This window comes from Hyphomicrobium sp. GJ21 (assembly GCF_001006785.1).
In the GTDB taxonomy this organism is placed as follows: Bacteria; Pseudomonadota; Alphaproteobacteria; order Rhizobiales; family Hyphomicrobiaceae; genus Hyphomicrobium_B.
Map to the genome: position 1 here is coordinate 110,088 of NZ_CDHO01000003.1, position 227,405 is coordinate 337,492.

General features: G+C 60.6%; 209 protein-coding genes, 3 tRNA genes, 1 pseudogene and 1 riboswitch (2 of these 214 cut by a window edge). Of the genes and pseudogenes, 86 read left to right on the forward strand and 127 right to left on the reverse strand.

What is annotated here, in order from left to right:
* The 3 genes from HYPGJ_RS08850 to HYPGJ_RS08860 all read right to left on the reverse strand — a co-directional run.
* Positions 1–259, reverse strand: partial view of a sialidase family protein gene (locus tag HYPGJ_RS08850; RefSeq protein ID WP_046846892.1) — the start only. Its footprint begins 968 nt before the window's first position; the window shows 259 of its 1,227 coding nt (coding positions 1–259); its start codon is at positions 257–259; its stop codon lies off the left edge, out of view.
* 3 nt (positions 260–262) lie between these two features.
* Positions 263–2,743 carry a TonB-dependent receptor gene (locus HYPGJ_RS08855; protein WP_046846893.1) on the reverse strand — a complete coding sequence of 827 codons (2,481 nt, stop codon included), beginning with the start codon at positions 2,741–2,743 and terminating at the stop codon, positions 263–265.
* Positions 2,744–2,832: 89 nt separating this feature from the next.
* Positions 2,833–3,201: a DUF2946 family protein gene (locus tag HYPGJ_RS08860; RefSeq protein ID WP_046846894.1), complete on the reverse strand. Its 369-nt coding sequence runs from the start codon at positions 3,199–3,201 to the stop codon at positions 2,833–2,835.
* 287 nt (positions 3,202–3,488) lie between these two features.
* Here HYPGJ_RS08860 and HYPGJ_RS08865 point away from each other — a divergent pair, with 287 nt between their 5' ends.
* The 3 genes from HYPGJ_RS08865 to HYPGJ_RS08875 all read left to right on the forward strand — a co-directional run bounded on the left by HYPGJ_RS08865 (position 3,489) and on the right by HYPGJ_RS08875 (position 5,932).
* On the forward strand, positions 3,489–4,025 hold the full coding sequence (locus HYPGJ_RS08865) for a hypothetical protein (RefSeq protein WP_046846895.1): 537 nt from the start codon (positions 3,489–3,491) through the stop codon (positions 4,023–4,025).
* 148 nt (positions 4,026–4,173) lie between these two features.
* Positions 4,174–4,704, forward strand: a complete 531-nt coding sequence (gene idi, locus HYPGJ_RS08870) for an isopentenyl-diphosphate Delta-isomerase (protein WP_046846896.1) — start codon at positions 4,174–4,176, stop codon at positions 4,702–4,704.
* A gap of 151 nt (positions 4,705–4,855) precedes the next feature.
* Entirely contained in the window at positions 4,856–5,932 is a 1,077-nt protein-coding gene (locus tag HYPGJ_RS08875) for an ROK family protein (protein WP_046846897.1), read from the forward strand.
* A gap of 50 nt (positions 5,933–5,982) precedes the next feature.
* Here the strand turns inward: HYPGJ_RS08875 and HYPGJ_RS08880 are convergent, their stop codons facing one another.
* The gene (locus HYPGJ_RS08880) at positions 5,983–6,246 is read right to left on the reverse strand and encodes a hypothetical protein (protein WP_046846898.1); all 264 of its coding nucleotides are present in this window, start codon (positions 6,244–6,246) and stop codon (positions 5,983–5,985) included.
* 222 nt (positions 6,247–6,468) lie between these two features.
* Here HYPGJ_RS08880 and HYPGJ_RS08885 point away from each other — a divergent pair, with 222 nt between their 5' ends.
* On the forward strand, positions 6,469–6,729 hold the full coding sequence (locus tag HYPGJ_RS08885) for a hypothetical protein (protein WP_244466059.1): 261 nt from the start codon (positions 6,469–6,471) through the stop codon (positions 6,727–6,729).
* Positions 6,730–7,065: 336 nt separating this feature from the next.
* Here the strand turns inward: HYPGJ_RS08885 and HYPGJ_RS08890 are convergent, their stop codons facing one another.
* Complete coding sequence (locus HYPGJ_RS08890) at positions 7,066–7,524, reverse strand: hypothetical protein (RefSeq protein WP_046846900.1); 459 nt, start codon at positions 7,522–7,524, stop codon at positions 7,066–7,068.
* A 118-nt stretch (positions 7,525–7,642) separates the two neighbouring features.
* Positions 7,643–7,846: a hypothetical protein gene (locus tag HYPGJ_RS08895; protein ID WP_046846901.1), complete on the reverse strand. Its 204-nt coding sequence runs from the start codon at positions 7,844–7,846 to the stop codon at positions 7,643–7,645.
* A 68-nt stretch (positions 7,847–7,914) separates the two neighbouring features.
* On the opposite strand from HYPGJ_RS08895, the gene HYPGJ_RS08900 reads away from it, so the two are divergent.
* Positions 7,915–8,223, forward strand: coding sequence for a polyhydroxyalkanoic acid system family protein (locus HYPGJ_RS08900; protein WP_046848252.1), 309 nt, complete (start codon positions 7,915–7,917; stop codon positions 8,221–8,223).
* Positions 8,224–8,260: 37 nt separating this feature from the next.
* Here the strand turns inward: HYPGJ_RS08900 and HYPGJ_RS08905 are convergent, their stop codons facing one another.
* The gene (locus HYPGJ_RS08905) at positions 8,261–8,572 is read right to left on the reverse strand and encodes a Rap1a/Tai family immunity protein (protein WP_244466060.1); all 312 of its coding nucleotides are present in this window, start codon (positions 8,570–8,572) and stop codon (positions 8,261–8,263) included.
* 298 nt (positions 8,573–8,870) lie between these two features.
* On the opposite strand from HYPGJ_RS08905, the gene HYPGJ_RS08910 reads away from it, so the two are divergent.
* From HYPGJ_RS08910 to HYPGJ_RS08925, 4 genes are all read left to right on the forward strand, one after another.
* The gene (locus tag HYPGJ_RS08910; RefSeq protein WP_046846903.1) at positions 8,871–9,779 is read left to right on the forward strand and encodes a DnaJ C-terminal domain-containing protein; all 909 of its coding nucleotides are present in this window, start codon (positions 8,871–8,873) and stop codon (positions 9,777–9,779) included.
* A 1-nt stretch (position 9,780) separates the two neighbouring features.
* Complete coding sequence (locus HYPGJ_RS08915) at positions 9,781–10,125, forward strand: chaperone modulator CbpM (protein WP_046846904.1); 345 nt, start codon at positions 9,781–9,783, stop codon at positions 10,123–10,125.
* Positions 10,126–10,321: 196 nt separating this feature from the next.
* Positions 10,322–10,558: a hypothetical protein gene (locus HYPGJ_RS08920; RefSeq protein ID WP_046846905.1), complete on the forward strand. Its 237-nt coding sequence runs from the start codon at positions 10,322–10,324 to the stop codon at positions 10,556–10,558.
* A 317-nt stretch (positions 10,559–10,875) separates the two neighbouring features.
* Positions 10,876–12,117: a PQQ-dependent sugar dehydrogenase gene (locus tag HYPGJ_RS08925; RefSeq protein WP_052750951.1), complete on the forward strand. Its 1,242-nt coding sequence runs from the start codon at positions 10,876–10,878 to the stop codon at positions 12,115–12,117.
* An 89-nt stretch (positions 12,118–12,206) separates the two neighbouring features.
* Here HYPGJ_RS08925 and HYPGJ_RS08930 read toward each other — a convergent pair whose 3' ends face one another.
* Complete coding sequence (locus HYPGJ_RS08930; RefSeq protein WP_046846906.1) at positions 12,207–12,860, reverse strand: TetR/AcrR family transcriptional regulator C-terminal domain-containing protein; 654 nt, start codon at positions 12,858–12,860, stop codon at positions 12,207–12,209.
* A 337-nt stretch (positions 12,861–13,197) separates the two neighbouring features.
* Here HYPGJ_RS08930 and HYPGJ_RS08935 point away from each other — a divergent pair, with 337 nt between their 5' ends.
* The 7 genes from HYPGJ_RS08935 (at position 13,198) to HYPGJ_RS08965 (ending at position 22,382) form a co-directional block, all read left to right on the forward strand.
* The gene (locus HYPGJ_RS08935) at positions 13,198–14,583 is read left to right on the forward strand and encodes an aspartate aminotransferase family protein (RefSeq protein WP_046846907.1); all 1,386 of its coding nucleotides are present in this window, start codon (positions 13,198–13,200) and stop codon (positions 14,581–14,583) included.
* Positions 14,580–15,332 (forward strand): gamma-glutamyl-gamma-aminobutyrate hydrolase family protein, encoded by a 753-nt coding sequence (locus tag HYPGJ_RS08940; protein ID WP_046846908.1) that lies wholly within the window; start codon positions 14,580–14,582, stop codon positions 15,330–15,332. The genes HYPGJ_RS08935 and HYPGJ_RS08940 overlap by 4 nt, the downstream gene beginning before the upstream one ends.
* A complete protein-coding gene (locus tag HYPGJ_RS08945; protein WP_046846909.1) occupies positions 15,329–16,678 on the forward strand; it encodes a glutamine synthetase family protein in 1,350 nt (449 codons plus the stop codon). Before HYPGJ_RS08940 ends, HYPGJ_RS08945 begins: the two co-directional genes overlap by 4 nt.
* An 11-nt stretch (positions 16,679–16,689) precedes the next feature.
* Positions 16,690–18,177, forward strand: a complete 1,488-nt coding sequence (locus HYPGJ_RS08950; protein WP_046846910.1) for an aldehyde dehydrogenase — start codon at positions 16,690–16,692, stop codon at positions 18,175–18,177.
* An 18-nt stretch (positions 18,178–18,195) separates the two neighbouring features.
* Complete coding sequence (locus HYPGJ_RS08955) at positions 18,196–19,650, forward strand: NAD-dependent succinate-semialdehyde dehydrogenase (protein ID WP_046846911.1); 1,455 nt, start codon at positions 18,196–18,198, stop codon at positions 19,648–19,650.
* Between the two features lie 36 nt (positions 19,651–19,686).
* On the forward strand, positions 19,687–20,982 hold the full coding sequence (gabT, locus tag HYPGJ_RS08960) for a 4-aminobutyrate--2-oxoglutarate transaminase (RefSeq protein WP_046846912.1): 1,296 nt from the start codon (positions 19,687–19,689) through the stop codon (positions 20,980–20,982).
* Positions 20,983–21,059: 77 nt separating this feature from the next.
* Positions 21,060–22,382, forward strand: a complete 1,323-nt coding sequence (locus tag HYPGJ_RS08965) for an aspartate aminotransferase family protein (protein ID WP_046846913.1) — start codon at positions 21,060–21,062, stop codon at positions 22,380–22,382.
* Between the two features lie 147 nt (positions 22,383–22,529).
* Here the strand turns inward: HYPGJ_RS08965 and ald are convergent, their stop codons facing one another.
* Positions 22,530–23,654, reverse strand: coding sequence for an alanine dehydrogenase (gene ald, locus HYPGJ_RS08970; RefSeq protein WP_046846914.1), 1,125 nt, complete (start codon positions 23,652–23,654; stop codon positions 22,530–22,532).
* Between the two features lie 141 nt (positions 23,655–23,795).
* Here ald and HYPGJ_RS08975 point away from each other — a divergent pair, with 141 nt between their 5' ends.
* Positions 23,796–24,275: an Lrp/AsnC family transcriptional regulator gene (locus HYPGJ_RS08975; protein ID WP_046846915.1), complete on the forward strand. Its 480-nt coding sequence runs from the start codon at positions 23,796–23,798 to the stop codon at positions 24,273–24,275.
* A gap of 7 nt (positions 24,276–24,282) precedes the next feature.
* On the opposite strand, the gene HYPGJ_RS08980 is transcribed toward HYPGJ_RS08975, so the two are convergent.
* The 11 genes from HYPGJ_RS08980 to HYPGJ_RS09030 form a co-directional block, all read right to left on the reverse strand.
* Positions 24,283–25,641 (reverse strand): L,D-transpeptidase family protein, encoded by a 1,359-nt coding sequence (locus HYPGJ_RS08980; protein ID WP_046848254.1) that lies wholly within the window; start codon positions 25,639–25,641, stop codon positions 24,283–24,285.
* Between the two features lie 236 nt (positions 25,642–25,877).
* The gene (gene thiL / locus HYPGJ_RS08985) at positions 25,878–26,903 is read right to left on the reverse strand and encodes a thiamine-phosphate kinase (RefSeq protein WP_046846916.1); all 1,026 of its coding nucleotides are present in this window, start codon (positions 26,901–26,903) and stop codon (positions 25,878–25,880) included.
* Positions 26,904–26,919: 16 nt separating this feature from the next.
* The gene (gene nusB / locus HYPGJ_RS08990) at positions 26,920–27,432 is read right to left on the reverse strand and encodes a transcription antitermination factor NusB (protein ID WP_046846917.1); all 513 of its coding nucleotides are present in this window, start codon (positions 27,430–27,432) and stop codon (positions 26,920–26,922) included.
* On the reverse strand, positions 27,429–27,932 hold the full coding sequence (ribH, locus tag HYPGJ_RS08995; protein WP_046846918.1) for a 6,7-dimethyl-8-ribityllumazine synthase: 504 nt from the start codon (positions 27,930–27,932) through the stop codon (positions 27,429–27,431). Before ribH ends, nusB begins: the two co-directional genes overlap by 4 nt.
* Before the next feature lie 7 nt (positions 27,933–27,939).
* Positions 27,940–29,088 (reverse strand): 3,4-dihydroxy-2-butanone-4-phosphate synthase, encoded by a 1,149-nt coding sequence (gene ribB, locus HYPGJ_RS09000; protein ID WP_046846919.1) that lies wholly within the window; start codon positions 29,086–29,088, stop codon positions 27,940–27,942.
* Positions 29,088–29,681 carry a riboflavin synthase gene (locus HYPGJ_RS09005; protein WP_046848255.1) on the reverse strand — a complete coding sequence of 198 codons (594 nt, stop codon included), beginning with the start codon at positions 29,679–29,681 and terminating at the stop codon, positions 29,088–29,090. Before HYPGJ_RS09005 ends, ribB begins: the two co-directional genes overlap by 1 nt.
* Before the next feature lie 23 nt (positions 29,682–29,704).
* A complete protein-coding gene (gene ribD, locus HYPGJ_RS09010; RefSeq protein ID WP_046846920.1) occupies positions 29,705–30,811 on the reverse strand; it encodes a bifunctional diaminohydroxyphosphoribosylaminopyrimidine deaminase/5-amino-6-(5-phosphoribosylamino)uracil reductase RibD in 1,107 nt (368 codons plus the stop codon).
* 4 nt (positions 30,812–30,815) lie between these two features.
* A complete protein-coding gene (gene nrdR, locus HYPGJ_RS09015) occupies positions 30,816–31,340 on the reverse strand; it encodes a transcriptional regulator NrdR (RefSeq protein WP_013214990.1) in 525 nt (174 codons plus the stop codon).
* 262 nt (positions 31,341–31,602) lie between these two features.
* A complete protein-coding gene (gene glyA, locus HYPGJ_RS09020) occupies positions 31,603–32,907 on the reverse strand; it encodes a serine hydroxymethyltransferase (RefSeq protein WP_046846921.1) in 1,305 nt (434 codons plus the stop codon).
* Between the two features lie 327 nt (positions 32,908–33,234).
* Positions 33,235–34,464, reverse strand: a complete 1,230-nt coding sequence (gene hemA, locus HYPGJ_RS09025; protein ID WP_046846922.1) for a 5-aminolevulinate synthase — start codon at positions 34,462–34,464, stop codon at positions 33,235–33,237.
* Between the two features lie 306 nt (positions 34,465–34,770).
* Positions 34,771–35,970, reverse strand: a complete 1,200-nt coding sequence (locus HYPGJ_RS09030; protein ID WP_046846923.1) for an extensin family protein — start codon at positions 35,968–35,970, stop codon at positions 34,771–34,773.
* Positions 35,971–36,183: 213 nt separating this feature from the next.
* Between HYPGJ_RS09030 and HYPGJ_RS09035 the strand changes: the two genes are divergently transcribed.
* The 4 genes from HYPGJ_RS09035 (at position 36,184) to hemB (ending at position 40,863) form a co-directional block, all read left to right on the forward strand.
* Complete coding sequence (locus tag HYPGJ_RS09035) at positions 36,184–37,302, forward strand: enoyl-CoA hydratase/isomerase family protein (protein WP_052750849.1); 1,119 nt, start codon at positions 36,184–36,186, stop codon at positions 37,300–37,302.
* A gap of 219 nt (positions 37,303–37,521) precedes the next feature.
* Entirely contained in the window at positions 37,522–38,031 is a 510-nt protein-coding gene (locus tag HYPGJ_RS09040) for a winged helix DNA-binding protein (RefSeq protein ID WP_013214984.1), read from the forward strand.
* Positions 38,032–38,336: 305 nt separating this feature from the next.
* Positions 38,337–39,671 carry a L,D-transpeptidase family protein gene (locus HYPGJ_RS09045; protein WP_244466061.1) on the forward strand — a complete coding sequence of 445 codons (1,335 nt, stop codon included), beginning with the start codon at positions 38,337–38,339 and terminating at the stop codon, positions 39,669–39,671.
* A gap of 145 nt (positions 39,672–39,816) precedes the next feature.
* Positions 39,817–40,863 carry a porphobilinogen synthase gene (hemB, locus tag HYPGJ_RS09050; protein ID WP_046846924.1) on the forward strand — a complete coding sequence of 349 codons (1,047 nt, stop codon included), beginning with the start codon at positions 39,817–39,819 and terminating at the stop codon, positions 40,861–40,863.
* A gap of 19 nt (positions 40,864–40,882) precedes the next feature.
* Here the strand turns inward: hemB and HYPGJ_RS09055 are convergent, their stop codons facing one another.
* Positions 40,883–41,398, reverse strand: a complete 516-nt coding sequence (locus HYPGJ_RS09055) for a DUF2155 domain-containing protein (RefSeq protein ID WP_046848258.1) — start codon at positions 41,396–41,398, stop codon at positions 40,883–40,885.
* 136 nt (positions 41,399–41,534) lie between these two features.
* Entirely contained in the window at positions 41,535–41,933 is a 399-nt protein-coding gene (locus tag HYPGJ_RS09060; RefSeq protein WP_046846925.1) for an NADH:ubiquinone oxidoreductase subunit NDUFA12, read from the reverse strand.
* 647 nt (positions 41,934–42,580) lie between these two features.
* Here HYPGJ_RS09060 and HYPGJ_RS09070 point away from each other — a divergent pair.
* Both HYPGJ_RS09070 and HYPGJ_RS09075 read left to right on the forward strand, forming a co-directional pair.
* Positions 42,581–46,342: a vitamin B12-dependent ribonucleotide reductase gene (locus tag HYPGJ_RS09070; protein WP_046846927.1), complete on the forward strand. Its 3,762-nt coding sequence runs from the start codon at positions 42,581–42,583 to the stop codon at positions 46,340–46,342.
* 244 nt (positions 46,343–46,586) lie between these two features.
* Positions 46,587–46,892: a GIY-YIG nuclease family protein gene (locus tag HYPGJ_RS09075; RefSeq protein ID WP_046846928.1), complete on the forward strand. Its 306-nt coding sequence runs from the start codon at positions 46,587–46,589 to the stop codon at positions 46,890–46,892.
* A gap of 268 nt (positions 46,893–47,160) precedes the next feature.
* On the opposite strand, the gene HYPGJ_RS09080 is transcribed toward HYPGJ_RS09075, so the two are convergent.
* Entirely contained in the window at positions 47,161–47,388 is a 228-nt protein-coding gene (locus HYPGJ_RS09080; RefSeq protein WP_143440506.1) for a hypothetical protein, read from the reverse strand.
* A gap of 645 nt (positions 47,389–48,033) precedes the next feature.
* Between HYPGJ_RS09080 and HYPGJ_RS09085 the strand changes: the two genes are divergently transcribed.
* From HYPGJ_RS09085 to HYPGJ_RS09095, 3 genes are all read left to right on the forward strand, one after another.
* Complete coding sequence (locus HYPGJ_RS09085; RefSeq protein ID WP_046846930.1) at positions 48,034–49,638, forward strand: inorganic phosphate transporter; 1,605 nt, start codon at positions 48,034–48,036, stop codon at positions 49,636–49,638.
* Positions 49,639–50,118: 480 nt separating this feature from the next.
* The gene (locus tag HYPGJ_RS09090) at positions 50,119–50,793 is read left to right on the forward strand and encodes a hypothetical protein (protein ID WP_143440507.1); all 675 of its coding nucleotides are present in this window, start codon (positions 50,119–50,121) and stop codon (positions 50,791–50,793) included.
* Positions 50,794–50,942: 149 nt separating this feature from the next.
* Positions 50,943–51,563, forward strand: a complete 621-nt coding sequence (locus HYPGJ_RS09095) for a hypothetical protein (protein ID WP_013214972.1) — start codon at positions 50,943–50,945, stop codon at positions 51,561–51,563.
* 40 nt (positions 51,564–51,603) lie between these two features.
* Here the strand turns inward: HYPGJ_RS09095 and HYPGJ_RS09100 are convergent, their stop codons facing one another.
* Complete coding sequence (locus tag HYPGJ_RS09100; protein WP_046846932.1) at positions 51,604–52,335, reverse strand: molybdopterin-binding protein; 732 nt, start codon at positions 52,333–52,335, stop codon at positions 51,604–51,606.
* 101 nt (positions 52,336–52,436) lie between these two features.
* On the opposite strand from HYPGJ_RS09100, the gene sfsA reads away from it, so the two are divergent.
* Both sfsA and msrB read left to right on the forward strand, forming a co-directional pair.
* Entirely contained in the window at positions 52,437–53,159 is a 723-nt protein-coding gene (gene sfsA / locus HYPGJ_RS09105; RefSeq protein ID WP_046846933.1) for a DNA/RNA nuclease SfsA, read from the forward strand.
* 106 nt (positions 53,160–53,265) lie between these two features.
* The gene (gene msrB, locus HYPGJ_RS09110; protein WP_046846934.1) at positions 53,266–53,778 is read left to right on the forward strand and encodes a peptide-methionine (R)-S-oxide reductase MsrB; all 513 of its coding nucleotides are present in this window, start codon (positions 53,266–53,268) and stop codon (positions 53,776–53,778) included.
* A 20-nt stretch (positions 53,779–53,798) separates the two neighbouring features.
* Here the strand turns inward: msrB and HYPGJ_RS09115 are convergent, their stop codons facing one another.
* Complete coding sequence (locus HYPGJ_RS09115; RefSeq protein WP_244466062.1) at positions 53,799–55,688, reverse strand: EAL domain-containing protein; 1,890 nt, start codon at positions 55,686–55,688, stop codon at positions 53,799–53,801.
* 556 nt (positions 55,689–56,244) lie between these two features.
* On the opposite strand from HYPGJ_RS09115, the gene HYPGJ_RS09120 reads away from it, so the two are divergent.
* The 3 genes from HYPGJ_RS09120 to HYPGJ_RS09130 are packed head-to-tail and all read left to right on the forward strand — an operon-like array spanning position 56,245 to position 63,888.
* Positions 56,245–57,603, forward strand: coding sequence for an efflux RND transporter periplasmic adaptor subunit (locus HYPGJ_RS09120; protein WP_244466063.1), 1,359 nt, complete (start codon positions 56,245–56,247; stop codon positions 57,601–57,603).
* Entirely contained in the window at positions 57,600–60,767 is a 3,168-nt protein-coding gene (locus HYPGJ_RS09125; RefSeq protein WP_046846937.1) for an efflux RND transporter permease subunit, read from the forward strand. The genes HYPGJ_RS09120 and HYPGJ_RS09125 overlap by 4 nt, the downstream gene beginning before the upstream one ends.
* Before the next feature lie 4 nt (positions 60,768–60,771).
* On the forward strand, positions 60,772–63,888 hold the full coding sequence (locus HYPGJ_RS09130) for an efflux RND transporter permease subunit (RefSeq protein ID WP_046846938.1): 3,117 nt from the start codon (positions 60,772–60,774) through the stop codon (positions 63,886–63,888).
* A gap of 39 nt (positions 63,889–63,927) precedes the next feature.
* Here the strand turns inward: HYPGJ_RS09130 and HYPGJ_RS09135 are convergent, their stop codons facing one another.
* Positions 63,928–64,179 (reverse strand): hypothetical protein, encoded by a 252-nt coding sequence (locus tag HYPGJ_RS09135; RefSeq protein WP_046846939.1) that lies wholly within the window; start codon positions 64,177–64,179, stop codon positions 63,928–63,930.
* 163 nt (positions 64,180–64,342) lie between these two features.
* Here HYPGJ_RS09135 and HYPGJ_RS09140 point away from each other — a divergent pair, with 163 nt between their 5' ends.
* Positions 64,343–64,843, forward strand: a complete 501-nt coding sequence (locus tag HYPGJ_RS09140; protein WP_083984079.1) for a DUF2165 domain-containing protein — start codon at positions 64,343–64,345, stop codon at positions 64,841–64,843.
* A 44-nt stretch (positions 64,844–64,887) separates the two neighbouring features.
* Here HYPGJ_RS09140 and HYPGJ_RS09145 read toward each other — a convergent pair whose 3' ends face one another.
* The 9 genes from HYPGJ_RS09145 to HYPGJ_RS09185 all read right to left on the reverse strand — a co-directional run bounded on the left by HYPGJ_RS09145 (position 64,888) and on the right by HYPGJ_RS09185 (position 76,306).
* Positions 64,888–65,142, reverse strand: a complete 255-nt coding sequence (locus tag HYPGJ_RS09145; RefSeq protein WP_046846940.1) for a hypothetical protein — start codon at positions 65,140–65,142, stop codon at positions 64,888–64,890.
* A 121-nt stretch (positions 65,143–65,263) separates the two neighbouring features.
* Positions 65,264–65,515: a hypothetical protein gene (locus HYPGJ_RS09150; RefSeq protein WP_013214961.1), complete on the reverse strand. Its 252-nt coding sequence runs from the start codon at positions 65,513–65,515 to the stop codon at positions 65,264–65,266.
* A gap of 132 nt (positions 65,516–65,647) precedes the next feature.
* On the reverse strand, positions 65,648–65,929 hold the full coding sequence (locus tag HYPGJ_RS09155) for a hypothetical protein (protein WP_046848260.1): 282 nt from the start codon (positions 65,927–65,929) through the stop codon (positions 65,648–65,650).
* A gap of 7 nt (positions 65,930–65,936) precedes the next feature.
* Positions 65,937–66,815: a peptidylprolyl isomerase gene (locus HYPGJ_RS09160; protein WP_046846941.1), complete on the reverse strand. Its 879-nt coding sequence runs from the start codon at positions 66,813–66,815 to the stop codon at positions 65,937–65,939.
* 3 nt (positions 66,816–66,818) lie between these two features.
* The gene (gene narI, locus HYPGJ_RS09165) at positions 66,819–67,568 is read right to left on the reverse strand and encodes a respiratory nitrate reductase subunit gamma (protein WP_046846942.1); all 750 of its coding nucleotides are present in this window, start codon (positions 67,566–67,568) and stop codon (positions 66,819–66,821) included.
* A gap of 16 nt (positions 67,569–67,584) precedes the next feature.
* Positions 67,585–68,283 carry a nitrate reductase molybdenum cofactor assembly chaperone gene (gene narJ / locus HYPGJ_RS09170; protein WP_046846943.1) on the reverse strand — a complete coding sequence of 233 codons (699 nt, stop codon included), beginning with the start codon at positions 68,281–68,283 and terminating at the stop codon, positions 67,585–67,587.
* A complete protein-coding gene (gene narH / locus HYPGJ_RS09175; RefSeq protein ID WP_046846944.1) occupies positions 68,283–69,809 on the reverse strand; it encodes a nitrate reductase subunit beta in 1,527 nt (508 codons plus the stop codon). Before narH ends, narJ begins: the two co-directional genes overlap by 1 nt.
* Entirely contained in the window at positions 69,806–73,549 is a 3,744-nt protein-coding gene (locus tag HYPGJ_RS09180) for a nitrate reductase subunit alpha (protein ID WP_046846945.1), read from the reverse strand. Before HYPGJ_RS09180 ends, narH begins: the two co-directional genes overlap by 4 nt.
* A gap of 15 nt (positions 73,550–73,564) precedes the next feature.
* Positions 73,565–76,306 carry an MFS transporter gene (locus HYPGJ_RS09185; RefSeq protein WP_046846946.1) on the reverse strand — a complete coding sequence of 914 codons (2,742 nt, stop codon included), beginning with the start codon at positions 76,304–76,306 and terminating at the stop codon, positions 73,565–73,567.
* Between the two features lie 548 nt (positions 76,307–76,854).
* Between HYPGJ_RS09185 and HYPGJ_RS09190 the strand changes: the two genes are divergently transcribed.
* Both HYPGJ_RS09190 and HYPGJ_RS09195 read left to right on the forward strand, forming a co-directional pair.
* Positions 76,855–78,174: a porin gene (locus HYPGJ_RS09190; protein WP_046846947.1), complete on the forward strand. Its 1,320-nt coding sequence runs from the start codon at positions 76,855–76,857 to the stop codon at positions 78,172–78,174.
* A gap of 370 nt (positions 78,175–78,544) precedes the next feature.
* Positions 78,545–80,932, forward strand: coding sequence for a TonB-dependent siderophore receptor (locus HYPGJ_RS09195; RefSeq protein ID WP_046846948.1), 2,388 nt, complete (start codon positions 78,545–78,547; stop codon positions 80,930–80,932).
* A 77-nt stretch (positions 80,933–81,009) separates the two neighbouring features.
* Here HYPGJ_RS09195 and HYPGJ_RS09200 read toward each other — a convergent pair whose 3' ends face one another.
* Positions 81,010–81,270: a hypothetical protein gene (locus tag HYPGJ_RS09200; RefSeq protein WP_046846949.1), complete on the reverse strand. Its 261-nt coding sequence runs from the start codon at positions 81,268–81,270 to the stop codon at positions 81,010–81,012.
* Between the two features lie 803 nt (positions 81,271–82,073).
* Here HYPGJ_RS09200 and HYPGJ_RS09205 point away from each other — a divergent pair.
* Genes HYPGJ_RS09205 through HYPGJ_RS09215 form a run of 3 tightly spaced genes read left to right on the forward strand, consistent with a single transcriptional unit; the run spans position 82,074 to position 85,206 of the window.
* Entirely contained in the window at positions 82,074–84,116 is a 2,043-nt protein-coding gene (locus HYPGJ_RS09205; protein ID WP_046848261.1) for an FUSC family protein, read from the forward strand.
* Positions 84,113–84,319: a DUF1656 domain-containing protein gene (locus tag HYPGJ_RS09210; RefSeq protein WP_046846950.1), complete on the forward strand. Its 207-nt coding sequence runs from the start codon at positions 84,113–84,115 to the stop codon at positions 84,317–84,319. The genes HYPGJ_RS09205 and HYPGJ_RS09210 overlap by 4 nt, the downstream gene beginning before the upstream one ends.
* A 47-nt stretch (positions 84,320–84,366) precedes the next feature.
* Positions 84,367–85,206: an HlyD family secretion protein gene (locus HYPGJ_RS09215; protein ID WP_244466064.1), complete on the forward strand. Its 840-nt coding sequence runs from the start codon at positions 84,367–84,369 to the stop codon at positions 85,204–85,206.
* Here the strand turns inward: HYPGJ_RS09215 and HYPGJ_RS09220 are convergent.
* Positions 85,200–85,688, reverse strand: a complete 489-nt coding sequence (locus tag HYPGJ_RS09220; protein ID WP_244466065.1) for an Arm DNA-binding domain-containing protein — start codon at positions 85,686–85,688, stop codon at positions 85,200–85,202. The two genes, HYPGJ_RS09215 and HYPGJ_RS09220, sit on opposite strands and share 7 nt — an antisense overlap.
* A 68-nt stretch (positions 85,689–85,756) precedes the next feature.
* A tRNA-Tyr gene (locus HYPGJ_RS09225) sits at positions 85,757–85,841 on the reverse strand.
* A gap of 386 nt (positions 85,842–86,227) precedes the next feature.
* Between HYPGJ_RS09225 and rlmB the strand changes: the two genes are divergently transcribed.
* Positions 86,228–86,923 carry a 23S rRNA (guanosine(2251)-2'-O)-methyltransferase RlmB gene (rlmB, locus tag HYPGJ_RS09230; RefSeq protein ID WP_280136169.1) on the forward strand — a complete coding sequence of 232 codons (696 nt, stop codon included), beginning with the start codon at positions 86,228–86,230 and terminating at the stop codon, positions 86,921–86,923.
* Between the two features lie 55 nt (positions 86,924–86,978).
* On the opposite strand, the gene HYPGJ_RS09235 is transcribed toward rlmB, so the two are convergent.
* Together HYPGJ_RS09235 and HYPGJ_RS09240 are read right to left on the reverse strand one after the other, a co-directional pair.
* Positions 86,979–87,293: a hypothetical protein gene (locus tag HYPGJ_RS09235; protein ID WP_046846954.1), complete on the reverse strand. Its 315-nt coding sequence runs from the start codon at positions 87,291–87,293 to the stop codon at positions 86,979–86,981.
* A 176-nt stretch (positions 87,294–87,469) separates the two neighbouring features.
* The gene (locus tag HYPGJ_RS09240) at positions 87,470–87,811 is read right to left on the reverse strand and encodes a hypothetical protein (protein ID WP_046846955.1); all 342 of its coding nucleotides are present in this window, start codon (positions 87,809–87,811) and stop codon (positions 87,470–87,472) included.
* Between the two features lie 337 nt (positions 87,812–88,148).
* On the opposite strand from HYPGJ_RS09240, the gene HYPGJ_RS09250 reads away from it, so the two are divergent.
* Positions 88,149–88,223 (forward strand) — tRNA-Thr (locus HYPGJ_RS09250).
* A gap of 81 nt (positions 88,224–88,304) precedes the next feature.
* Here HYPGJ_RS09250 and HYPGJ_RS09255 read toward each other — a convergent pair.
* Positions 88,305–88,778, reverse strand: coding sequence for an SRPBCC family protein (locus tag HYPGJ_RS09255; RefSeq protein WP_244466066.1), 474 nt, complete (start codon positions 88,776–88,778; stop codon positions 88,305–88,307).
* 227 nt (positions 88,779–89,005) lie between these two features.
* Here HYPGJ_RS09255 and HYPGJ_RS09260 point away from each other — a divergent pair, with 227 nt between their 5' ends.
* Positions 89,006–89,395 carry a YciI family protein gene (locus HYPGJ_RS09260; RefSeq protein ID WP_046846958.1) on the forward strand — a complete coding sequence of 130 codons (390 nt, stop codon included), beginning with the start codon at positions 89,006–89,008 and terminating at the stop codon, positions 89,393–89,395.
* A gap of 3 nt (positions 89,396–89,398) precedes the next feature.
* Positions 89,399–90,664: an RNA polymerase sigma factor gene (locus tag HYPGJ_RS09265; RefSeq protein WP_046846959.1), complete on the forward strand. Its 1,266-nt coding sequence runs from the start codon at positions 89,399–89,401 to the stop codon at positions 90,662–90,664.
* 636 nt (positions 90,665–91,300) lie between these two features.
* On the opposite strand, the gene HYPGJ_RS09270 is transcribed toward HYPGJ_RS09265, so the two are convergent.
* The 6 genes from HYPGJ_RS09270 to aceE form a co-directional block, all read right to left on the reverse strand.
* Positions 91,301–92,257, reverse strand: a complete 957-nt coding sequence (locus HYPGJ_RS09270) for a patatin-like phospholipase family protein (protein ID WP_046846960.1) — start codon at positions 92,255–92,257, stop codon at positions 91,301–91,303.
* Between the two features lie 215 nt (positions 92,258–92,472).
* Positions 92,473–92,673 (reverse strand): hypothetical protein, encoded by a 201-nt coding sequence (locus HYPGJ_RS09275; protein ID WP_046848262.1) that lies wholly within the window; start codon positions 92,671–92,673, stop codon positions 92,473–92,475.
* A gap of 398 nt (positions 92,674–93,071) precedes the next feature.
* Positions 93,072–93,362: a hypothetical protein gene (locus tag HYPGJ_RS09280; RefSeq protein WP_046846961.1), complete on the reverse strand. Its 291-nt coding sequence runs from the start codon at positions 93,360–93,362 to the stop codon at positions 93,072–93,074.
* A 443-nt stretch (positions 93,363–93,805) separates the two neighbouring features.
* Entirely contained in the window at positions 93,806–95,245 is a 1,440-nt protein-coding gene (gene lpdA, locus HYPGJ_RS09285) for a dihydrolipoyl dehydrogenase (RefSeq protein WP_046846962.1), read from the reverse strand.
* A gap of 14 nt (positions 95,246–95,259) precedes the next feature.
* Positions 95,260–96,552 (reverse strand): 2-oxo acid dehydrogenase subunit E2, encoded by a 1,293-nt coding sequence (locus HYPGJ_RS09290; protein WP_046846963.1) that lies wholly within the window; start codon positions 96,550–96,552, stop codon positions 95,260–95,262.
* A 16-nt stretch (positions 96,553–96,568) separates the two neighbouring features.
* Positions 96,569–99,244, reverse strand: a complete 2,676-nt coding sequence (aceE, locus tag HYPGJ_RS09295) for a pyruvate dehydrogenase (acetyl-transferring), homodimeric type (RefSeq protein ID WP_046846964.1) — start codon at positions 99,242–99,244, stop codon at positions 96,569–96,571.
* A gap of 341 nt (positions 99,245–99,585) precedes the next feature.
* On the opposite strand from aceE, the gene HYPGJ_RS09300 reads away from it, so the two are divergent.
* A complete protein-coding gene (locus tag HYPGJ_RS09300; protein WP_046848263.1) occupies positions 99,586–99,978 on the forward strand; it encodes a hypothetical protein in 393 nt (130 codons plus the stop codon).
* Between the two features lie 156 nt (positions 99,979–100,134).
* On the forward strand, positions 100,135–100,431 hold the full coding sequence (locus tag HYPGJ_RS09305; protein WP_046846965.1) for a hypothetical protein: 297 nt from the start codon (positions 100,135–100,137) through the stop codon (positions 100,429–100,431).
* A gap of 42 nt (positions 100,432–100,473) precedes the next feature.
* Here HYPGJ_RS09305 and HYPGJ_RS09310 read toward each other — a convergent pair whose 3' ends face one another.
* From HYPGJ_RS09310 to HYPGJ_RS09330, 5 genes are all read right to left on the reverse strand, one after another.
* A complete protein-coding gene (locus HYPGJ_RS09310; RefSeq protein WP_046846966.1) occupies positions 100,474–101,283 on the reverse strand; it encodes a hypothetical protein in 810 nt (269 codons plus the stop codon).
* A 185-nt stretch (positions 101,284–101,468) separates the two neighbouring features.
* The gene (locus tag HYPGJ_RS09315; RefSeq protein ID WP_046848264.1) at positions 101,469–102,080 is read right to left on the reverse strand and encodes a c-type cytochrome; all 612 of its coding nucleotides are present in this window, start codon (positions 102,078–102,080) and stop codon (positions 101,469–101,471) included.
* Between the two features lie 184 nt (positions 102,081–102,264).
* Positions 102,265–102,822, reverse strand: a complete 558-nt coding sequence (locus HYPGJ_RS09320) for a GNAT family N-acetyltransferase (protein WP_046848265.1) — start codon at positions 102,820–102,822, stop codon at positions 102,265–102,267.
* Positions 102,823–102,831: 9 nt separating this feature from the next.
* Positions 102,832–103,974: a DegT/DnrJ/EryC1/StrS family aminotransferase gene (locus HYPGJ_RS09325; RefSeq protein WP_046848266.1), complete on the reverse strand. Its 1,143-nt coding sequence runs from the start codon at positions 103,972–103,974 to the stop codon at positions 102,832–102,834.
* Positions 103,975–104,219: 245 nt separating this feature from the next.
* Complete coding sequence (locus tag HYPGJ_RS09330) at positions 104,220–104,762, reverse strand: hypothetical protein (protein ID WP_046848267.1); 543 nt, start codon at positions 104,760–104,762, stop codon at positions 104,220–104,222.
* 467 nt (positions 104,763–105,229) lie between these two features.
* Here HYPGJ_RS09330 and HYPGJ_RS09335 point away from each other — a divergent pair, with 467 nt between their 5' ends.
* Both HYPGJ_RS09335 and HYPGJ_RS09340 read left to right on the forward strand, forming a co-directional pair.
* Entirely contained in the window at positions 105,230–105,448 is a 219-nt protein-coding gene (locus HYPGJ_RS09335) for a hypothetical protein (protein ID WP_046846967.1), read from the forward strand.
* Positions 105,449–105,524: 76 nt separating this feature from the next.
* Positions 105,525–105,848 (forward strand): hypothetical protein, encoded by a 324-nt coding sequence (locus HYPGJ_RS09340; protein WP_046846968.1) that lies wholly within the window; start codon positions 105,525–105,527, stop codon positions 105,846–105,848.
* A gap of 25 nt (positions 105,849–105,873) precedes the next feature.
* Here HYPGJ_RS09340 and HYPGJ_RS09345 read toward each other — a convergent pair whose 3' ends face one another.
* Together HYPGJ_RS09345 and HYPGJ_RS09350 are read right to left on the reverse strand one after the other, a co-directional pair.
* The gene (locus HYPGJ_RS09345; RefSeq protein WP_046846969.1) at positions 105,874–106,734 is read right to left on the reverse strand and encodes a hypothetical protein; all 861 of its coding nucleotides are present in this window, start codon (positions 106,732–106,734) and stop codon (positions 105,874–105,876) included.
* 99 nt (positions 106,735–106,833) lie between these two features.
* Positions 106,834–108,171: a hypothetical protein gene (locus tag HYPGJ_RS09350; RefSeq protein ID WP_046846970.1), complete on the reverse strand. Its 1,338-nt coding sequence runs from the start codon at positions 108,169–108,171 to the stop codon at positions 106,834–106,836.
* A 393-nt stretch (positions 108,172–108,564) separates the two neighbouring features.
* Here HYPGJ_RS09350 and HYPGJ_RS09355 point away from each other — a divergent pair, with 393 nt between their 5' ends.
* A complete protein-coding gene (locus HYPGJ_RS09355) occupies positions 108,565–109,215 on the forward strand; it encodes a hypothetical protein (protein ID WP_244466067.1) in 651 nt (216 codons plus the stop codon).
* Positions 109,216–109,275: 60 nt separating this feature from the next.
* Here HYPGJ_RS09355 and HYPGJ_RS09360 read toward each other — a convergent pair whose 3' ends face one another.
* Positions 109,276–110,226: an RlpA-like double-psi beta-barrel domain-containing protein gene (locus HYPGJ_RS09360; RefSeq protein ID WP_046846972.1), complete on the reverse strand. Its 951-nt coding sequence runs from the start codon at positions 110,224–110,226 to the stop codon at positions 109,276–109,278.
* Between the two features lie 228 nt (positions 110,227–110,454).
* Between HYPGJ_RS09360 and HYPGJ_RS09365 the strand changes: the two genes are divergently transcribed.
* On the forward strand, positions 110,455–110,856 hold the full coding sequence (locus HYPGJ_RS09365) for a rhodanese-like domain-containing protein (protein ID WP_046848268.1): 402 nt from the start codon (positions 110,455–110,457) through the stop codon (positions 110,854–110,856).
* A 132-nt stretch (positions 110,857–110,988) separates the two neighbouring features.
* Here the strand turns inward: HYPGJ_RS09365 and HYPGJ_RS09370 are convergent, their stop codons facing one another.
* The 5 genes from HYPGJ_RS09370 to HYPGJ_RS09390 are packed head-to-tail and all read right to left on the reverse strand — an operon-like array spanning position 110,989 to position 114,718.
* Positions 110,989–111,831, reverse strand: a complete 843-nt coding sequence (locus HYPGJ_RS09370) for a heme ABC transporter ATP-binding protein (RefSeq protein WP_070104062.1) — start codon at positions 111,829–111,831, stop codon at positions 110,989–110,991.
* Positions 111,828–112,886, reverse strand: coding sequence for an iron ABC transporter permease (locus tag HYPGJ_RS09375; protein ID WP_046846973.1), 1,059 nt, complete (start codon positions 112,884–112,886; stop codon positions 111,828–111,830). The genes HYPGJ_RS09370 and HYPGJ_RS09375 overlap by 4 nt, the downstream gene beginning before the upstream one ends.
* Positions 112,886–113,812 carry an ABC transporter substrate-binding protein gene (locus tag HYPGJ_RS09380; RefSeq protein ID WP_046846974.1) on the reverse strand — a complete coding sequence of 309 codons (927 nt, stop codon included), beginning with the start codon at positions 113,810–113,812 and terminating at the stop codon, positions 112,886–112,888. The genes HYPGJ_RS09375 and HYPGJ_RS09380 overlap by 1 nt, the downstream gene beginning before the upstream one ends.
* A 6-nt stretch (positions 113,813–113,818) precedes the next feature.
* Positions 113,819–114,364 carry a heme utilization cystosolic carrier protein HutX gene (hutX, locus tag HYPGJ_RS09385; RefSeq protein WP_046846975.1) on the reverse strand — a complete coding sequence of 182 codons (546 nt, stop codon included), beginning with the start codon at positions 114,362–114,364 and terminating at the stop codon, positions 113,819–113,821.
* An 18-nt stretch (positions 114,365–114,382) separates the two neighbouring features.
* Entirely contained in the window at positions 114,383–114,718 is a 336-nt protein-coding gene (locus HYPGJ_RS09390; protein WP_046846976.1) for an antibiotic biosynthesis monooxygenase, read from the reverse strand.
* Positions 114,719–115,002: 284 nt separating this feature from the next.
* Between HYPGJ_RS09390 and HYPGJ_RS18755 the strand changes: the two genes are divergently transcribed.
* Positions 115,003–115,227 carry a hemin uptake protein HemP gene (locus HYPGJ_RS18755; RefSeq protein WP_244466068.1) on the forward strand — a complete coding sequence of 75 codons (225 nt, stop codon included), beginning with the start codon at positions 115,003–115,005 and terminating at the stop codon, positions 115,225–115,227.
* 80 nt (positions 115,228–115,307) lie between these two features.
* Here HYPGJ_RS18755 and HYPGJ_RS09395 read toward each other — a convergent pair whose 3' ends face one another.
* The 5 genes from HYPGJ_RS09395 to HYPGJ_RS09415 form a co-directional block, all read right to left on the reverse strand.
* A complete protein-coding gene (locus HYPGJ_RS09395) occupies positions 115,308–116,006 on the reverse strand; it encodes a Crp/Fnr family transcriptional regulator (RefSeq protein ID WP_244466069.1) in 699 nt (232 codons plus the stop codon).
* A 267-nt stretch (positions 116,007–116,273) separates the two neighbouring features.
* Positions 116,274–117,284: a cation diffusion facilitator family transporter gene (locus HYPGJ_RS09400; RefSeq protein WP_046846977.1), complete on the reverse strand. Its 1,011-nt coding sequence runs from the start codon at positions 117,282–117,284 to the stop codon at positions 116,274–116,276.
* A gap of 121 nt (positions 117,285–117,405) precedes the next feature.
* The gene (locus tag HYPGJ_RS09405) at positions 117,406–118,845 is read right to left on the reverse strand and encodes a hypothetical protein (RefSeq protein ID WP_046848271.1); all 1,440 of its coding nucleotides are present in this window, start codon (positions 118,843–118,845) and stop codon (positions 117,406–117,408) included.
* Between the two features lie 121 nt (positions 118,846–118,966).
* On the reverse strand, positions 118,967–119,899 hold the full coding sequence (locus HYPGJ_RS18970; RefSeq protein WP_244466070.1) for a DUF1134 domain-containing protein: 933 nt from the start codon (positions 119,897–119,899) through the stop codon (positions 118,967–118,969).
* Between the two features lie 140 nt (positions 119,900–120,039).
* Positions 120,040–120,939 carry a 3'(2'),5'-bisphosphate nucleotidase CysQ gene (locus HYPGJ_RS09415; protein ID WP_046846979.1) on the reverse strand — a complete coding sequence of 300 codons (900 nt, stop codon included), beginning with the start codon at positions 120,937–120,939 and terminating at the stop codon, positions 120,040–120,042.
* Between the two features lie 231 nt (positions 120,940–121,170).
* Here HYPGJ_RS09415 and HYPGJ_RS09425 point away from each other — a divergent pair, with 231 nt between their 5' ends.
* Together HYPGJ_RS09425 and HYPGJ_RS09430 are read left to right on the forward strand one after the other, a co-directional pair.
* The gene (locus HYPGJ_RS09425; protein ID WP_046846981.1) at positions 121,171–121,821 is read left to right on the forward strand and encodes a histidine phosphotransferase family protein; all 651 of its coding nucleotides are present in this window, start codon (positions 121,171–121,173) and stop codon (positions 121,819–121,821) included.
* A gap of 113 nt (positions 121,822–121,934) precedes the next feature.
* The gene (locus HYPGJ_RS09430; RefSeq protein WP_013214899.1) at positions 121,935–122,303 is read left to right on the forward strand and encodes a response regulator; all 369 of its coding nucleotides are present in this window, start codon (positions 121,935–121,937) and stop codon (positions 122,301–122,303) included.
* Between the two features lie 121 nt (positions 122,304–122,424).
* Here HYPGJ_RS09430 and HYPGJ_RS09435 read toward each other — a convergent pair whose 3' ends face one another.
* Positions 122,425–123,213: a hypothetical protein gene (locus HYPGJ_RS09435; RefSeq protein WP_046846982.1), complete on the reverse strand. Its 789-nt coding sequence runs from the start codon at positions 123,211–123,213 to the stop codon at positions 122,425–122,427.
* Positions 123,214–123,390: 177 nt separating this feature from the next.
* Positions 123,391–123,702 carry a hypothetical protein gene (locus tag HYPGJ_RS09440; protein ID WP_046846983.1) on the reverse strand — a complete coding sequence of 104 codons (312 nt, stop codon included), beginning with the start codon at positions 123,700–123,702 and terminating at the stop codon, positions 123,391–123,393.
* 282 nt (positions 123,703–123,984) lie between these two features.
* On the opposite strand from HYPGJ_RS09440, the gene HYPGJ_RS09445 reads away from it, so the two are divergent.
* On the forward strand, positions 123,985–124,272 hold the full coding sequence (locus HYPGJ_RS09445) for a hypothetical protein (protein ID WP_046846984.1): 288 nt from the start codon (positions 123,985–123,987) through the stop codon (positions 124,270–124,272).
* A gap of 84 nt (positions 124,273–124,356) precedes the next feature.
* Here HYPGJ_RS09445 and HYPGJ_RS09450 read toward each other — a convergent pair whose 3' ends face one another.
* From HYPGJ_RS09450 to panB, 9 genes are all read right to left on the reverse strand, one after another.
* Positions 124,357–124,617 carry a hypothetical protein gene (locus HYPGJ_RS09450; RefSeq protein WP_046848272.1) on the reverse strand — a complete coding sequence of 87 codons (261 nt, stop codon included), beginning with the start codon at positions 124,615–124,617 and terminating at the stop codon, positions 124,357–124,359.
* Positions 124,618–124,978: 361 nt separating this feature from the next.
* Positions 124,979–125,194 carry a cold-shock protein gene (locus tag HYPGJ_RS09455; protein WP_013214894.1) on the reverse strand — a complete coding sequence of 72 codons (216 nt, stop codon included), beginning with the start codon at positions 125,192–125,194 and terminating at the stop codon, positions 124,979–124,981.
* Between the two features lie 243 nt (positions 125,195–125,437).
* On the reverse strand, positions 125,438–126,283 hold the full coding sequence (gene rlmJ / locus HYPGJ_RS09460) for a 23S rRNA (adenine(2030)-N(6))-methyltransferase RlmJ (RefSeq protein WP_046846985.1): 846 nt from the start codon (positions 126,281–126,283) through the stop codon (positions 125,438–125,440).
* A gap of 49 nt (positions 126,284–126,332) precedes the next feature.
* Positions 126,333–126,779: a DNA polymerase III subunit chi gene (locus HYPGJ_RS09465; protein ID WP_046846986.1), complete on the reverse strand. Its 447-nt coding sequence runs from the start codon at positions 126,777–126,779 to the stop codon at positions 126,333–126,335.
* 182 nt (positions 126,780–126,961) lie between these two features.
* Positions 126,962–127,222: a hypothetical protein gene (locus HYPGJ_RS09470; protein WP_046846987.1), complete on the reverse strand. Its 261-nt coding sequence runs from the start codon at positions 127,220–127,222 to the stop codon at positions 126,962–126,964.
* A gap of 125 nt (positions 127,223–127,347) precedes the next feature.
* On the reverse strand, positions 127,348–128,754 hold the full coding sequence (gene der / locus HYPGJ_RS09475; RefSeq protein ID WP_083984083.1) for a ribosome biogenesis GTPase Der: 1,407 nt from the start codon (positions 128,752–128,754) through the stop codon (positions 127,348–127,350).
* An 86-nt stretch (positions 128,755–128,840) separates the two neighbouring features.
* A complete protein-coding gene (locus HYPGJ_RS09480) occupies positions 128,841–130,190 on the reverse strand; it encodes a PQQ-binding-like beta-propeller repeat protein (protein ID WP_046846989.1) in 1,350 nt (449 codons plus the stop codon).
* A 30-nt stretch (positions 130,191–130,220) separates the two neighbouring features.
* Positions 130,221–131,012, reverse strand: a complete 792-nt coding sequence (locus tag HYPGJ_RS09485; RefSeq protein ID WP_046846990.1) for a tetratricopeptide repeat protein — start codon at positions 131,010–131,012, stop codon at positions 130,221–130,223.
* Positions 131,013–131,174: 162 nt separating this feature from the next.
* Entirely contained in the window at positions 131,175–132,056 is an 882-nt protein-coding gene (gene panB / locus HYPGJ_RS09490) for a 3-methyl-2-oxobutanoate hydroxymethyltransferase (protein WP_046846991.1), read from the reverse strand.
* Between the two features lie 368 nt (positions 132,057–132,424).
* Between panB and HYPGJ_RS09495 the strand changes: the two genes are divergently transcribed.
* The 3 genes from HYPGJ_RS09495 (at position 132,425) to HYPGJ_RS09505 (ending at position 136,001) form a co-directional block, all read left to right on the forward strand.
* The gene (locus tag HYPGJ_RS09495) at positions 132,425–134,071 is read left to right on the forward strand and encodes a L,D-transpeptidase family protein (RefSeq protein ID WP_244466071.1); all 1,647 of its coding nucleotides are present in this window, start codon (positions 132,425–132,427) and stop codon (positions 134,069–134,071) included.
* A 122-nt stretch (positions 134,072–134,193) separates the two neighbouring features.
* Positions 134,194–135,378: a sialidase family protein gene (locus HYPGJ_RS09500; protein WP_046846993.1), complete on the forward strand. Its 1,185-nt coding sequence runs from the start codon at positions 134,194–134,196 to the stop codon at positions 135,376–135,378.
* A complete protein-coding gene (locus tag HYPGJ_RS09505; protein ID WP_244466072.1) occupies positions 135,378–136,001 on the forward strand; it encodes a hypothetical protein in 624 nt (207 codons plus the stop codon). Before HYPGJ_RS09500 ends, HYPGJ_RS09505 begins: the two co-directional genes overlap by 1 nt.
* Positions 136,002–136,010: 9 nt before the next feature.
* On the opposite strand, the gene HYPGJ_RS09510 is transcribed toward HYPGJ_RS09505, so the two are convergent.
* From HYPGJ_RS09510 to HYPGJ_RS09525, 4 genes are all read right to left on the reverse strand, one after another.
* Positions 136,011–136,604: an NnrU family protein gene (locus HYPGJ_RS09510; protein ID WP_046846995.1), complete on the reverse strand. Its 594-nt coding sequence runs from the start codon at positions 136,602–136,604 to the stop codon at positions 136,011–136,013.
* Positions 136,605–136,671: 67 nt separating this feature from the next.
* A complete protein-coding gene (locus HYPGJ_RS09515; RefSeq protein WP_046846996.1) occupies positions 136,672–137,610 on the reverse strand; it encodes a 50S ribosomal protein L11 methyltransferase in 939 nt (312 codons plus the stop codon).
* A 4-nt stretch (positions 137,611–137,614) separates the two neighbouring features.
* Positions 137,615–138,424, reverse strand: coding sequence for an RNA methyltransferase (locus HYPGJ_RS09520; protein ID WP_046846997.1), 810 nt, complete (start codon positions 138,422–138,424; stop codon positions 137,615–137,617).
* Entirely contained in the window at positions 138,421–139,317 is an 897-nt protein-coding gene (locus tag HYPGJ_RS09525) for a class I SAM-dependent methyltransferase (protein ID WP_046846998.1), read from the reverse strand. Before HYPGJ_RS09525 ends, HYPGJ_RS09520 begins: the two co-directional genes overlap by 4 nt.
* 207 nt (positions 139,318–139,524) lie before the next feature.
* Between HYPGJ_RS09525 and HYPGJ_RS09530 the strand changes: the two genes are divergently transcribed.
* Positions 139,525–139,833, forward strand: coding sequence for a hypothetical protein (locus tag HYPGJ_RS09530; RefSeq protein ID WP_046846999.1), 309 nt, complete (start codon positions 139,525–139,527; stop codon positions 139,831–139,833).
* Between the two features lie 150 nt (positions 139,834–139,983).
* Positions 139,984–140,373: a tautomerase family protein gene (locus HYPGJ_RS09535; RefSeq protein ID WP_046847000.1), complete on the forward strand. Its 390-nt coding sequence runs from the start codon at positions 139,984–139,986 to the stop codon at positions 140,371–140,373.
* A 106-nt stretch (positions 140,374–140,479) separates the two neighbouring features.
* Here the strand turns inward: HYPGJ_RS09535 and prfB are convergent.
* From prfB to HYPGJ_RS09550, 3 genes are all read right to left on the reverse strand, one after another.
* A protein-coding gene (prfB, locus tag HYPGJ_RS09540; protein ID WP_013214877.1) for a peptide chain release factor 2 occupies positions 140,480–141,614 on the reverse strand; the annotation gives its coding sequence in 2 pieces (ribosomal slippage) (positions 140,480–141,544 and positions 141,546–141,614; 1,134 coding nt in all).
* A 121-nt stretch (positions 141,615–141,735) separates the two neighbouring features.
* A complete protein-coding gene (locus HYPGJ_RS09545; protein WP_052750850.1) occupies positions 141,736–144,324 on the reverse strand; it encodes a penicillin-binding protein 1A in 2,589 nt (862 codons plus the stop codon).
* A 146-nt stretch (positions 144,325–144,470) separates the two neighbouring features.
* On the reverse strand, positions 144,471–145,673 hold the full coding sequence (locus HYPGJ_RS09550; RefSeq protein ID WP_244466073.1) for an N-acetylmuramoyl-L-alanine amidase: 1,203 nt from the start codon (positions 145,671–145,673) through the stop codon (positions 144,471–144,473).
* An 837-nt stretch (positions 145,674–146,510) separates the two neighbouring features.
* Here HYPGJ_RS09550 and HYPGJ_RS09555 point away from each other — a divergent pair.
* From HYPGJ_RS09555 to aat, 7 genes are all read left to right on the forward strand, one after another.
* On the forward strand, positions 146,511–149,585 hold the full coding sequence (locus HYPGJ_RS09555) for an Rne/Rng family ribonuclease (RefSeq protein ID WP_046847002.1): 3,075 nt from the start codon (positions 146,511–146,513) through the stop codon (positions 149,583–149,585).
* Between the two features lie 220 nt (positions 149,586–149,805).
* Positions 149,806–151,212, forward strand: coding sequence for a M48 family metalloprotease (locus HYPGJ_RS09560; RefSeq protein WP_046847003.1), 1,407 nt, complete (start codon positions 149,806–149,808; stop codon positions 151,210–151,212).
* Positions 151,213–151,244: 32 nt separating this feature from the next.
* Positions 151,245–152,111, forward strand: coding sequence for a DsbA family protein (locus HYPGJ_RS09565; RefSeq protein WP_046848274.1), 867 nt, complete (start codon positions 151,245–151,247; stop codon positions 152,109–152,111).
* 169 nt (positions 152,112–152,280) lie between these two features.
* The gene (aroQ, locus tag HYPGJ_RS09570; RefSeq protein WP_046847004.1) at positions 152,281–152,730 is read left to right on the forward strand and encodes a type II 3-dehydroquinate dehydratase; all 450 of its coding nucleotides are present in this window, start codon (positions 152,281–152,283) and stop codon (positions 152,728–152,730) included.
* Between the two features lie 65 nt (positions 152,731–152,795).
* Entirely contained in the window at positions 152,796–153,287 is a 492-nt protein-coding gene (accB, locus tag HYPGJ_RS09575; RefSeq protein ID WP_046847005.1) for an acetyl-CoA carboxylase biotin carboxyl carrier protein, read from the forward strand.
* A 43-nt stretch (positions 153,288–153,330) separates the two neighbouring features.
* The gene (accC, locus tag HYPGJ_RS09580; protein ID WP_046848275.1) at positions 153,331–154,671 is read left to right on the forward strand and encodes an acetyl-CoA carboxylase biotin carboxylase subunit; all 1,341 of its coding nucleotides are present in this window, start codon (positions 153,331–153,333) and stop codon (positions 154,669–154,671) included.
* A gap of 59 nt (positions 154,672–154,730) precedes the next feature.
* Positions 154,731–155,402 carry a leucyl/phenylalanyl-tRNA--protein transferase gene (aat, locus tag HYPGJ_RS09585; RefSeq protein ID WP_046847006.1) on the forward strand — a complete coding sequence of 224 codons (672 nt, stop codon included), beginning with the start codon at positions 154,731–154,733 and terminating at the stop codon, positions 155,400–155,402.
* An 8-nt stretch (positions 155,403–155,410) separates the two neighbouring features.
* On the opposite strand, the gene HYPGJ_RS09590 is transcribed toward aat, so the two are convergent.
* The 5 genes from HYPGJ_RS09590 to HYPGJ_RS09610 form a co-directional block, all read right to left on the reverse strand.
* Complete coding sequence (locus tag HYPGJ_RS09590) at positions 155,411–156,325, reverse strand: LysR family transcriptional regulator (RefSeq protein WP_046847007.1); 915 nt, start codon at positions 156,323–156,325, stop codon at positions 155,411–155,413.
* A 19-nt stretch (positions 156,326–156,344) separates the two neighbouring features.
* Positions 156,345–157,397: a YeiH family protein gene (locus HYPGJ_RS09595; RefSeq protein ID WP_244466074.1), complete on the reverse strand. Its 1,053-nt coding sequence runs from the start codon at positions 157,395–157,397 to the stop codon at positions 156,345–156,347.
* A gap of 189 nt (positions 157,398–157,586) precedes the next feature.
* Positions 157,587–158,006, reverse strand: coding sequence for a hypothetical protein (locus HYPGJ_RS09600; protein ID WP_046848277.1), 420 nt, complete (start codon positions 158,004–158,006; stop codon positions 157,587–157,589).
* A 154-nt stretch (positions 158,007–158,160) separates the two neighbouring features.
* Complete coding sequence (gene guaA, locus HYPGJ_RS09605) at positions 158,161–159,708, reverse strand: glutamine-hydrolyzing GMP synthase (RefSeq protein WP_046847008.1); 1,548 nt, start codon at positions 159,706–159,708, stop codon at positions 158,161–158,163.
* Between the two features lie 127 nt (positions 159,709–159,835).
* Entirely contained in the window at positions 159,836–160,285 is a 450-nt protein-coding gene (locus HYPGJ_RS09610; protein WP_046847009.1) for a TspO/MBR family protein, read from the reverse strand.
* A gap of 69 nt (positions 160,286–160,354) precedes the next feature.
* Here HYPGJ_RS09610 and HYPGJ_RS09615 point away from each other — a divergent pair, with 69 nt between their 5' ends.
* Positions 160,355–160,753 carry an SET domain-containing protein gene (locus HYPGJ_RS09615; protein ID WP_046847010.1) on the forward strand — a complete coding sequence of 133 codons (399 nt, stop codon included), beginning with the start codon at positions 160,355–160,357 and terminating at the stop codon, positions 160,751–160,753.
* Positions 160,754–160,764: 11 nt separating this feature from the next.
* Here the strand turns inward: HYPGJ_RS09615 and HYPGJ_RS09620 are convergent, their stop codons facing one another.
* From HYPGJ_RS09620 to guaB, 4 genes are all read right to left on the reverse strand, one after another.
* Positions 160,765–161,352: an SET domain-containing protein-lysine N-methyltransferase gene (locus tag HYPGJ_RS09620; RefSeq protein WP_046847011.1), complete on the reverse strand. Its 588-nt coding sequence runs from the start codon at positions 161,350–161,352 to the stop codon at positions 160,765–160,767.
* Positions 161,353–161,655: 303 nt separating this feature from the next.
* Entirely contained in the window at positions 161,656–162,951 is a 1,296-nt protein-coding gene (locus tag HYPGJ_RS09625) for an RsmB/NOP family class I SAM-dependent RNA methyltransferase (RefSeq protein WP_046847012.1), read from the reverse strand.
* An 11-nt stretch (positions 162,952–162,962) separates the two neighbouring features.
* Complete coding sequence (locus HYPGJ_RS09630) at positions 162,963–163,385, reverse strand: MAPEG family protein (RefSeq protein ID WP_046847013.1); 423 nt, start codon at positions 163,383–163,385, stop codon at positions 162,963–162,965.
* A 36-nt stretch (positions 163,386–163,421) separates the two neighbouring features.
* Positions 163,422–164,933 carry an IMP dehydrogenase gene (guaB, locus tag HYPGJ_RS09635; protein WP_046847014.1) on the reverse strand — a complete coding sequence of 504 codons (1,512 nt, stop codon included), beginning with the start codon at positions 164,931–164,933 and terminating at the stop codon, positions 163,422–163,424.
* A 240-nt stretch (positions 164,934–165,173) separates the two neighbouring features.
* Here guaB and HYPGJ_RS09640 point away from each other — a divergent pair, with 240 nt between their 5' ends.
* Positions 165,174–165,527 (forward strand): hypothetical protein, encoded by a 354-nt coding sequence (locus HYPGJ_RS09640; RefSeq protein WP_244466075.1) that lies wholly within the window; start codon positions 165,174–165,176, stop codon positions 165,525–165,527.
* Here HYPGJ_RS09640 and HYPGJ_RS09645 read toward each other — a convergent pair.
* Both HYPGJ_RS09645 and HYPGJ_RS09650 read right to left on the reverse strand, forming a co-directional pair.
* Positions 165,515–166,243 (reverse strand): RlmE family RNA methyltransferase, encoded by a 729-nt coding sequence (locus HYPGJ_RS09645; protein WP_046847016.1) that lies wholly within the window; start codon positions 166,241–166,243, stop codon positions 165,515–165,517. The two genes, HYPGJ_RS09640 and HYPGJ_RS09645, sit on opposite strands and share 13 nt — an antisense overlap.
* Positions 166,240–167,511, reverse strand: a complete 1,272-nt coding sequence (locus HYPGJ_RS09650; RefSeq protein ID WP_052750852.1) for a Ppx/GppA phosphatase family protein — start codon at positions 167,509–167,511, stop codon at positions 166,240–166,242. The genes HYPGJ_RS09645 and HYPGJ_RS09650 overlap by 4 nt, the downstream gene beginning before the upstream one ends.
* A gap of 274 nt (positions 167,512–167,785) precedes the next feature.
* Between HYPGJ_RS09650 and HYPGJ_RS09655 the strand changes: the two genes are divergently transcribed.
* Positions 167,786–167,859: transfer RNA gene (locus tag HYPGJ_RS09655), tRNA-Gln, on the forward strand.
* Positions 167,860–168,004: 145 nt separating this feature from the next.
* On the opposite strand, the gene HYPGJ_RS09660 is transcribed toward HYPGJ_RS09655, so the two are convergent.
* From HYPGJ_RS09660 to HYPGJ_RS09675, 4 genes are read right to left on the reverse strand one after another with little or no spacing between them, the layout of a single operon-like run.
* A complete protein-coding gene (locus tag HYPGJ_RS09660; RefSeq protein WP_046847017.1) occupies positions 168,005–168,817 on the reverse strand; it encodes an anti-sigma factor in 813 nt (270 codons plus the stop codon).
* Positions 168,814–169,356 carry a sigma-70 family RNA polymerase sigma factor gene (locus tag HYPGJ_RS09665; protein ID WP_046847018.1) on the reverse strand — a complete coding sequence of 181 codons (543 nt, stop codon included), beginning with the start codon at positions 169,354–169,356 and terminating at the stop codon, positions 168,814–168,816. The genes HYPGJ_RS09660 and HYPGJ_RS09665 overlap by 4 nt, the downstream gene beginning before the upstream one ends.
* A gap of 56 nt (positions 169,357–169,412) precedes the next feature.
* Entirely contained in the window at positions 169,413–169,781 is a 369-nt protein-coding gene (locus HYPGJ_RS09670) for a cytochrome c family protein (RefSeq protein ID WP_046847019.1), read from the reverse strand.
* A gap of 11 nt (positions 169,782–169,792) precedes the next feature.
* The gene (locus HYPGJ_RS09675) at positions 169,793–170,737 is read right to left on the reverse strand and encodes a metallophosphoesterase (RefSeq protein WP_046847020.1); all 945 of its coding nucleotides are present in this window, start codon (positions 170,735–170,737) and stop codon (positions 169,793–169,795) included.
* A gap of 593 nt (positions 170,738–171,330) precedes the next feature.
* Here HYPGJ_RS09675 and HYPGJ_RS09685 point away from each other — a divergent pair.
* Positions 171,331–172,032 (forward strand): haloacid dehalogenase type II, encoded by a 702-nt coding sequence (locus tag HYPGJ_RS09685; protein ID WP_046848279.1) that lies wholly within the window; start codon positions 171,331–171,333, stop codon positions 172,030–172,032.
* Positions 172,033–172,145: 113 nt separating this feature from the next.
* On the opposite strand, the gene HYPGJ_RS09690 is transcribed toward HYPGJ_RS09685, so the two are convergent.
* The 3 genes from HYPGJ_RS09690 to HYPGJ_RS09700 form a co-directional block, all read right to left on the reverse strand.
* Positions 172,146–173,129 (reverse strand): inorganic phosphate transporter, encoded by a 984-nt coding sequence (locus HYPGJ_RS09690; protein WP_046847022.1) that lies wholly within the window; start codon positions 173,127–173,129, stop codon positions 172,146–172,148.
* Positions 173,126–173,770: a DUF47 family protein gene (locus tag HYPGJ_RS09695; protein WP_046847023.1), complete on the reverse strand. Its 645-nt coding sequence runs from the start codon at positions 173,768–173,770 to the stop codon at positions 173,126–173,128. Before HYPGJ_RS09695 ends, HYPGJ_RS09690 begins: the two co-directional genes overlap by 4 nt.
* A 435-nt stretch (positions 173,771–174,205) precedes the next feature.
* Entirely contained in the window at positions 174,206–174,802 is a 597-nt protein-coding gene (locus tag HYPGJ_RS09700) for a TetR/AcrR family transcriptional regulator (protein WP_046847024.1), read from the reverse strand.
* Here HYPGJ_RS09700 and HYPGJ_RS19385 point away from each other — a divergent pair.
* From HYPGJ_RS19385 to HYPGJ_RS09710, 3 genes are read left to right on the forward strand one after another with little or no spacing between them, the layout of a single operon-like run.
* On the forward strand, positions 174,801–175,061 hold the full coding sequence (locus tag HYPGJ_RS19385; protein WP_210166503.1) for a hypothetical protein: 261 nt from the start codon (positions 174,801–174,803) through the stop codon (positions 175,059–175,061). The genes HYPGJ_RS09700 and HYPGJ_RS19385 overlap by 2 nt on opposite strands.
* Positions 175,062–175,087: 26 nt before the next feature.
* Positions 175,088–176,296: an efflux RND transporter periplasmic adaptor subunit gene (locus HYPGJ_RS09705; protein WP_244466076.1), complete on the forward strand. Its 1,209-nt coding sequence runs from the start codon at positions 175,088–175,090 to the stop codon at positions 176,294–176,296.
* Between the two features lie 8 nt (positions 176,297–176,304).
* Positions 176,305–179,490, forward strand: a complete 3,186-nt coding sequence (locus HYPGJ_RS09710) for an efflux RND transporter permease subunit (protein WP_046847025.1) — start codon at positions 176,305–176,307, stop codon at positions 179,488–179,490.
* 396 nt (positions 179,491–179,886) lie between these two features.
* Here the strand turns inward: HYPGJ_RS09710 and HYPGJ_RS09715 are convergent, their stop codons facing one another.
* Complete coding sequence (locus HYPGJ_RS09715; RefSeq protein ID WP_046848281.1) at positions 179,887–181,635, reverse strand: APC family permease; 1,749 nt, start codon at positions 181,633–181,635, stop codon at positions 179,887–179,889.
* 242 nt (positions 181,636–181,877) lie between these two features.
* Between HYPGJ_RS09715 and HYPGJ_RS09720 the strand changes: the two genes are divergently transcribed.
* A complete protein-coding gene (locus HYPGJ_RS09720) occupies positions 181,878–182,534 on the forward strand; it encodes an XRE family transcriptional regulator (protein ID WP_052750954.1) in 657 nt (218 codons plus the stop codon).
* Between the two features lie 66 nt (positions 182,535–182,600).
* Here HYPGJ_RS09720 and HYPGJ_RS09725 read toward each other — a convergent pair whose 3' ends face one another.
* Genes HYPGJ_RS09725 through glnT form a run of 4 tightly spaced genes read right to left on the reverse strand, consistent with a single transcriptional unit; the run spans position 182,601 to position 186,947 of the window.
* Positions 182,601–183,932: an FMN-binding glutamate synthase family protein gene (locus HYPGJ_RS09725; RefSeq protein ID WP_046847026.1), complete on the reverse strand. Its 1,332-nt coding sequence runs from the start codon at positions 183,930–183,932 to the stop codon at positions 182,601–182,603.
* Complete coding sequence (locus HYPGJ_RS09730) at positions 183,932–184,621, reverse strand: GXGXG domain-containing protein (RefSeq protein ID WP_046847027.1); 690 nt, start codon at positions 184,619–184,621, stop codon at positions 183,932–183,934. The genes HYPGJ_RS09725 and HYPGJ_RS09730 overlap by 1 nt, the downstream gene beginning before the upstream one ends.
* On the reverse strand, positions 184,621–185,520 hold the full coding sequence (locus tag HYPGJ_RS09735) for a glutamine amidotransferase (protein ID WP_046847028.1): 900 nt from the start codon (positions 185,518–185,520) through the stop codon (positions 184,621–184,623). Before HYPGJ_RS09735 ends, HYPGJ_RS09730 begins: the two co-directional genes overlap by 1 nt.
* A 29-nt stretch (positions 185,521–185,549) precedes the next feature.
* On the reverse strand, positions 185,550–186,947 hold the full coding sequence (glnT, locus tag HYPGJ_RS09740) for a type III glutamate--ammonia ligase (protein WP_046847029.1): 1,398 nt from the start codon (positions 186,945–186,947) through the stop codon (positions 185,550–185,552).
* Between the two features lie 127 nt (positions 186,948–187,074).
* On the opposite strand from glnT, the gene HYPGJ_RS09745 reads away from it, so the two are divergent.
* Entirely contained in the window at positions 187,075–188,436 is a 1,362-nt protein-coding gene (locus HYPGJ_RS09745; RefSeq protein ID WP_052750854.1) for an FAD-binding oxidoreductase, read from the forward strand.
* A 17-nt stretch (positions 188,437–188,453) separates the two neighbouring features.
* Positions 188,454–188,846 carry a RidA family protein gene (locus tag HYPGJ_RS09750; RefSeq protein WP_046847030.1) on the forward strand — a complete coding sequence of 131 codons (393 nt, stop codon included), beginning with the start codon at positions 188,454–188,456 and terminating at the stop codon, positions 188,844–188,846.
* A gap of 36 nt (positions 188,847–188,882) precedes the next feature.
* Here HYPGJ_RS09750 and HYPGJ_RS09755 read toward each other — a convergent pair whose 3' ends face one another.
* Complete coding sequence (locus HYPGJ_RS09755; RefSeq protein WP_083984086.1) at positions 188,883–189,560, reverse strand: TetR/AcrR family transcriptional regulator; 678 nt, start codon at positions 189,558–189,560, stop codon at positions 188,883–188,885.
* Positions 189,561–189,654: 94 nt separating this feature from the next.
* Here HYPGJ_RS09755 and HYPGJ_RS09760 point away from each other — a divergent pair, with 94 nt between their 5' ends.
* Positions 189,655–190,017, forward strand: coding sequence for a DUF4440 domain-containing protein (locus tag HYPGJ_RS09760; protein WP_052750855.1), 363 nt, complete (start codon positions 189,655–189,657; stop codon positions 190,015–190,017).
* Positions 190,018–190,057: 40 nt separating this feature from the next.
* On the opposite strand, the gene HYPGJ_RS09765 is transcribed toward HYPGJ_RS09760, so the two are convergent.
* On the reverse strand, positions 190,058–192,613 hold the full coding sequence (locus tag HYPGJ_RS09765) for an HWE histidine kinase domain-containing protein (RefSeq protein WP_083984087.1): 2,556 nt from the start codon (positions 192,611–192,613) through the stop codon (positions 190,058–190,060).
* 368 nt (positions 192,614–192,981) lie between these two features.
* Here HYPGJ_RS09765 and HYPGJ_RS09770 point away from each other — a divergent pair, with 368 nt between their 5' ends.
* Entirely contained in the window at positions 192,982–193,290 is a 309-nt protein-coding gene (locus tag HYPGJ_RS09770; RefSeq protein ID WP_046847034.1) for a hypothetical protein, read from the forward strand.
* Between the two features lie 311 nt (positions 193,291–193,601).
* Complete coding sequence (locus HYPGJ_RS09775; RefSeq protein WP_046848284.1) at positions 193,602–193,862, forward strand: hypothetical protein; 261 nt, start codon at positions 193,602–193,604, stop codon at positions 193,860–193,862.
* 70 nt (positions 193,863–193,932) lie between these two features.
* Here the strand turns inward: HYPGJ_RS09775 and HYPGJ_RS18765 are convergent, their stop codons facing one another.
* The 4 genes from HYPGJ_RS18765 to HYPGJ_RS09790 all read right to left on the reverse strand — a co-directional run bounded on the left by HYPGJ_RS18765 (position 193,933) and on the right by HYPGJ_RS09790 (position 196,457).
* Positions 193,933–194,097: a DUF3309 family protein gene (locus tag HYPGJ_RS18765; RefSeq protein ID WP_200185707.1), complete on the reverse strand. Its 165-nt coding sequence runs from the start codon at positions 194,095–194,097 to the stop codon at positions 193,933–193,935.
* A 10-nt stretch (positions 194,098–194,107) separates the two neighbouring features.
* On the reverse strand, positions 194,108–194,977 hold the full coding sequence (locus HYPGJ_RS09780) for a hypothetical protein (protein WP_046847035.1): 870 nt from the start codon (positions 194,975–194,977) through the stop codon (positions 194,108–194,110).
* A 108-nt stretch (positions 194,978–195,085) separates the two neighbouring features.
* Positions 195,086–195,595, reverse strand: a complete 510-nt coding sequence (locus HYPGJ_RS09785; protein ID WP_046847036.1) for a DUF4142 domain-containing protein — start codon at positions 195,593–195,595, stop codon at positions 195,086–195,088.
* 457 nt (positions 195,596–196,052) lie between these two features.
* Positions 196,053–196,457, reverse strand: coding sequence for a hypothetical protein (locus HYPGJ_RS09790; RefSeq protein ID WP_046847037.1), 405 nt, complete (start codon positions 196,455–196,457; stop codon positions 196,053–196,055).
* Positions 196,458–196,596: 139 nt separating this feature from the next.
* Here HYPGJ_RS09790 and HYPGJ_RS09795 point away from each other — a divergent pair, with 139 nt between their 5' ends.
* The 4 genes and pseudogenes from HYPGJ_RS09795 to HYPGJ_RS09810 all read left to right on the forward strand — a co-directional run bounded on the left by HYPGJ_RS09795 (position 196,597) and on the right by HYPGJ_RS09810 (position 203,144).
* The gene (locus HYPGJ_RS09795) at positions 196,597–197,331 is read left to right on the forward strand and encodes a Crp/Fnr family transcriptional regulator (RefSeq protein WP_046847038.1); all 735 of its coding nucleotides are present in this window, start codon (positions 196,597–196,599) and stop codon (positions 197,329–197,331) included.
* A 70-nt stretch (positions 197,332–197,401) separates the two neighbouring features.
* Positions 197,402–200,498: pseudogene (locus HYPGJ_RS18540) on the forward strand (chemotaxis protein CheB).
* Positions 200,499–200,575: 77 nt separating this feature from the next.
* Positions 200,576–201,289, forward strand: coding sequence for a chemotaxis protein CheB (locus HYPGJ_RS09805; RefSeq protein ID WP_052750858.1), 714 nt, complete (start codon positions 200,576–200,578; stop codon positions 201,287–201,289).
* 475 nt (positions 201,290–201,764) lie between these two features.
* Complete coding sequence (locus HYPGJ_RS09810) at positions 201,765–203,144, forward strand: hypothetical protein (RefSeq protein WP_046847039.1); 1,380 nt, start codon at positions 201,765–201,767, stop codon at positions 203,142–203,144.
* A gap of 111 nt (positions 203,145–203,255) precedes the next feature.
* Here HYPGJ_RS09810 and HYPGJ_RS09815 read toward each other — a convergent pair whose 3' ends face one another.
* From HYPGJ_RS09815 to HYPGJ_RS09860, 9 genes are all read right to left on the reverse strand, one after another.
* Positions 203,256–203,543: a hypothetical protein gene (locus tag HYPGJ_RS09815; RefSeq protein ID WP_143440508.1), complete on the reverse strand. Its 288-nt coding sequence runs from the start codon at positions 203,541–203,543 to the stop codon at positions 203,256–203,258.
* Between the two features lie 207 nt (positions 203,544–203,750).
* Positions 203,751–206,003 carry a family 2A encapsulin nanocompartment cargo protein cysteine desulfurase gene (locus HYPGJ_RS09825; protein WP_046847042.1) on the reverse strand — a complete coding sequence of 751 codons (2,253 nt, stop codon included), beginning with the start codon at positions 206,001–206,003 and terminating at the stop codon, positions 203,751–203,753.
* Positions 205,990–206,901, reverse strand: a complete 912-nt coding sequence (locus HYPGJ_RS09830) for a family 2A encapsulin nanocompartment shell protein (RefSeq protein ID WP_046847043.1) — start codon at positions 206,899–206,901, stop codon at positions 205,990–205,992. Before HYPGJ_RS09830 ends, HYPGJ_RS09825 begins: the two co-directional genes overlap by 14 nt.
* A 92-nt stretch (positions 206,902–206,993) precedes the next feature.
* Positions 206,994–207,977: a serine O-acetyltransferase EpsC gene (gene epsC / locus HYPGJ_RS09835; RefSeq protein ID WP_083984089.1), complete on the reverse strand. Its 984-nt coding sequence runs from the start codon at positions 207,975–207,977 to the stop codon at positions 206,994–206,996.
* 58 nt (positions 207,978–208,035) lie between these two features.
* A complete protein-coding gene (locus HYPGJ_RS09840; RefSeq protein WP_046848287.1) occupies positions 208,036–209,049 on the reverse strand; it encodes a sulfate ABC transporter substrate-binding protein in 1,014 nt (337 codons plus the stop codon).
* A 173-nt stretch (positions 209,050–209,222) separates the two neighbouring features.
* Positions 209,223–212,570 (reverse strand): error-prone DNA polymerase, encoded by a 3,348-nt coding sequence (locus tag HYPGJ_RS09845; protein ID WP_046847044.1) that lies wholly within the window; start codon positions 212,568–212,570, stop codon positions 209,223–209,225.
* A complete protein-coding gene (locus HYPGJ_RS09850) occupies positions 212,567–214,102 on the reverse strand; it encodes a DNA polymerase Y family protein (protein WP_244466077.1) in 1,536 nt (511 codons plus the stop codon). Before HYPGJ_RS09850 ends, HYPGJ_RS09845 begins: the two co-directional genes overlap by 4 nt.
* Positions 214,026–214,562, reverse strand: coding sequence for a hypothetical protein (locus HYPGJ_RS09855; RefSeq protein WP_244466078.1), 537 nt, complete (start codon positions 214,560–214,562; stop codon positions 214,026–214,028). The genes HYPGJ_RS09850 and HYPGJ_RS09855 overlap by 77 nt, the downstream gene beginning before the upstream one ends.
* A gap of 204 nt (positions 214,563–214,766) precedes the next feature.
* Positions 214,767–215,357: a DUF1523 family protein gene (locus tag HYPGJ_RS09860; protein ID WP_046847047.1), complete on the reverse strand. Its 591-nt coding sequence runs from the start codon at positions 215,355–215,357 to the stop codon at positions 214,767–214,769.
* Between the two features lie 193 nt (positions 215,358–215,550).
* Between HYPGJ_RS09860 and dinB the strand changes: the two genes are divergently transcribed.
* A complete protein-coding gene (dinB, locus tag HYPGJ_RS09865; RefSeq protein ID WP_046847048.1) occupies positions 215,551–216,633 on the forward strand; it encodes a DNA polymerase IV in 1,083 nt (360 codons plus the stop codon).
* 62 nt (positions 216,634–216,695) lie between these two features.
* Positions 216,696–217,379, forward strand: a complete 684-nt coding sequence (locus tag HYPGJ_RS09870; RefSeq protein ID WP_046847049.1) for an adenosylcobinamide amidohydrolase — start codon at positions 216,696–216,698, stop codon at positions 217,377–217,379.
* Between the two features lie 34 nt (positions 217,380–217,413).
* On the opposite strand, the gene HYPGJ_RS09875 is transcribed toward HYPGJ_RS09870, so the two are convergent.
* From HYPGJ_RS09875 to HYPGJ_RS09890, 4 genes are all read right to left on the reverse strand, one after another.
* Positions 217,414–217,971 carry a hypothetical protein gene (locus HYPGJ_RS09875; protein ID WP_046847050.1) on the reverse strand — a complete coding sequence of 186 codons (558 nt, stop codon included), beginning with the start codon at positions 217,969–217,971 and terminating at the stop codon, positions 217,414–217,416.
* A gap of 75 nt (positions 217,972–218,046) precedes the next feature.
* Positions 218,047–218,955 carry a TonB family protein gene (locus HYPGJ_RS18415; protein ID WP_052750859.1) on the reverse strand — a complete coding sequence of 303 codons (909 nt, stop codon included), beginning with the start codon at positions 218,953–218,955 and terminating at the stop codon, positions 218,047–218,049.
* 16 nt (positions 218,956–218,971) lie between these two features.
* Complete coding sequence (locus HYPGJ_RS09885) at positions 218,972–219,601, reverse strand: hypothetical protein (RefSeq protein ID WP_046847051.1); 630 nt, start codon at positions 219,599–219,601, stop codon at positions 218,972–218,974.
* A 79-nt stretch (positions 219,602–219,680) separates the two neighbouring features.
* Positions 219,681–221,582 (reverse strand): TonB-dependent receptor, encoded by a 1,902-nt coding sequence (locus HYPGJ_RS09890; RefSeq protein ID WP_046847052.1) that lies wholly within the window; start codon positions 221,580–221,582, stop codon positions 219,681–219,683.
* A 242-nt stretch (positions 221,583–221,824) separates the two neighbouring features.
* A riboswitch (cobalamin riboswitch) is annotated at positions 221,825–222,044 on the reverse strand.
* Positions 222,045–222,356: 312 nt separating this feature from the next.
* Here HYPGJ_RS09890 and HYPGJ_RS09895 point away from each other — a divergent pair.
* Positions 222,357–222,704, forward strand: coding sequence for a carboxymuconolactone decarboxylase family protein (locus HYPGJ_RS09895; protein ID WP_046847053.1), 348 nt, complete (start codon positions 222,357–222,359; stop codon positions 222,702–222,704).
* Positions 222,705–222,744: 40 nt separating this feature from the next.
* Here the strand turns inward: HYPGJ_RS09895 and HYPGJ_RS18770 are convergent, their stop codons facing one another.
* Positions 222,745–223,089, reverse strand: a complete 345-nt coding sequence (locus HYPGJ_RS18770; protein WP_083984091.1) for a LysR family transcriptional regulator — start codon at positions 223,087–223,089, stop codon at positions 222,745–222,747.
* Between the two features lie 238 nt (positions 223,090–223,327).
* Here HYPGJ_RS18770 and HYPGJ_RS09905 point away from each other — a divergent pair, with 238 nt between their 5' ends.
* The 3 genes from HYPGJ_RS09905 to HYPGJ_RS09915 all read left to right on the forward strand — a co-directional run bounded on the left by HYPGJ_RS09905 (position 223,328) and on the right by HYPGJ_RS09915 (position 226,468).
* Complete coding sequence (locus tag HYPGJ_RS09905) at positions 223,328–224,614, forward strand: selenium-binding protein SBP56-related protein (protein WP_046848289.1); 1,287 nt, start codon at positions 223,328–223,330, stop codon at positions 224,612–224,614.
* Positions 224,615–224,686: 72 nt separating this feature from the next.
* Positions 224,687–225,307, forward strand: a complete 621-nt coding sequence (locus HYPGJ_RS09910; protein ID WP_244466079.1) for an SCO family protein — start codon at positions 224,687–224,689, stop codon at positions 225,305–225,307.
* An 18-nt stretch (positions 225,308–225,325) separates the two neighbouring features.
* Positions 225,326–226,468 carry a cytochrome c peroxidase gene (locus HYPGJ_RS09915; RefSeq protein ID WP_046847056.1) on the forward strand — a complete coding sequence of 381 codons (1,143 nt, stop codon included), beginning with the start codon at positions 225,326–225,328 and terminating at the stop codon, positions 226,466–226,468.
* Between the two features lie 116 nt (positions 226,469–226,584).
* On the opposite strand, the gene HYPGJ_RS09920 is transcribed toward HYPGJ_RS09915, so the two are convergent.
* Positions 226,585–227,405: the 3' portion of an MBL fold metallo-hydrolase gene (locus HYPGJ_RS09920; RefSeq protein WP_046847057.1), read on the reverse strand. Its footprint extends 73 nt past the window's final position; 821 of the gene's 894 nt are visible here — the last part of the coding sequence; its start codon lies beyond the right edge, outside the window; its stop codon occupies positions 226,585–226,587.

Genomic DNA, 227,405 nt, shown 5'->3' on the forward strand with positions numbered 1-227,405 from the left:
TGACCGGCGTCGAAAACGTTTTCCCGAGATCCGGCGAGCTTGCGATCGAAATGCGCCCGCCCGCCGACCACGTCAGCCAGAGCTTGCCGTCTGGAGCAAACGCGCCGGTGGCGACGCTCGCGCAGGCAAGCTCCGAGGACGCGCACGCCGCAGCCGTCTCATGATGATGCGAAGCTCCATCGTGCGCTTGCGCAAGATTGGCGACGCCTGCGGAGGCAGCGAGCAAAAGCAACGCGGCCAATTTGAGATGTGTACGCATCACTCAGAACCTCACTTTCATGCCGCCGTAAAACGTGCGCGGCGCTCCGGCGTAGATGGAGCCCGTTCCAGTTTGAGCGAGCGTCTCCGCCGTCGACCCGTTCCTGTCTGCGATATTGTTGGCGGACGCGATATAGACTTCGTCAAGCACATTGCGGACTTCGAAATAAGCGAGGAACGATTTGACCGGTCCCCAATTCAGCGTCATCTCGTAATGCACGTTGACGTCGACCGTCTGGTATCCCGGGGCCCAAAGCAGGTTGGCGTTTTCCATGTAGAAACCGTCATGCCACTGGTATTCGACGTAGGCGCCGACGCCTTTGTAAATCCCGGACGGCGTGTCGTAGCTCACTCGCGCCGTCAGCTCATTGGATGAGACGCCCGGGATTTTGTTCCCGGCCCGGCTGACCGCATTGGGCGCGCCGGACACGACTTCATCGTAATCGGTATAGATTTGATTGTTGTAGAGATACGCCGCCGTCAGTCGCACGCTGTCAGTTAACGCGACATTGGCCATCACCTCGACGCCGCGATGCTCGGAGGCGGGCGCGTTGTAGCTGAAGTTCGATCCGCCCGGCGTCAGCGACGCCTGCGAAACGATCTCGTTGGTAAAGAACTCGTAGAAGCCGGTGACGCTCAGCGTCACGCCTTTGACGGGCGTCCAGTCCGCGCCGAGATCGTAGCCGATGTTCGATTGCGTTTTGAGATCCGTGTTGTTGCCCGGGTTTCCGTCCGGCTGGATGAACAGATTGGAAAACTGCGGCGTCCCGTAACCCGTGCCGATACGTGCGCGAAGCTGCCATTGATCGTTCGGCGTGTAGAGCAGTCCGACTTCCGGCGCGACGTTTGTCATCTCGCGTCCGACGCTGACGGTCTGGGTAATCGCGCCGCCCGCATTGTAACTTCGCTGTGTACCATCCAACGAGGTGCGTTCAACCGTTGCACCTGCGATGACGGCCACGTCATCCGTAAGCTTGACCTCATGACGCGCCCGCGCGCCAAAATTCTCCGTTGAGCCGACTTGATCCGACTGCAGGCGATCATTCAATACGCTATCGCGCGGCGCAAGAAGGATGGTCTGAGCGTCGACCGGCAAGTAATTCCAGAACGCGCCAAGGTAGGAACGCATCGGCAAACCGGCGAACGTCGCTGTGTTCGTGACACCAGCGGTGACGTTGTAGGAAAGATAGTCGCCGAGCGCGCGCGTCGTCCCGGTCGGCTGGCTGATGTTGCGATCGTCGATGACGACCTGCACCTGCCCCGTCGTCGAAGCGCTGAATTCGTGATCCCAGCGCACGCCTCCGATCGTCCGCCGGTCGTCGCGGTTTGCGCCAGCCTGCTCCGCCGTCTGACGCGTGCCCATGAAGCTGAGCGTCTCGCAGCCCGCCGCCGCCGTTGCGTAAGTCTTGCAGCCCTTCTGATACGGGTTGATGTTGAAGTTGTTCAGTGACATGCGGAACGGGAGTTCCGTGTAGACATTATTGTTGATGAACTTGAACGTAAACGTGTCCGTCGACGAGGGCTGATAGGTGATCAGCGCGTTGACGGTCTGGGTGTTGAAATCGCTGTAGCCGTAATATCCGTCGCCGCGAACGTCGCTCGAAAAGATCGACGCTTCCCAGTTCTCACCCTTCTTGCCGCCGACGACATAATTGTTCAGGTAATTGAAGCTTCCAACGTCCACGCCGTACTCGATGCCGTCGATGACACCGCCTGGCCACGTGCGGAAGTTGATCGCGCCGCCCGTCGCGTAATTCCCGAACAGAGCCGACGACGGCCCGCGCCATACATCGACGCCCGAATAGGCGTGCGGATCGATCAGGTCGCTACGCGATAGACCGTCCGGCTGCGTGACGGAGAACCCGTCGTCGAGAATGACGATGTTGCGAATGCCGAAGCCGTTGCGCGCATTCGATCCGCGGATCGAGATGCCCATGTCGCGGGGACCGTTGCCCTGCTTCAGAGAAACGCCCGGAACGTCATGCAGGATGTCGGTGACGGAAAAGACCGGCGTGTTTGCATACCGCGCCATGTCGATGCCGGTTGCCGTTTGCGCTCCGGCGCCCGAGGCGCCCGGAACGGAAGCGACCGAACTCGACGGGGCTCCCGGATTTCCGGCCACAGGCGAAAGCGAGAGGTTGGCCCCGGGCAGCGGCGACGGCGCGCCCGCAACGTCGGTCGGCGCGGGCGCTGGCTTCGGAACACCGGAAGGCTCGGCCGGTCGCTTCGCAACCACTTTCTTTTTAGCGGTTGCCGACGACTTCTGGGCAGTCGCTTGAGCCGCCGCCTTCTGCGCCTCCTGCTGCACGGTGACGTCCGGCAGACTGATGGAGTCTTGCGCTTGTGCGTCCTGAGCTTGCGCCGCGCCTCCGGTCGCCATCAACGACAGGACGGCAAGCAGAGCAAAAGTGCTGCTGTGAGAGGTGACGTGGAGCTTGCGCGCGGTACGCGGCCCCGCCTTGAGGCGATCCGCCTGAATGAGCATTTCCTGATGACCCGACTGAACTGAAGCTGCGACGATGCGAGGCCGGGACCTGTTGGTCTCTACGGCGATCGCGCTTGGACGCGAGATACTCAGATCAGAACGGCAGGTGGGCCGCGCGCCGATTGCGCGCCGGCGATGGGTGTAGCGCTGAAAAGTTCGCGCGTGATCCGGAAGGTCAGCTCCGCGTAGCTGACGGTTCGAGCGAGCAAATGCGGCGTGTCATGATCGACAGCGACGGCGCCAACCGGAGCATAGGGACAGATGTCCTTTCCGGACAACGGAGATTTCTGCTGCAACGGCGCGCCGGTATCGTCGACCGTCAGCGGACCGTGACCGGTACAGATCACGATGCCGATATCGCCCGCGTTCGCGCTCGTAGCCGCGAGCATGAAGCCGACGGGCAACAAGCTGCGCACGACGAACGCGAGGCCGATCAGAAAACTGACGTAACGGCGCATGTGATCTCTTCGCCGAAGCGGAATCGGACGGGGCCACATTAACTTCGCCCGCCAGGGGTCGCAACCGGGGGTGACTACGTAGTCCGGCACTCCGCTCCCTGGCAGCGACGCATGGCATGCGTATCCGGACTGCCGCAAATACCGGCATTCGCAGATTGGAACGCTTACAGCTTGAGCAGAAAAATCAGCGTTTGCGGCTCGCCGCTCACTTAATCGAGCGACATCAGCACTCTAACAGCCTGCCTCGATCTGGCACGCTCCTTGTTTAACGCCTATGACGGGTTCTGATGGAAAGCACGACAACCGTGGGCCACGACCATTCGTATGGCTACTCCGTCGCCTATGAGCGCGAGGAGCTGCAGTTCCCGGTCTACGTCGTGGCCGTGGTCGCGGCAGGACTAGCGACGGCGGGCGTTGTGCTCGACAATCTTCCGCTGATCGCGCTGTCGCTCATCGCTTTCGGCTACGCCTATCATAACTATCCCCTGCTCGAGACCGGCAGGCCACGCATCGGCGCAAGCCAATACGGCATCTTCGCCGACGGCCTCGGCATTATCTCCTGGCGATCGATCAAGCAGATGGAGATGGTGTGGACCGAAATCCGAGGCTCCGGCAGTCACGAACTTCTCATCACGCTGCAAGAACCGATCGGGCGCGCGCTGCTCACCGACTGGCGCAAACGCCCTCTTCATCGCTTTCTAATGCGCCTACCGTGGACGATGGCGGCGAAAGACGTCGTCCGCATTCCGCTCGGCGTCTTCGATCGGCCCGCCGACGACATTCACCGCACCTTCATGCGCATGATGAATTTCTACCGCCGCTGACCCCGGCACCGACGATACTTGCAGACGGAGAGCGACCATTCACGCGACCGCGCGGCGACAAAAGGCCCCGCAGCCAGGACATTAAACGGCCTCCGCTTCGGTTTGTTGTGTTAAGGTCGCCGCGGGTGGCACGGGGGATTGTTGATCTATGCTTCAGGAAGAGATCGTTCTCGTCGATCGCGACGATAACGAAATCGGCATCGCGGAAAAACTCGAAACGCATCGGCGGGGTGACCTGCACCGGGCGTTTTCGGTGCTGATCTGGGATAGCGCTGGACGCCTCCTGCTGCAGCGTCGCCAGATCGGCAAATATCATTCGGGCGGGCTCTGGACGAATTCCTGCTGCGGCCATCCTCGTCCCGGTGAACGTAGCGGTGACGCGGCGCTGCGGCGTCTCGGCGAAGAGATGGGCTTTGCGTGCGCGCTGACGCCGATCGGAACTTTTCTCTATCGCGCCGAACTCGAAGACGGGTTGGTCGAGCACGAACTCGTGCATCTATTTCGCGGCACCTACGATGGCCCGATCGCGCCCAATCCGGATGAGTGCGACGGCTTCAACTGGCTCGCCCCGGACGCGATCCACCGGGAGATCGCCGCCGCGCCGGAAACTTTTACCGTCTGGTTTCGGAAATACGTCGAGGCTGGCTGGCCTCTGTCGCCGCCCCTCGAAGTCGCCTAAGGCGCGACAATCGGAGTGTCCCGCGCGCCGCAGATTTTTCGAGCGACGCGTTGACCGCAGCAAAAAAATTATTGTCGTTCCCGGCGCAGCCAAAGCGCGGTCTCAGGCGTTTCTAATCGTTTGGAAAACGCAAAACTGAGCGGGAAACCCGATGGCCAAAGAAGAAGCTTCACCCCAAGCCGACTTGCCTGGGCACGGGGCTGACGTCCTCCCGAGCGTCACGGTCGACAGCTACAACATCGAGATCGAAGACCAGGACGGCTTCATCGGCGACAAGGCGAGCCGAAGCGCCTTCATGGAGTACGTCGACAAATGGCGGAAGCCGCTGCGGGAACTCGGCGAAGATCCGTTCGGCGACAAGCCTACGGAAGAGCTGAGCAAGAAGAAGCTTGCGGATATCCTCGCAACCGGTGAACCCGAGGCGGCCGGCCTCGTACTCAGCGCCATCGAAGAGTTCGCGCAACAGCTTGCATTCGTCATTCGCCGGTATCTGCGCACGAAGGACTGGCGCGACACCGAATGCGTGTCTATCGGCGGCGGATTTCGCGGCAGCCGGCTAGGCGAGCTGGCCGTCGCTCGCGCCGCGCTTCTGCTGCGCGCCGAGGACATCGACATCGACCTCGAACTCATTCGCCACGATCCGGACAAAGCCGGTCTGATCGGCGCGGCGCACCTGCTGCCGCCCTGGATGCTCAAAGGCCACGACGGAATTCTCGCCGTCGATATCGGAGGAACGAATTTTCGAACCGGCGTCGTCGAGTTGAACCTCGGCAAATCCACCGACCTCGCGAAAGCGAAGGTGGCGAAGTCCGAACTCTGGCGTCACGGCGATGAAGAAGTCGACCGCGAAGGCGCCACCGACCGTCTGACGGAAATGTTGCAGGACCTGCTCTCCTGGTCGCGCAAGAACAAGATAGAGCTCGCGCCCGTAATCGGCATCGGCTGCCCCGGCATCATCGAGGACGACGGCTCGATTGATCGCGGCGGCCAGAACCTGCCGGGAAACTGGGAAAGCAGCCGGTTCAATCTCCCGCAGATCATTCGCGAGAACATCAAACAGATCGGCGACAGCGAGACGATGATCGTGATCCACAACGACGCTGTCGTGCAGGGTTTGAGCGAGCTGCCCTACATGAGAGACCGGTCGCATTGGGGAATTCTGACGATCGGAACCGGCCTCGGAAACGCCCGCTTCACGAACCGCAAGCCTCCCAAAAAAGCAAAGTGAAGCCCAGCGCTCACTGAGCGTAGTCACCGCAATCGATGAAGTTGCGCCCGTCAGGCTTTGAAGCTGCGTTTCTCAGGCGTCAAAACGCGGTCGAACGCAGGCTGGTAGTCGAGACGGACGAGATCTGCGGGACCGAAGTTGCGTTCCCACTTGGCGGATGCCACCGAGACGAGCCGACGAAGCTCAGTCGCGGAATATCCCGGCTGTGCGGGATCGATCTCCCGCGACGTCTCGATGACAAGCACGGTGCGGCCCGTCAGCTGCCCGCCTTTGACTTCACCCTCAATGTACATCAGCCCGATGTCTTGCATCATTCGGCTGTTCCCCCGTCGCAGCGCCCGCCCCCACTCTCCGGCTTCGATTGCGGCAAGTGAAGATGTCGCACGAGTTATGCACTGTTTGATTTTCATGAGGCGAAATTCAGAGCGAACGGCTACGAATTTTTTTCGCCAAGCATCCGCACCGGATTTGCCGACGGCCGCGACATCAGGATCAAGATGAGCAAAAACTTCTATTGCAGTGTTATGCCGAGTCTTATGCATCAGCGGTTCGCTCGCCTGATGCTCGTCGCTCTGGCGGCAGCGGCCTTAACGCTCGCATCCCCGGCATTTGCCGATCAGGGCTGCGAGGACATGCGCCAGCTCTGCAAGGACGCGACAGCCAACGCCGACAAGTGCGCCAAGGCGGGAAAAAGCGAAGCCCCGCCCAATTGCAAACCGCTGATCGATGTGCGGGAGGCGACCTGTACGCAGGCCGAGATCATCTGCAAACCGGCGACCGGCGAGCAGCAGCGCTAAACGCCTCGCGCGTTGAGATGGAGTCCAAACGAAAAGAGAGCGGCACATTCGGCCGCTCTCTTTTGAGCTTATCGCCCTGACAGAACCGCTATTGGGGACGGCGTGTGTTCTGCCCCAGCCGATATTGACTTCGGGGGAGAAGTCATCCCGTAAATCCGGGAGCAACAACTACGCGGCACGACTGCTGCCGTCGGCATACGTAAACAATCTGATTTGGGGATAAATGGGCAAGTCCACTTGTGGTGCGGCGGACTGATTTCAGCGCGGTTGTGACGCGCCCGCATCAAGTTGCAGGACAAACCCATTTAAAACGCCGATTCCTGCAGAAATCTCGAACTACATCTCAGCGCGCAGATGCCGCTGAATAAGCTGCGCGGTCGACTCGTGGAATTCGATCGCGGGCACGGAAACGCGGGGAGCCCGCCTGATCCACCCTGCGACCCGCGGCTTGACCGCTCTCGCCGCAAGCTTCGGTGCGGTCGCGGAGAAAGCTTTGTCGGGCAGTTCAGCGCCCTCAGCCGTGTCCATCGCACTGGCCAAAGCCACGGCAGAGGCGTCGGTCGCGGGATAAGCGTGGAGTTCGATAACGTGGCTGACCGGCTGGAAGTCGGAGACCCGGGCCTGCACCTCGAGACCCTTTTCGACCCGTGAAACCGGCTGGTCGGGCCGGTCTGCCAGCACCAGCAACCCAGCCGTCTGCCGAGCCATAGCGGCGCCGACTTTGGCGATGGCCGCCGTCAAGCCGGTCATCAGCGTCGCATAGAGTACCAGCACTGCAATCGAACGGGAGTTCACGGTAATTGCCTACGCCACCGCCACCGAACAACAAACGAGCGAACCCCCGGCCCGTTCCCCGCCTCCTAGATGAAATGCGCCGGAATGGCTCGGGAAAGATCCCGGCAGAGTAAACGCGTCAGCAATCACGTTTCCGTTCTCGCGCCAATGCCTCCTCGTACATTTCCCAGCCGTCCAGTGTCTTTTCGACGTCCGCCAGGAAATCGACACCAACAAGCGGATGCCCAGGGCCGGATGCTTTGAGATCGTCGATCCGGCGTCTTAAGGCCTTGGCGCGCCGGAGGCATAGGTTTCGCAGGTCTTCCGAGGTCATCTGCGCCATGACTCGCGAACCGCGACACGATCATGCGAGTTCCGCTAATGTGACCGCCCGCGCGCCAGGAGCCGATGATGACGAAACCCGTTTTGGTTACCATTCCACATAGCCTCGGCAAGGAGGAAGCAATCCGCCGACTGAAGTCGGGCCTCGGATCGGCGTCTGCGAACCTGCCGGTCCTCAAGATCGACGAGGAGACCTGGACCGACAACCGGCTCGCTTTTCGTTTCACCGCCCTTGGCCAGACCGCGGAAGGGACGGCCGACGTCGAAGACGACAGCGTGCGCATCGAAGTCGTGCTTCCGTGGTTCCTGCAGAAGGTCGCCGAGGTCGTTCAGTCGACAATCAAGTCGCGCGCTCAGATCCTGCTCGAAAAGAAATAGGCGAGGACCGGCTCAGCTCCTTAGTCGGCGCAAGCAGTCATTTGACCAGATCTTCAAGACACGGATACGCGGTGATCAGGGCGTTGGTCGCAACTCTTACGAACGGCGACGACAGACTGTCCGGCTCGGCCTTGAGCTTGCGAACGATGACCACACGCAAATCTTCGAGCTTGATGATTTCCGGCGCGCACCACTGCACATGATATCCGTTTTCACGCTCGAGATTGTTGATGTCGAGCAGAGCCTGCAGATACCCGATGCAGGCCATGTCGGACTTCTGACAATGAGGCAGCCAGAATTTTGCCGTGTGGACGTCCGGCTCGGCGCTGAGAGGCGTTGTCTGAAGCATCAACACGCACAACGCGACAATAGAGAGAATCTTGGCCAGCGAACTATCCTCGGGTACATGCGGCCCAAGCCGCTATCATTCGGATCGAGAGTTTGAAACGTCAAGTCCACGGATCGAACAAACGCGATCGTTCTGCGTTTCTCTCTAATTTTATGTACGGTGATTTGAGCCAGCGAAGCCCTGTGTCGCTGCGCCATTCTCAGTGCCCTCTTTCGAAACGGTTTTCAAGGTGCCCGCGTCAGTCTATTTGTGAGGCGAAGGTTGCACGCCCTCGCGGCTCAGAATTGGAGCAAGGCTGTTGAGCGACGATCCATACAAAGTTCTTGGCGTCGCACGTGACGCTTCGCAGAATGACATCCAGAAAGCCTATCGCAAGCTTGCGAAAAAACTGCATCCCGATCTCAACCCCGGCAACAAGACCGCCGAGGACGAGTTCAAAAAAGTTTCAGCGGCTTACGATCTCGTCGGCGACGCCGATAAGCGCGCGCGGTTCGACAAGGGCGAGATCGATGCCTCGGGCGCTGAAACGCCGAAGCGGGAATATTATCGCAACTACGCTGGCGGCGACGCCGACTCCTACGCGAACGCGGGCGGATATTCCGACTTCGCGAGCGACGACGATCTCTTTTCTTCGATGTTCCGTCGCGCCTCGGCGTCGAGAAGCAACGTCCGCATGCGCGGCCAGGATGAGCACTACAAGCTCGCGTTGGATTTCCTCGATGCCGTCAACGGCGCAAGCCGCCAGGTGACGCTGCCCAACGGTTCCGTGCTGGATGTATCCATCCCCGCCGGAACGCGCGACGGGCAAACACTGCGCCTGCGCGGCAAGGGTTCGCCCGGCTTCAACGGCGGCGAGCCGGGCGACGCGCTCGTCGAGGTCGAGATCCGGCCGCATCCCGTATTCACGCGCAAGGGCGACGATATTCACGTCGAACTGCAGTTGCCGCTCGCCGATGCTGTACTTGGCGGCAAGATCAGGGTGCCGACGATCGACGGCACTGTGACGATGACCGTGCCGAAATGGTCGAACAGCGGCCGCACGCTTCGTCTCAAAGGCAAGGGCATCAAGCGGGCCGACACGCCATCCGGCGACGAGTACGTCACCCTGAAGATCATGCTGCCGGACAAGCCCGATCCCGAACTCGAAAAACTCGTTTCGGAATGGCAGCAAGGCACGGGCGCCGCCCGGCACGACACGGAGGCATGAGATGCAGTATCGCGAGTTTCTGGTTCGCGCCCGCCTCGAAGACAACGTCGTTAAGGAATGGATGACGGCCGGCTGGCTCATCCCCGCCGGTGACGAAGGCCACGCGGAGTTCACCGACGTTGATATAGCCCGCGCCCACCTCATAACCGACCTCAAGGGCGGCATCGGCGTCAACGACGAAGGCGTATCCGTGGTCTTGCACCTGCTCGACCAGCTGCACGGTCTTCGGCGGACGCTCGGCGATATCCTGGCTGCCGTCCAAGCCGGACCGGACGACCTACGCGAACAGTTGCTGTCACACCTTGGTAATTTACCGGCACGATCCGACCGGAACCCGGACAAATAAGCCTACGTTTGTAGCTGGCGACCGCAGCCATTGGCCTTCCGAGGCGATATTGCGGTGTTTAACGATGCTTTTCACCTGTCGTTAAGCACAGGATAAGACAGCGTTTTCCCGTTAACGTCATGGATGGCGATGCTCGCGTAGGGTTGTCCTCGGCCAGGTGATGGCCACGAAATTCGGACAGAGAAAGTTTTGCGTAATGTCGCTCGAGTTGATGGCGCGGCCCAGAGCCGAACCCACCGTCGAACACACGGTAGAACCCAATCTTTGGGTTGATACCCCGGAAGACATCGCCGAGATGATGGCCGAGGCCGCGCGCGTCGATGCCATGTTCCAGAGCGGCGCGATTTCGACACTCTTCCCCTACGCGTTTTCCGACTTTGTCTCGGTGACCGAAACCGAGATCGAACCGGATTGTGAACAGGCGAGCGCCTGAGCCGCTCGCACTTCATGCCTGGCGCGAAGCAGCACGATGACCGCGCGCGCCAAGATGCACATCACAACCTCTGGCGCGACGCGCCCATTCGGAACCGCTCTTTCCCCAAATCGATAATCGAAATCACTGCCGCCTCGCAGCCGGCAGTGTGACATTTGTCATACGCTCCCGTGCAATCGCGAACGGCGCACGTATGCCGGCCGCTCTAAGCCGTTCGGTTGTCTGAATATTCATTTCGCGGGCTTGCTGACGCCACGTTTTAGAATAGTGTCACCAAACTGAAACAATTCTATTCGGTGACCTGGGCGGAGGCAAATTTGAACCAGATCGCATCGGGCGCGAATGTCCGTTCTGCCCTCAAAAGTGGCCTCGCCAGCATACTCATTTCAGGACTTTCCCTTTTTATTCCAAGTGATGCAGGCGCCGAAGTTTCGGTCGGCGAGCCGCAGTCGTCCTCGACGATCGCGCCACCCGAATACGTTGACGAACGCGACCTCCCCTTCGAACTGCGCCCGCTCGTTGCGAAACGGCTCGAAATGCCGTGGGCAATCGCGTTTCTGCCCGATGGGCGCGCGCTGGTGACGGAACGCCCCGGACGGCTCCGCCTCATCGAAGGCGATCACATGCTGGATGAACCGATCGCAGGCGTACCGGACGTGGCGTTCGGCGGCCACTCCGGCCTGCTCGACGTCCTCGTCGACCGCGATTTTCCGACCACCCGGCGCATCTTTCTCTCGCTGATGCATAACGGACCGGACGGTTCGACCATCCGCATCGTCAGCGCACGCCTTGAAGACAAGGCACTCGAAAACAAGAAGGTCATTTTCGAAAGCCGCCCGGCCATCAAGGCCACCGACCAGATCGGCGGCCGTCTCGCGTTCGGGCCGGACGGGATGCTCTATCTGACCATCGGCGATCGCTTTCAGATGCAGCGCGCCCAAAATCTGCTCGACGACGGCGGCAAGATCATCCGCATCAACACCGACGGCAGCATTCCCCAGGATAACCCCTTCGTCGGCCGTGACGACGCGCTTCCCGAAATCTACAGCTATGGCCACCGCAATCCGCAGGGCATCATCGGCAACGCCGGCGACGGCCAGCTCTGGTCGATCGAGCAAGGCCCGAAGGGCGGCGATGAACTCAACATCATCACCTCGGGAAGCAACTACGGCTGGCCGATTGTGACTTACGGCGTCAACTACGACGACAGCATCATTTCAAACCTCACGACGGCTCCCGGCATGGTCGATCCGGTGCACCATTGGGTGCCATCCGTCGCGACCGCGAGCCTCGTCGCCTACACCGGCAATGTCATGCCGGACGACTGGCAGGGCAACTTTCTCGTCGGCACGCTAGTCGGACAATGCCTGATCCGTCTCGAAGTGACGAACGGCGTCGTGACCCGTGAGCGCCGCTATTTCCACGACAAGATCGGCCGCATTCGCGACGTCGCGGTTTCTCCGGACGGCTTCATCTATCTTCTGACGGACGGCACCGAAGCCTCGCTGTATCGGCTCGAACCGATCGAAGACCTCGTGGCCAAAGCCAAACCGTTCTAGCCGCATCGGATGAACATCTGAACGCGCGGACTGCACACATTGCAGTCCGTGCTCTCATCTCCTTTGCGAACGCTCTGGATTACGCCACGTCAGCTCGGCGCGCGATCCGGGAAACTCGCAACGCCCGCAATGAACGCATCCATCGAAGCGCTGAAGGCCAGATCCGGATCGAGCCCCTTGAGCGCTGGAATGAGTGCCCGCGTCGCCTTGTAGGCATCGGCGTCCAGCGCATCGAGTTCCGCTTCGTCGGCGTCGTTGATCGGGCGTAGCAGACCTTCAGCTTCGGCCAGCGCGAAACCGAGAACGAACGCGTAGAACGCAAGCCCGAGACCCGCCGCACGATCGTCAGGAAGACCCGCACGCCGCATCGCGCAGTAGACGATCTCGCTCGCGACGTGATCCGCGGGGCCTGTCGCATGGTAGCGAAAATGTAAATGGAAGACGCGCGGGTAGCGATGTGCCAGCGAGCGAAACGTATTGGCGACGGCCTTGAGATCGTTCTGCCAGCTTTCCGTCGCTCGCGGTATCTCGACGCCGCGCACGGCATGATCGGCGATCGCCCGTAAGAGTTCGTCTTTCGACCGGAAGTGATGCAGCACCGTCATCGGGTCGACCCCGACGGCCCCGGCGAGCTTGCGAATGGAAAAGCCGGATTCCCCCTCCTCGGCGAACAGGTCGAACGCCGCGTCGAGGATCGCCTGCTTATCGAGCCGGCGTCGTACCTTAGGTCTCAGGTCAGTCATGCCGATACGGGCCCTTGACACTTCTACGGTGTAGAGTATTCCTTCTTATTACTGAGCATGTAAAGACTGCATTTGCTGTCTGCTCGGCGGCCGACTTGCCCGCCGAAGGTCGACTATTCTTGGAACTCTCGTTGATGGTATCGGCGCTTATCCGGTTGCCGTTGGAGATTTCGCACCGCGCTTGGCCGGGTGCGAGGCAGGCATGGGTTGCGCCCAAGCCTCACGCGAAACGCGACCTGCTGAGGCTTTGCGCCCGCATCGGATACACACCACACTGATTAAACGATCCAGCCCCTCCGCTTCGCCCCCGCTCTCTCAAATCGCTGGAGAAAAACCCGTGTCAAACCGGCTTCAGACCGCGCAGATCCAAGAGCTCGATTCTCAGCATCATCTGCATCCGTTCACGACGCATCAAACGCTGCGCGCCGGGCCCGGCCCGCGCGTCATCGTGAAAGGCGAAGGCGCCTATGTCATCGACAGCGAGGGCAACCGCATTCTCGACGGCATGGCCGGCCTTTGGACGACGAGTATCGGCTACGGCAATAAAGAGCTCGCGCAAGCCGCCTACGACCAGATCCTCGAGCTGCCGTTCTACAATACGTTCTTCAAGACCACCCATCCGCCCGTCGTCGAGCTGTCGCGCAAGCTCGCTGAACTCGCGCCCGCGCATCTCAATCAGGTCTTCTTCGGATCGTCCGGATCGGAATCGAACGACACCGCGATCCGCCTCATCCGCCACTACTGGGTGCTGAAGGGCCAGCCGAAACGGCGCATCATCATCAGCCGCAAGAATGCCTATCACGGCTCGACGATCGCGGCGGGCTCGATGGGCGGCATGAGCCACGTGCATCAGCACAGCTATCCGGTTTACGAAGGCTTCCGCCATGTCATGGACCCGTACTGGTACGGCGACTCCTTCGCTGGCGAGAGCCCGGAAGACTTCGGCCTCCGCGCCGCGCGTGCCATCGAAGAGGAAATCCTGCGCTGCGGTCCCGAGAACGTCGCGGCCTTCGCAGGCGAACCCGTGCAGGGCGCCGGCGGCGTCAAGATCGCGCCCGACAGCTATTGGCCGGAAGTGCAGCGCATCGTCGACAAGTACGGCATCCTGCTGCTGGCGGACGAAGTCATCACCGGCTTCGGCCGGCTCGGCACGTGGTTCGGCTCGGAATACTACGGCATCCGCCCCGACCTGATCACGTTCGCGAAGGCCGCGACGTCCGGATACGTGCCGCTCTCCGGCGTGCTCGTCGGAGACAACATCGTCGACGCGCTGATGGCCGAGAACGACGACTTCAACCACGGCTATACGTTTTCCGGACACCCCGTCGCCTGCGCGGTGGCGCTCAAGAACCTCGAAATCATGGAGCGCGACCGCCTCGTCCCGCGCGTCAAGGAAACGACCGGCCCGGCCCTCGCGCGCATGCTCGAGCGCTTCAAGGATCATCCCCTTGTCGGCGAAGTTCGCTCCGTCGGCATGATGGGCGCCATCGAACTCGTTGCCGACAAGAAAACGCGACGCCGCTTTACCGATCCCGGCCGCGTCGGCCTCATCTGCCGCGACCACTTCTTCCGCGACGGCTTCATCATGCGCGCGGTCTTCGACACGATGGTCTGCGCGCCACCGCTGATCTGGACGGACGCAGAGTTCGAAAAAGCCGGTGCCGTCATCGAGAGCGCGCTCAACAAAACCCTTCAGGATGTCAAAGGAGAATTGACGGCATGACCCGTCCGATCGTTGTCATACCGGGCTGCAGCAAGTCGATCGGCGGCTTGACGTTCGACGCCGTCGGACGGAAGTACTCCGCCGCCGTCGCGGAAGTCGCCGAATGCCAGCCGCTGCTCGTTCCTCTCGGACAAAGCATGGCGGACATCGGCGCGGTGCTCGATATCGCTGACGGCATTCTGCTGCCAGGAAGCCTGTCGAACGTCGAGCCGAAACACTATGGCGACGAAGATCCGCTCGATCCCGCAACCGTCGATCGCGACCGCGATGCCGTCACGTTGCCGCTGATCCGTTCCGCCATCGAACGTAAGTTGCCGCTGTTCGCGATCTGCCGCGGCTTTCAGGAATTCAACGTCGCGCTCGGCGGTACGCTGCATCAGGCCGTGCACGTCGTCGACGGCCACCATGATCACCGCGAGCCGACCGACGAAGACTTCGACATCAAATTCGGGCCGAAGCACAAGGTGCGCCTCGCAGGCGAACTGCAAAGCTGGCTCGGCCAGGACCTGCTGACAGTGAACTCGCTGCATTGGCAGGGCATCAATCGGCTCGCCAAGCCGCTGGTCGCCGAAGCCTTCGCCGAGGACGGTCTCGTCGAAGCCATTCGCGCGCCTGCAGGCAATGCGTTTTCTCTCGGTGTTCAATGGCACCCGGAATGGCGTCCGCTCAACAATCCGGCATCGATCACGCTGTTTCGCCGCTTCGGCGACGCCGCCCGGAACCGCACCGCGAAGGGCCAGGCCGCATGAGCGATACCTACATCACGATCGACGAAACGGAAGCATTCCTCGCCGCCAACCCGAGCGTCACTTGGATCGATCTGATCCTGTTCGACCTCAACGGCATTCCGCGCGGCAAGCGCTTCCGGCGCGACGATATCGTCGCCGTCGCAAAGAACGGCCTGATGATTCCCTCGACGGTGTTCGTGATGGACCCGCGCGGCAATTGCATCGAGGAAACCGGGCGGCTTTGGGAAACCGGCGATCCCGACGAACCATTCCGCATCATCGCGGGCTCGTTGCGCGCTGTTCCGGTCGGCGACGGACGCCACGCGCAGGCCGTCATCGCAGTGACTGAGCCTGATGACCTTTGTCCGCGCGGCGTTCTCGCAAAACAGGTCGCGGCATTCGCGGACCAGGGTTTAACGCCGGTCGTCGCGGCCGAACTCGAATTCTACGTCACGAAGCCACAAACGAACGGCGCGTTCAAGCTCGAGACGCCCGACGGAATTTCGGATGATCCCGAGCGTCCGATGACGTTCCAGTTCGACGAGATCGACACGCTCGGCCCGCTCGTCGACACGATCTACAAAATCGCCGACGTCCAAGGCCTGCCGATCGACGCGGTGATGCAGGAGTCGGGTCCCGGGCAGTTCGAAATCAATCTGAAGCACAAAGCGGACGCTGTCTCCGCCGCGACCGATGCATTGCTTCTGAAACGCGCCATCAAGGCCGCAGCAAAAGCGCATGGTCTCGAAGCGACATTCATGGCCAAGCCGCATCACGACTGGCCGGGCTCGGGCATGCACCTGCACGCGAGCCTGATCGACAGAAATGGCAATAATGTTTTCGCGGGCAATCCGATCTCGCCCCTGTTCCGCAATGCCATCGGCGGCTTGCAATCGACGATGTGCGATTTCATGGCCATCTGGGCGCAGTCGGCGAATGCTTATCGCCGCTACGTGCCGAAAAATTACGTGTCGCTCGCCGCGCATTGGGGACTGAACAATCGCAACGTCGCCCTGCGCATTCCGCGCGCCTCGGGAGCCGGAACGCGTGTCGAGCATCGCGTTGCAGGTGCCGACGCCAATCCCTATCTCGTGTTGGCGGCAATCCTCGCCGGCATGCGGCATGGCATTGCCAACAAGATCGAGCCGGGCCCAATGGCGGACGGCGAAGCCAATGACACCGCCGCGCCCGAGCTGCCGACGATCTGGTTCAACGCGCTCGAACGTTTTCGCGCATCCGACGTTGTCCGCAATGCGTTCGGCGCGGAGTTCCAGAAAGTCTTTTACTTGTTGAAGCAGACCGAACGCTCGGAATTCGAACGCGTGGTGACCTCGCTCGACCATGCTTGGTACGCTCAGATAGCATAAGGGTTCGCGTCATGACCTCGCTCGCACATTTCGAAGCGGTTGCCGGTTCGCTCAAGCTTCCGGGCGAAGCGGTCATCGACGGCAAGCTCCGGGCGAGCGCGTCGGGCAAAACCTTCCCCAACGTCACGCCCCGCAACGGCCGCGTGCTGAACCACATCGCTCAGTGCGATGTTGCCGACGTCGACGTCGCGGTCAAAAGCGCCCGGCGCGCCTTCGAAGAGGGACAGTGGCGGAAGTCGCATTATCGCGACAAGAAGCGCGTGCTGTTCAAGCTCGCGGATCTGATGCGTCGCGATGCCGAGCAATTGGCCGTGCTCGAAAGCCTCGACGTCGGCAAGCCGATCACCGATGCGCTCAAGGTCGATATACCGGGCTCGATCCGCACGATCGCGTATTACGCCGAAGCACTCGACAAGATTTACGGCGAAGTCGGCCCGGAAGCTCCCGACCGTTTCTCGTTCGCCGTGCATGAGCCGCTCGGCGTCGTCGCCGCCATCGTACCGTGGAACTTCCCGTTGCTGATGGCGATGTGGAAGATCGCGCCCGCACTCGCGATGGGTAATTCGGTCATCCTGAAACCGGCGGAACAATCACCGCTGACTGCACTGAAAATCGGCGAGCTTGCGCTCGAAGCCGGATTGCCCCCGGGCGTCCTCAACGTCGTACCGGGCTTCGGCGCGGAAGCCGGCAAAGCTCTCGCGCTCCACAACGATGTCGACATGATCGCGTTCACCGGCTCCGGCGCCGTCGGTAAGCTGTTGATGCAGTATTCCGGTCAGAGCAATCTGAAACGCGTCAGCCTCGAGCTTGGCGGCAAGTCTCCGCACATCATCTTCGCTGACTGCCCCGATCTCGACAAAGCGGCGACGCAAGCCGCGTGGGGCATCTTCTATAACTCGGGACAGGTCTGCACCGCCGGATCGCGCCTGCTCGTGCAGCAGGACGTTGCCGATCAATTCGTCGACCGGCTGCTCGGCGTCGCGCGCAAGATCGTCGCCGGTGATCCGCTCGAACCCGCGACGACGACCGGTTCGATGGCAAGCGAAGAGCAGATGAAAACGGCGCTGCGCTACATCGAAACGGCGAAGCGCGAAGGCGACGCGTTGGCCCTCGGCGGCAACCGCACGCGCACCGACAGCGGCGGCTTTTACGTCGAGCCGACCGTCTTCGATCAGGTGAAGCCCGAGAACACGCTGGCGCGCGAAGAAGTCTTCGGCCCTGTCCTCGCAATCACGCGCTTCAAGGATCCCGATGACGCGATCCGCATCGCCAACGACACCAACTATGGCCTCGCCGCCGGATTGTGGACGAAAGACATTTCGCTTGCCCATCGCGCCGCGCGCGAAATCCGCGCCGGGCTCGTCTGGATCAACGGCTGGGACAGCTGCGATCTGACAATGCCGTTCGGCGGCTTCAAGCAATCGGGATTCGGTCGCGACCGCTCGCTGCACGCGCTTCACAAATACGCCGATCTCAAGTCGGTATCGATCACGCTCTGAGTTTCCGGAGTAACTCGCATGAACGCTAAGACGACAACAGCATTTCCAACCGCGGCGCTCATCGACGGCGAATGGGTGACGTCCAAGAAAACGTTTCCCGTTCTCGATCCAGCGACCGGCGACAAGCTCGCCGATGTTCCGGATTTGACGGCCGAAGATGCCCAGCGCGCCATCGATGCCGCTTACAAGGCATTTCCGGCCTGGTCCGCGAAACCTGCGAAAGAACGCGGCGCAATCCTCGAGCGCTGGTGCGAGCTGATCCTCGCTGAAACCGAAGCGCTCGCCCAGCTGATGACCGCCGAGCAGGGAAAACCCCTGACGGAAGCGCGCGGCGAAGTTGCCTACGGCGCCTCGTTCATCGATTGGTTTGCCGAAGAAGGAAAACGCGCCTACGGCCACACGATTCCGACCACCGCAGCGTCTCGCCGCTACGTCACGATCAAGCAGCCGATCGGCGTTTGCGCCGCGATCACACCGTGGAATTTCCCGATCGCCATGATCACGCGCAAAGTTGCATCCGCGCTCGCAGCCGGATGCACGATCATCGTCAAGCCGTCGGAAGAAACGCCGCTCTGCGCACTGGCCGTTGCCAAGCTCGCGCTCGACGCGGGCGTTCCGCCGGGCGTGCTTAACGTCATCACGACGCAGGATGCGGCAGGCGTCGGCAAGGCGCTGACGGCCGATGCACGCGTCCGTAAGCTCACCTTCACCGGCTCGACCGAAGTCGGCAAAATTCTCTATCGCCAGTCCGCCGACACGATCAAGAAACTGACGCTCGAACTCGGCGGCAACGCGCCTCTGCTCGTCTTCGACGATGCCGATCTCGATCGCGCGGTCGCGGGCGCAATGGCATCCAAGTTCCGCAACGCCGGACAGACCTGCGTCTGCGCCAATCGCATTCTCGTGCAGTCCGGCATCTACGATCGTTTCGTTACGGCGCTCAAAGCCGAGATCGCGAAACTCCACGTCGCGCCGGGTCGCGATCCGAAATCGACGGTCGGCCCGCTGATCAACGCTGACGCCATCGCCAAGGTGAAATCTTTGCTCGCCGACGCGACCAAACGCGGCGCGAAAATCGAGCTTGGTGGAGAACCCGACACGCACGGCCCGCTCTTCTTCTCCCCGACCGTCATCACCGGCGTCGAGCCGACGATGGCGATCGCCAACGAGGAAATCTTCGGGCCCGTCGCGTCGATCATCCGTTTCGAAACGGAAGCCGACGCAATCCGCATCGCCAACGACACCCCGTTCGGCCTCGCGGCGTACCTGTTCAGCCAGGACATCGGACGGGCGTGGCGCGTCGCCGAGGCGCTCGAAACCGGAATGGTCGGCGTCAACGAAGGCCTCTTTTCAAACGAGGTCGCGCCCTTCGGCGGCGTCAAGCAATCGGGCCTCGGCCGCGAGGGCGCGCAGGAAGGACTCGAGGAATATCTCGAAACGAAATTCCTCTGCCTGGGTGGCATCACCGGCTGACGCTCGAACTTCCGCACACACTTCGAGGGGACGACAATGGCTACTTCCGCCGAACTCCAGGCCCGACGCGTTGCCGCCGTTCCGCGCGGCGTCGGCAACGTCACGCAGATTTTCGCCAAGACTGCGAAGAACGCCGAGATCTGGAGCGAGGACGGCAAGCGCTACATCGACTTCGGCGCGGGCATCGCTGTAGTCAACACCGGGCACCAGCATCCGCGCCTGATCTCAGCCATCGAAGAACAGCTCAAAGCCTTCAGCCACGTCTGCTTTCAGGTGACGCCCTACGAGAATTACGTGAGCTTGGCCGAGCGATTGAACGCGATCGCGCCGGTTCCCGGTCCCGCGAAAACGATGCTCGCCTCGACCGGCGCCGAAGCCGTCGAAAACGCCGTCAAGGTTGCGCGCGCATTCACGGGCCGGACCGGCATCATCTCGTTTGCCGGTGGCTTCCACGGCCGCACGCTCATGGGCATGGCGCTGACCGGCAAAGTCGTGCCCTACAAGAAGGGCTACGGCCCCTTTCCGCCTGACGTTTACAACGTCGAGTTCCCGAACCTCTATCACGGCGGCAGCACCGAACAGAGCCTCCACAGTCTGAAGTCGCTCTTCAAGCACACGGCCGATCCGTCGAGCATCGCCGCGATCATCATCGAGCCGGTGCAGGGCGAAGGCGGCTTCAACATCGTGCCGAAAGATTTCATGGTCGCGCTGAGAAAGCTTTGCGACGACCACGGCATCCTCCTGATCGCGGATGAAATCCAGACCGGCTTCGCGCGCACCGGCAAGCTCTTCGCGATGGAGCACTATGGCATCAAAGCCGACGTCGTCACCATGGCAAAGGGGTTGGCGGGCGGTCTTCCGCTCTCGGCCATCGTCGGCCGTGCCGACGTGATGGACGCCTCGAATCCCGGCGGATTGGGCGGCACCTACGCCGGCAATCCGATTGCGTGCGCCGCCGCTCACGCCGTGCTCGACGTGATCGAAGACGAAAAGCTTTGCGAACGCGCCAACGCCATCGGCAAGATCATCATCGATCGCTGCACGTCGCTTCAGAACAATTCGAACCTCAATTGCATCGGCGACGTGCGCGGCCTCGGCGCCATGTGCGCGGTGGAACTCGTCAAGGACAAGGCCAGCGGCGAACCGGCGCCCGAGCTGACGAGTGCTCTCCTAAAAGCCGCCAACGAGCGCGGACTGATCCTGCTGTCATGCGGCACGTACGGAAATGTCATACGCTTTCTTGTGCCGTTGACGGCAAGCGATGAACTTGTCCGCGAAGGCATGGACGTATTCGAAGCGGCCCTGACCGACGCGATCGCAAAAGTTGCCTGATTGAACGACTTCTGCACCGGGCGGCCGGCTCTCCGAAGGAGCGTCGCCAAGCGCAAACATAAGGGACACGCTCTTTCATGAATATACAGACGAAGCCCAACGACCTCGCTGCGTTCTGGATGCCGTTCTCGGCCAACCGGCAATTCAAAAAGGCGCCGCGCCTGTTCGTCGAGGCAAAGGGCGTGCACTACGTCACCGATGACGGCCGCCGCGTCCTCGACGGCACGTCGGGGCTTTGGTGCGTCAACGCCGGTCACTGCCGTCCGAAAATCGTCGAGGCGATCAGGAAGCAAGCCGAAACGCTGGATTTCGCCGGCACGTTCCAGATGGGGCACACGCGCGCCTTCGAGCTTGCCGACCGTCTGACCGCGATCGCGCCCAAAGGCTTCGAGCACGTGTTCTTCACGAACTCTGGCTCGGAGTCCGTCGAAACGGCGCTCAAGATGGCGATCGCCTACCACCGCGCCAAGGGCAATGCCGCGAAGGTTCGTCTGATCGGACGCGAGCGCGGCTATCACGGCGTCAACTTCGGTGGCACCTCCGTCGGCGGCATCGGCGGCAACCGCAAGATGTTCGGAACGCTCGTCGGCGGCGTCGATCATCTCCGCCACACGCACGATCTCTCACGCAATGCTTACGCACGCGGCGAGCCGGAGCACGGCGCGGAACTCGCCGACGAACTCGAACGGCTCGTTGCTCTGCACGATGCCTCGACCATCGCCGCCGTCATCGTCGAGCCGGTCGCTTGCTCGACCGGCGTGCTGATCCCGCCCAAGGGCTATCTGAAACGCCTCGAGGCGATCTGCCGGAAGCACGACATTCTGCTGATCGCCGACGAGGTCATCACCGCGTTCGGCCGACTCGGCACGCCGTTCGCTGCCGAATATTTCGATATCTCGCCGGACCTGATCACCACCGCGAAGGCGATCACAAACGGCACGATTCCGATGGGCGCGGTGTTCGTCAAATCGCACATCCACGATGCCTTCATGAACGGCCCCGAGTGGATGATCGATTTCTTCCACGGCTATACGTATTCAGGCCATCCGATGGCCTGTGCCGCATCGATCGGCACGCTCGACACATTCGCCGACGAAGGCCTGCTGACACGCGCCGCCGAACTTGCCCCGTACTGGGAAGAACGCATGCATGCGTTGAAAGGCCTGCCGCACGTCATCGACATCCGCAACATCGGCCTCATCGGCGCGGTCGAATTCGAACCCGACCCTGCTCAGCCCGGCAAGCGCGCGTTCGATCGCTTCGTGCAAGCCTTCGAGCAAGGACTTCTCGTCCGGCAGACAGGCGACATCATCGCCTTGTCGCCGCCGCTGATCATCACGAAGGACGAGATCGACCAGCTCTTCGACATCTTCGCGAAAGTCCTGAAGACGGCGAACTGACCCGGCGTCAGCCACGCACACGACAGCGCTGCACGGCAGACGCAAACACCCTGGTCGCGGCCAAAAAGAAGCCGGCCGCTCCGGGGGGAGGAGCGGCCGGCGGGGTGGCCGCCGGTGAGGGATCCGGCGGCACGGGGGTCTCAATCTTTATTCCGCAGCGACGCGAAAGGATCGCGAGCCGTCGAGACTATCGAAACCGAGTGAGGCGGCGACAGCGGGATGCGTGATCCGCCCTGCCTTGACGTTGAGACCGGCGGCGAGATGCGGATCGCGATCGAACGCCGCAAGACCTTTGTCGGCGAGCTTGATCACGAACGGCAGCGTCGCGTTGTTCAGTGCCTGCGCTGACGTCACCGGGACAGCGCCCGGCATGTTTGCCACGCAGTAATGAATGATGCCATCGACCTCAAACGTCGGATGCGCATGCGTCGTCGGATGCGAGGTCTCGAAGCAGCCGCCCTGATCGATCGAGACGTCGACCAGAACCGCGCCTGTCTTCATATCCTTGAGCATCTCGCGCTTGACGAGTTTCGGCGCGCTGGCGCCCGCAACGAGCACCGCGCCGACGACGACGTCGGCACTCAGAATTTCGCTTTCGATCGTTTCCATCGTCGCGTCGAGCGTCACGACCCGGCCTTCGAACAACTCGTCGAGCTGGCGCAAACGTGGCAGCGATTTGTCGATAACCGAAACGCTGGCGCCGAGGCCCGCCGCCATACGCGCCGCGTGCGTACCAACGACCCCGCCGCCGAGTACGACGACCTTCGCCGGTTTGACACCGGGAACGCCGCCAAGCAGAACGCCGCGTCCACCGGCCGGGCGGCGCAACGCAATCGCGGCAGCCTCGATCGACAGGCGGCCTGCAACCTCGCTCATCGGGGCGAGCAGCGGCAACCCGCCCTTGGCGTCGGTCACGGTTTCATATGCGATGGCTGACACGCCCGATTGCATCAGGCCGATCGCCTGCTGCGGGTCGGGTGCAAGATGGAGATACGTAAAGAGGATCTGGTCCGGCCGAAGCCGCTTCCACTCGGCGGGCTGCGGTTCCTTGACCTTCACGATCATGTCGGCGTCGCGAAAGACCTCTTCGGCCGTCGCCGCGATGCGCGCGCCGGCTTTGGCATACGTCGCGTCGTCGGCGAAAATTCCGGCGCCTGCCCCCGCCTGCACGATGACCTCGTGCCCGTGAGCCACCAGCTCGCGGACCGAGCCCGGCACGAGTCCGACGCGAAATTCGTCGCTTTTGATCTCAGTCGGAATGCCGATCCGCATGGCCTGCTCCCGTCGGTGCGGACGAGTTTTATTCTACGGCGTAGAATGCCACGGGTTGGGCGCCATTACCCAGCAATTTCGCTTGCTGGCGTTAATTTCAGCGCAGATATTATGCGTTCAACTTGGAACTGACGCAGAAAAATGTCGCCTCACAGCCTCGACGCCTTGGATCGCGCTATTCTGACGGCCCTCCTCGCGGATGGGCGTCAGTCCCAGGTCGAGCTTGCCGAGCACGTGCCGCTGTCCTCGACCGCCATTGCACGTCGCATCCGTACCCTCGAAGAGCGAGGCGTCATCAGCGGCTATCAGGCTCAGATCAGTCGCGCGGCACTTGGGTTGACGATGATGGCGATCGTTCAGGTCAGCCTGAAAAGCCAGAACGAGGAACTGCTGGCAGCCTTCGAGAAAGCCGCTGCCGCCGCGCCATCGATCATCTCATGCCACATGATGTCAGGCGAGGACGACTACATCATCGTGGTCCTCGCCCGCGACCTCGCAGACTTCGAGCGCATCCATAAAGAACAGCTCTCGCGGCTGCCCGGGGTAGCGCGGCTGAGGTCGAGCTTCGTCCTGCGCGAGGTCGTCAGCCGGCCCCTGCCGCTCTCAAGCCTCGAACGCTAATCAAGCCTCACGGCGCCAGCGCCGCGGCCGCCGTTGCCGGAGGCGCATCGTCGTTGTCGCGCTGATATGCGGTCTGCAACGCCGCTCCGTCACGCCCGTAAATATCCGGACGGAATTCGACGCGCCCGTTCGACGGTTCCGCCCACGCCGTGAAATAGGCGAAGTAGACCGGGATCGGATGCAGCAGCTTCAGTTCCATCGGCTGACCGGCCGCAAGGGTGTCGCGCACGCGACCGGGCTGTTCCCAGCCGGGCTCGTTATGCGCGATCCAGTCGCCGAGATCGAAAACGTTCTGCACGCGAACGCATCCGGCGCTGAACGGCCGGCTCTGCTGACCGAACAGGTTCTTCATCGGCGTGTCGTGCATGTAGACGCCGAACTCGTTCGACATATCGATGCGCAAAAGGCCGAGCGCGTTCTTCTCGCCAGGGTCCTGCTTGAACTTGTAGCTCGCCACCTGCGGCGCGCTCCAATCGACCGTCGCCGGATTGAGTTCAGGACCGTTGACGCCGTTGTAAACGCGAATGCCTTCTTCCGCGAGATAGCCCGGTTCCTGCTTCAGGCGCGGCACGAGATCGAGCGTCGCGACGCTATCCGGCACGCGCCAGTAGGGGAAAAAGTTCAGCGCCTTGATCATCGCGCGCACGTCCGGCGTCTGCCGCTGCGGACGGCCGACAATGACGCGATGGCGCAACTGCACCTCGTACTTATCGACGGCTTCGAGCTGGAACGCGGGCACGTTGACGAGGACGTAGCGATCCTCGATGCCGTGCATCAAAGCTTGCACGCGCTGCAGGTTGAGCTTCAGCTGCGCCAGACGCTCGGCCGCCGTCGTGTTGAGCACCGGATAGACCGACTGCTCGATGCGTCCCGTGATGCGGATGCCGTGCCGGCGCTGAAAGCGCTTCACGCCCTCTTCCAGCTCGGAATCGAACGTCTCTGAGTCGTAATAGGAGCCCTTCGCCGGCATATCTCCCGAGATGCGAAGACGCTTCCGCAGGATGGGCACACGCGGATCGTCGTCGCCCGACCGCATCATGCGGCCGGTTGGAACGACCGGCCAGCCGCCACTGTCGACGATGCTCTGATAGCGCTCGATCGCAGCCGACATCGCATTGATCATCGCGTCGCTTCGCCAGGGCGTCGAATCCGGCCTGAGATCCTGAAGCGGCTCTTTCTTGCGTTCCGGGGACGGCTCCGCGCTGCCGCCGGACAGCGATCCCTGGATTTGATCCCAGAGCGTCATTTGCGCCTGGCTCGGCACCACGAACTGCGGGCAGATTTGAACGAAGGCAAAGATCGCACTTGTAACGGCGCCTCTCAGGAATGTTTCCCGAAACCGCGCTGTCGAAAGGAAAACCTTCATTCCTCTTGCCCCGCCTTCCTGTAATTCGCCGCTGATAGAACAACGATTTGCGGGCAGCAATCCTTTGCCCGGCTTGGCGGCCGTTGATGCCGCGTGCCATTTCGGCCACTTTGTGACAATGGCATGAGCCATATGGCCAAAGCGTGACGCTTTACCAAGCCCTGCACATTGCCGCTCTACAAAGAAATGCAGAGCTGTGTTGCAATCTCGCCGTCGGCACAAACCCGGAAATCGAGCTAACGCGAGAAATGGTCATAACCTGGGCGGCGGAGTGCGATCGGCGCGCCGGACGGATCGAGCACAACGGTTGTGATCTTCGATTCCAGGACGCCGATGTCGTGAACACGGATGCCCGATTCTGCGGCACTCGCGACGAACTTCTCGCTGTTTTCCGGAGCGACCGCGATGAGAAGTTCGTAATCGTCGCCACCGGCAAGGATGCCGTCGCGCACGTTCGGATTCTCGTCGAGCGCCGCACGCGCGGGCGGCGACAGCGGAATATCATCGAATTTCAGCGCCATCCCGAGCGAAGCGCCCGCTAGCCGGCCCAAATCCTTCATCAGTCCGTCCGAAATATCGAGCGCCGCCCGCGCATGTGAGCGAACGGCTCCCGCAAGCGCCAGACGCGGCTTCGGCCGCAAATAGCGATCGAGCAGAAGCGCGCGATCGTCATCCTTCAGCGTGCTGAACAGCGAGGGATCACGCCGCAGCGCCAGACCCAGCGCGGCGTCGCCGATCGTGCCCGAGACGAAGACGTGGTCGCCCGCCTTGGCCCCGTGCCGCGGAACGAAAGCGCCCGTCGCGACCGAGCCGATGATCGTTATGCCGATCGAAAGCGGGCCGGGCGTCATGTCCGTGTCGCCACCGATCAGCTTGCAGCCGAATTGGGACTGCGCCGCACGCAGACCATCCGCGAACGCCGCGATCCAGTCCCGTTCCGGCGCTTCCGGCAGCGCCAACGTGAGAAGGTACGCGACCGGCGCCGCGCCCTTGGCCGCCATGTCGGAAGCGTTGCAGGCCAGCGCCTTCCACGCGATGTCGGCAGGCCGGTCGTCGGGAAAAAAATGTACGCCCGCGATGATCGGGTCGCTGCTGAACACAAGATCAGCCCCCGAAGGAGGCCGCAGAAACGCCGCGTCGTCCGTCAGCCCGAAAGCTCCCGCCATGCCTTCGGCAAGCGGTGCGAGGTAAGTCTGGATCAACTCGGTTTCGTTGCCGACCCGGGAGTCGCTGTTGTCTCGTTCGAAGGACTTGCCCGACATATTCGGAGCCTCGAAGCTAGGCTCCGCCCTGCGAAGGCGTAACCGGCTTCTTTTCGAATTCGCTGGTACGGAGCCGCCGCGCGAGCTTGTCGAGAACGCCGTTGACGACGCGCGGCTCTTCCTCGTCGAAGAACACGCGAGCGACGTTGACATACTCGCTGATCGCGACACGTGCCGGAACGTCGTACCGATCGACAAGTTCAGCAACGCCGCCGCGCAGGATCGCCCGCAGAATCGAGTCGACGCGCACCAGCCGCCAGCCGACAGCCAGCTGCTCGTCGATCATCGGATCGATCTCGCGCTGACGGCGAACCACCGCACGCAGGATGTCGGCAAAAAACACTCGGTCGGCGCCCGCAAGCATTTCATCGCGGTTGTCGCCCGACAGACGCTCATTCAGGAACTCGGCGATGACGTCGTTGAGGTCGGTCCCCGCCATATCCATCTGATAGAGCGCTTGCACGGCCGCGATGCGCGCCGCGGTGCGCGCGGTAATCTCGCTGGGCTTCGGCTTATCCTCCGCCATCATGCGGACGCTCCCCAGAAGGCGCGCTTCGTCTCGATCAAACGGGCGCATGCGCGCACGGCGTCGCCGCCCTTGCCGTTGACGCCGCCTTCGGCGCGCGCAATCGCCTGCTCGCGCGTGTCGACAGTGAGGATTGCGTTGCCGACTGGCACTTCGTTGCGCACCGCGATTTCCATCAGCCAGTGATTGGCGTTGTTGCAAACGATATCGTAGTGACCGGTCTCGCCCCGGATGACACAGCCGAGTGCAACTGCACCGTCGAACGTCTTGCGACCGGCTTCGCGCGCGGCAGCTGCAGCCGCCAGAACCTGCGGTATCTCCAGCGCGCCGGGAACGGCGATACGCTCATACGTCATGCCGCGGCGCTCGCATTCGGCGAGCGCTCCCTCCGCGAGAAGACCGGAAATATCATCATAATACGGCGCCTCGATAATGAGGATATGCGCGCGAAGGTGTGGCGCACTCTTGTCATCGGTAGGTGCGCTCGGAGATTTCTGGACCATGTCAGTGCTACTCGATTTTGCGTGTGCCGGTGACGTGCAGGCCGAAGGCCTCAAGGCCGACGTAAACGTGCTGCGGCGAAGATGACAGCAGCACCATGTCCTTGACGCCAAGGTCGGACAGGATTTGCGAGCCGATGCCGATTTCGACCTGCCGTCGCTCCTTGTTCAGCTCGCGCCCGGAGCCCGGATCCTGACGTGCCGAAACCCAATCCGTCATGGACCTCGGCCGCAGATCTCGAATGAGAACGATGACGCCACGCCCCTCGGCTTCGACAGCGCGCATCGCCTGGTCGATGACCGAACCCGCTTCGCTGCCGTCAACGCCGAGCACGTCGCTCATCATGTTGACGGCGTGCACGCGAACCAGCACCGGTCCGCCCTTGGAGATATTGCCCTTGACCAGCGCCAGATGTTCAGCCGGTTCCGACGTCGTCTCATAGACGTAAAGATCAAAGGCACCGGCGACGGCCGTTTCGATCTCGGTCTTGGCGACCCGCTTGACGATACGATCGTTGCGGAGGCGATAAGCGATCAGATCCTCGATCGCCCCGATTTTCAAACCGTGCACTTTGGCGAAGTTCGCGAGATCGTCCATGCGCGCCATCGTGCCGTTGTCGTTCATGATCTCGCAGATGACGGCTGCCGGATAAAGCCCCGCGAGCTTCGCAAGATCGATCGACGCTTCCGTATGACCTGCGCGAACAAGCACGCCGCCTTCGCGCGCGATCAGCGGAAAGACGTGGCCGGGCGAAACGATATCGCCCGCGCCCTTCGTGGTATCGATTGCCGTCGCGATTGTGCGCGCGCGATCGAACGCCGAGATGCCTGTGGAAATACCTTCGCGCGCTTCGATCGATTGCGTGAACGCGGTGCGATTGCGCGAGCCGTTCGAACGCACCATGAAATCGAGATGCAGTTCCTGCGCGCGCGCTTGCGTCAGCGTCAGGCAGACAAGTCCGCGGCCATGCTTCGCCATGAAGTTGACCGCATCCGGCGTCGCCATCTGCGCCGGGATGACGAGGTCGCCCTCGTTCTCGCGGTCTTCCGCGTCTACCAGGATGACCATGCGGCCGTTCTGCATGTCCTCGACGATCTCTTCAATCGGCGACAGCACGCTGCCGGTCTGGGTCGGCTGCAGATATGTCGATGCGGACATTAGATACGAAACTCCATGAGACGTGCGACGTAACGGGCGAAGACATCGACTTCGAGGTTCACCAGATCGCCGGGGGTTTTGCCGCCCCATGTCGTGACCGTCAAGCTGTGCGGAATGAGATTAACGCCGAAGCGGTTTTCCGAAACCTCATTCACGGTTAGCGACGTGCCGTCGAGGGCGACCGATCCTTTAGGTGCAATATAGCGCGATAAGTGCTCCGGCGCTTCGAAAAGAAAGCGTTTACTGGCGCCATCCTGCGTAATGCTGACGATTTTGGCGACGCCGTCCACGTGGCCGGAAACGATATGGCCGCCGAGCTCGTCGCCAGCCTTCAGCGAGCGCTCCAAATTTACCCGGCTTCCCGTGGCCCACTCCGAAAGCGTCGATTTCGCCAGCGTCTCGTTCGAAACGTCGACCGAAAATTCCGACCCCGAGGCCAGCGGCTTGATCGATGTCGCGGTCAGGCAGACGCCGTTGCAGCAGATCGAGATACCGGCGTCCTCCGGCCGGAGCGCATACGCCGTGCGCAGCGTAAACGTGCCTCCCGACTTGCCGATGACTTCACCGACATCCGTGATCAATCCGGTAAACATCGCCTCAGCGTCCTTCGTTTGCCTCACGCCCGGTGAAGCCGCCACATGGTATCGCCGCCCATCGTCCGCCGGTCGACGAGCGAAAGCGCCACAGGCCCGAGCTGTCGCTCGATAGCGTCCATCGCGACATCATCGCCGGGCATTCCAGCCATGTATAGGATGACTTCGTCGACCAGCGACGCGTCCGCGAACGAGCGCCAGATTCGGGGCCCGCCCTCGACAAGAAGGCGCGTCACGCCGCGGCCGACCAGCGCTTCCATGATGGCGGGCAGCCACAGGCTTTGCCCGACGATCGGGATATCGTGAATTTCGACGCCGTGCGAGGTTAACTGCTCGCGCTTTTGCGGATCGCTGTCCGGAGCCGTCATCATCCAGGTCGGAACGCTGCTGGCGCTTCGAACGAGTTTCGCACCCGCAGGAATGTCGAGCGAGCGTGACAGAATGATACGCGCCGGCGAGCGATCGATCAGCCCCGGCAGGCGGCACGTCAATTCCGGATCGTCGTCGCGCACGGTGGCGCTGCCGACGAGAATGGCGTCGTAATGCGCCCGAAGCAGCATGCCGTGCGCACGCGCCATTTCGGCGGTGACCCAGATCGGCGAAACACCGTTGCCGCGCGCGATCTCCCCCGCCCCGTCGAGCGCGAGCTTGACTGTCGTGAACGGCCGGCGCTCGGTGATCCGCACGATATGCCCGCGCGTAATGCGGCGGGCTTCGGCCGCGCCGACGCCCCTGACGACCTCGAGCCCGGCGTCGCGCAACTTATCGAGACCGCGTCCCGAAACCCGCGGATCGGGGTCCTCGATCGCGACGACGGCGCGTTTCAGCCCGGCCGCGACGATGGCTTCGGCACAAGGTCCCGTCCGGCCGTGATGCGAGCACGGCTCGAGCGTCACGTAAATCGTCGCGCCGCGCACGCGCTCGCCAGCCGCCGCAATCGCTTGGGTCTCGGCGTGTGGGCGGCCGCCGGGAGCCGTCACGGCGCGCGCGAGAATCTCGCCCGTCGTCTCGTCGGCGATGACCGCGCCGACCGACGGATTGGGCATCGTCGCGCCAAGGCCACGCTCGGCCATGCGCAGCGCAATGGCCATCATCTCCTCGTCGAACGCGCTGCTTTTCGGCTCGGCCATCGGCTCAGTGCTTCTTCTGGATTGCCGCGTCGTCGCGAACGATGCCGAAGCGCTCGCTGCTGTCGAGCGGATCGCGCGTGTCCGCCGCGAGTTCGCGAAGCACCGCATGGAAATCGGCCGTATCGCGGAAATCGCGATAGACTGACGCGAACCGGACGTAGGCAACGGGATCGAGTTCGCGCAGCGCCGCCATGACGAGTTCCCCGATCTCGGCGGAGGTGATCTCCGTTTCGCCCGAGCTTTCAAGCTGCCGGACAAGCCCCGACACGAGGCGATCGATCCGCTCCGGTTCGATCGGACGTTTTCGCAGCGCGACGGAAATCGATTTCGAAAGTTTGTCGCGATCGAACAGCACTTTGCGCCCTGAGCGTTTGACGACCGTCAACTCGCGGAGCTGAACACGCTCGAAGGTCGTGAATCGGGCGCCGCAATCGGAGCAGACGCGACGCCTTCTGATGGCGGCGTTCTCGTCCGACGGGCGGCTATCCTTGACCTGGCTATCCTCGCTTCCGCAAAACGGACAGCGCATTGCTTGCTCCTCAAACTTCAGTGCCCGCACAAATCGCGGGCAACTCTCTATCACGGCGGCAAGCGGCTTTCAGCTCTGCCCGCCTCGCCCATGTACCGGTTGGAAAGTGTTTCTCTGTGGACGTTTTCGCGACAAAGAGGAAGTCCTGCCATCGACGCGTTCCACCGATACACGCTGTCCCGCGACAGCGTCCATGCGCATCGCATAAAAAAAGGTGCCCGCAAAGAGCACCTTTTCCTTATTCAGCAATAGATCTGGTCTGTCAGGCGTAGATCGGGAAGCGCTCGCAGAGCGCCGTCGCCTTGGCCTTGACGGCTTCCTCGACGGCGCCGTTGTTCTCTTCGCCGTTCTTTGCGAGACCTTCGAGCACTTCCGAGATCAGACGGCCGATCTCCTGGAACTCGGCGACGCCGAAGCCGCGCGTCGTGCCGGCCGGCGAACCGAGGCGAATGCCCGACGTCACCATCGGCTTCTCGGGGTCGAACGGAATGCCGTTCTTGTTGCAGGTGATATGCGCGCGGCCCAGCGCCTTCTCGGCCTTGTTGCCCGTGATCTTCTTCGGACGCAGGTCGACGAGGATGAGGTGCGTGTCGGTGCCGCCCGAGACGAGCGCGAAGCCGTTCTGCACCAGCACCTCGCCAAGAGCGCGGGCGTTGTCCATCACGTTCTTCATGTAGACCTTGTAGTCGGGACGCAGCGCCTCGCCGAATGCAACGGCCTTGGCCGCGATGACGTGCATCAGCGGACCGCCCTGAATGCCAGGGAAGATCGCCGAGTTGACCTTCTTCGCGATCTCTTCGTCGTTCGTCAGGATCATGCCGCCGCGCGGACCGCGAAGCGTCTTGTGCGTCGTCGTCGTCACGACGTGCGCATGCGGGAACGGGCTCGGGATGAGACCAGCCGCCACGAGACCGGCGAAGTGCGCCATGTCGACGAGGAACGTCGCGCCGACTTCGTCAGCGATGGCGCGGAAGGCCGCGAAGTCGATCTTGCGCGGATAGGCCGAGCCGCCGGCGATGATGATGCGCGGCTTGTGCTCATGCGCCAGCTTCTTCACTTCCTCCATGTCGATGAGGTGCGTGTCCGGCTTCACCGTGTAGTGCACGGCCTTGAACCACTTGCCCGACTGGTTGACGGGCGCGCCGTGGGTCAAGTGACCACCGGCTGCGAGCGACAGACCGAGGATCGTGTCGCCGGGCTTTGCGAGCGCGTTGAATACGCCCTGGTTCGCCTGGCTGCCGGAGTTCGGCTGCACGTTGGCGAAGCCGCAGTTGAACAGCTTCTTGGCGCGATCGATTGCGATCTCTTCGGCGATGTCGACGAACTGGCAGCCGCCGTAATAGCGCTTGCCCGGGTAGCCTTCGGCATACTTGTTCGTCAGCACCGAGCCAGCGGCGTCGAGGACAGCCTGCGAGACGATATTCTCGGAGGCGATGAGCTCGATCTCATGCTGCTGGCGACCAAACTCTTTCTGGATCGCGCTGAAGATTTCGGGATCGGTTTCCGAAACATGCGCCTTGAAAAAACGCGACGTCTGCGAAGTTCCAGCGGCCGGTGCGGTCGACATCAGGGTTTCCTCTGAAAAAGGATGATTTTTTGAATTCTGGCATTTCGGGCAGTTGTCGTGGTCGCCCGCCTGCGTAGTGCCATAGTACGAGGCGGACCGCCCGCACTCAACTCCCCCATTGGGTAAGTTGGCTGCCCAAAGGGTGGCTTGCCCCGCGTAATAAAAGCGCGGCAAAGCCCGTCGTTAGCGCAAAAAAGGCTTGGCCGCCGGCAATCCTCGACTTGCGAAGTCCGGCAAAGGCACGGGCGGTTCAATGCGAAGGATGCGAACTTGCACCGTCGGCCGTCGCCGGGGAGGCAACGGCCCGAACCATTCGAAGTTCGAAGACTATTCCGCCGCTTCGAGGCTCGCCATCAGCGCCAGCGGGCACTGCGACCACAGTTCCGTCAACGCGTTGACGAGATGCTCCATGTCGGCATTGGTGTGCTGCGGCGACGGCGTGAGGCGCAAGCGCTCCGTGCCCCGCGGAACCGTCGGATAATTGATCGGTTGCACGTAGATGCCATACCGGTCGAGCAAGACGTCCGTCAGTGCCTTGCAGCGAACCGGATCCGTGACCAGCACGGGGACGATATGGCTCGGCCCCGAGATGAGCGGCAGATCGGCCGCGATCAGCATGCGCTTCAGCGTGCGGGCGCGTTCCTGATGGCGTTCGCGCTCGATCGAGCTCGACTTCAGGTGGCGGATCGAAGCAACAGCGCCGGCAACGACAGCAGGCGCCAGCGACGTCGTGAAGATGAAGCCCGGAGCATACGAGCGGATGGCATCACAGATGGTGCGCGAGGCCGCAATATAGCCACCCATCACGCCGAAGCCTTTGGCGAGCGTACCATTGATGATGTCAACGCGATGCATAACGCCATCGCGTTCGGCGACGCCGCCGCCGCGCGGGCCGTAGAGGCCGACGGCGTGAACCTCATCGAGATAGGTCAGCGCATTGTATTTGACCGCGAGGTCACAGATCGCGCCGATCGGAGCGATGTGCCCGTCCATCGAGTAGACGCTCTCGAAGGCGATGATCTTCGGCGTCTCTTTCGGCACCTTCTTGAGCTGCGCTTCGAGGTCGGCGAGATCGTTGTGCTTGAAAATGTGCTTGGCGCCACGTCCGTTGCGGATGCCCGCAATCATCGAGGCGTGGTTCTTCTCATCGGAAAAGATTACGCAGCCCGGCAGAAGCTGCGACAGCGTCGAAAGCGCCGCCTCGTTGGCGACGAAAGCCGACGTGAAGACCAGAGCCGTTTCCTTGCCGTGCAGATCAGCGAGTTCGTGCTCGAGCTGAACGTGGTAATGAGTTGTGCCGGCAATGTTGCGCGTACCGCCTGAACCTGCGCCCACGAGGTCGATGGCTTCGTGCATGGCTGCGAGCACGGACGGGTGCTGGCCCATGCCCAGGTAGTCGTTCGAGCACCAGACGGTAATGGGCTTTGTCGCCTCGCCCTTCAGAACTTCGGCCTTCGGAAATGCGCCGCGACTGCGCTTCACATCTGCAAATACCCGGTACCGGCCCTCGCGTTTGACAGCCTCAACGGCGTCAGCGAGCTTCTGCTCGTATGTCATCAGAAGAATTCCGCTCCCAAAAGCACACCGTTCATTATTTTAGAACCTTTATGACTTGGACCGGCCCCGAGTACCAGTGCTTCTTCGTCGCGCAAGTTTAAAAAGTTTCATGTTTGATTTGGCAGCGTAGTTCTTTTGCCTTGCAAAATATAGGTTTTCTGGCCGTTTTGGGAGATGTCGTCGCTCCCTTTGATATAGATCAAACGCGTCCGGGGCGGGCTCATCGCGGGACCTGCGGGCGGTGCCTCAACGCCCCGCACGACTCGTCCGAAAACGCCGTGACAGGTCGCGCCGCGCCGCTCGCGCCTAGTCGCAGATTTTCGCGAATTTTCGCTGGGCCATGTCGACGTGGAAATGATTGACGTGGTCGCGATTGGCCTCCGGGCCGAGGGTCGTGCCGAACCGGCGGCAAGCCGCGACATGCGCCTCACGCAGGAACGCCTGGTCGTCGGACAGTGTCCCCCGTCCCGTCGTTTGGCTGAGAGCGGCAACGTCCTTGCGGCGCGATTTTCCGGCACCGGCCTTGGCCGAGCCGGGAGCCGGGCCACCGAGCCTTGCAGGCGGCTCGTCAGCTCGCACCGCCGTCTTGGTGGCGCTTTTCGATGCCCCCGGCAGCGTGACCGTCACCTTCGGGACGCCATCGACGATGGTCGAGCGCGCCAGCCCCGCGGCCGGAGCCCCGAGGCCCGAAGCCGTCGCGGCTGCCGGTGCTGAGGCAGCGCCCGCCCCCTGCTCGCTCGCGAGATTCGTCTGCTCAGCCTTTTGGGCGGCTGCAAGTTCGGCCGCCTGCTTTTCGGCAGCAGCCTTCTTTTCCGCGATTTCGGCAAGTTCCCGCTGCGTCGTCCCCCAGTCATCAAGCACGGAGACGGATTTCGCCGACGCCGTAACGAAAGCCCCGATGTCGAGGGCATTTGCCAGCCCGTGCTCGCTGAGCTTGGTCGTCTTGCGTCCGAAGGCGTTGCGGCAGGAATAGCCGCTCATTGTCTCGATCTTGATGATCGGCGCGCCGAAATGTTTTTTCGCCAGCGGCTGCAAGTCGTTTTCCAGCCAGTTGACGAGCGTTTCGGCGAGGTCGCAGCGCACGACGGGCGGCGGCGAAAACGTCACCTCCGGATTTTGCCCGATGCTGATCAGCTCGATCGGCGCTGGCGCTCCGCACGCGCCTTCCCGGATTGGTTCACGCGCGGCATAGACGGCGTGAATCCGCTGCAGGACCTCGGCGCAGTGCGTTTTCGCATCGGCGATCTCCGCGTCGCTCCACGTGTTCGGTGGCGTCGCACTCGCATTCGCGCCGGCGGCTTTCTCGCTCGAAGCGGGTTTTTGCGCCTGGCCGTTTACGTCGTTGGCCTGACCCTGTTTGTCATCGGTCGCCGGCTGAGCATTTTCGGCCGCCGCCGCAGGTTGCGAATGATGCTTTTTGCTCTTCGCCGCCGCAGCATCAATGATAAGGAGCGAAATGACCGCCGCGGCTGTGAGCGCGATTGCCGTCCGGCCGAAATTGGTCACTGGCTCATTCCTTCTCGGAGCAAACGCGACGAAGGGCAAACAAGGGCTTGACGAATCCTAGGCGAGACGACAAGCGCACTGCAAAATGAATTGGCGCGTTATTAGACGCAACATCCGCGCCGATCATGCGCGCAGAATATGGCGAAACGCGCGAGAACGGACCATACCTAGCAGCAGATTTTTTCCGCGAAGCGCCAACACATCGGATTTTCAGTGACCGCACAGCAGGCATCGACGCCAACGACACAATCGAGCACGCCGGACGCGAAAATCATCGCCGAGCGGACGCAGGCGCTCCGGACATTCGTCCTCAACCGTCCGCAGGCGCTCAACGCGTTCGATGACGAAATGTGCGGGGTCTTGAGCACAGCGCTGCCGGTTATCGCACGCGATCCGGACACCTACATCGTCGCGCTCGTCTCAAGCAGTCCGAAGGCCTTCTGCGCCGGTGGCGACGTGCTGGCACTGACCGCCGAAGCCAAGCGCGACATCGAAAGCGCCAAGGCCATCATGCGCCGCGAGTATGCACTCGACTGGCTGCTCGAATGCTTTTCGAAGCCGTGCGTATCCTTCATCGACGGCGTGTGCATGGGGTCCGGCGTGGGCCTGACCGCTTACAACACCCATCGCGTTGCGGGCGAAGCTTACAAATGGGCGATGCCCGAAGTGAAGATCGGGCTGTTTCCCGACGTCGGCGTCGCGAAAGTTCTGGCGCGTCTGCCCTGGCCGATCGGCCTCTATCTTGGACTGACCGGACGTCCAATCCGTCGCGACGACGCGCATTGGCTCGGCCTCGTGACGCACTGCATCGCGGCATCGGAATTTCCCGGAATTCGTGCCAAGCTCGCCGACGCAATTCCCGTCGATCCGCTTCTCGATGATTTGCACGAGCCGCAATCCGAAGGCGCTGTCCAGAAAGATTTGAGTCTGATCCGGGACCACTTTTCGCAATCGTCGCTGGCTAAGATTATCAAATCTCTGAGCGAGGCGGAATCGTCAGGCTGCGAATGGTCCCGCAACACACTTGCCGGATTGCGCAAGAGTTCGCCGATATCGCTCGCGATAACGGACCGCCATATCCGCAATGCGCTGACACTCGATATTCGCCAGACACTGATCGAGGATTATCGCCTTGCCGTCCGCTGCTTCGAAGGCACGGATTTCGCCGAAGGCGTCAGGGCTTTGTTGCGCGACAAGGACGGCGCTCCGTCATGGTCACCCGCGCAATTCGAAGATATTACGACAGCTATGGTCGAGAAATATTTCGCGCCGCTCCCAGATGGCGAACTTGAACTGCCGCTGCGCTCGGAAATGCAGGCAGCGCGCGTTTAATTCCGCGCAACGCGAATTCCGAATAAATTTATCGGACGCGTTATCCGAATATTGACCATGAAAGCAATGTCCCGTCGCGATTAGTTAAAAGACTCTTCCGAAACGGGTGGGGAACTGTTCTTTTACTATATCTATTTAGGCGAAATTCAGGGCTTCGCGTTATCTATTTGTCAAAACCCGGGGCAAACCGGGAGGCGTCAAACAGTGTGAGGCAGCGTTATGAGTCTAGCGTATGAAGTGGCCCGTCCGCGCGCTCCGGTGCAGGAAGAAGGCTTTCGGGGCGAATACTTACAGGCCCTTCGTCTGATCGAGAGACTTCACCGTCTCCTTCTCGACGTCATCAAGGATGAATTCGATCGCCAGGGCGGCGCAGAACTCAACAGCGTTCAGGCACTGCTGCTCTACAACATCGGCGAGAGCGAACTCACCGCCGGCGAGTTGAAGACGCGCGGCTACTACCTTGGCTCGAACGTCTCCTACAATCTGAAGAAGCTCGTCGACATGGGCTACATCCATTACAAGCGTTCGGATACCGACCGCCGTTCCGTGCGCGTCAGCCTGACCGAAAAAGGTCTCGAAGCTCGCGACATCGTCAGCAAGCTTTATCTGCGCCAGCTCGGTTCCGTCCAAACGGTCGGCGAAGTGTCGGGCGACGACGTGAAGGGTTTGAACAAGGCGCTCGTTCGCCTCGAACGCTTCTGGTCGGACCAGATTCGCTATCGCCTCTGATCGGGCTCCCACAGCTTCCGACGAACGTTGCCGGTTGCTGCACTTGCAAGCCGCCCTGGAAACCCCCGGGCGGCTTTTTTGCGCGCCGAAAGCGTCGATTGTTGCCGCCAGGGCGCGCCGGCCGACGAAACGCCTGATCGGCCTTCAAAAATATTCGTGCCGCCCAGGAAGCAACTTAAACTGCGCCGCGCCGCCGGGAACTGAAGACGGTTTATGGCTCCCGAACCCGATGCGCGGCCGCGGTTTCGTTGTATAAGCGCGGAAAGTCACGGGCAAATCGCAGATACGAACGGGCGGGGAAAATCGTGCACCGGTCGAGAGCAGCACTCAACGTCGCACAGCGCGCGGGACGAGCAGGTCTCGCTATCCTGCTGGCGCTCACTTTCGTCATCGCATCCGGCTCGGGTGGCTTCGGACTAGGCCAGGCCTTCGCACAAACGTCGTGGTTTCAGTTCGGCCCCGTCGGCAACGGCCCTGGAACGACGAACACCTACGATCCGGATTTCGTTCGCGAGTGGGAAGCCAATCCGCCAAAGGGCTACGCGACGCTTTCGAAAGCCAACATCGCCGCGACGAAGACCGCGATCCAGCGCTACACGAACATCGTCGCGCAAGGCGGGTGGCCGCAGCTGCCGGAGCCGCCGAACAAGACGCCACGCGACAGCCTTCTACAGTATGGCACCACGGACGCGGCCGTCGGCCTGCTGCGCCAGAGACTCGCGGCGTCCGGCGATCTGACCGGCGGCAACATATCTTCGACTTACTTCGATTCCGACGTCGACAAGGCGTTGAAGCGCTTTCAAGCCTCGAACGGACTGACCCCAACCGGCATCGCCGACAAGCGCACGATCGTTGCCCTCAATGTTCCGGCCGACGCCCGCTTGAAACAGCTGAAAGCCAACGTCAGCCGCCTCGAGGAATTCACGGCCAAGGCCGGCAAGAAATACGTTGTCGTCAACATACCGGCCGCACAGGTCGAAGCCGTGCAGAACGGCCAGATCGTTGCGCGCTACGCCGCCGTCGTCGGTAAGGCAGACCGCCCGACGCCGCTGCTGCACACGCCGATCACCGACTTGAGCTTCAATCCCGTCTGGCGTTTGCCGCCGACCGTCATTTCCGAGGATCTCATCCCGCGCGGCCGCGAGATGCAGTCCAAGGGACAGAACGTCCTCCTGAAGTTCCACATCGACGCCTACTCCAACGGCAAGAAGGTCGATCCGGCGAAGATCAATTGGAGCACGGTCAAGCCCGGGACCTACACGTACAGTCAGCAGCCGGGGAAAGAAAATCCGCTCGGCTTTCTGAAGATCAACTTCGATAGCGCGCATTCGGTCTACATGCACGACACGCCGTCGGATCGCATCTTCGGACGCAACTATCGCTCCGCAAGCTCGGGCTGCATCCGCGTTCACAACATCGAAAATCTCGCCGCCTGGCTTCTCGCCGAGCAAAGAGGTTGGGATAGCGAGCGCATTGCCTCGATGAAGGCCAACGGCGAACGGCTGGATTTGCGTCTGAAAAAGCCGGTGCAGCTGCTGTTCGTTTACATCAGCGCTTGGGCGACGCCCGACGGCATCGTGCAATTCCGCCGCGACCTCTATCAGAAGGACGGCATCGGCGAGATCGCGGCCAATTACTGAGCCGCGCCGCCGCGCTTAGTCGCCCGAATGCAGGCGCCGCCCGCATTGCAGGTGCGCTAACGACGACGGCCCTCTTGCCTTGCATTGCGCGGGCTGGCGTGCCCAAACTCGCCGAACCCAATCCGAACTTACTGCGCAGGCCTCGATGTCGACTCGCTCACGCCCCCCTTCCCCCGCCGCGACCGGCCAATCCGCAACGGACACGAGCGGACGCTTCCCCGCGACCCGGATGCGCCGCAACCGCAAAGCGCCCTGGACGCGCGAACTCGTCGCCGAGCATCGCCTTTCGCCGAGCGACCTCATCTGGCCGATGTTCGTCATCGAGGGAAAAGACAAGCGCGTGCCCGTGACGTCGATGCCGGGTGTCGAACGCCTGAGCGTCGATCTGATCGTCGAAGCCGCGAAGGAAGCGGTCGCGCTCGAAATTCCGGCGATCGCGCTTTTTCCGTTCACCGATCCGGCGAAGCGCTCGGATGACGCGAACGAAGCCTTCAACGCCGACAATCTTGTCTGCCGCGCAACCCGCGCCATCAAAAAGGCCGGTCTCGATCTCGGCGTCATTCTCGACGTTGCGCTCGATCCCTACACCAGCCACGGCCACGACGGGCTGCTCATCGGCGACGAGATCGCGAACGACGAAACGAACGCCGCGCTGATCAAACAGTCGCTCGTTCAAGCCGAGGCCGGCGCCGACGTGCTCGCGCCTTCGGACATGATGGACGGACGCATCGGCGCCATTCGTGCCGCGCTCGAAGCATCAGGCCACAAGAACACGCAGATCATGTCCTACGCTGCGAAATACGCGAGCGCATTTTACGGTCCCTTCCGCGACGCGGTCGGCTCGGCTGGTTTCCTCAAGGGCGACAAGCGCACGTACCAGATGGACCCCGGCAACACCGATGAAGCGCTGCGCGAGGTCGCGCTCGACCTCGAAGAAGGCGCGGACATGGTGATGGTGAAGCCCGGATTACCGTATCTAGACATCGTGCGCCGCGTCTCGGAAACGTTCAAGGTGCCGACGTTCGCCTATCAGGTGTCGGGCGAGTACGCGATGCTCGCGGGCGCCTTCGAACGCGGCTGGCTCGACGAAAACAAGACCGTGCTCGAAAGCCTGCTGGCATTCAAACGCGCAGGCGCTGCTGGTGTGCTGACGTACTTCGCGCCCAAGGCGGCGCGGCTGCTCAAGCCCTGATCACAATAGGCAGGCGTGACTAGCGTCTGACGCGACGGCGGAATTCCGGTGGCAGATCGCTGTCGCCCGCGGGTGCCGGAGCTTCGGCTGTCGCCGCATCGTTGCCCTCGGAAGGCGCCTCAGCGGGCGCAGGTTTTTTCTCGGCGACCGAGCGGCGCGGTTTTTCGCAGTCCGTCAGCCACACATCATAGGTCGGATGCTCCAGGCCATAGATGCCCGGGCTCTCGGCGAACATCCAACCAGTGAAGATGCGCTTTTCGGTGCCGTCGAGTTGCGTTTCATCGACTTCGACGAACGTCGTCGTTTTCGGCTCTTCCGTCGGCGGGCGCGAGTAGCAGCTGCGCGGCGTCACGCGCAACGCACCGAATTCGACGGTCTTGTTAAGCTCGACTTCGAACTTCGAAATGCGTGCAGTGACCTTGTCGAGTGCTGAAAACACCGCGACGCCGTTCTCGATACGATCGGCGCGCGCAGGCGATGCCGGCCCGAGCAGACAGACAACCGCGCCGAAAGCCGCCAGGCGCGCTGCGAACATGACAGCACGCACAGCGCTTTCCGGCGCATTCGGGAATGGCATAAGCAGAGAACGGTTCAACACAGGTCCAATCGACGGAACGTTCGTTAGCGTCAGCTTGCTGACGCCAAAACCCGGCGTTTTTCTGATCGGCCGCCTATTGCGGCCGCCAAGCCTTGTAATCCGTGGTCGATTTCGCCCGCTCGCCCGTGCCGAGGATCGATCCCTTAGGCCGGTAAGCCTGCGCAGTCCCGGTCATGTTCATCTGGTGACGCTTCTGCCAATGCTTCGGCTGATAGCGCTCCTCGGTCGGCAGCGTATCGACAGTATAATGCAGCCAGCCATGCCAATCGGGCGGGACCTGGCTCGGCTCGGAAAGATTCGCATAGGTGACCCAGCGCGCCGGAACGCCCAGCGGGCCGACGCCGCTTTTCTGTAGATAATAGCGATTGCCGAACTCATCCTCTCCGACGAGCCGTCCTTTGCGCCATGTAAAAAGGCGCGTGCCCCAGGTGTTGCCACCCCACCACGAGAAAATCTCACTGAATAAACCCATGATCTGCGGGTTCCTTTCATTGCATTCGGCCGCTTCGACTTAGCTGCACCGCACGCATGATGTCTAGACGTCTGGGGGCAGATGTAGCCGTGCAACAGCCGCGTTACGGAATCGCACTAAGCTCAGCTGGCTTGACCCCGATCAAGAGGCTCTTTCCAGCCTCTTCCACACCGCGGCAAGGCGTCTAGCGGTGCTCAAAACCAGCAACTTCGGGCTTTGCGGCGGTCAATCCAGAAAGTTGTCCACACCACTACATATAGTGTCGGTTGTCGCTGCTACCGCAATATCTATTTATTTTCCCTTGTCCGAGCCTGCTCGAATCTCATAACTTGCCGGTGTTGCGACAGTCTTGCGACCCTCCACCCGAGATCAGTTGAAGACCATCGCATTCGTCCAGTTCAGTAGCGTCCAGCGTAGCGCACGAGCACCTCGTCGCCCTCACACATTTCAGGTTCGGCAAAACGCCGGCTGATCGCGGTTTTTTCACCGTCATCGCTGGCGCGGGGACTTGCGACCTGAGTGGGCACGAATTGTCTCGATGCAACCGTTCTGTCGAACGCCGGAAGCAGGGTCCGGCGCGCGGCGATGACAGCAGATACGGCACGCGGATCCTTCCGTCCTGCCGCGCAATCCGGGGGCACTATTTTATGAAGATCACGCGACGCTTCACCGAAGCCGGTTCCTCTCCTTATGCCTCGATCAAGTTCCGGCGTGCGACGTCCGAGATCAAGAACCCCGACGGCTCCATCGTTTTCAGCCTCAAAGGCTTTGATGTTCCCGATCATTTCAGCCAGGTCGCGGCCGACATTCTGGCCCAGAAGTATTTCCGCAAGGCCGGCGTCGCCCGCCGCCTGAAGCGCTGCGAAGAAACACAGGTTCCCTCGTGGCTGTGGCGCTCCACCCCCGACGAAACCGCCCTGCAGGACCTGCCCCAGGCTGAGCGCTTCGGCGGCGAGACCGACGCGCGTCAGGTCTTCGATCGCCTCGCAGGCACCTGGACCTACTGGGGTTGGAAGGGCGGCTACTTCTCATCCGAAGAAGACGCGCAGGCGTTCTTCGATGAAATCCGCTACATGCTCGCGATGCAGATGGCGGCGCCGAACTCGCCGCAGTGGTTCAACACCGGCCTGCACTGGGCCTACGGCATCGACGGTCCTGGCCAGGGCCACATGTACGTCGATTACCAGACCGGCGAGCTCGTGCACTCGACCTCGGCTTACGAGCATCCGCAGCCGCACGCCTGCTTCATCCAGTCGGTTGCCGACGATCTCGTCGGCGACGGCGGCATCATGGATCTGTGGGTGCGCGAGGCGCGTCTCTTTAAATACGGTTCAGGCACGGGCTCGAACTTCTCCTCGCTCCGCGGCGCCAACGAAAAGCTGTCGGGCGGCGGCCGTTCGTCGGGCCTGATGAGCTTCCTGAAAATCGGCGACCGGGCTGCGGGCGCCATCAAGTCCGGCGGCACGACGCGCCGCGCGGCGAAGATGGTCGTCGTCGACGTCGATCATCCGGATATCGAGGAATACATCACCTGGAAGGTGCGCGAGGAACAGAAGGTCGCCGCGCTCGTCACCGGTTCGAAGATTTGCCAGAAGCGCCTCAAGGCCGTGATGAAGGCGTGCGTCAACTGCGAAGCGCAGGACGAAGCTTGCTTCGATCCGCTGAAGAATCCGAAGCTCAAGCAGGCCATTCGCGAAGCCAAGCGCGACGGCGTTCCGCAGAACTACGTTCTGCGCGTCATCCAGTTCGCGCGCCAGGGTTACAAAGACATCCAGTTCGACACCTACGACACCGACTGGGATAGCGAAGCCTACCTGACGGTCGCCGGCCAGAACTCGAACAACTCCGTGCGCGTCACGGACGAGTTCCTGAACGCCGTCTCCGCCGACAAGGACTGGAACCTAATCTCGCGCCTCGGCAACAAGGTCACGAAGACGATCAAGGCGCGCGATCTCTGGGAGCAGATCGGCTTCGCGGCCTGGGCGTCGGCCGATCCCGGCATCCAGTTCCACACGACGATCAACGACTGGCACACGTGCCCGCAGTCGGGACAGATCCGTGCCTCGAACCCGTGCTCGGAATACATGTTCCTCGACGATACGGCGTGCAACCTCGCGTCGCTCAACCTCCTGCGCTTCCGCCGCGAGGATAAATCGTTCGACATCGAATCCTACGAGCACGGCTGCCGCTTGTGGACCATCGTGCTCGAAATCTCGGTGCTGATGGCGCAATTCCCGTCGCGCCGCATCGCCGAACTCAGCTACCGCTATCGCACGCTCGGCCTCGGCTTCGCCAACATCGGCGGCCTGCTGATGTCGGCGGGCATCCCTTACGACTCGGATGAAGGCCGCGCCATCTGCGGTGCGATCTCCGCCATCATGACGGGCGTTTCGTATGCGGCGAGCGCCGAAATGGCGGCCAAGCTCGGCGCCTTCCCGGGCTACGAGCCGAACTCGGCGGACATGCTGCGCGTCATGCGCAATCATCGCCGCGCCGCCCACGGCGAAGCCCAAGGCTACGAGCAACTGGCGACGGCTCCCGTGCCGCTCGATCACGCCTCTCTCAAGGATCGCCGTCTCGGCGAAGCTGCGAAGCTCGCCTGGGACCGCGCGCTCGAACTCGGCCAGAACCACGGTTATCGCAACGCGCAAGCAACCGTCGTCGCACCGACCGGCACGATCGGTCTCGTGATGGACTGCGATACGACCGGCATCGAACCCGACTTCGCGCTCGTCAAATTCAAGAAGCTCGCGGGCGGCGGCTACTTCAAGATCATCAACCAGTCGGTGCCGGAAGCGCTACGCACCCTCGGCTATCGCGAAAGCGAGATCGCCGAAGTCGAAGCCTACGCTGTCGGACACGGATCGCTGGCGCAGGCGCCCGCGATCAACACCGCGACGCTCAAGGCCAAAGGCTTCACCGACGACGCGCTCGCCAAAATCGAGAAGGGTCTTGCGACCGCCTTCGACATCAAGTTCGTGTTCAACCGCTGGACGCTCGGCGATCAGTTCTTGACCGAAACGCTCGGCGTCCCGGCCGACAAGCTCAACGACCCCTCGTTCGATATCTTCGCGCACCTCGGGTTCTCGAAGAAGGATGTCGAAGCGGCGAACGAGCACGTCTGCGGAGCGATGACGCTCGAAGGCGCACCGCATCTCCGCGCCGCGCACCTGCCGGTGTTCGACTGCGCCAACCCGTGCGGTCGCAAGGGCAAGCGTTATCTTTCGGTCGAGAGCCACATCCGCATGATGGCGGCGTCGCAGCCGTTCATTTCCGGTGCGATCTCGAAGACGATCAACATGCCGAACGACGCGACGGTCGACGATTGCAAACAGTCCTACATGCTGTCGTGGAAGCTGGCGCTCAAGGCCAATGCGCTCTATCGCGACGGCTCGAAGCTCTCGCAGCCGCTGAACAGCCAGGTCCTCGGCGATGACGACGATGAGGCCGCCGACGCCGCCGAAACGCTGATGAGCCAGCCGCTCGCGGCGCGTGCCTCGATCATCTCGGAAAAGATCATCGAGAAAATCGTCGAACGCGTGGTCTACGTCGAAAAGGAAAAGAAGAAAGAACGCGAGAAACTCCCGAGCCGCCGCAAGAGCTACACGCAAAAGGCGACGGTCGGCGGTCACAAAGTCTACCTGCACACCGGCGAGTACGACGACGGCCGCCTCGGCGAAATCTTCATCGACATGCACAAGGAAGGCGCCGCCTTCCGCTCGTTGATGAACAACTTCGCGATCGGCATTTCGCTCGGCCTGCAATACGGCGTGCCACTGGAAGAATACGTCGAAGCCTTCACGTTCACGCGTTTCGAGCCCGCCGGTCTCGTGCAGGGCAACGAAGCGATCAAGAACGCGACGTCGATCCTCGACTACATCTTCCGCGAGCTTGCCGTGTCGTACCTCGGCCGTCACGACCTCGCGCACGTCGATCCGCGCGAAATCGTCGAAGGCACGGGCCTTGGCTCGAGCGACGATCAGACGGATGAGCAGTTGGCGCTCGATCTCTCCGAGAACGTGTCGAAGGTCGTTTCGAAGGGCCTCGTGCGTGGTGCCTCGGTCGTCCGTTTTGCGGCACGCTCAGGCGGCAAGACATCGATCACCGAGACCTCGACCAGCGTCACAACGTCGAGCTTCGACGTCGATGCACGCTCGATCGACTCGACGCTGACGCACGGCGCCAACGCGCTGGCACTCGGCGAGCAGCCGATCGAAATGCGCTCACCCGCTGCCGTCGTCACGCCTGCACCGATGAGCAAGTCGGAACTTTTCAAGCAGCGCGCCACCGAAGCCAAGCTCCGCGGCTACGAAGGCGTCGCCTGCACCGAATGCTACAACTTCACCATGGTGAGAAACGGCACCTGCCTGAAGTGCGACACCTGCGGATCAACGAGCGGGTGTTCTTGATAGGATATTCCGAATATCGGATTGGAAGCCGACCATGGGCTTATAGGTCGTCATCCTCGAACGCGTGAGCGCATGCGAAGCGCGTTCGGGGATCCAGCATGAAACTCGGCGCAGCCGTCCGTAAGTCCTGCAAGGCGCTTCTCTCGAAGCGCCTTGTTTGTTTTTGCGCCTTCGGCAGGTCTTGTGCTGGATCCCCGCGCATCGTTCGCGATGCTCACTCCCGCGAGGATGACGGGAGAGGCGAATGCGCGTCGTAAAGCCAGCCGTCTACATTCTTGCGAGCAAATGGAACGGCACGCTGTACATCGGCGTGACCGGCGATCTCGCGGCGCGCGTCTCCATTCATCGACAAGATCTGGAAGACGGCTTTACGAAACGATACGGCGTGCACATGCGCGTGCACTACGAGCATTTCGACACGATGCTCGACGCCATCGCACGCGAGAAGCAGTTGAAGAAATTCCGTCGTGCCGCCAAGCTCGAACTGATTGAAGGCAGCAATCCGCAATGGCGCGACTTGACTTCGGAGGTGCAAAACTGGCGAAGCTAACGCCCGCCGTCACAACCAACGAGAAATCGATGTCTGCATTCGCATAGATATGGCCCGAGATGCGACTTGCTTTGCCGCTCACTCGAACTCACTCCCGTCATGGCCGCACAGGCGGCCATCCACGCGATGGGCTGGCGTAAATCAACTCCCGACTGACCTGAGTACCAAAAACAATTCCGCCGAGAGCGTTCCGACCCGATACGGAAACACCCTCGGCGGATAGCAGGATCGCGAGTCCGGGCCGTGCCCCCGCCCGTCTCAAGTCCGGCTAGTGTTTCTTGTGCGGGCCCTTCTTCAGATGCGCGTGCTTGTGCCCGTGATGCTTGTGCTTGCGCGCATGCGCGTGCTTCTCTTTCTTGCGATCGACGAAGAACGTCGTCTTGGCAACGGTGCTCTCGACACCTGGCTTGACGAGCGACGGCGCGGCTTGTGCCGACGTCTGCGCCAAAGTCGCTCCGATGAAGGTTGCGGCAAGCAAGGTAAGTGTACGTCTCATTTCTAATCCCTCCGCTGGCATAGCCATTTTGCGCTGCGATAAAAGAGGCTAGTGCGCGGCCTTCAAAAAGAGAAAGAAGAAGAATTCAAATGCTCCGGAAATTAATTTCTTTGCAGTTCGTCTGAAATCCGAACGCCCGCGCGCGGGGCTCTCCGGTTCTGTGAGAGACACGTAGATCGTCGTCGCGGCCTGGCTCACGCGCATTTAGACCCGCCCCCCACCTCCAACCACTCCGCACACTTTACCAATTTAGTTTATTATATTATACGTTATCAACAGTGTGATGCGCACTTACGCTTGAGGGGAACCCGACGATGCTGGAACGAAATCAAATCCGATGGACGCTCGTAGCGCTATGGATCGTCACTGGCGCTGGAATTCCGGCGGCAACATCAGCCGCATCAAACGCGGCCGGCTCAGGCCAGGCTTATGCTTTGAACGACGGTGCACTTTCCGATCGCAGCTGCAAACGAGGGGCAAAACAGGAAATCTGCGACTGGGTGAAGCGCGAGCATAAAACCTCGGTTGCCCATTAGCATGCCTGCATTGCAAGCCTTGAAAGGCTTGCAATGCCCTACTGTCACATCACTGTAATAGAGACTGCCTAGTTCCCCCGCATCAGCACCTGAAATAGGGGAACCAACGATGTCCGACGTGGCGTTAGCCGACGTGGCAGGCAGCCGGCCGAAGCTCGACCATCCCGCGAACCCTGCAACGGCCTTCGTATTTTTAGGCTTGCTTGCCGGCGGTCTCTTCTACACGGCCTACAGCCTTTACCAGGACGTTGAAGCGGCAGGCACGCCGATTTCCGCCTGGCTGCCGTTCCTTCTCTTGGGCGTAGCGCTGCTCATCGCGCTCGGCTTCGAATTCGTGAACGGCTTCCACGACACGGCCAACGCCGTCGCAACCGTCATCTATACGCACTCGATGCCCGCCAATGTCGCGGTGCTCTGGTCCGGCTTCTTCAACTTCCTCGGCGTGCTGCTGTCGAGCGGCGCCGTCGCTTACGGCATCATCTCATTGCTGCCGGTCGAACTCATTCTTCAGGTCGGCTCTAGCGCCGGCTTCGCGATGGTCTTCGCGCTGCTGATCGCGGCCATCATCTGGAACCTTGGAACGTGGTGGCTGGGGCTCCCCTCGTCATCGTCGCACACGCTGATCGGCTCGATCATCGGCGTCGGCGTTGCGAACTCGCTGCTTCACGGCGGCAACGGCACCTCGGGCGTCGATTGGGGCAAGGCGACCGATATCGGCTATTCGCTGCTGCTTTCGCCGATGGTCGGCTTCGTCGCCGCCGCGCTGCTGCTTCTGTCGCTGAAAGTCCTCGTCCGCAATCCGTCTCTCTATAAGGAGCCCGTCGGCAACCAGCCGCCGCCGTGGTGGATCCGCGGTCTGCTCGTGCTGACCTGCACGGGCGTTTCGTTCGCGCACGGCTCGAACGACGGTCAGAAGGGCATGGGTCTCATCATGCTGATCCTGATCGGTACCGTGCCGACCGCCTACGCGTTGAACCGGTCTCCGGCACAGTCGCAAGTCGCGCACTTCCAGGCGACGGCCACCGCCGCTGCCGCCGTCATCGAGAAGCAGGCCGCCGGCTACAATGTTCTCGGCGACCCGCGTCCGGCAGTGACGAACTACATCTCGGCGCGCACGATCAACGAGGGTACATATCCCAGCCTCGCCGTTCTCGTCCGCCAGATCTCCGAGCAGGTGAACAGCTACGGCGCACTCGACAAGGTGCCCCCGACCGCCGTTCAGAACGTCCGTAACGACATGTACCTTGCCTCCGAAGCGCTGCGCTTCCTGCTGAAGGACAAGGCGAACAACTTGTCGAAGGATGACGTCGCGAGCATCACGGCGTTCAAGGGCTCGCTCGACAATGCGACGCGCTTCATTCCGCTCTGGGTCAAGATCGCCGTCGCGATCGCGCTCGGCCTCGGCACGATGATCGGCTGGAAACGCATCGTCGTGACGGTCGGCGAGAAGATCGGCAAGACGCACCTCACCTACGCACAGGGCGCATCGGCCGAAGTCGTGGCAATGGCGACCATCGGCGCCGCCGACATGTACGGCCTGCCGGTCTCGACCACGCACGTTCTTTCGTCCGGCGTCGCCGGTACGATGGCGGCGAACGGGTCGGGCCTGCAATGGTCGACGGTCCGCAACCTGCTGATGGCCTGGGTGCTGACGCTGCCGGCATCGATCCTGCTGGCGGGCGGCCTCTACTTCATCTTCTCCAAGCTGTTCTGATCATCGCCGAATGAGCGAGGTCACTGGGAAAGGCGCGAATTTCGCGCCTTTTCTTTTTTTGCGGCTAGCTTCCGTGATGAACTTCCGGGCGGCGTGCCGCAAATATTGTCCTTTGGGCGGCATTGCGCGTTTCTGTGTTGACGGACATTTGCGATTGACAGAGCTTACGCCCGTCGCACTCGGGGGGCTGTCGTGAAACCGGAAGTTCTTGTGTGGGCTCTGCTCTTCGTCTTCGCCTTCGGTCTTGTATTGCGTGCTTTCAGTCAGGCGGCCCGGCGAGCCAAACGCTCCGGCGACGAACCTGCACCGTTTCTGAACACACGCCCTGCGGCCCAAGCAGGACACGCCGCGCCGGCGATTGAGCCCGTCGAACCGATGCGCTTCGCGCCCGCGCCCGCAGCGCCGAAGCCAGTTGCGCCCGCTTCGACGCAACACGAACAATTCGCAGCTTCCGCACAAACTTCCGAAGCTCCGGCACGAGTGGCGCCGAGCTTTATCGCCGCGACCACACCTGCCCTTATCGCACACGAGCCGACGGTCATCGCCGCGCCCGACATCAAGGCAACGATGGACCCCGCAACGGTCGTAATACCCCGAGCCGCAGTCCCGAACGTCAAGGCGACGCTTCCCCCGTCTCCGGTCGCGACGCCCGGAGTTGATTTTGCCGTGCCCAACGTCAAAGCAACCCTACCGCCGGGCGCGACTTCTCCTGCACTGACGATAATTCCCGACGTCAAGGCAACCCTGGCGCCGAGTTCCGCCGCGACGTCCAAAGCATCGATCGTGGCAACCGACGATGAGGAATTGCCTCCCCCGGCTGCGAGTGCAGACACCATATCGGAGCAACCGCCGGAGACACCTGTACCGATCCTGCTGAATGGCACAGTTCTGCGCGCGCGCCGTCTCGGCCATGGCATGCCACCACTCGACGAGCGCCTGAAGGAGACGCGATCTCGCAAACTGCGCCCGCGCTCCAAGATGCGGCGCAAGCCTGTCCGGTCGCGTCAACTGTCTCGCAAAACGCCACAGCTCCGGATCATCGCCGCGCCGAAAGTCAGCAATACCTTTGTGTCGGCGAGGGCACAGACGAAGATCGTCGATGTGCCGCCAAAGGAACCGCGCGTGCGCTTCGCCCACCCGGAAAACACCCACTAAATCGCGTCAAATCTCGCGACGCGCAACTGTGTCCACACCTTATCCTCATCGCTCCACATACGGCCACAATCGGCAGCGATGGCGCTGGTTCGTGACGCGCGAATCAGTCCACTTTCCGCCCAACGAATTCAGGGATCGGAGAGTTGGCCATGTCGAGATACGCAGCACGGGCACCATTGTCCGTCTACCTCCTCGCCGATCACCTCGACGGCGCGCTGGCGGCCGGTGAAGATCTCGTCGCTCGCGGTCACGACTGGCGCGCACTCGCCGACGCGCCCGGCGAACCGGCCGAATTTCCCATGCACCAGCGCCGCATCGCGGAGGATGTCCGCAGCCTCGAGCTGATGCTGGTCGCACGCGTGCTGAAGGCGCGCACTCATGCGCTGTCTTTGGCCGAGGTCGACGATCGCTTTCGCGCCGTCGGCAATCTCTTCGCTTCCGGGACCGCGATCCTACAGGATGCCGTGTCGGAATGCGGCGACGCACGCGGCGAAGATTTCGAGACGGGCGACGATATCGTCTCCTACATCCGCAGCCGCGGCCTGATCGCGCCCGATGCCGCCAACGTGCGCGGCGCGGCCGATCTCACTATCGACGACAGCTTCCTTGTCGCGAAACGCATCGCGCTCGGGCCGCTTCTCGACATGACGGCGGCGTTCCTCGATGCGCTCGACAGCCAGTACGAACTTTTCGTCGAGGTCGAGCAGCAGGACTACGCAACGCGTCTCCGGGTCGAGCCGGACGACCGCGATCGTATGACGCTCAACTGACGAGCGGAGCGCTCGCTGTCAGCTTCAACGCAAGCGCCGGTCAGACGCCCAGCGCGGCTTTCAAAGTTTCGGCCGCTTCGCTGAGGTGATCCGCATTCGCCGAGCGCAATACCAGATCCGAAACCGGCTTTCCGTCCCGCATGCGCGGATAGCTTCCCATCGCCACGTCCTGATAGCGGCGCTGATGCGCGGAAAATACGTCCGCGATTTCACTTTCCGGACGGTCGACGGGGATCGTGATGGAGAGCACCTTGTCCCCGGTTTCGAGTTCAGGAGTGACGGCTTCCAGCATCGCTTGCATGATTTCCGGAACGCCGGCCATCACGATGACATTGCCAATGCGAAACCCGGGCGCGCCGGACAGCGGATTGACGATCAAGGAAGCCCCGGCCGGAATGCGCGCCATCCGCAGCCGCGCAGGCGTCAAGGCCAAGCCCCGCCGCGCATAGTTCTCGGCCAGAAGCTTTTCAGCACGCGGGTCGACGTCGATCGTGACGCCGCAGGCTTTTGCGATGCTATCGGCCGTGATGTCGTCGTGCGTCGGTCCGATACCGCCCGTCGTGAACAGATAATCGTAACGCGACCTGAGAGCGTTGACGGCCGCGCAGATCTCGGCCTCGTCGTCGGGAACGACGCGCACTTCCTTCAGGCGGATGCCGATAGACGTCAGATGCTCGGCGATCGCGCCGCCGTTGCGGTCCTTGGTCCGGCCGGACAGGATTTCGTCGCCAATGATCAAGACCGCCGCAGTGACTATGCGTTCTCCGCCCAACGCGTGTCTCCCGTCCGAGATATTCCTGCTCCCGTCTTAGCACTGCGCGAGCCTGTTCGAAATACTTGCCCTCGCACGCCATTCGGCGGATATGCGGGGGCATGAAATTTACGTCGCCCCTCACCCCCGGCAAGCTCATCCAGCGCTACAAGCGTTTCCTTGCGGACGTCCTGACCGCCGGCGGCGTGACAGTCACCGCCACCTGCCCCAACACCGGTTCGATGCTCGGACTGACGACGCCGGGATCGACGGTCTGGCTATCCGAAAGCGACAGCCCGACGCGCAAATATCGCCACACCTGGGAAATGATCGAGGATGATCTGGGCGACGGCCCGCATCTCGTCGGCATCAATACCGGCAAGCCGAACGCGCTCGTCGCAGAGGCCATTGGATTGAATGCCATCCCGGAGCTTCAAGGTTACGCTTCGCTCCGCCGCGAAGTGAAATACGGCGAGAACAGCCGTATCGATATTCTGCTGGCGGAAGGCCGCGACCCGCGTCCCTGCTACGTCGAGATCAAGAACGTGCACTTGATGCGCCAGGCGGGCCGAGCCGAGTTCCCCGATTGCAAAACCGAACGCGGCGCCAAGCACCTCCGTGAACTCTCTACAATGGTCGCCGAGGGCAACCGCGCCGTCATGGTGTTTCTCGTTCAGCGTGGCGACGCGAAAACTTTCAGCCTCGCGCGCGATCTCGATCCGGCGTACGCGGCGGCGTTTCAAACCGCGGCCGCGGCGGGCGTCGAGATGCTGTGCTACGGATGCAGTCTGAGCCCTACCGAAATCGCCGTAGACCGGCGCATCGAGATCGCTGATCTTTCGTGAAAGAAATGCGGCCGGGCTGAAACGGATTGCGCTCCGGCGCCGTACTTCTGTTTGTCCAAGCCAAGAGCGCTGCACCGCAATAAGCGCGCATCAGGGAAATTCCGCCATGTACTCTCGCCGCGATTTTTCCAAATTAGGATTGACCCTCGCCGGAGCCTTTGCCGGTTTCAAAGCCGCTTCGTCCTATGTCCGGCCGAGCCAGGCCGACTCGGCGTCGAAGACGTTCGAAGTCACGAAGACGGAAGACGAATGGAAGAAAGTCCTTACTCCAGAGCAGTTCCGCGTGCTTCGCAAACAAGGCACCGAGCGGCCGGGATCATCTCCGCTGGATGCGAATGAGGCGCCAGGCACGTATATCTGCGCCGGTTGCGCCCTCGCGCTTTATTCCTCGGAGACGAAATTCCACAGCGGCACGGGCTGGCCGAGCTTCTGGCAGCCGCTAGAGAACGCGGTCGCGACCTCCGAAGACAGCTCGTATCTGATGACGCGCACGGAGGTTCATTGCCGGCGCTGCGGCGGCCACCTCGGGCACGTCTTCGAGGATGGTCCGAAGCCCACCGGCCTGCGCTACTGCATGAACGGCGTCGCGTTGAAATTCATCCCTAAGAGGGCGGCCTGATCCCTCGCCCGCGCGACCCGTCAGGCGCTTTGCGCCAGCTGCGGCACTTGATCCGGAGCCTCGCTCATCAGCAGCACAGCGGCCTCAGGAGCCGATAGCGGAGCGCCGAGCAGCATGCCTTGCCCGTAAGTCACGTCGAGCGCCAGTACGCGACGGCGCTGATCGTCGGTTTCGATGCCCTCGGCGACAACGCTGCAGTTCAGCCTTTGCGCGAGTTCGGCGATCGAGCGCACGATCAGCTCGCTTTGCGCCGACTGACCGAGCTGGCTCACGAACAGTCTGTCGATCTTGATCCGGTTGAACGGGAATTTCACCAGGTAGCCGAGCGAGGAATATCCGGTTCCGAAATCGTCGAGCGCGATCGAAACGCCGATATCCTTCAGCCTGCGCAGAGAGGCAATGACCTCGGCGTCGGCGCTCATCAGGCTCGCCTCCGTCACTTCCATTTCGAGTTCGAGGCGCGACGGAGGAAGTCCCGCGGACTTGAGCGCTCTCTCGACCGACACCGCGATGTTTTCAACCCCGATCCGCATCGATGACATGTTGATGCCGACCGGAACGTCCGACGGCCAATGCGCCGCTTGCCGGCAGGCCTCCTTGATGACCCAGTTGCCGATATCTTCCGCGATCCCGATATCGATCGCCGTCGCGAGAAACTGCGCGGGCGTCAGCAAGCCACGCAGCGGATGCCGCCAGCGAACCTGACATTCGAAGCTCGTAATCGCGTTCGTTTCGAGATTGCGCACCGGCTGATAGAAAAGCTCGAACCCGTCGTTGACGAGAGCAGCCCTGAGCCCAAGCTCGAGCACGCGATGCTCGTCGGCCGAACGCTGCATGTCGGCTTCGAAGATGCAGTACATGCCGCGACCGGCCTCCTTCGCGGCGAACATCGCGAGATCGGCCTGCTTCAACAGCATTTCACCCCCGACGCCGCTTTCGCACGCGAGTGCCACACCGACGCACGCGCCAATCTGAACCTTCTGTCCTTCGAGGTCATAGGGTTCCGACAGCGACACGACCAATCGTTCGGCCAGCGAGCTTGCAAATGCTCTCTCGCGGATATCCTGCGCGACGATTGCGAATTCATCACCGCCAAGGCGCGCGACGAGATCTCCCTCCCGCACCAGACCTGTGATGCGTGCGGACACCGATTTCAGAAGCGCATCACCGACGGCGTGTCCGAGCGCGTCGTTCACCGATTTAAAGCGATCGAGGTCGATGTAAAAAATGCTAAACGACTTCGCACCGGCGCGATTGTTCAAAGCATTGAGCCGCGCCATGAAAGCGCGGCGATTGGCGATTCCGGTCAGACCGTCGGTCATCGCGACGCGCTCGGTTTCTTCGCGCGCCTCGCTGAGGGCTGCGATCGTATCCTTCAGGCTGGCGACGGCCTCGAGGCGTTCCAGAAACAAGCGGCCCGTCGTGACGATCAGGCCGTACAGAAACACGAGAAAGCTGACCGCGAGCGCGCCGAGGCCCAGGTACTGATGCCCCTGCACGAACAGGATGCATTTTAAAGCCGGCGGTAAAAGGATCGCTGTCGCGTAGAGCACCGCAGCGACAGGTATGGGTGCCAGAAGAACACTGCCGCTCGCTGCCATGCCGACGGTCAGCGCCATCAGGATCAATTCGCTGTCGCCATGCACCGCGCCAACCCAGCGTGTCGCCAGGATCGCCCACGGCAAGGCCGAGGCCAGCGCAATAAGAAGCGCCCATCTCCCATCGCGCAGCGGCGAGCCCTGCTTCGAGGCCTCGGGCTGGCGCGTTCGCAAACTTCGAGTGACCGAGCGAAGACCAATGAAGGAGCATATTGCGAGCGAGGCGACGGCCCATGCCGCCAGTTCGACGCCTGGGATGAGGCCGCGGAACGCAATGACCGCAATCACGACATTGATTGCATAGCCAGCCATCGCCGTCGGAGTCGCACACGCCAAGCTTGCCAGCTGGTCGCGATGTACGCGGGTCAAATCCTCCCGGCGAACGGCATTGAGTACTCGGAACATCTGGCCTCGGTAGCGTTAGCAAAAAGCTCATTTTAAAGCTGCTGTCTTAACGATTTGGCTTACGGGAGCACTCCGGGCATCACATTCTCCGGACCAATTTATCTGTTAAAATTCCGCTACTTAGAAATCATTGGCGGGGAGCCGCGCTGATGTTTTGCGTCACGTGCGTGCAGGTCGAAAAGGCGGCACACCTCCAGGTTGAGCCATCAACGTCTTGTATTTGCCATTTGACCAACGAACTGGAGTACTATCTGCGCTCCAAATTTACGCTGGGGCAGCAAATCTGGTGTTGAAGGATTTGGCGGCGGCGTTGGGGGCTGGCCGCGCAACGGATTTACCTAGAAACCGCGTTTCCTGATCCAGGGTCGGGTGCCGCGTGTGTTTTTTGCATCGCTCCCGGCACGACACGAGCGTTTGCGTATCGGTAGACCGATCAAACTGGAAACGGGCACGAATGAGGCTAATGCGGTCAATCTTTACGCTTCTGGTCATCGGCGCCATCGGTGGCGGCGTCTATTATGTGATGCAGAGCGGCCCACCGGGTGGAACCGCCAAGCCACGCTTCGGTCGCGATGGCGGCGGAGGTCCGGTTGCCGTCGTAGCGAAACCTGCCGAGACCGCGGACGTGCCGATCTATCTCGAAGGCGTGGGCTCCGTGCGGGCGCTCAACCTGGCGACGGTGCGGGCGCAGGTCGACGGTATCCTGGTCAGCGTCAACTTCAAGGAGGGCCAGGACGTCAAGCGTGGCGACGTGCTCGCGAAAATCGATCCTGTCACCTACCAGGCCCAGCTCGACCAGGCGATCGCGAAGAAAGCGCTCGACGAGGCGTTGCTCGCCAACACGAAGCGCGATCTGGAGCGCTATCAGAAAGTCGGCACGCTTGCGATCTCGCAGCAGCAGATCGACACCCAGAAGGCATTGGCGCAGCAGCAGGAAGCGCAGATCAAATCCGACGTCGCCGCGATCGAGAACGCCACCGCGATCCTGGGCTATACGACGATCGTCGCGCCGTTTGACGGACGCACCGGCATCCGGATCGTGGATCAGGGCAACCTCGTTAAAGCGGGCGACGCTGGCGGCATTGTCGTCATCACGCAGATCCAGCCGATTTCCGTCGTGTTCACACTACCCCAGCAGGACCTCCCGGCGCTGACCGGCGCCACCGGCAAGCTGACGGCGCAGGCGCTGTCGACCAACAGCCAGACGGAACTGGATTCAGGCCTCCTCGAAGTGATCGACAACCAGGTCGATCAGCAGACGGGCACGATCCGCCTCAAAGCCAATTTCCCGAATGACCGGCGTCAGCTTTGGCCCGGGCAGTTCGTCAACGTGCGCGTGCTGGTCGACACGATGAAGAATGTCGTCGTCGCCCCGACGGAAGCCATTCAGCGCGGCCCCGACGGCGATTATGTCTACGTGGTCCAGGCCGACAAGACCGTCGCGATGCGCGCCGTCAAGATCGCGCGGCAGGACGAAAAACAAGCCGTCATCGCGGAAGGCGTCAAATCCGGCGATAGGCTTGTCGTCAATGGTTTCGGCCGCTTGAAGGACGGCGCAACCGTCGCGGTCAGCGATGGAAAAACACCGCCAGCCAGCGCTGATGCGCCCGCGAAGCAGCGTCACCGTCAGGGTGGAAAAGCCGCTCGCGACACGAGCGATCGTCAGCAGTCGTCCGCCTCGCAGTCTGGCGCACAGTCCGGTGCGCCGCTCATCACGGGTTCGAATACCGAGCCGACGCGGACCGTAGACAGTTCGAAACCCGGCGCGCAGCCCGATCAGCAGGCACGCGGCAACGCTAAGGACGGCGGCACATCGCCATGAGCGTCTCGCGGCCCTTTATCGAGCGGCCCATCGCGACAACGCTATTGGCGCTGGCGACGATCCTCGGCGGCATCCTCGGCTATCTCTCGCTGCCGATTTCATCGCTGCCGCAGGTCGATTTCCCGACCGTCGAGGTGACGACCGAGCTTCCGGGCGCCAGCCCCGAAACGATGGCGACGCTCATCACGGCGTCGCTCGAGCGGCAGTTCGGCCAGATCCAGTCGCTCGCTACCATGTCGTCGACGAGTTCGTTCGGCTTGAGCCGCATCACGCTGCAATTCAATCTCGATCGCGACATCGATTCAGCGGCGCAGGATGTGCAAGCCGCAATCAATGCCGCCGGCTCGACGCTTCCGAAAAACCTGCCCTACCCGCCGGTCTATTCCAAGGTCAACCCCGCCGACACGCCGATCGTCACGCTCGCGCTGACCTCGGACACGCTATCGCTTCGCTCACTTTCCGATCTCGCCGATACCCTACTGGCGCAACGCTTGAGCTCTGTCTCTGGCGTCGGCCACGTCTCGATCGAAGGCGGCATCAAGCCTGCGGTTCGCGTCGAAGCCGATGTCAGACGCCTCGCGAGCTACGGCCTCAGCATGGCCGATCTCAGTTCCGCGATCAGCGCCGCCAACGTCGCCGGACCGAAAGGCTCGCTCGACGGCGACAAGCAGTCGTTCGTCATCGCGTCGAACGATCAGATTTCCGACGCGAAAGCCTATAACGACGTCATCATCGCTTACCGGAACGAAGCCCCTGTGCGCGTGAAGGACGTCGCGAAAGTCAGCGACGGTCTCGAGAATACGCGCGTCGGCGGCTGGTATCAGGGCAAGCCCGCCGTCATCGTCGATATCCAGCGCCAGCCCGGCGCCAACGTCATCGACACCGTCACCCGCATCAAGAACGAGCTGCCGCGCGTCGAGCGCACCATGCCGGCGGGCGTCAATCTTCAGATTGTCAGTGACCGCACCGGAACGATCCGCGCCTCCGTCCACGACGTGCAGTTCACGCTGGTCTTGAGCGTCGGGCTCGTCGTGATGGTCGTGCTGCTGTTCCTGCGCTCGCTCCGCGCCACGATCATCGCCGGCGTCGCACTGCCGGTATCGCTTATAGCCACGTTCGGCGTGATGTACTTCTGCGGCTTCAGCGTCGACAACCTGTCGCTGATGGCACTGACGATCGGAACCGGGTTCGTCGTCGACGACGCGATCGTGATGATCGAGAACGTCGTGCGCCATCTTGAAAAGGGCGAGAAGCCGATGAAGGCCGCCCTCGACGGCGCGCGCGAAATCGGCTTCACGGTCATCTCTCTGACGCTGTCGCTGGTCGCGGTCTTCATTCCGCTGCTCTTCATGTCGGGCCTCGTCGGACGCATGTTCCGCGAGTTCGCCCTGACGCTGACCATCGCCGTCGTCGTTTCGGCAATCGTATCCCTGACGTTGACGCCGATGATGTGCGCACGCCTGCTGAAGGGCGACCACGACGAAAACGGAACCCGTCTCGGCCGCCTTTTCGGCGACTTCATGGATCGCGTGATCCTGGGCTACAAGCACACGCTGGAGTTCGTTCTGCGCCATCAGCCCGCGACGCTGTTCGTGGCGCTGCTGACCGTCGTGCTGACGATCTGGCTCTACGTCATCATGCCGAAGGGCTTCCTGCCCGATCAGGACACCGGCGCGATCACCGCCGTCGTCGAAGGCGGCCCGCAGATTTCGTTCAACGAAATATCGCGCTTGCAGAGCGACGTTGCGCAAATCATCGCCCGCGATCCGGACGTGTCAGGCGTCGCTTCGATCGTCGGCATCGGCCAGCTGAATGCGACACAGAACGTCGGCAATCTCAAAATTCTTTTGAAGCCGCGCGCTGAACGTGAAGCCAATGTGACGGAAGTCATCCGGCGCCTGAAGCAGGAAGTGAAGTCCGTCGTCGGCACGACAGTTCATCTGCAGCCCGTGCAGGATGTGCAGATTTCCACCCAGAGCAGCCGCGCACGTTATCAATACACCCTGGTGAGCACCGACGCGGCCGAAGTCGCCGAATGGTCGAAACGCCTCGCGGACGCGCTCAAGGCATCGCCCTATCTGCGTGACGTCTCATCTGAAGAAGTCGAGGGCGGGCTTGTCGCCAGAATATCGGTCGATCGCGTGCTCGCCGGTCGCCTCGGCGTCACGATGGCGGCGATCAACGACGCATTGAGCAACGCCTTCGGCCAGCGCCAGGTCTCGACGATCTACCAGCAGTCGAACCAGTATCGCGTGGTGCTCGAGGCGGCCCCCGAATATCGCAGCGACCCGTCGCGATTGAACCGTCTCTACGTTCCGTCAAGCACCACGGGAACGCAGGTGCTGCTGACGTCGGTCGCCTCCATGACGTACGAGACGGCGCCGCTCGCGATCAGCCATCAGGATCAGTTTCCCGCAACGACGCTCAGCTTCAACCTCGCGCCGAACGCCTCGCTCAGCGATGCCTTGCACGCCATCGATACGGCGCAAAAAGAGGTGAGCCTTCCGGCAACCGTCAACGGCACGTTCTACGGCGACGCTGCGGAATTCACGAAATCGCTGCAGGGCCAGCCCTGGCTCATTCTCGCAGCGATCGTCACCATCTACATTGTCCTTGGCGTGCTCTACGAAAGCCTGATCCATCCCTTCACGATCCTGACGACGTTACCTTCCGCCGGCATTGGCGCGGCGCTCGCACTGGAATTGACTGGAAAGGATCTTTCGTTCGTCGCGCTGATCGGCATCATCCTCTTGATGGGCATCGTCAAGAAGAACGCGATCATGATGATCGACTTCGCGCTCGACGCCGAGCGCACGCGCGGCCTCTCGCCCGAAGACTCGATCATGGAAGCAGCGCTTTTGCGTTTCCGTCCGATCATGATGACGACGCTTGCCGCACTTCTCGGCGCGCTGCCGCTGGCGATTGAAAGCGGCACCGGCTCCGAGCTTCGCAATCCGCTCGGTATCACGATCGTGGGCGGCCTCCTGCTAAGCCAGCTTCTGACGCTCTACACAACACCCGTCATCTATCTGGCGATGGAACGCCTCCGCGCCCGGCTGACGGGAGGCCGTAAAACTCCAGCAACGCAACCCGCGCCTGCAGCTGCCGACGACGCTGACGATCAACAGCGCCCTCGCCGCGGCTACGAAGAAGCGGCCGAGTAACGCCATGAACGTCTCGCGCATCTTTATCGAACGGCCGATTGGAACAGCGCTCCTCGCCGTTGGACTGTTTCTCGCGGGTGTAATGGCCTACATGTTCCTGCCCGTCGCGAGCATGCCGTCGATGGAGTTCCCGACGATACGGGTCAGTGTTACACGCCCCGGCGCCGATCCCGCGACGATGGCCGCAAGCGTTGCAGCGCCCCTCGAACGTCGCCTCGGCGAAATTTCCGGCGTGACGGAAATGACATCATCGAGCGCGCTTGGCACCAGCAGCATCACGATGCAGTTCGAGCTGTCGCGCAGCGCCGACGGCGCGGGCCGCGACGTGCAGGCCGCTTTAAATGCCGCAACCGCCGATCTTCCGGGCGACCTGCCGCAAGTCCCGACATTCCGGAAATACAATCCCTCGGGCTCGCCGGTTCTGATCCTGGCGCTGACATCCGACACGATGACGACCAGCGACATCTACGACACCGCCGATACGGTCATCGCGCAACGCATTTCGCAGGTCGAGGGCGTCGCGGACGTTTCCGTCAGCGGCGCCGATCAGCCCGCAACGCGCATCCAGGTGGATCCCGTTTTGACGGCTGCGATGGGCGTGAGCTTCGAGCAGGTCCGTCAGGCTATCGAGGCCGCCAACGATCTCTCTCCCATCGGCTCGATCGACGGCGGCACGCAGAGCATCATCCTTGCCAGCAATCCGCAGCTTCTCGATCCCGAAGAATACAAGAACATCGTCGTCAAGAACCAGCCGAACGGCGACATCGTGCGCGTCGGCGACGTGGCCAAAGTCGTGCTCGCGACACGCAACCGGCTTTCATCGGCGCAGTTCAACAACAAGCCCGCCGTTCTTCTGATCATCACCAAGACGCCGGAAGCCAACGTCATTGAAACGGTCGACCGCGTCAAAGCTCTGTTGCCGCAGCTCAGGCAATGGATTCCGGCAGGCATCAAAATTTCAGTCTTGTCGGATCGGACCGGCACCATCCGCGCCTCCGTCGAAGACATGCAGATGACGCTTGCCATCACGATCCTGCTGGTGATGTCGGTCGTCTTCGTCTTTTTGCGACGCTCGACTCCGACCATTGCCGCGGGCATCACCGTGCCGCTGTCGCTGGCGGGCACATGCGCCGCGATGTGGGCCGCCGGATATTCGATCAATAACCTGACGCTGATGGCCTTCGCCGTCGCGGTCGGCTTCGTCGTCGATGACGCCATCGTCATGATCGAAAACGTCTACCGCAACATGGAGCGTGGCATGAAGCCGATGCAGGCCGCGCTCGAAGGTGCGCGCCAGATCGGATTCACGGTCATTTCGATCTCAGTGTCGTTGATCGCAGCATTCATTCCCGTCCTGTTCATGACGGGCATCGCCGGACGATTGCTGCACGAATTCGCTATGACGCTGATGTTTTCGATCATCATCTCCGCGATCGTGTCTTTGACGGTCACGCCGATGATCTGCGCGCATTTCATCCGAGACGGTGCCGACCACCGCAAGTATCTCGCCGACCGCCTGTTCGAAGGCGCGCTCGCGCTGATCATCGGAGCCTACGCGTTCACGCTCAGAATTGCACTTCGCCATCAGGCGATCATGCTCGCCGTGTTCGTCGCGACCATCGCGCTGACGGTCCACCTGTATCAGATTTTGCCCAAGGGCTATCTGCCCGACGACGACACCGGCCTCATCATCGCTGCGACGGAGGCCAATACCGATACGTCGTTCGGCAACATGAGCAAGCTCCAGGATCGTGCACTGAAAATCATCCTTGCCGACCCGGCCATCGAGAGCGTGGGTTCCTCGATTGGTGGCGGAGGATTCAATCCGACGCTCAATCAGGGCCGCATGTTCATCGGCTTGAAACCGCTCGCCGAGCGAAACAACGTCTCGACCGCCGAGGTGATCGACCGTCTCCGAAAGCCGCTTGGCGAGATCGTTGGATTGGCGACACGACTGATGCCCTCGCGTGATATCCGCACCGGCGCACGTCAGGGCAAGGCCGATTATCAGTACACGCTCTGGTCCTATGACGATAAGCTCTACGACTGGGTCGCCAAAGCCGTCGCGGCGGTACGCACAGTTCCGGGCGTCGTCGACGTCAGCTCCGATCGCGAACAGGGCGGGCTTCAGCTCAACGCCATCATCAATCGCGACACGGCCTCAAAACTCAATGTCTCGATTGCGGATATCGACACGGCGCTCGCGAATGCGTTCTCGCAACGGCAGTTTTCGACCATCTACGGCGACCGCAATCAGTACAAGGTCATCATCGAAGTCGATCCGAAGCTGCAACGCGATCCGAGCGACCTCAATCGCATCTATGTTCCGAGCGCCCGCGGCACGCTAATTCCGCTCTCAACGCTCCTGACAATAGAACGCGGAACCGCTCCGCTCGTCATCAACCACCAAGGACCGTTTCCGTCCGTCACGATCAATTACAGCTTGCGGCCCGGCGTCAGCATGGACACGAGCCTGCGCGGCATCGAACAGGCGCTTGCCGAATTGCACATGCCGGAATCGATCCGCGGCGAGCCGGCCGGTGACGCCAAGGCATTCGCGGAACAGGCGCGCATGCAAACTATGCTGATCCTGGCCGCTTTCGTCGCCATCTACATCGTGCTTGGCGTGCTCTACGAAAGCCTCGCGCATCCGCTGACCATCATTTCGACGCTGCCGTCCGCCGGTCTCGGCGCCTTGCTCGCGCTGCAGACGGCCAAGATGGATCTCTCGGTCATCGCCTTGATCGGCGTGATCCTGCTCATCGGCATCGTCAAGAAAAACGGCATCATGCTCGTCGACTTCGCGCTCAGCGCCGAGCGCGAACGCGGACTTTCGCCGCAGCAATCAATTTACGAAGCTTGTCTGCAACGCTTCCGGCCGATCCTGATGACGACGCTCGCCGCGCTACTCGGCGCCATTCCGCTTGCCGTCGCGATTGGACCGGGCTCCGAGATCCGCAGGCCGCTCGGCATAACGATCATCGGCGGCCTCGTCGTCTCGCAGGTGCTGACGCTCTACACGACGCCGGTGATCTACCTGCTTCTCGAAAAACTGAAGCTCCGGGTTGCGCGATGGCGCGGCAAGGTCAGCGACGTGCCTGCGGCGGGTCCGGCAGCCTAGCGCCAAGCAACAATGCAGCGTTCGGCACAGGCTCGAACGTCACCGGTCGTCGTTCGGACGTCGCACCGTCGGGTTGCGGAAGGGATCATACGTCCGCTTGATGCCTTTCGGATACATCGACGTCGTCGAGGATGTGGTCGGCACGGTTCGGCTTGCAGGTGCGCTGTAGCTGGGCGGATTCCGGATCATCGTCGGATTGGGCGGCGCGACCGGCCGGCGCTTCGCAGCCTCCGCGCAGACCGGAAACATGACGGCCACGACCGTCGCAATCGCAAGAATCGCTTTTTCCACCCCTTGGCCCCTCAATGAATCGCGGCTACCCCTGCCAACTGTAGCAGGCGATATATAGTGTTGAAGTCGGTTAGCGCCAACTCAGGCGATTCTTCAACACCATCCAAAGCCAAGCTGAACGTCGCTGCCCAAAATGCCCCATGTGCTTGCCGGGAGCCCATCGATGCTGATCACGCGCCTCACCAAAGTGATTATGAGCTTTGCGCTCGGACTATTCTGTTTGCTGGTCGCCTTCGACAACATTTTTGCACCCGCGACCAACTACACGTTCGTGCAGCACGTGCTCAGCATGGATACGACTTTCCCCGAGAGCGGCGTTAGATATCGCGCGATCACAAACCCCATCGCGTGGCAGGCAGCCTTCGCCGCGATCATTGTGGCCGAAGGATTTGCCGGACTTCTGTTCGTAGCAGGAGCAATAAGACTGTTCCGCGTCCGCAACGCACCTGCCGCCGACTTCAATCGCGAAAAGACCTACGCCGTTGCGGGAGCGGCGCTCGCGTTTCTCATCTGGTTTTTCGGCTTCACAGTCGTCGGCGGCGAATGGTTCGCGATGTGGGAGTCGAAAACCTGGAACGGTCAGGAGGCGGCGTTTCGCTTCTACATCACCGCCGTCGCCGTTCTCATTTTTCTGAACCAGCCGGACGGCGAAATCTCCGAATGACGCATCCGCGTCATTAAACAGTCGGAGGGTTCGGACGACCTCGCTTATGGCTCTGATGCCGTCGTGCCGGAGGTTGCCGACGATTCGTTGCCCGCATCCGGAGCGAGACTTGGCCTGACGCCGTCCGCGGCTTCCGTTTCCGTGACCGTTCCATATTTTTCGGAGTGGCTCGGCTGATGACCGAAGTTATAGCCCATCACGAGCACGGCCAGGATAGCAACGACCGTCGCTATCACCGGCAAAGGCCGCCAAGTTTTGTCAGCGCCTGGAATCCGCGGATCGCCGTCGCGCGTTGCCATCTGTCGCCTCCACGAACATCAATCATGGAAAACGGAATGAAGCGGAGTTCGGTTCCCTTGTCTTGACGGTCAACCGGCTGACGGGTTCGCCGCCTAACTAACCAAGCAAGGCGGCGCAAGCTCAGCGCGAATTCGGCGTAACGTCGGGCTCTTTCTCGACGCGGAATATCGCTTCATCGTGCCCGCTTTTGCTGCTGTAGAGCGCGAGCGCCATCAACGCGGTCCCGATCATTGTCGCGAGCAGAATGCCGACGATCGTCCCGATCGTCGCGCTGGCGCTCACGCCGGAAAAGACCCCAAAACCCCACATGACGCCGCAAGCCGCGAAGACAAAGGCTAGGCACAACGACGAGAATAACGCGATCGTCCGCATGAGAAACCACCCTTTCAGCGCGCAGCATGCACGCTCGGCTTAAACATGCATATTTAATACATCATTAGGCGGGCGGCGCAAGCGGCCACCGAAAGGACGCGTCGAAGTGGCCGAACGGCCTCGCGCCACGCTCTAAGCCACGGCTTCTGGAAGCTCGCTCGCCAGGATTGCGCGCAACGCCGCGAGGCCCGGGTCCTTGGCGCGGTTCATGATGCCAATGAGCTGCACCCAGTGATCGTCCGAGGCTGCATTCAGGAAATTCCGGACGATCGTCGCCACAACGTCCGCGGTAGGCCGGCCCTCCGCTTCGGCCGCATTTGCGAGACGCGCCTCGAGTTCCGGATCGGCGAGCGCCGCGACGAGGTTCATGGCGACGACCGGATCGTCCAGAGAGTCGATCAGCTTGCCGAGCACGGGCACCTCACTGCACCAGCGGAGAATTGGCGCCTTCAATCGAAATACCGCGAATGTCCGCGCGCCCGATCAGCAGCGCGATGTATTGCGCCGTCGCCTGCCGGCGCACGTGATCGTCGAGATAGGCTTCGATGCGTTCTCGAACGGCTTCGAACGGCAACGTGTTGCCTTCGATACGGCGATTGAGCCGGATGACATGAACGCCGTAACGCGTTTCGACAGGCCCGGATATTTCACCCGGAGCAAGCGACACGAGCGCGGCCTCGAATTCCTCCGTCGTATCGCCGGGCGCGATCTGACCCAGACTGCCACCCAGCGTCGCCGACGGGCAAGCCGACCATGCACGCGCAAGCTCGGCAAACTGTTCCGGCTCTGTCGCGAGTACGGCCGCGATGGACGCCGCCCTTTCGCGCGCGGCCGCATACGACGCGCTGTCGTCACGGCGCGCGCCGATAAGAATGTGATCGGCCTCATAAAGCGCCGCCGTCGTGAAGCGGCGACGATTGTTTTCGTAGAAGCGGTGCGACGTCGCCTCGTCGGCAACGGGCACGCGAACCTCGCGCTCGATCAAACCGCGCAACAGCGCATCGTCGGCCGTTTCCTCGCGACCATCGACGTCGGTTTTTGGCTCGGCGACGATATTCAATCGCCGCGCCTCCTGCAGCAGCAGTTCCCGGATCACGAGCGCCCTGGCAGCCGCAAGCCAGCCCTCACCCGGATTGCGCGACGGAAAGTTCTGAACCTCGGCGGCAATCGCCTTCGACGGAATGACGACACCGTCGACGCTCACCTGCGGCGTTACAAGCGGCGCCGCAGGCCCGGGCTTTGCGGATGCTTGCGCCGCCGAAGTTTTCGCGGCGCCATGATTGATGACGAGCGTTGTCATGCCCTACTCCCCTGGATGACCAACGACGCGCGCCGGCATCGACTGCAGCGGAGAGCGCTGCTTTTTCGGCAGACGCGTGCGGACGACCTGGAAGCCGGGCCGACCGAGATACCAGACGGGCGCGCTCCAGGCGTGCACCAATCGCGTGAAGGGAAACAGCAGGAAGATCGTCATGCCCAGAAACAGATGTGCCTTGAAGATCGGGTGCACGTCGGCGACGTAGTGCGCGGCCGATGGCTGGAACGTCAGGATTCCCTGCGCCCAGTCCATGAACTTCACCATCTCGTGACCGTCCATGTGATTGAGCGACACGATGATCGTCGAAAGCCCGAGCGACAGCTGCACCCACAGGATCAGCAAAATCGCGATGTCGCTGAAGCTCGACGTCGCCCGAATTCGCGGATCGAACAAGCGGCGATGCGCAAGCAGCGTGATACCGATGAAGCAGGCGATGCCTGCGATGCCACCGGCCGTAATCGCGAGCCCCTGCTTGAACGTATGGCTGACGCCAAGGAAATCGAACACCCAGATCGGCGTCAACAGACCAACGAAATGACCGCCGAAGATCGTCAGGATGCCGACGTGAAAAAGGTTCGAGCCCCAGCGCAGCTGGCTCTTGCGCAGCAGCTGCGATGAACCCGTCTTCCATGTGTACTGCTCGCGATCGAAGCGAACCAGACTGCCAAGCAGGAAGATCGTCAGGCAGAAATAGGGATACCATCCGAAAAGTGCGGAGTTGATGAACTCGGACATTGGGCTCTCCTATGTCTCAGGTTTGCGGCTGACGGCGGACATCGCGCTGCCCGGCCCGCATCTGGATTTTCAATCGTTCGACCGAGCATCCGCCCATCGGCTCGCCGGGACCGAAGGTCACCGCCGTTTCTTCCCAGGCGGCGTCGAGCGCGCCGAGATCATCCGGCGCGGCGTCTGCTTCATCGATCGGCTTCTCATTCGATGCGACATGGCACCCGGCGATCGCCAGGATCGCCGCGAACACCGACGCATAAGCCGAATTGCGGTGAACGAGCCGTTCCTCGAGCGCCGCGATGATATGCGCCGTGTCCGTCAGCAGCGCCTGAGCGTCTTCAAGCGGCTGCGTCGAGAGGTATTCGAGGAAGAGAGGCAGGTAGTCCGGCAGTTCGTGCGCGTCGACGAGCAGGCCATGCTTTTCGTAGAGCGCGGCGAGGTCAACCATCGCCTGCCCGCGGTCGCGGCTTTCGCCGTGAACGTGCTCGAAGAGGTGAAGCGACAGTCGCCTGGTCTTGTCGAAGAGATCGACATAGTGCTCCTGCAGATCGTAGAGATCGTCGCTTGCAAGTCTCGTCAGGAACGGCTCCATCTCGCTGCGAACACTGAGAGGGACGATATCCTCGACTTCGATGAGATCGCGAATGCCGCCGACTTCCGCCTGCAGTTCTTCGCTGGGATAGGAGAGCAGCGCAGAGAGCGCTTTGAATGTCTTCGTCATCACGCGACCTCCATCGGATTGCGGGCTTTCTTGGTCTGCTTGGTCGCGAACAGGTTCGCGACCGAAGAGCCGCCCGAGCAGCCGTTGCCGAAGGAGAAGCCGCACGATCCGCGAAGATCGTAGGTGTCCTCTCCCCATTCGCGATGCGACGTCGGAATGACAAAGCGATCCTCGTAGTTCGCGAGCGCCATCACCTTGTACATATCTTCGATCGCTGCGCCGCTGAGGCCGACTTCCGTCGCGATGCGTTCGTCGATCCGTCCATCGACGGTCTTCGCCCGCATGTAGCCGCGCATTGCGAGCATGCGCTCGAGCGCCAGCGCAACCGGCTCCTCGTTTCCGGCCGTAAGCAGATTGGCCAGATACCTGAGCGGAATGCGCAGCGACCTGACGTCCGGCATGTCGCCGTTGAGGCCCATCTTGCCGGCAGCCGCAGCCGACTGGATCGGCGACAGCGGCGGCACATACCAGACCATCGGCAGCGTGCGATATTCGGGATGCAGCGGGAAGGCGACCTTCCACTCCATCGCCATCTTCCAGATCGGCGAATGCTTAGCGGCTTCGATCCAGGCATCCGGAACGCCGTCGGCATGCGCCTGCGCGATGACTTTCGGATCCTTGGGATCGAGGAACAGGTCGAGCTGCGCCTGATAGAGATCCTTTTCATTCGGCGCGGACGCCGCAGCCTCGATGCGATCCGCGTCGTAAAGCAGAACGCCGAGATAGCGGATGCGGCCGACGCAGGTTTCCGAGCACACCGTCGGCTGGCCGGACTCGATGCGCGGATAGCAGAAGATGCACTTCTCAGACTTACCCGAAGACCAGTTGTAATAGATCTTCTTGTACGGACAGCCCGACACGCACATGCGCCAGCCGCGGCACTTGTCCTGGTCGATCAGAACGATGCCGTCCTCTTCGCGCTTGTAGATCGCGCCCGACGGACAGACTGCGACGCACGCCGGATTGAGGCAGTGCTCGCAGAGCCGCGGAAGGTACATCATGAACGTATTTTCGAACTGGCCGTAGATCTCTTTCTCGACCCCTTCGAAGTTCGCATCCTTCGAGCGCTTCGAGAATTCGCCGCCGAGAATTTCTTCCCAGTTCGGCCCCCACTCGATCTTCTCCATGCGCTGACCGGACACGAGCGAACGGGGACGCGCCGTCGGAAACGCCTTCGACTCCTTGGCCGTGTGCAGATGCTCGTAATCGAAGGTGAACGGCTCGTAGTAATCGTCGATTTCCGGCAGATCCGGGTTGGCGAAGATGTTGGCGAGCACACGCCATTTTGCGCCGAGCTTCGGCTCGATGTTGCCGTTCTTCTTGCGGACCCAACCGCCGTTCCACTTCTTCTGGTTTTCCCATTCGCGCGGATAGCCGACGCCGGGTTTCGTTTCGACGTTGTTGAACCACGCATATTCGACGCCTTCGCGGCTGGTCCACACGTTCTTGCAGGTGACAGAGCAGGTGTGGCACCCGATGCATTTATCGAGGTTCAGCACCATCGCGATTTGAGCACGGATTTTCATTCTGCGGCCTCCACCGGCGCGTTGTTTTCCAGAGGGTCTTCGAGCCAATCGACTTCCGCCATTTTGCGAACGACGATGAATTCGTCGCGATTGGAGCCGACGGTTCCGTAGTAGTTGAAGCCATAGGCCTGATGAGCGTAGCCGCCGATCATGTGCGTCGGCTTCAGCACGGTGCGCGTCACCGAGTTATGGATGCCGCCGCGGTTACCGGTGACTTCCGAACCCGGCGTGTTCACGATCTTCTCCTGCGCGTGATACATCAGCATCATGCCGGGGTTCACGCGTTGCGAGACGACAGCGCGCGCCGTCAGCGCACCGTTGGCGTTGAAGACTTCGACCCAGTCGTTGTCGACAATGTCTGCCTTCTTCGCGTCGGTCTCGGAAATCCAGACGACCGGACCGCCGCGGTTGAGCGTCAGCATCAGCAGGTTATCGGTGTACGTGGAGTGGATGCCCCACTTCTGATGCGGCGTGATGAAGTTGAGCACGATCTCCTTGTTGCCGTTCGGATGCCGGCCCTTCACGCCGGGAATCGTCTTCAGATCGACCGGCGGCTTCCAGGTGACGAGACCTTCGCCGAAGACCCGCATCCAGAGGTGATCCTGATAAAGCTGCTGCCGTCCAGTCAGCGTGCGCCACGGGATCAACTCGTGCACGTTCGTGTACCCGGCGTTGTAGCAAACCTTCTCGCTCTCGATGCCGGACCACGTCGGCGACGAGATGATCTTGCGCGGCTGAGCCTGCACATCGCGGTAGCGGATCTTCTCGTCTTCCTTCGGCAAAGCCAGATGCTTGTGATCGCGCCCGGTCGCCTCGGAGAGTGCCTCCCATGCCTTGACCGCGACTTCGCCGTTCGTTTCCGGCGCAAGCATCAGGATGACTTCCGCTGCATCGATGTCCGTATCGATGATCGGCAGACCCTTTGCGTAGCCGTCGCGACGTGTGCCGCTCAGCGCGCCGAGAGCCGCAACCTCATGCTCGGTGTTCCAGGAAATACCCTTGCCACCGTTGCCGATCTTCGTCATCAGCGGTCCAAGCGCCGTGAACTGATCGTAGATGTGCGCGTAGTCGCGCGTCGCCACGGTGACGGAGCACATCGTCTTGCCCGGGATCGGCTCGACGTCGCCGCGTTTCCAGTCCTTCACATCGAAGGGCTGCGCGATTTCCGCCGGACTGTCGTGCTGGATCGGCGTCAGAACGACATCTTCCTCGACGCCGAGAATTTCGGGCGCGATTTCCGAGAACGCTTTTGCAATCCCCTTGTAGATCTCCCAGTCCGAGCGCGCTTCCCATGCCGGATCGACGGCCGCCGAAAGCGGATGAATGAAGGGATGCATATCAGACGTGTTGAGATCGTTCTTCTCGTACCAGGTCGCTGTCGGGAGAACGATGTCGGAGTAAACGCACGTCGTCGACATACGGAAGTCGAGCGTGACGAGCAGATCGAGCTTTCCTTTCGGCGCCTCCTCGTGCCAGGCGACTTCCGTATTGCGGACGGCGCCTTCCGGCCCGAGGTCCTTGCCGACGACACCGTTCTGCGTGCCGAGCAGATGCTTCAGGAAATACTCGTGCCCTTTGCCGGACGAGCCGAGCAGGTTCGAGCGCCACACGAACATGTTGCGCGGCCAGTTGGCGGGATTGTCCGGATCGTGGCACGCGAGTTCGAGTTCGCCCGTCGACAAAGCTTTCGCGACATAGTCTTTCGGCGCGAGACCGGCGGCCTTCGCCTTCTTCGCGATATCGAGCGGATTTTGCTTGAGCTGCGGAGCGGACGGCAACCAGCCCATGCGTTCGGCGCACACGTTGTAGTCGATCAGGCTTTGGTTCCAGTTGCCCTCTGGCGCCGTCGGCGACAGGATTTCCGACGCCGTCACCGTCTCGTAACGCCACTGATCCGAATGCGCATAGAAGAACGATGTGCCGTTCATGTGCCGCGGCGGCCGGTGCCAATCGAGACCGAACGCAAGCGGCGTCCACCCGGTTTGCGGACGAAGCTTTTCCTGTCCGACGTAATGCGACCAGCCGCCACCCGACTGGCCGATGGCACCGCAGAATACCAGGAGATTGATGATCCCCCGGTAAGCCATGTCCATGTTGAACCAGTGATTGATGCCGGCGCCGATGATCACCATCGAGCGGCCATTGGTCTTTTCCGCGTTCGAGGCGAACTCGCGCGCGACCGTCAGGATCGCGTCGCGCTTGACACCCGTGACGCGTTCCGCCCAAGCCGGCGTGAACGGGACATCCGCATCATAGGACGTCGCGACATGATCGCCGCCGAAGCCGCGATCGAGACCGTAGTTGGCCATCATCAGATCGTAGACGGTTGCGACTTTGACTTCCGAACTGTCGCCGAGCTTGATCTTCCGGACCGGAATGTTGCGCGTTAAAACCTCGCCGTGGTCCGTCGAGACGAAGTGCTCGGTCGCGCGCCCGCCGAAGTACGGGAAATCAACAGCGGCGATCTCGTTGTCGCCTCCTGCGAGCGTCAGCTTGAGGCGAACGTCGCGGCCTTGCCCGTCCTTCTCCTCGAGATTCCATTTGCCGTGCTCGCCCCAGCGGTAGCCGACGGAACCGAGCGGCGCGACGAGCGCTCCGGTCGCTTCATCGATCGCAACCGTCTTCCATTCCGGATTGTTGCTTTCTCCGAGTCCGCCTTCGAGTTCCGAGGCACGCAGCAGGCGCTCGGGCACCAGTTTGCCGTTCTGCTCCGTCAGCCGGACAAGGAAAGGCATATCGGTGTAACGCCGCGAATAGTCGTCGAAGTACGGAACCTGACGATCGAGATAGAACTCGCGCAGGATGACGTGCCCCATCGCGAGAGCCAGCGCCGCGTCCGTTCCCTGTTTCGGATTGAGCCAGATATCCGCGAACTTCGTCGCTTCCGCATAATCCGGCGTGACGACCGCGCTCTTCGTGCCCTTGTAACGGACTTCAGTGTAGAAGTGCGCGTCCGGCGTCCGCGTTTGCGGAACGTTCGAGCCCCAGAGAATGATGAAGCCCGCGTTATACCAGTCGGCGCTTTCAGGAACGTCGGTCTGCTCGCCCCAGGTTTGCGGGCTCGACGGCGGCAGATCGCAGTACCAATCATAGAATGACAGGCAGACGCCGCCGATCAGCGACAGATAGCGCGCGCCCGATGCATACGACACCATCGACATCGCCGGGATCGGCGAGAAGCCGACGACACGATCCGGACCATGTGCCTTGACGGTGTAGGCATTGGCGGCGGCAATGAGCTCGTTCACCTCGTCCCACGTGGCGCGCACGAAGCCGCCATGACCGCGGATCGAGATGTAGGAATGACGCTTCTCCGAGTTCTCGACGATCGACGCCCAGGCTGCGACGGGCGAGAGCTTCGCCCGCGCCGCACGCCATTGCTTCAGCAGGCGGCCGCGGATCATCGGATATTTTACGCGCGCGCCGGAATAGAGATACCAGCTGTAGGACGCGCCGCGCGCACAACCGCGGGGCTCGTGGTTCGGCAGATCCGGCCGCGTGCGCGGATAATCCGTCTGCTGGGTTTCCCAGGTGACGATGCCGCCTTTGACGTAGATTTTCCACGAGCACGAGCCGGTGCAGTTCACACCATGAGTCGAGCGCGCGATCTTGTCGTGCTGCCAGCGCTTGCGATAGCCGTCCTCCCACGAACGGTCCTCGTTGGTTACGATGCCGTGGCCGTCCGAGAAGCTGTCGACGGTCTTGCGGAAGAAGGTCAATCGGTCGAGAAATTGTGACATTGAGTGTGTCCTTGACTACTTGGCTACGGACGTACGGATCGATGCGCGCCGAGCAAGCTCGACGTCGTAGAGCAGCCCGCCCCTACGCGCGTACACGAACCAGGTGAGCGCGATGCAGCTCACGTAGAAGATCAGAAAGGCCCAGAGCGCAGCATCTGGCCCACCTGTCAGAGCGATCGAGGAGCCGTAGCTCTTCGGAATGAAGAAGGCGCCGAAGGCAGCGATCGCGGAAGTAAAGCCGGTGATCGCCGCGGCTTCGCGTTCGCCTTGCTGACGGCGCGTTTCGGCGTCGGCGTTCGGCATCAGGCGAACCATTTCCTTGCTCATGATCGCGGGGATCATCTGGAACGTCGACGCGTTGCCGACGCCCGTTGCAAAGAAGAGCAGCAGGAACGAACCGAAGAAGCCCACGAACGCACCCGGCTGATCCTTGATGCCGATGAACCAGAGAACACCCGCCACGCCGACGGTCATCAACGTGAAGGCAGCAATCGTGACGCGCGCGCCGCCGTATTTGTCGGCGAGCCATCCCGTGCCGGAGCGCGACAGCGCGCCGACGAGCGGGCCAAGGAAGGCGAGTTGCAGCACATTGACTTCAGGGAACAGAATTTTGGTCAGCAGCGGGAAGCCGGCCGAATAACCGATGAATGAACCGAAGCACCCCGTGTAGAGCCAGCACATGATCCAGTTGTGCTTGCGCTGGAAGATCACGGCCTGCTCGCTGAACGACGCCTTGGCCGAGGCGATGTCGTTCATGCCGAACCACGCCGCAAAGGCCGAGAGCGCAATGAACGGCACGAAGAAGAAGCCCGCGTTCTGCAGCCAGAGCGGTGCGGATTCGCCCGCCGCGTCTTTCACCATCGCCGGATCGCCGCCGAGCCAGCCGAACATTCCGGCCGTGATCGCGAGCGGCACGACGAACTGCACGACGCTGACGCCGAGATTGCCGAGACCGGCATTCAGAGCGAGCGCGTTACCCTTCTCCGCCTTCGGGAAGAAGAAAGAGATGTTCGCCATCGACGACGCGAAGTTACCGCCGCCGAAGCCGCAGAGAAGCGCAAGGATCAGCAACACCACATAGGGCGTGTCGGGATTCTGCACCGCATAGCCGATGCCGAGCGCCGGAATGATGAGCGACCAGGTGGCGAGCGTCGTCCAGAGCCGCCCGCCGAAGATCGGCACCATGAACGAGTAGAAGATGCGCAGCGTAGCGCCGGAGAGACCGGGAAGCGCCGCAAGCCAGAAGAGCTGATCGGTCGTGAACGTAAATCCGACCAGCGGCAGCTTGGCGACGACCACGGACCACACCTGCCAGATCGCGAACGACAGCAGCAGCGACGGGATCGAGATCCAGAGATTGCGCCGCGCGATGCGGCGGCCCTTCTCGGCCCAGAACCCGGCATCCTCCGGGCGCCAATCGGTAAGCACAGCCTCGCTCGAACGCGCGGCGCGCTTCGGCTTCGGCATGCCCTGCATTTCGGGGAACGGCGGCAGTTCGCCGAGTTCCTTGCTCGCAGCGGAGCGTTCCATCTGACGGACGGACACGGTCATCCAGACCAGAGAACCGCTGACGATGAGGAAGAGCGCCATGAAGCAGCTCGTCCATAGCCCCGTGAGATCGAGTAGGAGCCCGAAGAAAATCGGCAGCACAAATCCGCCGAGCCCGCCGATCATGCCGACGAGACCACCGACCGCGCCGACGTTGTTAGGGTAATAAACGGGGATGTGCTTGTAGACGGCGGCCTTACCCAGCGCCATGAAGAAGCCGAGGATGAAGACTGCCACGGTGAACGTCACGAGGCCCATCTCGATGTGGAAGGTCACAGGACCATGTGTGCTGTGCACGGTGTAGTCGGTCGGCGGATAGGACAGCACAAACGTTGCCGCGACGCTGACGAGGAATGTCCAGCTGAGAACACGGCGCGCGCCGTAAACATCCGAAAGATGCCCGCCGTAAGCGCGGAAGATGCTCGCTGGCACCGAGAAGAACGCCGCGATCGTGCCCGCCGTTCTGATGTCGAGGCCGTAGACGTTGATGAGATACTTCGGCAGCCAGAGCGCCAGCGCAACGAAGGCGCCGAACACGAAGAAGTAATAAAGCGAGAACCGCCAGACCTGCACGTTCTTCAACGGCTCGAGTTCGAGCCACGCGCTCTTCGCTTTCACGCCTGAGCGACGGCGCTCGACCGTCACGGGATCGTCTTCGGTCGTGAACCAGAAAATGACCGCCATGATGACGAGCGCGGCGGCCCAAACCTCAGCGACGGTCTGCCATCCGTAGGCGATGAGCACGAAGGGTGCGAGAAACTTGGTGACAGCCGCGCCGACATTGCCCGCGCCGAAGATACCGAGCGCCATCCCTTGCCGTTCCGCCGGGAAAAAGCGCGAGACGTAAGGAACGCCGACGGCGAACGCGCCGCCCGCGATACCGACGCCGAGCCCAGCGAGAAGCATCTGCGGATAGGTATGCGCGTAGGTGAGCAGATACGTGGCGAGCGCCGCCGCAAGCATTGTTGCCGCAAAGACAACGCGGCCGCCGTAGCGGTCAGCCCAGATGCCGAGTGCGATACGCGTCAACGAACCTGTGAGGATCGGCGTGCCGACCATGAGACCGAACTCGGTCTCACTCAGTCCCAGCTCCTGCCCGATCCGGATGCCAATGATCGAGAAAATGGTCCAGACTGCGAAGCAAACGGTAAAAGCGATCGTGCTGACGCTTAGGATCTGTACGGATTTTGGCTGCGCTGCGGGCTGCATTGGTGCCTCTTCTCGAGACTGGTTGAACCATATGCAGCAGTGTTCATATTTCCGGATGAGCGCTCTGACGGAAATCAATGGCGTTCGCGTCAATTGTCACATGTATCGCATTCCGATTTATATCGGCGCGTGCCGCCGGAGATCGGCAAGGCGAAGAAATGACTAGGAAATCCTGCCGGAACAGCGAGGACGTTATTAGGTAAAGGCGAGACGTTTTGTTGCAGAATGGAATGGCTTCACGTCGCTGCATCGCAACGAGACGGCGCGAGCAAACATGCGTTCAAGAACCCTCTGCTCACGCAGCCGCGACTGCTGTCGCTACCGCGGGCGCATGACAGGGGCGATGCCCGCGATCCTCTCTTCACTGACGAAATTCCCGCCACTTGACTTTGGTCAAGTCACGGAATTTTGGAATCTGCTGCAGGTTTGGCATCGGCTTCAGATCATGCCGGGCCGGTTCCTGGCAACCGAGGCGTGGTCAAACCTCCGAAATCGCTCGCTCCAAGCACACACGCTCCAAAACAAAAGCAGCCTGGGAGACCCCATCGATGGCGCAATTTTCTTTCAGGCGAATCATTCCTTCAGCCTTCGCCGTCCTGATCGCTGCGGGCATGTCGACAGCCGCCCGTGCGGCCGACCTCGGCGGCAACTGCTGCGCGGATCTGGAGGAGCGGATTGCCGAGCTGGAGGCGACCACCGCACGCAAAGGCAATCGCAAAGTCTCGCTCACCGTTTCTGGATACGTCGCCCAGGAGGTGACGTGGTGGGACGACGGCGGCGAAAGCAACGTCTATCTGCATGGTCTCGGACCGACGCAGGCGTCGCACGTAAAATTCACGGGCGAGGCAAAGATCTCTCCCGGCTGGACGGCCGGCTACGCCATCCGCATCCAGAACCTCAGCGACAATCCGTTCGGACGGAACGCCTCGACCGGCGCGGCGATGAATCAATCGAGCCCGGATTACAATCAGGGGCTCAACGTCCAGATGTCGTACTGGTATGTACAGAGCAAGGATTTCGGCAAGGTCAGCATTGGACGGCAGGCGAACGCCGCCAAGAGCGCCGCGATGTTCACCGATCAATCCGGCACGCAGATCTTCGACAACTACACTTTCCTTTCCGGCTTTCCGCAATTCATCATCCGCAGCGGCGGCAACCTGACACCCGCGTCCTTGACCTGGGGGCAGCTCGGGTTTTGCTATTCGCAAGGCTCGCCGCTCGGCGGCGACTGCGACGGCCTGGTGATGAATGCCGTGCGCTATGACAGCCCCGTGTTCGCAGGCTTTTCCGCGTCCGCAAGCTGGGGCGAGGATGACGACTGGGAAGTTGCCGCCCGCTATTCGGGCCAGCTGAACGGTTTCAAAGTTTCGCTCGGCATCGGTTATTCGGAAAACACGGCCGAAAACATCGCCGTCGCATTGCCCGCCGGCAGCAAAAAGGACTCAAGATTTTTCCAAGCCGGCGGCTACGTCGAGCACATGGCGACCGGCCTCTTCGTGCATGGCGCCTACGGCCGTGAGGACAACAGCAACACGCTCTTGCCAGGGGGCGTAACGCCGCCGGACAGCAATCATTGGTACGTTAAATCCGGCGTCCGGCAGAAGTGGATGCCGCTCGGCGCAACCATCGTGTACGGTGATTTCGCCGAATACAACGACCAGCTCGGACCTGGAGCTCTTGCGCTCGGAGCAACCTCAAGCACGCTGCATCGTTATGGCGGAGGCATCGCGCAGGAAATCGATGCCGCCGCGATGACGGTCTATCTCAAGTATCAGCACTACGATGCGGACGTCGACGGGCTCTCCCCGACGGTCGGCAAACTCGACAGCGCCGACTTCGTCAGCACAGGCGCGCTGATCAACTTCTGAGACGGCTCAACCAATTGAAGGTCGCGGCAGCACCGCGACCAGATTTGCGCATTGGCGTGTCGCAAGCTTCGTCGCGGGCAGACGGAGTCTCGGCAGAATTTGCGCGTGGAGCCCTTTCGCGAACTCGATTCCCAGAGTGAAGCGTCCTCGTGACCCGGCCCCAAACAGGCCGCGAAAAGTTGTAGAAACTCACTTTCGGATGCGCCGCGTCGACGAATGACCGACAAGGATTTAGGTCGGCGACTTTGATATTGTATACTTCCAACGAAGACAATATCAGCCTGTGTTGCGGTGGGGTCACAGACACACGCGTATGCTGTTGTCTATCTTCTCCCGAAAATACTATTCAAATTTGGAAGATGGGCAATTGATGTTCAGTTGGAAAGTTCCCGGCGCGTTGGTAATTTTTGCAGCGATCGCTCCGAGCCAAGCATTAGCTCAAGCACCTTCTGAGCAGCTTAATCCATCGGAATTCCGCGCAGAGAGCGAAGCTCCGGCCGCGCCAGGCGACAACTCATTGCCCGCAGTGGTCGTCACGTCCGATGAAGAGGAAGAACGCAAGGCGAAGTCGAAAGCGGCTAAGAAAACCAAGTCTGCAGGGTCGGCTAAGAAGCCGCCCGCCGCAGCGAAGAAAGCCGCGCCGCCGACGGACGAGCCCACCGACGCACCTGCAGCGTTTGCTGAAGGAAACGGGTCGGAGTCGGCCTCTAACGGGAACAGCAATCTCAATAGCGGCGGCGTAAACGGCTACCTCGCGACCACAACATCGTCGGCGACCAAGACGAACACACCGCTACGCAACGTTCCGCAATCGATTTCAGTCGTCACTGAACAGCAAATTCAGGATCAGAACGCCAAGAGCATCGGCGACGTGACGAAATATGTTCCCGGCGTTATCATGGGTCAGGGCGAAGGGAACCGTGACCAGCCGACCATCCGTGGTCAGGGCACGACTGCCGATTTTTATATCGACGGCGTTCGCGATGATGCGCAAATATTTCGCGATTTGTACAATACGGAACGCATCGAAATACTGAAGGGTCCGAACGCCCTGATCTTCGGTCGGGGCGGCGCCGGTGGTGCCATAAATCGTGTGACGAAGCAGGCCGACGGTTCGCACATCGGCGAGGCAACCGTCACAGGTGGCATGTATGATTTCAAGCGCACGTCAATCGATGTCGGGGATGCGATAACACCCGATGCAGCTTTTCGCCTGACGGCTGTCTACGAGGACAGCGAAAGCTACCGTGATTTCGTCGACCTCGAGCGTTGGGGCGTAAATCCGACCCTCGCGTTCCGCATCGACAATCAAACGCAAGTTCGTGTTGGCTACGAGCACTACTTCGATCACCGGACAGCCGATCGCGGGATTCCCTCATTTAACGGCCGGCCGGCACCCACGAGCCGTTCGACATTCTTCGGCAATCCTGATGTGAGCTATTCGGAAGCGACCGTCGACAGCGCGTTCGCGACGATCGAGCATAAGACGGACTACGGTTTGAAGGTACGCAATCACACGTACTTCGCGAACTACGACAAGTTCTATCAAAACGTCTTCGCATCTAGTTCGGCGAACCTGGCTGCCGATACGGTGCAGTTGCAGGCATACAACCAGGAAAACGATCGCCAAAACATCTTCAATCAGACCGACCTGACCTACAAATTCGATCTCGGATGGTCGCGGCATACACTTCTAGGAGGCATGGAGTTCGGACATCAGAAGTCGAGGAACTACCGTCAGAACGGCTTCTTCCAGTCGCCTCCTTCCGGCGGCGCGTGCAGCTCGATTGTCGTGTCTGGCGTAACCAGCACATGCACGACCTCGTTTTCGCATCCGACGATCTTCACACCCGACATCTTGTTCCAGGGCGTGTCTTCGCAGGCCAATAACGATGTGAAAGCAAACAGCCGGTCATTTTACATTCAGGACCAGATGGAGATCACCCGGTACCTGGAGATTATCGGTGGCGTCAGGCACGAGACGTTCGACTTGGATCTCTTCGATCGCAACACGAGCACGACTCTCAAGCAGAACGACGATCTCGTGTCGCCTCGCGCCGGCGTGGTGCTGAAACCGACCGATAGCTTGTCGATCTACGGCAGCTACGCAGTTTCGTATCTTCCCGCATCTGGTGATCAGTTTTCGGCTGTGAACAGCGCTACCGTCAACCTCGACCCCGAAAAGTTCACCAATTACGAAGTCGGCGTAAAGTGGGACGTTACCGCGGATCTGGCGTTTACCGCTGCGGGTTATCAGTTGACGCGCACCAACGTGCGCTTCCAGCAACCCGATGGCACATTCATCCAAACTGGCGAAACCGAAGTCAAAGGCTTCGAGGCAGGCCTCGTCGGTTATCTAACGGATGCCTGGCAGATTTCTGCGGGCTATGGTCATCAAGTTGGCAAAGTCACCAAAGCCACGGCAACGACTGCGCCTGCCGGCACGCCGTTACCGCTGCTACCGAGTGATACATTTTCGCTCTGGAACCGGTACCAGTTCACCAAAGCATTCGGTGCTGGATTCGGCATTGTTCATCGCACGGATATGTTCGCTCAGCTATCGACGACCGAAGTCGTTCTGCCCAGCTTCACAACTGTTGATGCTGCTGTTTTCTGGAAAATCAACGATAACCTTCGGGCGCAGGTCAACGTCGAGAATATTTTCAATGAGGGGTATTACATCTCGGCGCACAACAATAACAACATTACCCCTGGTGCACCCACAACAGCTTACGTGTCTCTGACGTCCAATTTCTGACGTCCAATTTCTGACGTCCGGCCGTGCGCTTCTCTACGTCCAGCGTGCACGTACCCAACTCGCTGTCGATCAGCAGCTCAATCCGCTTGAGCAAATCGTCCGTCGGCAGCGCCGCAACACGTGCGGCCGGAAGATAGCCAACCCCCAATCTCGGGCGCTTTGCGCGAGGCTTTCCGATACGCGATATCGACTTCGCTCTCAGTTTTGCTTTCGCCCTCCCACAACCGCGACAGCTCCGCATCGAGCTCCCCGACGGCGCGGCGGGCAGCAATCCCGCGCGGGTCATCGGTGACGCGGATACCCGTGCTGAGCTTCGCCGTCTTGCGCCGATCGCGCACGACGAGCCGCGCCGGAACGCGCCGTTCCAGATATCAATACCGCTGGCGCTTCACCGGGATTGCAGGCTTCCGCTGTCTCTGCCCCATGCCTCTTCGAGTCACGCAACTGGCGGATGACCGAATGTCTGCGCATATGTCTGCGCGGCACCACGGGCTAGCCAATAGCTTCCAGTCCACAAATCAGTCCACAAAACGTATAAGCACCCGCTTAGCCGCTTGGCCTGTCGAGGCATCGCTGCAAAGTCCGATTCATCCCGTGGCCGAGCGAGAACGGTCTTGCTGGACGGCCGTCCGCGCAAGTGAAGTGCGCGCTGCGCATCCGACCTCATTCGCGCACCGCTGCAACGAGCGGCTTGAACGGGGCCGGAAGCGGCCAGCAAGTCATGTGATTTGAGCAGCATCACACTGCCATCATAGCCGGAGGCAACGGCCCAGTCCGCATTGACTTCGCCGACCGAGCCGGGACCGAGGATTTGCATGTCAGCGCGGCCTGCTTGGCGAAGGCATGGAAGATTTTGAAGTCGCGTCCGTAGGCTGCTGCGTCATAGCCGGCAGGCGCCCCCCATCGCCGCCCAAGTCGGCTCGTTCATGAATTCGGCGGCCGCAATGTCGCCGCCATGGGAGGCAGTATAATTGAGAAACCGCTTTGCCTGGCTGCTCGTCCAGGCGCCGGCGGCATGGCGGCGATGTTGGTTTGTTTGCCTGATGCAAGGAAACTGGTATCATCGCGCCGCAACAATTCAGCAACGACGCTCGGGTCTACTTTCAGGGCACGCATACGAGCAGCGATCCGCAGAGTCATGATCGAAATCCCAGGCTGGCGTGATTGGTGCTTCGCAATTAAGACATTCTGCGCCGCGATCGCTGCACTCTATCTTGCGTTCTGGTTCGATCTCTCGCGACCCTATTGGGCCCTGACCACAGTTTACATCACAAGCCAAGTGCTCTCGGGCGCAACTCAATCGAAGGCCTTGTTTCGAGTTTTAGGGACCCTGCTCGGGGCAACTGTTAGTATCATTCTCATACCGAACCTTGTGAATGCGCCGACACTTCTTTGTCTCGCCATCGCACTCTGGGTCGCTCTCTGTCTCTATTTTTCGCTTCTCGACCGCACACCTCGCAGCTACGTGTTGATGCTCGCGGGCTATACACTCGGCATCATTGGATTTCCCTCCGTCGATGCTCCGGGAACAATTTTCGACACAGCAGTTTCTAGGGTTGAAGAGATTACGCTCGGCATTCTGTGTGCGAGCCTTGTATCCATTGCCGTCTTCCCTCAATCGGCACTTCCTCTCATTTCGACGAGGCTCGACAATTGGATTCTAAACGCTCGCGCATGGGTGATAGATATCTTCCAGCGGAATAGTTGGGCCATTGATACCCAAACTGAGCGGCTTAAGCTTGCCTCTGAAGCTATAGCTTTAGATAGCCTCGCCACATCACTGCGCTACGAGATGGCGGGTATCAAGGGGTCCGATGAGGCCATGGCTGTCCTGCGACAGCACATGCTGATGTTTCTTCCGATCGCGTCATCGATCTCCGATCGCATCCAAGTGTTGGAAAGCATTGGCGCTCTGAGTGAACGCATACGTGCACTCCTGTCTGATGCCGCGTGGTGGCTACGATCAGACTTAACGGATCGCCAGCTGGCAAATGATTTGCGGCAGCGATGTGAGAAACTCGAACCTAAGCTCGACGCGTCCTCAACCTGGGCTGCCCTGTTGGAAGCCAGTTTGCTCCGACGCTTACGGGACTTTATTGATCTTCGACAGGATACTAGACAACTTCAACATATCCTTAGCGACCGCAAAGCTTTCGCGGATAAGCCCGCGTTCAGCTATACCGCTCGTGCCCGGTCCATCCGCCATCGTGATCACGGCATGGCATTGTTATCAGCCGTCGGTGTTTTCCTGTCGATCCTCGTGACTTGTGTCATTTGGATTGAAACGGCCTGGCCGGATGGGTCCGCGGCCCCGATGATGGCAGCAGTCGCGTGCTGTTTTTTCGCCACCTTCGACGATCCCGTGCCCTATATCGTAAGCTTCGCCAATTCCGCCATCCTCGGCGCTGTTTTTGCCGGGCTCTACCTATTCGCCGTTCTTCCGCATGCCACGGGATTTGAAATGCTGATCCTCGCGTTGGCGCCCTGGCTCATACCCTGCGGCCTGTTCATGGCACAACCGCGAACGGCACCTTTCGCAACCGGCGTCGTTGTCAATGGTGGAAGCATGATAGCCATCCAGAACGGCGCGATCGGGGATTTCACGCCGTTTGCCAACTCGGCTATCGCCATCATTATCGGCATGTGGGTATCGGCCATCATCGTTCAGCTAGTGCGATCGGTCGGCACTGCGTGGAGTGCCCATCGATTAAGACGCATAAATCGCGATACCCTCGCAGACTCCGCCATGCACGGTGGCTCAAATCATGGGCTCGAGCTTGCCGCGCTTATGCTTGACCGAGTGGGACTTATCGCACCTCGTTTGGCGGCGCTTCCGCCTGACGATGCAGGGTGGACGGCGGATCTCCTTGCCGAAGTGCGCAGCGGAATCAATCTCGTTGAAATTCGGCGGGTGCGCCGTGACCTCCCGCTAGCCGGCCGTGAGGCAATCGGCGACGTCCTTGACGCAATGGCGGAGTATCTTCGTTCGGATGCGCAGCAAGGTTGTCAAGTGCAGCTCTCTAAGATCGATCGTGCCATACGCGTTTTACTCAATGAGCATCAGACGGAGGTCGTCCGGGAGGCAATCCTCGGTCTTGTAGGCCTCCGGCGCGGGCTCTTTCCCGACTCACCGGCTTTCAAGGAGAGGTCGTCGACGGCTGAAGGACCCGAGGCTTCGCCATGATGGAAGAGATCGACCTGTATGGTGTGTTTCTCCCAAGCCTGCTTGTGTGGATGGTGTTCGCCTTTGTGGTCCTCCTATTGCTAAGGCGGGTTTTGACGGCGCTTGGCGTCTACACCTACGTCTGGCACCGGCCATTGTTTGATATCGCCCTCTACGTGATCACGGTCGGCGTTGTGATTGCAACAGCGAGAACTCTCAAATGACGAACCTATCACTGAGAAACGGTTCTCATGGCGCGCTTCGCGTCCTCATGACCCTTGCCGTGGTTGCGGTTGCAGTCGTCGTCGGCTCGGCGCTGTGGGACTATTATCTCAACGCGCCCTGGACGCGTGATGGACGCGTCCGCGCCGATGTGGTGGGTGTAGCTCCAGACGTCTCTGGCCTGGTGACTGAAGTACTCGTCAAGGACAACCAGAAGGTCAAGATCGGCGATGTTCTGTTCCGAGTCGATCCAGATCGGTTCGACATTGCCTTGCGCCAAGCCGAAGCCGCGGTCGACGGCAAGAGGGCGGCCACCGAGCAGCTTGACGCCGACTATGAGCGCTACTCAAACCTGAGCGAGGCGGCAACCTCGCAGCAGAAGAAAGAAGCGGCGAAGTCGGCAGCGCTCCAGGCACGTGCTGACCTCGCCCGCGCCATCGCGGATCGCGACCTCGCCAAACTCAACCTCGAACGCTCATCGATCAAGGCCTCCGTCAACGGCTGGGTCACCAACACGACACTGCAGCCCGGTGTATATGTCCTGCAGGGCAAGGGCGTCCTGGCGTTGATCGGTAGCGACACCCTCCGTGTGGAGGGCTATTTTGAAGAAACTAAGCTTGAACGTATCCATGTTGGTGACGCGGCCACCGTGCGGCTGATGGGTTATGGCGGGAAACTCGACGGACACGTGCAAAGCATCGCAGCTGGTATTGAAGATCGCGAAAGATCGGATGGCTCCAACTTGCTCGCGAACGTCAATCCGACCTTCTCATGGGTGCGTCTCGCGCAACGGGTGCCCGTGCGGATCAATCTTGATACGGTGCCTGAAGATCTCAAATTAATCGTTGGCCGCACCGCGACGGTATCGATAACCGATATTCCTCAGTAAAAGCGAAGTGCACGGGTATATCCCAGGCCATGGCTACCAAGCACGTCGCGCCCTGGAGAAGCGGCCATGTAAGCTTCGGCGCATTCCTCAAAAGTCATCGAACGAGCCTTGTCGGCGGCGGCTTCCCTTTCCGCTACTCGCTTCGCCTCAATCGGGTCCTGACCGAGGTCAAGCAGGCGGCGTGCATCACCAACCAATGAGCGCGCGGTTGCAAGACTAACCGAAGCGGCAGAGCCGAGCCCGAGATACCTCGGCTTGCGATCGTGCATGTACCGGAAGACCCACGAGCGTGCGCCGCTTGGCTTCACCCTCAGATACAGCCCAGCGTCGTCCGGATAAAGGCCTGCCTTTTTGATGTTCGAAGCAGAGATAGTATTCAAGCGATGAGTTGTTTTCGGCATCCCTGGGTCCACAAATTGGTCCACAAACGCGAGGCCGATGGTAGGCGATTTGCGCCGACGCCAATAGACGTCGGAGAGCAACTTTCCTTGATTTTATTGGGGTATTCTTCTCACCAGCCGACGTCAATCGACGCTGACAGACGGGGTCTTGGTGGAGAGGGCTGGATTCGAACCAGCGTAGGCGAAGCCAACGGATTTACAGTCCGTCCCCTTTAGCCACTCGGGCACCTCTCCATGGCCTGTGGCGCGTGCCCAGTCCAAATGAAAGCGCCCCGCCGATCAAGGCAGGGCCTCCGCCCGCGTTATCTTCACGAGGGCCTTTCCTGTCAATCGGAAAAGCTGCAAGGTCTAACAGTTACGCCTTCGCAGCCTTCCGCCGGGACACGCGGCAGCCGCCCTGAATTCTCACGGCGACAGGCGCGTCCGGCCGGTTAAACCACACATTCGCGAGAAACACCCTGTCCAAGGACCATTTCAAAAAGCCGTGGCGCGACAAAAATCGCTTCTCGGCATCAGGCGGCCAACGCTCCGGCAGACCCCCACGCGCAAAAACGCCGCACAGAGGCGGACCGGCAAGCTCATCCGGAGAGCACGCCGAAGGGCCGCTCCTGCTCTTCGGCCTGCACGCCGTCGAAGCGGCGCTGAAGAACCCTCAACGGCGCGTCCATCGCCTCATGCTGACGGAAAATGCCGAACGCCGGCTGATCGAGGCCGTCGGCCCCATAGCCGCGAAAATCGACCGCGTGACGCCGCGCGACTTGGACCGCCTTCTTGGTCCCGATACGGTGCATCAGGGCGTGGCGCTCGAAACCGAGCCGTTGCCGGAGCCGGATTGGGACGAGCTGGCGCGCGTCTCCGATGGCCGGCCGCTGATCGTGCTCGATCAGGTGACCGATCCCCATAACGTCGGCGCGATCCTGAGATCATCGGCTGTGTTCGGCGCGAGCGGTCTCGTGATGACGCATCGCCATAGCCCGCCGCTCAACGGCGTCCTGGCGAAATCCGCTTCCGGCGCACTGGAACTCATTCCCGTCGCGCTGGTCGCAAATCTTGCGCGTGCCTTGGAAGAACTGCGCGAGGCGGGCTTTGCGCTCGTCGGCCTGGACGGCGAGGCCGAAACCGCAATCGAGGATCTCGACTGGTCGCGACCGACGGCGCTCGTGATGGGCTCCGAAGGCAAGGGCCTCCGAGAGCTGACACGCAAGACGTGCGATACCCTCGCGAAAATTTCGACGGACGGCCCTGTCGCCAGCCTCAACGTCTCGAATGCGGCCGCCATCGCGCTCTACGCCGCCATGCGCGCACGCCGGAAATGAAAAAGCCGGTGCGAAGACTCGCACCGGCTCATCGCATTCGTAATCGGCTGACGTGTCAGTCGCAGATCAGCGGGCGGTCGCAGATATACCTGCCGCCGCGGCAGATCGTGTCGCCGAATTCGTTTTCGAAGCAGCGGCGCGGCGTGCGGTGGCAGCGCTCCGGTCCGCGGTAGCAGCGGTCGTCATAGCGCGAATAGTAGCGCGGTCCGCGTGCACTGTCCGCGATCGCGGCACCGACGCCGAGACCGATAATGCCCGCCGCGATGCCGACGCCAACGTCACGCCCGCGAGCTTCAGCACTCGGCGCTGCCGCCAATGCCATGCCGCCGGCAACCGCAAGCGCCATCAATCCATGTACAAATCGTTTCATTATTGGCCCTCCTGGTGCCGCGACGGCCGCGCATCATCCGCGATGCCCGGTTCTATGCCCATGTGCGGCTCGAATCTCTCAGTACCGATGAGGTTCTAAGAAACACTGAAATACGGCACGATCACGCGGAGCTTGCGGCCGCCCCGTGGCATAATTCCGTACGGCAGATGAACGGCTTACCAGTCGCCCCGGCGATGACCGCCGTAATGGCGCCGATGCCATTCGACATGCCGGTAGTTGCGCTTGTTCGCACCCCATGCCCCGTAATACGGCGGCAGGTGACCGCGGAAGCGATTGACCCGGCGCGGCCCCCACTCGCCTGAGTTGTAGTAGGGATAGTATCCGCGCGGATCATAATAATAGTGATAATAATCGTCGAGCGCGTCCGCCCGGCCCGGGTCGAACTCGTGTTGTCTGAGGTCCGGCCGGTGTAGGGCGTCAAAGGCTGATGCAGCCTGAGCGCCGGCACACAGCGCAGCGGCGATTGCGGCCACGGCGAGCAGGGATTTCGTGGGCATGGCATACTCCCGGAAGGACATGGCGTAGCGGCGCGTACACAGCCCTAGCGCGTCAGAATCGTTTGCCCAAGATTAACTGAAGATCGCCTTAACGCACATGACCGGCGGCTCGGCCGTGCGCAATTTCGGGCCGCCGTAGCATTCCTGCCCGCCTTTTCGCGCGCCGACGATCAGCCTAGCAATACCGCGCCGCCGACGCGAACGAAAAGAGGGAACCGGCTCCTGCCTATTGATCCCCCCGGTTTGATCCGCCTGAAAGCGCGCCGCGGTTGACATCGAAACCTCAATGCGCGAGGTCTCGCCCGTCGCCTCGAACGGATGCCCGTGCACGGGTTGCGCCGGCTTAGCACAGTGGTAGTGCACCTGATTTGTAATCAGGGGGTCGTAGGTTCAAATCCTACAGCCGGCACCAATTACTTCTCCCAAACTCGGCAATTCAATACTTCGATTGCCGACGTCCGCGAAGCTCGCCGCTGAGCGACGACCCATCGCATCACTCGGAAATATCCGGCTCGACGAGTCGCGCGAGTTGATCAAGCGACTGCTGCCAGCCGATGTAACACGCTTCGAGCGGAATGACGGCCGGCAGCCCGGACTGCTCGATGTTGACTTCGGTGCCGACCGAAACCGCCTTCAAGGCGATCGTCACATGCAAGGTGCCGGGCAAATTCGGATCGTCGAACTGATCCGTGTAACGCACGAGCTCATTGGGAACGAGTTCGAGATATTCTCCGCCGAACGAATGCTCGTTCCCCGTTGTGAAATTGGCAAACGACATTTTGAACGTGCCGCCGACGCTCGGCTCCAGGTGATGGACAGTGCACGTAAAGCCGTAGGGCGGCAGCCATTTGGCCATGGCGGCGGCATCGAGGAACGCCCGGTAGACTTTCTCGGGCTTGGCCGCGAAGACGCGATGCAACCGGACAGTGTTCGTCGACGTCGACGCTGTTTTCAGTTTCTCAGACACAGGCATTCCTCCTTCGGTTCCAGCGCGCGAGCCGCATCATCGCCACGCCTCATGCCATGAAGACGCCCGGCATGCCGCCGATCCGACAACGGTCGCATACTTCTTGTCGATTTCTACGGGGCAGCGGCCTCCGAAATGCCGCCTACCGCGTTTTTAGAAGAAAGACAGGACAGTTTGTCGGAGCGGTACGCTCTCGGCCGTCCTCGAAACGCGGAAAAGGAGAAACCATGCTCTACACGCTGCTCTGCTACAACAAGGAAGACGTCGTGTGGTCCTGGAGCAAGGCCGAAGACGAGGCGGTGATGAGCCGCCTGAACGTCGTGCACGAAAAGCTCGTGCAAGAAGGCAAACTCGGCCCGGCGCTCCGGCTCTTGCCGACCACGACAGCCACGACGCTGCGTGCCCCGGACATGGTAATCGACGGCCCCTTCGCCGAGACGAAAGAGCAGCTTCTCGGATTTTACGTCATCGACGTTCCCGATCTCGAAGCGGCGCTCGACGTTGCGCGTCAGCTTTCCGCAGCCAATCCGACGAGCGTTTACGAAATCCGTCCGATCGCGCTCTACGTGCCGGAATCTCGACCCAACGCTTCGAAAGATCGCGTCAAGGCCTACTGAGCAATGAGCCAGGTCATTCACGACCCCGACTGGATCAATAGCGCTCTGACGGCAGCGCGGCCGCAGGCTGTCAGCGCGCTGCTGCGCTATTTCCGCGATATGGATACGGCGGAAGAAGCGTATCAGGAGGCATGCCTTCGTGCGCTCAAGAACTGGCCGCGCAACGGGCCGCCGCGCGATCCGGTCGCGTGGTTGATCCTTGTGGGACGCAACGCAGCGCTCGACGGCACGCGCAAGCGCAGTCGCGACGTGACGCTGCCGCCGGATGAACTGATTTCGGATCTAACCGACGCGGAAGCGCCGCTTGTCGAACGCTTGGATGACTCCCACTATCGCGACGACGTCTTACGCTTGCTGTTCATCTGCTGTCATCCCGACTTGCCAGCGACGCAGCAGGTTGCGCTGGCGCTCCGTATCGTATCCGGCCTTTCGGTCGCGCAGATCGCACGTGCGTTTCTCGTCTCCGATGCCGCCATGGAGCAACGCATCACGCGCGCAAAGGCACGCATTGCAAAAGCCGATGTGCCGTTCGATGCCCCCGGCCCCATCGAAAGAAGCGAGCGCCTCGCAGCGGTCGCGACGATGATCTATTTGCTGTTCAACGAAGGCTATACCGCCGGCGGCGATCCGGGCCGCTCCTCTCTCTGCGACGAAGCTATTCGGCTGGCGCGATTGCTTTTGCGGCTATTCCAGACCGAGCCCGAGATCATGGGACTGACGGCGCTCATGCTGCTGCAGCAATCGCGCCTGCCTGCGCGTTTCGATCAAAACGGCGAAGTCGTTCTGCTGGAGGATCAGGACCGCGCGCTCTGGAACGACAATCTGATGAATGAAGGCGTCGCGCTATTGGATAAGGCGATGCGCCACAACCAGCCCGGAGCTTATCAAGTCCAGGCAGCCATCGCCGCAACGCATGCGCGCGCGGCGCAGTTTTCCGAAACGGATTGGGCTGGCATCGACGCGCTCTATGCGGCGTTAGAACGAATGCAACCGTCGCCGGTCGTCACATTGAATCGCGCTGTGGCAGTGGCAAAGCTGCATGGCCCATCGGCAGGTCTTTCGATGATTGCGCCGTTGGAAAAAGCATTGTCCGGATACTTCCATTATTTCGGCGCGCGCGGCGCTTTCCTTTTGCAGTTGGGACGGGTCGAGGAAGCCCGAACTGATTTCGATCGCGCGATAGCGTTGGCCGGAACACCGGCACAGGCCGCCCATATTCGCAGCCACCTCGATCGGCTGCTTCAAGATGCGAAGCCGAACGCTCGATAAGTCCACGATCACGCGATCACAGAGCAACGCAAAACGAGCCGATCATTGGATCGGCTCGCAGTTGTTGTTCACTCGCTTTAGCGCGTTGAGCCTGGGCTCGTCGGACTGGGATTGGTGGCGCTTCCGCCCGTACCGGTGCTATTTCCGCTTGCAGAATTACCGTATGGATCTTGCGCGCTACCTGGAACCGGCGGCGCTGTCGGAGCATAGGGCGTCCGATTGCTCTGAACGGCTCCTGGGCCGGTATTCGGCGCAGTCACGCCGGCGCCGGTCCCCGACGTGCCGCTTCGCATGCCGGGATTAGTCTGCAATCCGGTCGCTCCACTACGCGACCCGCCGCTGGAACTCGACGAGGCCGCCAGAGCAGGCCCCGCGCCGAAAACCATCAACGCGACAGCCGCTGTCATCAGTTTTTTCATAACATAACCTTTGAACTGTTCAGCCATCATTGCAGAACTGCCATCGCCAGCAGCCGTTCCAGAGAAACAAAAAGCCCCGAGCGCACGCGCTTTTTGTGCTCGTCTCATCGCGATCGCTGTCATCACGCTCGTTGAAATGGGCCGAGGACAAAAAAGTACGTCGCCCAACGCGCTATCGGAAATCACGGGCTGTTTTCGAAGGCGGATTGCGCCAACATCAGGACGCGAAAAATCGCCCTTGAATGCTGGTGTTCGCCGGTTCGCTCAGATAGCGCTCGACCATCGGCAGATGCGGCTCGATGGCGGCGCGACCAGCCGCGATCAATTCGTCGGCACGATGAAAATCGAGAACGCCGATACGAGCAAGATCGGGCGCAATCAACAGATCCGGCGGATCGCCCATCAGCCGCGCGCGGGCGATACGATCGTGGAATATGCTGAAGGAGTTCAGGATGACCGACGTAATTCCCGGCGCCGCTTCTTTTTGATGTCCGAAGATTTGGCGATGCAGAAGCTGCAAGGCCCCTTTGCCGTTCCACCGCGTGATCGGCGCAACGTCCTCGGCAACGGGCGCGATCTCGGCCTCCTCGACATCGTCATCGACGAGAATGCCACCACGGCCGAACTCGCTCGTCAGATTGATGGCGATCACCGTTCTCGCGCCCAACGCGCGGCAAACGGAAACGGGGATCGGATTGACCAGGCAGCCGTCGATCAGCCAACGTCCATTCAATTTGACGGGGCGAACAATGCCAGGAATTGCTGAAGACGCGCGCACGGCGTCGTTAACATTCCCGCGACGCAGCCAGATTTCATGTCCGGTAGAAAGGTCTGTCGCGATCGCGGCGAACTTGGTTGGCAATGTTTCGACGCGCAATCCCGTGAGATGCTCGTCAAACCGCGAGAATAGACGTTCGCCTGCGATCAACCCCGATCCGGATACGCTCAGATCGAGATATCCGAAAACGCGGCGGCGCGTGAGGCTGCGCGCGAAATCTTCGAGCTGATCGAGGCGGCCACCAGCATAATGGCCTCCGACGATTGCACCGATTGACGTACCAACCACGATGTCAGGTTTGAGACCGGCTTCGGCAAGAGCGCGAAGCGCTCCGATGTGGGCCCAACCGCGGGCGGCGCCGCCTCCAAGGGCGATTGCCAGTTTGTCTTTTGCCATGTGCGCTTTGTCGAAAGTTGCCCTGGCCGAGTCAGGTCAGCATATCACAACGCGCAGGCAAATAATTTGGTTCTCTTGTTGGACAGGTTAATTGGAACGACGAAGCGCGGCGCGTCGTAAGCCGACTAACGGTCCCTTCCCGCACATTACAAATCCGTATCATCACAATTCCCTTACCCAGGCGCGGGGATGACGGGCGGCGAGCAACGGAATCCTTACGGCGTCTCGTTCTCTCTCTTTAGTGGCGCAGACACGTAGGCCGAAAGCGCAAGCACGACATCGTACGGTCCCGGGCGCTTCTTCTGAAGCAGTTCGTCGACAGCCATCGCTTCTGCAAGGATGTCGTCGATCTCCTGCGCCGACAGCTTCGTCTCAGATCCAGCACCTGAGCCGTTACTTTGCCGTGGACTAAGCATCGTGCAAACCTTCAATTCTCAGTGACGTTTAAGCCCGCCAAAGGGCAACGCAATCAGCAAGACCAAACAGCAAAGGCACAGCAGCTTTTCCTCGCACGACGCGCAAGGAGGCCATCATCGAACGGCCCGGAAACGCAAAAAATTGGAACCTCGATTTACACAACGATATTATATCCGATGATGCAAGACGTATACGGACAATTTCCAGTTTGATGTTCGTTCCGTCGTTCAAAACTAAAAGTATTCGGGAGCCTTGCATGTGGGAACACAGCGTGCCGGCGGCAAGCTCTTGCGCTCGCGACCGGTAAAGTCTTCCGCGACCTCAAGGAACCGTGCACACCGACTGCTGTTTAATTTGTCGACGGGGGTTAGCGGAGGTAGCCCATGAACTCTCGCATTTACATGATGGCCGTAGCGTCGCTGATCGCGACAACGCCCGCCGTGGCCCAAACAGCCACAAATCCTGACACGACCACAAATCCTGGCACGACGGATTTAACAACGCCGCCAGCATCCGGTTCTGGCAGCGCACTAACTCCGTCGCCCTCAACAAGTTCGAGCACTACAACAGGTTCTTCCGAACCTCCCGTCACCGCCAACCCATCCCCGGTCGAACCGAGCAGGCTCGATCCCTCTGCGCCAAGCGAGCAGCGGTTGATAATTGATCCCGGATCGGGAGCCGGCAGCACGACGACAAATCCCGCTGATAATTCGTCAAATCCGGGCGCCCCAGGAAGCAGCTATAACGCTATTCTGGAAAATGGTTCTTCGAGCAACGGCGCGAGCACCGGCAGCTCCGGCCTTGGCGTTACCCCGGCACCTTCGGCTTTGTCGCCGAGCATGTACCCGCGACCTTTGACGACCCCGTCGCTACACAACCCAGCGAGCAATTATCCCGCAGCGCTGACGGCGCCGGTGTTCCCGCAACCCAGCACGACGACATCTACGGGCCTGGGATCGTCCGCCATGAGATCACGGCTGTCGGCACATAGCAGCGTGCAAAGCCATCCGCTTTCCATTAGCCACGCACATGCTGGAAGTCATCGGTAATGCACGACAAAGCGAGCGGTCCGATTGTGAGCCGCATGCCGCTCTCGGTTACAAAGGTGTGATGCGCTAAAAACCGAGAGCGCTACGCTCGCTTTTGCGGCGGCAGATCGGTACAAACGCCTTCGAAAACCTCGGCTGCCATTCCGACGCTTTCCGAAAGCGTCGGATGCGGATGGATCGTCTTGCCGATATCGATCGCATCGGCGCCCATCTCGATCGCGAGACAAATTTCCGAAATCAGATTTCCCGCTTCGATCCCCACGATGCCGCCGCCGATAATACGCTGCGTCTCGGTGTCGAATAGAAGTTTCGTCAGACCGTCGTCCCGTCCGTTGGCGATGGCACGTCCGGATGCCGCCCACGGGAACACGGCTTTACGATAAGAGATCCCCTGACGCTTCGCCTCGATTTCGGTAACGCCTGACCACGCAATTTCAGGGTCCGTGTAGGCGACGGAAGGAAACTGACGCGCATCGAAAAAGCTCGTCCTCCCGGCGGCGTTCTCAGCCGCGACATGCCCCTCGTGAACAGCTTTGTGCGCAAGCATCGGTTCGCCCGCGACGTCACCGATTGCGAAGATGTGTTCCACGTTCGTCCGCATCTGCTTGTCGACGGAAATGAAACCGCGCTCGGTGACGGCGACTCCCGCTTTGTCGGCGCCGATCAGCATGCTGTTCGGTCTTCGCCCGACCGCGACGAGAACAAGATCATAGGCGAGCGCCTCTTCCGGCGCATTCTTGCCCTCAAAGCGGACATGAATGCCATCCGCCTTGGCATCGGCGGCAACGACCTTTGTTTGCGTCATCACACGATCAAAGCGCCGCGCATTCGCTTTCTGCCATACTGAGACAAGATCGCGATCGGCGCCGAGCATCACCCCGTCGAGCGCTTCGACGACGTCGATGCGCGCGCCGAGTGTCGAATAGACAGTCGCCATTTCAAGCCCGATGATACCGCCGCCGATCACGAGCATCCGCTTCGGGATCTGTCGCAACTCCAGCGCGCCGGTTGAATCGACGATACGCGGATCATCCGGCAGGAACGGCAATGTGACCGCTTCCGAGCCCGCCGCGATGATCGCATTGTCAAATCGCACGTGCGCTACGTGATGGTCTGCGGTCGTAACGACGAGATGATGAGGATCGGAAAACGTCCCGGTTCCTTGCAGAACGATGACCTTCCGCGCCTTGGCCATCGCAGCGAGTCCGTTGGTCAACTTCTTGACGACGGCATCCTTGTGCCCGGCGAGCTTTTTGAGATCGATCTCAGGATTTGCGAATGCCACGCCGTGTGCCGCCAACCTGCGCGCCGCGTCGATAATGAAAGCGGTATGCAGCAACGCTTTGGAAGGAATGCAGCCGACATTCAGGCAAACGCCGCCAAGCACAGGCCAGCGGTCAATAAGGATCACGCGCGCGCCAAGATCGGCCGCACGAAACGCCGCGGAATAGCCCCCCGGCCCCGCACCGAGCACGACGACATCGCAGGTGTGGTCCGGCTCCCGCGTGCTTTCTGCGCTCATCGCATTCTCATTCCTTACAGAACCAGCTGACGCACATCGGCGAGCGCCCCGCAAATCTTGCGCAGAAAGCGCGCGGCCGACGCACCATCGACGGCGCGATGATCGTACGACAGGCACAGCGGCAGCATCAGTCGCGGCTGGAAAGCGGCTCCGTCCCAGACGGGCTGCATCTTCGCGCGAACGGCGCCGAGGATCGCGACTTCGGGTGCATTGACGATCGGTGTGAACGTCGTGCCGCCGATCCCGCCGAGGCTCGAAATCGAGAACGTGCCGCCGCTGATATCCGTTGGCGTGATCTTGCCTTCGCGCATGCGCGCCGAGACAGCCGCCAGTTCCTGGCTGAGTTCGAGAACGCCTTTACGGTCCACATCGCGAATGACCGGAACCACAAGGCCGTCCGGCGTGTCGACCGCAACGCCAATATTGTAGTAGCGCTTGAGGATCAGCGCGTCTTTCGATGGCGACAGCGAAGCGTTGACGTCGGGAAATTCCTTCAAGGCGGAAACCGCCGCCTTCAGCAGAAACGCAACCAGCGTCACGCGATAGCCTTTGTGCTTCGCGTCAGCATCGAGTTCCTTGCGATAGCCTTCAAGATCCGTGATGTCGGCCTCGTCGGCGTTCGTGACATGCGGCACGTTGAGCCAGGCGCGATGCAGATTCGGGCCGGTCAGACGCTTCAATCGCGACATCGGCCTAGTTTCGACAGGTCCGTATTTTGCGAAGTCCTGCGCTGGAATTTCGGGAATGCCTAGGCTACCGCCGCCATCACTGCGCGCGATGTATTTCTTTACGTCCTCCTTGGTGATGCGCCCCTTCTCACCGGTGCCGGAAATTTTCGTGAGATCGACGCCAAGCTCACGCGCGGTCCGCCGCACCGATGGGCTCGCATGCACGGAGCCAAAGTCCTTGGGCGCAGGCAAGTCACCGTCTTTCGTCTCGAACTTCGCAGCTTCGGACGGCGTCTCATCATTAGCTTGAGGAAGCCCTTTTTCACTTGCCGCTGGCGCGTCACGATCAGCGTCCCCATCATCGCTCGCGGGTTTATCTTTCGATTTTCCGTTGCCGTTAGAAGAAACGTCCAATCGAATGATCGCGCTGCCCTCGCTGACCTTGTCGCCGATGCCAACAAGAATTTCCGCGACTTTTCCCTGCTGCGGCGACGGCACATCCATCGCCGCCTTATCGCTTTCGAGCGTGATCAGCGGATCGTCGACCTTCACTTCGTCGCCCGCCTTCACCTGAATTTCGACAACCGGCACGTTGTCGAAATCACCGATATTGGGAACCTTGACGTCTATCAGCGGCATTTCATTCGCCTGTCGGTCAGCTGCGGGCCGGGTTCGGCTTGTCGGGATCGATCTGATATTTGCGAAGCGCTTCAGTCACCTTGATCGATGCAATTTTGTTTTCATCGGCGAGCGACTTGAGTGCCGCCACCGCGATGAAGTGCCGGTCGATCTCGAAGAACGCGCGCAGCGTCCGCCGATAGTCCGAGCGGCCGAAGCCGTCGGTTCCAAGCACGCGATAGCGGTTCGGCACGAACGACCGGATCTGATTGGCGTAAAGCTTCATGTAATCGGTCGACGCGATCACCGGCCCGTCGCCGCGCTCGGAGATCTTTTGCGACACGTAAGGAACGCGCGGCGTCTCTTCCGGATGCAGCAGGTTCCAGCGTTCCGCGTCGTAAGCTTCGCGCGCAAGCTCGGTAAAACTCGTGACGCTCCAGATGTCGGCTTCGACATCCCAATCGTCACGCAGAAGATCGGCCGCCGCGATCGCCTCGCGCAGGATCGCCCCCGAGCCCATCAGCTGAACCTTGTGGCGAGTGGTATTTTCCGGCGCAGCCTTGAACAGATACATGCCCCTGATGATGCCGCCCTCGACACCGTCAGGCATCGCGGGATGCTCATAGTTCTCGTTGAGCAGCGTCAGATAGAAGAACACGTCCTCCTGATCCGCGAGCATGCGCTGCAGACCGTTCTGAATGATCACCGCAACTTCGTATCCGAACGTCGGATCGTAGGAGACGCAGTTCGGCACTGTCGCCGAGAGGATATGGCTATGGCCGTCCTCGTGCTGCAAACCTTCGCCGTTGAGCGTTGTGCGCCCCGACGTGCCGCCGAGCAGAAATCCGCGGCAGCGCTCATCGCCCGCCGCCCACGCGAGATCGCCCACACGCTGAAAACCGAACATCGAATAGAAAATATAGAACGGCACCATCGGCACGTTCGAGGTCGAATAGCTCGTTGCGGCTGCGATCCACGACGCCATCGCACCCGCCTCGTTGATGCCCTCCTGCAGCATCTGTCCGGTCTTGTCTTCTTTGTAGAACATCAGCTGATCCGCATCCTGCGGACGATACAGCTGCCCGACCTGACTGAAGATGCCGAACTGCCGGAACATGCCTTCCATGCCGAACGTCCGGCTTTCGTCAGGCACGATCGGCACGATGCGTCGGCCGAGTTCCTTGTCGCGCATCAACGTCGTCAGAATGCGCACGAACGCCATCGTCGTCGAAATCTCGCGCCCTTCCGAGCCCTTGAGTTGCATCTCGAAAGTTGACAGCGCCGGCACTGCTAGCGAATGCGATTTTCGCCTGCGGGTCGGTAAAAAACCGCCGAGTGCCTTGCGCGTCTTGTGCAGATAATCGTTCTCGGGCGAGCCTTCCGGAAAGCGGATGAACGGCAGTTTCTCGATCTCGCTTTCGTCGATCGGAACCTTGAAGCGACTGCGAAAATGCTTCAGCGCATCGACGTCCATTTTCTTGGACTGGTGCGCGAGCATCGTCGCTTCGCCCGCGTTGCCCATGCCGTAACCCTTGACGGTTTTCGCGAGCACGCACGTCGGCTGACCCTTATGCCGGACGGCGGAATGATAGGCGGAATAAACTTTCGACGGATCATGACCACCGCGCGTGAGCCGCCAGATTTTATCATCCGACCAGTCGGCAACGAGCGCCGCCGTCTCCGGATACCGGCCGAAGAAGTTCTCGCGGATGTAAGCGCCGTCACGCGATTTGAAGACTTGATATTCGCCGTCGACGCACTCTTCCATCAATTTCCGGAGCTTGCCGCTCTTGTCGCGCAACAGAAGTTCGTCCCATTGCGAGCCCCAGATGACCTTGATGACGTTCCACCCAGCGCCGCGGAAATTACGCTCCAGCTCCTGGATGATTTTGCCGTTGCCGCGAACGGGACCGTCGAGCCGCTGCAGATTGCAATTGATGACGAAGATCAGGTTGTCGAGCTTCTCGCGGCCTGCAAGAGAAATCGCGCCGAGGCTTTCCGGCTCGTCCATCTCGCCGTCGCCGCAGAAAACCCAGACTTTCCGCCCTTCCGTTTTCGCGAGACCACGATCTTCAAGATATTTCAGGAAGCGCGCCTGATAGATCGCCATCAACGGACCTAGACCCATTGAGACGGTCGGAAACTGCCAGAAGTCCGGCATCAGCCACGGATGCGGATAGGACGACAGTCCGCGCCCGCCGACCTCGCGGCGGAAGTGAACGAGTTGATCTTCGGTCAGTCGCCCTTCGAGAAACGCGCGAGCATAAATTCCAGGCGACGAATGCCCCTGAAACATGATGAGGTCGCCGCCATGATCGTCCGTCGGCGCACGCCAGAAATGCATAAAGCCGGTTTCATAGAGCGTTGCCGCCGACTGATAGCTCGCTATATGGCCGCCAAGCTCCGTTGACTCGGCGTTGGCGCGAACCACCATCGCTGCCGCGTTCCAGCGGATCGCCGCCACGATGCGGTGCTCGAGTTCCCGATCACCCGGATGCTTGATCTCGTCCCGTGACGGAATGGTGTTGATGTAGGCCGTGCTCGATGCGAACGGCAGCGCCGCGCCACTCCGACGGGCGCGCTCGACGACTTCCTTCAGAATATCATCCGCACGCCCCGTGCCTTCGAACGCGATGACGGACGCGATGGACTCCGTCCAATCGCGTATTTCGTCATCGTCAGGCTTGAGAGATTTCTGCTCGCTCTTGCCCATGACATTCCCTGTCTGCCATTCCTTGGCATTTGCGGCGCGATCGCCAGACTTTATTAAACTCATCAGAGGCACTTGAGTTCGAGTCGTTAACGTTGCAAATGCGCCAACGCATCAGCTCTGCGAACGGAACGAACCGCCTCTTTCTTAGATAGTAAGGCAGGCGGGCTCTCTGAAGGATCAGGTCTTCAGTTCAGGTTGAAAAATCGTAACTCGTTCCAAGGCGTTCGGGGCACCCGCCGATTGCAACGCAGCGACGAAAAGCATTGACGCCGGGGCATCCCGCGCAGACCTTGATCAAACGTGCGTCGCGAACAGCGCCCATCGAGCGAGGAAGTCTGACCATGCCTCCCGCCTCCAAATCGTTTGTGCATGCGGTTCATCTGAGCGTTGCCGGTCTTGCGCTCAGCGTGATGCCTTTTTCATCATCTGCCTTGGCGTATGAATCGGCGTCCGGCCCCCGCGTGCGCGGACTGGGCGTTGTCTCGGCGCCGGTCGATCGTCGGGGCCCAACTCTATTGCCCGATCCATTGATCACGCCGGACTCCGGCTTTTTGGGAAGCGGCACGGGCGGGGCGGTGAGCAATGGCAATGCCGCCGGTCTACCCTCGATCGTACCGCCGCCACCGAAACCGGTCCGCATCGTCACGCCGGTCGTTCGCAAGGCGACGCCCGGCACGGGAAACAGAGGGCGAAAAGCTCGCGGGCGGATTATCCTGCAAAAGCCGAACGGCTGACGAGCCGCCTAGCCGAAGCACCTCCGTGCGATGCACCAAAGACGCGATGCAGTGGAAATCTGCACGCACGGGCGCAAATTTGTCTGTGATCGTCAAACTCGTGTGGCAGGTTCGGCGCCTCAAACCCGATTGCGCAACTCACAGGAGTTTCAGCACATGCGCCAGGTTCCTCTCATGATGGCGGCCGGCCTGCTCGCCGGCGCGTTAGCAGGCACTCCGGCCGAGGCAAAGTCGTGCTTCAAGAAAGCGGCGGTTGGCGACGCGCTGACGCAAGACCTCGCCAAGTTCCAAGTCGACGCGATGCTCCTGCAGTCCACCGACTGGAGCATCTACTTCACGTACATTTCGAGCGGCACGACGCCCGGCTACACGTTCGGCAAGCGCTCGTACAAGTGCGCGCCGGGGAGTGTCGGTTGGGAATGTCGCGGATCGGCGACGCTCTGCAAGCTCTGAGACTTATCGAACGTCACGAGAAACGCGCGAGATGCCGTTGAACTACGGCTTCGCGCGTTTTTGCTTGCCGGCATTGGCTGCTACCTGCGCTCCGATTTTGGGAACGCCGCATTTTTCCATCGGCGACGCCGTCGTCGTCCAATTGTCCATCGTGACGGTGACGACGTACCTCCGGCAATCCGGCCCTGCACCCTCGACGAATTTCACCTGGAACAGCGCGTCCTTCGGCTTGCGCTGACGCGGCCACACGAACACGCCGCCGTCCGGCGTCTTGGCCACGGCACGCTCGATCGCGATGCGCGCGTTCTCAAAATCCCGCACCGAAAACCGCATCAAAAGCGATCGGGAAATATCCGGATTGAGCCCGACCGCCTCCGCACGCGCGCGATAGGCGTCTGGCGAACCAGCGTCGGACTCGCTCGGCGCATTCGCAGCAGGAGAATCCATCGGCTCCGATTTGATTGGAGGCGCTTCCGTGACTGGCGTTGCCTCTGGCAATGGCACGGGAGTCTCTACGGCCTGCGACGGCTGTTGCGGCGCCGACACCAGAGGCCGGCTGGCGACGATTTCATTCGGAACGGCCGACGCCGGAATCAAGCTGGCAATCGCGCTTGAAACGCGTGAGGCCAAATCCGGCATACGCCTCAGCAGCGCGCCGTCATCGTGCGTAAAGACCCAGGCGCCGCCAACGATGATCGCAAGCGACGTACACCACGCGAGCACGTCATTCGCGCGCGCGACGGGACCGCCAATTCTCTCTCCGGCGTCCAATTCGAATTCGGTGGTGTAAAGATCATCCTCGTCATAGATCGAATACGTTTCGAAAGCCGACGAGCGCAGCGGAACCGACATGACGACCCTTCCGTCTCATTTTCTGTCGATATCCCGCTGGCGACAAAGAAATCAGGGACTTCGGGGCAAAAAGATGACCCGCCGTTCAACTTGCACGGCGGGTCTGAAATTTCGTGAAATGTTGCGAATTCGGAGAGCCGCGCGATAGCGTGAGAATTAATCCTATCACTACGGCTATCAGGCGCTTACTTGGGATGCTCCGGCAGCTTCAATCCTGCAAGGTAGGTCGCGAGAGATTTGATCTCGCCCTCGTCGATGGACTTCATCAACGCAACCATGCCCGGGTAAGTATTGCGCTCACCTGTATGAAAATCCGTCATCGTCTTGAGCAGATATTCGTCCTGCTGCCCGGCGAGGCGCGGCCTGACCATATCGCCCTGATAATGCTCCTGGTGACATCCTCTGCAGTTCAACGGATTGAGCGCTGCACGCGCCTTCGCTTTGACGTCATCCGCTGCGGCGGGTTGCTGCAAATCCGGCCAAGGCAAGTTCGCGAAGTGCGTCGCAAGCGCTTCCATGTCGGCCTGGCTGAGAGGTTCGACGATCGGAGCCATCTGCTCGTTCTTGCGGTGCCCGATTTTGAATAGGCGCAGCTGATTCAGCAGGTAATAGCGTTTCTGCCCCCAGATATTCGGAATGGTCTTGTCGATTGGAACGCCGTTCTCGCCGTGACAGCCGGCGCAAACGGTGGCGAGTTCATCTATCGATTGAGCGGATGCGGAATGCGGTCGCGAAACTGCGATGCAGACGATGGCCAGAATGCCGATAAGAAACTCGCGCGCGGTGAGCTTATTCATCGATCCCTCCTGAATACCCGCAAGGAAAGCGTGGCGCGGAGCAAACGTCACCAAGCGGTGTTGAACGCGGACAATTTGTGGTGTCTGATCTTGAGAATGGAGATTTACGAAAGCACGCCTCTAGCGACAGTCAGTGAACACGCAATCGAATAGTCAGGCAAGCCCAAGTCGCAACGCCCGAGGGCTAGACCCGGTTGCGCGGCAGGACAAATTCCAGCCTAAGCTGCATTCTGATCGGCTCATCCGACGCGTCCCCGCTGGGCCGGAAACCGACGGCACGATTTATGCGCAGCGCCGCATCGTTTCCTGACTTGACCTCGCTTTCCAGCGTCTCGATGCCCAACCCTTCGAATGCCGCAAGGCACGCGCGGAACAGCGCGGCGTATCCGAGGCCTCCGCCCCTGCCCTCCGCGATGATCAAGCGCCCAACCGCCGCTCGCTTTGCGTCGAGATCGATCTGATAAATTGCGATGGTGCCGACCGGCAGATCGTCGGCCGCGCGCCGGACGATAAACATCACGTCGGTCGGATTTTCGATGTAAGCGCGATACCAGGCTTGCTGCTGCGCCACCTCGATCAATCGTCCGTCATTGAACCAGATCCGGATGTCGTCGCGATTGCGCCACGCCCGCATCATTTCGAGATCATCGGCGCCGATCGGCGTCAGATGAACGGCGTCGTCGACAAGAAGCTCCGACGGTATGACCGGCTTCGCCATGCTCGCTCCGGTGCCTCCGCTCATGGCATCCACTCAGAGCGCCCGCTCGAGCCTGCTCTCAACGCATGTGCACACCGCGTCAACGACGCGGGCCACGTCGCCATCTGAAAGCTGCGGATGCAAAGGCAGAGACAGCACATGTTGCGACAGCCTTGCCGCTTTGGGACAAGCCGCGTGCTGATCCGCAAACATCGGATAATCGAGGTTGTTGCGGTAATGAACACCCGTGTTGATGCCGCGCGCATTCAAGCCCGCGATGAGTTTTTCGCGATCATCGATCAGGATTTGATATAGGTGGCGCGACGAGAAACATCCGGCCGCCGTCGGCACTGTTGCGATTTCCGCGCGCCCTGAAAAACCCTTGTCGTAAAGAGCGGCGATCTCCCGGCGGCGCGCATCGTGCGCATCAAGATGAGGCAACTGCGCCAGCCCGATCGCGGCCATGATTGAATTGCCGTGATACTTGTAGCCGACGGATTCCACCTCGTACTGCCACTTGTAGGCAGACGCATCGGCAGATCGCGCGTACGTATCCTTGTTGATTCCGAGCCAGCTCTTCCGGCGCGCCAGCGCATCGAAGTCTTCGTCGGCGAAACAGATCATGCCGGCATCCGCCGTCGGCAAATTCTTGACCGCCTGGAACGAATAGACCGTCACGTCTCCGCGCGGCGTCTCGCCGTTGAGCTTCGTCCCCGCCATGTGCGCCGCGTCGAGCACGAGGACGAGCTTATGCCGCGTGCAGATTTCCGCGATCCGCGAAAGCTGGCCCGTATTGCCGCCAAGCCCGACGAAAACGACGGCGCGGGTGCGCGGCGTAATCTTGCGCTCGACATCATCCGGATCGAGACACAGATGCGCGTCGACGTCGGCGAACACCGGCTTCAGGTTCGCATGCAGAATGGCGTGGTTGGTCGAGACGAACGTGATCGGCGTGGTGATAACTTCATCGCCGTCCGCCCAGCCGTGCCGTTCCTTGTAGATGTCGAGTGCCAGATGCAGGCCGCTCGTCGCCGAGTTGAGAAAATGAGCATGAGGAAGACCGCTATAGCCCTTCCAGGCCTCTTCGAACGCGATCGTTTTGAAGCCGGCGCCGGTCCATCCTTTTTCCAGACATTCACGAATCTCACCGAGGCAAGCCTCGACATCGAACGTCGGGACGAACAACTGGATCGCCATGAATGCAGTCCTCTCGGCCTTTGCGGGCCGCCATCGGCGCGCGACGATCAGCGTGGCTGCATGTGACCGGTCGAGGGACTGCGCAACGTGCTCGCTGGCGCGCAATATCCAACGATTCGATGTCGGCGGTCATTGATTGACCGCCGTTCAATTTGACAGGCGAGCGAGATTGGAGAGAGCGAACCGAAGGTCGGTTGGCGGAAGACTGGGCTCCCGCCACCTTCGCTCCAAACGGATCGCGTCGTTTAAGCGTGCTTTGCCGAGACAGCGCTGCGCGCCATCGTCCAGACCCACTGCAGAACCAGCAGCGCTCCGAACGCGACGAAGTCGACTTCGAAAACGCGGCGGACGACATCGGCCGACAGCGTCGCCTCGGAGCCCTCGAGCGGATAGCCGGTCACGAACAGCGCCATCTGATACGTCGCAAACGCGACGGCGAACGCGAGAGGCACCGTCAGCATGGGCGAGCGGCCTTGAAGGCGTTCGACGACGAGGTGCGCGACAAAGAACGCGATCAGCGCGGAGACACCCATCGCCGCGCCCCAGGCGAACGTGTCCACCGTTTGCGGGTAATGCAGAACTCCGAAACCAACGAGCTGATTGGCAAGCAACGCCGTGGCGACAAGAGCTAGGCCCGTCGTCCGGCCCATCATAAGCGCTGCAAATGCCGCGATTGCTGCCAGAGGCGCCGCACACGCAAAGGCGAGGCTGCCCAGGACACTGAGGGCCGACACCAGAATGATCATGACAATCGTGCTTCCCGAAAAGCGATCCAAACTGTCGTGCATGAGCATTCCTTTCTTGCGTCGCGGCCGAAAACGTATCGGCGCAACTGTATTTCTACGGTGGTGATCATAACAAAACAAGGGCGGGCAACGCCTTGCATCCGGCGTCAAACCCGCGAATTGCTGTTGCCTTGCATGCTCCGGGCACGTTATGTCGGCGATGGAGCGTAGCAACCAACAGCAACGCTCCTGTTAAACATTTGGAATGGGACTGCGGGCCGGCACGGCCTTGCTCCTAGCGGAACGCGCGACCGGATCGCGCCGCGAGGTACCCAATATGAACGTCAATCCACGCACCTTCCATCCCATGAGCCCGCATCGCCTCAAGGCGACCGGCCGCGATCGAATGCGGATATGGCAAACGCCGCATCTGTAGCCGCCGGGCTGTTCCCGGCCTTCGAAGCACCCTCATGAGTTCAAGCGTGCACGTTCCTCAAGGGACCGCACCCCCGTTCGGCAAAAGGTGAGACATGCAGGATCGCGCACCGCTTGAGGATGAGGCGCAGGTCTTTTCCGGCATCGTCAAGGTTTGGCGAAGCGACTATGGCGAACTGCTGACCGACAGCGGCGTGACCGTCCCGCTGGTCACCAGCGGCTACCGGCCGGTGCCGGTCGGCGCGCGCGTGACGCTCGTTGCCCGCAAATATAAACCGCTTTTCCAAATTGATCGCATCGTCGACGGCTCCTGACCTTCCCTAACCTCACAAGACTTGTAAGTGTTGAGCGTCCGAGGCTCCTCGCCTGAAAACGCCAAGAGGGATAATCATGAGATCGCTCGTCTGCATGCTGATGGTCTGTTCCGGCATGACCTTGGCTCAACACGCCGTTGCCGCTGAGCTTGCCGTCGAAACGATCTGTACCAATCCCAAGGATGACCCACCTGGCCCCGACACGACGGTCGCATGTTATTCGGACGCCGGCTGCGCACTTGCCGAGACGCTCGGAGCAGAACCCATCCGCGACTATGACGTTGACAGCGCGCCGTTCGCTCTTGCTCGCGGCAAGATCAGCGCCATCATCGCGACGTCCAAGGATCTGATCAAAACCGCGCAAGCCAACGGCGCGAAGTGTCAACCGGCGAGCAAATAAAGCTCAATCGTCTGATGTCCTTGCATCAGCGAACGACGTCTGTGACGACGTGAGCCCCCATCAGTTCCTTTTGATTGGGATACCAGGCACTGGTTGTCGGCGTCGCAAACACCCGCTCGATGAAAGCATCCGGAATCTCGGCGGCCTGATACAGCGCCCGGATTTTATCGGTGCCCGCTCCGATCGAATTGGCGCTCTCTCCGCCGACCGCGTGAAAGCCGAGCTTGGCGCCCTTGCGTATCGTGCGAGGATTGCCGCCGAGAAACGCGAGCGTGCATGCGCTTGCGCACAACTCGTCAGCATAGGTCGCAAGCGATCGCGATTTGATTTCATCATGCAGCCGCGTGCCGACGCCCACGTGTCCGCCGGGACTGTTCAGCAGAACGGTTTCAATTTCGGGGTTCGCCGCGAGCGCGCGGGACACTTCGCCGAGAACGCCCCACGACAGATAACCCTTGATCTCAAGAGTCTTGTCGTCGACCGACACCGTGTGGCCCTGTAGACCGACCCAATCCTGATCGGTGGCATCTTTGTAGAGCGAGATCATGCCGGACGGAAAAGGGATCAGCAAAAGCAGACCCGCCGCTCCGATCAGCGTCGCGACACCGCGCGCGAACCACCGCGTCGCGCCCCACCTGCCGGGGTTTTTCTCAGCCGTACTCGCCCGCCACATGCCGACGAATTGCCAGATAGCGACGATGCCGATGACCAGGAATCCCAGCCCGCCCTGAACCATCCGCGAGACCGGCGTGTCTTGCAGCGACCACTGCGTCAACCAGAACGTCACGATCGTATAGACGAGCAACGGCAGAACGATCGTCCACGCCAGCAGGCTCGCCCAAAAAGCGCAGTCACCTCGCCAATTCCGAACGATGACATTCGACAAGGTGCTCACCTTCGCTTGCTGCGCGCCATTCGCGACGATCTGATCCCGCCGTCGTCTGTGTTATGGCCCGGCGAGAAGTGTCGGCTCAAAAAAGCTCGATCAAGGATTAATTTGCGCGCCGCCTTTCCTTCCCCAGGCATCGACAAGATGATCGGCAACGACCGCAATCACACCGTCATCGCGCATGTAGGCATTGTGGTAGAGCGCATCGCTGAGACGCTTCCACATCGTGTCGGCATCGGTGATGCCGCCTTCCGGGCCTTCCGCTGCAACGATGCTGTCGTAAAGTTTCTGCGCCGCCACGAACACCGCTGCATCGTCCACACCGCCGAAGCTCAGTGCATCGATACGCTGCTCCTTGGCTTCGCTGAGATATGGAGGAAGACGGCGGATACCTGTCAGCTTGAAACGGCCGTCGTCGCCGAACGCCGCGCCGAGCACGCCGCCATGAATGGCCGAACTCAAAACCTTGGCATAAAGCCATCCGCCACCGGCTCGCGCCAGCCCGGCGATAAGCAGAAAGACCGCGCCGTAGACGACCGGCACCAGGAGGAGAAACGTGAAATCGGCCGCCATGCCGAGCCCGAACTCTCCGGCAGAAATCTTGTCGATGATCGGTCTTAGGAAATAGCCGCCGTAGAGCAGGAATACCGCCGTCGTCACCACGACACCCGCGAGCGCCGCGAACGCCGTCAATGCGCGCACGGCGGCTTCCGTCTTGACGTAGTGCGGCGACAGCACGGCCGCCTGTTCGAGCAAGCGCATGGCTTCGTCGCGCGGGCTATGAATCACCAGCCAATCCTTCGGCGACATCGATTTCGCGAACCGCCGCATGGCGAAGGCGCGATGAAAAATCTTGCGCACGCCAGCGACGAGACTCCACAGCGAAAGCGCAAGCAGGCCGCCGAACACGACGATCGTCTCGACGATCTTGTCCGTGCCTTCGCCGAGAATGGAAATGAGATACCAGACCATGATTGGAGCGACGACCGCACCCATGACGATCTGAAACAGCGCAATCGCGAGCGGCACGGCTTTGAGACGCCGGGTAAAGAACGGCGTTCCGAACGAAACAACCCCGCCGCGGCGTCCGGCGCGGGATGTCTGCGCCAGCGCTTCCTGCGTGACGTTTCCACCGTGACTATGCGCGATGACGGCGTGCGGCCGTCCGTCCTTGTCGAGCCGGTGCAGCAAGCGCGCGAGGTTCGCCGACCCGGTCAGCCGGTCATAGTCCGAATTCGCGCCGGACCAGTGCATCGGCACGATCTCGGCGCCCGCAATGCCCCGCTGCGCCAGCTCACCGACAAGACGCTCGGTGAAAGGAGAGCCCTTCTGCCACCAGCGGCCGCCGTCATCTTCCGGAGCCGCATCATTCGTGCCGTGCACGGTCACGATCACCGCACCACGATCAGCGCGCTCCGCCCTTCCACCTAACATCGACGTCCCCTGACTTCCCCGTTATCTCGGTTTCCGAACTTAGTCCGGCTCCGCCGCGGCGGAAATGGGGTGAAGCGGCGGGATGGGCGACAAAATCCGCCCGCGTCGCATCCGAATTATGTGGTCGACACCGCGATCGGCGGCGACCGCCTTCGGGACAAAGCGAACGAAGTCTTAAGAGAAAAAAAGCCTTTGCATCGTAGTTTGCATTTCATGAACTTTGCGATCGCATGAGTTGACTATCCCATTCGGAAAGTCCGCTTCTCGCGCGCATTTGGACACCGTCGAGACCAGAAAACTGGATTGGCAGAAGTGTTGAAACGGAGAACAATCAGCGATCTTGATGGCGCCACAGTTATCCCGGAAGTAGATCGGGGCTTCGGGGACTTTATCGTGCGTATTACTTTGTGTTTTATTGCCATCACGTCCTGCGTCCTCAACGCCCACACCGTTGCCGCCGAGCCGGTTCCGTTGAACGCCGACGCGATCAAAGCGACGCTCCCCGGATCGGTTCTCAAGCTCGACACTCCGCTCGGAATGGTGGTCCCCATCAAGTTTGATGGCGATGGCCTGATGTCGGGAGATGCCGGTCAGTTGGCGTCGTATCTCGGCTCGCAAAAAGACCGAGGCCGCTATTGGCTCGCGGAAGACCGCATCTGCTACAAGTGGTTCCGCTGGTTCAGCGGCGAGCAGCATTGCCTCGCCATTCAACGCGACGGACAACGGATTTTCTGGCAGCGCGAGGACGGCGAAACCGGAACCGCGACCCTTGAGGAACAGCAGAAAGCGCCGCCAGCGCCAGCCGCTCCGACCAAGATCGTCAAGGCCGTAAAGACCCCGGTCAAAAAGCAGCATGTGGCGCAAATTCAGCGCCCTATATCGGAGCCCGCTTTGCCGGTCGATGAGCCGATGCTCGACGAACCTGTTCTGATCAAGCTTCCGACGCTCGCCGTGCGTCCTCGGAAGCAAGCCGCGGCCCTCACCGCAGACAAAACAATGGCACTCGAGCCGAACACGTCGGTTCACGCCAAATCATCGCAATAAGTCTAGATGAAATGCGAGCCCGTGCGCGCGTTCATGCGCGCAGCGACGAAGTGCGCGCGGCTACTTGCTGGAACTCGCCGCAACCTGTGACGTGCCGATAAACTTCCGTAGTCCGAATCCGAAATCAATCGCGCTTGGCGATGTCGCAGGAGCACGTTCAGCTTGCGGCTCCAGTTCAGCTTCGCCAACGGCATCGGCGGGACGTGCACGACGTGCCGGCCGCGGCAACAATTTCAGCATGACGAGTTCGCGCGCGAGATACGGCGACACGGCCGGGCGCGGTTTCGGAACCGGGTCCTCGTCTGAAGCACTCGCGCCGGCCGGCTCGGCTGACGCGAACATTTCCGCATCCGCAGCCTGCGGCTCGTCGAGATCGAGTTTCTTCAAGCCCGCCGCGTAAGCCTCATCGAAATTGCCGAAGCTGCCGAGAAAACCTGGCACGCTCGGATAAACGCGCCGCCGTGCGTACGTCGCCTCTTGCGCGGTTGGAGCCTTCAAGACGCTGACGACGAGATGCGCGACGCCTTCCTTCCGAAACCCGAGACTATCGGCGGCGGCGCGCGAAACATCGAGCTTGCGCTGTCCGCTGTAGGGGCCGGCATTGGTGATGCGCAGAACGGACGCGCGTCCGGTCCGCGGATTGTAAGCGAGGATCACGGTCCCATCAGGGAACAGCGGGCTTGCTGCATTGTCTGGAAGATCCGGACGGAACACGCTTCCCGAACTCGTTAACCCGCACGGGTTCAGGCGATCGCGGCTGCAGTCATCGTAGAACGAGGCCTGCAGATAGCCGCGCCAGCCGACGAGACTTTCGGTTTGCTTCAACGTGCCGACGCGATGGCACCAGCCACTGAAGCAATACTTCGCTCCCGGCGTCTTGGCATCCACGCTCGGCGCAAAAAGCGGACAAAGACATACGAGCGCGGCAAGCACACCGGCTCGCAGCACCTTATGATCGTCATCAGCGAAGCTGTGTTGGACGGCAGAATGCCGCCCCTTCCCCCAAAACATCGTAGCACCTTCACGGGTACGTCGGAGATTGGCTTGCTCCAAAACCGTGGCAACTCTACGAGCGGGCCGTGCAGTTTTGGTTAAAATATCTACAATTCGCCAGAACGACGCGGACCAAATCGATTGGAAAAAAGAATGTCGTCCCCAACTTACCCGTTATGATTTCCCCGGCAGACGTCGATCAGGTTGAAAGACGTATGCGTACGCAATCAAATGGACGAGATGGAAATGGGAATTACCAAAGGCATCAAGCAGCTCATCGCGGAAGCTCGGGATCGAATTCGGACGCTGACGCTTGACGAAGCTAAGGCGAAGTTGAACGGCCCCAACGTCACCTTCATCGACATTCGCGAACCCCACGAACTCGAAGCCGATGGAGTAATCCCTGGAGCTGTGCCTGCGCCGCGCGGAATGCTGGAGTTCCTGGCCGATCCCGCCAGTCCATATCACAAGGATGTATTCAGTTCGGGCAACGAATTGATTCTCTATTGCGCGTCTTCAGGCCGATCGAGCCTCGCTGCGGCGACTCTGCAAGACATGGGACTGAGCCACGTCGCGCATATCGATGGCGGCTTCAAAGCGTGGAAGCAGGCAGGCTTGCCAGTCGAACCGGTCGCCAAACAGAAGTGACGCCGTAGCCAAACGCTAAACGGCAACGACTGCGATTGGCATCTCACCTCGAAAAGAAAACGACGCGGCCTTCGGCGATAGCGATGCAGTCACCGCTGATGGCCGCGCTTACACCTGCCAGCTGATCTCGGTTTAGCTCGAAGCGCCCGCCCGGCGCTGCTGGGAGAACGCCGTAGAGGATTGCGATCCTTCGAGGTGCCGCCACGGCGTGCCGTGGCAATGCTCCGCAACGATTGAAACCTCAAAAATCCGTTCGATCAGATCGCGCGAAAGCGGCGCCTCGCTCGTCGCTATCGTGGCAAGCCGCCCCTTCTGCAGAACGAGTGTCCGATCGGCGAACGAATGCGCTAGCGCGAGATCGTGCAGAACGACGATCACAAGCACGCGCTCGGAGTGCGCGAGCATGCGCGCATGCTCCAGAAGCGCCAGCTGATGACGGATGTCGAGGCTGGCGATCGGCTCATCCAGCATGAGAATTTGATCGGCCTCGAGCGTCTTTCCCGCAGCCAGCTGCGCCAATGCGCGCGCAAAGCTCACGCGCTGCTGCTCGCCCCCCGACAGCGTCAGGAAATTACGCTCCGTGAACTCCGCCGCGTCCGCGCTTGCCAACGCTGAGAGCGCGATTTGATCGCGATCTCTGCGCGACAGGCCGATGCCGACACCTTCCGCCCCGAGACGCACGACCTCGAATGCCGTGAACGGAAACGCGACACGCGAATTCTGCAGCATCACCGCTCGCCTGGCCGCAAGCTGCCGCTGCGGCATCGCTTCGAGCGCCTCGCCGCGGATCAGGATTGTGCCCTCGCTCGGCCGAGCTTCGCCCGACAACATGCGCAGCAGCGTCGACTTGCCCGCACCGTTCGGCCCGACGATCGCCAGAACCTCACCCGCCTTGGCGGCGAAGCTGATACGCTCCAGCAGCTTTTTCGGGCCGACCTGATACGACAGATCATGAACGGCGATCATCTCTGTCATATGGCGAACTCCGGACTACGACGGAGCAACAGCCAGATGAAGAACGGCGCGCCGATCGTCGCCATGATGATCCCGATCGGCAACTCGCTCGGCGAAACGATCGTCCTTGCGCAGATGTCCGCGCCGACAAGCAATGCCGCGCCGAGCAGCGCCGAAGCCGGCAGCAGGAAACGATAATTCGCGCCGACCGCAAGGCGAAGCACGTGCGGCACGATAATGCCCACGAAGCCGATAAGCCCCGAGCACGCGACAGCAGCCCCGACCGCGACCGAAACGAGCAGGATCGCAGCGACCTTGAGACGATTGACGTTGACGCCAAGATGATAGGCTTCCGCTTCTCCGAGCGCCATGGCGTTGAGCCCATGCGCGAGAAACGGAATGGCGATCAGCGTCGGTAGCACCATCGGCACGACTACAGAGACTTTACTCCACGTCGCGCCGCCGAGGCTTCCCATCGACCAGAACGTCAGATCGCGAAGCTGGCGATCATCGCTGATGTAGGAGAGCAAGCCCGTTCCGGCACCAGCCAGCGCGGCAAATGCGATGCCGGCGAGAAGCATGATCGCCATCGATGTCCGCCCGCCCCGGCTCGCAACCATGTAGAGCAGGAACGTCGCCATCAGCGCACCGACGAACGCTGCGATAGGAAGGATCTCGAACGGAAGCTTGTTGACGGACTCCGGCAGCAATGTTCCGCCGAGCACGATCGCGAGCGCCGCGGCAAAGCCCGCGCCGGAGGACACGCCGATCAAACCGGGATCGGCGAGCGGATTGCGAAACAGACCTTGCATCACCGCGCCGGACGCTGCGAGCGCAGCGCCGACGGCTGCCCCGAGCAACAAGCGCGGCAATCGGATTTGGGTGATCACCAGTGTGTCGCGCGCGAAATCCGTTTGCTCGCTCGGATCAAGCCCAAACAGAATCTCGAACACGCGGCGCGGCGCGATGGGAACTGAGCCGAAGCAGATCGCAGCGAGCGCCACGACGGCCAGCAAGACGCAGAGCGCCACCATCGCCACCGTCTTGCGATACGCTACTTGCGGAATGTGCTGCATCACTGAAGATCGGAGCGCTTATCCGGTTTGGCGAGTTCCGGATAGGCTGCGAGGATCAGATCCTGCGCCGCACTCGGCGTGCGCGGACCGAAGCTCAAGAGATAGCCGCCATCAAAAATCAGGATCGACTTCGATTTCGCGGCCGGCGTTGCAGCAAACGCGGGTACGGCCATGATGCTCTCGACCGTCGTCACCTGCTGGCCGTTCGCCATCGCGATGATGACATCGGGCGCGGCTTCGAACAGTGCTTCATCACTGATCGGCTTCCAACCCTCGAGCGACGACGCGACATTCTCCAATCCGGCAAGAGCCAGGATGCCGTCGGCGGAGGTGTTGCGGCCGCCGACCATCGCCCGGCCGTTTTGGAACGAGAGAATGAAGAGAGCGCGGCGCGGCTTCTTGATTTGCGCGCGCAGCGCGTCGACTGCCGCAAACCGTTTATCGATATCGGCTACGAGCGCGGCCCCCTTCGAGCCTTCGCCCAGGAAATCCGAGATTTCCTTGACCTTCGTCGAAATGCCCGCCGGCGTCGAAATTTCCGGGATCGTGAGGACCTTGATGCCGGCTTCCTCGACCGTCTTCAGGACGTCACGCGGCCCGGCCGATTGCACAGCAATAAGAGTCGTCGGCTTCAGCGACAGAAGACCTTCTGAAGAGAGCGCACGCACGTACCCGACGTCCGGTTTTTCTTTCAACGCTGATTCCGGATACGTGCTGGTCGTATCGACACCAACGAGAATATCGGACCGCCCGAGCGCGTAGACGATCTCGGTTACGACGCCGCCCGCCGCGATCACGCGCGCAGGCTGCGAAGCCGCCGCTTTGGACGCGGCTTCGGTCTGCTGCGCTTGTTCGCCATTGGCTGACAGCGGCGCCAGGGATAGCCCGAGGATCGCCGCCAAAGCAGGCAGTATCGCGATTTTCATTGGCGCCTACGCTTCCCCTTTTGACGCCGTCTCGGTCCGAAGTTTCTCGAAGCGAGCCACCTGCTCCGGCTTCAAATTCTTCGCTTCGTCGCGACCGACGAAGATCTTGAACATCGCCTGACCTTCGCCATTGAGAAACTGGATCGAGCAGGAACGGCGCTTGAAAAACGGCCGGTCGACGAAATAGATCGCCGCGCAGCGTTCGATTTTGAGGTGACCGCCGAGCGGGCTGTCGCCATGAATGTTGAAGTAACCTCGCGCGTGCGTGCCTGCAGGAATGGTGCAGGCTGTCTCGAACACACCGTCTTCCGTGTGCACGATAAAGACAACGTCGCCCCAGCTGGTCAGGTCGTCCCAGATGCGGTCGAACTTGTCTTTTGAAGCGACCGCTGCGTTTTTAGCCGGAAGACAATCGAGAACGGAACGGTAGGAAACGGAATGAGCAGCAGCGACTGCTTCGAGCACGCCGTCTGGATTGTCGCGAAGCGCATTACGCACTGCGGCTTCCGCATTCGGATCGGCTGACACGCTGTCTCGCACGGCGAGGTTCATGATCGACAAAACCTTCTCTTACTCAGCCGCAGCTTTGTTGTTGAGGCTCAGAGACTGGATCACATGAAAGCCTTCGAATTGCGGATGACCGAGGAACATCGGCTTGCGGTCGCCCGCGCCACGGTGCGACGCGCGGAACTCTTCCGATTTGGTCCACGCGTCGAAATCAGCGAAGCTCGACCAGGTGGTATGCGATGAATAGAGCGTGTGATCCTCGTTCTCAGGACCGCGAAGAAGATGAAACTCGATGAATCCCTTCATCCGGTTGAGATTGGAATCGCGACCCTTCCAGGCGGCTTCGAATTCGCTCTCTTGTCCCTTGATCACCTTAAAGCGGTTCATCGCGATATACATGTCATACCCTCATTTGCATGGTCCCGGCTGAATCGCGAGCATCGCGATCGAACGGGTTTTTTTGATTTTTCGACTTTACGTTTTGTCGGCGCTGGCGTTGCCGGACACATGTCCGATCATGGCTGGAGACTGTGCTCGCTATCGTCTGTTTCGCCCTACGGCAGTCACTCCATCAAACGTGCGCAGCTCGGTCGCCAACGACCTAGTTGTTGCATAGTTAAACTGTACTATATATGTCAACATTGAAACTGGAATGCAAGCGTGTGGGAACAGGGGTCGAACGCGTGACATCGGCGACACAAAACCGTCGGAGAGATCAGCGTGCGAAAAAACCTGCTGAAACGGCAATGAACTCTATCGTTCCCTTGCCTGAGGGAACGAATTCCGCAGTGCCCGAATTGAGCAGCCTGGATTTATTCAAGGGCGCGAAGGAATTATTGATCCGGCATAATGGTGCCGACTATCGCCTCCGCATTACGGCGGCCAACAAGCTGATCCTGACCAAATAAATCCTTCGAACGGCGTCGCGCGTTCAATGCCGGCTGTCGTGGAGATACCTCCGCAGCCCGCGACGCTATCGTCACGACACTCAGCTGCCCGGCAGCTGACGTTCCGCATCGGGTAAATCCGACTGAAGCAGCGGATCGGCAATTTCATCCGAAAGAGCTTCGAGACGTTTCATATCCGTGATGCGCATTCCATGATCGGGCGCGGCCTCGATCATACCCAGCTCATCGAGCTCCAAGAGCATCTTCGCAAGACGATCGACGCTGATCCCGAGGTAACCGGCTACGACTGCGCATTCCAATGAATCGTCGATCAACGCCGGGTCGCGCCCTTCGCTTTCGTTCTGATGTGCGAGGGCGACGAGAAACGCCGCGAGCTGCACGAGCTGACGCGGACTTCCGCTATTGACGATATGATCCCGCCGAAGCGCGAACTCGCGTTCGACCGCATCGTCAAATCGGCTCTTCGCCCGCGCATCCTCGGCGGTCAGGCGATCGATCTCGTCGAGAGCGAGGCATCTGACTTTCGTGTCGACCACGGCTCGCGCAGCCGTCGCGTGCCGTTCGAGAAATCCCATTCCGACGACGTCGCCGGCGAGCGCGAATTCGATGATCTCGCGAGTCTTGTCCGGATGCGTGACGTAAACGCAGAGCGCTCCCGTCTCAATTCTATAGAGATGGGATTTCAGATCGCCTGCTTCGAAAAGCACCTCGTTGCGCTGAAGCGACCGAAGGGTCGCGTCCGTCTCAAGATCTTCGACTTTGAAAAAGGGGACGAGCACTGCGGGCTCGCAATTTTCAATCACCAGATTCAACGCACGCACTCCGGTCTACGGGGGACCCGCCGGGAAGGCGACGGGGATTTCATCTGCGCGATTGCTATTCTAGAGCGTTGGAAACGTAGGATTGGTCTGCAATCCGAATAGGCCTAACGGAATATAAATATACTGAGCATTCTGGCTTTTTCCGCCGGTTTTGTCCAACACATTGCGACGTCCGGTTAATACGCCAGGCCAGGCAAGCGGTTCCGCATTGTTGGCGGTTAGCTTTTAAACCGAGCATTCCGAGCCGCAGGCGATCCCCGGGCCAACCTCGAATTGCAGAGTGCTGTGCCGGATATCGAACTCTTTCTGCAACATCTTGGCCGTGCTGACGATGAAAGCATCACCCGGATGCCCGGCCGGCATGACCAGATGACAGGTCAACGCCGTCTCCGTGGTGCTCATCGGCCAGATATGCAGATCGTGAACGCTTTCAACGCCCGGCAACGCTACCAGCTTGCTCCTGACGCCATCCGTACTGATCCTGGCCGGCACGCCATGCAGCGCAAGCCGCATGGTATCCTTGAGAAGCCCCCACGTTCCCCAGACGATCACCCCGGCGACGACGAGGCTGACGACCGGATCCAACCAGTCCCATCCCGTTGCCAACATCGCGAAGCCCGCCAGAACGACGCCGAGCGACACCGCAGCATCCGCCGCCATATGCAGGTAAGCGCCGCGGATGTTGACGTCATGCTTGGTGCCCGAAACAAACAACCATGCGGTGAAGCCATTGATCAGAATGCCAATGCTGGCGACGATGATGATTGTCACGTCGTTGACCGGCGGCGCCGAGTTGCCGAGGCGCTGAACGGCCTCCAGTATGATCGCACCAACCGCAATCAGCAGCAGCACGGCATTGGCCAATGCCGCGAGAATGGTCGAAGATCCAAAGCCATAGGTATATCGCAACGTCGGACGGCGCTTCATGAGAAGCGTCGCGCCCCATGCGATCAGAAGCCCCAAAACGTCGCTCAAATTGTGCCCGGCGTCGGCGAGCAGCGCCATCGAGTTCGCATAAAAGCCAGCGCCCGCCTCGACTACGATAAACGCAACATTCAGCGCGGCGCCCAGCGCGAACGCAAATCCGAAGTCTTTGGGCGCATGGCTATGGCCATGAGCATGACTGTGGCCGTGCGCATCTGAGCCATGCTCATGATCGGCATGGTCATGATCGTCGTGATCATGCCCCTCGTGAGAGGCAGACTGAGACTTGCCGGTCTGATGTTCCGTCGTCACGCCAATTTACCTGCTGCACGCGCGCCAAATGACTTGCCGCGCAATAACTTAGAATGTGGAACCGCCCTGTCAAAGGCGCAACTCGCACTGCAGCTCTGCGCTGAAATACGGCAGCAGCGATCTAACGCTTGTCGAGCCCGCTGATCCGTTCCAGCAGGCGCGGACGCCGGACGGGCGGCGGCGTCGCCCCGAGCGCATCCTTCACCGGCTCTCCCGCCGGCAGCGGCGGCGGCCGATCGACATCCGGCGCACCCTTACCGTCGCTGGAAGCCTCATTGTCATTGCCGTTGAGTGCCCGCAAATAAGGCTGCGCGCGCGTCTCCCGCGCCGTATCCGCTCCGTTGCCGTTGCTTGGAGCGACGGCTTCATGATCCGCAGACCGGACGGGCCGCGGCGCGGCGATCCGTTCCGCCAGCGGCTTGCGCGGTGTGGCATTCGCCACATCGGCTTCCTTTTCGGCGGAGGGACGGGTCCCCATTCGGCGCAACTCGTCGTGAAAGTGCTGCGCCTGTCGCGACAGACGTTCCTGATCGGCCGCGATCTCGGCACGGAGAGCCGCAATCGTCTGCCGCTGATCGTCGACTTCGACCTGCAGCGCGCTAAGATCCGCCTTCTGCGCGATGCCCGGCGTGCCGGCCGCATTTTCCTCGAACGCCTTGACGGCCGCCTTCAGCTTCGCGAGTTCCGTCGACTTGGCATCGCTCGCGGCCTGCAGGTCTGCGAGACGATCCTCCAGCGCCATGCGTTGCGCGTCTTCGTTGCCGACGTTCGCCTTGGCTGAGGCCAGATCGGATTCGGCTTTCGCAAGCGCAAGCGTCAGCTTCTTGATCTCGGCATTGCGATCGCGTTCGCCGGCGGCCGCTTGCGCCTTGCCGTTCGGCGATTGCAATCTCGTGATGAGCGCGGCTTGCTCACGATTTTGCGCGCGCAGCGATTCAAGCTCCGACTTGAGCGCCACGCTGCCGTCGGCCCGATCATCGGAACGGCTGCTACGGAAACGCGACGCGCGCGTGTCCAGCGTCGTGCGCAGCTTGACGAGTTCCTTTTCGCGTTGCGCGTTGATCTGCGCCGCTTCCTCGAGCGCCGTCGCCTGCTTGGCGCTGGTCGCGAGCAACTCACGGATTTCGCGGTCGCGCGTTGCGAGCAGCTTGCGCGTTTCGGTCAGCCGCAGCTCAACCTTCGGCAACCGGTCGAGGATCGCCTGCTCGAGGACGCGCCGTGCATTCTCATGCTCGTCTGCGCTCATCTTGTGGTCTGCGATCGTTTCCGTCAGCTCTTGGATCTTGGCATCCCGCCGATTGATTTCGACGCTTTGCCGGGCGGTCGAAAAACTCGCCTCCTCGACCTTCGTTTCGAGCCGGTGCACTTCCATCGCGAAGTCCGCCCGCATTCGATCCTTGTCGGCGCGGATTTCCTCCTCGGTGAGCGGTAGCGTGCGTTTCAGCGCTTCGGTCGTGAACCGTTCGATACGGCGGCGATAGGCCGGCAAAAGGACAACGACAAGCAGGGCCGCGATAAGGAATCCCAGCGTCACGAGCATCGCGGCGTAAAGCGTGATCAAGCAACACGTCCTGAACTGGTCGGCAGCGCGGCCCCCGCCGCGCGCGGAATTCCCATAGATCGAGAGAAACCCGCTTTTGCGGGTTTCTGCAACATCGAACACGCGTTTATGGACACGGCCATCAGAACGGGTTCCACGTTGGGTTTCGAGTATACTTCAAATAGCCGACGTTGGCACCGAGCCGCAGTCCGACGCCCGCCCGAATCGGCGCCAGTGTGACATGCCCTGACTTCTGCAGTTGCACACTCACACCACCGATCAGATACGCCGCGCCCTCGACGCCGCCGAACCGGTCGAAAATGTCTGACGGGTCACGAAGGTTGTACACAAGCGTCATGACTTTGGAGCCGTCGGCGCCGAAATCGTAGCCGACCGAAGGTCCCTGCCAGTAGACTTTGAAGTCGCCCGCGTCCTTGGTGTAGAGCGTGCCCTCGCCGTAAGCCAGACCGGCAACGAACGCACCACCGGCGTCCTGGCCGAGGATGTAGCCGTTCGGCCTGCCGGCTTTCTGGAATGTCCATTCGATTGCGGACGCCAGTCCGCCGCTGATTTTGCCGAAGAAATGATTGCCCGCGCGGACGATTTCGTCTTCCGAATAGGTGCCGCGAACGGGACCGCGATCCGCCGGAGGACCGGAGTTGGAATAGTCTTCGCGGCTCGCGCTTTCCTGGGGCGGACGATAGGGCTCGCCATACCCTTGTGAATCGCCGGAATCGCGCTCGCCATTGTACGCGCCATACCCGCCGCTTCTGGGAGCCTGCTGATCCGAGCCGCCATAACCGCGGTTCGCCGGTGCGGGCTGATAATAGCTGTCGCCACCTGCACCTGCCGGAGCCTGGTAGGAGTCGCCCGCTGGCGGCGGCGCCTGGCGATAGGTGTCGTAACCGCCCTGCCCCGAATAGCTTTCCAACGGCGGCCGATAGGCATCGTCCACCGCGCCGGCGGTCGACGCCGTCAAGGCCATACAGACAATGAGCGGCAAGCTCGCAAGCGCCGCAGCCGTGCGTGCCGGCGTTCTGAATGTTTTGGAGATCGTCTGTAAGACGCGGCTCATCATTAGGACCCCAGCTTTGTCGAACGCGCCTTGCACACCCTTCGAGAGGTTGACGGATTTCGCGCGCGACTACCCCCTCAGCGAAATCCGTAAGCAGATTCGCGGGATTCTGTTGCTAAAGTATGGCCGATTCGCGTTGCCTATGCGCCACGCGCATTTGGGCTGGCTTCGTCGCCGCTGCGCCACAGCGGCTGGCGGCCCCACGCAACGAAATGCGGATTGCGAAACCCCCGCGCAAAATGTCCGTAGGTCAACGGCTTGCCGTCGAGCGTCGTGACCGAGCCGCCCGCTGCTTCGAGGATCGCCTGCCCCGCCGCGGTATCCCATTCGCACGTCTCGCCGAAGCGCGCATAAAGATCGCCTTCGGCCGCCGCAATCAGGCAGAACTTCATCGCCGAGCCGAGCGGTCGCGCCTCGTGGACATTGAGTTCCGCGAGCAGATGCGCGCTGGCCCCGCCCGTCGACCGGCTATTGAATGCGACGAGCGCATTGCGATCCGGAGCACGCGTCTGGAGCTTTTTCCAGTTGAGCGCCGAGAATGCTTCGTCGCCCGCAAGAGGAAGCCGCGCTTCGTATGCACCGCCGTCCGACCGCGTGACGAACAGACGTTCGGACGGCGGCAGGAAGATCAGCCCGAACGCTGCCCGGCCGTCGTCCACGTACGCGACGTTGATCGAAAACTCCGGCTTGCCGCGAACGAAAAGACGCGTGCCGTCCAGCGCATCGATGAGAAAGAACCGTCGCGCGTAGCCATGGGTCGCGCCAGCCGCAATATCCTCTTCAGCAACGAGCTGAACACCCGGCGCGATCCCGGCTAATGCCGTCAGCAGCACGGCCTCGGCCTCGCGATCCGCAACCGTCACCGGCGACCGGTCCGCCTTTTGCTCGATCTCGACGCCCTTCCGGAAATGCGCCATCTCCACGCGCCCTGCCTCACGCACCGCCGGCAGCAACGCCGCGATCAACGCGTCAGGGTTGGTGAAATCGATCTCCGGATTCGCCTGCAATGAAACACCAATGGAATTCTGTCCGCGCCGCATGCGCGCCCGATGCGCCTTCGTACGAATTGAGACCGTGGCGCGTAAGACTCAGGCCTTCAATGAAAAACGGGTCTCAGAGAAGCCGCCGGTCACAGGGCTTGGCAACGGCGATGCGGCGCATGTATCAGAGCATACAACAATTTCGCAAGCGGCCGGATTGGCTCGCGTCGCGCTGTCGCGCTTGAGCGGTCTTACGCTTCGACGCCGGGCTTGCATCAAAAAGGGTCGATAATGAGCCAACGTGCACCTGTGCCGCCGACCGATCTCGAACTCGCAGCGCTGATCTCGAGCCGGATCTGTCACGACATCATCAATCCCGTCGGTGCCATTTTCAACGGCTTGGAAATCCTCGATGAAGACGATGACGCGCAAGCCAAAAGCTACGCCCTGAACGTCATCCGCAACGTCACGGAACAGGCGTCGGCGCGGCTTGAATTCGCCCGCTTCGCGTTCGGAGCCGCCGGCTCCGCGGGCGCCATGATCGACCTCACGACGGCTGAGAAAATCTCCCGCGGCTTCGTCAAGATCACGCAGGGAAAGCATAAGCTGATCTGGCGCGGCGCTCCCGGCTTTGTCGCCAAGGACAAGGTCAAGCTGCTGCTCAATCTCATCGCATCCTCGGTCACGGCGCTGCCGCGCGGTGGCGAGATCGACGTGGCGATCGCGGGCTCATTCGAGCAGCCGAGCTTTCTAATTCGATGCAAGGGCACCGGCGCGCGCCCGCCTCAGTATCTGACGGACTTCGTCGCGGGCAATCCGCTGGCGCTCGATGCCATGTCGATCCAGGCCTATTATACGTGGCGCATCGCGCCGACGGCCGGCATGCGGCTCGAGATCCTGAAGGACGGGGCCGACATCCTTCTCGTCGCCAAGCCCGAGTGATATCGCTGGACGTTCGGCGAAACGTTTCGCTGCCTGGAAAGCGCCTCAGAGCTTAACGAGACCTTAAGTGTTTGCGTAACAATCTATGTGTGGCTGTACGAGACATCCATCACATGCTGCACTGCTTCATCGTCGATGACTCCGACATTATCCGGAAGTTCACCAGGCTCATATTTGAGAACCTGGGTTTCCGCGTGAGCGAAGCTGACGGCCCCGTCGCCGCGTTCGAACGCCTGCGTACGGAGTCGCCAGATTACATTCTTGTCGACTGGCGCTTACCCGACACCAACAGCATCGAGTTCATCGCCAAGCTGCGCACGCTACCTCTCGATCAGCGGCCGTACATCATCTACCTCGTGACGGAAAACGAACCGCATGAGATCAAGCGCGCCCTGGCGGCAGGAGCCGACAGCTTCCTTCTGAAGCCGTTCAATCGCGAGATCATCGAGATGAAGCTCGCCGAGATTCGCGTGACGGCCTGAGACGCGCCGTGCCTTCCGCACGCAACGCTCTCCGACCGCAAACGCAATCCCCACAAAGAGAAATGGTGCTCGAGGACGTCCTCAAGCACCATCTGAAATATCTACGCAGCTTGTCGGCGGCTTACTGTGCGCCGTCCTGCGGTGCTTCCGGCGTTGGATAACCTGCGCCGCTGTCGAGCTTCACCGGAGGACCATCGCTCGCCTCAGGCCCTGCTTTTTCAACGTTGTGATGTGCCGGCTTCTTCGCCGCTTCATTCAGAGAGCCCGTCTCGACCGGCTTGGCCGAATGGCTTGCGTGCTCCGGCTTCGCGGCAGCTTCAACAGGAGCGGCCTCGGTCTCGGTCGATGCTGCCTCAGGCGTCGCTGCGGCGGCATTCGTGGAAGCCGCGGACGGCGCGCTCGTGTGCTGAGCATGCTCAATCGGCTTCTTGGGATCGGCGATCGTCTTCGCGGTCGCGGTCTTTTTCTTTTCCGCGCCAGACTCCGACTTATTGGCGACGCCCTTTTTCTTCGCTGCTGCAGACTCGCTGTCGTTGACTGCAGCCTTCTGCGGCGCGTCAGCTGCATCATCGGCAGCCGCCGTTTCGTCGGACTTCGGCAACTGCGATCCGCCCCAGCACACCGTAGCCTCGGCCGTGCACGTATGCTCGTCGAAGACGATGAAGTTCAGGAACAGCTCACACGAAACGCTTTTCTTGCCGGTGCGATAGTCCTTGACGCCCAGCTCCGACATCTTCGACGCGATCGTTTTGTCGAGCAGCGCCTTCGCGTCTTTCGTCGGGCCGTCCTTGCCGTAGTCGTTGACGGTGAATCCGTACCGCTTGCACGCAGCCGTTGCCGGCAGCGACACCGCGGCGATGAAAGCGGCCGCTGTTGCACCCGCTGCAACGAGGTTGAAGATAGCGCGCATACTGAAAAGCCCCCGTGATACCCACCCGATCCTGCCTGTCTTTATATTGACGGGACCGTGGCAGGACGAGGGCGACTTTTGCAACCTATGGAGTTCTCGACACTTTGTTGCACCTCGCCCACAGCTTTCCACGGCTCTCGATTGAGCAGAAGCAGTGAGCGGAAGTCGTCGCCGGACTTAGTGCATGTACGGCGATTGACCGCCGTTAAGGCCGATGCCGGAATCGAAAAAGAATCCCGAGTCGAACGGACCAGCAGGTGTCTGGCGGTAAAGGCGCGGATCGCGATAGCCCGAGCCGCCGGCCTTGCCGCGCGCGTCGGTGTTGATCGAGTCGCCGTAGCCGTACGAATAGCCGCCGCGCTGACGCCGAATTGTATATCCGTCGCCCTGACTCGAGTTCTGATAGCCCTTTTTCTGCGCGTTCGCTGGCGCCGCGACGCACACGAGCATTCCAACGAACAGCAAGGCTGAAACGAACTTGAACGTCATCGAAGAGACCTCTCTTTGGCGCCGCGGTTGCGTCCCCCACGACGCGCCCAGAATACCGGAATTGTCGTTGAACTCCCTCAAGAAATGGTTGCCGCCGCCAATTCCGGCAAGGCTGTATCTTATCCACCACGCCTCTGCCGGAAACACGCCCGCTTCGATGTCGAGTTGTACGGATTGTCACAGGATGTGTGATATGATTCCCACTGTTGGGGACTATTCAATGGCGGTGACTCAAATGCGAAATATCGCGGAGTCGCTGTCGCATCGTGGAGACGTCATATAATGGACATCGCGACCCTACTCATCCAATTGATCAGCGGCGCAGTTGGCGGCAACGTCGCCGGCGGTCTTCTTAAGAATTTGAGCCTTGGCACGCTGGGCAACTCGATCGCCGGCATCGTCGGCGGAGGCATCGGCGGCCAAATTCTCGAGCACGTATTTAATACGGCGGTCGCGGGCGGATCCTTGGACCCGATGGCCATCATCACCCAGGTTCTCGGCGGTGGTGTCGGCGGCGGCGTACTCCTCGCCATCATCGGCGCGATCCGCAACGCAATGGCAAAAACCTGATCGAATTTCTTCTGGTACGATTGAAGCCCGCTGGATCATTTCCAGCGGGCTTTTCTTTTGCCCTTCGCAAAGAAACGCGTCGCGTCAGCCGCAAGCCTTCTGGCGCGATACGCAATGCGGCAAGCTGACGGACGACGTATCGCAACGCGTCCGGACTGCGCCGTGTGCTTTCCATCCGTGTGCGTTGATCGAATTCTTCAAAGCAGCATTCGACATGAACTTGGCGAGATCGAGCGTCACCATCGTCGCCTGCCCACCAGCCAGCACGCACTTCGCCGATGCTTCCGTCGAAGCAACTGCGAGGCCAGCCGCAGCGATCATCCCCATTCGCACGAACGTCTTCATCTCAGTCTCCCCTGTTTCGCAATTCGCGACCGACGCCGCCGCGGTCAGACGAGCAGTCGCCATGACCGAGCGTTCGTTTCCGGCGCAAACGAACCCCTCCAGCAAGGCAAGATCCTGAGACTTGCCTTCGACCGACATTAGCGCTGGAATTTAAACGCAGGTGTTGCGAAGCAAGCTGAACACACAGCTTTCCGACGGCTGCGGCTCGACGGCCACGGTGGCCAGGCATCGCCGATTGCGCAATTGGCGTTTCGTGAAGAGATGGCGCTCAACACGTTCGTACGCAGACCTTGCGCAATATCAACGCAGATATGCGGCGCAGCATGGTATGCGGTGGCACGTGGCCACCGCTAAGACTGGTTCAACCGGCTTTTTGCAGGTCGACAGCCTTCGGTCCCTTGCCGCGTTTATCAGGTTCGGTCTCGAAAGAGATCCGCATACCTTCATTCAACTCACCAATGCCCGATCTTTCGACGGCGGTGACGTGAACGAACACATCATTGCCCCCGGTGTCGGGTTTGATAAATCCATAACCTTTTTGGGAATTGTAGAACTTAACGGTACCTGTTTGGCGCATGCGGCGTCTCCTGGCGCAATCCGGCACTCGGTTTCAGGCTCTTCCCTATGAGCCCTTGGCGATCACCGGGACGGACCTCGGAGCACAAAACCCAATCGCGCTCCCCGGCTCGTGCAGACGCGACCGGATTGTGGAACGCGGGAGTGGGCTGGCACGCCGATGCCCGCCTTAGCGTGCGGCAATTTATCTCGTGTTTGGTTCTTTTGTGCAAGGCGAAATGCTGCGGAGCAACGCAGATTACGACTATTGCACGACGTCTTTTATCGCAAACCCGGACCCTTCGCCTTCCGCCATGCAGTCCCGGAGCGCCGGTAAAACGGTCTCTAGCTCACCCCGGAGCAGGTACGGCGGATTGATGACCAACACCCCCGTCGCCGTCAGCCCAAGCCCCGGAAAAGGCGCGCACACCGCCAGTCTGACGTCCAGAAACTCCAGACCTGGGCGCGACGTCGCTTCCGCCACGAAGTGATCGGCCGCCTCGACGTCCTTGAGCGGATACCAGATCACGTACACGCCGTCCTGGAACCGGCTCATCGCCTCGCGCACGCCAACCACGAGATCGGCGAACTCGCTTTTCGCTTCGAACGGCGGGTCGATCAGAATGACCGCGCGGCGTTCCTTGGGCGGCAAGAGCGATTTCACCGCATGCCATGCATCGATGTTGAGAAAGGTCGTATTGCGCGACCGGCCGAATTCGCGCTTCAGACGTTCGAACTCGGACGCGTTGAGTTCGTTGGCGACGAGAACATCTTCGGGCCGCATGATCCGGCGAGCGATCAATGAGCTGCCCGGATAAACTTCGAGCTCTCCGCTCGCATTGTCGGCGCGCACCGCGTCGAGATAGGGTTGAAGGAGTTCAGCGACAGGCGGCGCAAACTCGGCATTGAAGACGCGGCCGATCCCGTCCTGCCATTCGCCCGTCTTGCCAGCTTCCACGCCTGCGAGATCGTAGCGCCCCGCGCCCGCATGCGTATCGATGACGCGAAACGGACGCGGCTTCTGCTTCATGTACGTCAGAACGCGGGCCAGCACGACGTGCTTCACCACATCGGCGAAATTCCCAGCGTGATAGCCGTGGCGATAATTCATTGTCGGCGACCGGAAACCTGCTCGGAAAACATCGCAATATGCGGCGCGGTTAGGCTTTCTGCTCCCACCGTCCGCTTGGCGATTGCTGCCAATACGCGACGGTGCAGCCTGCCGCTTTCGCGGCTGTCCATTGCCCACGCGCCGACGTCAACGCTTCCGGATCGTGTCCGTCGAAAACATACACGAACCGTTCGGCGCCTTCGAATTTGTCGGCTTCCGCCCCGTCGACGAAAAAACGAACGCCCGCGCCGTTGGGATTTTCGTGGCCGAGCGTCAGATAGACAGGCTGCAAATTCGCGTGCCCAATGCGCGCCGTTCCATGCGCCAGGAAGCTCTCGTCGTCGTACGTCCAGAGCGCGAGGTCGAGCGCATCGAGACGTTCTTCGCTTCCCGCCTGCACGACCGCGCGCCATCCGCGCGCCAACGTCTTTTCGAGAAGACTTGGCAGCACGCGTTCAAGCGTCTGATGTTCGAGATGATAAAAATAGACGTCCATCAGCGATCGCCCGGCTGGGACACGCACTGCTCGTTGAACTCTTGAAGTCCGTCGCGCATCACCTATCTAGCTCTATCCGGAGCGGCGCTTGGTTCTTGGAGCTGACGCCCGTGCGGGCGGTGAGTGCGGTGGCCTTCTTGCTTTTCGCCACTGTGCTCCCGCCCGCTGCGATTTCATCCCGTCTATTTTTTCTTGCGATATTTGGCAGGCACTTCGCCGGCATCAACCAGAGCCGTCACGCACGTGCGCGTCAGGCCTTTCCGGTTGCTCTCGAAGCAGCGGCGAAGCTCCGTGCTGTTGGGAGCGTACTGCGCGCAGAAATTCTGGTAATCGCCCGCGCAGGCGTTTCGGACCTTGGCCGAATACGCCATGGCAGGCACCGTGAGGAAAAAGGCAGCGCACGCCGCGGCGGCAGCGGCCAAAACAGTTTCAGATTTTATCATTCGTGGCCCCTGTAGGTTCCTTAGGCTATCGAGTTGGAAATTTACCCCGCTCCGACGCCCGATGCCAAGATATCTGGTTGAGACGTGTGCAAGCGCAGCAATACGAAACTTGATCCAGCTTTGCGTTATTTTTTGGCGTACGGATTTTCGCCTTTCCGCAAGCTGAAACGGATCGGCACGCCCGGCAGGTCAAAGGCTTCGCGCAGCGAGTTCGTGAGGTACTTGATATACGATTTTGGTAATGCGTCAGCGCGCTGGCAAAAAGCCACGAACGTCGGCGGGCGCGTCGACGGCTGCGTGACATAACGAATTTTGATGCGCCTTCCGGCGGCGGCAGGCGGCGCATGCCGGCTCAGCGCCTCTTCCAGCCAGCGATTGAGCTGCGGAGTTGAAACACGGCGGTTCCACGTCGCGTGCGTCTTGATGATCGCCGACATCAGTTGATCGAGCCCGCTTTCCGAGCGTGCCGAAATCGCAACGACAGCGACGTTCGGAACTTGCGCGAGACTCTCCGCAACGGTCTTTTTCAGTTCACGGAGCGCCTTCTGCTTCTCCGGAATGAGATCCCATTTATTGATGGCAACGACGAGCGCGCGCCCCTCTTCCGTGACGCGATGGCCGATGGTGAGATCCTGATGCTCGAACGGGCGTTCCGCATCGATCAGCAGCACGACGACTTCCGCGAAACGGATGGATCGAACCGCGTCGCTTGCCGCGAGCTTTTCCGCCGTCTCGGTGATCTTCGCCTTGCGCCTCAAGCCCGCCGTATCGAACAGCAGGATCGATTGCCCTTTGTAGCTGAGTTCGCTCGCGACGCTGTCGCGCGTCAGGCCGGGCTCCGGCCCCGTGATCATCCGGTCTTCGCCGAGCAGTGCATTGACCAGCGTCGACTTGCCCGCATTCGGACGGCCGACGATGGCAACGCGGATCGGCCGTGCCGGCGCAGGCGGCGGCGTCTTGGCGTCGCCCGCCTCGGCGGAATCGTCGTCGTCCCGGCCCTTCTTGCCCGTTTTCGGAATTTTCAAACCCAGGGCCGCGAAGATGTCGGTTGCGAGGTCGCCGATGCCCTCGCCGTGCTCGGCCGAAATCGCGATCGGAGCACCGAGCCCGAGCGAAAAAGCGTCGAGAACGCCGTCGGTCCCCTGACGCCCCTCGGCCTTGTTCGCGACCAGGACGACCGGCTTTCCCGACTGCCGGGCGATCCGTGCAAAGGATGTATCGGCGGCAGTAACGCCCGCGCGCGCGTCGATCACGAACAGCACGAGGTCGGCGGCTTCGATCGCCTGTTCCGTCTGCTTGCGCATGCGATCGGCAATCGAACCCTGGCGCGCTTCTTCGAGCCCCGCCGTATCGATCAGACGAAGGTTGACGCCGAATAACTCGGTCACGCCATCGCGCCGGTCGCGCGTCAGACCTGGCAGATCGGAGACAAGCGCTGCCCGCGTTCCGGTCAGGCGGTTGAACAGCGTCGATTTACCGACATTGGGGCGGCCGACTATGGCGACCACGGGGAGATGAGCTTCAAACGTCAAGGAATGGCCGTCGTGTGATTAACCAAAATGCGGGATGCGTTCGCACGCATCCGGCGGCGACCGTCCGCAGGTCTCTAGCGCAATTCCTAGTTGAGGGCGATCAGTTTCGCCGCGTCGGTTAGCACGAACATGCGGTTCTGCGCCACGATCGGCGGAATATACGACGCTTCCCCGATGCTGACCTGGCTGTCGACCTTGCCCGCGGCGCCGTCGACGCTCACGACCTGACCTGCGCTCGAGACCAGCCACAGCTTGTTGCCGGCAAGGACCGGCCCAGCCCAGGACTTGGCATCCGGCAGCTTCACCGTCCATTTCGTCTTGCCTGTCGAACGCGCCAGCGCCAGCAAGCGCCCGGAGGTGTCGACGACGAAGACCGTGTCACCGGCGACGCAAGGCGGCTGCGAACTCGGGATCGTTGCCGACCAGAGGCGATCGCCGTTCTTGGCCTGCGCTGCGATCATGCGGCCGGCATGGCCGACTGCAAAAACAACGCCATTGTCGATCGCCGGACGCGCCGCATCGCTCATCGAGGCGATCTGCGACGTCTGACGGGTGCGCGAAAGGTTTTCCGTCCACACCGCCGAACCGTCCGACGTCTTGTAGGCGATGATGTCGCCCGACGGATACGGCACGACGACGATGTCGCCGTCGACCGCCGGACTGGTCGAGTTCATCAGACTGGCCGTTTGCGGCAAGCCGCGCGCCGTCCAGACTTCAGCGCCGTCAATGCCGCTCAGGCAATAGAAGCGTCCGTCGATCGTAATGACATAGAGACGATCGCCGACAGCCGTCGGAGCGGCACGCACGGGCACGTCGAGGTTCTTGGTCCAGATCGTCTTTCCGGATTGCGGATCGACGGCGGCAACGGTGCCGTAGCCGTTGGCGACGTAGAGACGACCGTTTTCGGCGGCGAGCCCGCCGCCATATCCGCCAAGTCCGACCGTGCCTTCCGGCTTGGTCGAAACAGAAAAGACCTTGCTGCCGGTGAGCGAGAATGCCGACAGATTAGCGGCCGCGTCGAGCGCGTAGATGCGCCCGTCATAAACGATGGGACTGACCGTCACGCGCCCGGTCTTGGACGATCCTTCGCCGACGCTTGCACTCCATGCCTGGCGCACAGCGCCCGCGAGCGCGAGGTTGCCGGTGACATTGTTCGGCTCGCCGCCCGGCTGCGACCACGCATCGTTCGATCGCATCGGCGGGATGACGATCGGCTTGTCGGCGTCAGCCAGGTTGTCGGAAAGGCTTTCGGTCGTCTCGATGACCGGAATGCGCCGCCCGGGAAGGGCCTGCTGCTTAGTCTTGAACGGATTGAGCTCGGACATTTTCGGCAGGCTCGGACCACCGCCCGCGCATCCGCCGAGCAAAGTCCCTGCGACCACAGCCGCAAGAAGCGGCAATACGCGACCGCGCTTGTCGTTCCCCCCCTTGCTCAAGCCCTGCTCTCCTCTCCCGTCACGCCGCCGTCACTTCTTAGTTTCAGCCGCCGCATCGGCTTTCGGACTTGCGTCCGCATCAGCCGGTTTCCCCGCGTCGGCCGTGCTGCCCGTCGAAGCCTTCGCCGCACCGGCGTCCGACGCCTTCGTGCTGCCGCCGACCTCGGCCGCTGCAATGCCCGTCATCAATATCTTCACGCGTTCTTGCAGCGCTTCCGGAACATTGGGATCGATCAGCAGCGGTTCCAGATACTTGCGCGCCTCGTCAAATTTCCCGGCTTTGTAGGCGGCGACGCCGAGCAACTCGCGGGCGCTCTTGCTGAACGGCGCATCGTCGCCTGCGATTGGTGTCAAACGATTCTGTATCTCAGCATAGTCCGCATCCGGCATCCGAAGCGATGCGGCTTGCAGTTGTGCAAAGCTTTTCAACAGATTATCGGCACCAGACTCCTTCGCGAGCGCATCATACGCCGCGATCGCGTCGGCGGTCTTGCCGTCTTTGAGCAAAGCAGCAGCGAGTTGCAGCCGCGCGAGCGAGCCGTATCCGGCCGGCCCCTCATCCGCGATCTTCTTGAAAGCTGCCTCGGCCTCTTCTTTTTTCTTGTTGTCGCTGAGCGTTTCGGCGGCGGAATAGTCCGCGCCGGCGGCTTGTTCAGCTGCGAGGCGGCGGCTCTCGAAGAATTTGTAGCCCATAACCGCCAGCGGGATAAGAACCACTACGGCGACGATCAACCCGCTATAGCGCTGCCAGAGCTTCGCCATCCGCTCGCGGCGAATCTCCTCCTCGACTTCGCGCAGCAGACTGTCTTGTTGATCGGCCATCGTATGTCCCTAAGCTCCGCCAATTCCTGATCGTCTGTGATGCGGGAGGCCCGGCGGCCAATCCCACGATGGGGGCATAGATAGCGAAGCAGCCGCCCGGAGCAACCCCCGCACCCCATTCATTCGGGGACGTTGGCAGCAAAATCCGATACGGCCTCCGAGCTAAGTGCTCGGAGTCTTCGGCTTTTTCGTGGCCCGTTGCTGAGCGGGGGCAGCAGGCCCATCTTCGCCCTTGACCGAATAAGTGTGCTCCGGCGCCGGGAACGTCCGTGCCCGGACTTCGGCAGCATAAGCACCGATGGCGCTGTCGATCGCCCCGCCTATCGCCCCGAATAGCTTCACGAATTTCGGAACGTTCGGCGACAGCCCGAGCATATCCTCCATCACCAGAATCTGTCCGTCGCAGCCGGGCGACGCGCCGATCCCGATCGTCGGAATGGGAATGGCCTGGGTGATCCGCTCCGCGAGCGGCGCGGCCATGGCTTCCAGCACCACCGCGAACGCACCGGCTTCCGCCACCAGCCGCGCATCTTCCTCGATCGCCGCCCATTGATCGACGCTCTGCCCCTGCGTTTTGAATCCGCCGAGCACGTTGACCGATTGCGGCGTCAGCCCGATGTGCGCCATTACGGGGATGCCGCGATCGACGAGATAGCGGACCGTTTCCGCCATGCGCCGCCCGCCTTCGAGCTTGACCGCACCGCAGTCCGTTTCTTTCATCACCCGAGCCGCATTGCGGAACGCGACGGGCGGGCTCTCCTCGTAGGTGCCGAACGGCATATCGATCACGACGAGCGAACGCTTCGAACCTCTGACCACCGCGCGACCGTGCATGATCATCAGATCGAGCGGCACCGGCACGGTCGATTCATAGCCGTGCATCACCATGCCGAGGCTGTCGCCAACCAGCAGGAAATCGCAATGGTTGTCGGCAATTGCGGCCGTGTGCGCGTGATAGGACGTCAATGCTACGATGGGGTCGCCGCCTTTACGGGCGGTGATATCGGGCGCCATCATCCGGCGATGCTTGAAGTGGATCGACATTGGCCTCCGGTCGTCGCGGCGATCGATGGACGCCGAGCGAGCAGCTCATATTAGCGCAAACGCCTGACCGAAAGAAGTTTTCGGAATGCGAGGCCCCGTGCTCAGAGCCAGCCCTGAGCGAAGTCCAGCAAAATCGCGAATTAACCACAGGCTATGCACAGCCAGCGGCGTTTGCGCGGTAAATCGTGGAGTTCATGCAACAGATTAGAGCCTACCTTCGCACGTTGCTGCGACATTCGTTGCCGCTCCTGATCGCGGTCCTATAACGAATTCATGGGTGCTGACGACGGACGTTTTCTTTTGTCTCGTGTCAGCGACGGGTTCGGTTCGGCGTCAGGTGGGGTTGCGTGCGTCGCTTGGGCAAACAGTTGTGTCGGGGAAAGTGCCACGCCGTAGCGGCTATTGGCGTCGCTCTGACCATTGTCGCCGCTCCCGTCGCAATCGCCAAACCGAGAACGCCGAAAACCCAGGAAACGGCCGCCGCGCCGCGCTCGGATTCCCCTCTGATCATCGTTGCTTCGCTACGAAACCAGCGGCTGCGCGTATTCGATGTTGACGGTGAGATCACATCGTCGCGCATATCGAGCGGCAGGCCGGGATTTGCGACTCCGACTGGCGTCTTCTCCATTCTCGAGAAGAAGGTTCAGCACCACAGCAACATCTACGCTGGCGCCGAAATGCCGTACATGGAGCGGCTGACGTGGTCTGGAATTGCGCTGCATGCCGGCGTCGTTCCCGGCTATCGCGCCTCGCACGGCTGCGTTCGCCTGCCTCACAGCTTCGCGCGCACGCTTTACAGCATGACCAAACTCGGCGGCCGTGTCGTGATCACCGCAACGGATGCTGAACCTGTCGCTTTCAGCAGTCCGAAACTCTTCAAACCGCTGCCGCTCGACGACAAGACGGCGATGAAGCTCGGATCGTCCGGTCATCCGCGCGTCGCCATCAATGACAAGCCCGACGAAACGACGACCGATGCGCTGCCCGATTTTCCGCTTCTGATTGGAATTTCGCCTGCGCTCGCACGCGCCGTCGCCGACATGCCGCGCGATCCGCAGCGCCGTCCGGCGACACGCGTCGAAGCCGATCAGTTGATGCAGGAGCGCGTCACGCGCCTGCAGGCCGCGTTAAAATCAGCGGACGCGGCGCAAACGGCAGCGCTCGCTAAAATCGACGAGTCTGCCAAGGAATTCGCGCAAGCTGAGCGTCAACTGCAAGACGCGCAGCGCTCCGGCGAGCCGCTGAGAGCCGCCGTCAAGAACGCCGAATTGCGCCAGCAGGACGCCATTCGCGCATTCTCGGCATTCATGTCCTCCGGTACTGGATCGTCTCTGACGCCCGATGCAATGCTCGATCGCGAAGCCGACCTCGAAAATGCGGTGCTTCAGGCAACGCGCGATGCCGACGACGCGCGCACCAATGCAGCAAAGACCGAATGGAGTTTTGCTGAGGTTCAGGCTCGCTACTCCGCGGCCAAGGCCGCGCGCGACAACGTCTCGATCGCGCTACGCAACGCGCAGACCGATCTTATCTCCGCCAAGCGCGAGCTGGCGGATGCAAACAATGACGTCCGCCTGCGCTCGAAATCGATTTCGGTGTTCGTCAGCCTGCGCGCGCAACGCCTCTATGTGCGCCAGGGCACCGAGCCGGTCCTCGAGGCGCCGATATCCGTCGCGCCCCTTCCCGGCTCCGTCGGCACACATGTCTTCACGGCAATGCGCTATGGCGAAGACCCCAATACGTTCGACTGGCGGTTGGTCAGCGCTCAGGTTCCCTCCGCCGGTAAGACGTTCCTCGACGACGTGCGCAAGAGACGGGGCGATGCCGCGGCTCCCACGGGCAATCTGAGCGTGCGCATGGCGACCGCCGCGCTGTCGGCGTTCACAATTCCCGACGACATCATGTCGATGATCTCAGAGCGGGCGCGCCCAGGCGCCTCGTTGATCGTGTCCGACCGTGAGCTGCCCGACCATGAAAACGGCAGCGGCACGGAATTCGTCGTGCTGACGAAGTGACAAAACGGCCTCATCGGCTCGGGTTTTCCAAGTTTAACCGACGGCTGTCACGCGTCCGTTCGTTGACAGCGGACAGCGCAGGCATATACCCGCCCGCGGCACTCGAACGTGGATGAGGCTTGGTGGATCGGCGCGCAACCAGAACATGGACCACGTGGACGGCGATTGCCTGTTCAGTCGTGCTGTCGGCACTGTTGCTCTACAAAATGACCAACCGCGTCGAACCGTGGACGTTCGTCGTCGATGTCCCGCAGGCGCCGGTACGTGGCGACCTGCAAATCCACGCCGAGACCATTACCCCGCCCGACGAAAAGGATTTCGTCCACGGCCCGTCGCTGATCCAGACGCCCGCTGGCCTGCTCGCATTCTGGTATCGCGCCGTCTACGAAGGCGCCGCCAATGCCGAAATCGTCTCCGCGCGTTTCGATGGCACGCGCTGGTCGCCGACTGCTGTCGTCAAGGATAGCAGCGCCGTGACGCGTGACATCGGCCTGACAGTCAAGTCGCTCGCCAATCCCGTCGCGTTCCGCCGCTCCGCCAACGAGATCTGGCTGTTCTTCGCCGCCTCGCGCCTGAGCGGCTGGGCGACGTGCGAGATCATTCTGGTTCGCAGCACCGACAACGGCCAGACATGGGAACCGGCGCAGCGGCTTTACGCGTCGCCGTTCCTCAACATGTCGCATCTGACGAAGTCACTACCGATCCGCCTCTCCGGCGACCGCATCGCGCTGCCCGCCTATCACGAGATGAACCGCAAATATCCGATCATGCTTGTTCTCGACGGCAACGGACGCGTCATCGACAAGGTGCGCATGGGCAATGGCGGAACCGTCGGTTATCAGCCCGCCATCGTTCCTACGAGTCCGACGACCGCCATCGCCTTCGTGCGCAGGCTGAACAGCTTCAGGCCGCAGAGCATCCTGCTCACCCGCACCACCGATGCCGGACGCACGTGGACGCCGGTCGCGCCGATCGATCTTCCTAATCCCGGCGGCCCCATCGCCGCGATACGCTATGACGAGACGCGCATTCTGCTCGCGTTCAACGACGATCCGAAAGACGAGTCGAACGTCAAGCTCGCGTTCTCAAATCTCGACGGAACCAGCTTTCGCAGGATCGGCACGCTTGTGCAGATCAACGATCAGGTCAAAGGCGACGCCACCGCGTATCCGTTCCTGCTCGAGTCGGAGCCGGGTCAGTTCGATGTCGTCTTCTCGCGTCCTCCGCCACAACACGTGATCGATCACGTGCGCGTCTCCAGCGCCTGGATCGAACAGAACCTCGAACGATCGGCCGAACAGAAATGATGTCCGCTGTCGACTACCTTCTCGATCGATCGAGCGCCGCGCTGCTGGTTTTCGTAGCGGCTGCCGCGTTGAGCCACGTCGTGCGCCTCAGTCCGGCAAGGCGAATTGCAATCGGCCTCATCGCCATCGCGGCGGCCGTGCTGATCCCGATCTCGACGCGCTCAGCATTCGACTGGATCGTGTCCGCCCTCGAGCGGCCTTCGTCGCCGGGCCTGTTGCTTCTCGCACTCTTCGCGATCAGCGCCGTGACCGGGCAGCGCTTCGACCGCGGCAGCGAATTTCGCTTCGGGACCGCGATGCTCGTTCTTGTGGGTGTATTGCTCTACCCAGGCGCGGTCGGTTTCCTGAATTACGATCCGTACGCACTTGGCTACAGCGGCTACGTGCTGCCGCTCGCGCTCGTCTTGCTCCTCGCCTACGCCCTTTTCCGCCGCTACTTCTTCATTGTCGCTGCGCTGAACGTCGGCATCATCGGATTTCTGCTTGAAGCCGGCCGTAGTCTCAACCTCTGGGACTACGTCATCGATCCGCTGGCGTGGCTGCTCGCGATCGGCGCCTGGATCACGATCGCCATAGCGGCCGTGATCCGGAAGGCGAAACCCGCAAGTTCCGTTGTTGCCTGATCGTAGCGATCAGCCGAGCGCTGGAATCGGCGCCACGCCGATCAGCCACTGATGCCCGCCGTAGAGCAACGCCGCATAGAGCGCGACACCGACGACAACGACGATGACGTCGTTGATCGCGCTGGATGGCGTCGCGTTGCCGAGCGGCCCCTGCGCACCGCGCTTCTTTACCGAGATGCGGTCATAGACAGCGAACGCGAGGAAGGACCCGAACAGCAGCAGCGCGCCAAGATCCCCATTCGCGATCAGATGCGCGAACGCCCATGTCTTGATCGCAATCAGCATCGGATGCCGAACCGCGGTGCGGATGCGCGATGGGATAACCGACGCAACGAGCAGGATCATCGCCGGCAGCATCAACGCGACCGCGATGTGCCGCGTCCAGGTCGGCGGGTCCCAAAGGATCGGATTCTTTCCGGGATGAAGCTGCAGCTTGTGGTAGCCAAGCACGATGACGACCAACCCGACGAGCGACAGCAGCGAGAAGATGGCCTTGTAGGGCACCTCGCCGATCCGCTCCTTGAGGCCGTCGCGCAGCTCGGGCGACGTAGGCACCAGATGCACGCCAAGAAACAGAATGAGACCGACGACGAGAACCATCATGACAGGCGTATCCTTTAGGTTGGCCGGGCGGTAAGCCCCGCATAATTGGGGGCGTCAAAGGCGGTTCTCAAGGCAGATAGCCTTTATTGAGATCATGCGCGTGCCGATTGACCACAGTGCCATGCGCATTTCTGTGGATCGCCGTCCAAGCGAGATGGGTGCCGCCTTCCTCCGAGGAATTGGAGCGAAGCTCGACGGCGACCTGATCGCGCGCCTTGCCCTCGATCGGCGCGGCCAGCGGAAAATAAAGCTGCTCCCAATGCGTGCGCGGTGCCGCGGGCGCCGTCGAAAGCGAAATGCCCGGAGCAAGCTCTGCCGTCCACCAGACAGCAAAACCGTAGACCGTTGCTGGCGACGTGAGACGCCACTCGGCCTGCCCTTTTCGTTTCGCACGCGTCTCGCGCGTGAGATCGACCGAATCCCAAAGGGCAGCGCTCACCCCGCCATCGAGAAGCTCCGCAGGCTTCAGCAGACGGACATAAGCGTTGTTCAGCGTCATCGCCTGCGCGGGCGCTAGATCGAGACCGTGGCCGACGCGCTGCCACGCGCGAAGCTCATGGTCGATCCGTGGCGCGATCACCGGCGCAACGTACTGCGAGATGCGCGAAGGAATGATCGTGCCGCCGGGCTTCAGAAATCTTTGCCGCGCATCGGCCAGCGTCGCGATGATGTTTTCTTCCAGCGCGTAGTTGCCGAGCGTTTCCGAGACGATGACGTCAACCGCAAGCTTGTCGTCGAACTCTGTCGAGTGGCACGGAATGAGATGGCAGCGCTTGGCCTTGTTCGCCTTGAGAACCTGGGCGGCGACGCCCGCAACCTCGGCAGTCTCGAACAGGAAGACGTCTTTCGCGCCGAGCTTCGACGCCATCAGCCCGAGCAGCCCGGTCCCCGCGCCGATGTCGGCGACGACCGTCTTGCCGGGCTCAATGACCGACTTCAGCGCACGGAAAAACGCTTCGTTCCGGGCCGTGTCTGCAATCAGCGTGCGGTGATATTCGATGCGCATGGCGTCAAAGCTTCAGCTGCGGTCCGCGGATCTGATAAAGCATCAGCCCCGTCGCAACTGCGAGATTGAGCGAGTCGAGCTTTCCGGCCATCGGAATTTTGACGAGCTTCGTGCACGAAGCCGCCGCCTCGCTGGAGAGACCCGGACCTTCCCCGCCCATGACGATCAGTTGCGGTTCGCGGTAGAGCGACCGGAAATCCTCTCGCGCCGTGAGATGCGTGCCGATGACATCGCCAGCCCAGGCCCGTTGCAGCGAAATAAATGCCGACCGCTCCATCTTTACGATCGGCACGGCAAAAATCGAACCCATCGTGGCGCGGACGGCGTCGAGCGAATAAGGATCGCATGTCGTCCCGACGAGAATGACTCCCGCGCAGCCGGTCGCGTCTGCCGTCCTGACGATGGTGCCGAGATTGCCGGGGTCGCGAATTTCTTCGAGCGCCACCCACGTTTCCTCGGCGTTGACCGTCGGCGCCGCGGGCGGTTCTGCGAACCGTTGCCGGAACACACCGAGCACCGTTTGCGGATTGTCTTTCGATGCGAGCTTGCCGAGCACGGCTTCGGAAACTTCGAGGACCTCCGCGCCGGCGTTCAGCGCGTGTGTGACAAGTCCCCGCGTAATCCCGCTTTCCGCCGTGCCGGACTGATAGACTAGCGTTTCCGGCACGAAGCCGTTGTCGCGCGCCGTGATCAGCAGCGACGCGCCTTCGGCAACGAACAGCCCGGTTTCCTTGCGCACCTTACGCATCTCGAGCGCGCGGATCGCCTTCACACGATCGTTCGTCAGGCTGGTGATGATCTTCGGCGCGTTCATGACTGACCGTTCCAGCGCACGAACAGCGACGTCGGGACGAGCGGCCCGCTCTGCGAGCGAATGGCGAGTTCGCCGGTATCAAACGCGCCGCCTTTGCCATTGAGTGCGTCGCGCAGCAACTGATCGAAGGCCAGCGCCGAGGCACGGATCGCGTAGACCGTCAGCACCATTGCGGCGTCCTTCGGAGCCAGCAGCTTCGCAACGTCGCCAAGTAGGTCGGGCAGGTTCTTGAACAAATCCCAGACTTCGCCTTCAGGCCCGCGCCCGAACTTCGGCGGATCGACGAGAATGACGTGATAAGTCTTCCCACGGCGAACATCGCGCGCGACGAACTTCGCGGCATCGTCGAGCAGCCAGCGGACTTTGGCCTGATCGAGCTTCGACGCGGACTGGTTTTCCTTGCCCCAGTGAATAGCTTTCTTCGACGCATCGACGTGCGTCACCTCGGCCCCCGCCTTCGCGGCGATCAGGGAGGCGGCTCCCGTGTACCCGAATAGATTGAGAACGCGCGGCGTCTCGCCTTTGACGGCCGCGATCCGCTCCAGCATCCATTGCCAATGCGGATATTGCTCCGGAAACAGTCCGAGATGCCAGAGCCCCGCGAGCTTGCAGAGCATCGTGACCCCATCGATTTTGACGGGCCACGCGTCGGGCACCGGCTTGTCCACGCGCCACTTGCCTTTTTCATCGTCCTCGCCGGAGGCCGAAAAAACCGCATGCGCCTTCGACCATTCCGATTTGGGAAGCTTCGCCCGCCAGAGCGCCTGCGGCTCGGGCCGGTCGACGATGATCGACCCGAAGCGCTCCAGCTTTCGCCCCGCGCCGCAATCGAGAAGCGCATAATCGCGAAACCCGTCGGATGAGATGAGTTGCAGACGGTCGGGCGGAGGCATCGGCGGCGGGAGATCCAGAAACGTTCGAGTCCTCGCGGCTTTAGCACGATTGCCGCCGATTGACAGGCCAGAGCCTCCGGCACGGACGGAATGCCCACGTAACCGATGCGCAACACCTTGAAAAAAAGACAAATCGCGCCAACATGCGTCCGCAAACACCGGCTACTAGCCAGTTAAAGTGCGCGTCATTGCAGATGGGGGAAACTCATGCGCATTCATCGTCTTATCGCAGGCGCGGCATTCGCAGCGGCGATGACGTTCGCCGGCGCGTCCTATGCGTTCGAGATGACGTCGGTCGGCGGCACAAATTCTGATGGCTCGGCGAATTTCAAGGCGCCTGACGAACAAGACATCGACAAGGCGGTTGGCGGCTTCCAGTTCGGCGTTTCGGCGAATGACGGCCGTAGCGCCAGCGCGGACACGTCGGACGAAGGCCGCCCGCCGTGGGAACTGAAGCCGACCCCGCCGATGCGCAGCTTCTATTCCTCGCCCGGCGACCGGTCGATGTTCCGGTAATCACGCAGACAACGGTTAATGCCGGTACCGGCCTGCGGCGACGCCCCGGCTTGTCATGGCCCCGGCTTGTCATGGCATTGAAAGCGGCGCACTCGAACGCCGTCCGCAGGCATGCTAGAACGCCGCGCGCATCAGAAGGTTGTCCCCCCCATGCCCCTCCTCCGCCTCGATCTCTACAAAGGCCGCACCGACGCCGAGAAGAAGACGCTTCTCGATGCCGTTCATCGCGCCATGCTGGCAGCATTCCAAGTGCCGGAGCGTGACCGCTATCAGGTGGTGCACGAGCACGACGCATCGACGCTGATCGCCGAGGACACCGGCCTCGACATTCCGCGGACCGACAAGTTTGTGCTGATCCAGGTCACGACGCGCCCGCGCACGCGCGAGCAGAAAGAGCAGTTCTATCGCCTGATCGTGGAAGAGCTGCAGAAAAGCAGCGGCATCGCGCCGTCCGACGTGATGATGAACTTCGTGACGTGCAACGACGAGGATTGGTCGTTCGGCCTCGGCCGCGCCCAGTTCCTGACGGGCGAGCTCTAGGACGCTTCCGGAAAAGCGGGAAAGAAAACACCTAAAGCCGCTCCGCACTTCGACGAAAAGCGGAATGGCTTTAGGTTCAGCCGAAAGCTTGCGCTGCGCCCGCTGCCTAGTCGAGATCGTCGACGACGATCGCTTCCCCGCCACCCTTGAGCCGCTGCGACAGCGCCGCTTCGATAAACGGATCGATATCGCCGTCCAGCACTTCGGACGGATTGGTCGATTGCGCGCCCGTCCGGAGATCCTTTACGAGCTGATACGGCTGCAGCACGTACGAACGGATCTGGTGACCCCAGCCGATGTCCGTCTTGGCGGCCTGCTCGGCATTGGCCTTGGCCTCGCGCTTCTTCAGTTCCATCTCATAAAGACGCGCCTTGAGGCGTCTGAACGCGATGTCCTTGTTCTGATGCTGCGAGCGCTGCTCCTGCGCGAAAATCACGATGCCAGACGGCTTATGCACGAGCCGAACAGCCGATTCCGTTCTGTTGACGTGCTGACCGCCGGCGCCCGACGAGCGCGCGAATGAAATGTCGACGTCGGCCGGGTTGATATCGACTTCGATCGTATCGTCGATCACCGGATAGACGGTGACAGAAGCAAAGCTCGTGTGCCGGCGCGCGTTGCTGTCAAACGGCGAGATGCGAACGAGCCGATGCACGCCCGCTTCCGTCTTCAGCCAGCCGAACGCATTATCTCCGTCGATCTCGAACGTCGCGGATTTGATGCCCGCTTCTTCGCCCGGACTTTCGTCGATCAGCTTCACCTTGTAGCCGCGACGTTCGCCCCAGCGCGCGTACATGCGCGCCAGCATCGAGGCCCAATCCTGGCTCTCGGTACCGCCCGCTCCCGCGTGCACTTCGACATACGTGCTCATCCCGTCCGCTTCGCCCGACAGCATGGCTTCGACGGAGCGGCGGTGCGCTTCGAGATCGACGCGCTTCAACGCAGCCTCGCCCTCGCTGACGCTCGCTTCGTCGCTCTCGGCTTCCCCAAGCTCGATCAGCGTCAGCGCGTCGTCGTAGTCACGTTGCAGACGCTTGAAATCTTCGACCGAGCGCTCGAGCGTCTGGCGCTGGCGCATGACTTTCTGCGCGTTCTTCGCATCCGACCAGAGGTTCGGGTCTTCGGCCTTCGCGTTGAGCGAAGCTAGACGATCTTCGGCAGTCTCCCAGTCAAAGAGACCTCCTCAGGAGGGCGATCGCCTCCTTGATGTCGTCGGACAATTTTTGCGCTTCTGCGCGCATCGGGCGGCCTCCGGAAACCGGCGAGCAGCCGGCATGAAACAATCAAGATCGTGGGCGGAAGGTAATAGGAAGATCATGCGCCGCTGTAAACGCACTGCTTCCTGCACGCGGCAATGCGTCGTTACCAGAAACCGTTTGGCGCAAGACCGCCGTCCTGCCGCGCGCTCGGTTGCGGTTGCGGCGGCGGAGGTGGTGGCGGCGGAGCCTGATACGGGCTCGCGCCAGCGGCAGCCGACGCATCGGCCGTCGCATTCGCAAAACCTATCATTGAATAGCCGTCGTCGGGCTCTTCATCCGGCTTGAAGGCTTCGAGGATCGTCTTGCTATCCTCGGCCGACGCCCTGAGCCCGGTTTTCAGATCGACGCGGACAAATTTGATTCCCGGCGGCACGCGGAACGGCGCCGGAGGCGTATCGACCATCGCGTTCTTGACGAACTCGCCAAAGATCGGCGCCGCGATCAGACCGCCGGTGTTGCCCTTGCCCATCGGCTTCGGCGTATCGTAGCCAACGTAGACGCCGACCACGAGCGTCGGCGTGTAGCCGATGAACCAGGCGTCCTTTTCCTCGTTCGTCGTACCGGTCTTGCCGGCGATCGGCCGGTCGAGAGATTTCAGAACCTGTCCCGTGCCGCGCTGCACGACGCCTTCGAGGATGGACGTTATCTGATAGGCCGTATGCGGGTCGATGACCTGCGGCCGATCATCGATCAGCTCGGGCTCCGCCTGATTGGCCCAGCGATCAGCCGTGCAGCCCATGCACTGGCGCTCGTCGTGCCGCCAGATGGTACGGCCGTAGCGATCCTGAATGCGGTCGATGAGCGTCGACTTCACTTCCTTGCCGCCGTTCGCCAGCATGCAGTAGCCGGTCGCCATCCTGAGCAGCGTCGTCTCACCTGCGCCAAGCGACATCGAAAGCACCGGCAGCATGTCGTCATAGATGCCGAAGCGCTTGGCGTAATCGATGATCAGCGGCATGCCGAGATCTTGCGCCAGCCGCACCGTCATCTGGTTGCGCGAGTGCTCGACGCCGAACCTCAGCGTCTCGGGACCTGTGGCGTCCTTATCGTCGTAGTTCTCAGGCCTCCAGATGTCCTGACCCGGGCCCTGATCGATTTCGATAGGCGCGTCGAGAATGATCGAAGATGGCTTGTAGCCGTTGTCGATGGCTGCCGCGTAGACGAACGGCTTGAACGACGAGCCCGGCTGCCGCTTCGCCTGAATGACGCGATCGAACTGGCTGAGGTCATAAGAGAAACCGCCAGCCACCGCGAGCACGCGGCCGGTATACGGGTCCATCGCAACGAGACCGCCGCCGACTTCAGGGATCTGCATCAGCGACCACGCGCCCTGAATGTTGGCCGGATCTTTCGGAGCGACGTAGACGACGTCGCCGGGCTTCAGGATATCGCCCGTCGACTTCGCATCGATCTTTTTCCCGCCCTTCTGGTAGGCGGCCCATTTCATGTCCTCGAGCGTGACCTCGACCGCCTCGCGATCCTTGACGAGCGTCGAGTCCTGCTGCCGCGCCGGCTTGAACCCGATGACCGCTTTCGTTTTCTGGGTTTCCAGAACGACGCCGAGCCGCCACGGCTGGATATCGGCCGGGCTGCGGATCGCGCCGAGCGCCTCGCCCCAGTCACCGGAAATATCGATCTTCGAAACCGGCCCGCGCCAGCCGCGTTTGCGATCGAATTTCACGAGGCCGTCGATCAGCGCGCTTTTCGCAAGCTGCTGCAGATGCGGATCGAGCGTGGTGCGGACCGAAAGCCCGCCGCCATAGAGTTTGTCTTCGCCATAACGCGCAAGCAGCGTCCGGCGCACTTCCTCGGCAAAGAACTCCGCCGTCGAAATATGCGCGCCGACGGGCCGGAGATTGACGGTGAGTGGTTTCAGTTTCGCAGCCGCAGCCTCTTCCGCGGAGACATAACCGTTCTCGGCCATCTCGCCGATGATCCAGTTTCGCCGCTCGGTCGCGCGGGCTTTCTGGCGGAACGGGTGATAGTTGTTCGGACCTTTGGGAAGCGCCGCAAGGTAGGCCGCTTCCTCGACGTTCAGGTCTTTCAGCTCTTTGTTGAAGTAGGTCAGCGCCGCCGCGCCGACGCCGTAGGAGTTCATCCCGAGATAGATCTCGTTGAGGTAAAGCTCGAGGATCTTGTCCTTCGAATAGGCGCTCTCGATGCGCACAGCCAGAATGGCTTCTTTGATCTTGCGCTCGATCGACCGCTCGTTGGTCAGCAGGAAGTTTTTGGCAACCTGCTGCGTGATCGTGGACGCGCCCTGGGCACGCTTGTTCGAACCGTGCATCTTGGATTCGACCGCCGCGTAAACGGCGCGAAGGACGCCCTGAAAATCGATGCCGCCATGATCGTAGAAGCGGCGGTCTTCCGCCGACAGAAACGCGCCGATGACGCGCTTCGGAATGGTATTGATCGGGACGAAGATGCGCCGCTCGCGTGCGAACTCGGCAATCAGAGATCCGTCATGCGCATGAATGCGCGTCATGACCGGTGGCTCGTATTTCGACAGGCTCTCGTAGTCGGGCAGATCGCGCGACGCCTGCCACACCATGAATCCAGCGCCCGCCGACGCGGCGAGGAACAGCAGAACGAACGTTGCGAAGCTGAAGCCGAGAAAACTCAGCAGCAGGCTTTTGCGCCGCTTCTTCCTTCTTCTATTGCCCCCTTGGGGCGGCAGCGTTGGCGCGCGCATCAAATCGCAGATTCCGTCAGTCGATCGCTGGCTTACGTTTTCTGATGTGTGTCAGCGCTGGTTTATTTCTGCGGCGCAGCAAAAACAACCCGTCGCAATCGCACATTAGCGGTGAATGTGGCAGCACGTCGTCAGCCGCTTTGTCGTTAAGGCTGTGCCGCCGTGCGCTTGCTGAAATAGCTTTGGACCGCCGACGCAATCGCTTCCGCCACCTTCGATTGCCAGTCGCCGGTCATCATTTCTTGCTCTTGCATAGTGTTGCTCATGTAACCAAGCTCGACAAGAACGGATGGCGCATGGGGCTGCTTCAAAACCTTGAAGGCGGCCGATTTTCTGGGAATGCGTGACATTGTGATCGCCTGCCCGAGCTTTTTCGACAGCACATTGGAAAAATCGGCAGAAAAATTCGAGGTTTCGCGCTTCAGAAGGTCGATCAGGATATTTTTGACCTCTTCCCCGCCCTCGTTGTTGACGGACCCGATACCGGCGATCAGGTCGGACGCGTTTTCCTTATCGGCCATGATCCGCGCCTGCTCGTCGGACGCTTTGTCCGAGAGAGTATAAACGGTCGCGCCGCGCACTGAATCCGCGATGCTTTTCTCTTCGATTGAATCGGCGTGCAGGGAGATGAAAAGGTCGGCATCGGTTTCTGCGGAAAACTTGAGCCGGCGCTCGAGCGAAACGAAAACATCGTCGGTTCGCGTCATCTTGACCTCGTAGCGACGGGTCTTGGCCAATGCCGCCTTGAGTTGCAGAGCGACCGCGAGAACGACCGATTTCTCCGCGACATTGTTGGCCCCGAGCGCACCCGGATCGATGCCCCCGTGGCCCGGATCGATAACGATGACCGGCTTCGCATGGTCCCTGCGCTGGCGCTCTGCTGTTTCCGGCAAACCCTTATCGGGCACGAGTTCCCCGGGCGTCGCCGCCGCGAGCGACGCGCCCGTTCCCCCGCCAAAAGCAGCGGCATCCATCGGAACCAGAACCACGGCGAGCTTCAGCGCTTTACTTCCCGGAATGCGCGTCATCCCGGCAGATACGATCCCGACCGGCCCCGTGGTGTCGAGCACCACCCGCGCCTTGTTCTGCGCGAAAAGGCCATAGCGGAAAGCCGAGACGACGCCGCGCCCCTGTTTGCCCGCCGCCGCATCGAGACGGAACGCCATCTCCGGCAGGTCCAGGACGACGCGATACGGGTTCGCCAGCGTATAGACCTGCGCCGTCAGATCCTTGCTGATCGTCAGTTCGAACGTCGTCGACTTGCCGTCGTCCAGCAGTCTGACGGCCGTGGCCTCGACAGCGCGGCCCGGCCGCGCCTGCCCCGGTCCTGCGCCCAAAAAGAGCGCCATCCCCAGCGCCACGGCCGCGAAAAACCGAGCGTTCCAGAGACGTTCTGAAAACCCCCTCATTCCACGCTTACCCCCGATGCCCCAACGCCGCCCTAGACCCCCCGATCGTTAAGGCTTTGTTTTCAGAGACAATATAGATCTTAGCCCAGAAATGAGGGCCTGTCTCGGCTTCGGCTTTATAGCACTTGCCAGCCCGAGATCGACCTCGTAGACTTTCACTATATTCGATGGCGCTGCAGACCCCCGTCTGCGGGATAGATCAGTAAGCGCCCGCGTGATTTGGTCGGCCTGCTGCAGAACGAAATTTCTGCGTTCACAGGTAACCAACCGCGCACGGATCGCACGCTTTGAGCGGATGCACGGGTATCGGCGTCGCTCGAAAAAATGCGCTTTGGCGTCAAGCCCTTAGGGCAGTGTCCTTATGGCAGCGTCAAGGATGGATGACTTGGAGCCGGTCGCCCCCTGCCGGTTAGTTATGTACATCACCTGTAACCGGGCGGCCATTCTATCAACGTGACGCCATAAGCGTCGCAAAACCTATTCCCCGGCTGACGTTCCGCTATTTGGCGCGGAGCCGGGCACTACGCGACGGGCCATGACGCCAACTCGTAGCATTCACAACCGCAGCGGCAGGACGATCGTCCGAACCGTTCGCGCGATTGAAACGGTGAGCCGCACGCGCGCCGCCGCACGGGGAATGCTGCGCCAATCGCCCTGGCCTTTTCACACTTCCGCACATTCTGCCAACAAAATGCGCCGCCGCACGAACCTCGCAATGATCGCCGCTACTGGCGATCCCGCATGCGAGCCGCTCAGGCGCGCCAAGGAATTCAATCAATGTCAAATACAAAAATGCTTATTGATGCCACGCATCCCGAGGAGACTCGGGTCGTGGTCCAACGCAACGGCCGGGTAGAGGAGTTCGATTTCGAAAGCGCTGCCCGCAAGCTTCTGCGCGGCAACATCTACCTCGCGAAAGTGACACGCGTTGAGCCGTCGCTGCAGGCGGCCTTCGTGGATTACGGCGGCAATCGCCACGGCTTTCTCGCATTCAACGAAGTCCATCCCGACTATTATCAGATCCCGGTCGCCGATCGTCAGGCTTTGCTTGATGAGGAAGCCGCCGCGGAAGCCGAACTCGAGGCCGCTGCCGACCGTCGCGCCGAAGCGCTGGCGCGCCGCAATGTGCGGTCTCACTCAGACTCCGATACCGGCCCGGAATCGCCCGGCGATGATTTCGGCGACATTGCCCCTGCCGACACGTCGCTTGAGGTGTCCCATATCGTCGACGTCGAGGAAGACGAGCACATCGAGGAGATCGGTGGCGACGAAGAAAGCGAGACGTCCGTAAAGGTCGTCGCGTCGGCCGTTCGCCGCTCGGTCGAAGACATTCGCGTCGAGCCTGCACCTGAAGAGACCGCCGAATTCAGCGCGCCGGAAGAAAACGAAACCGCTGCCTCCGACCAGGGCGAAGAACCGGCGACTGCCGCGAGCGAAGTCGCCCAAGACGACGAAGCCGCGCCTTCGGTCTTCGCGAACGAGGAACAGCCGGAGCACGAGTTCTCCGACCAGCCGTCGGTCGAGGACGATTACGCCGGACATCAGGACGCTCTGAACGACAACGGTTCGGTCGAGCACGAACATCATGACGAAGGCTCGCAGCCGGAATTCCGCGAGGGACCGCGCTCCCGCCAGCGTCGCCGCCCGCGCAGCTACAAGATCCAGGAAGTCATCAAGCGTCGCCAGATCATCCTGGTGCAGGTCGTCAAGGAAGAACGCGGCAATAAGGGCGCGGCTCTCACGACGTATCTGTCGCTCGCCGGCCGCTACACCGTTCTGATGCCGAACACCGCCCGCGGTGGTGGCATCTCGCGCAAGATCACCAATCCGCAGGATCGCCGCCGTCTGAAATCCATCGCCCAGGAACTCGAGGTTCCGGAGGGCATGGGCCTCATCATCCGCACGGCGGGCGCCGCGCGTACGAAGCAGGAGATCAAGCGCGATTTCGAATATCTGCTGCGTCTCTGGGAAAGCGTTCGCGACCTGACGCTGCAGTCGACCGCGCCGAGCCTCGTCTATGAGGAAGGCGACCTGATCAAGCGTTCGATCCGCGATCTTTATAACAAGGACGTCGAGGAAATCGTCGTCGCGGGCGACGCCGGGCATCAGGAAGCTGCCGACTTCATGAAGATGCTGATGCCGAGCCACGCGAAGAACGTCGTGGCTTATCGCGAGCCGACGCCGCTGTTCACACGCTACGGCGTCGAGCGCCAGCTCAATGCGATGTTCCAGCCGCAAGTGACCTTGCGCTCGGGTGGCTACATCGTCATCAACCAGACGGAAGCTCTCGTCGCGATCGACGTCAACTCCGGAAAATCCACGCGCGAATTCTCGATCGAGGAAACCGCGCTTGCGACGAACCTCGAAGCCGCCGACGAAATCGCCCGGCAGTTGAAGCTTCGCGACCTCGCTGGCCTCATCGTCATCGACTTCATCGACATGGAGGAGAAGCGCAACAATCGCGCGGTGGAACGCCGCCTGAAAGACGCGCTTCGCTTCGATCGCGCGCGCATCCAGCTCGGCCGCATTTCGCATTTCGGCCTGATGGAAATGTCGCGCCAGCGTCTCAGAACCGGCGTGCTCGAAGGTTCGACCTCGCAATGCGCGCATTGCCAGGGCACCGGCATCATCCGCTCGACCGAAAGCATCGCGCTCGCAGTTCTGCGCGGCATCGAGGATACGATCACGGCCGGCGCCAATGGTCCGCTCGTCGCGACCACAACGCCTGCGGTTGCGCTCTACATCCTGAACAGCAAGCGCGCCTACATCGCCGACATGGAAGTGCGTCACGGCTACTCCGTGACGGTGCTCGGCAGCGACCGCGTGCAGGGTGCCAACTTCACCGTCGAACGCAGCGCCGCATCGGCTCTTCCGGTACGCCGGACCGAACGCGCTGCCGTCAACATGGACTGGGGCTTCGACGCTGAGGGCGACGCGCCCTCCTACGCACCGTCGGACATCGATTCCGCGAACGAAGCCGGAGACGCTGACGAAGACGTCATCGATCGCGAAATGCGCAACGGCGGCCGCGATGGTGAAGAAAACGGCCAGCGTCGCAGCCGCCGCCGCAGACGCCGCGGCAGAGGCGGTCGCGACCGTGGCGACGATCGTGGCGAGAACTACTCGTTGGAGCAGCGTGAGGACGATTCCGATCGCGATCAGCCCGCGACGGACGACACGCATTCCGACTTCGATGAGCAGGCGGCTGATATCGAAGGTCTCGGCGACCAGCCTTCCGTCGATGATGGTGCGCACGCCGAAGCGTCGAACGGACAGGGCTCCGAAGAAAAACCCAACAAGCGCCGCAGACGCGGACGCCGTGGCGGCCGCCGCGGTCGTGAACGCGGACGCGATGCAGCGTCTGACGCAACTGCATCCGACACCGAGCAGCCGGATCTCGATGACGAAGGCTCCGACGATGCTGTCGAAGTCGTTGAAGTTGTCGAAGCTGCGGAGCAAAACGAGCCTGACGAGACCGGCGCACCGGATCGCGTCAAAGCACCCGCTTCCGGCCGGCGTCCGCGCCGGGTTTGGGACGTGCCGTCCGCCGCCAATGGCGCCGACGACGCTGCACCTGAACCTGCAGAGGTCGACCAATCGCCAGAACCTGCACCCATCGTCCTCGCGCCTGAGCCTGCCCCTCAGCCGATCGCGGCCGAAGTAGAAGTCGTGTCGGAACCGGCCGCAGCCCCGGCTGCCCCGGCTCGCCGTCGGCATGAAATCGGGTCAAGCGAACCGCGCATCGAACGCGTCGTCGTCGGTCCCGGCGAAAAAGCCGCCGAGGGAGATTCGGCCGCCGCAGCGGTTCCGCAGCGCAAAGGCTGGTGGCAGCGGAAATTCAGCAGCGAGTAAAATTACGCGCGTCGGAAACAGAAAAAGGTCGCCGTACGAATATGTGCGGCGGCCTTTTACGTACCTGGCGGCGGATGCGTCCGGTATAGCGCCATCCTCGCGCCCTATTATGATGTCTGATCATATCGGCCTAGGCCGCGAGTTTGACCGGGCCGGGCTTGCTGAATATCTGTAGCGTCACGGTGTCTCGAGACACACATCGAGGTTGAGGCACGGCGATATGCGCGCGACGAGCAACTCAATTTTCAATGCCCCATTCGCGTGCCGATTCGTGCTGGCGCTTTGCGTGCTCGCGACCGGAATTGCGATAAGCGCGCCGCGTGCCCGCGCTCAAGGACTACCGTTGATCCGCGACGCCGAGATCGAAGCGCTGCTCCAGGACTATGCGAAGCCGATTTTTCAGGCGGCCGGATTCGGCGGCGGCCGCGTCACCGTCCGGATTGTGAACAACGACGCCTTCAACGCATTCGTTCTCGATGGTGCGAACGTCTTCGTTCACACCGGCACGCTGATGCAGGCGAAAACACCGAACGAAGTCATCGGAGTCATTGCGCACGAAAGCGGCCACATCGCCGGCGGGCACATGGCGGCGCTCCGCGCGCGCATCGCCAAAGACCAGACGCGCATGCTGCTGACGCAGGTTCTCGGACTCGGCGCGATGGTCGCGGGCGGGGTGACCGGCGGCAGCACCGGACGCGAGACCATGCAAGGCGGTCAGGCGATTCTGCAGGGCGGCGGCAACATCATCATGAAGGGTCTTCTTGCCGAGCGCCGGTCGCAGGAATCGGCGGCAGATCAGGCTGGCCTGAAATATCTCACCGCGACCAAACAATCCGGACGCGGCATGCTCGACACCTTCGAGCGCTTCAAGCAGCAGGAATATCTTTCGTCCGATATGCAGGACCCGTTCGTCCGGTCCCATCCGCTCTCTGTCGACCGCTTGGCGCGACTGAATCAACTCGTCACCGCCAGTCCGTATGTGGACCAGAAAGATCCTCCCTCGCTGCAGCTTCGCCATGACCTGATGCGCGCCAAGCTTTCGGGTTATCTCGAAACGCCGGTCGCCGTATTCAATCGCTACCCCGAAAGCGACAAATCGTTGCCGGCGCGATACGCCCGCGCCATCGCAACATTCTTCCGCGGCGGCCCCGGTGCGCTCGAAAGTTCGACCAAGCAGATCGACGGCTTGATCGCGGAAAACCCGAACTACCCGTATTTCTACGAGCTGAAGGCCGACGTGCTTATGCGCGCCGGCAAGAAATCCAGCGCCGTGCCGCTCTTGCAGCAAGCCTTGAAACTGGCGCCTTCGAGCCCATTGATAGAGGTCGAACTCGCCAACGCTTTGCAAGACAGCAACGATGGCGGCAGTTCCAAGCAATCGATCGAGCTTTTGCGCCGGTCGCTGATCACCGATCAGAACGGAAGGGCCTACCGCCTGCTCGCCAACGCCTACTATAAACTCGGCAAAGGCCCTGAAGCCGACGCGATGACGGCTCAGGCGTACTTTTACGAAGGCGACGTCAAACAGGCGCAAATCTTTGCGAAACGAGCGCAGCCCCGCCTGCGCGCCGGATCGCCCGAATGGTTGAAGAACGACGACATCATCAACTACAAGCCTGAGACATGAGCCGTCCCAGCCCAATGAGCGAGACCATATTCATGACCGTAAAGAACTTCGTCCGAAACATCGCCGGTTCGGCATCGACGGGGCACAAGGCCGCCGTTGTGATGTCCGTGATCGCTGCGGCGCTGGCGCTGCCCTACGCGGCAGGCCATCTCGACAGGATCGTCGCGCCTCGCGCGCACGCTGAAACGGTCGCCCCGACCGCCGGCGGTTCGGCTTTCTCTGACGAACAGAAGAAAGCGCTCGGCGAGATCATCAAGGATTATCTGGTCAAGAATCCCGAGATCATGATCGACGTGCAGACCGCACTCGATGAAAAGATGCAGAAGGACCAGGACGCCAAGCTCAAGTCCTTCATGGCTGAGAATGCGAAATCGATCTTCCGCAGCCCCGGCAGCTCCGTCGCCGGCGACGTCAACGGCGACATCACCGTCGTCGAGTTCTTCGACTACAACTGCGGCTACTGCAAACGTGGCCTCCCGGAAGTCCAGAAGCTGATCCAGGACGACAAGAAGGTTCGCTTCGTCTTCAAGGAACTGCCGATCCTGTCGAAGGGCTCGGAAGAAGCCGCGCGCGTCGCGCTCGCGATGAAGCGTCAGGGCAAATACTGGGAATTCCATCAGGCGATGCTGGCCGCGAAGGGCCATGCCGACGAAGCTTCCGCCCTCAAGATCGCAGCGTCGCTCGGCGCCGACGTCGCCAAGGTCAAAGCCGACATGGCGAGCGACGAGGTCAAAAACGAACTGCGCGACGACGTGCTTCTCGCCAAGAAAATGGGCATCAACGGCACCCCGCACTTTCTGGTCGGCGACAAGTCGATCCCGGGCGCTCCGGACGACTTGCATGACCAGCTTGAAGCCCTCGTCACCGGCTTCCGCAAGGAAGGCTGCCCGATCTGCTGATCGGCCGCCGCCGGAGCCTAAAGCCAGGCCCGGGACGCAAATTTGTTAATCTTTCGGGCCCCGGACGTACGGGGCCCGAGGCATGCTTTGCGCTCGCGGGGAAAACTGGTAGACCCTTGGCTCCGCAAATGGCTTGGGCACCGCCCGGCGCTTGAGCAATCCCTAAATCATGACCACTCGTATCTACGTCCTGAACGGCCCCAACCTCAATTTGCTCGGCGTCCGCGAGCCGGCGATCTACGGCAGCGAAACGCTCGACGATCTCCGCGCACGCACCGGGAAGGCCGCCGCCGCGCACGGACTTGAGATCGATTTTCGCCAGTCGAATATCGAAGGCGAGCTTGTGAATTGGGTGCAGGAGGCGCGCGGCAAGGCCAAAGGCATCATTATCAATGCCGGAGCCTATACGCACACCTCGGTCGCCATTCTCGACGCCCTCCAGGCGGCCGAGTTGCCGGTGATCGAAGTTCACCTTTCGAATATCTTTCGCCGCGACCAGTTTCGTCAGCACTCTTACGTTTCCCTTGCGGCAACGGGCGTCATCTGCGGCCTGGGCGGCAAGGGTTACGAACTTGCGATTGAAGCCATGGCGAACATATTGGCGACCCGCAAGGCGTGACGATCGCGTATAGACCTAGGCTATAAGTCGGACGCAAACGGATAAACCTCGAGGACAGAGGACTGATGACCGCAAAAGACCAAGGCCCCAAGAGCGCGAGCGCCGAAAGTCAGTTGATCCGTGAGCTTGCCGAGCTCTTGAACGATACTGGCCTCACCGAGATCGAGATCGAGAAGAGCGGCCTCAAGATCCGCGTCGCGAAGAAAATCTCGATCAACGCTGTCCCAGCCGCTTACGCCGCGCCGGCTCCAGCAGCGGCGCCCGCAGCCGCTGCTGCCGAAGCCTCGAAGCCGACGACTGCGCCGGGCGATCTCTCGAAGCACCCCGGCGCCGTCAAGTCGCCGATGGTCGGCACCGCTTACCGTTCGCCCGAACCCGGCGCGCCGATGTTCTGCGAAGTCGGCAGCAAGGTGAACCAGGGCGACACGCTTCTCATCATTGAAGCGATGAAAACGATGAACCAGATCCCCGCGCCGCGCTCCGGCACCGTCAAGGCGATCCTCGTCGAAAACGCACAGCCCGTCGAATACGGCGAACCCCTGATCATCATTGAATGAAGCGCTGCACGTGCACGGCACGGGCAAGGACGCTGGAGAACCAATGTTCGATAAAGTCTTGATCGCAAACCGAGGGGAAATCGCCTTACGCATTCAGCGCGCGTGCCGTGAACTCGGCATAGCGACCGTCGCGGTTCATTCCACCGCCGACGCCGATGCGATGCACGTCCGCCTTGCTGATGAAAGCGTCTGCATCGGCCCGCCGCCCGCTCGCGATAGCTACCTGAACATTCCGGCGCTCGTCACCGCCTGCGAGATCACCGGCGCCGACGCCGTGCATCCGGGCTACGGCTTCCTGTCGGAAAACGCGCGCTTCGCGGAAATCCTCGAAGAACACAAGATTACGTTCATCGGCCCGACGTCCGAACACATCCGGATCATGGGCGACAAGATCGAAGCCAAGGAAACGGCCAAGCGACTCGGCATTCCGGTCGTTCCAGGCTCCAATGGCGCGGTGACCAGCGAAACCGAAGCGATGAAAGTCGCCAAGGACATGGGTTTCCCTGTCCTGATCAAGGCGGCAGCCGGCGGCGGCGGGCGCGGCATGAAGGTCGCGACATCAGCCGCCGATCTAGGCACGGCGCTCGCAACCGCACGCGCTGAAGCCAAGGCTGCGTTCAACGACGACGCCGTCTACATCGAAAAGTATCTCCAGAAGCCGCGCCACATCGAGATTCAGGTTTTCGGCGACGGCAAGGGCAACGCCGTCCACCTCGGCGAACGCGATTGCTCTCTGCAGCGCCGCCATCAGAAGGTGCTCGAGGAAAGCCCGTCGCCCGCCCTCAACGCAGCTCAGCGCCAGAAAATCGGCAACACCGTCGCCGACGCGATGCGCAAGCTCAAGTATCGCGGCGCCGGTACGGTCGAATTCCTGTTCGAGGACGGCGAGTTCTATTTCATCGAGATGAACACGCGCCTTCAGGTCGAGCATCCGGTGACCGAGATGGTGACGGGCGCCGATCTCGTGCTCGAGCAGATCCGCGTCGCTGCTGGCCTGCCGCTGAGCTTCACGCAGGACGACATCGAACTCAAAGGCCATGCCATCGAATGCCGGATCTGCGCCGAAAATCCCCGCGATTTTCGCCCCTCTCCCGGCCAGATCACTTACTGGCATCCGCCCGGCGGCCTCGGCGTCCGGGTCGACAGCGGCGTTTATCAGGGCTATCGCATCCCCCCCTACTACGACAGCCTCATCGGCAAGCTCATCATCTACGGCAAAACGCGAAACGATTGCCTGATGCGCTTGCGGCGCGCATTATCCGAATTCGTGATCGATGGCATTGAAACGACAATCCCGTTGTTCCAGGATCTCGTCAGAGACCCCGACATCGCCGATGGCGTCTACGATATTCATTGGCTCGAAAAACATTTGGGGATGAAGTAGAGTTGCCTCTGCGCGACTTGTTCCGCGCGCGCTTGAGAGTTCGCTTGGCAAGTACCGGCATGGCGTCGCGTGACGATCCAATGTTCGAGATTACGCCGCAGGTCCTCCTGAAGGCCTATAGCTGTGGCATTTTCCCGATGGCCGAGAGTGCGGACGACCCCGCGCTCTACTGGATCGAGCCGCAGCAGCGCGGTGTCCTGCCGCTCGATAACTTCCACGCTCCCCGCCGGCTTTTGCGCACCGTCCGCACGACGCCGCTGCAAGTGAAAGTCGACAACGACTACGAACGCGTCATCGACGGATGCGCCGCGCCACGCGCCGGACGCATGTCGACCTGGATCAACTCCCGCATCCGTGGGCTCTATCGCGAGCTGTTCGACCTCGGCGCTTGTCATACGGTCGAAGTCTGGCATGGCGACCAGATCGTCGGCGGACTTTACGGCGTGGCGCTCAAAAGCGCGTTCTTCGGCGAAAGCATGTTTTCGACCGAGCGCGATGCGTCCAAGATCGCGCTGGTCCACCTGACCGCGCGGTTGATCAAGGGCGGCTTCACGCTCCTCGACACGCAGTTCGTGACCGAGCATCTCCGTCAGTTCGGCACCATCGAGCTGGACCGCGGCCTGTTCCAGGCGCAGCTCGAGCGCGCTCTTGAAAAAGACGCCGACTTCTTCGCATTGCCTCGCGATGCGACCGGCGCCGATGTTGCCGCGGTTATCTCCAAGGAACACTAGAACAAGCCCTAGCCGACGATCGCTCCCGGCGCGCGCGAGGATTGCTTGCCCGTCGCGACATCGATGAACGTCCGTTCGGCGCGTGTGAAATAGCGCTCCTTGTGACGGAGCGCGAAGAACTTGCGCGCCGGAAGAGGGACATCGAGGGCAACGAGTGTTTTTGCTTTGAGCGGCGCGGCAACGACAAGACGCGAAAGGATTGTGATACCGCTGCCAGCGACGACCGCACCTCGAACGGCCTCGTTCGAGGGAAGCTCAAGCGCGATATCGAGGGCTTTAGGATCGATGCCGAGTTTTGCGACATCCGCTTCCAGAATGGCACGCGTTCCCGAGCCCGCTTCGCGCACGACCCAGCGCGCCTGCGCGATCTGAGAGAGCGCGCACGACGGCTGTTTCGCCAACGGATTATTCGGAGCCACGACCAGAACCATGTCGTCGTCGGCAACCGGCGTCACCGACAGCACCGGATTGTCGATCTCACCTTCAATAAATCCGAGATCGGCTACGCCGACTTCGACATCGGCAGCGACCGTTTGCGTATTGCCGATCTTCAGCGCTATCGAAATACCGGGAAAGAGCGACTGATAGCGATGGATGATCTCCGGCAGCCAGTAGTTCCCGGCGGTCTGACTGGCGCCGATCCTCAGCGATCCGCGCTCCAGCCCCGCGAGATCGGCGAGCACTTTCTCCGCCGCAGCGGCACGCGCCAGCACCGACTTCGCCTCGACGAGAAATAGCTTTCCGGCCTGGGTCAATACGATGCGACGGCCGATGCGGTCGAAAAGCTTGGTCGCATAGCGAGCTTCAAGCGCCGACACCGCGGCGCTTGTTGCAGATTGCGTCAGGTTCAGCTCCTTTGCCGCCTGGGTGACGTGCTCGCGCTCGGCAACGGCGACGAAGATGCGAAGCTGCTCGAGCGTCATGCAGTATCTCTCGGACGGTTCAGCCCATCGTTTTGATAAGGCTCAAGCTGAATGTTGCCACGAAAAGAAAGGCAGCAAACCCTAAAATCAAGGGGCGTATGCCTTTTGCCCTGAGCTTGGCGACATCCGTTTCCAGCCCCATCGCCGCAAGCGCCATCGACATCAGAAACGTCGTCACGAGAACAATCTCTGCCTTCGCCGCAGCTGGGATGGTGACGACGCTATTGAGCCCGACGAGCGCGGTGAAACCCAGCACGAACCAGGGCATCGGAGCTTTTGCGGACGAGCACGCGCGATCACTAGACTTCATGTTCCGCGCGGCGAGAATGCCGAGCACGATGACCACCGGCGCCAGCATGGCAACGCGCGTGAGCTTGGCAATAGCCGCCGCATCGCCCGCCTGCTGGCCGTCCTGATAGGCCGCTGCCATCACCTGCGCGATCTCATGGATCGAGGCGCCCGCCCACAATCCATAAGCATGAGCATCGAGATGCAGAAGTCCCGGCAGCAACGGGTAAACGAACATCGCGATCGACCCGAATACCGTGACGCACGCCACGGCATACGCGACATCCTCGTCATGTGCTTCGGTGACGGTGTTGGTCGCGATCACCGCCGACGCCCCGCAAATCGACGTGCCGGCCGCAATCAGCTGCGAAAGCTTGCGATCGACGCCGATCATACGTCCGAGCCAGGTCGTGAATACGAATGTACAGACCAGCGTCGCGACGAGAACCAACATGCCAGATGCGCCGACCTCCACGACTTGTGAGGCCGTCAATTGCAGACCGAGCAGAATGATCGCGAAGCGCAACACGCGGCGCACGCAGAACGTGACGCCGGCTTTGGCGATCCTCGGTGTGCCGATCGAATTATGAAGGACGATCCCGAGCAGGATCGACAGGATCATCGGGCTGAAGATCGCTACGCCCGGAAGGTCTCGAAGACCAAACGACAGCGCCGCGATAACTGCCGTCAGCAAAAGCCCGGGCCAGTTTTCAACCAGGTCCCAGCTGCCGCCAGACGGTCGAACGACGCTAGTTTGTGCCGCGATCCGAGGGTTGGTATCCATCTTGAAGCGCCCTTCCAATGAAGCGCCTCCAAGATGACGGAATCAGACTAATCGATCCAATTCATAATACGTATTATATTGTTCGATTTTATCGAATGATCGCCATTACAGAGAACTAAGCTGCACGGTCGGGAAACCGGCCCTTGCGCTTCTGGGCGCGAACGTCGACGGCGATGACCCCAGCCTCGATTACCGTTGCATGATCTGCAAAGCCGCATCGAGCAACTTCGCCGTCACGTCATCGTTGCGCGATCGTGCGCCTTCGATACCGGACCGCGCTCTTTGGATGAAATCGATCCTCTCGCTATCGGTCGCGGCGTCCACCTCAGCGAACCCGCCCACCGACATTTTCATCGTCATCGACACGAACGGTGTGCTCTCGTCGAGCGTCATATTCCCGCTGCGGATTTGATCGTTGACCCAATCGCGCATCTCTTGGCGGGTCATGCTCCCGAAGTCCGTTTGCTGAACGCGATCCCTCTGCTTGCCGTCATCCGCTTGAACCGAGGCCATTGCGGCTGAGAACGGCGAAGCCAAACGATCCCCAGCCCGATCCTCGAGGCGCCGGCTTGCGTACACGTTGGTAATTCCTGGGAGGTCCACTTTCATCGAAATCGCTTCTCCGGACGGCACGCGTCCATCATGCGACATAGTTCTGGCGCGTGGCTGGCGCTTGCAACGCGTTGCGGAAGTCCGCGCCACATCGCACTCAGCAACCAAAACATCGCTCAGGATTGAATCGAGGGCCCGGGCAGCCGCCGTGTTACTCCCACTCGATGGTGCCGGGGGGCTTGGACGTCACGTCGTAGACGACGCGATTGACGCCGCGAACCTCGTTGATGATGCGCGTCGCGACGCGGCCGAGGAACGCCATGTCGAAATGGAAGAAGTCGGCCGTCATGCCATCCACCGACGTCACAGCGCGCAAGCCGAGGACGTGATCGTAGGTCCGCCCGTCGCCCATGACGCCGACGGTGCGCACCGGAAGCAGAACGGCGAAGGCCTGCCAGATCGCATCGTAGAGGCCCGCCTTGCGGATTTCATCGAGATAGACCGCATCGGCCTGGCGTAGAATGTCGAGCTTCTCGCGTGTGATCTCACCCGGAATGCGGATCGCAAGTCCCGGCCCCGGAAACGGATGACGCCCGACGAACGCTTCCGGCAGTCCAAGTTCACGGCCGAGCGCGCGAACCTCGTCCTTGAAGAGTTCGCGCAGCGGCTCGACGAGCTTCATGTGCATGCGCTCGGGCAGGCCACCGACGTTATGGTGCGATTTGATCGTCACCGACGGACCACCGGTGAACGACACGCTCTCGATGACGTCCGGATAAAGCGTGCCTTGCGCCAAAAAATCCGCGCCGCCGATTTTCTTGGCCTCAGCCTCGAAGACATCGATGAAATGCTTGCCGATCGTCTTGCGCTTCGTCTCAGGATCGGAAACACCAGCCAAAGCGGTGAGGAATTGCTCCGACGCATCCACGTGGACGAGCGGAATGTTGTAGTGATCGCGGAACAGACCGACGACCTCGTCCGCTTCGCCGAGCCGCATCAGACCGTGATCGACGAACACGCAGGTCAGCTGATCGCCGATCGCTTCGTGAATGAGCACGGCCGCGACGGCGCTATCGACGCCGCCTGACAGACCGCAAATCACACGCCCGTTGCCGACCTGCGCCCGAACCTTGTCGATCATCGAGCGGCGATACGCGGCCATCGTCCAGTCGGACTTCAGACCCGCGATCTTATGGACGAAATTCGAAATCAGCTTCGCGCCGTCCGGCGTGTGCACGACCTCGGGGTGAAACTGCACGGCATAGAAATGCCGCGCCTCGTCCGCGACCGCCGCGTACGGCGCATTCTCGCTCGTCGCGATCACCGCGAAGCCGTCGGGCAGACGCGTGACGCGATCGCCGTGGCTCATCCAAACCTGGTGCTTCGTTCCCGGCGACCAGAAGCCCTCGAACAGCGGGCTCGGCGTGTCGATCGACAGAAACGCCCGCCCGAACTCGCGATGATGCCCCGCCTCGACCTTGCCGCCGAGCTGCTCCGCCATCGTCTGCTGCCCGTAGCAGATACCGAGCACCGGCACGCCCGACGCGAACACCGCCTCCGGCGCGCGCGGCGACCCACCCTCAGTCACTGACGCCGGTCCGCCGGATAGAATGACGGCCTTCGGCTTGAGCTTGGCGAACGCTTCGGCTGCGTTCTGAAAGGGATGGATTTCCGAGTAGACGCCACCCTCGCGCACGCGTCGCGCGATGAGCTGCGTCACCTGGCTGCCGAAATCGATGATGAGAACGCTGTCGGTCAAAGTTCGCGAGGCCCTTTATTTCAGGCCATCCCCTACGCGAATACGCGCGACGCCGCAACGGCCGCAAAAGCAGCACCCACACCCCGAAATCGCTGGTAGCCGCAGCCGAACTTCGCCCACCCGCCGGTCAGTTCAACCGCCAGATCATAAAATTCAGCGCCGCCGCGAACGTAACCCATGCGAGATACGGTAAATATAGGTAGCTCGCGCGCCGCTCGACGCCCCACGCCGCCACGATGAACGCCAAAATCGTCACCCAAAGCTGCGCGAGACACGCCATCGCCATCTGAGGATCGTGGCGCCCGAACATCAGGTACGACCAGAAGCCGTTGAAGAACAGCCCGACACCCCAGATGAGGATAACAGGAGACCATCCGACGGCCTGCCAGACCAGCCATCCCGCGACCGCGATCAAGGCGTAAAGAATGGTCCAGGCAATCGGAAACACCCAGTTGGGCGGCGTCCAGGCCGGTTTGTTGAGAGATGCGTACCACTCTCCCGGCAGGAAGTGCGTACCCGACCACGCCGTGGCAACCACCAGCGCCGCGAATACCAAAAACGATAGGAACTTCGTCAAATCTTACACTCTATCTGCTCGTCGGCTAAAGAAGCCGCCCCCGTCTGAAGCTGGAAGGCACCCTATTTCATGCTGCTGGTCAAGACTCGCCTGGCGCCGAGCCCCATCGCCGGAATTGGTCTGTTCGCTGACGAAGACATCAAAAAGGGCACGGTGACGTGGCGTTTCATGGCCGCGTACGACCGGCTCCTGAGCGAGGCCGACATCTCCAATCTGCCCGAACCGGCGCGGACGAACATTCTCGACCACGCCTATCTCGACGCGGCGAGCGGCCTGTTCGTCCTCTGTGCGGACAATGCCCGGTTCATGAACCATGCCGACGATCCGAACACCGCGGGCGTGCATGACGCCGGATCGATTGAGGGCTACGATGTCGCCACGCGTGATATTGCGGCCGGTGAAGAACTGACCTGCGATTACCGGACGTTCGACGCCCACGTCGGGGTGAAACTCGGCATTCCCGGTTAGAACGCTGACCGTTAGCCGCCCGGAACGATGGACGCCCCCGGCGACGATTTACGGCTCGCACGGCGCCGCTTGACGCCCAGCGCCCTCAGAACCTGCGCGGCCATGATGCGTCGCTGCAGGTACGGCGAGAAATAGCCTTCATAGCGCTGCCAGAGTTCCGGCCGTCGCCAGTCCTCACCCGAGACATGGACTCGGCAATGAGGCGATCCGCACGAGCAGGTGAACTCATCATAAGGCGACCCGTCGCTCATCGCGTAGTCGTAGGTAATTTCTTCGCCAGCACTGATGTCACGCATCGCGACCAGCGCAATCTGCCCGGAAAGCCCTGCGTTCGGACTGCAGCTGTGGTTCACGTAATCCGGCGGCTCGCAGTCTGACAGCGAGACGAGATACTGGTTCTCTTCGACCTGCAGCGAATAGCGCCGCACCGTCGGCGGCATACCGTTCAGCTCTTCGCCCGTGACGAGAGTACCGCTCCACACGACGATCAGCTCGCCCTTGGCGATAGCTTCCCGCGCGACGACCGTATGGCCGCCTCGGTTCGGGATCGGATGAACGTCGCATTTCGGAGAGAGGAAGGAGTGTGCCCTACCGCTCATTCATTGACCTCAATTGGCCGCAACGAGCGGGGTACGCCATTGGTGCTCGAAATAAAGCATGGCCTGTATCCCTCGGTTTGCCGACAGCCTGACGGCAAACGCCGCATCACATAGTTTCGCTTCGTGCGATGTCAACGGCGAAACCTAGGCAAACGCGTGCTCAAATACTGCTCACTTTTTGTTTCTGCAAATTCGTTCGGCGAGGAAAGCGCCGGATAATTTGAACATCGGAGCACGCACGATGTTCCCCGTCTCGCGACTGACCTCGCGAGACGCCTCAAATACCATCCACAGAAACTTCGCTTAAGCGGAGCGCACCAGCACGGCGATGAAGAAGCCGTCAGTCCCGTGACGGCCGGGAGAAAGCAGGAGCGTGTCCGAGCGGCCATCCGCCGATTCCGGAACTTCTCCAGCCACGCCCGCTGCGGCCCAGGCGTCCGCGGTCGGCACGATCCGAAAATCGCGATGCGCGTCAAGGAAGGCCGCGACCTGCTCGACATTCTCCTCAGGCAAAATCGAGCAGGTGACATAAACGATCTGCCCGCCCGGTTTCACAAGCGACGCAGCCCGCTCCAGAACCGAACGCTGCTCGGCCTGGCGCGCTGCGAGCGCTTCCGGCTTCAGCCGCCACTTGGCGTCAGGACGCCTGCGCCACGTTCCCGTTCCGGTGCACGGCGCGTCCGCCAAAACGACGTCGAACCTCGGACCGAGCGCCGCCAGCGCCGTCTCGTCACCCGCCCTCAGCACCTGCACGTTGCGCACGTTCGCACGCTTGATGCGATCGAAGATCGGCTTCAGCTGATTGCGATCCGCATCATAGGCGTAGAGCTGCCCGGTGTTCTGCATCAGCGCAGCAAGCGCGAGCGTTTTGCCGCCCGCCCCGGCGCAGAGGTCGAGCACCTGCTTTCGTGGCCCCGCTCCCGACAAGAGCGCCGCGATCTGCGAGCCCTCGTCCTGGATCTCGAACCATCCCGCCTGGAAAGCCGCCTCGGCCTGCAGGTTGGGCGTCCGCTGCGCTCCAGACGGAGGCGGCACGCGAATGCCAATGGGCGAGATCGGGCACGGCGCCGCGCCGAACGGCAGCAGCGCTTTCAGAACCTTTTCCTGCGTCGACTTCAGGGTGTTGACGCGCAGGTCCGCTGGCGCACGCCGCGCCATCGCCTCGCCTTCCGCGACAGCGTTGCCGCCGAATTGCGCCGAGAACGACGGCCAAAGCCATTCCGGGATGTCGGCGCGCGCAGCGTCCGGAGCCTGCGCCATGTCGCGCGTCAGACCCGCTCGCTCGGCGTCCGACAAAGGCGGCGGCGAATGTTCCGCGCCATCGCAGGCCGCAATGACGGCCTCGGCCGAAATCCCGAGCGCCTGCGGCGCGGCTCCGATCGCAAGCGCGCGAGGACCATCGTCACCCAGCGCCCACGCCAGCGAAGCGCGGCGGCGAAGAGCGTCGTAAACGAGCCCTCCGATGGCGTTGCGGTCTCCCGAACCGGCAAAGCGATGCGCCTTGCCCCAGTCGGTCAATGCCATGGCGACGGGCTGGTAACGATTGAGGATCGCCTCCAGAACCTCGATCGCCGCAGCGATGCGGGCTCCAGGTCTCATGTGATTTCCTTTTAGGCGCCGGTCAGGATTTTGACGGCGAAGATTATCCACATCGCCAGCAAGACGACCAGGCCGCCGCCGTAGATGCGGCCGCGCAGAAATACGTTATTGCCGGTCGTGTGAACGTAAGCATGGAGAAGGCGCAGGATGACGAAGATCCACGCCAGAACCAGCAGCAGAAAGTCGCCAACTCTGGTAATGAGAACGAACGCGATCAGCGCGTAGAACAGCACCGGCAGTTCGAACTGGTTCTTGAACGCGTTGCCATACTGCGTGACTTTCTTCGGCCAACCCTGTTCGCCGAGCGCGATGTCCTCAGGCTTCACTTCGCCGCTTCGGAAACTCGAAACCCGCCCGATCGCCGTTCTGATCAGCAACGCAAACGTCAGCGCGACCTGAACGAACACCGGCAGCAGAAAATCCGTGACCGTCATCGATGCCTCCGCCGGAGATTGCCGGGAACGATACCCTTAGACGCCCGAGCCCGGATAGTTCGGACTTTCGCGCGTGATGAGCACGCCATGCGCGTGACTCTCGCGAATGCCCGCAGGCGAGATGCGCACGAATTTCGCACGCTTCTGGAATTCGGGGATCGTCTTCGCGCCGAGGTAGCCCATGCCCGCGCGCAATCCGCCGACGAGCTGATGCACGACCGAATCCATCGGCCCCTTGTAGGGAACCTGTCCCTCGATACCCTCGGGCACGAGCTTCAGCGTATCGCGGACTTCCGCCTGGAAGTAGCGATCGGCCGAGCCGCGCGCCATTGCGCCGACCGACCCCATGCCGCGGTACGACTTGTAGCTCCGTCCCTGATAGAGATAGGTCTCGCCCGGCGCCTCATCGGTACCCGCCAGCAGGGAGCCGATCATCGCGCACGACGCGCCTGCCGCGATCGCCTTCGCGATGTCTCCGGAAAAGCGGATGCCGCCGTCAGCGATGACGGGAACGCCCGCGCGCGAAGCTTCCTTCGAGCATTCCATCACGGCCGTGAGCTGCGGAACGCCGACACCGGCGACGATCCGCGTCGTGCAGATCGAGCCCGGCCCGATGCCGACTTTGACGGCATCCGCACCGGCATCGATCAATGCCTTGGTCGCGTCGGCCGTCGCGACGTTGCCGGCGATGACCTGTGCACTGTTCGACTGCTTTTTGATGCGCGTGACGGCGTCGATGACTTTCGCCGAGTGCCCATGAGCCGTATCGACGACGATCACATCGCAACCGGCATCGATCAGCCGTTCGGTGCGCTCGTAGCCGTCCTCTCCGACCGTCGTCGCAGCCGCGACACGAAGCCGGCCATGCGCATCCTTCGATGCGTGCGGATACTTCGCCGCCTTCTCGATATCCTTGACCGTGATGAGACCGATGCAGTTGTTGTGCTCGTCGACGACGATCAGCTTCTCGATCCGGTTCTGATGCAGCAGGCGCTTGGCCTCGTCCTGCGAGACGTTACGCTTGACCGTCACAAGATTTGTTTTCGTCATCAGCTCGGAAACCGGCTGATCGACGCGAACCGCGAAACGCACGTCGCGGTTCGTCAGAATGCCGACGAGCCTGCCCTTACCGGCGCTGCCGTCCGGACCTTCGCTCGAACTCTCGACGACCGGCACGCCGGTGACGCCATTGTCGGCCATCAGCTTCAGCGCTTCGCCCAGTGTCTTCCTCGGCGAGATGGTAACCGGATTGAGAACGATGCCGCTCTCATAGCGTTTGACCAGCGCGACGTGCCGTGCCTGATCCTCGATCGTCAGATTGCGATGCAGAACACCGATGCCGCCGGCCTGCGCCATGGCGATCGCGAGGCGCGCTTCGGTGACGGTGTCCATTGCCGAGGACAGCAGTGGAATGCTGAGCCGCACGGATTTCGTGAGCTGGGTCGAGACATCCGTCTGTCCGGGCATGACGTCGGATGGACCGGGAACGAGCAGAACGTCGTCAAAGGTAAGCGCGATCCCCGAATCGAGCGAAAGGCTCGAAGTCATGCGGACTTCTCCAATTTTTGGGGGGCGACACGTCCAGGCCCCCTGGGGCGGAACATTGTCGCGCGGTCTATAGCACCAAGGTTTCAAGCTTGGAAGCGTCTATACCGCGTCAAATAGTAATGCGGCCAATGGATTGGGGCCATCGTCACACGGCTGTCGTCGGAATTTGCGAGTTTTCTCGCACGGGGTGAAAGCCCCCATGAGATTCTTCTTGGATTAGATATGGTTGGCGCGAGAGCTATGATCGGCCTGACCCTGGCTGGAGCCGGGTTCGCCGCTCTCTGCGCCTCTTTTATCGTGATCGACCCATTTCCTGCGACGCAACCGTCGCGCGGAGATCGCCAGCATCCGGTGGCGGCGCTCGCATGGTCCGAGACCAATTGTGAGTCGCGCTTCGCGATCCGGCCCGGAACGCCCAGGCTTCAGACGGAAGACCTGATCGAACTCTCGGCCGACTTCGACGAGATGGCACGAACGCAAGGCCACGACATCGCTTGCACTAAAGCTGTTGCGCTCGCAGCTTCCGTTGCCGTGCCCGCGACAATGACGATGAACGATCAGGTCGCCCTGGCGCGGCCGTCTCAGTCGCCCTGAGAACCGCGGAACCCCGTCGCCAGAACATAAAGCTCGGAACTCTCCGCGCGGCTCGCGGGCGGCTTCACATGACGGACGACCTTGAAGTCGCGCTTCAACATATCGAGCAGATCGCGCTCGGTTCCGCCTTGGAACACCTTGCATAGGAAAACGCCGCCGGGCTCCAGCACGTCCGCCGCGAACGCTGCCGCCGCTTCGGCGAGTCCCATGATCCGGAGGTGATCCGTCTTCGCGTGCCCAACGGTCGGCGCCGCCATGTCCGACAGCACGACGTCCGCCTTCCCGCCGCGCAGCCGCGACTTCAGCAGATCTTCCGCATTCGGGTCCGTGAAATCCATTTCGATGATATCGACGCCGGGGATCGGCTCGAAGCTAAGATAGTCGATCGCGACCACCTGTCCTTTGCCGCCGACCGACTTGACGCTTTCCGCCGCGACCTGCGACCAGCCGCCAGGCGCGGCCCCAAGATCGATGACGCGCTGTCCGGGCTTCAGGAAATTGTAGCGCGCGTCGATCTCACGAAGCTTGTACGCCGCGCGCGATCGCAAACCTTCGCGCTTCGACGCGGCAACATAAGGATCGTTCAGTTGCCGTTCGAGCCAGCGCGCCGACGACACCGAACGCTTGCGCGCGGTCTTCACCGCCGTATGCAATTGCCGTTGCCCGCCGCTGAGGCTTTGCCGGCCCTTGCCTCCGCCACTCTTGTTGTTCGTCATGGGTTGGGCCTGTTTCCTGATCGTCGCGAGCGGCCACGACGGCGGCGGCCCGTGCGCCAGACGCCATCCTCCATCATGAGACGCATCAAAATGCCTTCGCGCAATCCGCGATCGGCGACCCGAAGGCGCTCGGCCGGCCAAAGCTTCAGAATGGCATCGAGAATGGCGCAGCCGGCAAGCACGAGGTCCGCGCGCTCCCGCCCGATGCAGGGTTCGAGAATACGATCCTCGTAGCTCAGATTGAGCAGCCGCGACGTGACATCGTTGATCTGCGCAGTGTTGAGCCAGATACCGTCGACGCGCTTGCGATCGTAGCGTTCGAGATCGAGCAGCACGCCCGCAATCGTCGTCACCGTGCCGGACGTGCCGAGGAAATGCACCTTCCGCCCCGCGACGCGCTCGCAAAAGCGATGCATCGCCTCGAACGGCGCGAGCAGTTCCATCACCGCATTGGACATCGCGGCGAAGCTGTCGGGCGTCACGGTCCGCCCGTCGAACCGTTCCGCAAGCGTCACCACGCCGACGGGAAGCGACTCCCAAGCCACGATGGCATCGTCGATATCGTAACGCCCGGTCAGCACGTCCCGGCGCGAACCGAACCGCGTCATGTCGAGCCAGATGATTTCCGACGAACCGCCGCCGATGTCGAACACTAGTACGAACTCGGCCTCGGGATCGATTAGCGTTGCGCATCCCGCCACCGCGAGCCGCGCTTCCATCTCCGAGGTCAGAACCTCGATCTCAAGGCCGAAATTGTCCCGCACGTTTGCGACGAACGACTGCCCGTTTTCCGCAACGCGACAGGCTTGCGTCGCAACCATGCGTGCGCGTCCCACACGGTGCCGCTGTAGCTTCCCCGCGCACACTTTCAACGCTTCCATCGTCCGGCTCATCGCCTGATCGGAGAGCCGCCCGGACAGGCTGACGCCTTCCCCGAGCCGAATGATTCGCGAGAACGCATCGACGACGCGGAACCCTCTGCGCGACGGGCGCGCGAGCAGCAAGCGGCAGTTGTTGGTCCCGAGATCGAGCGCGCCGTAGATCGGATCGGCAAGATCGTCGGCCCTCCCCCCAGCGCGCGCGTTAGAATCGCGGCGTGCGGTGGCGTCGGAAACTGAGGCTTGCTGCGCGGAATTTCGCTGATTTGCGGAGGCAGGCGTCGAGTTTCCGCTCCCGCCATGGGTTCCGCCAAGTCCAGCGGACTCGTCCGCTTTCGACAGACGCTCGGCACCAGGTGGCGCGCCAGGGCCTGGGTGATCTGGTTTCAAATTGTCTCTCCAGGACCTGGCATCACGACGGCTGACAATGCTGCCGCCGCGCTCTTCAGGCCAATCATCTGGACCTCTGTTGGCAGGAGTGTAGCAGGTCACGACCGTGCGTAAAGCGCGGAGCGGCGATGCACCGGACGAACGGCGATTTTGCCGGGCGCGGAGCAGACGACCGGCAAAAGATCGCGGATCGCGTACCCGCGCTTGCAGATGCCCGGACCTGCTGCTATGACCCCCGCTCCGGCGACGCCTCGCGTTCGCTAGGTCCCGGCTTTGGGGGATCGTCTAATGGTAGGACTGCAGACTCTGACTCTGCCTGTCTAGGTTCGAATCCTAGTCCCCCAGCCAAAAAAAATACTTCATTTCAATAGCTTACGAAGTTTAGTCAGCACCTTCGTCCGTCTAAGCTGAGAATCTTACGACCGATCCCGACCTTCTTCTCCCATATGATGGTTAGAGCCCGTCGATTCCGAACCACAGCAGACATCAACGGTCAATGATCGGCGGCGGCATTGCGCCAGCTCGCAACGAATTCGCCGAGTTCGTTCTCGGCGATATCGGAAACGGCGAAGTAATCGAAATCCCGTCCGCGCCAGCGGATCACGGAATATCCGTCGCGCGTTTCTACGAGCAACGATCCGTTCAACGCGCTCGTTCGGCCAGAGGGCACCGCGACCACACTGATGACATGGGCATGGCGCTGGTAAACTAGAACCGGAACGGCCTTCCCGTTTAAAATTTCCACTCGGCCGCCGGCAAGGGGAAATCCCGAAGCGGCTAGATCGACAACCTGCGGAGACAGCGCGAGCTTGCTGTCAAACCAAGGCTTCACCGTATGGCGGTCGCTTGATGCGACGTCATAGGGAGTTGCCGCCAGGAGCGCGCGTCGATGATCGGCGACAATAGCCGCGACATCGTTCGATACCGGATCCTGGCGCAAAATGCTGTACGTCCCTGTTCCCGCAACGAACGCCGCCAGCGCCGCCGCTACGGCGAGTTGACGCCAGCTTCCACGATATTTGAACGATATAGGAGAGGGCCGAAGCGGTACGACTTCTGCTCCAGATACTTCTGCAATCTGCACGATGCGCCGCCTCAAGTCATCCGAAGCTCGCGGTCGCGCGGCATCCGATTTCAACAGGATATGCAATTGCCTCAAGCGGTCGTATTCGGCTTTAAGCGCCGCATCGCTTTCCAAACGATGCTCAACGTCCAGCGCCGATGCTGCATCGAGTTCGCTATCGATGTAGGCATTCAGCAGAAGAAGCGACTCTTCCCGAGAAGACCATGATGTCGGTTTGATCATGCGACACCTGCCTTTCCGGCGCCCGTCTTCCCGATGTTCTGAATGAGCAGGCTGCGGGCACGCGCAAGCCGCGACATGACCGTTCCGATGGGGATCGCAAGAGCCTTAGCGATCTCCTGATAGCTGAGCTCTTCGATTTCTCTGAGCACCAAAGCTTCGCGATAGGCCATGGGGAGTGCCGCGATGGCATTATGAAGCTGCTCTGAATCTGCTTTCTCGATGAGCATCGTTTCCGGCGAGACTTGCGATCCGATCGCTTCCAGACTCGCTCGCTCAAAGGTGGCATCGTCGTCGGTTGTCACCATGACCTTCGACCTGTTCTTGGCAATCCATGTAAAGGCAGTGTTGCGGACGATGGCGAGGAGCCACGCGCGGGGATTGGCGTAACCGACGGATGAGATCGCGCGGAACGCCCTTAGACAAGCCTCCTGCACGACGTCCTCGGCATCGGCGCGATTACCCGTAAGCCAACGCGCCAAGGCCAAGGCGTCGTCGACATGGGGCAACACCACTTCTGAAAATCGTTGCTTGTCGTCCATGCCGCCTCACGCGGGCATTACCTGAACAGAATAAAAATAGCAGATTGAACTTCGGCCTAGTGCGCCTGTTCCTTTAAATATTCGATGACGTCCGCTCGATCTTTCGCTGCATCAAGATGAAAAAACATTTTCGATCCGGGAACGAGCTTTTGCGGATCCGTCAGCCACTTGTCGAGCGTCTCCTCGGTCCAGGTCAAGCCGGAATTCTTCAAAGCGGGAGAATAGCTGTAGTCGGTGAGCGCGCCGGCTTTTCTGCCAACGACGCCGCGATGCCTCGGACCAAGATCGTTCGTGTCCAACGAATGACAATCCTGGCAGCTCTGATAAACCTCCTCGCCGTGCGATGCATCCGCCGCCGCGAGCGCTTGTCCGGACACGAGTAAGCTCAGCGCCGCAACAGCCGCGCAACGTATTATCTGTCTCATATCTGAATGTCCTAGTCGGCCAACGATGTGTCGGTGATCGCCAAAGGCGAACTATTTCGCTTGAATGCCACGCTGGTAACGCCGAGCACGCTGCGAAGTTTGTCAGCCGGCACCCGGAGTGGCCCGGGGGAAGGCGCTGTACCGGGCGCCGGCTGTGGGAAGGCCGTGGAACGTGCGGTATGAAACGTCACGTTTCCTTCGACCTTCTGCATAAGCTGATGAATATGCCCGTTGAGGACGGTCACCGATCCAAAACGCTTGAGATATGTGAGCGCGACGGCTGCATCGTCCGTGCCCCATCCCCAAGCCGGATACACCGACCATAGCGGGATATGCGCGAACACGACGATTGGCGTCGAAGACTTCAGCGGCCGCAGATCATCTTCAAGCCATTCGAGCTGTTCGCGCCCGAGAAATCCAAGGCCGAACTGCTTCAGGTTCACCACATTGTTGAGACCGATGAAGTGAACACCGTTGGCGTCGAAGCTATACCAGCCGCCGCCTTTCGCGTTCTTGCCATAGCGTTCGAGATAAGCTTTTTCCGTCGCCTCGTCGGTGATGTCATGCTCACCGGGGATGTAGTGCACGTTGAGACCGGCGCTGCCGATGATCTGGCTGGCATCATCGAATTCAGATGGTTTTGCGCTGTGCGTAATATCGCCAGTGTGCAACAGGAATTGCGGTTTTTCCGGGAGCGCGCCGATCCGTGCAACCGCCTCCTTCAGCGTGTCGATCGCATGCGGATTGGCCGGCTTATCGAAGCCAACGTGACTGTCGGAAATTTGCATGAAGGTGAAGCCGCTCGCTGCCGCCGCAGCTGCCTCGGCATCGTCCAACAGAGACAGGGATTTCGGAACACCGCCGGCCACCGTCCAAAGAACGCCAGTTCCCGCCCAAAGCATGCATTCCAATGCATGCCGCCGGTTTATCTTGGGACCATCCGCACTATCGTCCATCGAGAAATCCCTTCTGTGAGCCGTGTTGTCGGCGTTTGAAGAGCAAGACTCGGGGAGACGGCGCTTTATTCCGACGCCATCAAAAAATTGCACCACGCGCTCGAAAACCAGTGGCGGTGACGGGAATAATCCATCGCTCCGACGAGTCCAGCTCGGCATCGTTCACGGCAAATCCCAGGAGGACTTATGTCTCGGTGTCTCAAACTCTGCACGGCCTGTGTCGGCATGGCGTGCGCCGCTTCTCAGGCGCGGGGCGCAATCCGATGCGACGGCAATTTCCAGATGGTCAATGGTGCCAGCGTCTCGACGCCCTACTGTCAGGACGAGGCCTTGGCTGCCCATCAACGCAAGCAGGGATCGAAAGTAACTGGATCGGAAATTCGCAGCCGCCCCGACCTCAAACGCGAAGCTTGCACACTCGCCTTGCCGGAAAGCGAGACGGCTTGCGCTGGCTATACCAGTGACTAGTAAATGCACTATCGCTTGGATTATTGAGAGAAACCTTCATATTGAAGGCTTCTCTTTTTCGAGGATTGAACCGCGTGGCTGTCAGTCGGCGAAGAATGCTGCAAGGATCTGCCGCGGGCGGGTTCATGGCGATTGCAGCGTCAAAGACGTTGGCGATTGCAGAGCCGCGAACCCGGGCCGTTCTTTTCGATGCATTCGCAATCTTCGATCCGGGTCCTGTTTCTCTTGCTGCGAAAAACGCAATTGGCGATCGCAGCGAAGAGTTCATGAGAATATGGCGCACAAAACAATTCGAGTACACGTGGCTTAGAAATTCAGGCGGTGTGTACAAGAATTTCTGGGACGTGACGAAGGATGCATTGGGCTTCGCCGAACGGCATTTGGGACTGCGCCTGCAGCCGGATACCCGACAGTCTCTTCTTGATTCTTACTTCAAATTGCAACCTTGGCCGGACGTGCCTGCAGGCATCGAAATTTTGCGATCCAAAGGTCTGAAACTCGGAATCCTTTCGAACTTCACCGACGCCATGCTTGATTCCAATCTCGCAAATGCAGCCGGCCTCAAGCTTGACGTTTGTCTTTCGACGGATCGCGTCCGTCGATTTAAACCCGATCCACAAGCCTATGCGATGGGACCGGCCGCGCTCAATCTATCGCAAGATGAGATCGTCTATGTCGCCTTCGCAGGCTGGGATGCAGCTGGAGCGGCGTGGTCTGGCTATCGAACCTTCTGGCTTAATCGTTTGCGGGCCGTTGAAGAACACCTCGACACCAGCATTGCGGCCGCGGCGGCTCAATTTGACGATCTGATAAAATTCCTGTCGTAGGGAACGTGCCGTTCCTGTGTTTGATTGCCCCGGCGCATTTGTAACTTGTATGACAGAATTCCTGCCCGGCGGCTTTGGATTGCCCGGCAACAGCATTTTCGGATTGTTTTCGACTAGGACACGAGGCGGGCAGCCGCGTACGCCGCTACGAAGCATACGGGAAAGGTAATTATCCAGGCGAGCACGATCCGGAGAAGAACAGCCCACCGAACATCGGAAGTCCGGCGGCTCGCAGCAGCTCCTGCAATGGCACTCGTGATCGTGTGGGTCGTCGACAGCGGAACTCCAAACCCCGACGCGCCAAAGATCGTCATACCGGCGGCGGCCTGGGCTGCAAAACCTTGCCAACTTTGCAGCCGCGTCATGCGCCACCCAATGGTGCGGATGATCCGCCAGCCACCCGCCGATGTTCCCGCCGCCATCGTCAAGGCGCACACGACGATCACCCACCACGGTATCGTGAACGTGGCGGCCGCACCGCCTATGAGCAATGTCGTCGCAAACACGCCCATGAACTTTTGTCCGTCGTTCAATCCGTGATTGAAGGCAAGAAAGCAGGCGGCAGCAACAGAAAGCCTATCGAAAGTCCTTTTAGCCGGGCCGGGCTTGGCGCCGCCGGCGATGCTCACGGTGATGGCTCCAATGGCATAAGCGACAAGCCCGCCAAGCACGATCGACATCACCATGCCGATAATGACCTTTTCCCACCCCGACCATTGCAGCGCCGACCAACCCCCGCCCGCGTACGCCGCACCGGCAAGGCCGGCAAGGAGTGCGTGCGACTTGCTCACGGGAAGTCCGGCGCGGGCCGCGAATGTTCCCCACGCGATAATACTCAGCATTGCTGCTGTAATAGAATGAAGCGTCAGCGCATTTGGCTCTACTATGCCCTTGCCGACGGTCGCAGCGACGGCCGTTCCAGACATAGCCCCAGCGGTATTCATGATCACCGCCATGACGATAGCTGCGCGCGGCGACATCACCCCTGTAGCGACGACCGTTGCTATTACGTTTGGCGCATCTGTCCAGCCGTTCACGAACTCGGCGGCAAGGATAGTTGCGAGAGCTACGACGAGCGCAATCGAAATCACGCTCATGTCTCCTTGCGGATCAGGGAGACAATCAACTTACCGCAACGTTTCGCGTCGTCGGTTGTTTGCTCAAGCATCGAATAAAGCTTCTCGAGGGCGATGAACTCGAGCGTGTTTGTTTCCATTGTCGAGAACTCGTCCACGAGATTCCGTTCCGCCCGCGCGATGATTTTATCGGCATTGGCTTCTGCGTCGTTGATGGCCTTTGCGCCTTCGCGAGCGCGGTTTAGTGACATCGGTCCTGCGCTGACCGCACTAACGAGATCGCGCAGGGCCCGGATTGCGCTCTCAGCCGCAACAACGAGCTCCTCCGCTTCGGGTCGCAACACTCTAAGATATCGCTTGTAGATATCAACGTGCGTGGCCGCACCCCGCATGCCATCAATCACATCATCAAGAGCATCTGTCAGGCGCAGTGCATCGGGCGTGTCGAAGCGCATGATGAAGGCATTGTCGAGCAGTTCGTGAATCGCATCGACGATCTTATCGGCGCTCTTTTCAAACGACACGATCCCCGGCAAGTCCTGGCCATTGGTTTGGCGGAAATGGGCGGCGCATGCGACTCCAACGTCCGCCAAATCAAGAAGGTGCTTTCCAAAAGCCTTGTTGGGACTATCGCCCAACAGCCGAGCAATTGCATTGGCCACCGATAACTCCCCCAAAACGATTCCGCCCAGACTAATCTGGCATGGTGCCACACGCCAACCTACGACAAAATATTTCCCTGGGATTGCGCCGCTATTGTCGGAGGTTGGCAAGAAGCCGCCGTCGGCACAAGCGATCTAATACGGATGTCCCCGATTCGCTTGTAATGTCTGGACTGAACAGACTCAATTGGACGATTGCTGCCAACACGCCCGCCGCTCGGTCTCCAAGGCGGTCGTCCCCACAGTCGTCGTGCCGATTTCGGCAGGCAGATGCGGTCTTAATTTACGCCCTTAGCGCAAATGTTTTTGATCCTGCACTCCGGCTGCTCCGCCAAGAGACTTTCCGGTCATGAGGTCGTTTTATCTCTGCTAGCATTTCTTGGTCGGAAGACGCCCCATGATGCCGGAGCATCAAATCAGGGCAGTCCAATGAAATTACCGAGCCTTGCGCTGCGCAGGCGCGCGATGACTTCCGCTACGCGTCATACGATCCAGCTGCTCAACAAACTCATTTTTCTGCCGCGAAGGGACGCTCGTAATACCGACTGTTTTTGAAAACCAGAATCCGTCAGCTGCCATTCTGACGACCAGACAGCCGATCGTATCGTCCGAATTGCCGTGCTGCCTCATTTGCTTCGAAAGCCATTTAACCCAGCGCGTGCGCATTGCGGTTTCGGTAGCGAGCATGATCCCCAGCGTATTCCAGTGCTCTGCATCTGGATTGTTTTGACCGTCAAGACAGGTCAATAAGTATGCCCGCGTGAAGCGGCCCACAGGGTCGGGATCTTTAGCGATGTAGCTCTCTATGCTCTCCGAAAGATCATCGAGAAGCTTATCAACGAGCGCGACGATCAACGCCTGCTTTGTCGGGAAATGATGGAGGAGGCCGCCCTTACTGACGCCGGCGCGTTGCGAAATCGCATCGAGGGTCGCATTCGCGATCCCAACCTCCGCGCATAACCTCGCTGCGACGTCGAGCAACTGGCTGCGAACTTCAACCGGCCGCTTCTTTCTACGGTGAGCAAGGCTCATGGGAGTTTATATCTTCCTTTCCGAGCCGCACGCGTGGTTGAGCGAGTCCACAGCTGCTCTTGAAAAAACCGTCTGGATGGTATCTTTATTGTTTTTGTCGCGTAAATCCACTAGGGATCGGATGAAACTTGCGCTTTTTATGATGTCTTCGCACCCATCGCGACGTCCAGAGGCGATCGAAAGACGTCACGCAGATGACGGCATCTCCATCAAGAGTTCCTTCTTTGCCAGCCTGCTCTTTGTAAGCAAACCCGCTTAGAACCCAGGACTTCAAAGGCCTTCGATATGTTGACCGTTCGCGAAATTCTTGCTCGCCCAGTTCGATGGCGTGCAGCATGTCTCGGTGGGCTCTCACTTGCAGTTCTAGCGGTGGGACCCGCTTATGCTCAAGAAGGAGGCCCGCCGCCGCCGGCGGTATCGGTGCTCAAGCTTGCCGCACATCCCGTTCCAGTCATGAGCGAACTCCCTGGCCGCATTGCAGCGACGCGCGTTGCAGAAGTGCGGGCGCAGGTCACGGGAATTCTGCAAGAACGGGTATTCGAGCAGGGTACGTTCGTGAGAAAGGGCGATGTCCTCTACCGCATCGATCCCGACCTGTTTCGGGTGCGGGTAGCAAGCGCCGAGGCCACGCTGCAGCGAGCGAAAGCCCTTCAGGCCAACGCCAAGCAGCAATATGATCGCCAAAAGGAATTGCGGGCGCGCGACGTTGCGAGCGGTGCCAGCTTCGACACGGCAGCCGCAAATCTCGCGCAGTCTGATGCAGATGTCGCGCTTGCCGAAGCGGCGTTGGAAGAAGCGCGGATCAATCTTGGATATACCGAAGTCCGTGCTCCGATCACCGGCATCATCGGCGGAGCCCTTGTCACCGAAGGCGCGCTGGTGACGACGCTGGACGCCAACCAGAAGCTTGCTCTCATCCAGCAGATCGATCCGGTTTATGCGGATTTCACGCAGTCGTCCGCCGAGTTGCTCGCGCTGAAACGCGCCGTTGCTGATGGCAAGCTCGCGAGCCCGGCGCCGGGCCAAGCTCGCGTCGAACTCGTCTTCGATGACGGCACGATCTATGCGCAGCCGGGAAGACTGCTGTTTTCGAGCGCAAGCGTCGACGCTATGACCGGACAGGTCACCCTGCGCGCTGAATTTCCCAATCCCAAAAGCGACCTGCTGCCGGGCCTCTATGTCCGTATCCGCATCGAGCAGGCCGTTCGCGATGGAGCCATCACTGTTCCACAACGAGCCGTTCTTCGCGCTCAGGATGGCAAAGCTCAGGTTTACGTTGTCGCGAACGACCGGACGGTCGAGGCGCGCGATATAACGCTCGGACAGACGTTCGGCTCTGACTGGGTTGTCGAAACGGGTCTCAAGAGCGGCGAGCAAATTATCGTCGACGGCGTGCAGAAGGCACAGCCGGGCGGGAAAGTTACCGTCGAGATCTGGAAACCGGCCGAGAACGCGCGACCGGCAGACAAAGCGGCAACGCAAGCAATCAGATAGGCGCCTCGATGGCTCAGTTCTTCATTGGCCGGCCCGTGCTGGCGTGGGTGTTCGCGTTCTTCATTGCGATCGCGGGCCTGATTGCCCTGCCCTTTCTCCCGATTTCGCAATATCCCAAGGTTGCACCTCCCCAGGTCATGATCTCGACGCTTTATCCCGGCGCGTCACCGCAGGAGATCTATCAGGGCGTCACGCGGCAGATCGAGGAAGAGCTGAATGGCGTCGATCGCCTCGTCTACTTTGAATCGACGTCCGATACCTCAGGCGCGATCAACATAACGGCCACCTTCAAACCTGGAAGCGACATCGACCAGGCCTCCGTCGACGTTCAGAACGCACTACGCCGCGTCGAGCCACGCCTTCCGCGCGCCGTAACGGCCCAAGGCATTACGGTTGAAGAGGCGAGCACGGGCTTCCTGCTATTCATCGCGCTCACGTCGACGGATGGAAAGACGGACGAGATCGCGCTCGGCGATTATTTGAGCCGCAACGTCCTGGGCGAACTCCGGCGCATTGACGGCGTCGGCCGTGCCCAGCTCTTCTCGGCGCAGCGCGCCATGCGCGTGTGGATCGATCCGGACAAGATGGTCGGTTACAACATCACCGCCTCGGATGTCAGCGACGCGATCCTGGCGCAAAACGCCCAAGTCGCAGCAGGACAGATCGGCGCTGCTCCCAATCCGATCACCCAGGATCTGACTGCCACCGTTCTCGTCAAAGGACAGCTGAGCGATACGAAGGAATTCGGCGAGATCATTCTCCGCGCCAATCCGGACGGATCGACGGTTCGCCTGCATGACGTCGCGCGCGTCGAAGTCGGTGCCGAAACCTACAGCTTTGCGAGCCGTCTGGACGGCCAGCCCAGCGCCGCCGTCGGTGTTCAGCTTTCGACGTCCGGAAATGCGGTTGCGACGGCCAAGGCCATTAAAGCCAAGATGGAAGAACTTTCCCGCTTCTTTCCGCAAGGCGTCGCCTATTCGATACCCTATGACACCAGCCCCTTCGTCTCGGCGTCGATCGAAAAGGTTCTGCACACGCTGGTCGAAGCTATTGTTCTCGTCTTTATCGTGATGTTCGTTTTCCTTCAAAGCTTCCGCTACACGCTCATCCCGACGCTCGTGGTGCCCGTGGCCCTGCTCGGCACGCTCGCCGTCATGTATGCTGCGGGCTTTTCGATCAACGTTCTGACCATGTTCGCGATGGTGCTTGCCATCGGCATTCTTGTCGACGACGCCATTGTGGTCGTCGAAAACGTCGAGCGCATCATGGCGGAAGAAGGGTTGTCGCCAAAAGACGCCACACGGAAAGCGATGGGGCAGATCACAGGCGCCATTCTCGGCATCACGCTGGTTCTCGCATCCGTCTTCATTCCGATGGCGTTCTTCCCCGGTTCGACGGGGATCATCTATCGTCAGTTCAGCCTGACGATGGTCGTCTCAATTCTGTTCTCGGCGTTCTTGGCTTTGTCGTTGACGCCTGCGCTCTGCGCAACGCTCCTCAAGCCGATCCCGCATGGGCATCACGAGAAGAAGGGACTCGGCGGCTGGTTCAACCGAACCTTCGATCGCATGACGTCGGGGTATTCAGAGCGCATAGCGGGCCTAGTCAAGCGCGCGGGCCGGATGATGGTCGTCTACCTCGCGCTCCTCGCCGGGCTCGGATATCTGTTTTTCAATCTGCCGAGCGCGTTCGTTCCCGATGAGGATCAGGGGTACATCATTGTCGACGTGCAGGGGCCGCCCGAGGCCAGCCAAAACAGAACCATTGCGTCCCTTGAAAAGATCGAGGCGGTCTTCAAAGCCGAGCCGGCCGTCGATAACGTCTTCTCCGTTCAGGGCTTCAGTTTCTCCGGCAATGGACCGAACGCAGCCCTATTGTTTCCCACATTGAAAGACTGGTCGGAACGCGGGCCCGGAAACTCGGCGCAAGAAATTGCGAACCGGGTCAACATGCAGCTCTTCGCACTCAAGGATGCGACGACGTTTGCGCTCTCGCCGCCGCCGATCGAAGGCTTCGGCACCACCAACGGCTTTTCATTCCGTTTGCAAGATCGCGGCGGCCTGGGTCAGGATGCACTTAACAAGGCGGCGGGAGAACTGATCGAGAAGGCTTCGGCAAGCGGCATCATTACCGGCATTCGCGCGGAAGGCATGCCGGACGCCGCGCAGATCGTGCTGGTTATCGATCGCAAGAAGGCCAACACGTTTGGTGTGACGTTCGCGGACATCAACAACACGATCACCGCAAACCTCGGCTCGTCCTACATCAACGACTACCCGAACGACGGCCGAATGCAGCGCGTGGTGGTGCAGGCGAAGGATCGAAGCCGACTGCAGGCCGAAGATCTATTGAAGCTCAACGTTCGCAACGCGAACGGCGGCATGGTGCCATTGTCGTCGTTCGCAACGATCGAATGGCAAAAAGGCGCCGCGCAGATCGTCGGCTACAATGGCTATCCATCGGTGCGCATATCGGGTGCTTCGGCTCCGGGATATTCCTCAGGAGCGGCGATCGCGGAGATGGAACGCCTCGCCTACCAGCTGCCCAAGGGGTTCGCATTCGAGTGGACCGGACAATCGCTTGAAGAGATTAAGTCCGGCGCGCAGGCGCCATTCCTTCTCGCGCTCAGCATCCTCTTCGTATTCCTGCTGCTCGCGGGGCTCTATGAAAGCTGGTCAATTCCTCTGGCGGTTATTCTCGTCGTTCCCCTTGGGGTAATCGGCTCCGTGGCCGCGGTCATGCTGAGGGGGATGCCCAACGATCTTTATTTCAAGGTCGGCCTCATCGCGATCATTGGCCTGTCGGCAAAGAACGCCATCCTGATCGTGGAGTTTGCGAAAGACTACTATGCTCAAGGCAAATCGCTTCGCGAAGCTGCCGTCGAGGCGGCGCGGATACGGCTACGTCCAATCATCATGACGTCGCTCGCCTTCGCGCTCGGCGTCGTCCCTCTCGCCATCGCAGTAGGCCCTAGCGCCGCGAGCCAGAACGCGATCGGAACAGGTGTTCTTGGCGGCATGATCTCGGCGACGATCCTTGCTATCATCTTCGTGCCCGCGTTCTTTGTCTTTGTCCTTGGCGTCCTGAAGACCAAACGGCCCGGACAGGATCATCGTGACGGACCGATCCCAAGTTCGGCACCACGCGCGGCGGTAGAAGCAGAATATTCTCCTGGATCAGGAAGCCTGCCGTAGGAATTGCGCGACGGCATTCGACTGCCGTCGCCTCGCGACACGGCTTATAGAAAGGCGAGAAGTCGGGAGTACTCGCGACCATGGTCGCAAACTACGGTCTATCGCCGGCGAAATTGCGCCGCCCTTAGATGGAGCGAAGTGCTCGCTTCGATCCACCAAGAACTATCGACCGCGAACCAGAGGCATCGTTCCCGCCAGTGCCGCCCCATACGAGATGAGCCGAAGGCCAGTCGAGCGTATGAATTTCTGGATTGTGCTTGAACGAAGAAAAAGGTGCGTTCGATTTTACCGAAGAGCGTGCAGGCTAAAACGGACGCTGCACTTCATAAAACAAATAAAAAATGCCCTCGCCCCCGAAGGAAAAATCCGCGCGAGTTGCCTCGCGCGGATCGTAGGTTAGGCAGGCGGGAGCTGGAAGTAATAGTGACCGAACAATATCACTGCGACGCCGAGCGCAAGTGTGAGGTAGGGCAGCATGCCCGCCCGGCGTTCGCCGAGATCCTGACTCTTGAGATCGAGATCCTGGAGCATGTGATCCGGGAACCTGCCCTTGTCCTGAACATAGTGCCGGTAGAAGAACACCGGAAGGATCAGGAGCGCGAAGCCAATTCCGTACCAAAGCGAGTTCGGATTTCCCCAGACCTTGGCGCCGGCACCCATCAGCAGCAGGTTGAAGAAGCCAAGCGCAACGTTGACGGCCACGAGCCAATTCGGCGTGCGATACGGACGCGGAATGTTCGGGCTGTCGATGCGGTGGATCCAGACCGACTGCAAGTTCAAGAAGATGAACAGCATGTAGCCGACGTTTGAGATCGCAAGAATGAAGTAGTACGCGTTGGTGTCCGACGACGCGAACGACAACAGACCGAGATTGAAGACAAGGTCGGTCCACATCGCCTTCGTCGGCGCGCCGTGCTCGTTGACATGACTGAGGTATTTCGGAAGCCAGCCGTCAACGCCGCCCTGATAGAGCGTGCGCGATGAACCGGCCATCGCCATCATGATCGCGAGGATCAGCGCCAGCACCATCATCATCTCGAGGAGATGCGTGACGAAGGTCGATCCCGTGCCGACCATCTGACCCATCGCAGCCGCAACGCCAGTGCCGTCGACGATCCCCGGAGCGGTCATACCCTCGAGACCGAGATAGCCTTGGAAGGTTGCAGCGACGAGCGAATAAAGCACGACGCACAGAAGGCCGGCGCGAACGATCGATTTTTTCGTATCGACCGCCGGATTCTTGAATTCACGCGTGTAGCAAACGGCTGTTTCGAACGCGTACGTCGACCAGCCTGCAATGAACAGCGCCCCCAAGAACTGCGTCCATCCCCCGTTGCTCCAATCCCCGACCGGCGGAACGAGCGGGAAGTAATTCTCCGAGTGGACACTGCCGTTGAAGAAAGGAACGAGGCCGACGATCAGCATCGGCACGACCACCATCAAGCCGATCCACATCTGCACGCGCGCGGTTCCGAGAATGCCGCGATGTTGAATGGCGAATGCCAACAACATCAGAGCCGCGCCGATGAAGAACGTCGAACCGATTTCGACGTTGACGACACCGAAAAACGAGAAGTTCAAAAGGGTCAAACTGCGAAGCGCCGGCGTGTGGACTTGCGTAACGGCAGCAATCGCGATCTTGGCTGCTTCCTCGACGGACTTGCCGTCGATCGCCGCCGCATTGGCAGCCGCATGAAGCCATGCCACGACTTCCGGAGAGGAGGCCGTGAAAGTTGGAATGGGGGCAATCGCGTTCAAAATATAACCAGCCGCGATCGTACACCCGAGCGAAAGAACCGGTGTCCACGCATACCAGTTACACCACACCGACAATGGCGCGATGAGCTTGCTGTAGCGAAGCCACGCCGCTGCACCGTAAACGGCGGCACCACCCGACTTGTTCGCGAAAAGACCTGCGATTTCTGCGTAGCTATAGGCTTGTAAAAATCCCATCAGAACCGAAATGGTCCATACGACAAACGCGAGCTTGCCGGCCGCTGCGCCCATACCGCCGATTGAAATCATCACGAGCGCCGGCACGCCGCTCGCAATCCAGAAAGCACCTTTCCAATCGATCGCTCTATGGAGTCCGTCTCCTTGGTCGGGGGCAGAAGACAAAGCCGCCGCCCTCGTCTCGCTAATCATCGTCATCGATGCTCCTCCTACGGAACAAATGCCAATTTCGGCTTAGAATTTATGAGGAGCGATGAATTCATAAAATTGCATACTACGCAAGTCATTTGCATTTGATGCATTATAAACTTTTGTATCAGATGCAAAGCAGCATTCTCCATTTCGTGAGTTAGTCAAGGCCTCGCACTGCACAAAAATTGCGCCGGGACTGCAGTCGTATTAGGCTGATGAAAAACACGGGACATCAGCAAGACATGAGCAAAGAGAAGGGGCTGCGGAAAATCCGACGGCCCGCAGCGCGCAAGCCCACGCCGGATTTGGCGGACAACAGAGATTTCGCGAATCTTCCGCTTGAAAGCCGAATCGGAGCGGTCATCAAGCGCCGTCGCGCGGAAGCAAATCTGACTCTCGCCGACCTCAGTGCCGGCGCCGGACTATCGAGCGCGATGCTGAGCCGAATAGAAAACGGCATGGCGATGGCCAGCCTCGATGCACTTGAACGCCTCTGCGCGGCGGTCGGCATCGGACTCGGCGATCTCTTCAAGGAAACGGATACGCAGCGCGGAAGCGCTCAGCTCGTCAAACGCGCCGAGCAGATGGAAGTCGTGCGCGTCGGAACGAAATTCGGCCACACCTACCGGCTGCTCGCTTACGATCGAGGACCGCGCAAGCTTTTCGAGCCGTTCTTCATCGAGATGGACAAGAAAAGCGAGTCCTATCCGCGCTTCGCGCATCCGGGAACTGAATTCATCTACATGCTTCAGGGGCGAATGGAATACCGCTTCGGAGATCGAACCTATCTCGTCGAGCCGGGCGACGCGTTCACCTTCTCCGGCGACGTCGTGCACGGCCCCGAAAAGCTTCTCGATGACCGCATAAGATTTCTCGCGATCATTTTCTATAACACGTGACGCCGAGTATATGAAAAGGCCGGAGGCTGTGACGCCTCCGGCAAGTGGAGGTAACCGGGGAAACGGTCACCTCGCTCCTGGGACCCAGGAAGTTCCGGCCAATGGGACACGAGCCATCGCCGCAGCTTCCAGCGTGAGAGCCACGAGATCTTCGGGCTCAAGATTATGCAGGTGGTTCTTGCCGCACGCACGCGCCAGCGTTTGCGCTTCGAGCGTCAAGACCTTGAGATAGTTTGCAAGGCGACGTCCGGCGGCCACCGGATCGAGCCGCTGGGTCAGCTCCGGCGTTTGCGTCGTGATGCCCGCCGGATCCTTCCCCTCGTGCCAATCGTCGTAGCAGCCGGCGCGCGTGCCGAGCTTCTCGTATTCCTTTTCCCATTTGGGATCGTTGTCGCCGAGCGCGACGAGCGCCGCCGTACCGATTGCAACAGCATCAGCGCCGAGCGCCAGCGCCTTCGCCACGTCAGCACCTGTTCTGATGCCTCCGGAGACGATCAACTGCACCTTGCGATGCATACCGAGATCCTGAAGCGCCTTCACCGCAGGCGGGATCGCCGAGAGCAGCGGAATGCCGACGTGCTCGATGAACACCTCTTGCGTCGCCGCCGTGCCGCCCTGCATGCCGTCGAGCACGATGACGTCGGCACCGGCTTTCACCGCGAGGTTGACGTCGAAGTAAGGACGGCTTGCACCGACCTTCAGATAAATGGGCTTCTCCCAATCGGTGATTTCACGCAGCTCCTGAATCTTGACCTCAAGGTCATCCGCACCCGTCCAGTCCGGATGCCGGCATGCGGAGCGCTGATCGATGCCCTTCGGAAGCTGACGCATTTCTGCGACGCGGTCGGAAATCTTCTGACCGAGCAGCATGCCGCCGCCGCCGGGCTTCGCGCCCTGCCCGATCACGATCTCGATCGCGTCGGCTTTCCGAAGATCGTCGGGGTTCATGCCGTAGCGCGACGGCAGATATTGATAGACGAGATATTTCGACTGCCCGCGCTCTTCCGGCGTCATGCCGCCGTCGCCCGTCGTGGTCGACGTCCCCGCTGCCGAGGCGCCGCGTCCGAGCGCTTCCTTGGTGTTGGCCGACAGCGAACCGAAGCTCATCCCGGCAATCGTGATCGGAATCGAAAGCTTCAGCGGCTTCTTCGCAAAGCGATTGCCGAGCACGACTTCCGTTCCGCACTTCTCGCGATATCCTTCCAGCGGATAGCGCGACATCGACGCGCCGAGAAGAAGCAGATCGTCGAAATTCGGGAGCCTTCGCTTCGAGCCGCCGCCACGGATATCATAGATACCCGTTGCAGCCGCACGCCGGATTTCCGACAGCGTGTAGTCATCGAAGGTCGCCGACGGACGCGGAGTCGTGGTTGGCCAAGACCGTTCATGCTGGGTCATCAGTACGCTCCCGCGTTATCGATGTTAAAGTTGTAGAGCTTGCGCGCGGAGCCGTAGCGGCGAAATTCCGCGACATCCACCTTGAACGCCTCTCCCGACAGCTTCAGGAGTTCGTGCAGTTCGGCTTTGTGCTCGTCGCGCATTTGCTTTTCGATGCAGTCTGCACCAAGGCTCGCGACGGGCCCCCGCACGTAGATGCGCGCTTCATAGAGAGAGTCGCCTAGCGCCTCTCCGGCCTCACCGAACACGACGAGGCGTCCGTTCTGCCCCATGAACGCGGAAAGATGACCGATGTCGCCTTTGACGACGATATCGATGCCTTTCATCGAAATGCCACAACGCGCTGACGCATTGCCGTCGACGATCAGACGTCCGCCGCGCCCAGTGGCGCCTGCGCTCTGGCTCGCGTCGCCTTTGACGTGAATGAGCCCCGACATCATGTTTTCGCCGACACCCTGCCCGGCGCTTCCCTCAACGACGATCGTCGCCTTCTTGTTCATGCCACCGCAGTAGTACCCGGCGTTGCCCTGGATATTGATGGTGACGTCGGCGTCGACACCCGCAGCAATCGAATGCTCGCCGCCGGGGTTCGTAATCGTCCAGAGCGTTTCATTCGTATCGGGCTTCAGCTGATGCAGCGCCGCGTTGAGTTCGCGGACACGCGTTTTTGAAAGATCAATATTCGGCATTAGCTGCGCTCCCAGAAGTAAACTGTGGCTGGCTTCGGCTCCCAAACCTTGGCGCCGGAAATTCCCGGAAGGCCCGCGAGGCTCTTGTATTCGGACGCGAATGCGACGTAGTCGTCGGTCTCCGCCATCACGGCCGGCTTGCACGCGATCGGATCGCGAAGGACGCCAAATCCCTTTTCCGTCCCGACAACGAACGTGAAGAACCCATCGAGATCGTCGAGGCTGGATTTGAGCGCGCCTTCGAGCGTCTGCCCGCTGCGCATCTGTTTCGTGAGATAGCCGGCCGCGACCTCGCTATCGTTCTGCGTTTTGATCTTGATGCCGTCGCGCTGCAGCTGCCGCCGCAGACTCGCGTGGTTGGAAAGCGAGCCGTTATGCACCAGGCATTGATCGGCGCCCGTCGAAAACGGATGCGCACCATCCGTGCTCACCGCCGACTCCGTTGCCATGCGGGTGTGCGTAATGCCGTGCGAGCCGGACATCGCGCCAATGCCGAACAGCGCGGCGACGTCGTCGGGATATCCGACCTCTTTGAAAATTTCGAGCCGGTGGCCTTCGCTGACGACGTTGACATCCGGCAGATTGGCTTCAAGCCACTCGCGCGCATGCCGGGCTTCGTTGGCCGTGAGAGTCAGCACAGCGTGCGAATAGTGAATGGCCGTTGGCGCCTTCGGAGCGACCGCCGCACGCAGCTTTTCCGCAGCCGTGGCGATATCATAATCTGGCGACGGCCCTGCGATGGTCAGCTTCGTCTTGCCATCCTGGCCCCCGCTGTAGATCGCAAAGCCGGCCGAGTCCGGCCCCCGGCTACACAGCGTTGACGTCATTTTCGTGAGAAGCTCGCCGAGCTGCGGTTCGAGCTTTGGATTTTTGATGAACAGTCCGGCGATGCCGCACATGATGTTTTTCTCCTGCTGTATACGCCGCCTTAGAAGAAGCTGAGGTAGCGCTGTGTTTCCCAATCGGAGACGTGCCGGTGGTAATCCAGCCACTCCTCCCGCTTGAGCGACACGAATTCGTCGATGAAGTCGCCGCCAAGCGTCTTCCGAAACAGTTCGCTCTGATCGAGTGCCTCGATAGCCTCGCTGAGAGACTGCGGAAGAATTTGAATGTTCTTCTCTTTGATCTCGGACGGCGTCAGCGCATAGAAGTTGATGTTCTGCGGCGGACCCGGATCGAGCTTGCGTTCGACGCCATCAAGGCCCGCTGCGATGAGCGCGGCCTGCGCAAGGTACGGGTTCATCCCGGAATCGCCGACGCGCAGTTCGATGCGCCCATAAGGAATGCGCACCATGGCCGTCCGATTGTTATCGCCGTAAGCAACGAACACCGGCGCCCACGTCGTGCCTGATGCCGTGCGCCCGATCACGAGACGCTTATAGGAATTGACCGACGGCGCCAGCAGCGCCGTGAGGGCCCGCGCATGCGTGAGAAGTCCGCCGATGAAGTGATACGCAAGCTGCGACAGTCCCATACCGTTCTTGTCGGAGGCGTCGTGGAAGATATTCTTGCCCGCCGCGTCCGCGATTGAGCAATGAATGTGCATGCCGTTGCCCGTCATCGAACTTTTGGGTTTCGGCATGAACGAACAGACCGCGCCAAGCTCGTGCGCGATTTCGGCAGCAGCCATCTTGAACAGAAGAATCTGATCGGCCGAAGTCAGCGCGTCAGCATACTTGAAATTGATTTCGTATTGGCCGTTCGCGTCCTCATGATCGATCTGATAAACATCGATACCGAGCGATTGCAGGCATTCCGTAACCCGCTCGAGGAACGTCCGGGCGCGAGATAAGCCGCGATAGTCGTAGGCAGGCTTCTGCAAACTGTCAGTGCTGTCGAAGGGAGCGATCGATCCGTCCGGAAGCTTCTGCAGCAGCGAAAACTCGGGCTCGATGCCCGTGAGCAGCGTCCACCCGCGCTCCGACAAGCGAGCCATCTGCGCTTTCAGAATATTCCGCGTATCGATGGGATGCGGCTTGCCGTTGACCATCCCGGTCCCCATCACCCGCGCGTATCCCGGCGCCCACGGAACGAGCGTCAATGTCGAAAGATCGCCCACGACCATGTATTCGGGTTCGTGCGGAGCAAGGCGCATGCCGAACACGCCGCCGCCGGCAAATCCGACGCCGTCCGTAAGCACGTCTTCAAAATGTTCGACGGGAACCGCCTTGCTTTTCGCGACACCATAGATGTCGGCGAATTGCGCAAGAACGTAGCGGATATGATTCTGCGCCAGAAACTGCTTGGCGCCGGCGACATCAAGGTTCGTTGGCGTCGCGTATTGGCCTGGCACACGACGCCAGGTCCAGTGATCTGCCTGCAACATTCGTTTCCTCCCGCGGCGTTCTGAATTGCGCGGCCGCTTTTTCTTGTGGCATCACTTATAAAGGCATATTGCATACAGTGCAATAAATTTGTAGCCTATGAAACACCGCGACTTTAGGGGAATACGCATGAGCGCCAGCGGAGAAGTTTCGAACCACCCATCGGCCGTGGAACTCGCAACAGGAAAAGTGCACGCCGCGCAGGCGCTTCACTATCGACCGTACTGGTGGGATGCGCTGCCGGAGCGCCCTTCGCATTCGCAAAAACCTGTTCCGCGCCACTGCGATGTGGCGATCATAGGTTCGGGGTTCACTGGACTGTCGGCGGCGTTGACGCTTCTCAAGAACGGGCGGCAGGTTGTCGTATTCGAGCGCGATCGCGCAGGATACGGCGCCAGCACGCGCAACGGCGGACAGGTCGGCAGCGGCAATCAGAAGTTCAGAGTGAAGAAGCTGATTGCATTACGCGGACGAAAAAAAGCCGAGGAAATGCTGCGCGAAGGCACGCGCATGCTCGACTATATTGCCGAGTTGATCGCTGACGAAAAAATCGACTGCTATTTTCGCCGCTGCGGTCGCTTTCGCGCAGCCATTCGTCCTGAACACTACGAAGCGATGGCCGCCGACATGCAAGATCTCAAAGAGATCGCAGGCGTCGAAAGCTTCATGGTTCCGAAGTCCGAGCAATCTTCCGAAATCGGCAGCGACATGTTCTTCGGCGGCTCCGTTCTACCAAACGATGCCTCGCTGCATCCCGGATTATATCACGCTGGGCTGCTGGAAAGAATTCAAGGCGCAGGCGGTTCGATCCTCGACCACACGCCCGTCACCGCGATCACCGCAGCGAACGGCGGCTTCAACGTTAGAACCGGCGCCGGAGAATGCTTCGCCAAAAACGTCATCATCGCCACGAACGGCTACACGGACGGCCTCGTGCCGGAGCTTGGCCGACGCATCGTTTCGATCGGATCAGCGATCATCGCAACCGACGAACTGCCCGAAGCTTTGTTCAATCGGCTACTTCCGAACAATCGCGTCTACGGCAATACCAATCGCGTTTTCTACTATTTCCGCGGCGCACCGGATGCGCGTCGCATCCTTTGGGGCGGACGCATCGGACGACTGGCGTCCGACAAATCGCCCGTCGCCTACCGTCACCTCGCACGCGACATGCTCTCCGTCTTTCCTGATTTGAAAGACGTGCGTGTTACGCACGGCTGGGACGGCCTCATCGGCTACACGTTCGATGAAATTCCGCATCTCGGCCGCGCCGCTTCCGGCGTGCATTACGCCGTTGGCTACTGCGGAACAGGCGTTTCGCGCGCCACCTACTTCGGCAACAAGATCGCATTGCAAGTCCTCGGCAAACCCGAGGGTCATACCGCCTTCGACGATCTGGCCTTCCCCGCTTTTCCCGCCCACCCTATCGCCAAGCGCGCCGTCCCAACGGTCGAGACTTGGTATCGCTTTCGAGACGCAACCAACATCTAGAGGATCGGAAAATACGAATGCCCAAGAATAATGCAGCACAGCGCGTCAACATCTCGTCCGGCGGCGCATACGAATCCGTTTTCGGCTACTCGCGAGCCGTGCGCTTCGGCAAAGACATTCATGTCTCCGGAACATGCGCGCCAGCCGGGCATGAAAAGAGCGGCGCCTATGCGCAGGCACGCGCCGCACTGGAGATCATCGAAAAAGCTTTGGGCGAAGCCGGCGCGACCGCCGCGGACGTCGTGCGCACCGTCGTTTATCTTCGCGACGTCAACGATGCAGAGGACGTCGCGAAAGCGCACCTCGAAACTTTCGATAAGATCCGGCCCGCGAGCACGCTCATCCAGGTCTCTTCAATGTTGAGGCCGTGGCAGAAAGTCGAAATAGAAGTCTACGCCCAGCTCGCGTGAGCATTCCTGATAAAGGCCGGTGAAAACCGGCCTTTATCATTTGGACGCAATTACAGCCTCGCGCAGAATGCGCGGCGCACCTGCAAGAAACGTCTGCACCTGATCGCGGATGACTTCGGCACGGTTCGGAGAGGTCTGCACCTCGTAGATGAACGTCCGGATGCCCACATAGAACACAGCTCCATGCAGTCCCCAGAACAGTTCTTCTTCGCGTGGCGTCATGGCGACCGAAGCGATGGATGGCAAAGCCAAATCCACGCGCAGCTCGTTGCAGCACGGTTTGATGAACTGGTTCCTGATGAGCGCAACATAACGATGCGTCATGGGGTGGCCCTTGAGGCCGGCGAACATGAAAATGCGCATCCAGCGAGCATCGAAGATCCGCTCCGTATACTCGGAATAGAATTGTATCAGCCGCGCTTCGAGCGGCAGCGATCGATCACAGATGAGCGCTTTCCAAGCCGAATCCCAACGCGCAACAAACACATGCTCGTAGACACGCTCGATCAGCGCATCCTTCGTCGGGAAATATCGGAAAATGGCTGAATGCGTGATGCCCATCGTCTTGGCGAGCTCTCGCGTCTGCCCTTCAAACCCATTGTCCGAAAAAAACTGCGCCGCCGCCTCGATGATCTGACGCTCGCGCTCCGCGGCGGGCAAGTGAAGCCTGACCGGAGCGTCCGCGCGCCGCGGCATTTGTGACCGATTGGTCATTTCGATTTGACTCCCAGCGCAGGGTGACTACTTGTAACCACGCGGTCACAAATACCGCGCGTCGCGGAACTTGTCGATTATATTGGAGATTGAAATGACGAATGCGCTCGAAAAGGTTGCAAAAGCCTGGGACGACACATTCAACTCCGGCGACACCGAAAAGCTCGGCAGTTTCTATGCCGCCTCGGGCCGCGTGATCCCTGCTGGAGGCGCACCGATCGAGGGTCGCGATGCGATCGCGAAGTTTTTTGCCGGCATTCGCGCCAATGGCCTGACGAAACATGACATCAAAGTCGCTTCCGTCATTGATCGCGGCGATACGGTGATTGCCATCGGCACGTGGAATCTGACTGGACCTGGCGAGAAAGGCGAAGGCGCTAGCTTCGGCGGTAACTGGGTCAACGTTCTGGCCCGCGAGGCGTCAGGCTGGCAGATCCTGCTGCATACCTGGAATTGACACGAAGCGGCTCGTCGCGCTTCTGCATCCACGCCGGCAGTTAGTCGGAGGATTCCAGAAGCTCGACGAGCGCACGTGCAATATTTTCTATCGTGTACGGCTTCTGCAGAACCTGCCGCGCGCGATGCTCCATCGGCAGCGAAGCCTGCTCGCCATAGCCACTCGCGAATATGAACGGTACGCCGAGTTCCTGGAGACGATCAGCCACGGGAAAGCTCGTCCGATCTCCGAGATTGATATCGAGCACGGCTAACGAAGGCGTCTCGGATTCGAGATAATCGAGCGCTCCCTGCGTTGTTGCATGAGTGATGACCGTGTCAGCGCCAAGCCTTGTCAGGATGTCTTCCGCATCCAGCGAGATGATGAGGCTATCCTCAACCAGCAACACGCTTCGATTTGCTAGAAATTTCGGCGGCGGCTCGACAGGATGTCCTGGCGCCGGGCGTGCGAACTTAATCGCCTTGCCAGCGAACGACTTCGCTTCGGAGACATGCCGCGCCGGAATGATGAAATCGGCCTCGAACCCGGTTTCGCTGTATCGCGCCTCCGCGCTTCCTCCGAGATCGTAAGGAACTGAGCGCTCGATGATCGTCGTGCCGAACCCCTTACGCTGCGGAGGGCGCACGGGTGGACCACCGTATTCGCGCCACGCCACGACGAGATCGCGAGCGCCATTGCGATGCCACGTCATTTCCACGCGGCCGTTGGTCGTCAGGCTTCCGTATTTTGTCGAGTTCGTAACAAGCTCGTGCACCACCAGCGCCATCGCCGAATAAGCTTGCGGGTTGAGCAGTACAGGAGGGCCGCCGCCGCCTATACGGTCGGCACCTGCCGAAATCGCCGCAGACTCCGCATCCACGAGAGCTTGCAGCGGAGCCGGACCCCAATGATCGTCAGTAATCTGATTATGTGCGCGCGCGAGAGCATGAATACGCCCATCGACGAGCTGCACGAATTTCGCCACCGCCTCATCGTCGGGCTGCGATTGCCGGATCAATCCGCGGATGACGCCAAGGATATTGCGAACGCGATGATTGAGCTCCGCGATGAGCAGCTCCTGACGCGCACTTGCCTGATGCCGCTCCGCGGCTGCCTCGTCTGCAAGACGCAGAACGACCTCGATGAGCGTCGCACGTAATGTTTCAGCAACGCGCATTTCTGACGACGTGAACGGCTTCGAGCGACCTTCGACAAGCTCCTTCCATTCCGCGAAACTTTCGCGCGGCGTGAGGCGCGGACCATTCGGTCCGTAAACAGCAGGCTTATGCGGGTCACCGGCCCAGCGGACGGAGCGGACCATCTCGGAGCGAAATAGAACCACATAATCCCGCGGCGACCGCGAGATGGGAATTGCCAGCAACCCGGCGACACCGTTGCTATCGATCGCGCTAATCAATGAGGTGATCTGATCTGTCGCGAAAACCTTTCCGGCAGCCGTACCGTTCAGCGCGCGAACGATCTGCCGGAAGGCTTCCGTCGACGGCGTGATCCCGGAAAACGCGTAACTGCCGTTGATCCACACGCCGACCCCGTCCGCCGGAATTGTGTTTGTGAGGATGTCGGCGAGCCAGTCCGGATCTTTGAGAAGAGTTTCATCAGACGCAACGGCGCCCAACAGCTGATCCGAAATATCGCGCGCCCGACGCTCGTATTCGACGATCGCGCGTCGCTCGCGGCTTTCGAGCCGCATGGCAAACATCTGCGCGAAGAGTTCGCTCACCGAGCGCATCTGAAAGTTCGGAACCATCCGGGAATAATGATGGCATGCAAACAATCCCCAAAGTTCGTCATCCACGATGATCGAGATTGAGAGCGATGCGCCGACGCCCATGTTCTTCAGATATTCGATGTGGATCGGCGAAACGGACCGCAGCATCGACAGGGAAAGATCCATCGGCCTTCCGAACTCGTCGAGTTCAGGCGTGATCCTGACCGGCACGGCGCCAACATCAGCGATAATGCGCAGCAGGTTTCGACGATAGAGCGCCCGAGCTTGCTGCGGAATATCGCTCGCTGGATAGTGCAGACCTTTGAACGATCCAATTCCGCTCTTGCAGGCTTCGCCAACGACTTCGCCCGATCCGTCCGTATCGAACTTATAGACCATGACGCGATCGTAACCGAGCAATGCCCGAACCTGGCGCGCACCTTCGCGGTAGAACGAAGTAAAATCCGGCGTCTGGTCCAATCGCGCCATCATCGTGCGGACGGTGCCGGTGATGTCCTTAGGCGGTTCGTTGCCGGCCTCAGCTTCGACAACGATGTAAGCGCCGGAAATGTGGACAGCGACGTCGAAGAACCGGTCCTTGATAAGCTCGCATGCGAAGAGTCGTTCTATGGAATCGGCTCCACGCAGCAGACTGACCCGGTTGCGAAGGTCATGCAGCGCGCGCGAAGGTAGGAACTCCGCCAACGGGTGACCAATCATGTCGGTCGCCCGGCAGCCAATGAAATCGGAAATGTTCTCGGATGCCCGAGCGACGATCCAATCCGTCGTTACCGCGAACAAAAAGCCGATAGGCTGAACGGCCCCCAGCATGTGGATGGGCTCGCGGTCGCAATTTGTGAGATCGACTTGAAGATCCGAGCTGGGCAAGAAAATTGCTCGCGTTTGTGTACGATGATGCACAAAACGCGCTTCATTCGGTCACGGTTCCAGACGTAAGTTCCGGCCGTCCAACTAACGTTATTCTTTAGCGCGCACGAACAAGATTACCGCAGCACGTGTTGACGGCACAAGCAAACTTCGCGACGTTCCGTCACGCAATAGCGTCATGCGATTGTTTAGTTTCTAAGATTTTATTGTTGGACGCTTCCCGAAACGCATCGTACACATCGCAACGCGTTTCGCGTCAACAAATAAAGAAAAGAAGAGGCTCTACGGCAGCCTCAGGGACGAAACGAATTCCAAGGGAGCGAGAAAGCGCGCGGGTGAGACTTTGCTGACACGTGAAGGAGCACCCCTTGGTTCGTCAATTTCCGCCTCTCGTCGAGAGGATCAGCCGGGCTCTTTGCCAAGCGAACGGCAAGCCCACTGACGCCCGGTTTAAAGGCAAGCCGATGTGGCAGACGTTCCGGCGCGACGCGCAAGCCGCGATCGACGGTTCGGGCGTCGACGAGCTGGTGCACACGGTCCGCAGCATCATCGATGAAAAGCGCGTCTCTCCCGCGGTTCGGGCCGAGCTTGCTGAAGCGTTGTCGCAATTTGAAGGCGAAGGCGAGAACGGCATGATGCGCTATGACCATGAGCAGAACGAGTTCTTGCGCTGGTAGGCAGGCGGCCTGAACATTCGGGCCTTCTCGTCCCTCTCGATGGGGATCAAGGTGGGCGCGGTCCTGCCGAACGTGCGCGATCGCCCTCCTCTCTCGCTTGGTGCGAAATTTTTCACCGGAACTCGATGCCTCCTTGCGCGTTATCGACACGCAGATCGTCTTCTCATACCCCGTGCGATTTTCACGATCTTAGGCGGTGCTAACCCGCTGACTATTGGATCGCATGGCGTCTCGCGCCAATGCCGCGACTCGCGTTCTGCAGCATGACAGCAGCTTGTTCGCTGCGCATTCCGATCAACCGAGTGTCTGATATGTGGGACTATCCCAAGAGCGCGAAGCACCGCGCGTTCATCGACGAGCTTCAGGCGAAGCACGAGCGCGAGCTTGCAAAAGTCCGCGCTGCGGAAAAGAAGCAGGCTCGTGCGGCAGACGGCCAGCAGGCTCTCGAAGAGATAAAGGCTCAGAGCGCAGCGACGCGAGAAAAGACGGCGCGGCTCCGTGCTGAACGCTTGGCGCGTGCAGCGGAAAATCTCCTGGAAAAGCGCGCCAAGGCGGTTCGGAAGAAAAAATAAAGCTTCGATTTTTCTTACGTTGCTCGAAGGCGGTTAGCCCGCGCTTCGAGAATAGAGTGTGCGCCGGCAATCACCTCAGCGGCGCGCCGCTGTGCGTAAGCGCCATGATGACCAGCAAGACAAGCACGACTGCGAGAACGCCGGATGGACCATACCCCCAATCTCGACTGTATTCCCAACGCGGAAGCGCCGCCAAGAGCGCAAGCAGAATGATGACGAGCAGTATCGAACTCATCGAAATCTCCTCAGACCTGAAGGTTTTCGTCGCGATGCCGCCCGCCGATGATACCAGCGAACCACGCAAGGATGCCGGCCAGCAATGACACGACCACGAACCACGTCGTGACGGAGGCCGCTATCTTCCGCGCCTGATCAGCCGTCTCTTTGGCTGTCTGCACTGTCTTATTGTAGGCCTCGTTCGCTTCCCGGATCATCTGATCCACGCGCGCCTTGGCTTCCGGTTCGCTGATCCCGGTCTGCCGGGCGACAACTCTTTCGAGATCCATGCGATCGGCGGGAGAAAAACTTCCAGCCGCGATGCTGTGCGTGACGATACGGGCGACTTCCGATTTTGCATCGTTACCCTGCCCGGGTGCGCCTCCCGGCGCATTGGCAGTCGTTGTTCTCAACGCACGGTCGACGTAGTAGCCGACGAAGTCGCCGGCCTGATTGGCTGAAGCCTTGACGCTTTCCGAAAGAACTGGACCTGCGGCCTGCGCCGCAACAGTTGCTGTTCTGCCGACGCCCGACGCAACGATCGAACTCGCGAGGAAGGTCGTCAGCAACAGGCCGAAACCCCAGACGATCAACGCATTCAAGCCGTCTCGATTGGAGCGCTCGTCGACTGACGCATCGAGCGCTGGCTTTCGTAAGCGGCCCACGACATATCCGCCGACTGCGCCGGCATATAATGCGGTTATTGCAAACCACGCGGCGCCGGCAGCCGTCATCGCCGACGGCGATGGGTTGTCATAGCTCCACGGAGAAACCGCCGCGAGGCCGAGAGCGACGCCAGCCGCTCCGAGCAACATGCTGCTTGCCGAGGAGATCGCCGTAGCCCCGAAGATCGCAGGCCAATCTACGTACTTGGTTTCGTCCTCAGAAAGAACGGCCATAGGACTGTCCAGTGGTGTCATTGCCATCACGACCTCATCAGAAAAGAAGGTAAAGAAGAATAATGATCGGTATCGGAATTCCGATAAGCCAAAGCAGAATGGGCATGATCAATCCTCGGCTGGTATTTTGGTCTGCAGGGACTTCGCCATGTCGAGATGATGCTCGAGAGTGGGCAACGTTCTCTCAGCAAAGGACTTCAGCGAAGGCGTTGGACCGTTTGCTGCATAATCCTTGAACGTCGCGACTGCGTCTTGGTGAGCCTCAACCTGAGCCTGCACATACGCGTGATCGAAGCCCTTTTCCGTCGTGAACAATCTGAGCTGTGCGTATTTCGCAGTGTGGCTGACATCCAGAGAGTCAGACGGCGGCGCAATGTTGGCCTGCGCCAAGCTGGCCTTGAAGTCAGCGCCCGCTTTCGTGTGATCATCGATCATCTGCCGGGCGAACGTATTGACGAGAGCCGCTTTACCGTACTTCAGCGCAAGCCCGCTCGTATCGATTTCAAACTTGTTGGAAACCGCAACCTTGTCGACGAACGTCTTGGTTGCTGGCGGAAGATCGGCCGCGATGGCGGAGGTCGCGAATATGCAGAGATAAAGCGAGAGAAGACGGAACATGGCTGGACCTTCTGGCTGGTCTTCGCTTAGCCCAACTCTCGGAGGTGACCGTTGTTCCCGCGATATGTTTAAGAGACCCGACGAACGAAATCGCGAATGCTGCCACGCCGATCATCTGGAACGGTGGCACCGCGCGCTCAGTAAGAGTGCCGTAGAGCCTGAACTCAAATTTACTCCGGGCTCGGCATGCTTCGGCTGTGCTGAAACGCTGCCGGCATCCGGCTTTGCCATCGGCGTTCGCTCGACCGAGCCTGAATAGCCCGACGCTAGTTCCGCCTCACCGCGTGAACGCTCTTCAAAATTTGCCGTTTCCGAGCGAAACCAGCCTCGCAATCGCCTCCGTTTCTACCTTCCACCTGCGACGGCTGGCCGTTGAGCTTTGAAGCGTGCTACTGCGGATTCCCATAGATTCTAACTTAAAATCTCGAGTTTCCGCTCAAGCCCAACGCGGATGGAGTCAGGCGATTTCGTCCAATCGCTGTTTGATCTCTCGGACGACATTTCGAACATTGGCGGCGATGGCTCGAGCCTCAGCGACGGTTGCCATTGAACGATGATAAGACGGAATTGGAAATGTATCGCCGAGCAGATGGCGTCTCAACGAGGTCGCAGTATAGGAATTGGCAATTGGCTCAAAGACGACTTCATAAAACAGAACTTGCGCAAGAATGGTCCCCGCAACGTCCCGTACATCGATCCGCCAGTCTGCTCCGACATTGCCACCACGCCGGATTTCCTCAATAATAATATCGGACGCAATCGTTCTCGCCTCGGCTCGCGCTGCCTCGATATTATCGAATTCAGCACCTTCGGCGTCGGCGAGCCTCTGCAGCCCCATGATTATGTCGAAGAAGATCAGCATCCCGGCAGTGTCCGCAACTATTGTGGGAGTTAACAGTTAGATTTTAGTCCGCTTTCCGACCCACATCATGACATCCAGTGAGAAACACGGTACGCTTAGGTACACTCTGATTGCGTGACGGCCATTATCGCGGGAGGAGATGAAGGCCATGAAAAATGCTGCCCGTCTCAATTCTCGTGGAAACCTTATCTTATCCAGTCTTAGCCTTGCCGATTACGAGCTTTTGGAGCCGTATCTCGAGACCGTCCAATTTCGCGCTCGCGATTGCCTTGAGCAGACAAATAAAAAGGTCGAGCGCATCTATTTTCCCTATCGGGGATTGATATCCGTTATCGCGGTCAGCCAAAACAAGCGCCACGAATCCGAAGCCGGCATTATCGGATGGGAAGGAATGACCGGTGCCTCCGTTGTTCTTCGAAGCGAACCTGCATTGACGAACGTCTTCGTGCAGATACCGGGTGACGGACGTGCTGTTCTGGCCGGCGATCTTTCGATGCTTATGGCGATGAGTTCGACGCTCAGGGATGCTTTCCTGAAACATATTTACGTGTTCTTGATTCAGGCCGCCAACACCGCTTTGGCGAATGCGCGCGGAAGGCTCGATCAGCGCCTCGCCCGCTGGCTGCTGATGGCCGATGACCGGGTGCCGGGCGACGGCCTTCATCTCACGCACGAATTCCTCGCCTTCATGCTCGGAGTACGGCGCGCAGGCGTGACGATTGCCCTCCAGCACCTCGAAAGCCAAGGACTGATCTGCAATTCGCGAGGGCATATCCGGCTGATCAACCGGAGCGGCCTTGAACAGTGTTGTGACGGTCTGTATGGCGTCGCTGAACGGGAGTTGAGCCGGCTGTTCGCACCACGCTACGGCTGAGAATAACGCAAGATTTTCGCCTGACGACGCGTTATGATAGAAGCATTCCAAAGAATTCAGCGCAAACGTCATGACCTCTGATGCAACGCCGCTAGCTCCCTCCTCTTCGGTCAATGCCGTCCCGGTCACGGGCATCGGCGCTTCTGCCGGCGGAATTCCCGCGCTACAGGCTTTTTTCAAGACCCTTCCGAGCGACACTGGCGCGGCCTATGTCGTCATTCTTCATCTCGACCCGGAACACCAAAGCGATCTGGCGCGGATCCTGTCGCTCGCGACCAGCATGCCCGTCACCGAAGTCGGCGACGCCACAGACATAGTTGCCAACCACGTCTACGTAATAAGCCCGAACCGCAGGCTTCTCATATCGGCTTCCCAGATCTCGACCGCGCCATTCGATGAACCCCGCGGACAGCGCGCGCCGGTCGATTCTTTTTTCCGCTCGCTCGCCAGGCAGCATGGTGACGGATTCGCGATCATCATGTCGGGCGCCGGTTCCGACGGCTCGAATGGCGTCAAGGACATCAAGGAAAACGGCGGCATCGTCCTGGTGCAGGATCCAGCCGAAGCTTCATTCTCCTCGATGCCGCGGGCCGCCATCGCAAGCGGCGTCGCCGATCTCATCCTGCCCATCCGCGACATCGCCTTACGAATACCGGAGTTGATCCGGAAGAAGGGACAGTTGCATGCCGAACAGATTGCGGGCAGCAACGAGGATGCGCTGAAACGAATTCTCGGCTTTCTGCGACTGAAAACCGGACACGATTTCTCGAACTACAAACGCCCGACCGTCGTGCGGCGGCTCGCACGACGAATGCAGGTCACGCGCTCCGACAATATCGAGGACTACACGGCTCACCTGCGCTCCAAGCCAGAAGAAATTCAGGCCTTGTTCGCCGACCTCCTCATCTCAGTCACGTGTTTTTTCCGAGACCCTCCGGCCTTCGACTACCTATCACGCGACATCATCCCAAAACTGTTCGCAAACAGAGATCCCGATTCCGTTCTGCGCGTATGGGTTCCGGGCTGCGCGACGGGCGAGGAAGTCTACTCTCTCGGCATTCTCATTCTCGAGGAAGCCGCGCGACGCGAATTGAAACCCGAGATCCAGCTTTTCGCGTCCGACCTCGACTCGACTGCTCTCGCGACCGCCCGCGAGGCCTGCTATCCTCTGTCGATCAAATCCGACGTCTCCGAACAACGGCTTCAACGATATTTCACCCGCGAGGGCGACAGCTATCGCATCAAGCGAGAAGTGCGCGATCTCGTCGTATTTGCTGCGCACAGCTTGCTTCGTGATCCGCCGTTTTCACATATCGACCTTATCTCGTGCCGCAATTTGTTGATCTATCTGGATCGTGATCTCCAGCAGCAGGTCGCCTCTACATTCCATTATGCTTTGAGACCCGGCGGATACTTGTTCCTCGGCTCATCCGAAACGATCGACGGCAACACGCTTTTTCGTATCGTGGATCGCGACACGCGAATTTATCAGGCATTGGAGCGGCCGCGCGACAAGCTCCCGCCGCTTCCTCGCATTCTTACCGGCCCGACGATCGCCGAACCGCCAACGCGTCCTGTCTTGCGACGGTCGCCCAGCACGAACGATATGTCCATGCATCGACAAGCTCTTGAAGCAACTGCGCCTCCCAGCATCATGATCGACGAGACGCATCAGATCGTCACGCTGTCGGAAACGGCCGGTCGCTTTCTCCTGCACTCCGGCGGTCCGATGACGAGCGAAGCTCCTGACATCGTCCGCCCCGAACCGCCTCGACCTGCGCGCAGGACTGCATCGCGCATTCGAACAGAACCAGCCCACGCTTACGATGCCGATCCCCGTTCGTTTCAACGGAGACGAACACGCTGTAAGTCTACAAATTCGCCCTGTGCAAAAGGAAAACGACGCACGGGTCGCGCTCGTCCTGTTTCTCGAAGGCGGTCCCGTCGAACGCAAGAACGACAGCCGCACCACCGACGATTCCGCATCGACGACCGTCGTCACCGAACTTCGAGAAGAACTTCTGGCGACGCGCGAGCACCTACGGGCGAGCCGCGATCAGTATGAGGCCGTGACAGAAGAACTGCGCGCTTCCAACGAAGAGCTGCAGTCCATGAACGAAGAGTATCGCTCGACGTCCGAAGAACTGGAGACAAGCAAGGAAGAGCTCCAGTCGATCAACGAAGAGCTTCAGACGCTCAACAATGAACTCAAGCTCAAGCTCGAAAGCGTTTCGCGCGCACATAACGATCTTCAGAATCTAATGGCGGCCACGGATCTGGCGACGCTGTTTCTCGATCCCGATATGCGCATAAACCGGTTCACGCCGCGTCTCGCTCATATTTTCAATGTTGTCAGCGGAGATGAAGGCCGGCCGATCTCCGATTTTACGAACAAACTGAAATACAATGACCTGACGCGCGACGGCAAACGTGTCCTCGCCGATCTGACGACGATCGAGAAAACGATCGAAAGCACGGACGGCCGCTGGTTTCTGCTCCGCGTCAGGCCCTACCGGACGCTTGATGACCGCATCGAAGGCGTCGTCGTCACGTTTGTCGACATCACCGAACAACGGAAAATGGAAGAACGCTGGCAGGAGCGTCAGCACCTGCTGCTCGCCGAGCTGTCACACCGATTCAAGAATATCTACGCCGTCGTTCAAGCCATCGCCGGACAAAGCTTGCGCGACAGCGGCGCAACCGACAGCGCACGCAACACGTTGAACTCACGTTTACGTGCACTGGCGATATCGCACGATTTGCTCGTGCAGAACGAATGGCAGAGCGTCGCGTTCGAGCGGCTGTTATCGGAACAGCTCACAGGCATGACAGATCGCTTTCGTTTCGAAGGACCACACGTCGAACTTCCTGGCGAACTGGCGACGCCGCTTGCTCTAGCTCTGCATGAGTTGGAAACCAACGCTGTCAAATACGGTGCGCTGAGCAATAAGGACGGCAAGGTCACGCTGATTTGGAAGAAAAGTGAGAAAGGTGGCAAGAAGCGCCTCTTGATCACCTGGTCGGAAGAGGGAGGCCCAAAGGTCTCCGAGCCCACCCGCAGAGGGTTCGGCAGCTCGTTGCTGGAAAAAGGCCTGCCCAATGCAGACGTTAAGCGCGAATTCCGCGTCACGGGCGTGATCTGCACAATCGACTGTCTGTTGGAATAACGTCGCCTTTAACGGCGGTTCGGAGCTTTTGCGCTGCCTCTGCGTTGACCAAGAACGCAGACTGCAGGAGCGGCGGAGTGGATTACAACAGAGTTTTCGCAGTAGGCGCGTCCGCCGGAGGCATCGAAGCACTTCTGACGATTGTCCAGCAATTACCCGCTGACTTCGCCGCTCCCATCCTCATCGTCGTGCATATTTCGCCCGACAGTCCTGGCTATTTACCTGATATCTTGGCGCATAACGGGCGACTGCCAGCGACGAACGGCATTGACGGGACCGTCATAGAAAATGGCCGCATCTATTTCGCTCCGCCCGACAGGCACCTCCTCGTCGACAAGCATGGCAAACTACAAACGCTACGAGGACCCCACGAAAATTGCAGCCGTCCCGCGATTGATCCGCTATTTCGATCCGTTGCACTCGGTTTCGGCGAGCGCTCGGTCGGCGTCGTCCTGTCGGGCGGTCTCAACGACGGCTCAGCAGGTCTCCGAGCGGTAAAACTTTGCGGCGGCACGACCGTAATACAGGACCCGTCTGACGCCATCTTCGATTCGATGCCGCTGAACGCCATGCGCAACACGACGATAGATTATTGTCTGCCTGCATCTGAAATCGGATCTCAGCTATCGAAGCTTGCCCAACAACGGCCCGCGAAGAAACCAGCGTCGATTCCACCGACGACTCGTCAGCAGATCGCACGCGAGGTCGCCAAAATTCGTCATCGCGCGCGCCGCTTGGATTCGGCAGGCGACCGACGGCGGCGCATGACGGGAGCGACGGTCATCGACTGAGCCACACAATGTTGCGCAACGGCACCGTCAATTTCGCAGAGTTTCCAGCTGCTCAAGCGGAGGGCGCGCGAGCCTTCAAACTGACCGCTATAACAGTCGGAGACGCCCCGAGTTTTTAAATCTCAATTTGAATGAAAGCCGATGGTCTCTCTACGCCGATCTGCATACGGATAAAAAATTCTTCCGCACACTAAAAGCGCGGGCCACGCTTTTCTAATAAACAAATCTAGAAATCAGATTTGCCCGAACAAACCACAAATCAAGATAAGCATATTCCCGAGACACTCATAACCAACGCACATATTCTCATTTCATCTTTATTTTCCGCCACGGCTTAGTGCCCGCACTCGGACACCGATCGACATTGATCAGCATACGGAGCGCAGATCCATTCGATACGTGGACATCACAACCGGCAGGGATGTGCATGTCCACGAGGTGCCGAGCAATGGGGTTTTACGTGGAGGTATTCTAGATGTACGGGGGCACTAGCACGCACGCTCGTTCCATTTTGGGAACAGCCGTTGCCAGCCTTATTCTGCTTGGCGTCACGCCGGTCTCTGCAGCCGATCTCGGGGGAAATTGCTGCGCGGACCTTGAAGAGCGCATCGCTGAGCTCGAAGCGACAACAGCCCGCAAGGGCAACCGCAAGGTCTCCTTGACCGTGTCGGGCTTCGTCAACGAAGCGGTTTTGTTCTGGGACGATGGTCACAGAAGCAACGCTTACGTCGTGACCAACGAAACTGCGCAGGATCGCGTCCGCTTCCTGGGTTCGGCTCAGATCACCAAGGACTGGACCGCCGGTTACCTGCTTGAACTCGGCATCCGCGGCGCCCGCGAAGATCGGGTCAACCAGTTCGGACCGAATGCTGACAACGGCGTCAGCGTCCGCCATAGCGCCTGGTACTTGAGCGGTAAGGACTACGGCAAAGTCTGGGTCGGTCAGACCTCGGACGCAGCCGACGGCATTACCGAAATCAACCTCGCCAACACCAACCACTTCTCGTTCACGAACAGTTGGGGCAACACCTTCGGCGATCAAGGTAACGGCTTCTACCTCTATCGCAACAACGGCGTCCTCTCGACCAGCAACAATCGCTACGGTCAGTTCGTTGCGCAGGGTGCACAGCAGGCGGCGCCTGGCGAAGGGCATCGCTTCAATGTCGTGAAATACGAAACGCCGACGGTTGCTGGCTTCACAGCCTCAGCAGCTTGGGGCGAGGACGACATCTGGAACGTCGCGCTTCGCTTTGCCGGAGAGCACTCGGGCTTCAAGCTCGCAGCCGGTATTGCATACACGCATTCGGATGACGTCTCGAACAGTCCCGCTGGCCACGTCACAGCGGTCAACCGTGGCGCTGGCGATACGGATGAAGTCGGTCTGAGCGGCTCGATCCTGCACATCGAAACCGGTCTCTACGCTTCGGGTGCTTACGGCCGCTTGCATGACGCTGGACTGGATAATCTTTACGGCCAGAACGTCGATGACGTGACAAGCTTCTGGACGATCCAGGCCGGTATCGAACGCAAGTTCTTCCCGATCGGCAAAACGACGCTCTTCGGCGAGTACTTCAATCTCGATCGCGGTGCCGGATTCTCTACATCTTCCAGCACCGGACTGATCAGCGCGGTGAACATCTCAAGCTTGTTCGCTGGCGCATCAGGCGCAGGCTACCGGGTTGCAAGCTCGGAAATCCGCGGCTGGGGCCTTGGCGTCAACCAGAACCTGAATGAAGTCGTCGACGTCTACCTCGACTATAAGCACGTCGAGCTTGACGCGACTGCACTCAACGGCGCTCACTCCACTCAGGAACCAATCCAGTTCTTCACTGCTGGCGCGCAGATAAAGTTCTGATCAAAGTCTGAAGGCCTTTTCGTCCCGTCTAGGTGTATTCAACTGCGATCAAAAGGGCCGCATTCCGTGAGGAATGCGGCCCTTCTTTTTGCTCACTACAACGTGGTGTTCTCAGCCGCTGTTCTCACGCATGGTGTCCCAAAAATCGACGGTCGCTTCACGAAGCGTATTTTTGCAATCGCGCGCGCAATCGATCAACGTTCCATGACGAAGTTCGAGTTTTTTCCCGTAAGCGCCTTGGCGCAACGGAGCCGTATAGCAGGGATAGTTGCCGTAACGGCTGCACGCCGTGACCACATTCGCGGACCTCGACGAGATACCGTCATCAGCCTGCGATGCCGTGGCGCCAATTGCGATGAATCCCGAGAGTGCACCGATCATCAGACATGTCTGTTTCATTACCGCTCTCCGCTGTCATAGCGTCGAGGCAGCTTAAGCGCGCTTTTCGAATATGCAAATCACCAAAAACGATAACGCCGCTAATTCCGTTATTTTGGACGATGCAACGAAATGCAGTGCACCGCGCAACAAAAAAGCTGAAGCGCATATGCGCTTCAGCCAAAACTATCTTTCCAACCTGCTCGCAATCGGTCCGGTCTCCGGCGCCTACACACGCACGAGGCCGGTCTCCGCTTGAATGTCTTTCAACGCGGCGACCAGCACATCGATCTCGCCACATGTGTTGTAGAAGGCAAACGATGGACGAACGGTCGTCTCCTGCCCGAAGCGCCGAAGAATCGGCTGCGCGCAGTGGTGACCCGACCGCACGGCGATACCGTACTTGTTGAGCCGCGCCCCGATCTCTTCACTCGGAATGCCTTTAAGCGTGAGCGAAATGACGCTCGCCTTTTCCGGCGCCCGTCCGATGATCCGCAGATTTGGAATCTGCAGCAGCCGCTCGGTCGCGTAAACGAGAAGTTTGTGCTCGTAGTCAGCGATATTGTGAAGTCCAAGGCGCTCGACATAGTCGATCGCAGCGCCGAGGCCGACCGCATCAGCGATGTTGCCCGTACCCGCTTCAAAGCGCTGCGGCGAACCATGAAATTCGGTCCGCTCGAACGTCACATCGCGGATCATGTTGCCGCCGCTCTGATAGGGCGGCAGCGCATCCATGATTTCCTTCTTCGCGAACAGCGCACCGATGCCGGTCGGAGCAAACAGCTTGTGACCCGACAGCACCAGGAAGTCGGCATCGAGATCCTGCACATCGACTTTCATGTGCGACACCGACTGCGCCCCATCGACGAGCACGCGAGCTCCGACGCGATGCGCCATTTCGATGATCGTCTTAGCCGGGGTAACCGTACCCAACGCATTCGAAACGTGAGCGAAGGCAACGATCTTGGTTTTGGAATTCAGCAACTTCCCGAATTCGTCGAGTAGCAATGCGCCGTGATCGTCCACGGGCGCAACGCGAAGTTTTGCGCCCTTGGCAAGGCAAAGCTGCTGCCAGGGAACGATGTTGGCATGATGCTCGAGATTCGTGATGACGATTTCGTCGCCGGGTCCGACATGCTGCCGTCCATACGTCGCCGCGATCAGATTGATCGCTTCAGTCGCACCGCGCGTAAAGATGATGTCGTCCGCCGAACGCGCATTGAGAAATCGCGCCACCTTTGAGCGCGCACCTTCGTAAGCGTCCGTCGCGCGCGCAGCCAACTCGTGAGCCGCACGATGAATGTTGGAATTCTCGTGCTCGTAGAAATATTTGAGACGATCGATCACCTGTTTCGGCTTTTGCGTCGTCGCCGCATTGTCGAACCAGATGAGCGGCTTGCCGTTCACCGTTTCGTTCAAGATCGGGAAATCGCGACGCACGGCCGAAACATCAAAGCCTCGCCCGGATGTTGCCGGCGCAAGTGCCGTCGGCGTCAAACCCGGAACGTTGATTCCGTTCGCGCTTGGCGAAGTCCCATTCAGGAAATAGAGCGATGAACCGTCGACGCCGGGCGGCGTGGACGCGGCCGACTCCGAGAACAGCGGCGCCAGCAGCGATTTCAACTCGGCCTCGAACGGAAGCGGAATGTCGCTCAGCGGCAGCCGCGTTCCACCCGATGCGGGGGCACCGATGCCGGAATGATCGATGAGCACGGGCGGCGGCGGATTGGCCGGCGGAGGCTGCGGCGGAGCACTTTGCGTCATGCCCGGCAGCGTTTCCACCCGGCTGTTGGGCGGCATCACCGGCGCATCGCGACTTCCGCCAAATCCCGAAAGCGACGGGCCAGCCTCCACGTCGGCCGGAAGCAGATCCGTCGTCGGTTGCGACAGCACGTTGACCGCAAACGGATCGAACTGCGGAGCGCCAGCAGCCGTCTGGCTGCCGGACACTGGAACACCACTCGCCGGATTGCCTGCCGGGACGATCGAAAAGTTGGTCGCCTCAGGTACGTTCGCGTTCGGCGCATACGGAGAAACCGTTTGTGCCGGAGAGACTCCAACGCCGGGTAGCGACGGTCCGCCGAGCGCAGACGTCGGCACCGGGTAGAGAGAACCGACCAACGCATCGAGAACGCGCTCGTCGAGAGCCGATGAATCGAACGGTGTCGGAGTTTGTGGCCCACCGAGCTGCGCCGGTGACGCGGCAGTCGGCAACGGCGACGTTGCTGCCGACGCCACATGCGGCGCAGACGAACCGCCAACCTCGACGGGCGACGCTCCGAAACCCGATAGCGACGGTCCACCCAAGACGGGAACCGACTGGCCGGGAACGGCGGCGAAAAGCTCGTTCGCGAGCCTTGTCAGCGCCGTCGCATCGGGCAGGCCTGCTGGCGCCTGCCCGGCCCCGAGCCCGAATCCGCGCGCCGCAGATGCGAGCGCGTCGAGATCGGCAGCTTCGCGTGCGTGATCAGCTATAGACATGATACTTGCCCACCTCGACGTTCTCCAGCACTCCGAGGGCATCGTCCGTCAGAACGGCCAGCGAGCAATAAAGAGAGACGAGATAGGAGGCGATCGCCTGATCGTTGATGCCCATGAAGCGGACCGAAAGCCCCTTCGAAAGCTCGCCAGGCAGACCCGGCTGGAACAGCCCGACAACGCCCTGCTTCGCTTCACCCGTGCGGATCAGAAGAATGTTGGTCTTGCCGCCCTTCACTTCGAGCTTGTCGGACGGAATGAGCGGAATGCCACGCCACGTAATGAATGGCGACCCGAACAGCGTAACCGTCGGCGGCGGCACGCCACGGCGCGTACATTCGCGGCCGAAGGCCGCAATCGCAAGAGGATGCGCGAGGAAAAACGCCGGCTCTTTCCACACCTTCGCGATAAGTTCGTCGAGATCGTCCGGCGTCGGAGGGCCACCGCGCGTTTTGATCTTCTGAGAAGCAGCGGCGTGCGCGAGCAAGCCGTACTCCTTGTTGTTGATGAGTTCGCTTTCCTGACGCTCTTTCACCGTCTCGATCGTCAAACGAAGCTGTTCTTTGATCTGATTGTGCGGAACGCTGTAGAGATCCGAAACGCGCGTATGAATATCGAGAACCGTTTGCACGGCGCTCAACAGATATTCGCGTGGATTTTCGATGTAGTCGACGAAGGTCTGCGGCAGAACACGCTCATCGCGCACGGAGCAGGTAACCTCGACGCTGTCGGCATCGCGCACCTTGTTGACGCGATAGATGCCCGCTTCGACCGGAACCCAATTCAGGAAATGCACCAGCCAACGCGGCGTGATGCTCGACATTTGGGGAACGGTCTTCGTCGCATTTGCTAATTGCCGCGCCGCGATATCGCCTAAAGCCGTTTGAGCTTCGCCTGCCATGATTTACCCATTGTCTGAGGTTCTAGAGAATTCGTTTTCGATTTTTTGCTTATCGAAACGACGGACAAGACGTCAACGTCGTTATATTGGATTCATATGCCTGCGCCGCTATCAAATGTCTCACTGCGGATCTGAGCCTGCAGGACATTGCTATTCGGCGGGACACTGCGCGTAAGCCAGACATTGCCGCCAATCGACGAACCACGCCCGATCGTGACGCGGCCGAGAATTGTCGCGCCGGCATAAATCACGACATCGTCTTCAATGATCGGATGCCGCGGCTGCCCTTTGACGAGAGAACCGCTCTCGTCGACAGAGAAACGCTTCGCGCCGAGCGTCACGGCTTGGTAGAGACGCACACGCTCGCCGATGATGGCGGTCTCGCCGATCACGACTCCAGTTCCATGATCGATGAAGAATCCGGCGCCGATCTGCGCACCGGGATGAATGTCGATTCCCGTTTGAGAATGCGCGAGTTCGGCGATAATTCGTGCAACGACGGGCGCACCGAGAACGTGCAGCGCGTGCGCCACGCGATGATGAATGACCGCCCTCACGCCGGGAAAACTGAGGATGACTTCTTCCGTGCTCTTCGCGGAAGGATCGCCTTCGTAAGCAGCGCGAATATCCGTTTCGAGCGTTGCATAAAGTTCAGGAAGTTGCCGGGCGAACGCACCGACGATTTCATCCGGCGTATTCTGCGCAGCCTGCCCGGCGCGCGTTTCATCGACGAAAGCATGCTCTCGATGAATTTGCTCGACCAGGATATGCAGAGCGGCGTTCAAGCGGTCGCCGATAAAGAAGCGAAGCGCGTCTTCGCTATGATCCAGAGCGCCGGCATGGCGCGGAAACAACGATCCGTAAATGTGTTCGATGGCTTGCCGCAGCCGCGACGGATTAGGCAACGGCGCCCGTCGGTTGCTGGCCGAAAGAACGCGCTTGCTGCGCGATCTGGCCTCTTCCAATTCGGACACGACGGAATCGATGTCCCATGCGGCCGTCGGAAGCCGCGGAGCAGACGCTCCAACGGCTTCCGCCACACCATTTGCACGTATCAAGTCCAGTGTTTGGCTCATAGGTCTTCGCAGGATTTTGTAAGATTTTCGTGAGCTAACATCGGTGGTCGGCAGCGGGTCATTTCGCCTTTGTGGTGATTTGATCGTAGACACCGCCATCAGCAAAATGCGTCTTCTGAACGTCCGGCCACTTGCCGATTTTCGCTTCGACGTTGAACGTCTTGATCGGCGGCAGACTTGCAGCGAACTCTGTCAGGATAGCTGCATTGCGCGGCCGCAGATGATGCTTGGCAATGATCCGTTGCGCAGCGTCGGAATAGAGAAAATCGAGATAAGCCTTCGCGACGGCTCCCGTGTTGCGTTTCGTCACAACAGTCTCGACGACCGCAACCGGTGGCGCAGCTTCGATGCTCTCGGACGGATAGACGACTTCAAAACCGCTGTCGGCAAGCTCCGCTTTGATCTGCGCCGCTTCGTTCTCGAACGTAATCAGCGCATCGCCGATATCACGCTGCGTGAAAGTCGTCGTCGCACCGCGTCCACCGCCGTCGAACACCGGAACATTGCCGAAGAGCTTCGCAACGAAATCGCGCGCCTTGTCTTCTGACCCGAGCTTGTCGAGCGCGTAACCCCAAGCCGCGAGATAGCTGTAGCGGCCGTTTCCGGACGTCTTGGGATTCGGAATGACGACCGAGATGCCGGACTTCACCAGATCGTCCCAGTCCTTGATGCCTTTCGGATTGCCCTTACGAACGAGAAAAACCGTCGTCGTGGTGTAGGGCGAGGCTTCGTTCGGGAACTTGCTGCGCCAGTCGTTTCCTATGACACCGCTCTTGGCAAGGAAGTCCAGATCGGTCGCCTGATTGAGCGTTACGACATCCGCTTCGAGGCCCTCGGAGACAGCCTGCGCCTGCTTCGTCGAACCACCATGCGCCTGCTTCACCTCAACGTCTGAACCGGACGACTTTTTCCAATCCGCAACAAACGCCGGATTGATCTCCTTATAAAGCTCCCGCGATACGTCGTATGAAGCATTGAGAATGGTGGTCGTGCCGGCAAACGCCGAAATCGAGATTATAAAAAGAAACGCTGCAAAAAAGCTGAACCAGGAAACCACACGTCCCAATGCCATCATCGTTCTCCCCGTCGCTGAGATGGCGTTTTTGCCAAATCCCCGGAACCGGACAAACGAAGAAAAAGAAATTTGCTTTGCACACTTTCGCGGAATCTATGTACGCGCGTCTGTTATAACAGCGGGATTGCCCCCTAAGCCCAATCCCAGCGGCGACCCGCGCAGCGCGTGGATCAGTGAAAATCCCGCGAACCCGGCAGAATGCGGACCTTACGGGGATGGCGGACGCGGGAAGCCTGCGGATGCAGGAATTCGTCGGCATTCGATAATGTGATCGTCGGATTATAGGCGTCCGCAAGCCGGGAAAGCTCCGCCGTCCGGTCGACGATGCGCGTCGCCATGAGATGAATGACGTTTTCTGGACTACGCTGCACCTTGCCTTCGATCAGCAGCAGCCGCCCGCCCATGACCTCATTGCGGAATTTCTCGAACGTCCGCGCCCAAAGCACCGCGTTTGTAATTCCTGTTTCGTCTTCCAGAGTGATGAAAATCGCGTTCCCCTTTCCCGGTCGCTGACGCACGAGCACGACGCCTGCCACCCGGCCCCAACTGCCGTCTCGCTGCGCCGCAAGCTCGGCACAGGATGCAATGCCTTCGCCTCGAAAGATGTCGCGCAAACACTCCATCGGGTGCCCTTTGAGCGACAAGCGGGTAGTCTGGTAGTCCACGGCAATGTTCTCGCTCAACGACATTGCCGGCAGTTGCGCATCCGCTTCCTCACCCAAATCGGCTTCGCGCGCGGCGGCAAATAACGGCAACTCGTCTGCGTCCGGCAAGCGTCGCGCCGACCACAGCGCATCCCGGCGATGGATACCGACGGAGCGGAAACAATCGGCATCGGCGAGCAGCCGCAGCGCGCGTTGCGGCAGACGCGTACGCCGCGCCAGGCTATCGAGATCGGCATAGCCATTCCGGCGCATATCGATCAGCCGCTTGCACCAATCTTCCGACAATCCGTCGATTTGCCGGAAACCGATACGCAAAGCCGTCTTGCCCCCAGCGCCCGCGCAAAGCGTGTTGTCCCAGTCGCTCGCATTGACATCCGCCGGATAGACCTCGACGCCATGCTCGCGCGCGTCGCGCACGATCTGCGCCGGAGCATAAAATCCCATGGGCTGCGAATTCAAAAGCGCGCACGCGAACGCCGCCGGATAGCGGCATTTGATGAATGCGGAGATATAGACGAGCCTGGCAAACGCCGCCGCGTGGCTTTCCGGAAATCCGTATTCGCCGAAACCTTTGATCTGCTCGAAGCACCGCTCCGCAAAATCACGATCGTATCCCCGCGCGACCATACGCTCGACGAGCAGCGCCTCGAACTTGCCGATCGTGCCGACATGGCGGAACGTCGCCATCGCGCGGCGAAGCTGATTGGCCTCCGCATCGGTGAACTGCGCTGCGACCATGGCAAGTTGCATCGCCTGCTCTTGAAAAAGCGGAACGCCGAGCGTTCGTGACAACACGTTCTTGAGTTCATCTGGATCGTGCGGCGGCTTCGGAGAAGGAAACGTCACTTCTTCCGGATTTTTCCGGCGGCGCAAATACGGGTGCACCATGTCGCCTTGGATCGGTCCCGGCCGCACGATCGCAACCTGGATGACAAGATCGTAAAACTTATCGGGCCTGAGCCGCGGCAGCATGTTGATCTGCGCCCGGCTCTCGACCTGAAAGACGCCGATCGAGTCGCCTTTCTGGAGCATTGCGTAGACATCCGGCTGCTCGGCAGGAAGCCTCGCAAGATCGAAGCTCTCGCCTTCGTGCGTGCGGATCAGATCGAACGCTTTGCGAATGCATGTCAGCATTCCGAGCGCCAGAACATCGACTTTCATCAGGCCCAAAACATCGATGTCGTCCTTGTCCCACTCGATGAATGTCCTGTCTTCCATCGCCGCATTTCCGATCGGAACGATCTCGTCCAGCCGCCCGCGCGCGAGCACAAAGCCGCCGACATGCTGCGAGAGATGGCGCGGAAAACCAAGAATGCGCGTCGCAAACGCGATAGCTTGCCCGATGACCGGATTGCGATGATCGATCCCAGCTTGCCGAAGGTGCGTTTCGGAAAGTTTCGACCCCCAGCTTCCCCAAACGGTCCCGGCAATACGGCTGGTGATGTCCTCGCTCAAGCCGAGCACCTTGCCGACTTCGCGAATGGCGCTGCGCGGACGATAACGGATCACGGTCGCAACCAGTCCCGCACGTTCGCGGCCATAACGCTCATAGATGTATTGGATCACCTCCTCGCGCCGCTCATGCTCGAAATCGACATCGATATCCGGCGGCTCGCGACGCTCGCTCGAAATGAAGCGCGCGAAAAGCAGGTTGTGCTGTTCGGGATCGACCGCCGTTATCCCGAGCACGTAGCAGACAGCTGAATTCGCGGCCGATCCCCTGCCCTGGCAAAGGATGCCTTTTTCATTGGCATAGCGAACGATGTCGTAAACCGTCAGGAAGTATGGTGCATAATCCAACTTGGCAATAAGTTGGAGTTCCTCCGTGACTTGCTGCTGAACTTTTTCCGGCACGCCGGACGGATAGCGCTCACGCGCCTTCTGCCAGCTCAGATGTTCGAGCCAACCTTGCGGCGTCCAACCGGCCGGAACCGGTTCTTCGGGATACTCGTATTTGAGTTCACCGAGAGAAAACGAGATACGCCGAAGCAGATCCTGCGTAGAAGCAATAGCGGATGGACAATCGCGGAATAGCCGCTCCATTGCCTCCGAACTCTTCAAATGGCGCTCAGCATTCGCTTCAAGCCGTGTGCCGGCCGCCTCGATGCGCAGACCTTCGCGGATGCACGTGAGGATGTCCTGAACCGGCCGCTGTTCCGGAACGTCGTAGAGCACGTCATTGACGGCAATCAGCGGCACGTTCGAAGACTTCGCAATACCGCTCAGCCGCTGCAGAACGCGGCTGTCATCGCCTTTCAAATGCAGGCTCACCGCAAGCCACACATTGTTCGGCGCAGCTTGCGCGATCACGCGAACATGCGCTTCGAAGCCATCGAGCACCGGAGGCGGCATGACGATCAACTGAAGATCGGCGCAATTCGACAGCAGGTCTTCTCGACAAAGACTGCATTCGCCCTTCTTTGCCAGACGCTTTCCATGCGTGAGCAGACGGCAGAGCCGCGCCCAGCCCGCGCGGTTTTCCGGATAGGCGATAATATCCGGCGTGCCGTCCATGAAAACGAGCCGCGCACCGGCGAGCAGCGTGAAGCTCTCCGCACGAGCTTTGATGGCATCCGAAAAGTCGGCCCATTCTCCCGACTTGCCATCGACGACCCAGGCGTACTCGCCAGGGCCGGAACCTTCGCGGACCTTTTGCGGTGCCGGTAATCCTTCGCGCCTCAAATCCTGCAAAGCGCCATAAGCCCGAACCACGCCCGCGAGCGTATTGCGATCGGCGATGCCGATGCCCGTGTGCCCGAGAAGGACAGCGCGTCCGACAAAATCTTCGGGGTTAGATGCGCCGCGCAGAAACGAGAAATTCGTCGTCGTCGCGAGTTCCGCATAGGAGATCATGAGAAAACTCCATGCAGAAACCACCTCTGCTTTTCATCACCCGACGCCCCACAAAAAATCCAGAACCGGCGACCCTCTGAGCTTTCGACGCGATAATAGTCGCGCGTGCCATAGTCCGATGCCGGACGCCACCACTCCTCTGCAATCCGTTCCGGACCAATCGCCTGCGCAATCCGATGCGTGACCCGGCGCCAGCGAACGCTCTCCGGCCTGTCGTTGGCATCGGATTTAACGTCGATCGGATGCGGACGCGTATAGATGAGCAGCGGGCGCAATCCCGCTTGAGCTTGAAGCGCTCCCTGTCCCCATTCCTGCGAAGGCGCGGAGAGTGCGGCCGGAAGCATCGTCTGCGCACGCTCCGGAACATGACTATCGAGCGGATGCAACCGCATCACGCGTTCGCGGCCAAACATGGTGCTCAGACGATCGACGAGCTGGGCGACCTTGTCCTTCTGATCGTCCTGCGCATTGAACGTGCCTTGGCTTTCGATCCAGGGCTCCACACGTATGGCTTCGAAACAGATGACATCGAAACCAAATCCGGGATCGAGCGGATCGGCGAGCGTCTCGAGGCGATCGCGATAGAGGCGCAGGATCGCATCGGGGTTGCGCGTCGGCTGGCTCGTCTCGACCCGAATGCGCCGGACAACGCCGTCCGCCCGCATGAAGATACCCGTAAAGATGCGTCCCCCGACGCTGCGTTCTCCCAACTGCGCGCAGACGGATGCAACCAATTCGGCAAGCAGCCTCGCGATGACATCATGACTGGCGACAGGCTCCGCACAGCGCTGCTCGGCTCTGTAACGCACGCGCTTGTCGCGAGGCGTAATGCGATTGTCCTCTTCTCCAAGAATGCGGGCGAGCTTGGCCGTGAACGCCGACGTAAACCGCGCGGTGAAGAGCAGAGATGGTCGGTCGGCAATTTCGGCGATGGTTTTGAGCCCCGCGCGCCTTAAGGCCGTCGCGTCGTCTTCGGCGCATTCGAGAGCCGCGACAGGCAGCGCGCGCACGAGCGCATCGTCCTCGGCAAAACACGGATTGGCGGGCGAGAACCGCGTCAACGCACGCGCCATGTCGGGCGTCGGCGCGACGGCGAGTCTCACGATGGAAACACCGGCCGCGCACAAAGTCTTTTGCAGTCGCGCGGCGAGCATGGCTTCTCCCGCAAAGAGATGACTGCATCCCGTGATATCGAGCGCGAGCCCGTTCGGCGGGTCCAACGCGACCGACGGCGTGAAAGCCAGCGCAAGATCGCCAAGGTGCGAGATGAAAGCGCCGTCGGCCGATGGATCGGCGGCAACCGCATGCAATCGCGGCAGACGTGCGCGCGCATCGGCCAGAGCCATTCCGGTCCGCAAGCCCGCCGCCAGAGCCCGCGCATCGACAGCGGCCAGTTGCGAAACGCCTTGGACCTTGGCAACGAAAACTCGCGGCAGATCGGCGCCGCTTCCAGTCTCACGCTGCCAGCGATCCGACGACAGGAACGGCATCCACAGACTGAGATACCGTCTGCGAGAAGCATTGCCGCTCATGATCCCACTCCACGATACAACTTCTCCCATCGAGACCCGACGAGCTTTTCAGCACGACTGCCTCGAAGGTCGGCGGCCGTCTGCCATCCGGGTCCATGAGAGGCGCGCCCTGCACACGCCAACGCACTTGCGCGGCATTCGGCGTGACGCGGAGCCCGTGCCGGATGAGCACGATCTCGACACCGGATTTTTCAGAAGCGAGTTTCAATCTTCGGCTCGCCGTCAGATCGATGGGCGCGACCGTTTCCAGAACAACGGCATGCAACGCGGCGCACCGCGCACCTTCGAGAGTGGCGCGCAGCCCATCGATAAGAGATCGCGCTTCCACGACAATGCAGGTGTCGGGAGAGAGCCCGAGTGCGTTGAGCCCCGGACCATAGACGCCTCCGGCTTCCGCCACGGCGGCGGTTTCCCGCACCCACAACAGACCGGCCGGACGCGCCGCGGCCCTTCCCTGCATTGCGAGCGCCAAACCGAAGCCGACAGCAGCCCCCGCATGCCCCGGCCCCGCGATGACTTCGCGAAGGGAAAAGGATGCATTCAGCAAGGAATCCAAGGGGAAAGACATGGCCAGGATAAAAAGACCGCCTAATTGTTCTCTCTTTGTTCTAGGCGACTTTCTCTTCTTTGTCGAGCCCCGCTGAAGGTATGGCGCTACACAAACTTAGGCTGGGCCGGAGCCTTGGACAGGCGGCGAAGCCGCCGATGAGGCTCCCCAGCGCCCGAGCCGGATGAAGCCGACGAAGTAACCAAGCCAGAGCAGCACCGAGAGGCCGTAGAAAACGACAACCCTGAACGACCAGAACGGCCAATAGCCTGCGGAGCCGATCGCAATCACATTCGGATAGAATGAGAAGAGTGTCGACCGCCACCGGTTCCACATCACGGTCACTTCGGATTTGCGAAGCTCTGCCGTCTTGGCGTCGTTGAAGACGCGTTCGCTATTGCGCTTCAACCACCACCAGGAGTCTTCGTTGACGAGCTCGAGGCCCCGGTCCGACTGATTGCGGATATAGACATACCGGATGTCGCTGGTATTGCCCTGCGCATCAGCTTCGCTACGCCGGACTTCCGTTCCGGTCACGACGCCCGTCGTCCAAGTCGGACGCGCGTATTCCCAAACGAACCAGAGCGGAAGACCAACAACGATCGCAGCCAAGGCCAGAAGCACGCCACGCCTGCGCCATAGAATGTACGCAAGCACGCCGATCGCCAGCAGAACGATGAAGCCGTACGACATCCAGGCTTGAAGCATATGTTGACCTCACCTTGAACCGCATCGTTGCAATCTAGCTGCCTAAACTTACGACAGCCTTATCCGGTTACATGTATAATCTTTAGAACAGATGCCGTCTGCGAGAACTGTCAATTTCTCCCGCCTCGGCGCCAAAGCTGCGCACCTTCCGCCCCCCAATCGAAATCCAAAAGTTGCCGTGCTAGGCTTCGTCATGGCCGACGTTCCAACCCGCAAAATCATTCATGTCGACATGGATGCCTTTTACGCATCCGTTGAACAGCGCGACAACCCGGAACTTCGCGGCAAGGCCCTCGCCGTCGGCTATGGCGCGAAACGTGGTGTCGTCGCCGCGGCCAGCTATGAAGCCCGGGCGTTCGGCGTGCGATCCGCCATGCCGTCGACGACCGCTATTCGCCAATGCCCCGAGCTGATCTTCGTGCAGCCCCGGTTCGACGCCTATCGCGCCGTCTCGCAGCAAATCCGAGCAATCTTCGCGCGATACACGGACGTCATCGAACCACTGTCGCTCGACGAAGCCTATCTCGACGTGACCGCAAATCCGCGCGGACTTCCGACCGCGTCCGACACCGCTACCGAAATCCGCGCGTGCATTCTCTCTGAAACAGGCCTGACAGCCTCAGCCGGCGTCTCCTATAACAAGTTCCTCGCCAAGCTCGCGTCCGACATGCGCAAGCCCAACGGCCAGTACGTCATACCGCCCCAGCGCGGCGCCGAATTCATCGCGACGCTTCCCGTCAAGAAATTTCACGGCATCGGCCCCGTGACGGCCGCCAAGATGAATGCGCTCGGCATTCAGACGGGCGCCGATCTTCGCGCCCAATCGATGGAGTTCCTTCAGGGGCAGTTCGGAAAATCGGGAGCCTGGTATTACGCGATCGCGCGCGGCGAGGACGACCGGCCCGTCGAGCCCAACCGGCCGCGCAAATCGTCGGGAAGCGAAACGACCTTTTCCGAAGATCGCGTGATACCGGCCGAAATCGAAGCTGGCGTTCTCGAAATGGCCGACGACGTCTGGGCATGGTGCGAAAAGAACCAGAGCTTCGGCGCGACCGCCACCGTGAAAATAAAGTACGCCGATTTCCGCATCGTCACACGCAGCCGCACGGCATCGCGGCCGATCTCATCGCGCGAACTACTGCACGAAACCAGTCTCGCATTGGTTCGATCAATCTATCCGGTCACGATCGGTATCAGGCTCGTCGGCGTGTCCGTTTCAAACTTCTCATCCAACGACGACGCCCAACTCGATTTGCAACTTTCGCAATCGGACTAGATTTTTCGGTTGCGCGAAGGCAGGCACTAGCCTTCGCATTTGCCGCCCGGTATCAAATCCAAATGACCCTGCCTTTTTCCATGACGCTTGAGCCAAGGCTCCTGCTCGCATCCTTTTCAACGCCGCAGAACATGCTGAGCTGGTCCATCAACAGGCCGGGATTTCAGACCGCGTCGAAGGTTGCCTGGATCGAAGTGCGAAACGCCGAACTGCCGCCAGGCGTAGACCCCGAGCAACTCGTTGCGGACAGGCTTTCAGACCGGGGCATTCCCGATGCAGTTGCGCTTATAACGTCTCGCACCGTTGCTCAGCATGATTGCGTGCGCAAAACCGTCGAGGAAACCACCGCGAGTTGTCTCGCGACCGTAGGGCTGTCCAATGGCGAGCGCGTCGGCCACCGGCAATCCGAAAAGCCGCTGATGGGAACCATCAACACGCTGCTGCACGTCGATCAACCACTCTCGCCCGGCGCATTTATTGAACTGATCTCGATCGTCGCGATGGCTCGCACAACCGCCATTCTCGATAGCGGCGTACAACGAAACGGCATCGCGATAACCGGAACTGGAACCGATTGCATCGTCGTCGCCGCGCCGCGTGCCGAACCGGAGGCCTGCTACGCCGGAATGCATACCGCCATCGGCGAAGCCGCCGGCGCAGCCGTATATGAAGCAATCCGAAGCGGCACGGAAATCTGGCGGAAGAATTTTGAAGCCTTGCTGCAAAACTCGGCCGCCGCGGAATAACAATCATCCCGCGGCGTTTCGAATTTTCGCGGCCTTACGCGCGCACAGCGACGGCTTTCTCGCGGCCAGTCTTCAACAGTCCGGCAACGGCATAAAGCGCGAGAATGGCCGCAAACGCGACGGCGTTGATGACCAGGATGCGCGATACGATGTCGAACGAGAAGGCATCGGAACCACCGAGCCCAAAGCTCGCCAGATACAGCGTGCCCTCATATGCGATAAACGCACTGGCAAAGCCGGCGACAGTCGCAACGACATTGCTCCAGCCGAAATTGCCGACGACGCGCGCTGCGAAGAGTGCTGCAACAGCACCCAGGCCGATCGCGCCGCCCCAGGCAAACGAATTTGCCGTCTGCGGATAATCGAGAAGGCCATAGCCGACGATCTGGTTTGCGCCCCACGCGAGCAGAACGAGCGTCAACCCGGTCGCACGATCCATCTTGCGTGCCGCCAGCGCGCCAACGGCTGCGAATGGAGCGGCGCAGGCATAGACGTAGCTGCCGCCGACACTCAACGCAGCAATGAGCGCGACCCACAATATCGGAGTGACGAATTTCATCGCTGTTTCATCGTCCCGTACAGATTCAGTCATCGCAGTCTCCTTTTTTCTTCGCTCTCAACGGCGAGAGCGATCCTTCTGAAAGCCATCACAAACGCAGCCTGCCGTTCATTTGAAATAGAACGGCATGGAAAAACTCAAATTGGCGGTAGCCGGCGGCGGCGGAAACGGACCGGCGCCTCGCACCGCCGCCAGCACGCTGCTGTCCAAACTCGAATTGCCGGAAGAGCGCGCGATACGCGCTGAGTTCAGCGCCCCCGCACGCGAAACGCTGAACGCGACAACGACAGTTCCACGCCCGCCATTGCCTCCAGGTCTTCGTCCCGCGACGCGCGCGCGGACAAGCGCCGCATAGTTGAGCGCCGAACCCGAGCTTGCGGAAACGCGTCCGGCGCTCGCCTGCGCTCCGCTCTTGGCTCTGACACTCGCTGCGCCTCTTTGTTTGCGCTGACTCGAGCGGTCGTGGTTCGGCCGAGCTTCCGAAGGCGTTCTAGGTTTGCGTGACGCCGATTGCTCTCGGACGTTCCGTTCAGGTGCGCCTGCTTCGGCCGTTACGTCTGTTGCTCCCGTTTCGTCGCCGGCGCCGCGCTCGCTTTCGAGCGCACCACGCACGAGATCGAGACCTTCCGGCTGCACAGCGCTGTTGCTGATCTCAGTTGCAGCCGGAACGGTATGCGGTTCGTCCGCCTCGAACTCCTGCGCCTGCGAAGCTTGCGCGGCGGCACTCTCCTTGATTTCACCGACCGTCTCGTCCACCGACGACGCCGATACCGCGGCTGCCGATTGCGCAGCGCTGACGGCTTCCAGCACATCACTTTGAAGCGACGCCACACTGATCGCTTCGGTCGGCTGCTCGATCGCGCCTGGCTTTTGCTTCGTCAGATAAAGAAATGTCGCCAGGACCGAGCCGTGAAATAGCAGTGACAACAGAATACCGCCGCCGAGCGTGATCACGCGCATGACCCCGCCCGATGCTCCGGAACTCGGACGTTCAGCGCCTCGAATTGCGCGCGTCATCGTTGCATCGGCAGCGTCAATGACTGACGCCCGCCCTAAAGCCTGCGCCTGCACTGTCGATGTCCTCGGGCTCTCGTCCAAGCCACGTCTTTGCGATGGCGCGCCAAGTCTCAAGCCGCGCCCATTGCGGTTCGTCGGAAAGACTGTCGTCTTCGTTGATGAAGGGGTTCGGAAAAAAGATCGAGAGCATCGGCTCATTCTTGCCGTTCGCCATCTCGAAGCCCCACGTCACCGGCTTTCCGTCGCGACCGTAGCCGCGAAAGATGCGCGCCATCGAGGGGCGCCGATGCGCACGAAGTTCAGCGCTGACCGGAAACCGTTCCGAGCCCTTGTTCTCTCCGATGCAGAGGTGAAAGTGGCCGCCGTGCCCGAACATGATCGTCAGATAGCCGTCGCGCAGCGAAATTCGCGTTGGAGCACTGATGCAGCGAAGCTCGTACGCCGCGCCTTGCACGAGTGGACCAAAGCACAGCCCTTGCCAATAATTCTCAAACACATCGCTCAGGAAGGATTCGAGATAGGCTTCCTCGAGCGGCAACTCCCAATATTCCCTGCTGAGCGTTCCGTCGTCTTTCCGATCGACTGACGTCGGCTCGGGTCCAACGAGAGAGAGCGGACGGCTCTTGTCATGGATCTGTGCTGACATTTCCAACGCTCCCTACTGCCAAACATTCGTATTCAAAGAAGGAAGGCTCATGCGGGTTAAGCATGAGCCTTCCTGCGCTTCAGTCGCTGGGCAATGCCATGGTCAGGCCGCCATAAACCGAAGCGCCGGGAGTTCCGTAATCCAGGACCGTTTGATAGTTCTCGTTGAGAAGGTTCTCGCCGCGCACATACGCCTTCCATCCAGGAGCAAATTCGTAGGAAGCCTTGGCGCCGATGAGCACGTAGTCGTTGAGCGCGACGATGCCCCGCGCATCAAAGGAATCGTCGACAACATCGGCGACGTACTGTGCCGTGACGTTCAACGCGACCTTATCCATCGGAACGACGTTGACACCTGCAGCAAACGAATGCCGCGGAATACGAACCAAGCGCTTGTCTTTCGCATCCGTCGCGTCTGTGTAGGTATAGCCGCCGGTCAGAGACAGCCAGCTGGTGAGCACGGCCGTCCCCGAAACCTCGACGCCGTTGCGATGCACGACGCCGGGAATGTTGTAATAACCGGTAGGCCTCCAGTTGATCAGATTGTCCGTATCGAGTTCGAAATACGTGACGTCGAACTTATAACGGCCCTTGTCGAAGCCCTGCTCGACGCCTGCGTCCCAACCGAAACTCGTCTCGGGCTGAAGAGCCGTGCTCCCGTAGTAAGGATCGTAAAGCTCGTAGAGGCTCGGAGCACGAAAGCCGGTGCCGACGCTGCTATGAAGTTTTGTCTCGGTTCCCGGAATGAGATACGCGCCGGTTATGCGATAGGTATCAAAGGTTCCAAAGGTGCTGTGATCGTCGATACGGCCACCGCCGGTCAGAAACAGCCCCTGAATGGGCTCCATCATCAACTGCGCGTAATACCCATTGAGATCCATCGTCTCTCGATGCGGATTGCTGTTGGTTGAAGCTCCAGTTCGCTCCCAGTCGGCGCCCGCAAGCAACGAGAGCGAGTCGTTGAACTTGAAAACGCCCTTGTATTCGCCCTTGATGCGATCACCGTCATACCATCCACCGCGCGTCTTATCGTTGAATGTCTCGCGCTTGACGTTCATGCCCTGGATGGCGAGCGTGTTCTGAAACGCGCCGTTGAGCAATGAAAATTCAGTGCCGACGCGACCAGCCTGCTGCGTCGTCGTCCCGTTATCGAGCGTGTCGCCGAACGTATAGGTTGGCGGCGGATAACCGTCATAACTGTATTTCGCATCAAGCGCGCGGGCGGCGAAAAACACTTTCCACGACGGCGTCAGAAAATACTCGCCGCGGCCGGAGAACGTTAGATTGCGATAGCCATCGTCTTCGCGTCCGTAGGCGTAGGCCGAAAAGCCATCCGTTCCGACGCCCTGAATCGTCGCCGAAATATTGCTGCCGTTCGCCGCCGCGTAACCAGCCGTGTAGGCCCCGTTGACGGTGCTGTACTGGCCGCCTTCGATATTGCCCTGCTGAAAGAAACCGGGCTTCTGCGCGGCCTTTGTTTCAATGGTAATCACGCCGCCGACGGCGTCGCCACCGTAGAGCGTGCTTTGCGAACCCTTCAAAACCTCGATGCGTGAAACGTCGCCGACGAGAAGATGCTCGAACGAGACAGCCGTCTGCGGCGCCGACGGATCGGATATATCCATGCCATCGACAAGCACTTTGACGTATCTCGAAGAAGCCCCGCGAATGTAGATGCCTGACGTCGTTCCTGGCGGACCGTTCTGAGTGAAATTTACCCCCGGAAGCGTGGCGAGGTAGTCCTTCACGTACGTCTGGCCGCGGCTCTCAATGTCCTTCTGGGTGATGATTTCCACGCTCGAGCCGACTTTGGACGCATCCATCGGCGTTTGGTTTGCCGAATAGATCGTCACGCCTTCCAGCTCGGTCACCTGCGCGGACGCCGATACGGCATAGCTGGCGACGCCGGCGATCGCACTCGCGGAAAAAAGAACCGACTTGAGCGCATGGCTCGCGGTTTTTCCCGACGCATTCAACGACATGTATGTTCCCCCGTCTCAAATAAGTGACGGGAGCTTCAGCAGAAGTGGCGCATTTCACAGCACAACACCAAGCGTGCGCAAATTCGCAGGACGCGAAGCGCAGTTATCCTTGACGCATCAAGGCGTGCTCAATGTTTTTGCTAGTTCGTGATCATGTCTCTTGCCAGCCCTGACGCTGCTCCCGATCGGTTGCACATCAGCCGCCACTCCGGCATTCCGTTCCTGCAGGCGTCCCGCACTGAGGATGGGCGACTTGTGTCGGCAGGTCTCCTGGCTCACGGCTCGAACGTCTGTCTCCTGCCTTCCCAATTTTCCGATGCGGAATATCAGTGGCGTAATGCGGAAACGACTTGCCGTTTACAGTTGCGGGCGCAGCCACGGCATCGACTTACGTCTCACCGTGTTCCCTCTTAGCTCGTACCGGCTTGCACCGATCAGAGCACCGTCACAGCACGCATTCCATACAGCGTTCACGCAGCAGTCAACGAAATTATTCTTAGACAACGCCAACCGCGACAACGTCGACAAATCGGCAACACCGCGATTGGTGGCAAAGCCTTCAATTCGCGGCCGGCGCAAACCTATGGATGATTAAGCATGGCCGCCGACGAACGCACCAAAATTGCAGACGGATTGAAATTCACCCTACCATGTAGTAGGTAGGCGCACGGTTTTGCTCGCCGGAACCGGCACAAATACTCTTCTGAGCTACGTCCAGAATGCCCACCAACGCGCAGATACCCTCATCGCAGGGTCTTTCATAAGGAGTTGAGCATGTCCCTCATGGATTGGTCGAACTATCGCGGCGCTCTGATGGGCCGCATCGGAGAACTCGGAAAGCTCTCGCCCGATTCCGTCGGAGGATACATGATGGCCAGCGGCGCGGGCGCGAAGACCAATCACTTGGACGAGAAAACACGGCAATTGATTTCGCTCGCCGTTGCTGTAACGACGCGATGCGACGGTTGCATCTCGGTGCATTCGCAGAAAGCCGTCGAGAGCGGCGCAACCACGGAAGAGGTCGCCGAAGCACTTGGCGTCGCAATCGCTATGAACGCAGGTGCTGCCCTCGTGTATTCGGCCCGCGCGCTGGACGCAGTCGACGCGGCTTCAAAGAAATAAAGCGCCGGAAGCCTGAAGATTTGGCGGGAAGTCCGCCAAATCATCGGACCCTGAGCTTGCCAAACTCGGAACCCGTACTCTGACGCGGAAAGGTTCGCCTTTCACGCACTTTCAGTTGCCCACGCGGTACTGGTGGTACGGCGAGATCACGCATTCGTTCGACCGCATTGATGGCGTCGATAATGGATGGAAAAATGATCTTGCCGTAATCGGTCAGTGCTACGCTGCGCGTCGTACGTTCAAATATGCGTTGACCGAGACTGGCTTCGAGACGCGCAATCCCGCTCGAAAGTGCGGGCTGAGAGACTTTGCATCGCTGCGCGGCGGCAAGAAACGATCCTTCCTCAGCAAGCGCCTGAACATATCGCAGCTGCCGAAAATTCATGAAATCAACCTGAGCTGATCATTTTTCTATCCCCGGAAAAGCGCGGGATTGAGCTCAGTAAAATATCGAAGCGACGCTCGAAAACCAGAACATTCTTCGCTTGGATCTGATCTATAGGAAAATGGAATAATTTGTATTGGGAAACAAAATTTAACTTCCTCCCGCCGTCCCAGTAGCTTCGGTCACGTATGTCAAAATGAAAACCGGCTGCAACCGCAGCCGCGGAGGAGGAAACGAAGTGAGGAAGCTACTTAAATCGAGCGTTTGCGCATTGGCCCTGTTCGTCGTCGGGCCGACGCTGACGATCGCGGACGAAACCTGCAACTCGCCATACACGTCGGCGCTGATTAAGGGCCAAGAAGACTTTCTCCACGTTTGGACACTTGGAGAAGTCGGTATCGGCGACGAATCCGACAAGCTCGTGACGATCGACGTGCAGCCGAATTCCCCGACCTTCGGAAAGGTCGTCAACTCCTTGTCGGTCGGCGGACGCGGCGAGGCGCATCACACTGGCTTTACTGACGATCGCCGCTTCCTTTGGGCCGGCCGTCTGGACGACAACAAGATTTTCATCTTCGATCTCATCGATCCGTCGAAGCCGAAAATCGTAAAGACGATCACCGACTTTGCTGAAAAGACCGGCTTCGTCGGCCCGCACACGTTCTATGCAACGGCCGGCCGCATGATGATCCAGGCGCTTTCGAATCCGAATTCGCACGACGGCCAGACCGGCATCGCCGTTTACAACAACGCCGGCGAACTGATCTCCACGCACAAGATGCCGCTCGAGAACGGCGGCGACGGCTATGGGTATGACATCGGCATCAACCCGGCCCAGAACGTCATGCTGACGTCGAGCTTCACGGGCTGGACGAACTACATGATGGACATGGGTCAGCTGATCAAAGATCCCGAGGCCATGAAGCGCTTCGGCACGTCGATGGTCATGTGGGACTACAAGTCGATGAAGCCCATCAAGACCATGAACGTCCCGGGCGCACCGCTCGAGATCCGCTGGTCGCTGAAGCCGGAAGACAACTGGGCAATCACCGCGACCGCGCTGACCTCGAAGCTCTGGGTTGTCAAGAAAGACGACAAGGGTGAGTGGCAGGCGAAGGACGTCGGCAACATCGGCGATCCGTCGAAGGTGCCGCTGCCGGTTGACATCTCCATCACCGCTGATGGCAAGGGCCTTTGGGTCAACACCTTCATGGACGGAACGACGCGATACTTCGATTTGACGAATCTCGACGCTCCGAAAGAAATCTACTCGAAGAAAATGGGAAGCCAGGTCAACATGGTCTCCCAGAGCTTCGACGGCAAGCGCGTGTACTTCACGACCTCGCTCCTCGCCAACTGGGACAAAAAGGGCGCCGACAACGAGCAGTGGCTCAAGGCGTACGACTGGAACGGCAAGGAACTTGTTGAGAAGTTCTCGGTCGACTTCCATGCTGAGAAGCTCGGTCGGGCTCATCACATGAAGTTCTCGGCTAAGCCGACCAAAGCTGCAGCACTCGGAGATTAAGAGTTGCTATTGTCAAATCGGCCCCGCGCGCAGCGTTCGCGCTGCGCGCAGGATGGCTATGGAATAGTCCTGTTGCTCGCCATCATTTTTGCGATGGCGGCCAACCAGCAAGCCATAGCGGGTCCTGTGTACCCGGAGGTCGGAACTTACAAACTACAGCGAATCCAGCCGGCTCCGTCCGGCTGGGTTCTCGAGAATAGCCCGTGGCTCCCGCGTCGCCTTTCGAGTTACACGAAAGGCAAGATCACGCTGTTCTCTTTCTTCTATTCGACCTGCCGCGACCCAGACGGATGCCCCAAGGCGTGGGAAGCGTTTCAGAAAGTTCACGCCTCGATTCAGGCAAACAAAAAATTCCATTCCAAAGTCCGCTTGGTTTTTTTGAGCCTGGATCCCAAAGTGGATACTCCGGAGATGATGTCTATGTTTCAGACGTCGATGAGCACTCCGGAAGCGCCGTGGTCGTTTCTGACGACCTGGTCCGAGTCATTTTTGGCGCCTATACTGAATGACCTCTACGTGCCGGCCGCACGCGAATTTGACGATGCCGGCAAGCGAACGGACGTCATCAATCATCTCATCAAAGTGTTCCTCATAGATAAGGAGGGTTGGGTGCGAGAGATTTACACGACACGGTTTCTAGACTCGGATGTGATCATCTCGGACATCGGTACGCTTCTTCTCGAAGAAGAATGACAACGTCACAGGAATGAAATGAAAATAAAGCGACACTTGCCTCTCGCCGTTCCCATATGCATCTCGCTGACGTGCGCTTTGCTGGTGGGTTATTTTTCGTCCAGACCCGCATCAAGCGAAGTCGACTTTCCCGTTCCGCTCGGTCTTCCGCCTCTAGAAGCTCATCAACGGCCTGTTAAAAATCAGGTTGAGCTCGGCCGGAAACTCTTCTTCGACCGGCGCCTTGCATTCAACAACACGAACTCCTGCGCGATGTGCCACATCGAGAGCCAGGGCTTGACCTCCAATCAATCGGCGACCGCGATCGGGATGGAGGGGCGCAGTCTCAATCGTAACGCGCCCGCGCTCTACAATGTCGCTTACGAAAAAACTCTATTCCACGATGGGCGCGAGACTGACCTCGCACAGCAGGCATGGGCGCCGCTGCTATCTCCGCTCGAGATGGCTAATCCCTCGATCGGCAATGTTGTCGACCGCATCAGAGGATTCGACGACTATAAAGGGCTGTTCGAGGCTGCATTCGGCGAGCACGGCGTCTCCATGGAGACAATCGGCACGGCGCTCGCCTCATATCAGCGAACCTTGCTCGCGGGCAACTCGCGCTTCGATCAATGGCGTTATGGAAATAAAGCAGACGCTTTGACCGATAGCGAAAAGCACGGCTTCGAGATTTTTACCGGCAAAGGTAATTGCTCGACCTGCCATACGGTCGGCGAAAAATCCGCGCTCTTCACCGATGGCAACTTCTACGTCACCGGCATCGGTTACCGAACGGCGATCGGAGCCGGCGCGCGCGTGTCGAAAGTTCAACTCGCGCCGGGCGAGTTCGTTGAAGTGAAGCATGAGGACATGACGTCCTACTCAGCTCCCGTTCTCAACGACATCGGCCGGTTTGCCATAACGCTCGATGCCAAGGATCGCTGGGCTTACAAGACGCCAGGATTGCGCAACGTGGAACTGACGTTTCCGTATATGCACGACGGCTCACTTTCGACCCTCGAGGACGTCGTGGAATTCTACGACAAGGGTGGCTTCGAGCACGACGCAGAACGCGTTTTGCATCCTCTCGGACTAACGCAGAAGGAAAAGTCCGACCTGGTTGCGTTCCTGAAATCGCTCACGACGGCCGAAGATAAGGCGAAGCACTCCCCTTATCGCTGACAACGGGGATCTAGCTATTTAGTCGGGGCGGACGGCACCTGCTTTGATGTGCCCTTCGCCCCGACAAGAAAGACTTCAGCACTACGACGCGCTGAAGCGCGGATCACGCGAGCCAACTAAAGCTCGTTGATCGGAACCTTGAGATGCCGCTTACCGCCTTGATCAGGCTCCGGCAGGTTGCCGCCGCGCATATTGACCTGGATCGACGGAATAATCAGTTTCGGCAGGCCGAGCGTCGCATCGCGCGTCGTGCGCATTTTGACGAACTCGTCTTCGCTGATGCCCTCGCGAACATGAATGTTGTTTGCGCGCTCCTCCGCGACGCTTGTCTCCCATTTGATGTCGCGCCCATCGGGGCCGTAGTCGTGGCACATGAAAAGCCGCATTTCGGGAGGAAGCGAGAGAACGCGCTTAATTGAGCGGAAGAGAACATGCGCGTCGCCACCGGGAAAATCGGCGCGCGCGGTACCGCCATCAGGCATGAACAGCGTATCGCCGACGAATGCCGCATTTCCCACGACGTGCGTCATGCACGCGGGCGTATGACCCGGCGTATGCATTGCGAAAACCGTCATGCCACCGACCTGATACGTGTCCCCGTCTTTGAACAGCCGATCGAACTGGCTTCCGTCACGCTGGAATTCGGTGCCTTCGTTGAAAATCTTACCGAACACGTCCTGGACGATCTTGATGTTCTCGCCGATGCCCAGTTTTCCGCCAAGCTTGCCTTGTAGATACGGTGCCGCTGACAGATGGTCGGCATGCGCATGCGTCTCGATCAACCATTCCACCTTCAGACCATGCTCTTTGACGAAGCGAATGATCTTGTCGGCCGACTCGTAACTGATGCGCCCGGCTGCATAGTCGATGTCCATCACGCTATCGATGATGGCGCAGGCGCTCGATGCCGGATCCTTGACGACATAGCTCACCGTAT

Bases quoted from the DNA above. Each gene is read 5' to 3' on its own strand.
- HYPGJ_RS08905 (WP_244466060.1), bottom strand. From the start codon at position 8,572: ATGCTTCAGACAACGCCTCTCAGCGCCGAGCCGGACGTCCACACGGCA.
- HYPGJ_RS09505 (WP_244466072.1), top strand. From the start codon at position 135,378: ATGTCCGCTGTCGACTACCTTCTCGATCGATCGAGCGCCGCGCTGCTG.
- gabT (WP_046846912.1), top strand. From the start codon at position 19,687: ATGGCTACTTCCGCCGAACTCCAGGCCCGACGCGTTGCCGCCGTTCCG.
- panB (WP_046846991.1), bottom strand. From the start codon at position 132,056: ATGTCGATCCACTTCAAGCATCGCCGGATGATGGCGCCCGATATCACC.
- HYPGJ_RS09710 (WP_046847025.1), top strand. From the start codon at position 176,305: ATGGCTCAGTTCTTCATTGGCCGGCCCGTGCTGGCGTGGGTGTTCGCG.
- HYPGJ_RS09525 (WP_046846998.1), bottom strand. From the start codon at position 139,317: ATGCCTCCGCCCGACCGTCTGCAACTCATCTCATCCGACGGGTTTCGC.
- HYPGJ_RS08940 (WP_046846908.1), top strand. From the start codon at position 14,580: ATGACCCGTCCGATCGTTGTCATACCGGGCTGCAGCAAGTCGATCGGC.
- HYPGJ_RS09140 (WP_083984079.1), top strand. From the start codon at position 64,343: ATGCTGATCACGCGCCTCACCAAAGTGATTATGAGCTTTGCGCTCGGA.
- HYPGJ_RS09595 (WP_244466074.1), bottom strand. From the start codon at position 157,397: ATGGATACCAACCCTCGGATCGCGGCACAAACTAGCGTCGTTCGACCG.
- msrB (WP_046846934.1), top strand. From the start codon at position 53,266: ATGTACTCTCGCCGCGATTTTTCCAAATTAGGATTGACCCTCGCCGGA.
- HYPGJ_RS09435 (WP_046846982.1), bottom strand. From the start codon at position 123,213: ATGCGCGCTATCTTCAACCTCGTTGCAGCGGGTGCAACAGCGGCCGCT.
- HYPGJ_RS09350 (WP_046846970.1), bottom strand. From the start codon at position 108,171: ATGTTAGGTGGAAGGGCGGAGCGCGCTGATCGTGGTGCGGTGATCGTG.
- HYPGJ_RS09325 (WP_046848266.1), bottom strand. From the start codon at position 103,974: ATGGCGATCCAGTTGTTCGTCCCGACGTTCGATGTCGAGGCTTGCCTC.
- HYPGJ_RS08920 (WP_046846905.1), top strand. From the start codon at position 10,322: ATGTCGCTCGAGTTGATGGCGCGGCCCAGAGCCGAACCCACCGTCGAA.
- hemA (WP_046846922.1), bottom strand. From the start codon at position 34,464: ATGACATACGAGCAGAAGCTCGCTGACGCCGTTGAGGCTGTCAAACGC.
- HYPGJ_RS18770 (WP_083984091.1), bottom strand. From the start codon at position 223,089: ATGAATTTTCGGCAGCTGCGATATGTTCAGGCGCTTGCTGAGGAAGGA.
- HYPGJ_RS09645 (WP_046847016.1), bottom strand. From the start codon at position 166,243: ATGACGAACAACAAGAGTGGCGGAGGCAAGGGCCGGCAAAGCCTCAGC.
- HYPGJ_RS08945 (WP_046846909.1), top strand. From the start codon at position 15,329: ATGAGCGATACCTACATCACGATCGACGAAACGGAAGCATTCCTCGCC.
- HYPGJ_RS09545 (WP_052750850.1), bottom strand. From the start codon at position 144,324: ATGCGCGCGCCAACGCTGCCGCCCCAAGGGGGCAATAGAAGAAGGAAG.
- HYPGJ_RS09825 (WP_046847042.1), bottom strand. From the start codon at position 206,003: ATGTCTATAGCTGATCACGCACGCGAAGCTGCCGATCTCGACGCGCTC.
- HYPGJ_RS18970 (WP_244466070.1), bottom strand. From the start codon at position 119,899: ATGAGCCGCGTCTTACAGACGATCTCCAAAACATTCAGAACGCCGGCA.
- HYPGJ_RS09895 (WP_046847053.1), top strand. From the start codon at position 222,357: ATGTCCCTCATGGATTGGTCGAACTATCGCGGCGCTCTGATGGGCCGC.
- HYPGJ_RS09125 (WP_046846937.1), top strand. From the start codon at position 57,600: ATGAGCGTCTCGCGGCCCTTTATCGAGCGGCCCATCGCGACAACGCTA.
- HYPGJ_RS09055 (WP_046848258.1), bottom strand. From the start codon at position 41,398: ATGTTCGCAGCGCGCCTGGCGGCTTTCGGCGCGGTTGTCTGTCTGCTC.
- ribH (WP_046846918.1), bottom strand. From the start codon at position 27,932: ATGGTCCAGAAATCTCCGAGCGCACCTACCGATGACAAGAGTGCGCCA.
- HYPGJ_RS08950 (WP_046846910.1), top strand. From the start codon at position 16,690: ATGACCTCGCTCGCACATTTCGAAGCGGTTGCCGGTTCGCTCAAGCTT.
- HYPGJ_RS09555 (WP_046847002.1), top strand. From the start codon at position 146,511: ATGTCAAATACAAAAATGCTTATTGATGCCACGCATCCCGAGGAGACT.
- HYPGJ_RS09360 (WP_046846972.1), bottom strand. From the start codon at position 110,226: ATGTTTTGGGGGAAGGGGCGGCATTCTGCCGTCCAACACAGCTTCGCT.
- HYPGJ_RS09340 (WP_046846968.1), top strand. From the start codon at position 105,525: ATGAGATCGCTCGTCTGCATGCTGATGGTCTGTTCCGGCATGACCTTG.
- HYPGJ_RS09390 (WP_046846976.1), bottom strand. From the start codon at position 114,718: ATGTATATCGCGATGAACCGCTTTAAGGTGATCAAGGGACAAGAGAGC.
- HYPGJ_RS09425 (WP_046846981.1), top strand. From the start codon at position 121,171: ATGAGCCAACGTGCACCTGTGCCGCCGACCGATCTCGAACTCGCAGCG.
- HYPGJ_RS09445 (WP_046846984.1), top strand. From the start codon at position 123,985: ATGGACATCGCGACCCTACTCATCCAATTGATCAGCGGCGCAGTTGGC.
- HYPGJ_RS09330 (WP_046848267.1), bottom strand. From the start codon at position 104,762: ATGCACGACAGTTTGGATCGCTTTTCGGGAAGCACGATTGTCATGATC.
- HYPGJ_RS09690 (WP_046847022.1), bottom strand. From the start codon at position 173,129: ATGAGCGTGATTTCGATTGCGCTCGTCGTAGCTCTCGCAACTATCCTT.
- HYPGJ_RS09150 (WP_013214961.1), bottom strand. From the start codon at position 65,515: ATGCGGACGATCGCGTTATTCTCGTCGTTGTGCCTAGCCTTTGTCTTC.
- HYPGJ_RS09520 (WP_046846997.1), bottom strand. From the start codon at position 138,424: ATGAACGCGCCGAAGATCATCACCAGCCTGACGAACGATCGTGTGAAG.
- HYPGJ_RS09860 (WP_046847047.1), bottom strand. From the start codon at position 215,357: ATGCTTCAAGCCTGGATGTCGTACGGCTTCATCGTTCTGCTGGCGATC.
- HYPGJ_RS08915 (WP_046846904.1), top strand. From the start codon at position 9,781: ATGCAGTATCGCGAGTTTCTGGTTCGCGCCCGCCTCGAAGACAACGTC.
- HYPGJ_RS09440 (WP_046846983.1), bottom strand. From the start codon at position 123,702: ATGACGTTCAAGTTCGTTTCAGCCTTGCTGTTCGTTGGAATGCTCGTG.
- HYPGJ_RS09885 (WP_046847051.1), bottom strand. From the start codon at position 219,601: ATGTCAGCACAGATCCATGACAAGAGCCGTCCGCTCTCTCTCGTTGGA.
- HYPGJ_RS09290 (WP_046846963.1), bottom strand. From the start codon at position 96,552: ATGCCGCTGATAGACGTCAAGGTTCCCAATATCGGTGATTTCGACAAC.
- HYPGJ_RS09215 (WP_244466064.1), top strand. From the start codon at position 84,367: ATGACCCTTGCCGTGGTTGCGGTTGCAGTCGTCGTCGGCTCGGCGCTG.
- HYPGJ_RS09315 (WP_046848264.1), bottom strand. From the start codon at position 102,080: ATGAATAAGCTCACCGCGCGCGAGTTTCTTATCGGCATTCTGGCCATC.
- HYPGJ_RS09760 (WP_052750855.1), top strand. From the start codon at position 189,655: ATGACGAATGCGCTCGAAAAGGTTGCAAAAGCCTGGGACGACACATTC.
- HYPGJ_RS09485 (WP_046846990.1), bottom strand. From the start codon at position 131,012: ATGGCCGATCAACAAGACAGTCTGCTGCGCGAAGTCGAGGAGGAGATT.
- HYPGJ_RS09380 (WP_046846974.1), bottom strand. From the start codon at position 113,812: ATGAAAATCGCGATACTGCCTGCTTTGGCGGCGATCCTCGGGCTATCC.
- HYPGJ_RS09455 (WP_013214894.1), bottom strand. From the start codon at position 125,194: ATGCGCCAAACAGGTACCGTTAAGTTCTACAATTCCCAAAAAGGTTAT.
- HYPGJ_RS09675 (WP_046847020.1), bottom strand. From the start codon at position 170,737: ATGGACGATAGTGCGGATGGTCCCAAGATAAACCGGCGGCATGCATTG.
- HYPGJ_RS09365 (WP_046848268.1), top strand. From the start codon at position 110,455: ATGGGAATTACCAAAGGCATCAAGCAGCTCATCGCGGAAGCTCGGGAT.
- glnT (WP_046847029.1), bottom strand. From the start codon at position 186,947: ATGTTGCAGGCAGATCACTGGACCTGGCGTCGTGTGCCAGGCCAATAC.
- HYPGJ_RS08955 (WP_046846911.1), top strand. From the start codon at position 18,196: ATGAACGCTAAGACGACAACAGCATTTCCAACCGCGGCGCTCATCGAC.
- HYPGJ_RS09270 (WP_046846960.1), bottom strand. From the start codon at position 92,257: ATGGCAAAAGACAAACTGGCAATCGCCCTTGGAGGCGGCGCCGCCCGC.
- HYPGJ_RS09775 (WP_046848284.1), top strand. From the start codon at position 193,602: ATGTGGGACTATCCCAAGAGCGCGAAGCACCGCGCGTTCATCGACGAG.
- HYPGJ_RS09450 (WP_046848272.1), bottom strand. From the start codon at position 124,617: ATGAAGACGTTCGTGCGAATGGGGATGATCGCTGCGGCTGGCCTCGCA.
- HYPGJ_RS09855 (WP_244466078.1), bottom strand. From the start codon at position 214,562: ATGCAGGGAAGGGCCGCGGCGCGTCCGGCCGGTCTGTTGTGGGTGCGG.
- HYPGJ_RS09085 (WP_046846930.1), top strand. From the start codon at position 48,034: ATGTCCGACGTGGCGTTAGCCGACGTGGCAGGCAGCCGGCCGAAGCTC.
- accC (WP_046848275.1), top strand. From the start codon at position 153,331: ATGTTCGATAAAGTCTTGATCGCAAACCGAGGGGAAATCGCCTTACGC.
- HYPGJ_RS09375 (WP_046846973.1), bottom strand. From the start codon at position 112,886: ATGCAGCACATTCCGCAAGTAGCGTATCGCAAGACGGTGGCGATGGTG.
- HYPGJ_RS09370 (WP_070104062.1), bottom strand. From the start codon at position 111,831: ATGACAGAGATGATCGCCGTTCATGATCTGTCGTATCAGGTCGGCCCG.
- HYPGJ_RS08980 (WP_046848254.1), bottom strand. From the start codon at position 25,641: ATGAAGGTTTTCCTTTCGACAGCGCGGTTTCGGGAAACATTCCTGAGA.
- HYPGJ_RS09665 (WP_046847018.1), bottom strand. From the start codon at position 169,356: ATGGACGACAAGCAACGATTTTCAGAAGTGGTGTTGCCCCATGTCGAC.
- HYPGJ_RS09275 (WP_046848262.1), bottom strand. From the start codon at position 92,673: ATGCTTAGTCCACGGCAAAGTAACGGCTCAGGTGCTGGATCTGAGACG.
- HYPGJ_RS08865 (WP_046846895.1), top strand. From the start codon at position 3,489: ATGGAAAGCACGACAACCGTGGGCCACGACCATTCGTATGGCTACTCC.
- HYPGJ_RS09300 (WP_046848263.1), top strand. From the start codon at position 99,586: ATGCCTCCCGCCTCCAAATCGTTTGTGCATGCGGTTCATCTGAGCGTT.
- HYPGJ_RS09430 (WP_013214899.1), top strand. From the start codon at position 121,935: ATGCTGCACTGCTTCATCGTCGATGACTCCGACATTATCCGGAAGTTC.
- HYPGJ_RS09840 (WP_046848287.1), bottom strand. From the start codon at position 209,049: ATGGCATTGGGACGTGTGGTTTCCTGGTTCAGCTTTTTTGCAGCGTTT.
- HYPGJ_RS09560 (WP_046847003.1), top strand. From the start codon at position 149,806: ATGCGCGCGACGAGCAACTCAATTTTCAATGCCCCATTCGCGTGCCGA.
- HYPGJ_RS09745 (WP_052750854.1), top strand. From the start codon at position 187,075: ATGAGCGCCAGCGGAGAAGTTTCGAACCACCCATCGGCCGTGGAACTC.
- HYPGJ_RS08885 (WP_244466059.1), top strand. From the start codon at position 6,469: ATGCATCAGCGGTTCGCTCGCCTGATGCTCGTCGCTCTGGCGGCAGCG.
- HYPGJ_RS09185 (WP_046846946.1), bottom strand. From the start codon at position 76,306: ATGCAGCCCGCAGCGCAGCCAAAATCCGTACAGATCCTAAGCGTCAGC.
- HYPGJ_RS09750 (WP_046847030.1), top strand. From the start codon at position 188,454: ATGCCCAAGAATAATGCAGCACAGCGCGTCAACATCTCGTCCGGCGGC.
- ribB (WP_046846919.1), bottom strand. From the start codon at position 29,088: ATGTCCGCATCGACATATCTGCAGCCGACCCAGACCGGCAGCGTGCTG.
- HYPGJ_RS09180 (WP_046846945.1), bottom strand. From the start codon at position 73,549: ATGTCACAATTTCTCGACCGATTGACCTTCTTCCGCAAGACCGTCGAC.
- epsC (WP_083984089.1), bottom strand. From the start codon at position 207,977: ATGAGCCAAACACTGGACTTGATACGTGCAAATGGTGTGGCGGAAGCC.
- HYPGJ_RS09870 (WP_046847049.1), top strand. From the start codon at position 216,696: ATGACCCTGCCTTTTTCCATGACGCTTGAGCCAAGGCTCCTGCTCGCA.
- aat (WP_046847006.1), top strand. From the start codon at position 154,731: ATGGCGTCGCGTGACGATCCAATGTTCGAGATTACGCCGCAGGTCCTC.
- HYPGJ_RS09600 (WP_046848277.1), bottom strand. From the start codon at position 158,006: ATGAAAGTGGACCTCCCAGGAATTACCAACGTGTACGCAAGCCGGCGC.
- HYPGJ_RS08880 (WP_046846898.1), bottom strand. From the start codon at position 6,246: ATGATGCAAGACATCGGGCTGATGTACATTGAGGGTGAAGTCAAAGGC.
- HYPGJ_RS09850 (WP_244466077.1), bottom strand. From the start codon at position 214,102: ATGAGCGGCAATGCTTCTCGCAGACGGTATCTCAGTCTGTGGATGCCG.
- HYPGJ_RS09640 (WP_244466075.1), top strand. From the start codon at position 165,174: ATGATCGGCCTGACCCTGGCTGGAGCCGGGTTCGCCGCTCTCTGCGCC.
- HYPGJ_RS09530 (WP_046846999.1), top strand. From the start codon at position 139,525: ATGCGCATTCATCGTCTTATCGCAGGCGCGGCATTCGCAGCGGCGATG.
- HYPGJ_RS09070 (WP_046846927.1), top strand. From the start codon at position 42,581: ATGAAGATCACGCGACGCTTCACCGAAGCCGGTTCCTCTCCTTATGCC.
- HYPGJ_RS19385 (WP_210166503.1), top strand. From the start codon at position 174,801: ATGGGAGTTTATATCTTCCTTTCCGAGCCGCACGCGTGGTTGAGCGAG.
- ribD (WP_046846920.1), bottom strand. From the start codon at position 30,811: ATGGCCGAGCCGAAAAGCAGCGCGTTCGACGAGGAGATGATGGCCATT.
- HYPGJ_RS09130 (WP_046846938.1), top strand. From the start codon at position 60,772: ATGAACGTCTCGCGCATCTTTATCGAACGGCCGATTGGAACAGCGCTC.
- HYPGJ_RS09615 (WP_046847010.1), top strand. From the start codon at position 160,355: ATGCTGCTGGTCAAGACTCGCCTGGCGCCGAGCCCCATCGCCGGAATT.
- HYPGJ_RS08930 (WP_046846906.1), bottom strand. From the start codon at position 12,860: ATGACTGACCTGAGACCTAAGGTACGACGCCGGCTCGATAAGCAGGCG.
- HYPGJ_RS09075 (WP_046846928.1), top strand. From the start codon at position 46,587: ATGCGCGTCGTAAAGCCAGCCGTCTACATTCTTGCGAGCAAATGGAAC.
- nusB (WP_046846917.1), bottom strand. From the start codon at position 27,432: ATGATGGCGGAGGATAAGCCGAAGCCCAGCGAGATTACCGCGCGCACC.
- lpdA (WP_046846962.1), bottom strand. From the start codon at position 95,245: ATGAGCGCAGAAAGCACGCGGGAGCCGGACCACACCTGCGATGTCGTC.
- accB (WP_046847005.1), top strand. From the start codon at position 152,796: ATGACCGCAAAAGACCAAGGCCCCAAGAGCGCGAGCGCCGAAAGTCAG.
- HYPGJ_RS09145 (WP_046846940.1), bottom strand. From the start codon at position 65,142: ATGGCAACGCGCGACGGCGATCCGCGGATTCCAGGCGCTGACAAAACT.
- narI (WP_046846942.1), bottom strand. From the start codon at position 67,568: ATGTCCGAGTTCATCAACTCCGCACTTTTCGGATGGTATCCCTATTTC.
- HYPGJ_RS09115 (WP_244466062.1), bottom strand. From the start codon at position 55,688: ATGGCTGGCTATGCAATCAATGTCGTGATTGCGGTCATTGCGTTCCGC.
- HYPGJ_RS09785 (WP_046847036.1), bottom strand. From the start codon at position 195,595: ATGTTCCGTCTTCTCTCGCTTTATCTCTGCATATTCGCGACCTCCGCC.
- HYPGJ_RS09730 (WP_046847027.1), bottom strand. From the start codon at position 184,621: ATGCCGAATATTGATCTTTCAAAAACGCGTGTCCGCGAACTCAACGCG.
- idi (WP_046846896.1), top strand. From the start codon at position 4,174: ATGCTTCAGGAAGAGATCGTTCTCGTCGATCGCGACGATAACGAAATC.
- dinB (WP_046847048.1), top strand. From the start codon at position 215,551: ATGGCCGACGTTCCAACCCGCAAAATCATTCATGTCGACATGGATGCC.
- rlmJ (WP_046846985.1), bottom strand. From the start codon at position 126,283: ATGAATTATCGCCACGGCTATCACGCTGGGAATTTCGCCGATGTGGTG.
- HYPGJ_RS18765 (WP_200185707.1), bottom strand. From the start codon at position 194,097: ATGAGTTCGATACTGCTCGTCATCATTCTGCTTGCGCTCTTGGCGGCG.
- HYPGJ_RS09310 (WP_046846966.1), bottom strand. From the start codon at position 101,283: ATGTCGGTTCCGCTGCGCTCGTCGGCTTTCGAAACGTATTCGATCTAT.
- HYPGJ_RS09620 (WP_046847011.1), bottom strand. From the start codon at position 161,352: ATGAGCGGTAGGGCACACTCCTTCCTCTCTCCGAAATGCGACGTTCAT.
- HYPGJ_RS09795 (WP_046847038.1), top strand. From the start codon at position 196,597: ATGAAGGCCATGAAAAATGCTGCCCGTCTCAATTCTCGTGGAAACCTT.
- HYPGJ_RS09510 (WP_046846995.1), bottom strand. From the start codon at position 136,604: ATGATGGTTCTCGTCGTCGGTCTCATTCTGTTTCTTGGCGTGCATCTG.
- HYPGJ_RS09715 (WP_046848281.1), bottom strand. From the start codon at position 181,635: ATGATTAGCGAGACGAGGGCGGCGGCTTTGTCTTCTGCCCCCGACCAA.
- HYPGJ_RS09095 (WP_013214972.1), top strand. From the start codon at position 50,943: ATGTCGAGATACGCAGCACGGGCACCATTGTCCGTCTACCTCCTCGCC.
- HYPGJ_RS09260 (WP_046846958.1), top strand. From the start codon at position 89,006: ATGCTCTACACGCTGCTCTGCTACAACAAGGAAGACGTCGTGTGGTCC.
- HYPGJ_RS08895 (WP_046846901.1), bottom strand. From the start codon at position 7,846: ATGGCGCAGATGACCTCGGAAGACCTGCGAAACCTATGCCTCCGGCGC.
- HYPGJ_RS09565 (WP_046848274.1), top strand. From the start codon at position 151,245: ATGACCGTAAAGAACTTCGTCCGAAACATCGCCGGTTCGGCATCGACG.
- thiL (WP_046846916.1), bottom strand. From the start codon at position 26,903: ATGTCGGGCAAGTCCTTCGAACGAGACAACAGCGACTCCCGGGTCGGC.
- glyA (WP_046846921.1), bottom strand. From the start codon at position 32,907: ATGTCGACCGCACCGGCCGCTGGAACTTCGCAGACGTCGCGTTTTTTC.
- sfsA (WP_046846933.1), top strand. From the start codon at position 52,437: ATGAAATTTACGTCGCCCCTCACCCCCGGCAAGCTCATCCAGCGCTAC.
- HYPGJ_RS09210 (WP_046846950.1), top strand. From the start codon at position 84,113: ATGATGGAAGAGATCGACCTGTATGGTGTGTTTCTCCCAAGCCTGCTT.
- HYPGJ_RS09195 (WP_046846948.1), top strand. From the start codon at position 78,545: ATGTTCAGTTGGAAAGTTCCCGGCGCGTTGGTAATTTTTGCAGCGATC.
- HYPGJ_RS09700 (WP_046847024.1), bottom strand. From the start codon at position 174,802: ATGAGCCTTGCTCACCGTAGAAAGAAGCGGCCGGTTGAAGTTCGCAGC.
- HYPGJ_RS09830 (WP_046847043.1), bottom strand. From the start codon at position 206,901: ATGGCAGGCGAAGCTCAAACGGCTTTAGGCGATATCGCGGCGCGGCAA.
- HYPGJ_RS08975 (WP_046846915.1), top strand. From the start codon at position 23,796: ATGTCGCCTCACAGCCTCGACGCCTTGGATCGCGCTATTCTGACGGCC.
- HYPGJ_RS09265 (WP_046846959.1), top strand. From the start codon at position 89,399: ATGAGCCAGGTCATTCACGACCCCGACTGGATCAATAGCGCTCTGACG.
- HYPGJ_RS09515 (WP_046846996.1), bottom strand. From the start codon at position 137,610: ATGCGCATCGAATATCACCGCACGCTGATTGCAGACACGGCCCGGAAC.
- HYPGJ_RS09625 (WP_046847012.1), bottom strand. From the start codon at position 162,951: ATGAGACCTGGAGCCCGCATCGCTGCGGCGATCGAGGTTCTGGAGGCG.
- HYPGJ_RS09875 (WP_046847050.1), bottom strand. From the start codon at position 217,971: ATGACTGAATCTGTACGGGACGATGAAACAGCGATGAAATTCGTCACT.
- HYPGJ_RS09670 (WP_046847019.1), bottom strand. From the start codon at position 169,781: ATGAGACAGATAATACGTTGCGCGGCTGTTGCGGCGCTGAGCTTACTC.
- HYPGJ_RS09735 (WP_046847028.1), bottom strand. From the start codon at position 185,520: ATGTGCGGCATCGCCGGACTGTTCATCAAAAATCCAAAGCTCGAACCG.
- HYPGJ_RS09240 (WP_046846955.1), bottom strand. From the start codon at position 87,811: ATGCCCACGAAATCCCTGCTCGCCGTGGCCGCAATCGCCGCTGCGCTG.
- HYPGJ_RS08860 (WP_046846894.1), bottom strand. From the start codon at position 3,201: ATGCGCCGTTACGTCAGTTTTCTGATCGGCCTCGCGTTCGTCGTGCGC.
- HYPGJ_RS09190 (WP_046846947.1), top strand. From the start codon at position 76,855: ATGGCGCAATTTTCTTTCAGGCGAATCATTCCTTCAGCCTTCGCCGTC.
- HYPGJ_RS09705 (WP_244466076.1), top strand. From the start codon at position 175,088: ATGTTGACCGTTCGCGAAATTCTTGCTCGCCCAGTTCGATGGCGTGCA.
- HYPGJ_RS09685 (WP_046848279.1), top strand. From the start codon at position 171,331: ATGGCGATTGCAGCGTCAAAGACGTTGGCGATTGCAGAGCCGCGAACC.
- HYPGJ_RS09725 (WP_046847026.1), bottom strand. From the start codon at position 183,932: ATGACCCAGCATGAACGGTCTTGGCCAACCACGACTCCGCGTCCGTCG.
- HYPGJ_RS09465 (WP_046846986.1), bottom strand. From the start codon at position 126,779: ATGGACGTCTATTTTTATCATCTCGAACATCAGACGCTTGAACGCGTG.
- HYPGJ_RS09120 (WP_244466063.1), top strand. From the start codon at position 56,245: ATGCGGTCAATCTTTACGCTTCTGGTCATCGGCGCCATCGGTGGCGGC.
- HYPGJ_RS09845 (WP_046847044.1), bottom strand. From the start codon at position 212,570: ATGATCTCCTATGCGGAACTCGCGACGACGACGAATTTCTCGTTTCTG.
- HYPGJ_RS08875 (WP_046846897.1), top strand. From the start codon at position 4,856: ATGGCCAAAGAAGAAGCTTCACCCCAAGCCGACTTGCCTGGGCACGGG.
- HYPGJ_RS09550 (WP_244466073.1), bottom strand. From the start codon at position 145,673: ATGGCGCTCTTTTTGGGCGCAGGACCGGGGCAGGCGCGGCCGGGCCGC.
- HYPGJ_RS09080 (WP_143440506.1), bottom strand. From the start codon at position 47,388: ATGAGACGTACACTTACCTTGCTTGCCGCAACCTTCATCGGAGCGACT.
- HYPGJ_RS09815 (WP_143440508.1), bottom strand. From the start codon at position 203,543: ATGAAACAGACATGTCTGATGATCGGTGCACTCTCGGGATTCATCGCA.
- HYPGJ_RS09810 (WP_046847039.1), top strand. From the start codon at position 201,765: ATGTACGGGGGCACTAGCACGCACGCTCGTTCCATTTTGGGAACAGCC.
- HYPGJ_RS09060 (WP_046846925.1), bottom strand. From the start codon at position 41,933: ATGGGTTTATTCAGTGAGATTTTCTCGTGGTGGGGTGGCAACACCTGG.
- HYPGJ_RS09590 (WP_046847007.1), bottom strand. From the start codon at position 156,325: ATGACGCTCGAGCAGCTTCGCATCTTCGTCGCCGTTGCCGAGCGCGAG.
- ald (WP_046846914.1), bottom strand. From the start codon at position 23,654: ATGCGGATCGGCATTCCGACTGAGATCAAAAGCGACGAATTTCGCGTC.
- HYPGJ_RS09890 (WP_046847052.1), bottom strand. From the start codon at position 221,582: ATGTCGTTGAATGCGTCGGGAAAAACCGCGAGCCATGCGCTCAAGTCG.
- HYPGJ_RS09630 (WP_046847013.1), bottom strand. From the start codon at position 163,385: ATGACGGTCACGGATTTTCTGCTGCCGGTGTTCGTTCAGGTCGCGCTG.
- HYPGJ_RS09235 (WP_046846954.1), bottom strand. From the start codon at position 87,293: ATGAAACGATTTGTACATGGATTGATGGCGCTTGCGGTTGCCGGCGGC.
- HYPGJ_RS18415 (WP_052750859.1), bottom strand. From the start codon at position 218,955: ATGACGCGCGCAATTCGAGGCGCTGAACGTCCGAGTTCCGGAGCATCG.
- hutX (WP_046846975.1), bottom strand. From the start codon at position 114,364: ATGAACCTCGCCGTGCGAGACAGCGTGTCAGCCGATCCGAATGCGGAA.
- HYPGJ_RS09305 (WP_046846965.1), top strand. From the start codon at position 100,135: ATGCGCCAGGTTCCTCTCATGATGGCGGCCGGCCTGCTCGCCGGCGCG.
- HYPGJ_RS09660 (WP_046847017.1), bottom strand. From the start codon at position 168,817: ATGATCAAACCGACATCATGGTCTTCTCGGGAAGAGTCGCTTCTTCTG.
- aroQ (WP_046847004.1), top strand. From the start codon at position 152,281: ATGACCACTCGTATCTACGTCCTGAACGGCCCCAACCTCAATTTGCTC.
- HYPGJ_RS08855 (WP_046846893.1), bottom strand. From the start codon at position 2,743: ATGCTCATTCAGGCGGATCGCCTCAAGGCGGGGCCGCGTACCGCGCGC.
- HYPGJ_RS09470 (WP_046846987.1), bottom strand. From the start codon at position 127,222: ATGATAAAATCTGAAACTGTTTTGGCCGCTGCCGCCGCGGCGTGCGCT.
- aceE (WP_046846964.1), bottom strand. From the start codon at position 99,244: ATGGGCAAGAGCGAGCAGAAATCTCTCAAGCCTGACGATGACGAAATA.
- HYPGJ_RS09755 (WP_083984086.1), bottom strand. From the start codon at position 189,560: ATGACCAATCGGTCACAAATGCCGCGGCGCGCGGACGCTCCGGTCAGG.
- HYPGJ_RS09320 (WP_046848265.1), bottom strand. From the start codon at position 102,822: ATGAGCGGAGGCACCGGAGCGAGCATGGCGAAGCCGGTCATACCGTCG.
- HYPGJ_RS09040 (WP_013214984.1), top strand. From the start codon at position 37,522: ATGAGTCTAGCGTATGAAGTGGCCCGTCCGCGCGCTCCGGTGCAGGAA.
- HYPGJ_RS09335 (WP_046846967.1), top strand. From the start codon at position 105,230: ATGCAGGATCGCGCACCGCTTGAGGATGAGGCGCAGGTCTTTTCCGGC.
- hemB (WP_046846924.1), top strand. From the start codon at position 39,817: ATGTCGACTCGCTCACGCCCCCCTTCCCCCGCCGCGACCGGCCAATCC.
- HYPGJ_RS08900 (WP_046848252.1), top strand. From the start codon at position 7,915: ATGACGAAACCCGTTTTGGTTACCATTCCACATAGCCTCGGCAAGGAG.
- HYPGJ_RS09780 (WP_046847035.1), bottom strand. From the start codon at position 194,977: ATGGCCGTTCTTTCTGAGGACGAAACCAAGTACGTAGATTGGCCTGCG.
- HYPGJ_RS09720 (WP_052750954.1), top strand. From the start codon at position 181,878: ATGAGCAAAGAGAAGGGGCTGCGGAAAATCCGACGGCCCGCAGCGCGC.
- guaB (WP_046847014.1), bottom strand. From the start codon at position 164,933: ATGACTTCGAGCCTTTCGCTCGATTCGGGGATCGCGCTTACCTTTGAC.
- HYPGJ_RS09790 (WP_046847037.1), bottom strand. From the start codon at position 196,457: ATGCTGATCTTCTTCGACATAATCATGGGGCTGCAGAGGCTCGCCGAC.
- HYPGJ_RS09915 (WP_046847056.1), top strand. From the start codon at position 225,326: ATGAAAATAAAGCGACACTTGCCTCTCGCCGTTCCCATATGCATCTCG.
- nrdR (WP_013214990.1), bottom strand. From the start codon at position 31,340: ATGCGCTGTCCGTTTTGCGGAAGCGAGGATAGCCAGGTCAAGGATAGC.
- HYPGJ_RS09005 (WP_046848255.1), bottom strand. From the start codon at position 29,681: ATGTTTACCGGATTGATCACGGATGTCGGTGAAGTCATCGGCAAGTCG.
- HYPGJ_RS09160 (WP_046846941.1), bottom strand. From the start codon at position 66,815: ATGACAACGCTCGTCATCAATCATGGCGCCGCGAAAACTTCGGCGGCG.
- narH (WP_046846944.1), bottom strand. From the start codon at position 69,809: ATGAAAATCCGTGCTCAAATCGCGATGGTGCTGAACCTCGATAAATGC.
- HYPGJ_RS09535 (WP_046847000.1), top strand. From the start codon at position 139,984: ATGCCCCTCCTCCGCCTCGATCTCTACAAAGGCCGCACCGACGCCGAG.
- narJ (WP_046846943.1), bottom strand. From the start codon at position 68,283: ATGACGAAGACATTCAAAGCGCTCTCTGCGCTGCTCTCCTATCCCAGC.
- HYPGJ_RS08965 (WP_046846913.1), top strand. From the start codon at position 21,060: ATGAATATACAGACGAAGCCCAACGACCTCGCTGCGTTCTGGATGCCG.
- HYPGJ_RS09415 (WP_046846979.1), bottom strand. From the start codon at position 120,939: ATGCGGCGCGGACAGAATTCCATTGGTGTTTCATTGCAGGCGAATCCG.